This is a genomic window from Sorangium sp. So ce834 (assembly GCF_051521425.1).
In the GTDB taxonomy this organism is placed as follows: Bacteria; Myxococcota_A; Polyangia; order Polyangiales; family Polyangiaceae; genus Sorangium; species Sorangium cellulosum_D.
This window is the reverse complement of the sequence record NZ_CP150351.1, coordinates 7883081-8113766: the sequence shown is the minus strand read 5'-3', so window position 1 is coordinate 8113766 and position 230686 is coordinate 7883081. Positions and strand designations below refer to the sequence as shown.

Genomic DNA, 230686 nt, shown 5'->3' with positions numbered 1-230686 from the left:
CCTTTCCCGCGAGGACCAGCCGCTTCACCTGCCGCACGACGCGTCCGATCGCAACCGCGATCGAGCGCACGTCGTGGCCCGGCGGCACAGCCGCGCGCCTCGTCGGCCACGGCGAGCAGCGCCCGCGCGCAGCAGGCATCGACGCTACCGGCAGCGGCGACGAGTAGGGCGACGGCGCGATCGCGGACTTCGGCGGGAGTCACGGGTCGCTGTCGTCCGACGCCTTGCAGGAGCCCCCGCAGCAGCTCGAATCGAGATTCTCTGCGGCCCGAACTCCGCCCCGGGGTACCCGGCATCGACGCGGCGAAGGCGGCGGCGATGCTCCGCCCGCACGGGCGGCTCACGAGGCTTCGCCGGACCGCCGGCGGGGTCCCGGGGAACGCTTGCGAGAACCTGCGGGCCCACACGCGGGCTGCGGTGCTGTCGCGGCAGTTCGTGATCCTGCGCGCCGACGCGTCGATCCGGTGGAGCCTCCGGGCGATGCGCCTCGGGGGCGTCGACGCGGACCAGCTGCGCGCGTTGTTCGTGCTGCTGAACCGCATCGACGCCAGCCGGGTGCGCGGCGGACCGAAGCCGCCGGTGCTGGCGGAGGTGTTGGAGCGCGACGACGGGTGGTCATGGGCCAGAAGGGCGAGACGAAGCGTGATCTTATCGAGCGCCTGGCCCACCTGCTACTCGCCGCGAGCGACGAGGTGACCGTGCGTGCGCGTCGAGCGGACGTCCGGGCAGGCGCCCGGCATGCTCCCCGCGCTGCTCCGGCGGCACCTGCTCCCGATCGCGGTGACCCTCCACGTGGACGATCTCGGGAACGACCACCCGCCGGCCGAGGAGAGCGTCGAGCAGATCGAGATGGGCGCCGAGCTCGGCAGGCGCTACCAGGCGCTCCAGCGGACGCTGCTCCAGCAATCAAGCGGGACCGCTTCTCCCAGCTCGCCGGGCCGCTGTTCGGGCAACTGGCGGAGCTCCCGTCGTACCTCGACCGCGCGACCGACGACGTCGGCAATGCCGAGGGCGGCGTCTACCAGGTGCGCTACCCCGAGACGGTCGGCGGGCGCGCCGTTGCCGAGCAGCCGGGGCGCCCCCGCGGGCGAGCTGCTCCCGAATGAGACCTGGCTCGTCGACGTGTTGCGCCGGGCGTTCGTCGAGGGCCGGAACGTCATGGTGTTCTGCTGGCACTTGGAGCTCATGCCGCGGCTCGCGCGCCTGCTGGAGGAGGCGACCGGCCAAAACACGCCGATCCTGTGGGCGAACAAGGTAGCGCCGAAGAAGCGCGGGGCGTGGATCGACAAGGAGATCGTCGGGAGCGCCGGCGGGTGCTCGTGGTGAACCCGGTCGCGGTACGGACGGGCCTGAACAGCCTCGTCCACTTCGCGAGCGTTGTCTGGAACGAGAACCCGGCCTGCAATCCGCTGATCCGTAGGCAGGCGATCGGGCGCGTGCGGCGCATCGGTCAGAAGCTCCAGGCCCGCGCCTACGCGCCGGTCTACAAGGGGACGCTGCAGGAGGTGCTGCATCGGCTGCTCCTGCATAAGGTCGGGGTGAGCGAGGGCGCCGACGGGATCGACGCTACTGCGGCGCTCCAGGCGGCCGGGGTCGGGGCCCGGGGCCACGGATGAGCTGGCCGGACGCGACCGGGGGCGGCTGCTGTACGAGATGCTCATGCGTGGCGAGGAGGAGCAGGCGCAGCCGACAAGCCGTACGCTGAGGCGCTCGGCCATGTCAGGCGAGCTGAGCACGCACCGCTCCGCGTAGCAGCTCGGAGTAGCAGCTCGCGCCGGGGCCGCGTCGCAACAGAAGCTTCTCGCTCCACCGGCGCCACAGGCAGCCAGCCGCGTCGGCGCGGCGCAGTTCAGTCGGACTGAGCTGACCGAACCGCCGAAGGTGATGCCTGCGGCTCCGGTGACGCCTCTAATTCTTGAATCGCTCGGCTGCGCCTATTCCCGCTAGCGGGTCAACTTCCAGGCAATCATCACCATCACGACCGCCATCGCAATTCTTAGATTCATCCAACCAAACTCTTTGAAGGTGCCCACGGTTGACATGTGAGCGGCATGCGTCATCATCATGTTTGACTGACATGACGACGGTTCATTTTGATCTCTCTTGCAGAGGTTCATTTGAATCCCCTTCAGGTGTGAACAGACGTCGACTGGAGAAAGCCGTGTCGGTCACCTGAACGCGCACGCGCGCCGCCCAGCCCGGTTGATCGCGGAAAGTTGGGCGGGCGTGTGCCGTTCGGTTTTGCCTTTCCGCAGGCTGTATTGCGCTGGCAGCGCCAGCGTCAATGCCGCCTACCGGGCTATCGCCGCTACCTACGCTTCACGCCCAAGAGCGCTAGTCGTCGGGCTGACGACCGCGACGCGTCCGCATTGCCGCAACCGACTGACTGCTTGCTGCAGGCGACCGATACGTAAGACGTAAGCGCCCGACCAACGCCATCGTGACCGCCCGTGCGGCGCCGGTTAGCTGTTCCCATCGCGACGAAGGAGGAAGCGATGGCGACGAGAGTGGAGTGGGCCGAGCGGGTGCGCCGAGCGGGTGCAGCGATGGGAGCGGAGCGGACTGAGCGCCGAGCAGTTCGCACGGCGCGAGGGGTACAAGGCCAAGCAGCTGTACTGGTGGCGCTGGAAGCTGCGGGCTGAAGTGGCCTCCCAGCCGTCGCCTCCGTCGGTGGAGGCGCCGCGCTTTCTGCCGGTGCACGTGGTGGCCGACACATCGCCGGCGGCGGCAGAGCCGATCGAGATCGCGCTGCCCAACGGCCGGGTGGTCCGTGTTCGGCCGGGCTTCGACCCGGCCACGCTCGAGCGAGTGCTGGCGCTCGCTGCCGAGGAGGTGCCGTGCTGACGCTGCCGCCGTCGGTGCGCGTGTACGTCGCGGCCGAGCCGACCGACCTGCGGAAGAGCTTCGATGGCCTTTCGGCGCTGGTCGCGCAGTGCTTCGGAGCCGATCCGCTCTGCGGGCATCTGTTCGTGTTCAGGAATCGGCGAGGCGACCAGATCCGGATTTTGTTCTGGGATCGCACTGGGTACATGCTTGTGGCGAAGAAGCTGGCGTGCGGAAGGTTCCACTTGGCGCGCGACGTGCCGCAAGGGGCGACGCACGTCGAGGTCGAGTCCGCGGAGCTGTCGCTGATGCTCGAAGGGCTGGACCTGTCGACCGCGACACGGCGCAAGCGCTGGCGCCCGACGAGGGCCGAGACGGAGAAAACTCCGTCTGAAAACGGAACGCCTTGTTTGTCCGGCGCGCCGTGGATACATGGCGCGCCCGATGACCGAGCCGCCCGCACCGCCCGCCAAGCTACCCGTCGACATTGAGGATGTCCGGCGCAAGCTCGAGCAGCTGGCAGCCGAGGGGCGCATCGCGGACCTCATCGAGCTGGTCGTCCAGCTGCTCGTCGGGCAGCGAGACACCAACACCGCGCTGAGCGTCCGGCTGGCCAACGCGCTTCGTGAGCTGTACGGCCGCAAGAGCCAGAAGGTCAGCTCCGAGCAGCTGTCGCTCATGCTCGCGGCGCTCGGCGACGCGGAGCAGAAGGGCGGCGAGCCCGCGCCCGCTCCCTCGAACGAGGCGGCAGCGACAGAGCCGGGCGACGGCCCCGTACCGCAGCCGCCTGATCCTCCGAAGCCTCCGCGCGGCCGCGGTGGCCGCGCGCCGCTGCCCAAGGACCTGCCGCGCGAGGAGCGCGTCATCCAGGTCCCTGAGGCCGAGCGCGCCTGCGAGCAGTGCGGGGAGACGAAACAGTGCATCGGCTATCGCACCAGCGAGGTCCTCGAGTTCGTGCCGGCCCAGTTCCGGATCATCGAGGAGAAGCGCGAGAAGCTGGCCTGCCCCGCCTGCCCCGAGGAGGGCGTCGTCACCGCGGCGAGCGAGAAGGTCATGGATCGGGGCCGACCGGGACCGGGCCTGCTCGCGCACATCCTCGTGCACAAGTACCACGATTCGACGCCGCTCTACCGGCAAACGCAGCAGTACGAGCGCAGCGGCGTGTCGCTGTCGCCCTCGACCCTCGGCGACTGGGCGGCGTTCGGGGTCGACGTGCTCACCCCGGTCGCCGACCGCATCTTCGAGCGGGTGGTCGAGGCGTTCTACCTGCATGTGGACGACACGGGCCTGCGCGTGCTCGATCGCGATCATCCCAACGGGGTCAAGCGCGGGCATGTCTGGTCGTTCGCGGCCCAGGTCGATGATGGCACCAAGCTGGTTGCGTTTCGTTATGCCCCGGACTGGAGCTCGAAGCGGCCGGCCGTGATGCTCGCCGGCTTCTGCGGGTACATGCAGGGCGACGGCTACGCCGGCTATGACGCGATGGAGGACGAGGACGGCGCCCCCGTGGTGCCTGACGAGCGCCGTCTCGGCTGCGGCATGCACATCCGCGCCAAGTTCGAGAAGGCGGCGAAGAGCGGCGATGCGCGCGCCGCCATCGCGCTGTCGTACTTCAAGACGATCTACCGGGTGGAGGCCGCCTGCAAGGCCGAAGGACTGGGGCCCGATGCGCGCAAAGAGCGACGCGACGAGCAGTCGCTCGGTGCGGTCGATGAGCTGTATCGGTGGATTCGCGAGCTGCACCCGCGGCTCGTACCGAAGACACCGCTCTACGAAGCGACCCGCTACGCGCTCGGTCAAGAGGCGGCGTGGCGGCGCTGCTTCACCGACGGTCGATTCGAGATCGACAACGGTGAGGCCGAGCGAAGCCTGCGGCGTATCTCGATCGGCCGGAAGAACTACCTGTTTGCCGGCTCGGACAAGGGAGCAGAGCGCCTCGCCCGTGCGTATACCGTCTTCGGCTCCTGCCAGCTGAACGGCATCGACCCGCTGGCGTGGGCCACGGACGTCATCGGCAAGCTGCAAGCCGGCTGGCCGCTGTCGCGCCTGGACGAGCTGCTGCCCGACGCCTGGGGCAAGTCGCCGGCGACCGACGCGTGAGCCGAGGCCCCCCCGGGGGGGGCGGCGGCTGATCGAACAGATCGCGGGGAGCGCGAGAGCCGCCGCCTGGTGCGCTGCGGCGGCGCGGTCGCGTATGGCCGCGGACGGCCGCGGCTGCGCCGGGCGCCGCTCCGCGCGGGCCTCGCCGCCTGCGAACGCGCGCGCACGGCTCGCAGCGGCGAAACGGCGGAGCGTGCTCGCGGGAGCGCGACGGCACAAGATGGCGCCTGTCGGGCGGTTACGACCGATACGCCATCACGGGGCGCGCCACACATCCGGCGAGCGCGCTGAGCCTCCGGCGAGCGCGCTGAGCCCGAGAAGACGGTGCCGTGGAAGACGGTGCCGTGGTCGAACGCCGGCTCGGCCATGACGGATCGACGCTCCCGCGGAACGCGCTGCGCAAGGTGCCTTTGCCGTAAGCGCCCAGTCATCGCCATGGGCGCGAGCCCTTGCGGCTCCCGCCGGGTCGACGATGCTGGACGCGGGGCGGCGCCGGCCCGCGCCCGAGTGGCACGGGAGGAGGGCCCGGCGAGGGCGTCTTCGCCTGCGTTGGAGACCGAGGGCCGGGCCGTTCAGGGCGCGTCGTCGTCGGCGGTCGGAGCGGCGCTCGACGATCGCACCCAGGCGGCGGGCAGCAAGCAGCGCGTCCAGCTGGTCGCGCGGCCAGCCCGCCGGACCGCCGTCCCGCGGAGCGGAGTGCCACGTCTCGCCGCCATCTCGGTCGAGGTGCTACACTCTTCCACGATGAAACGTTGTTATTTTTGTGACTGTAAGCTGAGCCGCCGACGTGGCGGCAACGTGGCCATGGAGCATGTGATTCCGGATTGGCTGCAGTCTCACCTTGGATTTAAAAATTACCCAGTTCGTCCAAAGCGAATCGGATTTGACGAGGAGTTTGTGTACGTGTTGCAGTCGCCCACAAGAGAGGAGTTTGCCGACAAAGAAAGACCTCTTTCGATTCTGTTGCAGGAAGACGTGTGTGGTTCATGTAACAACGGGTGGATGAGCGATCTTGAGCGGGCTGTTGCTCCTCATTTAGTTGCTCTGGTTGATGCCACTCGGGACGTCGCCGATCTGGACTCAGAAGCGGCCATGATCGTTGCTCGATGGGCCCTTAAGACAGCTCTCGCTTTGGACTCGGCGGACCCGTTTGTTCGTTACTTGCCGAAGGAACACGCGCGTTCGGTAAGGGTGCACGCGAACAGGTTGCCCGAAGGTGTCGCCGTGTTCGGAACAAATCGCGATATCGAGCGGCACTTGTTGTTGATGGTGACCAAGGACTGGCCGGACTGTCGATGCAACACAGAGGCAGTTGATCTGGAAGTGGTAAAGGGTTTGGTCCGGAGTTCGTATAAGGCGCTGCTTGGCCTTGGCCATTTGCTACTTCTTGTCGTGTACTGGCCACCGCGCCAGGGCTGGCGCTTCGTTGCGAAAGACATGCACCACTTGATTTGGGCAAACGCGGACGTAGCGACCGAGCACGATCCGGAGCTACCGCCCCCGCTGGCCTTCACGTTGGTCGGCCCGGTGTTCGAAGAAACTCTTGGAGTCGCGCACGCAACGGCTGGACCCTGAAGTCAAGCTGGTGGAACTCGTGCCCCAAGTGCAACGCGACAGCTGCCTGGCGCTGTTGCGCTGCTTGTGCGCTTCTGCTCCAACCGCGGCCCCAGGTCGCGCTCGGTATCCTCCAGATCGAGCTCGGGCACCGGGCGCAAAGTTCAAACGTGGGTGCTAGGCTACTTTTAGCACTGGAAATGTTGCAAATCCCGCTCGGGTTTCGAACCCGCGTATGTCGCCGGTCTGACGAGCCGGCGCAACCCAGCCTCCGTCTCGATCTGCCGTCGCTGTGTGTCACGGCTCCGCCGCGATCCAGGGACGCGCAGTTCCGGCGGCGGCTTTACCTGACGGCCGGTGAGCGGGCGTGAGCCGCACCGTGGTGGAGACGCGGCCCGTGTCGGGCACGGCTACTCGTCGGGGGGCAGCTCGACGATGGCGCGTCCGGCCAGCTTCAGCAGGTACACGCCGATGGCGCGTCGGTCGATGGGGCGGCCCTCGGCGCGCGCGGTGCGGACGAGGCGGGCCACTTCGAGGGCGGTGGGGATGCTGCGGGCGAGGAGCAGAATGAGCAGGCTGGTGGTCATGCTCGCCGTCTTGGGCGAGGGCGCGGTGAACATGGCGCAGGTGCACGGGGGCGCCCACGTCGCGGCGGGGCGACGGCTCCGCGGCCCACGGACACCGATCCGGCCGCCGGCGGGGATCGCCGTGATTCGCGAGGTCCTGAGCGGTGCTTGCGAGAAGTCGGCGGGCACCAGCTCACCTGGAGCATCACGGATAGCGCCGTGCGCGTGGGCCTACGGGGCGGTGGCGGCGGCGCACGGGGGAACGGCATCGCGCGCGGCGTCGTTGACGGCGAAGGGCCGTCCCTACCGCGACCCGGAATCGCGGCGGGCCTCGCCGTCACCTACCAGGTCGTCGCCCGGTTCCCGAAGGACGCCGCCGGCGTTGGCACGCTGGCCATCCACCTAGCGCCAGTTGCGCACCGATCTCGTCTTCGTCGCCGTGCTGCCCGCGGCTTGGTGTGGGCTCGCGTTGCCCGGCGCGGTCGATCTAGCCGGCAGGTGGCCCTTGCGACGCCGGCATCCTTCGGAGATCGTTCGCATGTTAGCCACCTCTTGCGGGGTTGGTCCACCCTCAGCTACATTATCCGTTACGATGCACGACTCGCTGAGGCGATACCACCGGCCGGAGGACCTGAGCGCGACCACGCGGGGTGCGCAGCTGCTCAGCATAAGCGTTAGTTCGCTTCGGCTCTGGGGCGGATTGGGAAAGGTCGCCGCGAGGCGATATCCAGACAACTCGTGCCCGATGTACCCAAGCAATAACGTGCTCGTCCCGGCAAAGCGGATTTTAGACGGCGAGGGGGCAGCTTGACCCTGGCAGATGAGTACGCGCGGAAGCTGGCGCTCCTCAGCGGTGACCCGTTCGAGGCCGAGGTCGTTACCGCTCTCCAGCAGACGTTCACGGGTAACGGCTTCCAGCGCGTGCCTGACAAGCCCAACGGCGACGGTGGTCTCGACGGGCTCTCCCACGGCCGTACTCGAGCATACTGTTGCTACGGACTGGAACTGCAACCCGGTCCTGGAACGCTCTCGGCAGCGCTCCGCAAGAAGATCGCAGAGAAGTTCAAGTCGGATCTCCGACGCTTGCTGGAAATTGATTTTAATTCGCCGAAGCTGGTGGAGAAAGTAAACGATGCCCTAGTTACAGTGCTTGGAGATCCTCCCTCGACAAGGATTGAAGCAATCATACTTATCACCAACATCTTCGAAGACAAGCGTCTCCTGGGCGACCTTGGGACGGCGTTCGAAAAGTACAAGAAGGCAAGTAGGAAGCGATTTGTTCATCCCAAATGCGAGCTGGTGCTCTGGGGACCTACCGACCTTGCAAACAACACGTCTGTCAGCGAACAGTTCCTCCTCCGGGTAGAACACCCAGGTTTCTTCGTAGCTTTGAAATCCGCCGACCAGCAAGCGAAGATGCACGAACCACCTAACCAGGACCGTTTTAACAAGAAGTTCGACGATCTCCTGGCGCTGGTTCCCGGCGAGATAGAGGCTATCGAGGCGCTTCGGACGACGTTCAAGCAGGGCTGGAGCAAGAGCATCCTACTCAACCAGCAGTTAGCCGCGAGCCTTCCGAACCTGCATGAGGAGTTCGAGAGGACTCGTAGGACGGCAGCCATCGATGCTCGCCTCGCGTCGAGCAAGCAGGGGGTCGATCCTTTCGAGCTAATGGAGAACGCTCGCGAGAGACTTCGACAGCGGATGGACACACTTGTTAACGGCGGATTGCCGTCTTCGACGACAGATGAACTCGTTGACGCGGAGACGGGGAGTAACCGCCCGACAGGCGCCATCTTGTGCCGTCGCGCTCCCGCGAGCACGCTCCGCCGTTTCGCCGCTGCGAGCCGTGCGCGCGCGTTCGCAGGCGGCGAGGCCCGCGCGGAGCGGCGCCCGGCGCAGCCGCGGCCGTCCGCGGCCATACGCGACCGCGCCGCCGCAGCGCACCAGGCGGCGGCTCTCGCGCTCCCCGCGATCTGTTCGATCAGCCGCCGCCCCCCCCGGGGGGGCCTCGGCTCACGCGTCGGTCGCCGGCGACTTGCCCCAGGCGTCGGGCAGCAGCTCGTCCAGGCGCGACAGCGGCCAGCCGGCTTGCAGCTTGCCGATGACGTCCGTGGCCCACGCCAGCGGGTCGATGCCGTTCAGCTGGCAGGAGCCGAAGACGGTATACGCACGGGCGAGGCGCTCTGCTCCCTTGTCCGAGCCGGCAAACAGGTAGTTCTTCCGGCCGATCGAGATACGCCGCAGGCTTCGCTCGGCCTCACCGTTGTCGATCTCGAATCGACCGTCGGTGAAGCAGCGCCGCCACGCCGCCTCTTGACCGAGCGCGTAGCGGGTCGCTTCGTAGAGCGGTGTCTTCGGTACGAGCCGCGGGTGCAGCTCGCGAATCCACCGATACAGCTCATCGACCGCACCGAGCGACTGCTCGTCGCGTCGCTCTTTGCGCGCATCGGGCCCCAGTCCTTCGGCCTTGCAGGCGGCCTCCACCCGGTAGATCGTCTTGAAGTACGACAGCGCGATGGCGGCGCGCGCATCGCCGCTCTTCGCCGCCTTCTCGAACTTGGCGCGGATGTGCATGCCGCAGCCGAGACGGCGCTCGTCAGGCACCACGGGGGCGCCGTCCTCGTCCTCCATCGCGTCATAGCCGGCGTAGCCGTCGCCCTGCATGTACCCGCAGAAGCCGGCGAGCATCACGGCCGGCCGCTTCGAGCTCCAGTCCGGGGCATAACGAAACGCAACCAGCTTGGTGCCATCATCGACCTGGGCCGCGAACGACCAGACATGCCCGCGCTTGACCCCGTTGGGATGATCGCGATCGAGCACGCGCAGGCCCGTGTCGTCCACATGCAGGTAGAACGCCTCGACCACCCGCTCGAAGATGCGGTCGGCGACCGGGGTGAGCACGTCGACCCCGAACGCCGCCCAGTCGCCGAGGGTCGAGGGCGACAGCGACACGCCGCTGCGCTCGTACTGCTGCGTTTGCCGGTAGAGCGGCGTCGAATCGTGGTACTTGTGCACGAGGATGTGCGCGAGCAGGCCCGGTCCCGGTCGGCCCCGATCCATGACCTTCTCGCTCGCCGCGGTGACGACGCCCTCCTCGGGGCAGGCGGGGCAGGCCAGCTTCTCGCGCTTCTCCTCGATGATCCGGAACTGGGCCGGCACGAACTCGAGGACCTCGCTGGTGCGATAGCCGATGCACTGTTTCGTCTCCCCGCACTGCTCGCAGGCGCGCTCGGCCTCAGGGACCTGGATGACGCGCTCCTCGCGCGGCAGGTCCTTGGGCAGCGGCGCGCGGCCACCGCGGCCGCGCGGAGGCTTCGGAGGATCAGGCGGCTGCGGTACGGGGCCGTCGCCCGGCTCTGTCGCTGCCGCCTCGTTCGAGGGAGCGGGCGCGGGCTCGCCGCCCTTCTGCTCCGCGTCGCCGAGCGCCGCGAGCATGAGCGACAGCTGCTCGGAGCTGACCTTCTGGCTCTTGCGGCCGTACAGCTCACGAAGCGCGTTGGCCAGCCGGACGCTCAGCGCGGTGTTGGTGTCTCGCTGCCCGACGAGCAGCTGGACGACCAGCTCGATGAGGTCCGCGATGCGCCCCTCGGCTGCCAGCTGCTCGAGCTTGCGCCGGACATCCTCAATGTCGACGGGTAGCTTGGCGGGCGGTGCGGGCGGCTCGGTCATCGGGCGCGCCATGTATCCACGGCGCGCCGGACAAACAAGGCGTTCCGTTTTCAGACGGAGTTTTCTCCGTCTCGGCCCTCGTCGGGCGCCAGCGCTTGCGCCGTGTCGCGGTCGACAGGTCCAGCCCTTCGAGCATCAGCGACAGCTCCGCGGACTCGACCTCGACGTGCGTCGCCCCTTGCGGCACGTCGCGCGCCAAGTGGAACCTTCCGCACGCCAGCTTCTTCGCCACAAGCATGTACCCAGTGCGATCCCAGAACAAAATCCGGATCTGGTCGCCTCGCCGATTCCTGAACACGAACAGATGCCCGCAGAGCGGATCGGCTCCGAAGCACTGCGCGACCAGCGCCGAAAGGCCATCGAAGCTCTTCCGCAGGTCGGTCGGCTCGGCCGCGACGTACACGCGCACCGACGGCGGCAGCGTCAGCACGGCACCTCCTCGGCAGCGAGCGCCAGCACTCGCTCGAGCGTGGCCGGGTCGAAGCCCGGCCGAACACGGACCACCCGGCCGTTGGGCAGCGCGATCTCGATCGGCTCTGCCGCCGCCGGCGATGTGTCGGTCACCACGTGCACCGGCAGAAAGCGCGGCGCCTCCACCGACGGAGGCGACGGCTGGGAGGCCACTTCAGCCCGCAGCTTCCAGCGCCACCAGTACAGCTGCTTGGCCTTGTACCCCTCGCGCCGTGCGAACTGCTCGGCGCTCAGTCCGCTCCGCTCCCATCGCTGCACCCGCTCGGCCCACTCCACTCTCGTCGCCATCGCTTCCTCCTTCGTCGCGATGGGAACAGCTAACCGGCGCCGCACGGGCGGTCACGATGGCGTTGGTCGGGCGCTTACACATGCCGACGCTTCGAGGGAGATGGCTCCGTTCATTCGGATCTGCGAGTGATCGGGCACGCCTAATCGTCGCCTATCTCCTCTCGCTCGCCGCGGTCGGACGCCATCATCTTGGGTTCGTCGCACTTGACGAGCCACTTCAGCAGAATCCGGACCAGCACCATCGGCAGCTTTTCTTGGACTTCCTGTTGACCAAGGGTGCTTCGCTTGAGCGTCAGGCTCTAATCTTCACTAACCTGCGCGATGAGGAGGTTGCCACTCTTCGAGAAGCAGGTGTCTCGGCGCAGTCGGTCAAGGGCAAATTCTTACGACTCGTAAAGCGGCAAGATCCCGAAGGTCGCTCGCCGTCTGTGCCACCGGGTAACCCACCGGGGGAACCCCCTCCATCTGGTGCTCTGCGGAGAACACACTGGGAAGAGATCGAGAACGATCCCTTTGACTCAGTGGATGGCGAGTCGATTGGGTGATCGCGTGCCCAAGCGCACACGGCGCGTTGGTTGTTCAGGTCGCGTCGGCGTTGCCGACGGTCGGAGCAGTGCGCGACGATGTCGCCCGGGCGTCGGGCAGCAACTCGTCCAGCCGTTCGCGCGGCCAACCCCCCTGCATCTTACCGCCCCGTCGCAGGGAGGCGATAGTGTCTACTCGCTGCCGGCGAAGTGGACCAGCGGATCTGCGACGGAAAGCTGCCCCTCTTCCGGTAGCGCACAGCTGGCGCCACTCTCCTCTGTGCGGGAGCACGGCGACCAGGAAGCAGGCAGCCGCTTTCCTGGCACAGCCGAAGCACATGGGAGAAAGGCCGTCCCGACGCGGCGGGCTACGGTCGGCGCGAGCCTGATCGCCCCGCCGGTCCTGGCAGGCCGAGCAGCCGACCGATCGCCTCGTGGACGATACGAGCCGCCTCCTCATCGCCGAGGGCGACGGCACGGCTCAGGGTGCCGGTGAGCGAGGCGACCACGACGGCCCGGGGCGACGGCTCGGCAGGCGCGAGCTCCCGGGCGCTGAGGCCCGGCGGTTGGGTCCAGGTTGGGATCGCGCGCTCCGAGCGGGTGCGATCCGGGTGCTGGCCTTCCAGAAACCTCGGCGAATGTGACGGATCGCGACGGTTCGCCCCCACGGAATCGTTCCGTGAGGACCCGGTGCTCGCGCCTCGCTTGCTCGCGACGCTCTTCCACGTCGAGGTGCCGGCGCACGCCTCCGCCGCGGTGGTCGAGTCGTCGCTCGACCAGCTCATGCCCGTGGAGTTCCGCGCTGACCTGGTGCTCGAGCTTCGAGACGCGAGCGGCGTGCTCGTGCTGGCGATCGTCATCGAGGTCCAGCGCGACATGGATCCGAACAAGAAGTTCTCGTGGCCGACGTATGTCACGGTCGTGCGCGCCAAGAAGCGCTGCCGCACGGTCGTGCTCGTGGTCGCGCCGGACGCCGGCGTCGCTGCCTGGGCGGCGGAGAGCATCGACCTCGGCCTGGGGCTCGGCCACGTCGAGCCGCTGGTGCTCGGCCCGGCCGTCATCCCCGAGATCACCGATCCTGCCGACGCGGAGGCGGAGACGGAGCTCGCCGTGCTCTCGGCGGTGGCGCACGGCAACGGGCCGAACGGGCTCGCCGTGGTCCAGGCGGCGCTCGTTGCCCTTGGCTGGCTCGACCAGGAGCACGCGATGGTCTACTTTCAGCTCATCTGGAACGCGTTGCGTGAGCCGATGCGGCAGGCTCTGGAGGCGTTGGTCATGGAACGGCAGATCGAAGGCGAGGCGACGTTTCCCCCGTTCGTGCAGAGGCTCATCGATCGCGGCAAGCTCGAGGGCATCCGTGAGGGCAAGCTCGAGGGCATCCGTGAGGGCAAGCTCGAGGGCATCCGTGAGGGCGAGCTCAAGGGCGTCCGTGAGGGCGAGCTCAAGGGCAAGAGGGATACCCTGTTGCGGCTGCTCGCGCGTGCAGGGGTGGTGCTCAGCGAGAACGAGAGCGCGCGCATCCAGGGATGCACGGACATCGCGACCCTCGACCGCTGGATCGATAACGTCCTTGGGGCGAAGACCGCCGCCGAAGTGCTCTCCTGACCGTCGGCGGATGCGGCCCGACAGGACGATGAATCAGACGGACTTCGCCCGCTGATTATCGCCAGGCGTTGGGCGGACGAGAACGAAGGTGGACATGGACCGATGCCGCTCAGAGGAGCAGCCTAGGATTCACGTCACGACGGACGCGCTTCGGCTGATGCCCGTTGTGGAGCTTGAGCCCGGCCGCTTCGGCTCGGCGCCCCATCCGAGCTCGGGGCCGTGGACCGCAACAGAAAGCGATCGCTACTGGCGGGCGTGCCTTCGTGCGGGCGGTCTGGTCGGTGTCGACCCCATCGTGCCCGGCTCGTGGTTCGTTGCGATCGATGCGCTGACGTCCCAGGACGCGCTGATCACGGTCCTCCGTGTACACCTCGGCGACAGCGTTCCAGCTGATGACGAGGTTGGCGCCCTCAGCGGTGGCCTCGCGCTCGTCGACGACGGCGAGGTTCTCTTGTTACCGACCTGTTGTGGTGATCTGAGCGATCTCGAAAATTGGCGGACAGCCGCCCATCGGTCGGCCGAGTCCCCCGAGATGCTCTGGATCGGTCACCCATGGTTAATGGCCTGGCATGATGCCCCGATGCTTCACCTCCGGGAAGAACCCGAAGGCGGCATGCCCGCTCAACCAAGAGAGCTCGTGGTTGAGCCAGAGATTTTGCAGCGCGCGGTGCGCCTCGCCGTGCAGGATCTCGACGTCTTCTCCGAGCGCGTCGCGTCAGCGCTGCGGCACATCCCTGGCGTCACCGACGCGCGGGCCACTGCCAAGATCCTTGTTGGTAGGAGAGCGTCTTGATGAAGCGTCAGAAAGCGCGTGGCTCGCGTCACCAGGGCCTCGTGGCGGCCGCGCGCGCCTCCTCGACGCGGCGCACGCAGGCCTCCCGGTTGGCCCTGGCGGCGGCCTCGGGCACGCGCAAGAGATCCATCCTGCGGTCGACCGGCATGCAGTAGGTGGTCGCGGCCCACAGCTTCGGATCGTCCACGCTGCGGAGCTCCTCGAGATCGGTCCACACCCGCACCACCCGGTCGTCCGCCGCGGCGACGATGCGCTGGCCATCCGGGCTGAACGCCACGGCGTTGATCGGCGAGCCGGCGCGGAGGACCAGCGGCTCGCCCGCGCCGTCGGCACGCCACACCCGCACGGTGTGGTCCTGCGATCCGGTGGCGATGCGCCGGCCATCGGGGCTGAACGCCACCCCGAGCACCCAGTGCGCATGGCCGCGGAGGACGAGCGGCTCGCCCGCGCCGTCGGCGCGCCACACCCGCGCGGTCCGGTCCCAGGACGCGGTGGCGATGCGCCGGCCATCGGGGCTGAACGCCACCGCGTTGATGTCGCCGTCGTGACCACGCAAGACCGTCGGCTCGCCGGTGCCGTCGGCGCGCCACACCCGGGCGGTGTTGTCCGATGACCCGGAGACGATGCGCTGGCCGTCGGGGCTGAACGCCACCGCGTAGATCCGATCCTCGTGGCCGCGGAGGACCAGGGGCTCGCCGGCGCCGTCGGCGCGCCACACCCGCACGGTCTTGTCGCCGGACCCGCTCGCGATGCGCTGGCCATCCGGGCTGAACACCGCCGCGTAGACCTGATCCTCGTGACCGCGGAGGACCAGGGGCTCGCCGGCGCCGTCGGCGCGCCACACCCGCACGGTCTTGTCGGAGGACCCGCTGACGATGCGCTGGCCGTCGGGGCTGAACGCGACCGAGTTGACCTCGTCCTCGTGACCGCGGAGGACGAGCGGCTCGCCGGTGCCGTCGGCGTTCCACACCCGCACCGTCCTGTCGAGCGACGCGGAGGCGACGCGCCGGCCATCGGGGCTGAACGCGACCCCGTAGATTCGATCCGTGTGGCCGTGGAGGGCGATCGGCTCGCCGGCGTCGTCGGCGTTCCACACCCGCGCGGTCTTGTCGTGAGACGCGGTGACGAGGTGATGGCCGTCGGGGCTGAACGCCACCGAATAGACCTGATCGTCGTGACCGCGAAGGACGAACGGATCACCCGTGCCGTCGGCGTTCCACACGCGCGCCGTCTCGTCCTGCGACGCGGTGGCGATGCGCTTGCCGTCGGGGCTGAACGCGACCCCGTAGATTCGATCGGTGTGGCCGCGGAGGACGATGGGCTCGCCGGAGCCGTCGGCGTTCCACACCCGCACCGTCCTGTCCCAGGACGCGGTGGCGATGCGCTTGCCATCGGGGCTGAACGCGACCCCGTAGATTCGATCGGTGTGGCCGCGGAGGACGATGGGCTCGCCGGAGCCGTCGGCGTTCCACACGCGCGCGGTCCGGTCCTGGGACCCGGTGACGATGCGCTTGCCATCGGGGCTGAACGCCGCCGAATGGACCGGATCCGTGTGGCCGCGGAGGACGATGGGCTCGCCGGCGCCGTCGGCGCGCCACACCCGCGCGGTCCGGTCGGCCGACGCGGTGACGATGCGCCTGCCGTCGGGGCTGAACGCCGCCGAGAGGACCCAGGCCTCGTGGCCGCGGAGGACGATGGGCTCGCCGGAGCCGTCGGCGTTCCACACGCGCGCGGTCCGGTCCTGGGACCCGGTGACGACGCGCTGGCCGTCGGGGCTGAACGCCGCCGAATAGACCGGATCCGTGTGGCCGCGGAGGACGATGGGCTCGCCGATGCCGTCGGCGTTCCACACGCGCGCGGTCCGGTCGGCCGACGCGGTGACGATGCGCCTGCCGTCGGGGCTATAGTCCGCGTCCAGCACCCCGTCCGGGTGGACGAGCACCGCGCGCGCGAGCCTGCTGTGCAGCGCCCAGCGCGCGAGGACGGCCCACCCCCGCGGCTCGTCGCGCGGCTCGACCTCGCGCAGGATCGCGAGCACGCTCGTGGGATCGGCCTGCAGCTCGCGCGCCGCGGCCACGCGGGTGGCGTTGCGCGCGCGCAGCGCCTCCCGATCGGCGCGCGTGGCCTGCTGGTGGGCGCGGGCCGCCAGGTACGACACCGTGACCGCGAACGCGGTGAGCGCGGCGATCACGCCCGTGGTGAGCCGCCGGCGCAGGCGGCGCGCCCGCTCGCAGTGGGCCACGACGGCCAGGAGGTAACGCTCCTCGCGCCGGCCGAGCCCGGCGCGCCAGTCGGCCCCCTGCTCGGCGCGGCGGCGCTCGTACCACGCTCGGGCGTCGCTCGCCGCGCGATCGCGCCAGAGCAGCCCCTCGGCCTGCCCGCTCGCCTCCCATGGCTCGGCTGCGGCGCGGAGCCGGGCCAAGAACTCCGCGTCCTGCTCGCTCTCGGCGAGCCACTGCCCGAGCTTCGCCCACCGCTCGATCAGCGATTCGTGCACCAGCTCCACGGTCGTGCCCTCGCGCTCGCCGCCGGTCTCGATGAGCAGGAGCCGCGCGGCGGCGAGGTGCTGCACCACCTGGGCGGCGTCCCCCTGACCGTCCCGCGCGAGCTCGCGGAGCTCCTCCAGGCGCACGACGGCGCGCGTGCGCTCGGGCGTCACCAGGCGCAGGAGCACCGCCCGGGCCAGCCGCTGCTCGTGGGGCGGCAGCGCCGAGAGCACCGCGTCCGCGTGGGCGGACAGGGCGCCGGCCACGCCGCCGAGCCGCTCGTAGCTCTCCCGCGTCAAGATCCGGCGCTCGCGATCGCGCGCCTCCCACAGCTTCGCGGCCGTGAACTGCAGGAGCGGCAAGGGGCTCCGGGTGCTCTCCAGCGTGCTCAGCATGTGCTCGACCATGGCCGGGGTCTCGAACCGGTGGCCGGCCGCCTCGGTGGGCCGGGTCAGGGCCTCGCGCAGGCCGTCGCGACCCATGGTGGGGAGGAAGGAGAGCCCGCGGGTCACCTCGGTCATGAAGTGGTGGTCGTCGGCGATGCGATCGAGGAAGTCCGAGCGGATGGCGAGCAGGACGCGCAACGGCGAGGAGGCGTCGTCGGCCGCGCCCGCGAGGCACGCGATGAACGCCGCCCGCGCCTCGGCGGCGGCGCCGAGCGTGTAGAGCTCCTCGAACTGATCGACGAAGAGCAGGATGCGGTGCCGCTTCCCCTCCCGGCGGCAGCGCGCGCGCAGCCGGGCGCCGAGGCTGCCCGGCTGCGCGCGCAGCGTGGCGACGAGCTCGTCGTGGTCGGGGAGCTCGGGCGAGCTCGTCGCGCTGGCGGGCTCCGCCTCGGCGACCTGCGCGAGCACGTCGACGAGCGCGGACAGCGGGCGCTGCCCCGGGCGCAGGATGAACGCCTCCCAGCGATCCCCCAGGCGCTTCAGCGCCGGGATCACGCCCGCGCGCACGAACGACGATTTGCCCGCCCCCGAGGGCCCGGCGACGGCGACGAGCTGATGGTTGCGCAGCCGCGTCATCAGGGCGGCGACCTCGCGCTCGCGGCCGAAGAAGCGCGGGGCGTCGGCCTCCTGGAACGCGGCGAGGCCGGCGAACGGGCCCTCGTCCTCGCTCAGCGCGAGCGACGTTCGGCCGGGCAGGAGGTCCTCGAGCTCGGCGAGGAGCTCCTTGGCCGAGCCGATGCGCTCGACCGCGCGCTTCTTCAGGCAGCGGTCGATGAGGGCGCCGAGCGCGCCGACGTCCGGGCGCCGCTCGCTGACGGCGGGCATCGGGAGCTCGAGGTTCACGATCTCCACGATCCGCGCCGCCGAGAACGGGTCGAGCGGGTGCGCCCCCGTGACCAGCTCGTGGAGGATGATGCCCACGGCCCAGAGGTCGGAGCGGGCGTCGATGTCCCCGCCCCGCAGCTGCTCGGGGGACATATACCGGGGTGTGCCCAGGATCGTGCTTTGCGCGCTCGGCCGAGCCCGTCCGGCGAGCACCATGCGCGCGCCCGTGAACATCGAGATCCGCTCGGCCTCGATCTGCTTGGCGATGCCGAAATCGAGCACCTTGATGGAGCCGGCGTCCTCCAGGAGGATGTTCTCCGGCTTGAGGTCGCGGTGCACGATCCCGAGCTCGTGCGCGCAGGCCAGCGCGCGGACCACCGGGATCATGAGCTCGACGGCCAGGCTGGGCGACAGCGGGCCGGGCGGCGTGTGCGCGACGGGCGACGACCCGGACGCGCTCGGGTGCTCGCGCTGCGCCATCCACTCGCGCAGCGTGCGGCCCTTGACGTACTCGAGCACGAGGTAGGGGTGCCCGTGGATCTCGTCCACCTCATGGATGACCACGATGTTCTCGTGCCTGCACCGCGCCGTGGCCCGCGCCTCGGCGAGGAAGCGCCCGATGCCTTGCCTGCTGTGCTCGCGGAGGAGCTTGATGGCGACGAGGCGGCCGAGCCTCGTGTCGCGGGCCAGGAACACGACCCCCATGCCGCCCTGGCCCAGCTTGCGGATGATCTCGTAGTGCTTGATGGTGTCGCCGACGTTCGGGGGCGCGTAGGCCGCGAGGGCATCCGCCGGCGTCGTCGGAGCCTCCTCCGGGGGCGGCGTGGCGCCGGACATCTCCGCCGTCTCCACCTCCTCGGGGAGCGCGCCCTCCGGAGGCGGCGAGCCTGGGCTCGCCGCCGTCTCCGTGCCGACGGGCGCGCCGAGATCGACGAGGGTCGCGCGGCGGAGCCCGCCCGGCTCGCAGGCGTCGAGCTCGCGCAGGAGGCCCTCGGCCGTGACGAGCCGCTCGTCGGCCTCCTCCTCCTCGCTCGTCGCCCGCCGCACGATCGCGCCGACCGGGTGACCGAGGAGCGCGGGAGGGATCCGGACCTGCCCGCGGTGCTGCTGGTGGAGATCGTCCCTGTCCGGAGCGCTGACCCGGTCCGCGCGCCTGCCCGTGAGGCACTCGAGGAACATGAGCGCCCAGGCGTACAGATCCGCGCGCGCCGTCGGCGCGAGCCCCCAGATCTGCTCGGGGGCGGCATACGCCAGCGAGCCCAGGGGCTCGGTCCCCGAGGCGGGCCCTCCGCCCCGGCCGCTCCGCAGGCTCGCGGCGACCGCGGCGAGGCCGAAATCGAGCACGCGCGCGTCCCGACTCGCCGCCGAGGGGGCGATCATCACGTGCGTCGGCCGGAGCGACCCGTGGACGATGCCCTGCCGGTGCGCGCAGGCCAGCGCGTCGAGGACCTGCCGCATCAGGTGCCGCGCCTCCTGCGGCTCGAGCGCGCCCTGCTGCGACAGCAGCTCGGCCAGGCTCTGGCCGGGCACGAGCTCGCTGACCGTGAAAACGTGCCCCTCGTCCGTCTGCCCCCCGTCGATCAGCCGGGCGATGTTGGGATGGTGGAGCCGCGCGCTGCGACGCATCTCTTGCAGGGAGCGCGCGACGTCTTCTGGATCTGCGGGGTCGCCGCCGCGGTCGAGGCGCATGAGCCTGAGGGCGATCGGCTGCCCGCTCTCGATCAGTCGCCCCTGGTAGACGGTGCCGAGGCTGCTCTCCCGGAGCACGGAGAAGAGCTCGTAGCGGCCCTGGAACACCATCCCTGGAGCGAGCGTCTCCCGGTTCATCGCAACCTCTCGGTGGCAGCCGCCTCCCCGCGGCGGCCTCGGGCGGAAGGCCCCACACCACGAGAGCATCGCGACGATCGGCGCCGTCGAGCCCGCTCGGCGTGTGGCCGGGGGCGCTCGACGAGGTGGCCGGTCCGATGCTCGGGCAGCGGATGTCGCTGCCCACCAGTTCATAAAGTGGCCCCGGCGCGTCGTCCGGCGCCGGCGCGTCGCCAGCCGCCAGCGCGTCGAGCGCGGAGCCGGGCGGACGACCCGACCCGCGTCGCAGCGGACGACCCGGCCCACGTTGACGACACCGCGGCGGATCGCTAGACGGCGTGCGAATGGTCGATGCGTCCGAGACCCCTTTCGCTCTGCTGGGCGGCGAGCCGGCGGTGCGCCGGCTGGTCGAGCGCTTCTACGACCTCATGGCCCGCGACGAGCCGGCGCTCGCGCGCCTCCACGTGTGCGACGAGCGCGGCCAGGTCGCGCGGGAGAGCCGCGACCGCTTCGCGCTCTTCCTGATCGGCTGGCTGGGCGGCCCGCAGGACTACATCGCGGCGCACGGCCACCCGCGGCTGCGAATGCGCCACGCCCGCGTCCCGGTCGATGTGGCGATGCGCGACGCGTGGCTGCGCTGCATGCGCGCGGCGATGACCGAGCTCGGCGTGCCCGCGCCGCTCCACGCCTTCCTGGACCAGCGCTTCGGCGAGGTGGCGGACTTCATGCGCAACCGGCCGGGCTGAGCCGTTCCTTCCGTCCGGTGAGCGCCCATCGCTGCTGGTGCGGAGGTTGCACCCAGGCTCACCATGAAGAGGCAGAAGAAGAACCAGCCAGCGAAGACCGCAACCCGGCAGGAGAGGCCAGCCCCGGTTGCCGAGGGGGAAGCGACGGAGTCGCCGGAGGGCGATCTCGTCGGCGGGGCGGTGAAGGGCGCGCTCGTCGGAGGTCTGCTGGGAGGCGGCGGCGGCGCGGCCGCGGGCGGCGCCGCCGGGCTGATCGGCAGCGTGCTGGGCGACGACGAGAAGTCCGGCTGGTGAAGGGCGCCGGTCCTCGGGCAGAAGTCCGGCTGGTGAAGGGCGCCGGTCCTCGGGCGCCGCGCGCGAGAGCGCCCTGGCTTCAGGGGCGTGAACGGCGCCTCCCCGGGGCGCGCCGGGTCAGGCGCCTGCAGGGGGCGCGTGCGGCGCGGCGTCCGCCGGCCGCTCGTGCCAGGCCGGGCCGTCGAGGAGGCGGGCCACCATCATGCTGCTCACGTTGTCGCCGACCGCGTTGACCAGCGTGGCCGGCGGATCCACGAGCGCGCCGACCGTGGAGATGATGGGCAGCGCCTCCATCGGAAACCCGAAGAGCGAGACGATCACCAGCTCTCCGATGAATCCCCCGCCGGGGATGCCGCTCATCACGGTGCCGCTCAGGAGCGCGACCCCCAGCACGGCCAGGTACGTGTCCGCTCCGCCGAGCTCGCGGCCGAAGACGCCGAAGAGCAGCGCTGTCTTGAGCACCGCCGAGAGGCACGAGCCCTCCATGTGGATGGTCGCGCCGATCGGGATGACCACCTCCGCGATGTCGTCAGGCACCCGGGAGCGCCGCGCCGCCTCGAGGTTCGAGGGGATGGTCGCCATGCTGCTCGAGGTCGCGAGCGCGGTGAGCGCCGGCGTCGGGATGTTCTTCCAGAACGCCCTCGCCGCGCGCCCGCGGCCGGCGAGCCACGCGTAGAGCGTGAAGGCGAGGAAGAAGTACGCGGCGGCGAGCGGGTAGAAGAGCCCGACGGCGCGGACGTACGACTGGAGGAGCGTCGGGCCGAAGGCGCCGACGAGGTGCGCGAAGTAGGCGCCGAGGCCGATCGGCGCGTAGTACATCACGAAGTCGACGAGCTTGAGCATCACCTCGTTCGCCGAGGCGAGCAGGCGCGCGACCGGCTGGCCGCGCTCGCCGGCGGCCGTGGTGCCGAGGCCGACCAGGAAGGCCATCACGATGAGCGGCAGCACGTTCCTGCGGGAGAGCAGGTCGCCGAAGTCGGGGACGCTGACCGCGCCCACCAGCTGGTCGCCGAGGCTGACCGGCGCGACCTCCGGCTTGCCGGGCAGCGTCACCTGCAGGCCCTCGGCGGGCGGGTAGAGCGCGACCGCGGCGAGCATCAGCGCCGACGCGACAAGGCCGGTCGCGACGAAGACGCCGAGCATCGCGGTCATGATGCGCCCGAGGCGCCGCAGGCTGCTCATGCCGGCCACCGCGGAGGAGATGGAGAAGAAGATCAGCGGCACGACGAGGGTGAACAGGAGGTTGAGGAAGAGGTCGCCGAGCGGCTTGAGCACCGCCGTGCGCTCGCCGAGCGCGAGGCCGAGCCCGGCGCCGGCGGCGATCGAGGCGAGCAGGAGCAGGGTGAAGCGGTGGGAGGTGAGGAGGGTCCGCAGCGTTCTCGTCATCGCGGCCGCCAGCATGGCGCCACGGCGGGGGGAGCGCGCGGGCGTCGCCGCTCGCCGCCGTCCGGACGCAACCAGGTTGAGCCCGGGGCCGGGGCCGCCCGTCGCCTCACCCAGGTTGAGCCGGGGCCGCCCGCCGCCTCACCCAGGTTGAGCCGGGCAGGTCGGTGGCTCACCCAGGTTGAGCTCGGCCGCCTCGCACCCAGGTTGCGCCGGCCGCGGCGCCGGCCGCGTCACTCCGGCCTGAGCGCTGACAGCGCCGCCCTCGTAAAAATTTCCGCGATGAGCCCGATCGCGCGCTCATCGAGGTCGAACGCGTGGTGGTGGTGCGGCGCAGCGGTCGGCCCGCCCGCGCCCACCGTGAAGAGGCATCCAGGCACGCGGGTCGTGAACTCCGAGAAATCCTCGCTGACCGTGAGCGGCCCGGGATCCATGACCTCGGCGCGCTGCGTCGCCCGCGCCGCGGCCGCGACAAGATCCACGGGCGCCGCGGCGTTGGCCGTCACGGGCGAGCTCGACAGCACCCTGAACTCGCACGAGGCCCGCAGTGCCGAGCACACCCCCGAGGCGATCCCCTGGAGACGGTCGAGCGCGTGCTCCCGGCTCGCCTGCGAGAACCAGCGCACCGTGCCCTGGAGCGCCACGCGCTCGACGACGACGTTGGCCGCGTTCCCGCCGGAGATGGCCGAGATGCTCACGACGAGCGGCTCGCCCGGCTTCGTCTCGCGCGAGACGATCGACTGCAGCGCGGTCACGACCTGCGCCGCCGTGTAGATCGGATCGACCGACAGGTGCGGCAGCCCGCCGTGGCCCGCCTTCCCGACCACGGCGATCTCGAACGTGTCGATCCCCGCGAAGAACGGCCCGGGCCGCGTCGCCACCACCCCGAACGGCAGCGGCGAGAGCACGTGCGCGCCGAGCGCCTGATCGACGCCGTCGAGCGCCCCCGCCTCGATCATCCGCAGCGCGCCGCCCGCGAGCTCCTCCGCGGGCTGGAAGAGGAAGCGGACCCTGCCGGCGATGCGGTCCCGCCGCGCCGCGAGCAGCGTGGCCGCGCCGAGCAGCGCGCTCACGTGGGCGTCGTGGCCGCACGCGTGCATCACGCCCCTCGCCTCGGACGGGAAGTCGTGCCCCGACTGCTCCTCGACCGGCAGCGCGTCCATGTCGGCGCGCAAGAGCAGGGTGCCGCCGGCGCGCTCGCCCTCGAGGTCGGCGATGACGCCCGTCCCGGCCACGCCGGTGCGCACCGACAGGCCGAGCTTGCGCAGCCGCTCCGCGACGATCTGCGACGTGCGCACCTCGGCGTAGCCGAGCTCGGGGTGCCGGTGCAGATCGCGCCGCACCGCCACGAGATCGCGATCGAGGAGCTGCACGTCCCTGCCCAGGTCATCGGCCATGCCGCGATGGTACCACCCGCCTCGCCGCGCCGCGCCGGCGACCGCGTCGCCCGCGGCCCGCGGAGCGAGCCTCGCGCCGGTGACGATTTCCTGAATCCTTCGCCCCGCGCCGGGGCTTCTCCAGGCGAGGGATGGAGGAGCGCATGAGACGCAATGTGGGAAAGATGGATCGCCTGTTCCGTGGTCTTTCGGCGCTGGCCCTGCTGGCGTGCGCCTGGGCGGCGCCGCTGCCGCTCGCGGCGCGCCTCGGCGCGTTCGGTCTGGCGGGCGTGTACCTGCTCTTCACGGCGCTGTCGGGCGCGTGCCTCGGGTACGCTCTGCTCGGCAGGTCCACCTGCCCGCTCCCGCGGGGCTGAGGCGCTCGATGGACACGTCGACGTCACACGATACGGTCCTCACGGCGGCGGCGCGCGGCGACGACGGCGCGCTGGAGCTGCTCGTGCGCGCCTACCACGACCGCGTGTACCGCTTCGGGCTGCGCGTGTGCCGCGACGCCTTCGACGCGGACGACGCCGTCCAGGAGGCGTTCGCGAAGCTCGCGCGCCGCCCGGAGGTGGCGCGGGATCCGGGCGTCCTCTCGTGGCTCATGACGGTGGTCCGGAACGCGTGCCTGCGCATGCTGCGCCCGTTCGCGCGGGAGCGCGCGCGGCTCGGCGAGCGGGTCGACGACGCCGACGCGGCGCCCTCGGGCGAGCTCGATCCGCAGGCCGCCTTCGAGCGCTGGCGGCTCGTGCGCGCGGTACACGAGGCGATCGCCGCGCTGGAGCGGCCTTACCGCGAGGTGCTCGTGCTGCGAGACGTCGAGGGGCTGACCGGCGAGGAGGTGTGCCGGATGCTCGGGCTCGGAGAGGCGGCCATGAAGAGCCGGCTGCACCGGGCGCGGCAGCTCGTGCGGGCGGAGGTCCTCCGGCGGGAGGGCGCGCCCCCCGTGCCTCGCGCGCGTAACGGAGGAGGGTAGGGGCAGGTTCGCGAGCAAGAGCCCACCAGGCCAATCCGGCTGCCCTCGGGCGCGCGAAGCGCTGGTCCCGGGGGCGCGCTCGGCGTATGGAAACGCCCACCATGCATCGGGTGTTCATCGACGGACAGGAAGGGACGACGGGGCTCCAGATCCGCGAGCGGCTGCAGGGCCGCCGCGACCTCCAGCTGCTCGAGATCGATCCGGAGCGGCGCAAGGACCCGGCGGCGCGCCGCGCGATGATCAACGAGGCGGATCTGCTCATCACGTGCCTGCCCGACGACGCCGCCCGCGAGTCGATCGGGATGATCGAGAACCCGAGCACGCGCGTCATCGATCCGAGCACCGCGCACCGCACCGCCGACGGCTGGGTGTACGGCTTCCCGGAGCTCCGCCCCGGGCAGCGCGAGGCCGTCCGGCGCGCGCGGCGCGTCGCCGTCCCCGGGTGCCACGCGACCGGCTTCCTCGCGCTCGTGGTTCCGCTGGTCGATCAGGGGCTCCTGTCCAGGGACGCCCGCGTGGTCGCCCACTCGCTCACCGGCTACAGCGGCGGCGGGCGCAAGCTGATCCAGGCCTACGAGCAGGCCGACCCGGCCCGCCGCGAGCAGCTCCGCAGCGCGCGCCCGTACGGGCTCACCCTGCAGCACAAGCACCTGCCGGAGATGCGCGCCGTCGCCGGGCTGGAGCGGGCGCCGCTCTTCCAGCCGGTCGTGGGCGACTTCTACAAGGGCATGCTCGTCTCGGTGCCGCTCTTCGTGGACGCCCTGAGCCGGCCGGCGACGCCCGCGTCGGTGCACGAGCTCTACGCGTCGTATTACGCTGGCGAGCCGTTCATCCGGGTGATGCCGCTCGGCGGCCAGTGCGCGCTGGACGACGGCTACCTCGGCGCCCTCGAGTGCAACGACACGAACCGACTCGACGTCTTCGTGTTCGGCAAGCCCGATCAGATCCTGGTCGTCGCGCGCCTCGACAACCTCGGCAAAGGCGCCTCCGGCGCGGCGGTGCAGAACCTGAATCTGATGCTGGGCACGCCGGAGGACACCGGCCTCGGCTGATCGTGGCCCCGCGCGCGGGGCCCACCGGGGCGCTGCGGCCGCGGCGTCACGTGCTCATGCGCCGCGCCGGCTGCGCCAGCATCTCGGGCAGCCCGGCCACGGCCTCCTGGACGTCGGGGGGGAAGTCCGCGAGCTCCTGGACCTGGCGAACCTCGATGATCGCGTCTTCCGAGCCGGGGCAGCGCGAGGCCCACGCGATCGCCTCTTCCCTCGACTTCACCTGGATGATCCAGTAGCCGCCGAGCACCTCCTTTGCCTCGGCAAAAGGCCCGTCGACCACCTGGGGCTTCCCTCCGGGGAACGAGATGCGCGCGCCCATCGAGGGCGGGTGGAGGCCGTCGAGCGCGAGCAGCACGCCCGCCCTCTGCAAGGATTCGTTGTACCTCATCATCGCAGCGACCGCCTTGGCGTCCGGCATCGTGCCCGGCGCCGCGCTCTCGTACCCCTTCGGGATCATCAGCATCATGAATCGCATCGTCGTGTCTCCCTTCTCGAGCCGCGCTCGGCGCGGTCTCGACCGGGCGTGAGCCCTCGCCCTTGTCGACGCGACGAACGAGGGGACGCGAGATCGACACATCGGGCGATTTTTTTCTGCGTCGGCCCGAAGCAGGGGCGCCCGCGCCGCCCGCCCTCACCCGTCCGTCCGGTCCCCGGCGCCCTGGCGCGGCGCCTCCGCCATCGCCGCACGTCCCGAGGCGCGGCTCGCCGCCTCATCCGGCGCGGGTGTAGAGCCGCGGCGCCGAGCTCTCCAGCGCGGCGCTCAGGCGCTCGGCGGCGTCCGCCGACGCGCGCCGGCAGGCGATCCGCCACGGCCGGCGCAGCGGGCCGGACGAGAGCCGCTTGACCGTCAGATCGCCGTCCGCGAGATAGCCGTGCGCCATCCACTCCGACAGGACCGCGATGCCCATGCCGGCGCGCGCCGCGTCGATGACGGCCTCGGTCAGCGGAAAGCGCAGGAACTCGAGCCTGGGCCGCTTTCGCCCGAAGACGGCGCCCATGAACCAGCGCGCCTCGGCCGGCGGCGTGTTCGACGTGATGAGCGGGCCCTTCCGGAGGTGATCGCGCGTGAGCGACCCCCGCCCGGCGAGCGGGTGCGAGGTCGAGACCACGAACACGACCTCGTCCGAGAAGAGCGGCCGCTCCGCGAGCGCGCCGCCCCCCTCGCGGGGGCCCGGCAACGAAGCGGTGGTGAGCAGCGCGACGTCGATGTCGCCCCGGACGAGCGCGCCGACCGGATCCTGGGTGTGCTCCACCGCGAGCTCCACCTCGAGGCGGGGCAGCCGGCGCCGTAGGCCCGCCATCGCCGAGGGCAGCCAGCGGTACGCCGTGTAGCACTCGCACACGAGGCGGACGCGCGTCGTCGGGGCCGCGGGCGCCGCCACCTCCAGCTCGAGCTCGCGGAGCTGCGCGAGGATGAGCCCGGCGCCGGCGATGAGCCGCTCGCCCGCGGCGGTCGGCGTGACCCCGCGCGCGGTGCGCTCGAAGAGGCGCGCGCCGACGCGCTCCTCCGCCTGGGCGAGCGCCCGGCTCACGGCGGACTGCGTGATGTGCATCGCGGACGCCGCGCCCGCCGTGCTCCCGGCGGCCGAGAGCGCGACGACGAGCTCCAGATCGCGGATCTCGAGCTGGGGCCGCGGGCCGATGGCCGGGGGCGCAGGGAGAGCAGCTATGCGTGACACGCATAGATCCTATCACGACGATGCGTTGGACGCACAGCCTCTCGAGGCGCACCTTCCTCGCCGTCAGGAGGTCTTCATGAAGCTCTATTTCTCCCCGCTCGCATGCTCTCTCGCCACGCGCATCGCGCTCTACGAGGCCGGCGCGGAGGCCTCGTTCGTCGAGGTCGACCCGAAGACGAAGCGGACCGAGGACGGCGCGGACTTCCGCGCCGTCCACCCGCTCGGGCTCGTGCCCGCGCTCGAGATCGAGGGCGGCGAGATCCTCACCGAGAACGCGGCGGTCCTGCAGCTCGTCGCGGAGCGGTCCCCGGAGGCGGGGCTCGCGCCGCGGGATCCGCTCGGCCGGGCGCGGCTCCAGCAGTGGCTGTGCTTCATCGGCACCGAGCTCCACAAGGCGGTCTACGTGCCGCTCCTCGACAAGGCGGCCCCGGCCGAGGTCAAGAGCTACGCGCTCGCCAAGGCGGACGCGCGCCTCGGCTGGGTGGCGGGGCGGCTCGAAGGGCGGGAGTTCCTGCTCGATCGCTTCTCGGTCGCCGACGCCTACCTCTTCACGGTGCTCAACTGGTCCTCGGTCACGCCCATCGACCTGAAGGCCTGGCCGGCGCTCCGCGCGTACCAGGCGCGCCTGCGTGCGCGCCCCAGCGTGGCGCGCGCCTTCGACGAGGAGTGGGCGCGCTTCGTCCGGGAGACCGAGCGCCACGGGGAGAGCCTCCCCGCCGGCGCCCAGCGCGCCGTCGGGTGACGGGTCGACCGCGACGCGACCTGCGCGCGCCGCACGAAATCGACGACGGCGCGCGCCGCTCGCCGCGCGCCGATAAAAATGACAGACGGCCGCGCGCCGTCGTCACGCGGCCGCCGAACGCGCTTTTCATGCGCGGGCGTCTCTGATACGAAGTTATCATGAGATACTTGCGACAACTCTTCGTCTGCTCGATTCTTTCGGCGCTCACGATCCCGGTCGGCTGCGGAGCGGAGGCGCCGGACGGCGCCGAGCAGGTTTCCGACGTCGGCTCGATCAGCCTCGCCCTGGTCGGGACCAGCGCCACGGGCGCGACCTACCGCCTATCCCGCGCGTGGTTCGACATCAACGGCCCGACGAACCGGCTCGTGTATGGAGACGTCGACACGACGGTGCTCACGGAGGTGCTGCCGGTCGGCCGCTATGACGTGTACCTGGAGCCCGGCTGGGTCCTCGAGCGGTGGACCGGCGGCGGCTACCAGCAGGTCCAGGCGGCCCTGACGTCGCCCAACCCGGCGTCGGTCTTCATCTACGAAGGCGCGGCGTCGACGGTCGTATTTCAATTCCGGGCGGACGACGATGTCGTCTCCGTCGGCCAGGGGACGCTCGACATCGCCATCGGGGTCGACGACACGACGGCGCTCCGCGAGGACACCGACGTGGCGTGCAGCAACGGCTACGATGACGACGGGGACGGGTACGCGGACTGCAGCGATCCGGACTGCCAGTGGCAGCCCTTCTGCGCGCCATGGGGCGAGAACACCGACGTGGCCTGCAGCAACGGCTACGATGACGACGGGGACGGATACACGGACTGCGGCGATTCGGACTGCCAGTGGCAGCCCTTCTGCGCGCCATGGGGCGAGAACACCGACGTGGCCTGCAGCAACGGCTACGATGACGACGGGGACGGGTACGCGGACTGCAGCGATCCGGAGTGCCAGTGGCAGCCCTACTGCGTGCCGTGGCGCGAGGACAACGATGCGGCGTGCAGCAACGGCTACGACGACGACGGGGACGGGCTCGCGGATTGCAACGATCCGGAGTGCCAGGGGCAGCCCGCCTGCATGCCGTGGGGCGAGAGCACCGACGCGGCGTGCAGCAACGGCTACGACGACGACTGGGACGGGCTCACGGATTGCGGCGATCCGGACTGCCAGTGGCTGCCTTTCTGCGCGACGCCGGCCCTCCTCATCGAGAGCTTCGATGACGGAGACTTCTTTGGCGGCCCGCCGTACGCCGGCATCTCGCCGCCGTTCACCGGGCCGTGGGTGGCGCTGAGCGACGCGACCATCCCGCCCCTCGAGCTGGTCCCGTCGGCAGGGCCCGGCACCGGGACGGCGCTCGGCGTTTACTCCCCGGCGATCCCGACCGAGTGGGGCGCCGGCGTCATGCTCGACTTCGACGCGTGGTCGGTCAACGTGGCGAGCTTCCAGGGCATCCGCTTCAAGATGCGCTCCGAGTCCTACCCGGTCCGCTTCGAGGTCAGCTCGCTCCTCACCGTGCCCGAGAGTGGGTACTGCTCGGTTTGCCTCGACCACCATGGAATCGAGCTCTGGTCCGGATCGGAGTGGATCACCGTGGAAGTGCGCTGGTCGGACCTGCGGCAGCAGGGGTGGGGCACACCGGCGCCGCTCGACGTGTGGAACGTCATGGACCTGATCTGGCGCACGCCCGCGGGGCAGGCGGCGTCCCTCGAGCTCGACGACATCGAGCTGTTCTGAGCCCAGGCGCCCCGCGTTCGCGGCGCCGAGCGCGCGAGCTGCGCCAGGGGTGGCGTAGCTCCTCGCGCCGCGCCGCGGTGGGCGGCGCGCCGGTCAGGGGCTCGAGCGCGGCGCCGGCGGGCGCCGGCTCAGCCGCTGCATGCAGTGCGTGAGGCCGGCCCGCAGGTTGGCCTTTGTCACGATGGCGCTGAGGTCGAGCCCCAGCGCCACCATCGTTTGCGCCACGTTCGGGCGGATGCCGCAGATGATCCCCTCGGCGCCGAGCAGCTGGATGGCCCTCACGAGCTTGATCAGGTGATCGGCCACCTTCGTGTCCACGACCTGCACGCCGGTGAGATCCAGGACCGCGAAGCGCGCCGCGCGGCTCGAGATCGCCTCGAGCAGGCTCTCCATCGCCTCGGCCGTCCTCGCGCTGTCGACGACGCCGATCATGGGCAGCGCCAGCACGCCGTCCCACACCTCGATGATCGGCGCGGCGAGCTCCCGGATGACCCGCTGCTGCGCCTCGATCACGTCGAGCTTCGTCTGGAGGGCCTCGTGCGCGCGCTGGCCCTCCGTCACGTCGAGCGAGAACCCGACGACGGAGCGGACGTGCCCCGCGGCCCTGGAGAGCGGGACCATCCAGCTCTCCCACACGCAGCCGTGGACCTCCGACAGCCCGTGCAGCGCCTCGCCGGCCAGCGCGCGCTCGATGCCGTCCGCCATGTCGCCGTAAAGGTCGAAGATGTTCTGTCCAACGAGCTGCCCAGGCCGATGACCGGCGGCCGCGAGCGCCTTGCCGTCGTGGTAGGTGTATGTGCCATCGGCGTCGATGGCCCACACCGCTATCGGGAGGGCGTCGATGAGCGCGCTGAGGATCCGGTCCCGCTCCCTCAGCCGGGCCAGCTCCCCCTGGACGCCGTCGCCGGGGGGCGCGTCGCGGAACGCGCCGTAGACCAGCCCATCCGTGCGCGCGCCGCGCACGACGCACGAGAACGGCCTGTAGCTCTGCTCCGCGCTCAGGATCCGGCCGTGGAGCTCCACGGGGGCGGTGCTCCCGCGGACCTGCTCCCAGCTCGTCGTGAGCGTGCAGCGGTCCTCCGGGTGGAAGAGCTCGGTCAACGTGGTCCCTTGTGCGAGCGCAGGCCCGACGGCCTGGCCCAGCGCTTCGCTCCACCGCAACAGCGCGCCGTCGCCCCTCGCGACGAACAGCATCTCCGTAGAGTGGGCGATGAAATCGTCCAGCGAACCAAGCGATCCATTCGCTTCGGTCATCGTGCTCCCCTCCGCAACCGGACAGGCGAATCGCGGTTGCGCATCCCACGTTACATCGATGACCGCACGTCGATAGTAGGGGGCAATCCGGAACGCGCACAAGGGCCTCGCCTTAACCCGGTCTCTCGATTCGACGACAGGAATGCGGCGCCGCTGGCCGCCGCCGGCGAGCGCCGGTCGCCGTACGACCGGTACATACCGGTTCGTCCGCGTCGGAGCGGTTCAGCCGCCGGCGACCTGGGTGGGAATGCCGAGCAGGTAGATCTTCTTCATCCTGCCGCCGATCACCCCCTTTTCCCATCGATACCCTTCGTCCCCGAGCCCGCGCAGCAGCTCGTCCAGGTCCTCGAGCGTGTAGGTCCTCGCGTTCGAGACCGCCCCGTCCCAGGCGAAGCACAGCGGGATGATCGGGAAGAGGTACGTGAAGACGAGCTGCCGCGCGGTCACGGGCCTCGCCAGCGGCGTCATGACGAGGCACATGAGGAAGTTGGCCGGCAGGGCGGTCCACCAGAGAAACGCCGGATAGCTGTTGTCGCTGATCTCGAAGATGCAGATGGGCTGTCTGCTCCTCTGGGCCGTCTCCAAGATCTTTCTCGCGCTCTCCGGTCTCATGTGGTGGAAGCTGCTGATCATGGTCCGGAGCCCCGCCGTCTCGCGGCCCGCCTCGGTGGCGTCGAGCGGGGTCGTCCGGTACGACACGTTGCTCCCTGCCCGGGCGTTGATGCGCGTCGCCGCCTCCGTGTTGGGGTAGAGATCGGTGAGCGTCAGCGTGACGCCCTCGAACCCCGGCTTCTGGTTCAGGCGCTCCAGGACGTCGAGCATCGGGCCGCCGCTCCCGGAGCAGAGGTCGACGATGCTGGCGGAGCGCGACTCACGGAGCGCGCGGGCGATCAGCTCCGCCAGCTCGTCGCTCGATCCGAGCGCCTTGTGCACCGTCACGATCAGGCGCGTCATGCAGGACCGCAGCCACCCCGGAAACCAGCTGAAGTCTTCGAGCTCGAACAGATGGTTGCGCTTCATTCGCTCCTCGGGGGCGCGCGGCTCGGCCGTGCGCGGTAGCGCGGATCGAGCGCTGGAGCCGTCGGGGCGGGCACGCGCGCGTCCGCTGTGCGGGTGATCCGTGCCTCTGGAGTCTATTCAACTTCGCGCCGGGGAAGCGAGAGGTCGCGCGGACGGGTGGCCAACGCCGATCTCGACGCGCGGTTCCGCTACGGCGCGCGGCTCATCCTCGAGGGCCTCGCGGCGGCGCCGGGCGATGCGCCGCCGAGCCCGGCGCCCCAGGCCCCGCCGCGCCCGCGCAGGGGGCGGGGGCCGCTCCGCCGGAGCCGGTGACGGCGGAGCCCTCCTCGCCGATCACCGCGCTGCGCAGGTCCTCCGCAGGGCGCGCGCCTTGTCGATGCACGCCGTGAGGGCGTCCTCTGCGGGCTCGTCGGGGCACGAGGCCTCGAAATCGCGGATCGCGTCGCGGAGCCCGCGCAGGCGCGGGCCGCCGGCGCCGAGGTCGAGCTTGCCCTTGTGCCCGTCGTCGTCGTCGTCGCCTCCGACGAGCAGCAGCGTGCCGACCACCGCGCCCACGACGACGACGCCGGTGAGGACGCCGGCCACGATGACGCCGGTCTTGCCCTCCACGTTCGGGGGCTCCGCGTCCGGGAGCGACGGCGTGCCCGCCGGGATCTTCGGCGCCTCGAGGCCCGCGGCCAGCACCGTGGTGGTGATGCCGCCCGCGAGCCCGAGGCCGCCGATGACGAGGCTCGACACGGTGAGCGCGCTCGGCCCGGCGCCGGCGCTCGCGTCCACGTCCACGTTCACGCTGGCGGAGAGGCGCGCCTGCGCCGCGTTGCACACGGCGTAGGCGTCGAGGCGGTGGATCTCGAGCGACGCGCGCGGCGCGGTCTCGGGCGGCAGCTTCGCCGCGAGGATGATGTCGTCCGCCGAGCGCCGCAGCGTCAGCGGCGCGGCCGTGGCGTCCGAGGCCGCGGCGTCCGGCGCGGCCGCGGGCGGCGTGGAGGCCTTGCCGCACCCGGCCAGTCCACATGCGATGAGCAGGAACGTCGTGCAGGAGAGGGCATGATCGCGTCGCAGGGTCATACTGCCACGCTACGCCGAATTACCGCGGTTTCGTCGAGTGAAATCGGCCTCGCTGCAGATCCGATATCGGCCGACGAGCGGGCTCTGCGTGGGATAAAGCCGCGGTGTGTACGGCGCGTGGAGGGGCTCAAGGCGCGATGTAGGTCGGCCCTGCCACGGTGTTGAGCGTGAGCTTCGCCGCGCTCCCGATGACGTCGCTCGTGAGCGCGACGAGCGCCGGCTCCTCCTTGGAGAGCTCGGCGGCGTCGATGCGGTACAGCGAGCCCGCGCTCCCCGGCATCCAGAGGTTGCCGGACTCGTCGACGGCGAGGTCCGTCACGAGCGCGAGCACGTCGATGTCGAAGAGGACCGCGGGCGTGAGCGTGCCGCTCGCCGCGCGCTCCTCCGGCGTGTACCGCACGAGCTGGTTGCCGGCGAAGTAGCCGACCCACAGGTTGCCGTCGGCGTCGAAGGCGAGCCCCTGCGGGCCGCGCAGGTTGGCGACCACGGGCGGCGGGCTCTTGCCGAGGAGGACCACGTCCGCGGGCTCGTCGGCGATGTCGGCCGCTAGGCGTTCGACCGCGAACTTGGCGACGCCGTTCGTCGCGCCGTCGCCGACCCACAGGTTGCCGTCGGCGTCGAAGGCGAGCGACTCGGGGCGGCTCGCGTCGGGGCTCGTGAGCGTGATCGCGGGCGCGGGCTCGCCCGAGCCGCCGAGCGCCTCGGGCGCGAGCTTCACGACGCGGCTCAGGGTCGCGACCCACAGCGCGCCCTCGGCGTCGAAGGCGAGCGCGCGCGGGCCGCACGGCAACGAGGTCTCGCACACGGCGCCGCCGCCGAGCAGCACGTCGGGCTCGTCGGCGGTCGACGCGCCAAGGCGCGCCGCGCCGTACGCCGCGAGCTTGCCGGAGCGATCGCCGATCCACAGGCGGCCCGCGCCGTCGACCCGCAGGGCCGTGGGGCTCGTGAGGCCCGCGTCGATGATCGCGCTCGGGGCCTGCTCGCCGCCCGCCGCGAGCTGCGCGGCGTCGAATGCGAGGATCTGGCCGTCGCCGTTGACGTTCGTCACCCAGAGCTTCTCGCTCCCGGGCTCGCGCGTGTACCGCACCGCCACGGTCGCGGTCTCGCCGTCGCGCACGCACACGGTGTCCTCGCCCTCGATCGCGCCCTGGTAGGCCGGGCCGACCAGCTCGCCCGGGCTGCGGACGCGGTGGGCGCTGACGCGGTACTCGCCCGCCGGCAGCGTGAGCGTGCGGCTCTCGGCGGCCGTGCCGCCGTCCACGACGCCGGCGGCGTCGCTCACGCGCACGTCGGCGGGCACGGCCGACTCGATGTCGAGCGCGAGCGAGCCCGTGCCCGACGCGGGGCACGCGGCGGCCCCGGGGCCGCCGGTGCTCTCGCTGCCATCGCCGGAGCAGGCCGAGAGCGCCATCAGGATGCCGAATGCCCAAATTGTGCGTGCTTGCATGCTGACTCCTTGGCTGCGTCGTACGCAGGATCGTTCGTCGACTGCAGGCCTCGATCTAGCCTGGATCCGGGCCGTTCCGAGCAGCTACGCTGAGGTGCCCCCATGCCTCCGCCCCGACCGCCTCGCGACCATGGCCCGCGCCACGCTCCGTTGCCCTCGTCCGCGGTGTCCGCGCTCATCCGCCCCGGGAGGCTCGACGCGCTCCTCGCCCCGTGGATGCCCGACGCGGAGGAGCGCGCCTTCGTGGTCCGGTGCATCGTGGGGGAGGGCCCCATCCACCACCGCGGCGCGAGCTACACGCTGCTCTGCCTGCTCGGCCTCCTGCTCGAGGAGCTCGGTCCGGACGAGGGCGGCGCGCCGCGCGGCGAGTCGCTGCCCGTCCCGATCCGCCTGCCGCCGCACCTCGCGCGCGGCAGCGATCACGACTACCCGCTGGCCCTCCCGCTCGCGCCGTTGACGCGCCTCGCCCCGAAGGGCTCGCCGGAGCTCGCCGCGCTCGTCGACTGCCTCACCGACGGCCCGCCGCACCACGCGCTCGCCAACGCCGCCATGGTCTGCCTGCTCGACGCCCTCTTCGCGCGCGCCGGGCGCGCCCGCGCCGGGGTGGAGCCGGCCTGATGGCGCTGCCGCCGGCGCTCGGGCAGGCGTTCCGGATGGTGGCCGGCGAGCTGGGCATGCGCTCGGCGGCGCGGCTGTTCCTGCGCGAGCTGATGGCCGCCGGCGGCGCCCCGCTCGTCGGCGAGGCCCGCGACCAGCTCGGGCGCGAGTTCCCCGTCCTCGACTTCATCGCCGAGCAGTGGCTCTCCGGCGGCGCCGAGGCGCCGCTCGACCCCGCGGGCGTCCTCGACGCGCTCCGCGGCGTGACCCGGCTGCTCGTCGTGGGGATCGAGGCCGACTGCCTCGACGCGCTCGTGCCGCGGCTCTCCGGCGTCGAGGCGGGCCTCGTCACCGACGCGGGCGGGCTCGAGCCGGACTTCCGGCGGGTGCTCGCGAACTACGACGGGCTCATGACGCCGGTGGAGCTGTCCGAGCTCCACCGCTGGGCCGGGCGGAGGAGCGCGCTGCTCACCTTCGTCTACGGCACCGACGGGCACGCGGCGCACGTGAGCCCCTCGTGGCTGCGCGTCTCGGGCCCCGACGTGCGGACCCAGTTCCGCTCGCTGATCGGCTGGGACATCCTCGGCCGGCCCATGACGGTGTACCCGCGCTGGATGGTCGAGACGAGCCCAGCCGATTTCTCGTACCTCGTGCGGCCGCCCGGGCCCGGGACCGCCGCAGCCGTCACGTCGCCCCGCCCGCCCGCGCCCGCGCGCGAGGCGACGTGACGGCGCCCCAGGCCGCGCTCCTCGCCGTCCTGCTCGGCGCGCTCCTGCTCCAGGCGCTCCTGCCGTCGCGCCGCGTGCTCATCGTGACGGGCGGCGCGGCCCTCGCCTCCCTCGCGTCGACGCTGCTCGGGGTCGCGACCACGCAGCGCCTGCTCGCCGACGTGCCGTGGGACGTGCTCGTCATCCTCGTGACCCTGGGGCTCCTGTCCCAGCTCCTCGCCGCCTCGCGGCTCTTCGACCGCCTCGCCGTCGCGGCGACGCGGCTGAGCGGCGCCGAGCCCTTCCGCGTCGTTTTGGTGTTCTCGATCGCGATGTACCTCGTGAGCGGCGTCGTCAACAACCTCACGGCGCTCGTGCTCGTCCTGCCCGTGCTGCACGTGCTGCTCAAGCTCATGGGCACGCGGCAGCGGTACGTCTCCTGGCTTCTCGGCCTCTTGCTCGTCGCCTGCAACCTCGGCGGGGCCGCCACGCCGATCGGCGACTTCCCGGCCATCCTGCTGCTCGGCCGGGGCAGCATGACGTTCGGGGCCTACCTCTCCCGCGCCGCCCCGGCGACGCTCTTCGCGCTCGCCGTCCTGCTCCTCGTCGTGGGCGCCGTGGTGCGCCCGGCGGCCGGCGTGCCGCGCGATCCGGTCTCGGCGCGGCTCACGCGCGCGGCGATGGAGGCGCTGCACCGGCGGGTGCGCGCCGATCGGCGCCTCCTCGTGCCGGCGGCGGCGTCGCTCTCCGCGATGGTGGTCGCGTGGCTGTTCCTGCCCGCGGAGCTCGGCGTCGGCCCGGAGCTCGTGTGCTGGCTCGGCGCCGGCGCGGCGCTGCTCATGGCGCGCAGGCTCGGCGAGCGGCTCGCGAGGACGGGGCTCGACATCGAGGCGGTGCTCTTCCTCCTCTCGCTCTTCGTGATGGTCGCGGCGGTGCGGCGCACCGGCCTGTTCGAGGAGGTCTCGCGCTCGCTGGAGCGGCTGCCGGTCGCGCCGTCGCTCCAGCTCGTCGCGTTCCTCGTCCTCGCCGGCGTGCTCACCGGGCTGTTCTCGGCGGGCCCCAGCATGGCGGCGCTGCTCGACGTGGCCGAGTCGCTCGCCGAGCGGCTGCCCGGGCCCGCCGTCTACGTCGGCCTTGCCCTGTCGGTCTGCGCGGGCAGCTCGCTCTTCTTGACCGCCGCGACGTCGGGCCCGCTCGCGCAGGCGCTCACGGAGCGGGCCGACCTGCGGGACCTCGACGGCAAGCCCATCCGGTTCGGCTTCTTCGACTTCCTGCCGGCCGGCCTCCTGAGCTTCGCGGTCATCCAGGCCGTGGCGATCGCGTACGCGCTCCTCGCCGTCTGGACGGGGCGATGAGCCGCCCGCAGCTCCACCAGCTCGACATGGCCGTCGAGCTGGTCAGCTCGCCGGCCGCCGTCAGCGCGCCTCGGGGACGAGGAGCTCCTCGAGGACGGCCGTCAGCTCGTCGACCCTCACCGGCTTGGTCAGGTAGCGGTAGAACCCGGCCTGCTCGGCGCGGCGGGTGTCCCGGGGCATCGCCGCCGCGCTGAGCGCGATCACGGGGATGTCGCGCGTCTCCGGCCACTCGACGAGCTTGCGCGCGGCCTCGTAGCCGCTCATCCCGGGGAGGTTGATGTCCATGATGACGACCTCGGGCCGCCGCGACCGCGCGAGCTCGATGCCGATCTCGGCGTTCGGCGCGGTGATCAGGTGGACGCGCTCGAACTCGGAGATCAGCTCCTCCATGAACGCGATGTTCGACGGGTTGTCCTCGACGTAGAGGACCGAATGGCGGACGCCGCCGGGCCCGGCGAGCGGCGACGCCTCCAGGCGCGCGTCCGCCTGCGCCGCGGCGGCGACCAGCGGCGCCTCCTCGTGCGCCGGCAGCTCGATCCAGAACTCGGACCCTTCGCCCGGCTCGCTGCTGAAGCCGACGCCGCCGCACATGAGCTCCGCGAGCCGCTTGGTGATGGCGAGGCCGATCCCGGTCCCCTCGATCGGCCCCGTCTCCTGGCCGGCGCGCTGGAAGGGCTGGAAGATCTTCGCGTGCTGCTCGCGAGGGATGCCGATGCCGTTGTCCACCACGCAGATCCGCACGACGCCGTCCTCCGGCATCGACACCGCGATCGTGGCGCGGCCCCCCCGCCGGCCGTACTTGATCGCGTTCGAGCCGTAGTTCATGAGGATCTGCGCGAAGCGGGTGCGATCCGCGGTGATCTTCGGGAGCTCCGCCGGCAAGGGCGCGAGGGCGATCTCGATGCCGGCGCGCTGGGCCATCGGGTCGAGCGTCGTCTTCACCTCCTCCAGCACCTCGGCGACGTTCACCGGCTCCATCGACACCGTGACGCGGCCGGCCTCGATGCGCGAGAGGTCCAGGATGTCGTCGATCAGCTTGAGCAGGTGCTCGCCGCCCTTCAGGACGTGCTCGATCCGCTCCTTCTGGCGATCGGTGAGCGGCGTCTTCCGGTCGCGGTGGAGGAGCTGCGCGAAGCCGAGGATCGCGTTGAGCGGCGTGCGGAGCTCGTGGCTCATCGAGGCGAGGAACTCGCTCTTCGCGGAGCTGGCCGCCTCGGCGAGGGCCCGCGCCTTGCGGAGCTCCTCCGCGCGCTGCACGTCGCCGGTCATGTCCCAGAGGGTGCACACGGTCCCGCCCTCGGCCGTCCGGCGGTCGGTCGCGCGCAGGCTGCGCCCGTCGCTCGTGCAGAGATCCAGCGTGCCGCTCGGCTCCGCGTGGTAGGCGAGGAGCCGCGCGCGGAAGGCGGCCGGCGGCTCGCCGCCGAGGGCGAACAGCCCCGCGGCGATGCCCTCGTCGATGAGCTCACCGTAGCTGCGACCGACGATCGGGCCGCTCACCCGCGCGCCGAGCCAGTGCCGGTACGCGCTGTTGCAGAGCGCGAGCCGATCCTGCGCGTCGAACACGGCGAACGCGCCCTGGATGCTCTCCACCGCGCTCCTGAGGAGGTCGCTCGTGCGCTTCGCCTCGGCCTCGAGGCGCTTCCGCTCGCTGATGTCGCGGGCCACCTTCGAGGTGCCGACGAGCTTGCCCTGGGCGTCGTGGATCGGAGAGGCGGTGATCGAGACGTCGATGTCCCTGCCGTCCTTGCGCCGGCGCACCGTCTCGAAGTGCTCGATGTGCTCGCCCCGCTTGAGCCGCTCGAGCGTCCGCAGCACCTCGTCCTCCCGCCCCGGCGGGGCGAGCACGGTGAGGGGCCGGTCGATCATCTCCTCGACGGTGTAGCCGAAGATCGCCTGCGCGCCCCGGTTCCAGCTGACGACGCGCCCGTCGAGCGCCTCGCCGATGACGGCGTCCTCGGTGGAGTCCACGATCGCGGCCAGCCGCCGCATCGCGAGATCGACCCGCTTGCGGTCGCTGATGTCGCGGATGGCGCTCGAGACGAGCGTGCCCCGCTCGGTCGTCAGCGGGCTGAGGCTGATCTCGACCGGGAACTCGCTGCCGTCCCTCCGGCGCCCGAACAGCTCCAGCCCCGACCCCATCGGGCGCGCCCTGGGCGAGGCGGTGAACGCCGCGCGGTTCCCCACGTGCGCCCCCCGGAATCGCTCCGGGAGGAGGATCTCGATCGGGCGCCCGACGAGCTCGCCGCGCGCATGGCCGAACATCCGCTCGGTCTGGACGTTGACGAACACGATCCGCCCCTGCTCGTCGACGACCACCATGGCGTCGGGCGCCGCGTCGATGAGCAGGCGGAACGTGCCGTCGTCGAGCTCTGGGGCGCCGGGCCCGTGGGGCGCCTGCTCGGGCGGAGACGGGCGCTCGCTGGAGGAGAGTTCACGGGTCATCGGGGAGCCTCACGCAGAAGATGGCGCCGGGCGCGTTGTCCTCGATCCGGATGGTCCCGCCGTGCGCCTCGACGGCCATCTTGCAGAAGGCGAGCCCGAGACCGCGGCCGGCGCGGTGGAGGGCCTCGTCGCCGCCGCCGAGCTGGACGAAGCGATCGAACACCCGCGCGCGCATCTCGGCGGGGACGCCCGGCCCCGCGTCCGCCACGCGGATCTCCACCGCGTCGCCGTCCTTCGCGGCGCTCACGGTCACCGCGGAGCCGGCCGGGGCGTGCAGGATGGCGTTCTCGAGGAGGTTCTCGAGCGTGCGGCGGAGCAGGTCCGGGTCGGCCTGGACGGCGGGCGCCTCGACGGCCTCGCGCAGCGCGACCGACCCGGAGCTCGCGCGCAGGTCGAGCGCGGCGAACGCCTCGTGGACGAGCGCGCGGAGATCGACGCGCGCGCGCTCGGGGGCGAGCCGCCCTTCCTCGCTCTTGCTGATGTCGAGCAGGTTGTAGATGAGCCGCAGCAGGGAGCGCGCCTGATCGCGGATCTGCCGCGCGGAGTCGCGCGCCGGCTCCGGGAGCGCGCGGTCCCGGAGCAGGAACTGCGCGTGCAGGTCCATGCTGCTCACGGGGTTCTTCAGATCGTGCACGACGAAGGCCGTGAGCTGCTCTTTCTGGAGCTGGAGGCGCATGAGCGCGTCCCGCTGCTGCCGGACGAGCTCGACGTGCTCGCGCAGCTCCGCGCCGAGCCGGCGCAGCCGCAGCGCGGCCTGCACGCGCGCGAGGAGCTCCGAGGTGCGGACGGGCTTGGTCAGGAAGTCGTCGCCGCCGGCGCGCAGCGCGCTGTCGAACGTGTCGACGTCGCGGAGCGCCGTCAGGAACACGATCGGCGTGCTCTCGCCCCCGGGGAGGGCGCGGATCCGGGCGCACACGGCGAAGCCGTCCATGCCCGGCATCCGCACGTCGAGCAGCACGCAATCCGGCCTGTGGCGCTCGAACTGCTGGATCCCCTCCTCGCCCGTGACGGCGAGCACGACCTCGTAGCCGTCGTCCTCGAGCGTGGCCTGGGCCAGGGCGCGGTTCTGCTCGTTGTCATCGACGACGAGCACCCTGGATCTCGGCTCTGGCTGCTCCATCCGCCCCCGGCTCCGGGCGCGAGGTTACACGAGGGGCAACGGTCCTACCATAGCGTTCGGAGCGATGCTGTCGGTCGGTCGGTCGGTCGGTCGGTCGGTCGGTCGGTCGGTCGGTCGGTCGGTCGCGATTCCCGCCGTGACGCTCTGGAGTCATCGTACTTGCCCCCTCCTCACGGTGAGGGGATCTCTTCTTGGCGTTCTTGGCGGCTGGCGTTTCGAGTGCCTGCGCTTTCAGGCGTTTCAACCCGTTCGTCGCTCTGGCGAGGTGTCGCCTCGCGTCGGTCACCGGTCGGCGCCGGTGCGCCGCGCGCCGTGCAGGCCGGCGAAGCCCCGCAGCAGCCGCTCGCGCTGCGCCCGCAGGTAGCGGATGTCCTCTTCGTACAGCGCGGGGTGGCCGGCCGCGATGTGCGCCTGAGATGCGGCTTCGCCGGCCTCGGCCCGCTGGCGCATGGTGGCGAGGAGGGCCGCCAGCCGGTCGACCACCGTGTCGAGCAGCTCCGCCTCGGGCGCGACGCCGTAAGCGCGGCAAAACGCGGCGACCCGCCGCGCCTGCTCCTCCGGGCTGCCGGCGCTGTCCGGGTTGGTCGGCGCGTGCAGCGGCGCGAACCGGTAGATGGCATAGGCCACATCCCACACGCGCGGCCCCGGGTGAGCGTTGTCGAAATCGATGAAGCCGACCACCCGGCCGGCGCGGACGACGCAGTTGTAGGGCGCCAGGTCGCCGTGACAGACCACCTCGGCCGGGGATCGGGCCGGCAGCTGCCATCGGTCGTCCGGCGCCGGCGCGAACGTCGCGCTCGCGTCGTGGAACCGGCGCAGCAAGGCGGCGGCGGACGTGAGGAGCTCGGGCGTGCGCAGCTCGGCCGGGAGCGCGGTGTGCACGTCGCCCTCGAGGTACGACAGCACCTCGTTTCCCTCGTCGTCATAGCCGAACGGCTCCGGCGCCGCGTCGAACCCCGCCGCGCGCAGGTGCCGCAGCAGCCGGTGGATGGCCGGCGCCGCCGCCGTCGCGGGCCGGTGGACCCGGTCCCCGCGCCGGCGCACGGTGTTGACCCCGCCCTGGAATACCGTCTCCTCGACCATGCTCCGACCTCCGGGCTCCACGCGTGTCCGCGCGGCTTCGTAGCGCATTCCTGGCGCCGAGAGCACGCGATTCGCGGCATGGCGGCCTCATCCGCTCGAGGCGCGCGTGCCTCGCCGGCTCGAGCCTGCGGACAGGGCCGAGCCGCGCGATCCGACGCCGCCCCCGAAGCGCAGGGGCAGGGATGATTTTCTGCCGACATGGAGAAGCGTCTGATTGGGGGATGTCTGCAACCTGCTGAGCTCGATTGAATTCTCGATGAGGAATGCCTTTTCTCTGCATGCCAGGCACGCCGCGATCATGCCGCCAGACACACGATGTCTTCTTGACCCACTCAGCGCCCCCCCTTTAGGCATGATGCATGAGAACTCTCTTGCATCTCGTCTTTTTTTCTCTGCGCTTGGAATCGTCGCTTGCGGCGGTAACCCGGCTCCCAGCGAAAATGCCGACGCGACGGGCTCCAGCTCGTCCGGGAGCGTCATGGCCGGCGGCGGGGGTGGAGGGCCTTCGGGCGGCTCCGGAGGCGCTGGGGGAGGCTCCGGCGGCGCGGGCGGCTCCGGCGCTGCCGGCGCGAGCAGCGGCGGCGGTGGCGAGGCGAGCGCGAGCGCGGGAGGGGACGCCGGGGCGGGCGGCGGCGCGGGCGCGGGCGGTCAAGGGGGAGCGGCGTCCTTCCCTTCGCTCAAGATCACGAGCGACACGGCGTCCATCGAGTTCACCCCCGTGCTGATAGCCTCGCAGGACTTCTATCCGGGGGAGGCGGCCGTCGACTCCGGCGGCATCGTGAGCCTGCTCAACGACCCCAGCGTCGACCTCGGCACCAACGCGGAGACGCAGACGCTGAGGCAATCCGTGGCTCATCCGAACCTGCGTATCATCTTCACGGCGACGGAGACGTTCTATCGGATCGTCGCGAACCGCGCGGCGGGGATCAGCTCGCTCGCGGATCTCCGCGGGAAGCGGATCGGGACCATCCCGAACACGTCCGCGGCCTACTTCGTCACCAAGTACCTGGGCACCGTGGGCCTCACGGCGGACGATTACACGATGGTTCCCGGAGGTATCTGCATCTCCGCGCCTCGCGGGGCGAACACGCTGCCGTCCCTGATGGAGCGGGGTCAGGTGGACGCCGTCGCGCTCTGGGAGCCCTCCAGCGAGCTCGCGAAGGAAGTGCTCGGCAGCGACGCCATCGTGTTTCAGGATCGCTCCCTCTACCGCGAGATCGTGAACCTCCACAGCACCGCCGAGAAGCTGGCGGACCCCGAGAAGCGGCGCGGTATCGTCGAGTTCGTGCGAGCGCTCGCGAGGGCGCAAGAGCTCTATCGCACGGACCCGGAGGCCGTCTGGCCGAGGATCTCGGAGGCGATCGGCATCGAGCCATCCGTGCTCGAGAATGTCTGGGAAGACGAGCAGTTCCTGGGCACGCTGGTGCCCGACATCCTCGACGTGCTCGAGGAAGAGGAGCCCTGGGTCGCCGCGCAGACGGGCCGCGCCCCGCGCACCCGCGCCGAGCTCGCCCCGCTGGTGGACGACAGCGTGATGAAGGAAGCGCTCGGGCTGCCGTAGGCGCCGCCGACCGCGCCGTCACGGCGCCCGGATCGCGATCAGCCCAGGCTGCCCGTGAAGTGCTCGTCGACATAATGAAGGAGGCACATGCTCGCCGTCTGGCCCGCCGGCAGGGGATTGCGCCAGTGGGGGGTCTCCGTGCCGCTGTAGAGCACGGCGTCTCCGGCGCCGAGGCGGATCGCGTGCGCCTCGTCGCCCACTTGCATGAAGAGGGGCCACGCGGAGCTCTCGTCCATGTGCGGATGGGCATCCACGGCGAACGACACGTTCCAACGGTTCTGGGCGCGATCGGTGTGGCGCCAGAGAACGGCCGAAGGGCGATATTTGAAGAACCAACAGTACGAGGGCTTCACCGGCGTGGGGACGATGCGGTTGATGAGCCGGGCGAGCTGGTCTTGCAGGAGGAGGCCCGCGAACTCGCAGTAGATCCCGTCGCGCCCGTCCTTCACCTGTGCCCTGTCCGTCTCGAGGTAACCGGCACGCTCGAGGCCGCGGTAGTGCTTGCGCAGGGCCGCGAGCAGGAGCGGGCTCACGAGACTGCGCAGCACGACGACTCCGTCCTTCGCGAGGCTCGCGCGCATGGCGGCGAGCCGAGCCTCTCGGGCGGCGCCGTCGAACGAGGCGGGCGGGCCCAGGACGTGGGCGAGAACGAGCCGCGCCCGCACCGCCGCCGGGAGGCACGCGGGGGCGAGCTCGCCATCGGCGATGCGGCGGAGCCTGTGCGCGAGCGGCGTCGACGCCTCGAACGGCTGCCAGAGACCCATGACGGGGTGCTGCACCCACACGCGCGCGCCGTCGCGAAGCGGCCCGAGCCCCTGGGGCAGGCCGGCCAGCGGGGTGCGCACGTGGTTGCGGACGGGGTCGTCCGAGAGCGTGCGCGCGCGGAGCGAGGGGTCCACGCGAACACGGCCGACCAGCGCGGGCGGGAGCGTGTCCTCCGCCTGCACGACGCACGCCGGATTCAGCACGAGGTCGGCGCCGTCGCCGGCGCTGCCCGCGCGCGATGCCTCCGGCACGAGGTCGAGCAGCGTCGGGTCGTCCAGGTCGCACGCGAAGGGCGCCGCTTCGCCAGGGTCCGTCTCGTTCGTGACGACGAGGCCCTTCTCGGCGGCGGCCGAGAGCACCGCGAGCGACGCGTCCCCGTCGAGCTCGCCCGCGCCGCTCGAGCCCTGCGCGAGGGCGCCGAGCAGCCACCGCACGAGGGCGAGGTCCTTCGGGACGTCGATGCGGAAGCGCGCGTAGGGGCGGTTCGCCAAGCGGACACCGCACGTGACGCTCAGGCGCAACGAGCCGTTCAATCGCCATGCAGCGAGCGATGCGCTCGCCGTTCCGTCGTCTCTCGCGTTCATGTTGACTCGCCCAGGGAATGGGCCGCGCCGCCCGCGCATGCGCTCGGGGCGTGCAGGCCGAAGAAGCGTCTCCAAACGAGGATTGCGCCGAGCGTGACCTCGGCACAGAAGGCCATCCACGCTCCCGTCGCGCCGAGGCCGCAGCGAACGGCGAACAGCCAGGTGAGAGGCGGCGTGAAGACCCAGGAGCACAGCACGCCCACGCGCGCCGCGTAGCCCACGTCGCCCCGGCCGCGGAGCACGGCGCGTCCCACGGCGCTCGCGGTGTCCAGCACCAAGAGCAGCGCCGCCACGGGGAGGGCGCGGGCCGCAGCGGCGAGGACCGCACCTTCGCGCGAGAACACAGCCGCGATGCTGCCGCCGGCGAGCGCCAGCGGGCCGGCGCAGGCCGCCGCGTAGACGAGCGCCGCGGCGGCGGCGGCCCGCGCGAGCCGCACGGCCTCCTCCGCGCGCCTGCCTCCGTGCGCCTGGCCCACGAGGACGCATGCCGCCTCCGCGACGGCCATCGACGGGATCATCGCGATATGGACGATCTCGCACGCGATCACCTGCGCGCTCATCTCGGCCTTGTCGAGCGAGGCAAGGACGAACATCTGCGCGAGGTACGCGCCCATCTCCAAGCTCGATTGAATCGCCATGGGAAGGCCCATCCGGAGGAGGCGCCAGACGATGCCCGGATCCGCCCTTCCAGCGCCGCCGCGGCTCGGCGCGAGCCGCCACAGGACCGCGAGCTCGGCGAACTGCGCGACGGCGCACGCGAGGGCCGAGCCGCCCACGCCGAGACCGGCGCCGCGAACCAAGTACCACGCGAGCGCCGCGTTCACGGCGTTCGCCGCGACGCTCGCGATCATGGGGGACCGGCTGTCGCCCCGTCCTTCCACCACGTGCCGCAGGGCGACGAAGAGGAGGAACGCAGGCGCGCCGAGCATGCGCAGGGCCAGGTAGCGCTGGGCCTCGGCGCCGACGGCGGGCGACGCGGCGGCGTGCGGTATCACCAGCGCCACCGCCTCCCCGCAGAGCGCGACCAAGGCGCCGAGCACGAGCGCGACGACCGTGGCCGCGGCGCGGAGGCTCACGATGCTCGCGCCGTCGGAGCGGCCTTCGGCATGGGCCACGAGGACCTTGCCCCCGAGGAGCAGCCCCGAGGCGAAGCCGAGGAGGCCCATCGCGGTCATGCCGGCCAGCCCCACGCCGCCGAGCGCTCCGCCGCCCAGATGGCCGACGAGCACCGTGTCGACGAGCGTCATCATGCCGCCCGATGCGCTCGAGAGCGCGATGGGCCACGCGAGCGCCAAGAGCCGCGCGGTGATGGAGCGCTGGGCCACCACGTCAGCGCCGCGCCGGCCGCGCGCGGAGCGGCTGGGCGGGCGCGAAATGAGCGCGGATCTCACGGAGCGCGCGGGCCCAGTCGGCCGTCGTCTCCACGCCGCTCATCCGTTCGCGAACGAACGGGTCCGTGGCGCGCCCCAGGGCGCGGCGAAACAGATCCCACGGCTCGTCCACGAGCATATCGCCGAGGGCCGTTCCCAGGTACCACGGGCGGACGCTCCCGTCGGCCTCGACATCGACGGATCCCATGAGCTCCGGCCTGCGCCAGCGCTTGTTGCTGCACACCTCGAACCTCACCGAGCTCGGCACGAGCGACCGCAAGCGCCGCTGGACGCCCGCGTCGTCGAGCTCCGCGAGCTGCTCCTCGGTGAGGAGCTCCTTCTCGACGTAGACTTCGCTCCCCGCGAGGCCGAGGGGGATCGCCGCTCCGAGGAGCAAAGACCGGATGTGAGGATATCGGCGCGGCAGCTCGCGGCAGAACGTCTCGATCTGCTCGTAGTTCCGGCGAACGACAACGACGTCGACGCCGAAGCCGAAGCCGTTCACCGTCGGCGGCGCCGCGAGCTCGTCGAAGTGGGCCAGCGTGCGCTCGGCGTCCGCGAAGGCGCCCTGGCGCCCGCGGATCGCGTCGTGCACGGCGGCGCTCATGCCGTCGAGGCTCACGTGCACCCTCGGGAACGTGGCGGCGATGCGGGCCGCGAGCGCGCGAGAAATGCCGACGCCGTTCGTGTAGAGGACGACGTGCGTCCCGGAGGCCCTCAGGATATCGCCGAGCTCGAACACCTCCGGCACGAGCAGAGGCTCGCCGCCCACGAGGTACACGGAGGCGAGGCCCATGCCCCCGAGCACCTCCGCGATGCGAACGAGCTTCTCCCGCGGCAGCTTGCGCGACGGCACGCGGCCGGACTCTGTATAACAATGAGAGCACCGCAGCTGGCAAGCGTACGTGAGCTCCCAGTCGACGGACGTCGGCGGCGGGATCGCGACCGCGGGTTCTTCGGGGTTCATCATGGGAAAACACGCTCCGTGCGGTTAATACAACCAGTTGACGACGGTGCACCGCTCACCGTGCGTGATGAGGCGAACCTCGTGCATGACGCGGGGATCGAACGCGACGAGGAGGCCCGCCGTGGGCGAGAGCGAGAGAACGCGCCGCCGGTCGCTCGCTGCCTCGGGATCGAGGTCGTGTGCCAGGAACCGGATCGCGCCACCGCCGAACGTGGTGGGCGACGGCTCCTCGGCGGCGTCGTTCAGATAGAGCACGAGGCTCACCCTTCGCTCCCGGACGTACGGCGGGTCGTCCGGGGCGTCGTCCCGGTCGCGATGAAATACGAAATAGTCGCCGGGCCTGTAGACGAGGAACTTGTGCTCGTAGCGGAGCGCGAGGTCGCGAATGCCGGTGTGGCGAGCGATGCCGCCGATGGCGCGCTCGAACAGCCTTCGCACGAGCGCTCGGCTCTCCGGAGACACCTCGACCTCGGACGTCTTCCGCGCGGCGACGTCGACGATCTCTCTCGGACCGCTCGCGCCGTACCGTGGATTGAGGACTGCGCCGGGGGCCCCGCTGGCCCTGCGCATCTCCGCGCACAACCCAGCGCAGGTCGCCGCGTCCAAGAACGATGGGCGTCGATAAATCGCGCGCTCCGCCGATAGGGGGACAGCTTGCATGACTCGCTCCGTGGTCCGCGCCGGGCTGGCGGGCGAAGAGCGCGGACGGGGCCCACGCCTCGCCGCCGGCCGCGACGGGGCCGAAGCCCCGTCGCGGCGACGCCTGCGCGATCAGGTCGTGGGGCGGCCGCCGCCGATCTTCGGGAACATCTCGGCGACGGCCTGGGCGTACTCCTCCTCGGAGAGGTGCTCGACGCCCACCGCGACGGCGGCCTCGTTGACGTCCTCGGTCTCGGTGCTGAGCTGGTGTTGAATTTCCATGTTCGTTCTCTCGATTCGATCCGGGCGAATCATCGCCGGCGGCGCGCGACATGCGGCCCCGGAGTGTCGGGGTCCCCGGGTACCCCGTCATTTGGGGGCGACGGCGCGGCGCGGAGGGCTCGCGTGCTCGCCCATGATCTCGAACTGGATGACCTGAATCAGGCGCGCGTCCTTCTTCGTGCTGCCGAACGACTGACCGGTGGAGTGGAACAAGTCCCCGCGGAAGAGCACGAGGCGATTCCATTTCATGGGCACCGTGAGCGTCGGCTCCCAATCGCTCGGGTCCCGCCCGCCCTTCAGCTCGTTCCAGAAGAAATCCGAGAGCTGGGCGCCCGTGTACCCGCGCAGCGCGAGGCGCATGTCGAGGCACGACTCCCAGCCGCACCGCTTGTGTCGCCAGAAGTGCGTCCCCGCCCGGGCCTCGCATTGCCCCGGCGGATTCAGGTAGACGATGCCACCGTCGTAGTCGTCGAAGTGGATGTTCGCGCGGCCGAGGTCGTGCGTGCCGGCGGTGTTGATGCGGTAAAACGGGAAGAACTTGATCTTCGAGCCCAGGATCGAGGCGATCCCGTGGGCCGCGGTGAGGTGCGTGTCCTTGAGGGGCTCGGTCTCGATGGCGTCACGGCCGCCGTAGTTCGCGTCCGCGCGCTTCTCCGGCTCGTACTCGCGTGCGAGGGCGATGCGCCGTTGCTCCCAGGGATCGGCGAAGAAATCATCAATGATGAGGATGTGAGGCGAGCGCGCCCGACCGCGGGACCAAATTCCCCGCCAGAGCGGGGCGGCCGAGTACACCTCGGGCTCGGCGATCTGCACGCCCCAGGCGCGGGCGGGAAACTCGTCGACGGCCGTCTTCGTGCGCGGCGCCGGTGCCCCATCGGCGTGCGCGTCCGCTTGCCCGACGGTGAAATGGGCATTCGTGTTCTCGACGCTCATGGCATTTCCTCTGGCGCGCAGTCCCCGCGAGAGCGCCCGGCGGCGCGCCGGCGGCGTTGGCTGCGGCGATTCGCCGCCGGTGTGCGGAGTCGTGTCGAGCTCTAGGAGAGGGTTTTTACAAACGGCATGCCACTCCGTGGCGCCGTGGAATTCGACGCGCCCCCAGCAAGCCGTTGCGTGGGAAGGCAACCCGAGACGCGCAAGGAGATGGGGCGTCGGACGATGCTGCCGCCGCGAAGCTGCCGGGATCAGCCTCGGCGGAGATGCCGGCGGACTCTAGAGCTCAGGGGTGCGGTCGAGCCCGGCCGAGCGGCCCCCGCGGGCGCGCGATCCGAAGGCCACGTTCCATGAGAGGCGGTGGCAGGAGCTCGCCGCTGGGCGCGGCGCAGGCTCCAGGCGCTGCTCCGCGTCGGGCTCGAGCGTGCGGTTCAGGAAGGGGGATGGGCAGCGCGGCGGCCCTGGGACGGGGCCGCCCGGGCTCGCGGGGGCAGGCCTCGGCGCCTGCGCCCCGCGCGCCCGGTCGCGACGGGCTACTTCGGAATGCCGTCGTTCTGGCACGTCAGGCTGCAGCCGTCGCCGCTCACCTTGTTTCCGTCGTCGCACTCCTCGTAGGCGGCCTGGCGGATGCCGTCGCCGCAGTACGGACCGTAGACGCAGCCCGGCGCGCACTTGCCGTAGCCGCCGGTGTTGTTGCCGTCGCCGTCGTCGCACTTCTCGTCGCCGTTGCGGATGCCGTCGCCGCAGCGCGGGCCGAGCACGCAGCCCGGGCCGCACTCGCCGTAACCGCCGTCGTTCTTGCCGTCGTCGCACTGCTCGCCGGCTTGAACGACCCCGTCGCCGCACTGGGCGCCGAGGCGGCAGTTCTTGCTGCAGCCCGTGGCCTCGTTCGGCGGATCGCACTGCTCGCCCCACTCCTCGTTGACGTCGTTATCGCCGCACCTGGCCGCCGGCGTGCAGTCGGGGAGGCAGCTGCCGTAGAAGCCGTCGTTCACGCCGTCGTCGCAGGTCTCGGTGCCGTTGACGACGCCGTCGCCGCAGTACGGCCCGTACTGGCAGAGCGCGGTGCACCCGCCGTACTCGCCGCCGTTCTCGTCGGCGCCGAGGTCGCAGTCCTCCTCCGCGGGCTGGACGATGCCGTCGCCGCAGCGCGGCCCGTAGACGCACGAGGGCGCGCACTCGCCGTACCCGCCGTCGTTGATGCCGTCGTCGCACTCCTCGCCGAACTCCGGCTGCAGCACGCCGTCGCCGCAGTGCGCGCCGAGCCGGCAGCTCGCGCAGTTCGGGTCGGCCGCGTTGTCGCACTCCTCGCCCCAGTCCGCGTCGACGTGGTTGTCGCCGCACCTCGGCGCCGGCGTGCAGCCCGGGGCGCAGGTGCCGTAGGTGCCGTCGTTCACGCCGTCGTCGCACGCCTCGGCGCCGTTGACCACGCCGTCGCCGCAGTACGGCGCGTAGTCGCACGACGCGGTGCACCCGCCGTAAGCGCCGTTGTTCAGCCCGTCGCCGAGATCGCAGTCCTCCTCCGCGGGCTGGACGATGCCGTCGCCGCAGCGCGGCCCGTACAGGCACGCGGGGCCGCACTGCTCGTAGCCGCCGTCGTTCACGCCGTCGTCGCACTGCTCGCCGAGCTGCGGCTGCACGATCCCGTTGCCGCACTGCGCGGCGAGCCGGCAGTTCACGCAGCTCGGGTCGCTGCTGTCGCACTCTTCGCCCCAGTCGCGGTCGACGCGGCCGTCGCCGCACCTCGGCGCCGGCGTGCAGCCCTGGGCGCAGGTGCCGTAGGCGCCGTCGTTCACGCCGTCGTCGCACGCCTCGGCGCCGTTGACCACGCCGTCGCCGCAGTACGGACCGTAGGTGCAGGAGCTGGTGCACCCGCCATAGGCGCCGGTGTTCATCCCGTCGCCGAGATCGCAGCTCTCGTCCGCGGGCTGGACGATGCCGTCGCCGCAGCGCGGCCCGAGGACGCACGAGGGCGCGCACTGGCCGTACCCGCCGTCGTTGATGCCGTCGTCGCACTGCTCGCCGAGCTCCGACTGCAGCACGCCGTCGCCGCAGTGCTCGCCGAGCTGGCAGCGCACGCAGTTCGGGTCGCTGCTGTCGCACTCCTCGCCCCACTCCTGGTCGACGTGGCCGTCGCCGCACTTCGGCGCAGGCGTGCAGTTCGGGTTGCAGGTGTCGTAGAAGCCGTCGTTGACGCCGTCGTCGCACCCTTCGCCGCCGTTGACGACGCCGTCGCCGCACGACGGCCCGATCTCGCACTCCGTCGTGCAGCCGCCGTAGCCGCTCGCCGTGTTGCCGGCGCCGAGATCGCACGCCTCGTACGGCGCGTTGACCAGGCCGTCGCCGCAGCGGGGCGGGGCCACGCACCCCGGCGCGCAGGCGTTCGAGGCGTTGGCGTAGGTGCTGTTGTTGATGCCGTTGTCGCAGGCCTCGGGGCCGTTCTTCACGCCGTCGCCGCAGTAGGCGCCGAGCTGGCAGTTGTTGCACTGACCGTAGCCGGTCCCGTTCGCGCTGCCGTCGTCGCACTCCTCGCCCGGCGTCACGACCGGCGGGTCGACCCCGCACTGCGGCGTGCACACCGACGTTCCGGCGCTGAAGCCCGCCAGCGTGAGCTGGTAGTTCGACCCGGTGACGTGGCGCTCGGCCTGGAACACCGCGATCTCGTAGACCTTGCCCGCCTCGAGGTTGAGGTTGACGGGGTAGGGGGCGCGGTTCGGGCAGTTGTTACCGGTGCAGGGGGTCACGAGGGCGGAGCCGTCGTCCCGGATGGTCACGCTCTCCTGGATGCGCTCGTGGATGCCGCCGATGTCGACGGTCAGCGTGTTCTTGATGAACACCCAGACGTCGTCGTCACCGTAGAAGGTGAGCACCGGGTCGGCCACGGCGGGATTCGGGTTGAACTGGAACCAGTACCGGACCTCGCTCGTGAAGTAGAAGTTGTGCCCGCCGTCGCGCGCGTTCTCGTCCCCGGTGAAGAGGAGGCTGTTGAGCGTGGGATCGGCGCCGGGGGGGTCGAGGTCCACCGGCCAGAACGGGCTCCGCTCGTACACGAACCTGCCGGGGGTCGCCTCGAGCAGCTCGATCGTGGTGAGGAGCGTCCGGTTGAACTGCGGGTTGTCCCGGTACCACCACTGGAAGTTGGTTTGCCCCGAGGTGTAGCCGGTGGCGCGGGTCGGATCGAAGTAACCGAGGCCGTACGCGTTCACGGGCTTGCCGTCGGCGTCGAGCGTCGTCTGGACGGTGCCGTCGAGCTGCGCGCCGTCCGAGGGGGTGATCTCGAAGTCGAAGTGCCCGATGGGGTTGGCGTTCAGGCGGGCGTCGCACTGAGCGTTGCTCGTGTTGCGGTTGTAGGTGTCCGGGCACCAGCCGATGAAGTCGCGGATGACCATCGGCAGCCGCATCTCGGTGGGCGCCACGGTGCAGACGTAGCCAGGCTCGATCCGGCACGTGGCGGAGCAGCCGTCGCCGCTCTCGGTGTTGCCGTCGTCGCACTGCTCGGTGGCGTCGCCGGGCAGGAGGATGCCGTCGCCGCAGATCGACAGGCACGCGCCGGCCCTGCAGTCGGGCTCGCGCTTGCAGTCCGGCGTGCAGCCGTCGCGCCAGTTGCCGTTGTTGTCGTCGCAGACCTCGGTGCCCTCGACGATGCCGTTGCCGCAGTCGGAGTAGCCGCTGCAGTCCTGGGGCTCGAGATCGTCGCACATCCGGCCGGGCTCGATCCGGCAGGTCTCGTCGCAGCCGTCGCCGCTGTCGCCATTGCCGTCGTCGCACTGCTCGGCGCCGACCTTGATCCCGTCGCCGCAGACCGTCTTGCAGGGGAACCCGACGCGCGAGCAGTCCCACCCGTCCTCGATGGTCTCGCAGTCGGCGCTGCAGCCGTCGCCGTCGGCCGGCTCCTCGCCGTCGTCGCACTGCTCGGCGCCGCCGATCACGCCGTCGCCGCACACGGGCGGCGGGGGCGGGGTGCAGGGGCCGCCGGCCGGCGGGCACGTCCAGCCCACCTCGATCTTGCACTGCGGGGTGCAGCCGTCGCCGCCGACAGGGCTCACCCCGCCGCCGTCGTCGCACTGCTCGCCGAGCTGCACCACGCCGTCGCCGCAGAAGGTCCTCACGGTGCAGGGCTGTCCCGGCCGGCAGTTCCAGCCCTCCTCGAGCCGGCAGTCGGCCGTGCAGCCGTCGCCGGACACCGGCGGATCCTCGCCGTCGTCGCACTGCTCCCCGCCGTTCACGCGGCCGTCGCCGCACCGGTAGACGAGGATGCACGGCTTGCCCGGCTCGGGGCACACGTACGCCGGGTCCACCGCCTTGCAGTCCGCGCTGCAGCCGTCACCGCCCGCCGTGTTGCCGTCATCGCAGATCTCGCCCGGGTCCACCACGCCGTCGCCGCAGCGGATCAGGAGCTCGCAAGGCTGCCCCGGGGTCGGGCAGGTGTAGAACGCCTCCTGCCGGCACAGGCTCGAGCAGCCGTCGCCGCTCGCGGTGTTGCCGTCGTCGCACACCTCGCCGGTCTCCTTGAGGCCGTTGCCGCAGACGGGCAGCCGCGTGCACGGCTGGCCCGGCCGGCTGCACTGATATCCCTCCTCGCGCATGCACGTGGCGCTGCAGCCGTCGCCGGACACGGGCGGGCTGCCGCCGTCCTCGCACTCCTCCGAGCCGTTCACGCGACCGTCGCCGCACCAGTACTGGAGGGTGCAGGGCACGCCCGGCGTGGGGCACGTGTAGATCGGCTCCACCGTCTTGCAGTCGGCGCTGCAGCCGTCGCCGCTCGCGTTGTTGCCGTCGTCGCAGACCTCGCCCGGGTTGAGCGCGCCGTCGCCGCACCAGATCAGCAGCTCGCACGGCTGCCCCGGAGTCGGGCAGGTGTAGAACGCCTCTTGCCGGCACAGGCTCGAGCAGCCGTCGCCGCCCGCCGTGTTGCCGTCGTCGCACTGCTCGCCGCTCTCCAGGAGCCCGTTGCCGCAGACCGGCAGGCGCTCGCAGGGCTGGCCGGGCCGCCGGCACACATACCCCGGCTCGCGCATGCACGTGGCGCTGCAGCCGTCGCCGGACACGGGCGGGTCGCCGCCGTCCTCGCACTGCTCGCCGTTGTTCACGCGGCCGTCGCCGCAACGATAGAGGAGGGTGCAGGGCACGCCCGGCCTGGGGCACACGTAAAGCGGGTCGAGCACCTTGCAGTCGGCGCTGCAGCCGTCGCCGTCCGCCGTGTTGCCGTCGTCGCAGAGCTCGCCGGGGTCCACCCTGCCGTCGCCGCACCGGATGAGCAGCTCGCACGGCTCGCCCGGCGTCGGACAGGTGTAGAAGGACTCCTGCCGGCAGAGGCTCGAGCAGCCGTCGCCGCTCACGGCGTTGCCGTCATCGCAGGTCTCGCCGGTCTCCTTGACCCCGTTGCCGCAGACCGGCACGCGCTCGCAGGGCTGCCCGGGCCGAGGGCACGCGAAGCCCGGCTCGCGCTTGCAGTCGGCGCTGCAGCCGTCGCCGGACACCTTGTTGCGGTCGTCGCACGTCTCCGAGCCGTTCACGCGGCCGTCGCCGCAATCGTAGAGCAGCGTGCAGGGCTCGCCCGGCTTCGGACAGACGTACGAGGGGTCGACGAAGAAGCAGTCGGCGCTACAGCCGTCGCCGTCCGCGGTGTTGCCGTCGTCGCAGAACTCGCCCGGGTCGACCACGCCATCGCCGCACGCGATGGTCAGCACGCACGGCTGGCCGGGCGCGGGACACTCGCAGTAAGGCTCGATCTCGCACAGGCCCGAACAGCAGTCGCCGGGCAGGCTGTTGCCGTCGTCGCACGCCTCGCTGGCCTGGTTGATCATGCCGTCGCCGCAGGCGGGCTCCTGCGGCAGCTCGCACTCGGGGGGCGGGTCGTCGCCGGCGCAGGGATCCGGCCGCTCTCCGCCGTTGCCTCCCTGGCCGACGCCCACGCCGAAGTCGCTGCCGCCCCCTCCGGTCTCGTCGCCGGATCCACTCGAGTTCGTGCCGGTCCCCGCGCCGCCTGCGCCGGGATCGCCCGTGGAGGGCGCTCCCCCGCCGCAGGCGGCAGCGACTTGCAGCAATCCCACCGCCAAAGCCAGATAAGACGTTCTCAAACTCACGACACACCTCGACGAACACGAGCGGATGCGCTCGGGCAGAAGGTCGACGACCCTGTTCCAGGGTAGCCCGGGCGCCCTTCACACCTCTAGGCGAAAATCACTTCATCCTCCTCCACTCGGCCACAGCGGCGCGGCATCCCGTTCTCGGTGGACGCCATGAGAGCTCCGCTGGCGAATGACGCGCATTGCGCGACGCAGCGCCGGGTGGGGGCGGTGCTTCCTTTCTGCTGCTGTGGCACGAGCGACCGCGCGGCTTCGCAACCCGGTTCGCGCTTGACATTGTTGCTCTGACCGGCGCGCTCGATCTCGTTGGTGCTCAAACCAAATGGGTGCCCATCAAATCGCCGCGTTCGGGGCGGAGACCGCTCTCCGAGAGGCGCTTTTGCGGCGCGGTCCCTCGCGCGCGGCGCCGGCGTGAGCGCGGTCACCCGGCCGGCGCGAGCGGCAGCTCGACCGCGAAGGTGGCGCCCCGCCCCGGGTTCGACGCGGCGCTCACGGCGCCGCCGTGCGCCTCGACGACGGCGCGGACCAGCGCGAGCCCGAGCCCGCTGCCCTGCTCGCGCCCGCGCGTCGTGAAGAAGCGATCGAACACCCGCGCGAGATCTTCCGCCGAGATGCCGGGGCCGGTGTCGGAGACGCGGATCTCGACGCGCCTCCCCTCGACCACGTCGACGCTCACGTGCACCTTGCCGCCGTCGCCCGAGAACGACGCCGCGCTCTCGAGCAGGTTGCGGAGGACGGACTCGAACCGGTGGGCGACGCCGACGACCCGGGCGCTCGCGGCCCCGGAGACGGTGAAGCGGACCTTGGCGAAGCGCTCGTCGTCGGCCATGGCCACGACGAGCCCCCGCGCGAGCGCCGCGACGTCGACCCGCTCGCGCGCCTCGTGGAGCATCCCGGCCTCGGCGCGGGCGAGCTCCAGGAAATGGCTCACCAGCGTGTCGAGCCGGTGGCTCGACTCCTTGAGCAGCCGCGAGAGCCGGGCGGCCCGCTCGCGTTCGGCCGGCGCCTCGGCGAGCGCGTCGGCGCAGCCGCGGATCGTGGCCACGGGGTTCTTGAGCTCGTGCACGAGGTCCGCGACGAACGCCTCGTTCGCCTTGCGGCGCTCCGCGAGCGCCGTGAGCAGGGCGTTGAACGCCGCGGCCACGTCCTGCATCTCGGCCGACCCCTGGAGGGGGAGGTCGGCGCTCGGGGTGGGCTCGTGGATCTTCGCGAGCGCGCGCCGGCGGAGCGCCTCGAGCGGGCGGACGAACCGGCTCGTGAGCCAGAGGGCGAGCAGCAGCGACAGCGGCAGGGTGATCGCGGCGAGGCGCGGCAGCTCGAGGCGCAGGTAGAGGAGCGTGGGCGCGATCAGGACGGCGACGAGCGCCGTCACCCGGAAGCGCAGCGAGCGGAAGAAGGGGAGCGGGCCGCCTTGCGCCCTTCCGTCATCCACGGAAGGCCCGGAATCGGTAGCCGGCGCCAATCACGGTCTCGATGCGATCGGAGGTGGTGTCGACCTGCTCGATCCTGCGAAGGAGGGCGAGCGCGGCCGTCCCGCCGCGCGCGGAGAGCGTCGCGTGCCCCGCCTCCTGGAACGCGAGCGCGAGCACCTCGAGCAGGGAGGCGTCGTCGTCGACGAGGAGGAGGCGTGCCATGCGGCGCTCCCCGATGGTCGCACGGTTCAGCTCGCTTTCACATCCTCGGCCTGCCGGAACAGGATCGCGACGCCGAGCGCCGCCGCGGCTGGGACGAAGAGGTCGCCCGAGGCCGACGCCCTCAGCGGGAAGCCGTTCGCTTCCAGGAGCTTCCGCGCGGCGGAGGCGTCGCGCACCGCGACCGCGTAGGCGACGAAGGCCGGGAGCGCCGTGGCCCGCTCGCCCGGCAGGAGCGCCTCCAGATCGGCGTCGGCGACGAGGGTGACGCGGGCGCCGTCGAGATCGAAGACGCGCGCCGGACCGTCGGCGCGCGCCGCGCGGCCGAGGTACGTCGCGTAGCGGCGCTCGACCTCCGGCAGCGCCGCCCGGGCGACGCAGAGCACGGCGTCGACGAGGTCCACCGCGCCGTTCGGATGATCCATGTGGAGCTGTGCCTCGAGCAGCTCCGCGGGCGGGTTCTCCGCGATCGCGAGCCTCCCCTCGGGCGCGCGGCCCGCCCCGGCGTCCGCCGGAGCGTCGCCGTCGAGCTCGATGAAGCGGAGCGCCTCCACCCGGGGGCCTTTCGCGGTGTCCACCGGCCGCCGGACCGCGCTGACGCCCCCGTGGCGGATGCCCTCCGCGCTCAGCCTGCCGGCCGCGGCGTCGGCGTCGGGGGTCTTGAACACGAGGATGTGCAGGCCCTGGAAGCGCGCGAGGCACGCGGCGATCCTGGCGACGGTGCTGCGGATGGCCTCGGTGAGCCGCGGCAGGTGCTCGGGAGGCGCCTGGATGGGCACGAGCTTGGCGTCGCTCGGGATCCAGCCGGGGTCGTCGTCCCGGACGCAGCTCACGAGCTCGACGAAGTTGCGCGGGAAGTTGGCGTGGGTGTTCGCGGCGCCGAACGGCCTGGGGGGCTCGCCCTCCCTGGGCGGCAGCATGGGGTAGGCGGGGGGCGACAGGCGGAAGCCGAGCCGCCGGTAGAGCTCGAGCCCTTCCTTCATGTCGCTCACGACGTGGCCGACGTGGTGCAGGTGATCGATGTCACGACCCATTCAGGTCACCTCCGCCTCCTTCAGCCAGCGTTCGGGGCGCGGGACCGCCGCAGGAGGCAGCGGCGGTACGCGCTCCGCGGAGCCTAACCGACGGCGCGCTGGCCCAGGCCGGGATCTCCGAGGCGATCTGTGTCACGGCACATTGAGGTCACTTGTTATGGCGCTTTGTGGCACAATTGTGTCAAGGCCGAGTGTGCCAAAGCGCGAAACAGCCCGTTCTCGTGGCGGGCACGAACTGTGATTGATCAGTGCCAACGGAAGCCGTGCTCGTCTACGGCACATTTTTGTCGTCGAGTGCCAGCGGCTTCCGGGAGAACACCATGCCTTCTTTCTCGATCTTGAGGGGTTCCTCGCTGCTCGCGTTCCTTGTGAGCGCATTCCTCGTGGCCTGCTCGGGGGGCTCCGGCGGCTCCGGCGGCTCCGGCGGCTCGGGCGCCTCCGGCGGCGCCGGCGGCACCGGCGGCGAGGCGAGCTGCGACGACGTGCTCGATGACGAGGCGCTCGAGGAGCCGATCTCGATCGTCGTGACGAACGAGCGGAGCACACCCGTGTACCTGACGCCGGGCGGCTGCGCCCCGGTCGGGTGGTCCGTCGACGGCAAGAACATGTTCGAGGCCGCGATTCCGACCTGCGAGGGCCTGCTCGAGGGCGAGCCCGGCGGGAACGCGTGCGGGCCGTCGTTCCAGGAGCTCGCGGCCGGCGCGTCGGTCACCGTCGAGTGGCACGGCCGCATCGCCGAGTCGATTCCTGTGGTCGACGGCTGCGTCGCTCTTTCGATCTCCGCCGAGCACGAGACGTGCGGCCGCCTCGCGCTCGCCGGCGACGGAGCCCACGAGCTGGAGCTCACGGTCTACCTGGAGCTCGACGAGGAGACGGAGATCGGCACGTCGCCGCTCCCGGCCATCGCCGTGCCCTTCACCCTGCCGACCGAGAGCATCGCCGTGATCATCCCGGAAGATCCGTAGTCCCGGCGCCTTGGTTGTCCTGTTTCCGGCCACGGGACACGCCTGACCAGCGTGCGGGGGCCAGGTCGCCCGCCGACGAGCGCGGGGGGCCGCGCCGGCACCGCCGGATCACTCGTCTCCGGGCGGTTGGGGCAGGCCTGGCAGGCCGTCGATGCTCGCCGCGTTCTTCTCCCGCCGGTACCGCGAGAGGCCCTCTTTCCCCTTGCGCTCCGCCCACTTCGACAGCGTATCTCGCTCGCCCTCGTAGGCCATGCGCGGCACGGCGTATCCGCACGACGTGGCGACGCGCTCGAGCGCGACGCGGATCACCGACCGGACGCCCGGGAGCCGCGGAAACAGGCCCGCGAGCGCGTCGAAGCGCGGGTCGCCGGGGAAGACCGGCTCGCCGCGGCCGTACAGGCGCACGATGCGGGGCGGGCCGGAGAACGCGCAGAACATCAGCGTGACGCGGCCGTTGTCGCGGAGGTGCGCGATGGTCTCGACGCCGCTGCCGGTGAGGTCGAGGTAGGCCACGGTCCGGGGGTCGAGGACGCGGAAGGTGTCGTGCCCCTTCGGCGACAGGTTGACGTGCCCGCCGCTGCCCGAGGGGGCGGAGGCGACGAAGAAGAGGTGTTGCTCGGCGAGGAAGCCGGTGAGGTCGTCGTCCAGCTCGGAGAAGGTCTTTCCCATGGATCCTCGGGGGGACAGGGGCGCGCGAGGGCGCTCGCGGGTGGCGGGGCGATCGGTGCCGTGGCGTGCGGGCGGGCCGCGCGAGGTGCCGCTGGAGCGATGCTGTTGCTCCTGGCGAGAGAGATTTTAACGCAAAGGCGCAAAGGCGCAAAGGCGCAAGAAAAGAGGGTGAGGAGGGGCAAGGAGCTCCGTGCCTGACTGTGGTTCCCTCCGCGTGAAACGGACGAGCCTAGTCATGCGGCGCGTGCCTCTCCCATCTTGTCCTTGGGCGCCTTTGCGCCTTTGCGCCTTTGCGTTGAACTCCGAGCTTCGCGACCGTTCAGGCGACCGCGGGCTCACCTCGCCCCTCGTCACCGGTTTGCGCGCCCGCGATCGAGCCGGGGGAGCCGCGGTGCGCCGTTCAGGGGTTCAGATCGCCGCTGAACGTGAAGCCGGTGCCCAGCGGGATCATGATGCGCTGGATGATCGGCAGGTTGACGTGCGCGCGCAGCGCGCCGTTGTCCAGGCCGCGCCCCGTGCAGCCGGAGAACGCGACATGGATCGTGCCCTTGCCGGCGGCGTCCTCCACGAGCAACACCGCATCTGCCGGGGGCGGCGCAGGCGGGTGCAGGCACTGCTTGGGATCGACGTCGGGGTTCGGCCCGGGCCTCGACGAGCCGAGGGCGGCGGCCAGCGCGGCCGCCTCTCGCCCGGACAGGCGCGCGGAGGTCCGCAGCACGTCGCCCCTCGGGCCGTAGTAGCAGATGGAGATCGACGCCGGGTCGCGAGGCGCCATGGCCGAGCGCGCGCCGGGGTGCGCCGCCTTGGGAGGGCGCCTGTAAGGGCAGCCGTTGTGATCGACGCCGACGAGCTGCGCGCTGTCGAGGATCCGGCGGGTGATCTCGGGATCGTGGGTCCTGACCGAGATCAGGATCTGCCGCGACGGGATCCTCAGCCAGCCGAAATGGCGGCCGTCCGCGCCCCGCCCCTCCGTGCGCTCGGCGCTCACGCCGCCGAGCGACACGTCGCGGCGCGTGAACTCCGGGCCCTTCTTCACCTCTTCCGGTGCATCGGCGCCGATCTGCGCGACCTGCTTCGTCGGCTTCTCCGGCGTCAGGCACGCGAGCTGGTACACCTGTGCCCGGACGACGGTGGGCCTGTCGCTCATGTTGCAGCCGTAGTCGTTGACGGCCCAGTCCGCCGGGACCTCGATCTGCACGCCGAGGGAGCTCTCGAACCGCCACCCCGCGGCGGCCGCCGGCGGCGGCGTCGCGGCCGGCGCGGCGCTGACCGCGGGCGCGGCGTCTGCGGTGGGCGCGGCGCCGGCGCTCGCCGCGGCGCCGGCGCTCGCCGCGGCGCCGGCGACGGGCGCGGCGCTGGCGACCGGTCTGGCCTCGACGGCGGCCGTCCCTGACCGGTCCGGAGCGGCGCGCGCGCAGCCCGCGGTCCCCAGCCCGAGCGCGCCGGCCGCGAGCACCCCCGTCAGGCCGCACGCGGCCTTGCGCCACCTCCGGACCGGGCGCCGCGGGCGCCGCTGCCGCAGCGGCGCGTCGAGGTCGCACCCGCCGGCTCCGGTCCACACGCGCGCTCCCGTCTCGCTTTCTCGATCTGCCTTGGCCATCGCTGTCTCTCGCCGTTCGCGCGGCGGAGCGGAACCGCCGCGTCCCCCCCACCTACGCACGCGCTCCCGCATCGATCTACACGAAAAACGGAGTCCGTGCCGTCCGTCCGGCAGCTTGACCAGGCCGGCCCGGCCGACGAGCTCGGGGGGCGCTCCGCGGACGAATCGGTGCATCTGCTACGACACCATCTACGACACCATCCGGGTGTGCTCACAGACGTCTGCGCCGAAATCTTATCGTATCGGTTGAATGGTGCGCTCGCTGCGTGATGCGTAGCGATAGCTGCGCCGCCCACGGGCCATCCCTCTTGATAGATGTCAGGACAACGCGATCCAGCCCGGGCTCCGCTCCTTGACCCCCTTTCCTGGACCCATATAGTCAGCTGGACGGTCGGGCTGCACACAATCCGTGTCTGCCATGCCGTCGAGCACGCGACCGCGGCAGCGCGCGGGTCGTGGACGTGTGCGCTGTTCACGCATCAACCACCATCACGATCTAGGAGGCTCGAATGGAACACCTGATTCGGCAGATCGCCCAAGACCGTCTCTGGAACCAGTGGGTCGCGGCCAACTCGGCCGGTGACGCGACCCTCGACGCCGGCTGCATCTCGAGGAAGGACGGCTGCATCTCGAAGAAGGCCGGCTGCATCTCGAAGAAGGCCGGCTGCATCTCGAAGAAGGCGGGCTGCATCTCGAAGAAGGCCGGCTGCATCTCGAAGAAGGCCGGCTGTATCTCGAAGAAGGCCGGCTGCATCAGCTGACAGGGCCACCCGGGTCGGCGAGCGAGGCGGAGCGCCATTGCTGTTGCGGGCTTCTGCCTCGCTCGCGGCCGCCCGGACCCAGGGGAACAACGCTTCTCGATGGCCCGCCCGGCCGTCTTCCGGAGTCGACCGATGGACGCCCAACGACAGACGCTCGCCGCGATGATCGAAGAGGTCAGGGATATCCCCATCTACCGCGCGTCCATCGAGGCGGGCTCGTTCCCGATCCTCGAGAAGCCGGAGATCGCCAGGGGCTTTCCAGACAACTGGATGACCCCGAGGCTCGCCGCGGCGCTCGAGGCCGGCGAGGCGGAGCTCGTGCTCTCGACCGGGACCAACCACGCGCGGATGCAGATCATCCGCCCGCCCTTCTTCCTGCTCAAGTCCTATTACCGGCTGTGGAGCGAGCACCCCGACATCGCCGGCACCTGGCAGCTGGGCTGCCAGCGCGTCTCGCTCACCACCGTGCTGGCGACCGAGCACGTGGCGCGGCTCAACGCGAAGCGGCGCGGCGCCCCGGCGCCGGCGCGCCCGAGCCTCGAGGAGCGCAGGCTCGACGAGCGGACGCTCTACCTCAACCTGCAGCTCGACCCGGCGCTCTGGGAGCGCAGCGACGTGGAGCGCATGCTGGGCGAGATGACCGCCGTCCAGACGGCGCATCCGCGAGGCTTGTTCCACCTCGACTGCGACAGCTACCACCTCGCTCACCTCGTGCAAAAGGCGCTCTCTTCGGGCGCGTGGCAGCGCTTCCCGAGGCCGGCCAGCGTCGTCCACGCCTACGAGTACACGCCGAGGAACGTGCGGCGGTTCCTCCAGCAGCGCTTCGACTGCCCGATCATCGACCTGTTCGGCAGCACCGAGCTCGGGTATCTGTATTACAGCGATCGTCACGGGCGATATTGGCCCTACCTCGACAAGATGCTCCTGGAGTTGATCCCGGTCGAGGAGGGCAGCGCGATCTACAGCCTCATCGTGTCGAGCGTGCGCAACCCCCACATGCCGCTGATCCGCTATCGCTCGGGCGACTGCGCCGAGACGGTCGACGGCTCGCCCGACCCGCGCCGCATCCGGCGGTTCTGCGGGCGCGAGCGAGAGCTGCTGCGGCTCGGGCGCGGCGGCCTGCTCTCCCAGGCCCACCTCGACGACTGGATCGCCGCGTCCGCGCCGTCCATCTTCGTCTACCAGCTCCGCCCGAGCGGTCCGCGGGAGGCGCGGCTCCTGTACACCACGTTCGACGGCAGGCCCATCGGGGCGGCCGCGGCGCGCGCGCTGCGACAGGCGATCTCGGACGGCGCCGCGCTCGACTGCGCCCTCGAGCACCGTGAGCACATCGCGATCGGCAAGTCCGGGAAATACGCATGGCTGGTGCAGGAGACCGAGGCCTCGGAGCGAGGTGGCGTATGAAGACGGAACAGCCCAGGATGACGGCCGCCGCGCTGAAGGCGTTGCTCGATGACGCCTTCTTCTCCGGGATCGTGCGGCACTTCGCGCGGACCACCGGCGACGAGCCCGCGTACGTCGAGCGCCAGGTCATCGAGTGTCTGAGGTACCTGTACCTGGTCTCGCGCTACCCGGAGCGGCTGGCCGGCCTGTTCCTGCCCGTCGAGCAGGCGATCGACGAGGTCTGGCACTACCTCATCTTGCAGACGCGGGAGTACCGCGAGCTGTGCGAGGAGCGCCTGCCGGGGCGCTTCTTCATCCACCACCGCAGCTTGCCGTACGAGGATTACCAGGAGACGCAGCCCAGCCGGGAGCAGGCGCTCGAGGAGGCGCTGCGCTGGCTGCCGCTCTACCGCGCGGAGTTCGGCCCCTTCGACGAGGGCGCGCTGCCCCACTGGACGATGGTGCGTTTCCTGAGCGAGCGCCTCGGCCTGTCCCTGGACGCCATCGCGGCGCTGGAGGCGGAAGACCAGCCCTCGCCGCCCGGCGCGGAGCGCGCCCGTTGACCCGCCGAGCGCTCGCCGCCGCGCCGGCCGCGTCCGTCAACACGGCGGTCCTGCTGCTGTGTCAGGTCGTCGGGATCGCCGGCGTGGTCTCGATCCAGTTCGTCGGCAGCCTGGTGGGCGAGCGGCTCGCGAGGGACATGCGCCTCGCGACCGCGCCGGTGGCCGCGCTGGTGCTGTCCTCGGCGCTGGGCACCTGGCCGGCCAGCCAGCTGATGCGGCGCTTCGGGCGCCGGCCCTGCTTCATCGCCGCGGCGCTCCTGTCCGCCGGCTGCCTCGCGCTCGCCGCGCGCGCGGTCGAGCGCTCGGACTTCGCGCTGTTCTGCACGGCGGTCCTCGGCGTCGGGCTGCACGGCGCCTTCGTGCAGCAATATCGCTTCGCGATCCTCGAAGGGCAGCCGAGCGGCCGCGCGCCGCGCCTGCTGACGATGATCCAGCTCGCCAGCGCGGCGGGCATCGTCCCCGGCATCTCGCTCTTCGGCCTGCTGGAGGGGCGGACGTCCAGCTACATGCCATACACCCTGCTGATCCTGGCGGCGCTCCAGGCGATCTCGGCGCTCTCGTTCGCGGCGTACCGGCCGCAGGAGGCGCTCGCCGCCGGGGCCTCCGCCGCGCCCGACGCGCGCGCGCGGGCCCTGTACTGGCCGATGGTCGCCATGGGCGCCGGCGCCTTCCTGGTGATGAGCCTGATCATGGTGCCGACGCCCTTGCAGATGTGCGGCGTCGAGCAGCGCTCGGTCAAGGAGGCGAGCTGGGTGATCGAGGTGCACCTCTTGAGCATGTACCTGCCGTCGCTCTCGGTCGGCGCCTTGCTCCAGCGGATGTCGATCGCGGCGCTCCAGGGCGTCGGGCTCGCGTTCCTTCTCGTGGGCTTCATGATCAGCTGGGTTCCGGGGTTCGAAGGGCACCTCGTCGGCCTCTCGTTGGTCGGGATCGGGTGGTGTTATGTGTTCGTGACCGCGACGACCCTTGTCGCGCGCAGCCGCTCGGGCGCCGAGCGCTTTCGCGCGCAGGGCGTCAACGATCTGTGCGTATTCGCCGGAAGCGGCGCGGCGTCGCTCTCGTCCGGAGCGCTCCTGTCGGCGCTGGGGTGGAGCGGCCTGCTGCACCTCGGCGTGGTGCTGGTCGTGAGCTTGATGGCGCTCGCCTGGAACGTCCACCGGGCCTGAGGGCCGTCGCCCGGGGCGGCGCCGCGCCGCACGCATCATCGCAAACGCCGCGCGGGGCGAGCAGCGCCGCGCGCACATCCGTGTCCGGAGGGAGGCGAACATCATGTCCGAGGTGGAGTCGAATCGTTCGGGGGGCGGCGCGGCGCCTATGGGCCGCTTCGATGCGGTCGTGGTCGGCGCCGGGTTCGCGGGGCTGTACATGCTTTACCGCCTGCGCCAGCTCGGCCTCTCGGCGCGGGTCTACGAGGCGGGCAGCGGGGTGGGCGGCACGTGGTTCTGGAACCGCTACCCGGGCGCGCGCTGCGATATCCCCAGCATGGACTACTCCTATTCGTTCTCGCCCGAGCTCCAACAAGAGTGGAAGTGGACCGAGCGCTACGCCACCCAGCCGGAGATCCTGCGCTATCTGGAGCACGTCGCGGACAGGTTCGAGCTCCGCCGGGACATCCAGCTCGGGACGCGCGTGACCGCGGCCGCCTTCGACGAGGGGACGGGCCGGTGGACCATCCGGACCGGCGACGGCGCGAGCGTGACCGCCGGGTTCCTGATCATGGCCACGGGCTGCTTGTCCGCGGCGAAGGCGCCCGATCTCCCGGGGATCGAGCGCTTCCAGGGCGAGCGGTACCACACGAGCCGCTGGCCGCACGGAGGCGTCGACTTCCGCGGCAAGCGCGTCGGCGTCCTCGGCACCGGCTCGTCCGGCGTCCAGATCATCCCCGTCATCGCCGAGCAGGCGGCTCGGCTCTTCGTGTTCCAGCGGACCCCCTGCTTCAGCGTGCCGGCGCGCAACGCGCCCCTGGACCCGGCCTACGAAGCGTGGATGAAGGAGAGCTACGCCGAGTACCGGCGCAAGGCCCGCGAGACGCGCGCCGGGGTCGTCATGGAGGTCAACCCGAAGTCTGCGCTGGAGGTGTCGCCCGAGGAGCGGGAGCGCGCGTACAAGGCGCGATGGGAGCAGGGCGGCACGTCCTTCCTCGTCACGTTCTCGGACGTGATGCGCTCCCGCGAGGCCAACGAGACGGCCGCCGAGTTCGTCCGGTCCCAGATCCGCGCGACGGTCCGCGACCCCGCGGTCGCCGAGGCGCTGTGCCCGCGAGAATACCCGCTCGGCACCCGGCGCCTCTGCGTCGATACCCGCTATTACGAGACGTTCAACCGGGACAACGTCACCCTGGTCGACCTGAAGTCGTCGCCGATCGAGGAGATCACGGAGCGGGGGCTCCGGACGCGGAGCGCGGAGCACGCGCTGGATTGCCTCGTGCTCGCGACGGGCTTCGACGCGATGACGGGCGCCCTGACCCGCATCGACCTCCGCGGCAGGGGCGGCGCGTCGCTGAAGCAGCGGTGGGCCGACGGCCCGCGCGCGTACCTCGGCATCGCCGTCGCCGGATTCCCGAACCTGTTCACCATCACCGGCCCGGGCAGCCCGTCGGTGTTCAGCAACGCGATCGTCTCCATCGAGCAGCACGTGGAGTGGATCGCCGACTGCCTCGCGTACCTGCGCGCGCGCGGCCTCGAGCGCATCGAGGCCACCGCCGAGGCGGAGGACAGGTGGGGCGCGCACGTCAGGGAGGTGGCCGACGGCACGTTCTATCCGCTGGCCAATTCCTGGTACGTCGGGGCCAACATCCCTGGCAAGCCGCGCGTCCTCATGCCGTATGCCGGCGGCGTCGGCGCCTACAGGAAGCGGTGCGAGGAGGTCGCGGCCCAGGGGTACGCGGGGTTCGCGCTGTCGAAGGCGGGGTGAAGGGGGGCGGCGGGGGCCCCCCGCGGGCCCCTGGCCCGGTCCGCCGCCTGCAGACGGGCAGGAAATCAACGGGTGAAAGCTCCCCTTCCGCGGGGCTCACGCGAAGTAGAAAGCGTCGCGCGAGCGCCGCGCACCGGAGCCGCCACGACCGGGCGCTCTCCCGCGTGAGCCTGGCATCGGAAATGCAAGCGCTGCCGCAGACCCGGGCTCGAGCCAGGGTCCAACGCGCCTGATTGGACATGCTTCTCGTGGACACTACGACGTTGAACGGTAGGTACGCCCTCGGCCGGCTGATCGGCCAAGGGGGGATGGGGGCCGTTTACGAGGCCGATGACGTCGCGCTGCAGCGCCGCGTCGCCGTGAAGGTCCTCTCCCCGGAGCTCGCCCACGGCCGGTCCGCCCTGGGCCGGTTCGAGCGCGAGGCGAGGGCCGCGAGCGCCATCCGGACCGAGCACATCGTCCGCGTGCTCGACGCCGACGTGGACCAGGCGACGGGCTCGCCGTTCCTGGTCATGGAGCTCCTCCGCGGCGAGGACCTCGCGCACCTCCTCGACCGCCTCGGCCCGCTGCCCCCCAGGCTCGCGCTCCGGATCGTGGCCCAGGCGTGCGTCGGCCTGGAGAGGGCGCACGAAGCCGGGGTCGTGCACCGGGACATCAAGCCGGCCAACCTGTTCCTCGCGCGGCGCGAGGGCGGCGACGGGCTCGTCGTCAAGCTGCTCGACTTCGGCGTCGCGAAGATCCGGCCAGCCCACGATCTTCGCCGGGATACCACGGGGCTCACGTGGTCCGGCCACGTGCTCGGGACGCCGCGCTACATGTCCCCCGAGCAGGCGCGGGGCATCAAGGACATCGATCATCGGACCGACCTCTGGTCGCTCGGGGTCGTGCTCTACCGCGCGCTGGCCGGTCGAACGCCGACCGAGGACGTCAAGGCGGTCGGAGAGCTCATCGCCGCCCTGGTCGCCGACCTGCCCGCGCCGGTCCAGGACGTCGCGCCGTGGGTCCCGCCCGAGGTCGCGGCGGTCGTCGACGGCGCGCTCCAGTACCAGCCGGCCGACCGGTATCCGAGCGCCTCGGCGATGCGCGACGCCCTCCTGCCGCTGCTCGGCGAGGACCCTCTCGCGCTGGACGAGAGCCTGCTCGTCCCCCTGGCGCCGTCCGAGCGCCTCGCGGTCGCCCCGCGGTTCGAGCCGCGGGTGAGGGCGCGCGCGCCCCGGCGCCCCGCGAGCGGCGCGGGCGGCGCGCAGCGGTGGAAGGACCCCCCGCTGGACAGCGGGACCGCGCTCCCGGACGAGCGGACGCTCAGCCAGGACTACGGCATCCGCGGCGAGCCGACGCTCAGCCGGGACTACCGCGTCTGCGGCGAGCCGACGCTCGGCCGGGACCACGGCGTCCGCGGCGAGCCGACGCTCGGCCGGGACCACGGCGTCCGCGGCGAGCCGACGCTCGGCCGGGACCACGGCGTCGACGAGCGGCCGGAGCGACCGCCGAACGAGCCCGCGCCGCCGCCGCACCGGGACCGGACCAGGTTGCGGCTCTCCGCCTTCGCGCTGCTCGCCGCGGGCCTCGGCGGGGCCGCGATGCCCTGGCCGGCCGGCGCGGCGTCCATCGGGGTGCAGCGCGCGATCCGCGGCGCGCTGGAGGCGCCCTCGGTCGAGTGCCCGGCGCCCTCGCCGATGCCTGAGGCGTCCCCGATCGCGCGCCGGATCGGGCGGGTCATCGCCTCCGGGGGAGCCTCGGCGGAGATCGACAGGGCGCCCGCGGCGCGGAAGGACGGCATGGCGGCCCTGCCCGGGATCCCGGGCGGGGTCCACGACGCGCGGGCCCTCGAGGGCGATGCGGAGACCGAGGTCATCGCCGCCGACGCCGGCGTCGCCGCGGCAAAGCGAAAGCAGGCATCGCGCCGGGCTTCCGCGAGCCCGGCGAGGAAACCTCGGCCCGCAGCGGCGGCGAGCGCGGCGCCTGCCGCGGCGCCGCCCCCCGCGGACGCGAGCGACCCGCTCCTCCCCCAGCGCTTCGAATAGCCGGCGTCGACCGCCGCGTCGGGTCAGCGGAAGTCGTCGATGTTCATGTTGTACCGCCGGATCCACCGGTGCACCTGCGCGCGATCTCTCCCGAGCTCGCGCGCCACCGCGGCGACGTTGCCCCGCTGCTGCACCAGGAGCTCCCGCAACACCTTCTCGTCCGGGGAGGCCCGCGGGGGCAGCGTCCCCCTCAGCGCGTCGGCGCCCTCGCCGGCTGGGGGCGCCGCCTCGCCCTCCGGGGCCAGCGTGGCGCGGGCCTCGTCCGCGGGCGGCGGCTGCGACGCCGAGCTCCGGGCGCCGTAGCTCCGCATCCGGTCCCGGATCTCGTCGCTGAGGTCCTCGACGTCGAGCTCGGCGCTGCGCGCCCTGGCCGCCCAGCGCTTGATGAGCGCCTCGAGCTCCCGCACGTTGTAGGGAAAATCGTGGTGGAGCAGGCCCGCCATGAACGCCATGCTGGGGCGCGCCTCGGGCCGACCGTGGCGCCTCGCGAGCGCGACGCACAGCGAGAAGATGTCTTCCTTGCGCTCGCGCAGGGGGGGCAGCGTGATGCTGAGCTCGTTCAGGCGGGCGAACAGGTCGGCGCGGAAGGCGCCCGACTGCTGGAGCGCGTCGAGGTCGCGGTGGGTGGCGGCGACGATCCGCACGTCGACCTGCTCGGGCTGCGACGCGCCGAGCGGCATGACCTCCTTCGACTGGATCACCCGGAGGAGCTTCGCCTGGGCTTCGAGCGGCATATCCCCGATCTCGTCGAGCAGGAGCGTGCCCTGGTGGGCCGCGCGGAGGATGCCCACCCGGTCGCGGTCGGCGCCCGAGAAGGCGCCGCGCCGGTGTCCGAAGAGCTCCCCCTCGATGAGCGCGGCGGGGATCGCCGCGCAGTTGACGACATGGAGCGGCCCGCGCCTGCCGCTCCAGTCATGGAGCTGCTCGGCGAAGATCTCCTTTCCGGTCCCGCTCTCGCCGAGGATCAGCACCGACAGCTCGCTGCGCGCGATCTCGCGCAGGCTCCCGGCGAGGCGCTGGCTCTGGTAGCCGCCGACGATCCGGCTCGTCGAGGAGCGCGGCCGGGCCTTCGCCGTCGCGTCCGGATCGTCGAAGTAGGCGCCGTCGATGCGGTAGTGCGCGTAGCTCTCGGCGTCGCTCTCGACGAACTTGAAGATGGCGTCGCCGATCCGGATCTCGTCGAGGTGCGCGAGGACGGCCTCGGCGACGAACTCGCCGTTGTGCAGCGTGCCGTTACGGCCGCCGAGATCGAAGAGCTGCCACACGCCCCCGCGCCGCTCGATGCGGGCGTGCAGGCGCGACGCGGTGCGCGTCGGTACGCAGATGTCCGCGCTCGGGTCGCGGCCGAGGACCGAGCCCGACTCGGGCAGGGCGTACGCCGGGCGAAACTGCTCGTAATTGGGCGCATAGAGCAGCACGATGCCCGCCCCCGAGCCCACGGTTCCGGTGACCGGCGTGCAAATTTGCATCGAGGCTGTGGTGCCGAGGCTCTTCGTCGACGGCCATCTGTCGCCGGGCATTGCGTGGACGATGCTACCAAACCTCCTCCGCCCGCGCGTGCTTTGTTCCGTCCAGATCACGCCTTCACAGCGTCGTTCCTGTGCGACACCGCGGCAGGTTCTCATTCCGGGTGCAACCCCGCGAATGCGCACCGAAGCTCTCCGAGGCGGGCTGAGCTGCGACGCTGCCCGGAGTGGCAAGGTGCGGGGATCGGCGCGCGCCGGGGAGCGAGCGGTCCGGCGAACGCCTCGACGGAGCCGATAGGACGACGTTCTCCCCGGCGAGCAGCCTGCCGAGCACGAGCAGGGGCGCGGCGCCGAGGCGGCGCGCGGCGCGCCGCCTTCGGCCCTACGACGCCGCGTTACGGCGTGAACTCGGCCTTGCGCAGGGGAGTGCCCACGCTGCCCGCGGTGTAGAACACGAACAGGCCGCCGCCGCCCTTGACGACCGCCGGGCCGCCCACGCCGCTGGCGGCCGTCACCGCGCCGGAGCACGTGTTCCCGCTGCTTGCGCCGTCGATCTTGATCGCGCTCCAGGAGGAGCCGCTGAGCGAAGCCGCGCGGAGCGTATGGTTGGTCTGGTCGATATAGAAGACGTAGGGCGTTCTCCAGCCGAAGAGCGACTGGCTATCGCTGATGGCATCGATTGCAAAGCCCATATCCCCGCTGGTCGCACCGCTCGCGACGCCGCCCGTGCCGTCGATAACGCTGAACGTGTAGTTGGTCCCGTCAAAATCTGCGACGCGCAGGTTCTTCTGGGTCTCGTTGATGTAGAAGACCTTGAGGCCGAGGGTGCCCAAGGGATTGCCGTACGTCACGACCGCGATGTCCGCGCCGACGTGATCCGTCGTCCGCCCGTTGGCGCCTCCGTCTCCGTCGAGCACGGAGAGGCTCCAGCTCGTGCCGTTCGTGGTGACGGCCTGGCGAACGTTCGTACCAGTGTTGCCAAATGAGCGGTAAAAGACCCGCAGCTTCCCGTCATGGACGACGGGCTTGGCTTTGCTGATTCCGCCGATGTTGTCGACGAGCTGGTAGCTCCATGTCGACCCGTCATAGACGGCAACGCGGAGCACCTTGTCGCTGGTCGCGAAGCCGGCCGTCGTGTAGAAGATGAAGAGCTTGCCGTCGAAGACGATCGCGGCGGGCTCGAAGCCCATGTTTCCGTGGATGTTCTCGCCGTTTCCGTCGACACCGATATGGGTCCAGGCGCCGGTGCCGCTGGTCTTGTACGCGACCCTCAGATCCCCGTTGAATTGGTCCACATAAGGGAAGTAGAAGGTGCCGCCATAGGTCGCCGAGTTTCCCGACGAGTTGTATCCCGCGTGCTGGCCGGGCAGCGCCGGATCGCCCGCGAGGGTCTCATGGCTCCACAGGGTCTGATTGGTGTCTGTCGTGTACGCCGTGCGCAGCAGATGTGTGCTCGGTTGCCAGACGTTGTAGAACACGTGAGGCTTACCATTGTACGACGCAGCATTGATGTTCGTATCCATGGAGCTGTTGACGAAGGTGCTGCACGTCCATCCCGCGCTCGCTTCGCCCGCCCCCGCCGCGAGCGCGAGCGCGCCGCTCAGCGCTGCCGCGCCGGTAGCGATGAGGCGATGGGTCGTACGCTCGATCCGAGAAGTCAACGAAGACATGTTCATTGTATTCTTTCGTGCTGGCGTGAAGACGCGCCTCCGACGGGTGAGAACGCATCGGAGGCGCGCTGGCCGAGGCTGCGCAGCTCGTCGCTCGCGTCGCTCAAGCAGCGAGCGTGCCATCGTCGCACCCACGCGCCGGCCCTTGCGATGGCGGATGAAATGCCGCCGAAGTTCGTCGTTCTCGATGCGGCGCTGGGCTGCGGAGATGAGCTGCCTCGGGTGACAAGCGGCTCAGCGACCGTAACTTGTCGCTGAGCGTGCCTGGCACGGTGACGTGCGTGCCATGGCACAGTGAGGTCGTGCCATGTGACACCGAGCCGGCTTGCCCGCGCCGGGTGCCGCTCGTGCTCGCGTGAAGGCGGGCCCGCGCGAGAGGGCGCGCTGGCGAGGCTGCGCGGCCGGTCAGAGCATCCCCGTGGGTCGATGTTCCGGTGAGCGACCTCCGGGCGCCGGGCGAGCGGCCGATCTCGGTGTTAGCGCCGGCGTCCAGGCACCCGGCGGGCGCCGCGCCCCGCAGCGGGCCAACGTTGGCCCGAGGACGGCAACGTTGGCCCCCGCGCCGGGTCGCCGCCTCGCCCCCACGCCGGGCCGACGCTGACCCCGACGCCGGCAACGTCGCCCCGCGCCGCCCACGCGCCCCGCGCCGCACCCACGCCGGCGCCCCCTCCAGCCTATTGCAGGGCCCCACGCTTTGGCCGCACCATGCCTGGGGTGGCCTGGGGAGGGGCACGGCGCGGCGCAGCGCAGCCCTGCTCGGCATCGCGGGGGGTAAGGCAATCTTGTTGATCTCGGCGACGACGGTCCCTTCGAGGAGCTCCGTGACCACCCCGTCCCTCCACGGCCGCGCGCCCGCGCCGGCCGAGCTCCACGGCCGCGCGCCCGCGCCGGCCGAGCTCCACGGCCGCGCGCCCGCGCCGGCCGAGCGCCTCGTCGCGGCGTCATGACCGCCTCCACCCCGCCGCTCCCGGCCTCGATGGCCCCGTTCCTCGGCAGCTTCCGCGAGGTGCTCCGCGTCCTCCAGCGCACCCCCGGCGTCGTCCTGCTCGCCGTCGAGATCTGCGGCAGGCGAAGGCGCGGACCGGGACGATCACGGCGGCGAAGCTGTACGAGGTGCTCGTCGAGCAGTGGCTCGATCTCGAGCACGCGCGCGCGAACCCGCCGGGCGCGCCGCGGGGCATCCCGCGCGAGGCGCTGCGGGCCGCGATGACGGCGCTGGCGCGGCTGCTCTGGGAGCGGAGCGCGCGGTCGGTCGGGCTCGGCGAGCTGCCGGAGAGCCTGATCCGGGGCGCGCAGCCGGCCGACGCGCCGCCGCTCGAGCGGGGGATCGTCGAGCACCTGCTCGGCTCGGGCTCGCTGCTCGTGCGGGACGCGGAGGGGTCGTTCTCGTTCGTGCACCGGTCGGCGCTGGAGTGGCTGGTGGCCGAGGCGGCGGCGCGCGAGGTGAAGGAGGCGGGCGACAGCGCGGCGCTCGGGGCCGACGAGATGAGCGAGCTCATGGTCGACTTCTTCGTGTCCCTCGCGGGGCGCGGGGCGGCGGCGGCGTGGGCGCAGCGCAGCTCTCGCGGGCGGATCTCACCGGCGCCGACCTCGCCGGCGCGGATCTGCGGGGCGCGGATCTCTCGTTCGCGCGGCTGGTCGGCGCGGATCTGCGGGGCGCGGATCTCACGGGCGCGCAGCTGCGCGGCGCGAAGCTCGTCGGCGTGCGGGGGGTGCCTGCCGCGCCGCTGTCGGCGGACGGCGCGGCGTCGCCCCGGCCGCGCGAGGGCGATCCGATGTGGGCGCCGGTCTCGCCGTGCAACGCGGTGGCGTGGAGCCGGCTCGGCGATCTCCTGGCGGCGGGCCACGAGGACGGCTCGGTGCGGCTCTGGGACGCGGTGACCGGGCAGGCGATCCGGGCGATGCACGGGCACCTCGGCGCGGCGATGGGGTCCTGCTCGCGTCGGGGTCGGACGACCGGACGGTGCGGCTCTGGGACGTGGGGAGCGGCCGTGCCCTGGGCTGCTTGGAGGGGCACACGCGCGGGGTGCGCGGGGTGGCGTTCAACCCGGCCAGCCAGATGCTCGCGTCGGGGTCGTCGGACAAGACGGTGCGGCTCTGGGACGTGAAGCGGGGCCGCGTCCTGCGCACCCTGGAGGGCCACAAGGCGTCGGTGCAGGGGATCGCCTTCAGCCCCGACGGCGCGCTCCTCGCGTCGGCGTCCGCCGACGGCACCCTGCGCCTCTGGGACGTGGGCACGGGCGGGTGTCTCGCGATCTTGCTGCCCTGTCCCGAGGGCTGGGCGGCGTTCAGCCCTGACGGCCGTTACAAGCTCGGCGGCGACATCGGCGGCTCCTTCTGGCACGTCATCGGCCTGTGCCGCTTCGAGCCGGGCGAGCTGGATCCGTACCTGCCGAGCCCCCTGCGCATCCCGGGCGAGGAGCCGCTCGTCGCGCACCCGCGGGCCGCGGCGCTGCCCGCGAACGGGGCGGGGCGGTAGGGCGGGGCGGTGCCCGCGGACGGCGGGCTGGCCGGGCAGGGCGGTCGAAACCAGCTGACATCGTCGCGGGGTGAGGGCGCGCGAGCGTTCATGGCGCTCTGAGCCCCAGTGTTGTATTTTGAATCACATTGAGCGATGCGGCGCCCGCCCGCCTGCGCCGCTTCCTGAAGGCAAAAGAGGGTTTAAGTCATTTGACTTCATAAGTCGCCCGCCTTAGACCCGTGGCGGGAGGTCTCGATGAGCACTGACAGCAGCGATCAGGTCCTGGAGTATCCGTTCCGCGCCCCGAACGCCGTGGAGCCGCCCGAGGAGTGGGCGAAGCTCCGGAAGGGGTGTCCGGTCGCCCATGTCCGGCTGCCGAGCGGGGACAAGGCGGTGCTGGTCACGCGGTATGACGACGTGCGCCATGTGCTCTCGGATCCGCGGTTCACCCGCAACCTGAGCCAGGAGGGCGCGGCGAGGATCACGGCGAACGAGGGGGGCAGCGCCTTCGAGAGCGAGGCCGCGGCCGAGATCTCGGCCGGCGAGCAGCACGAGAAATGGCGGCGCTTCATCAGCCGTTGGTTCACCGTCAAGCGCATCTCCGCGATGCAGCAGAGCATCGAGGCGATGGCGAATCAGCTCATCGACGAGATGGTCGCCAAAGGCGCGCCCGCCGACCTCGTGAGCGAGCTCGCCTTCCCCTTGCCCGTCTGGGTGATCGCCGAGATCCTCGGCATCTCCGTGGATGAGCGCGACAAGCTCGCCACCTGGTCGAACGCCATGCTCACCCTGACGCAGTTCACCCAGGCGGAGGTCGACACGGCACAGGCGGAGTTCACCGAGTACCTGATGGGCCATATCGCGAAGAAGCGCGCGCAGCCCGGGGACGACCTGCTCAGCGATCTGATCCGGGCCGCCGACCAGGGAGAGCAGATCAGCGAAAAGGTCCTCCTGCTCACGGCGCAAGGCGTCCTGGTGGCCGGGCACGAGACCACCTCGAACATGATCGCCAAGATGGTCGCCATGCTGCTCTCGGACCGGAAGCGCTGGGAGCGGCTCCTGGCCGAGCCCTCCCTCGTCCGCACCGCGGTGGAAGAGGCGCTCCGCTTCGACGCCAACGCGGGCTTCGGGCTGCCGCGCTTCATCACCGAGGACATCGAGCTGTCGGGCACGAAGGTGCCGAGCGGCACGACGATCATCTGCAACATGGCCGCGGCGAACCGGGACGAGAAGGCCTTCGAGCGGGCCGACGAGATGGTGCTGAACCGCGCGCCGAACCCGCACATCGCGTTCGGCGCCGGCGGCCATTCGTGCGTGGGCCAGGCGCTCGCGCGGACCGAGCTGCAAACCGTGCTGAGCGTGCTCCTGCGCCGCTTGCCCTCGCTCGATCTCGCGGCCCTGCCCGGGGATCTGCCGCGCCGCGAGGGCCTGCTCGTCGGCGGGATCGAGAGGCTCCTGGTCCGCTGGTGACGATGGCCCAGGCGAGGTGAGGAGACGGGAGCGGAGGGACACATGGAAACCGGTTCGAAGCTCAGGGTGATCGCGGACGTCGAAAAGTGCTGCGGCGCGGGCCAATGCGTGATGGTCGCGCCCAGGGTCTTCGATCAGCGGGAGGACGGGATCGTGATCGTGCGCGACGCCGAGCCGCCGGAGGCGGAGCACGCGGCGGTCCGGGAAGCGGTCGCCGTGTGCCCCGGCGCCGCGCTCCGGCTGAGCGAGAGCGCAGGATGACGACGCTGGACGAAGCGAACGGTCGTGCTATCGTCCCCGCGTGGCCAAAGGAGAGGACACCCGCAGGGCGATCCTGGCGGAGGCGCTGTCGCTCGCCAGCGAGGTGGGCCTCGACGGCCTGAGCATCGGGCTGCTCGCCGAGCGGGTGGGCATGTCGAAGAGCGGCCTGTTCGCGCACTTCGGCTCCAAGGAGGAGATGCAGGTCGCCGTGCTCGACGAGGCGACGAGCCGCTTCGTGGACGTGGTCGTGAGCCCCGCCCTCCGCGAGCCGCGCGGTCTCCCGCGCGTCCGGGCGCTCTTCGAGCGCTGGCTGCGCTGGACCGAGCAGCCGTTCATGCCCGGCGGCTGCGTTTTTCTGCACGCGAGCGTCGAGCTCGACGACAAATCCGGGCCGGCCCGCGACAAGCTCGTCGCCTCCCAGAAGGACTGGCTCGAGACCCTCGCGCACGCCGCGCGCATCGCCGTCGAGGAGGGGCACTTCCGGAAGGACCTCGACGTGCGCCAGCTCGCGTTCGAGGTGTTCTCGATCGCGTACGGCTTTCACATCCTGGACAGGCTGCTCCGCGACCCCAAAGCAGAGAAGCGCGCCCGCGCCGCGTTCGAGCGGCTGGTCGGCGACGCGGCGGCGACGCGCTGACGAGACATCCGGAGGTACCATGAGCAAGGCGAAACTCGGGGCCAAAAATAGTACGAACGTTCGATCGATTGATCTGCGCCTCTTCGCGGTGCGCGCCGGCCTGCGCGCGGTAGGGGCCCTGTCCTCGGAGGCGGCGGCGCAGTGGGCCGAGCGGATCTACAGGACGCCCCGGCGCCATGCGCGGCCGGCGTGGGAGCGTGAAGCGCTCGCCGCGGCGGTGCCGTCGCGCGTGGCGAGCGGCGCGGGCCTTATCCCGGTGTGGACGTTCAACCCGCCTCGGCCGCGGTCCGGCGATCCTGCGGTGCTGCTGGTGCACGGGTGGGAGGGGCGCGGGAGCCAGCTGTCGGCCTTCGTCCCGCGGCTGCTCGCGGCGGGGCTCCGGGTCGTGGCGTTCGACGCGCCCGGGCACGGCGACCACCCCGCGCCCGAGGCCACGGTGGTCGACCTCGCCGACGCGCTCGCGCACGTCGCGCGCGAGGCCGGCCCGGTCGAGGGGATCGTGGCGCACTCGCTCGGGGGCGTGGCGGCGGTCCTGGCGCAGCGGAGCGGCGTGCGCGCGGATCGCTATGCGTTCGTCGCGCCGCCGCTCGACCCGCACCGCTTCATCGGGGCGTTCGTGTCGTTCTTCGGGCTGGATCCGCGCGCCGAGCGCCGCCTGAAGGAGCGCATCGAGGCGCGGACGGGCATCGCGCTGCGCGAGCTCGACGGGCGCTTGCTCGCCCCCCGGATGCGCGGAGAGCTGCTCGTGGTGCACGATCGGCAGGACCAGGAGGTGTTGTTCGAGGACGGGCTCGCGCTGGCCGGCGCGTGGCCGGGCGCGCGCCTCCACGAGACGCAGGGGCTGGGCCACCGGCGCATGCTCCGCGACAGCCACGTCATCCGGGAGGTGGCGAGCTTCATCGCGGGCGCCGAGGCGGCGGCGGACACAGGCCTGAGCATGGATTCGCTCGAGGGCGAGCTATTTCATCGAGAGCTGCGGTGGGTCGCCTGAGGGACCCCTGCATTGCGGCATTGCAATCGGAGCTGCGGCGGTTCGGCCGAGGCGCCGCGCGACGTGATACCGAGGATGTCGCGCGCGCCGCCACCGAGCGGCCTTGCTCCGCGCCGAAGCGGTCGGGTATCCTGCCGCCGCCCCGATGGCGCTCGAGAACCGCACTCCGTTTCCTGCACTGGAGTACGACATCGTCGACGCTCGGGGCGACGAATCGCATGTCGTCGTCGCGCGGGGCAGCTATGCGCTGCGCGCCGCGCCGGACGCGGGCGGGAGCGACGGCGCGCGGATCACCCACGTCGCCGCCATTTGCGACGGTGAGCTCGCGCTCTCGGACGTCTATCACGGCGAGATCAACCGCAGCAGCGTCAAGGTCGAGAGCGATCTCGCGCAGAGCAAGCCGAGGTGCGACGTCATCGTGATCGGCGCTGCGCACGCGCCGGCCGGCGAGGCCGTGGCGCGCGTGGACGTGCGCGTCCGCATCCGGCGCCTGGCCGCGATCCCCAACCTCGCGGAGGCCGGCACGCTGCTGGATCACCGCCTGGCCGTCCACGGGGCGCGGGCGTTCGAGCGCACGGACGATGGATGGGCGCTGACGGATCCGGAGCCCTTCGTGGCCCTGCCGCTGCGCTACGAGCACGCCTTCGGTGGCCAGCTCAAGGTGTACGCCGAGGACGAGGCCGCGAAGCGGCTCGACGGCGCGCACCGGCTGAGCGAGGAGGCGCGCCGGGCGCACCCGGAGGCGGACGCGGCCCCGGTGGCGCACGCGACCTGCGCGCACAATCCGTTCGGCGTCGGCTTCCTCGAGGGCTGGTATGCCGACGCGGCCGAGGTGAAGCGCTGGCCGGCCCCGCGGATCGAGGCGCCCGGCGCCGGGATCACCGCGGAGATCTTCGCGCGGATGGTGGCGGGCGAGGTGCGCGCAGGCGAGGCGCCGGAGCTGTCGCCGCGCGGGGTCGGCGTCATCGCCAAGCCGTGGCAGCCGCGGCTGAAGCTGGCCGGCACCTTCGACGATCGCTGGCTCGCCGAGCGCTGGCCGTACATGCCGCCCGACTTCGACATGGCCTACTGGAACGGCGCGCACCCCGACATGCAGTGCGACTACCTGCTCGGCGGCGAGCTCGCGGAGCTGTGGAACCTGCTGCCGCCGAGCGCGCCGGGCGCCGCTCCCGAGGCCGCGGGCACGGCCTGCCGCTTCCACGTGCCGGAGGCCGCCGTGGTCGTCCGGCTCAGCGGCAAGGGCGACGCGGTGAGCTTCGCCGCCGTGCCCATCGACACGGTCATCGTCGACCTCGAGCAGATGCGCCTGTCGCTCGTTTGGCGCGCGCGCATCCCGGCGTCGCTCGCGGCCGAGGGCGTGAGCCTCCTGGCGCTCGGGTACATGCAGCAGACGGGTGCGGCTTAATCGAGGCACGGAGAGAGGACATGCCCATCGGAGCTCGAAAGGACAGCAGCTTCTACGCGGTGACCGTCGCCCCGGACGTGTGCTTGACGCCGGTGGGCGGCGCGATGGTGCCGGTCCCGTACATGCTTTATGCCAGCTTCGACGGCAGCATGAAGTGCATCGAGCACGTGAACCTCAACGGCAAACCCACCTACGTCTACGATCACAGCCTGGCGCCGAGCGTCCAGGGCGACGAGCCCGGCACCGGCGGCGGCGTCAAATCGGGCGTGAACCAGGGCAAGGTGTGGGCGCACGAGGCGTCGAAGAACGTCCGCGCCGACGGCCGGCGCATCGTGCGCAGGGGCGATCGCTGCTGGATGAACGTGAAGGCCTGACGCGGTGGCCCTCCCTCCCAGCGCGCAGATCGACGCCTCGGTTCGAGGCGAGACGCCCGGCGACGGCAACCCGCCCGCCAACGCGCTCGGGCGCGTCTACACGACCCAGCGAGAGCTGACGCAGGTGGCGCTGCTCGACGAGGAGCTCGCCAGGCAGCTCGCGGCGGAGGCCACCAGGAAGGCGGCGGAGGAGGCCGCCAAGAAGGCGCCGGGCGCCTTGTCCACCCTCGGCCCGGCGGCCGGCGGAGCGACCGCCGGCGCGGGGGTGTGGGGCTTGCTCTACGGCGCCATCGGCCTCGTCGGCATCTCGCGGACCCATGCCCTCACCGAGGACGCGCTCACCGATCCGTCTCACCGGCCGATGCGCACACCCTTCCTCGGCCTGGACATGGGCCTCGACCTCCGCGCGGCCCCGAGGCTCGACAGCAACGTCCAGGTCCGGCGCCCCCCGTGCCTCGTGGGGCGGCACGGCGATCTCAAGAAGGTCTGCAAGCTGCTGCCGGGCGAGGGCTCCCAGTCGCACCACATCGTCCCCGACGAGTTCGTGCGATCGGGCACGCGCAACGGCGCCGCGTACCGGATCCTCTCCGAGGACGACGGCGCCGCCATCTGCATCCCCGGAAACGCCTTCGTCAAGGGCACGCTGCACAACGCCATCCACGCGGACCTGAACAGAATCCTGAGCAACAAGGTCGCCGCCGGCGAGTCGACCGACGGCACCCTCCCGCTCTCCGACGTGATCGGATCGTCGCTGCGCGTCACGATCGCGTACAAGCCGGAGTGTACTGCCCAGATCATCCGCGAGGTGCGCAGGGCATTCCAGGGGATCGACACCAGCCAGCGAGTGAAGATCAGATGAACCCGATCGGCGCGGATCCCCGAGCGACGCCGGATGACCCCGGCGACACCCCGATGACGATCACGGGCGCGCTCGCCCTGAGCGCCTCCAGCGTCCATCTCTCGGCGACCTTCGCCGCGCCGGGGGATTATACCCCGCATACGAGGCTCTTCCTGTACGACGAGGGCGGCGCCCCGCCGTGGACGGCGCACGACGTCGGCTTCTTCACGGTCGGGCTGGAGAAGCATGCCGCGCACGGCGAAGATCTCGCGCTGTGCGCGCTCTCCCTGGACGGCGAGGTCGAGCTCCGGTCCGCGCGGGGCGCGGTGATCGAGCAGATCCCGGAGGCCGGGCTCCGCCGGCCGACGTCCAAGGGATACGGTTTCCTCACGGCGCTGCGCCGCGTCGGCGACCGCCTGTTCGCCTGCGGGAGCGCGGGGCAGGTGTACCGGAGGCTCGGTCCCGGCCGCTGGGCGCACGCGGACGCGGGCCTCCTCCAGGCGCCCGGCGTGGACTTCCAGGACCTCGTGAGGCCCATCGACCTGCAGGGGACGGCGGAGGACGACATCTACCTGGCCGCCCAGCAGCTCGGCCCGCGCGGGCTCGAAGGGAGCCTCTATCACCTGGGCGGCCCGCGGTGGCGCCGCCTCGAGGTGCCGCCGGTCGGCGGGCTCAACGCGGTTCACGTCGAGAGCGCGCAGCGCATCTGGGTGTGCGGGCACGAGGGGGCGCTGCTCGTCGGCAATCGCCGCGACGGCTTCCGGAGCGTGTCGAGGGAGCGGAGCCCGCACCTCTTCCACGCCGTCGCCATGTACCAGGAGACCCTCTATCTCGGGTCGAACTTCGGTCTCTTCCGCTACGACCTCGAGCGCCGGCGCGCCCTGCGGGTGCGCACCGGCCTCGAGCAGGAGCTGCGCTACATTCACACGATCGAGCAGGCCGGCGGCGTCCTCTGGTGCGTCGGCCCCACGGACATCGCGCGCTTCGACGGCGAGACGTGGACCCGCGTCCATCCCCCGGAGGCGCCGAAGAGCGCGGGCTGACGCGCGCCTCACCGATCTCCTCCTTCGGGAGACGGCTCGCCGAGCGGGTTGGCGCGGCGGATCGCGAACGCCTCGTCGCCACGCACGTCATCGTGGCAGGGCTCCGGGGCCGTATCCTCTCGGGATCTCGGGCGCCGCTCAGCGCGCGTGCCGCTGCAACCGGAACAACCTGGAGAGCCGCGTCGCGCCTTCGCGGTCCAGCGTCGAGAACCGGGCCCGCGTGAGGTGCGAGGTCAGCTCGAGCAGCTCCGGCCTCGCGAGCACGGGATCGTCGAGGAAGGCCCACCCCTGGCGCAGCAGCGGCCAGAAGCCTGCCACCACGGCGCGCGCCGGCGGTGTGGCCCGATGCGTCCAGAAGAACCTCGCCTCCTTCTCCGTCCGAGGCTCGCGCGCGGGCACCGCGGGGATATCCACGCGGAGCAGGCCGCCCCTGCCGACGCGCGCCTCGAGCTGCGCGAGGAGGGCGACGTCGTAGGGGATCGCCTGGTGATTCTCGTGATAGGCCCACGCCATTCGACGAATGTTGTCGAGGTCCCCGATGGCGTCGTAGAGATACGCGCTCACGGCCCCGAGGACGGGATCGACGTGCTTTTCCTGCCTGAGGTCGACGGCCTCGTCCAGAACGTCGCTGGACCGCAGCCCGCCGCGCTCCATGCGCCCGAGCGCCTCGACGGCCGCCTTGCTCGCGGATCGATCGCTCCAGACCGTGCGGTACACGAGGGCGGATGAGCCGCAGTCGTCGCACAGGATGGAGCCGATGAAGTCGGGGAGCGCCGTCGTGGCGACGCAGGTGCCGTTGGCGAGCTCGACGAGCACGGGCACCGGCTTGCTCAGCACGAAGCCGTTGCGCTCTCCGACGCGCCACCAGCGCGCCTCGTCGTGCTGCACCTCCGCGAACGTGTCGGGCGGGGTCCAGAGGGCCGCCACCTCGACCCGCTCGACCGCGAAGCCGGCGCGGGTCTCGAAATGGGTTGGAGCGTGCAGGCGATCCAGCCGCTCCTCCACCGACAATTTCGCCTCCACCGACAGATCCCTCGCCGACTCCAGGCTCTCGAGCATGAGCACCTGTTGCGGCACGCCCCGGAGCTCGTGGGCAGGAGGCCAGGGCGGGAACTCCGGGGGCGACAGCGTGGGCCCGATACCGAAGTAGTAATTGTCGCCCTCGGGGAACGCCGGCACCGCCGTTGGCACGACCTTCTTGCCGTAGCGCTTCGAGAGCACCGGCACCTCGGTCGCGAGGTATTTGCCCAGGCTGCTGCTCGTGATCTTGCCCGGGAGGATCTGGGAGAACGCGGACGGCTTCGTGCCCCAGAGCCCTTCCAGGAGCACGCCGGAGAAGAGACACCGATCCTCGTCCGGCGAAGCGCCCGGCACAGCGAACGTGGCGGTGCCGTCCTGCGCGGCGATGAACTTGTCGAGCGCGGGTGTCCCCTCAGGTTTCCTCGGACCGCGCCCGAGTACGGCATCGGCGGTGAGGTCGAGCGCGTCGACGTCCGGGGGCAGCGACCGGCACGCGTCCGCGAAGATGCCGATCTGCTGGATACCGTGCATGTAGAGGCGGCGGCGGAGGACCTCCACGGCCACCGCGCGCAGCTCGGAGTACCACGTCGAGAGGAGCCACAGCCCCTCCTCCGCCTCCCGGATCAGCCCGTGCCCCGCGAAATAGAGCAGCATTCGGTGGATCGGCCCCGAGCCGGGCGCGAGGACCGCTTCCAGCTCGGCCTTGAGTCGCGGAAACGTGACCGGCTCCTCGTCGTCGATCACCAGGCGCGACTCGTAGCCGCTCGCGACCGCCCACGCGTGGAACCCGCGCGCTCCGTTGTGCGCCCCTGCGAGGAACGGCAGCCGCTCCGCGTCGCCCACCCCGATCGCGAAGGCGACCATGCGCTGCTTCGGAGGCACCGGCGATCCTTCGCTCGCGGCGTCGCTGGGCATCGATGCGGCCTAGAGATCGAGATCGAGGATGCTGCTCAGGTAATCGTCCTGGTACGCCCGCACCTTCTTGCGGATCGTCGGCCCGAGGCCGATGAGCGACGGCCGGTTGATCGACACCTTGGCGCTGCTGGCCGAGAACGACGCCTTCTCGTCGCGGAGCTTGAAGAAGAGCACCTGGGTGATGCTCCTGTTCGCCTCGATCAAGCAGGCGAGCAGCGAGACGAACACGTCGTCGTTCGCGCCCGTCTCGACGAGGCCGACCTGAAAACGCGCGATGTTCGCGTGCTGTGACTCGCGGCTGAAGATGGTGAACCAGGAGCCACCTTCCTTCATCGCCGCCAGCGCGTCGATCGCCGACTTCACGATCGCCGCGGCGGCGGCGCTGGGCCCGAGCGCGACCGAGAGGACCTCGATGATCTTTTCGTGGACCTCGGCCCCCGTCCCCTGCGTCGTGTAGTCGGACCACGCGCCGGCCTGCATCACCCAGCCGACGTTCTGCAGCACCTCCGCGTACTTCGCGTACCAGTCGAGGGGCGCGGCCCGTGCGGACGCGTGCTTGTTGGCGACGAGCTGGGCGAGCAGCGCCGAGTCCGAGATGGCCTCCCGAACGCCCGCGTCCACGCCCTGCGCGAACGACAGGAGCGATGAGCCCACGACCTGAGCTTGGCGCTTCGCGGCGTCGAAGACCTCGCCAGCTTCGGTGGCTGCCTCCTGCGCGACCAGGCTGCGAGGGATACCCGAGAGGTCCAGGGCCTGAACGTAATCGCGCGCTGCGGCCGGATCGAAGCTCATGGGGAGAAGGAAATCCAATTGATTCGAAAACGTCAAGCCCCAATCGCGGAACCTGCCCCGCGTTGACAGCACATTCTTCTATGCGATTCGCGCCCGTCTGGAAAGGCGATGCCATTTCAACAACTTATCTATCGATCGAGGGCCATCGAGGGCCATCGAGGGGGCCGCCTTCGCGCCACGGCCTGCGGGGCGAGCGGGGAGGGGCGGCGCAGGCCACGAGCGCGCTCGCCACGAAAGCGAGCAGGGCGACCCCTCGGCGGGGTCCCGATGCCATCAGAGCTCGATCGGCCAGCCCAGGTGGCGCTCGTACATCCGGCTCCGGTGCTCGACGAGCGCGCGCGGCACCGCGTCGCCGAGCTCCTCGCGCGCGGTCCCGAAGGCCTGGCGGAGCAAAGGCTGGAGGCGGGGACAGTCGCTCTCCGGGATCGGGCAGAGCGGGGTCAGGAAGGTGGCGGCGTAGACGTCGAGCGCGTTCGGGCGGTCGCCGTCGAGGTAGTCGCGGCCTCCGTCGAGCCGGGCGGCGAGCGCGGCGAGCGCGGTGACGATGCGGGCGCGCACGCGGTCGAGATCGAGCGCGGGGGAGTAGCCGTACCGCGCCGCGAGGTAGCGCGCGGCGGGCAGCGGAAAGCCGCGCTCGCCCTCGCTCGTCATCGAGGCGTGGATCATGAGGAGGCGCGCGTTCCAGCCGAGGCCCTCCTCGCCCGCGATCTCGTGGAGCAGGCCGACGGTGCGGGCGCGGTGATCGAGGTCGTCGGGGAGCAGGGCGCCCGGCGGGCCGAGGCGGGCGGCGAGGGTCGTGATCGCGGCCCAGTGGACGCGCGGGGGCTCGTCGTCGTGGAAGACGACGGGCACGTTGTCGGCGCGCATCCACGCCGCGAGCTCCGCGTCTTCCCGCGAGAACCGCACCACGCGCACCGGCACGCCCTGAAGCCGGAACAGCCCCTTCGCGGCCTCCGCCCAGGGGCTCGGCACCATCCCCGACGCGACCATGCGGACGCCGCGGGCCGCCTTCGCGGTCGCGACGTCGACGAACTCGATAGGATTCATGCGCCCGATGCTGCCCCCGAGCGACCTCGCATTGCAAGCCGCGCCGGCCGGTTCGATGCCGAACGCTACGCGATGCGGCAGGCCTCCTCGAAATCGAGGCGGGGGTTGCGCGGGTAGAGCTTCTCCGGGTCACCGTGGCCCAGGTTGATGAGGAGGATCGATCTCCACGGCACGTCGGCGAGGAACGCGGCGTCGACCTTCTCCCGGTCGAAGCCGGCCATCGGCCCGCAATCGAGCCCGAGCGCGCGGGCCGCGAGGATCAGGTAGCCGGCCTGGAGCGAGGCGTTCTGCAGGAGAAAGAAGTCGCGCTGCTCCGGCGGCATCGCGGAGAGGGTCTCGCCCATCGTCGGGCGCGCCGGGAAGAGCTTCGGCATCTTCTCGTGGAAGCGCGTGTCATAGGCGATGATCGCGGTGACGGGCGCGCTCATGGTCTTCTCGACGTTGCCCGGCGCGAGGCAGGGGCGCAGGCGCTCCTTGGCCTCGGGGCTCTTCACGAAGACGATCCGCGCCGGCACGGTGTTGGCCGCGGTCGGCCCGAGGCGCAGGGCCTCGTAGAGGCGGCGCAGGGTCGCGTCGTCGATGGGCTCGGCGAGCCAGCCGTTGTGGGTGCGGGCTTCGAGGAAGATCCGCTGGAGGAGTTGGTCGCTCATGAGGATTGCTCCGTGGTACGTGGTCGAGGTGGGGCGAGTCGTTCCGTGAGATCCCGCGTCAGGTCGCGAGCGCGGGCTCGCCGTGCCTCGTCGTTCATGAGCGAGCATTCTGGGCCGTGGACGCGCTTGTAACAATGCATCAACAGTTGGAAGCACCTGCCAGGATTTGATCCAGATGGACGAACCGCTCGAGACCTCCGAGCTCCTCGCCTTCTCGAAGACCGTGGAGGCCCGATCCCTGTCCCGCGCCGCCGCCGAGCTCGGCGTCCCCCGCGCCACCATCAGCCGCCGCCTCGCGCGGCTGGAGGAGCGGCTCGGGGTGCGCTTGCTCCGCCGGACGACGCGCAGCCTCACCCTCACCGACGTGGGCGAGGCGCTCTACGGCCACGCCCGCATCGTGCTCGACGCCGTCCACCACGCCGAGGCGAGCGTGCGCAAGGCCGACGACGCCGTGCGCGGCGAGCTGCGCGTCTCGGTGCCGCCGACGATGGGCGCGAGCTTCAGCGCGATGCTCTGCGATTTTGCGCGGCGTTACCCCGAGGTCCGCCTCCACGTCCACAGCACGACGCAGCTCGTCGATCTCCGGCGCGGCGGCTACGACGTCGCGCTCCGCGCGAGCTCCGCGCTCGAGCCCGGCCTCGTCGCCCGGACGCTGATGCGCCACCCGCTCCTCGCGGTCGCCTCGCCCGCGTACCTCGAGGCCCGCGGCGCGCCGCGCACGCGCCGCGATCTGCGGGGCCACCGCTGCCTCATGGGCTTCGCCCGGGGGGAGCTGCCGCAGACGCACTGGCCGTCCTCCGGCGGCAAGTTCCAGGTCGAGGGGGCGCTCTTCACCAACGACATGCACCTGCTCTGCGACGCCGCGCTCAAGGGCCTCGGTATCGCGCTCTTGCCGGAGCCGCTCGCGCGCGCGCACCTCGAGAGCGGCGCGCTCGTGCACGTACTGAAAGGCGCGATCCAGGGGGAATCGCACTTCGCGGTGATCTACGCGGAGCGGGAGTTCATGCCGCCGCAGCTCCGCGCCTTCATCGACGCGGTGGTGGCGTGGGGAGGGGGGGATCTCCTCCCGCGGGCGGGCGCGCCGAAGCCGAAGCGGGCGGCGAAGAGCGGCCCGCGCCCGCGCTCGAGATCGCCCGGCGGCGCCCGGCGCGCCTCCGGATAGCCTGGCAACGACCGATGCGAGCGTGTCCCGCGTGCGCGTCGAGAAGCCAGCAGCGATATCCATCTTCCCGACGAGGACCGGCCCCGCCTCATCCTCGCCCCCACGCATGCCGGGCGCGCGACGCCGCGCGCGCCCCGATCCACCGCCGAGCGGCGCCGCGCACCATCCGGCCCACCGACGAGAGCCGATCGAGCCCCGAGCTTGCGCCCAGTGAGCGCACCATTCCCCGCGACATCTCCACGAACGCGCGGTCATACGGGAACCACCAGAGCTCGCGCGACGCGGTGCTCTCGTCGACCGCGACGAGCCGCGGCCTCGTCATCGCCCGCAGGGCCTCGGGGCCGTTCTGCACGCCGTAGCCCGAGCACCCGCGCCCCGTCCACACGGCCTGCGGCGCCGCGCCGGTGAACATGTGGTTGTTGACCGTGGCGACCCCGACCCGCAGCTCCCGGGCGAGCGCCTCGCCCCGCGCGACGTCTCGCGTCCACACGCTCCCCGTGAGGCCATAGACGCTCTCGTTCGCCGCGCGGACCGCCGCGACCGCGTCCGGAACGGCGATGACGGGGAGCACGGGACCGAAGGTCTCCTCGCGCAGCAGGTCGAGCGACGGGTCGACGCCCGTGAGCACCGTCGGAAGATAGAAGTTACCCCGGCGCGCCCCGCCGCAGCGCACCCGCGCGCCGGCCGCGACCGCCGCGCGCACGTGCGCCTCGACGCGCGCCATCTGCGCTTCCGTGACCATGGGGCCGATCTCCACCGTGCCCGGCGCGCCGCCGTCGTCGCCGGCGCGCAGCCGCTCCGCGACGGCGACGAGGCGCTCGACGAACGCCTCGAACACCTCCGCCTCCACAACCACGCGCTCGATCCCCGCGCAGCTCTGGCCGGCGTTGACGAAGCCCGCCCACGCGACGCCGTGCGCGGCGCGCTCGAGATCCGCGTCGCGCAGCACGATGGCCGCGTCCTTCCCGCCGAGCTCGATCTGCGCCGGGATGAGGCGATCCGCGGCCGCGCGCGCCACCGCCCGCCCCCCCGCGACGCCGCCGACGAAGACGACGTGATCGACCTCGGCGACGAGCGCCGCGCCCGCCTCGGCGCCCCCCTGCACCAGGCCGAGCAGCGCCTCGGGCAGCGCCTCGCGAAGCGCGCCGGCGAGCGCGGCGCCGGTCCGGGCGGCGTGCTCGGACGGCTTCAGCACCACCGCGTTGCCCGCGAGGAGCGCCGGGACGAGGTTGTGCACCGCGACGGACACCGGGTAGTTCCAGGGCGTGATGAGGCCGACCACCCCGTGCGGCAGGCGCTCGACGCGCGCCCTCTTGCGCGGAAACATGACCGGGTTGAAGGCGACCGCCTCGGCCCCGAGGAACGCCTCGCCGCGCGTCGTGTAATACCGAAACACCTCGGGCGTCGAGCCGAGATCGACCCCGTACGCGTCCGCCATGGGCTTGCCCAGCTCCCGGTGGAGCGCCTGCGCGATCTCGTCGGCGCTCCCTAGCAGGCGCCGCCCGGCCTCGGCGAGGACGCGCGCCCGCTCCGCGACGGGCCGCCGTGCCCAGGCGGCCTGGGCCCGCCGGGCGGCGTGGGCCACCCCGGCGATGTCCTCGGCGGCCGTCACCCGCACGGACGACAGCGGCGCGCCGTCGAGCGGCGAGGTGCCATGGATCCATCCCTCCTCGACGATCGACCCCATGGACTAGGCAGCTCGCTGGCCAAGCAGGGCGGGCGCGATGCGGCGGCAGCCAGGCATCCCTGACCCTTGAATGTGCGCGGCGAGCCTCCGGCGGAAGGCGCCGCGAGGAAGGGGCCTGTGGCGATCGAGCGCCCGGAGCAGCGGTACCACCGTCGCGAGCACGCCAGCCGTGTGCCACCAGTAGCGCGAGATCGCGCGGAGGTGCGCTGGCAGGCTGGATCGGGACAAGTAGCCTTCCAAGTAGGCGCGGTCATAGGCCGTGTGCGCGCGCTCGTCGATGGCGAGGCGTCGGAACACCGGCCCGAGCGGAGGATACGAGAGGCGCGGCGCGGCGATCTCGTAAAACGCGCTCATCACCACCTCGAACGCGAGGCAGTCGACCGCGAACTCGAGCACGTCGTGCGGGACGGCGACCCTGCGGAGCATCGACTTCATGAGCCACCCTGGGAGGCGCGCGCGCTCGACGACGTCGGGGTAGGCGCGGGTGAAATCGAGGAGCGCCTCGCACCAGAGATTCGCGTGCGCCTGCTCGTCCCGGAGGTGCTTCAGGCCGTGCGCGAAGAACGAATCGAGATAGCGGAGGTCGCCGCGCTCCCGCGCCAGATCGAGCGCCGGGAGGACGGGCAAGACCCCGAGCGCCGCCGACTCCACGACGGCGAACCAGGTGATCAGAAGGCACGTGGCGTCCGCCTCGGCATCGCTCTCGAACCCGAAGGACACCGGCGCATCGAATGGGGCGTTCTCGTCATCAGGTTCCATCATCGATGGCCGCCCTCCCGGCGGCGCGCGGCGGCGTGCGTGAAGCGCACGTGTCCTCGGTCGCCGCGACGGGCTGCAGCAACCGTGCCGGTCGTGATGTGGCGTGGGGCGCCGGACGCGCCCCCGCTCGACCCAGGCGGAGCCGCGCTCGCGGCCGGCGCGCCGTGCGGACGGGCCGCTTGAGCGTGCTTGGGAGTTGGTCGCAACACCGTAGGCGTTAGCTCTCCTGCCACGCCGCGCTCCTGCCATTCGCCTTTGTATCCCAGATCTCCGCGCCCTCCCGCTCGACCGGCGAATGCCGCGCTGGCCAGGCTGGTTGCACGATGCGCCCGCGCTGTCTACGCTCGTCCACCCAACGACGAGCGACCTGCGAGAGTCGCGGCGAGGTCAGAGAGCCCGCCGTCGGCAGCGCGGCGGCGCTGTGCTGTAAGGAGGCGATGGTCCCATGTGCGGCATTGCTGGATGGGTGGATTACGCCCGCGATCTGACGCGGGAACGCGACGTCCTGCAAACGATGACGAGGACGATGAAGAACCGCGGACCGGACGATGAGGGGCTGTGGCTCACGCCGCGCGCCGGCCTCGGGCACCGCCGCCTCGCCATCATCGATCTCGACGGCGGGCGCCAGCCGATGACCGCCGAGGAAGACGGCGCGCCGGCCGCCGTCCTCGTCTATACAGGCGAGGTCTACAACTTCCGCGAGCTGCGCGGCGAGCTCGAGGCCCGCGGACACCGATTCAGGACGAACAGCGACACCGAGGTCGTCCTCCGCGCCTACCTCGAGTGGGGCGCGAGCTTCCCCGAGCGACTCAACGGCATGTACGCCTTCGCCCTCTGGGACGCCCGCGAAGAAGAGCTCCTGCTCGTCCGGGACCGCATGGGCATCAAGCCGCTGTTCTACCAGTCGACCGGCTCGGGCGTGCTCTTCGGCTCGGAGCCCAAGGCCATCCTGGCGAACCCGCTCGCCCCGCCGGTCGTGGACGAGACCGGCTTGCGCGAGCTCTTCGCCTTCGTCAAGACGCCGGGGCTCGCCGTCTTCCGCGACATGCGCGAGGTCCGCCCCGGCCACGTCGTGCGCGTCCGGAGGGAAGGCGTCACCGAGCGTCGTTACTGGGCGCTCGAGTCCAGGCCGCACACCGACGATCTCCCGACGACGATCCGCACCGTCCGCGAGCTGCTCGACGACATCGTCGCTCGCCAGCTCATCTCCGATGTGCCGCTGTGCACGCTGCTGTCCGGAGGGCTGGACTCAAGCGCCGTCACCTCGCTCGCCCAGAAGACCCTGCGCGAGGCGGGCGCGGGGCCGGTGCGCTCCTTCTCCGTTGATTTCGTGGGCCAGGCCGAGCACTTCAAGGCGGACGAGCTGCGGAGCACGCCGGACGCGCCCTACGTCGCGGAGGTCCAGCGGCACGTCGGGTCGGATCACGCGGACATCGTGCTCTCCGCGGCCGAGCTCGCCGATCCCGCCGTCCGCGCGATCGTGCTCCGGGCCCGGGATATCCCGGTCGGCTTCGGGGACATGGATGCGTCGCTGTACCTGCTCTTCCGCGCCATCCGGGAGCGCTCCACGGTGGCCCTGTCCGGCGAGTCGGCCGACGAGGTCTTCGGCGGGTATCTCTGGTTCCACGACCCGGAGGCGGTGGCGGCCGAGACGTTCCCGTGGAGCTCCATGCGCACGCGGATGAGGAGCGCGAGCTCCATCGCGACGCTGCTCGCCCCGGATCTCCTCGGGCGGCTCGACGTGCAGGGCTACATCGCCGGGCGCTACGCGGAGGCCCTCGCCGAGGTCCCGCGCCTGCCGGGCGAGGACGGGAAGGAGCGGCGCATGCGCGAGATCTGCTACCTGCACCTGACGCGCTTCTTGCAGCTCTTGCTCGACCGGAAGGATCGCATGAGCATGGCGACCGGGCTCGAGGTCCGGGTCCCGTTCTGCGACCACCGACTCGTGGAGTACGTGTTCAACACGCCCTGGTCGATGAAGACCTTCGACGGGCACGAGAAGAGCCTGCTGCGCGCCGCGGCCGACGATCTCCTGCCGCGCTCGGTGCTGGAGCGGCGCAAGAGCCCGTATCCGGCGACGCAGGATCCCGCGTACGCGCAGGCGCTCCGCGGCCAGCTCGGCCGGCTCCTCGCCCAGAAGGACGCTCCGGTGCTGCCGCTGCTCGACGCGGCGCGCGCCCGCGCCGCTGCGTCGAGCGCCGGGGGGCCCTCGGACGAGGTCTCCCGGTCGAGCGTGGAGCAGGTCCTCCTGCTCAATGACTGGCTGGCGCGCTACGAGGTGAAGCTCGCGCTCTGAGCGCGCTTTGCCGACGGCGGCCTCCCGCCGCACCACCCGTCGCGAGCGCGATGCCGCTCCGAAGGGTGCCGCGCACCACGAGCCTGGCGGCGAGGTGCTACTGCGGCGGGACGGCGCTCGGGTCCATGTGCATCACCTCCCAGTGGTGGCCGTCGAGATCGTAGAAGCGCCGGAAGTACATGAAGCCCATATCGGACGGGTCGCCCGCCTCCGTCCCGCCGGACGCGATCGCGGTGTTCACCAGCTCGTCGACCTCGGCCCGGCTGTTGGCCGACAGCGCGAAGATCCCCTCGGTCGACGTGGCGGTGTCACAGATCTGCTTCTTGGTGAAGTCCTTGAAGCGCTCCTCGACGAGGAGCATCACGAACGCCTGCTCGCTGACGATCATGCAGGTCGCCTTGTCGTCGGTGAACTGCGGGTTGAACGAGAAGCCGAGCTTGGTGAAGAACTCGACCGACCGCTTCAGGTCACGGATGGGCAGGTTGACGAAGAGCATACGGGAACGGTTCGTTGACATGGTCGCCTCCACGGTGGGGTGGGTTCGAAGCTACTGACGCCCGCCCGGGGTCGGATTCATCGGTCGGGCGAAAAAGAATCGACCCGCCCCGTGTCTACCAGGTCCGCCTGCCCTGGAAAAGCGCGGGAGCGCCGAGCCCGCCGCCGCCGCGCCCGCTGGCGCTCGGGGAACAGCGCGGACAGCTCGAGCCAGGGGCCGCCGTAGCCACGCGCTGTGCGAGGGCTCGGATGGCGGCGACTCGGGCGGCTCCACGACGACGGCGGCGCGGCCGCGGGCGCCCGGCGGGGCGGCGCGCTGCGCCGCGGGGCGGCGCCGACGACGGCGCCCAGCGGACGCGCGCGCCTCACTCAGCACGCCGTGCCGCACACCACGCGTCCGTCTGGACACGTCTCACCGGGCGTGCCGGCTGCGCCGCAGCTCACCGTGCACTCCGCCGTCGCGGCGCACCTCACGGCGCAATCCGCGTAGCACTTGAGGTCACAGCGGCTCTCGCTCTCGCAAAAGATGTTGGAGCCCGAGCCCATGTCGAACGTGCACACGGCCTGATCCCGGCAGATCGCCGTGGCGCGAACGCCGCCCTTCAGATCGCAGCTCGATTGCTGCGTGCACGTGAGCACGCTGCCGTCGCCGCCGTCGCCTTTGCACTCGCTCGTGTCGACGCACTGGAGCACGAGCGCTTCCTCGCTGCTGCCGTTGCACTTCGAACCCATCGAGCAATCGAGCGCGCACGCCTCCGAGCCGCAGTCGGTCTTGCAATCGGCGCCTGCCACGCACTCACAGTCGAACCCGCTGCACGTACATCCCGCGCCTGTACAGATCGCGCTCTCCGCCTCGCCGCCGTCGCTCCCGCATCCAGCGGCCGTGAGCATCGCGAGCGCCATCAGCCACATCCGAGCCTTCATGGTTGTCTCCTTTGAACGTGGACAGGTATCTACACCAGGCGTGGACGGCGCCGCGAGCCTCAAGACGCCCCGCGCAGCCGCGGGGGCGAGGCCCGCCGACGAGGCTCCGATCGCCGCCGCCCCGATCGGGTCGCGTCGCCCCGGCCGCGACGAGCGTCCGACGCAGCTCACCCGGGCGTCCCAGCCAGCGCCGGAAGAGCGCCCTGCCGCACCGCGGCGGAGCGCCGGCCGCCGGCGCGGCGCTCGCGGCGCATCGGGCGAGCCGCCCTACGCTGCACGCGCAGGCTCGCCACATGTGGCGCAAAGGACGCTGCCATCGACTCGGAAGACCTGTCAGTCCGCGCAGCGGGGAGCCTCCCACAAACTCTCTGACTGGTCCGATGGATGCATTGGCACCTCCCACGACTGGCCGTTGACGGAGCTGACCGATGCGGACGAGCGGATGAGCCCGCCGGCGAGGCGCCGGATGGAGGGGTCCCCGGCCGACCCACCCCACGCGAGGAAGCCATGGCGAACAACCATCAGCCCAAGGAGAGCGGGCTCGTCGAGCTCGTGAAGGACGCCATCCAGGACACACAGGAGCTGATCCGGATCGAGGTCGCGCTCGCGAGGAACGAGACAAAGCGGGACGTCGCCAAGTTCAAGAATGCGGCCATCGCGTTCGGCGTGGCCTTCGCCGCCGCGATCCTGACGCTGGCGATGCTCCTCGTCGCGGCGGCGCTCGCGATGGGCGGGCCGGTCCCGGCCCTCATCATCGCGGGCGTCCTGCTCGTCACGGCGGGGGTCGCCGGGCTCGTCGGATACCGGCTCATCCCGCGGGAGCCGCCGCTCGACGCCACGAAGGAGCACGCCGAGGCCCAGGCCAACCTGCTGAAGGAAGAGATCGCATGAGCACGAACACCGATGGCATCGACGATCTGGAACGCCGCGCCGCCCTGCTCCGCGAGAGCGTCCGCGCGAGCCTGGACGAGCTCGAGCGGAGGAACGAGGAGGAGGTCGTCGCGGCCCGCGGCGCCGCAGGGCCCGCGGTCAGGGACAAGGAGGCGAAGGACTCGCCGGAGCGCGAGCGCCTCGAGCAGCGGGCCGACGCGGTCCGCGAGCACCTCGTGAGCCGCGTCGGCGAGATGGAGCGGCAAGCGCGAGCGAAGGTCCTGCCGCTCGCCGCGATCGGCGGGGCCGTGCTCGTCGCGCTGACGCTGGGCCTCGGCTACATGGTCTACAAGACGCTGCGGCGATAGCGCCGGACGCGCCCGCCCGCGGCCGGCTGGGCCAGCGGCGCGCCCGCTCGCCGTCCGGGCGCGGACCGCGCGCCGGGGCGACGCGCGCTCAGGGGTGGGGAGCGGCCGTGGGCAGGCGGTGCGCCGTCTCGACGATCGAGGGGCGGCTGGCCACGGCGGCCCAGAAGGCCGATAGGGCCGGGCGCCCGGGGCGCCAGTCGCGATCGGGCCAGCGGAAGTCGAGGTAGCCGAGCAGGCACGCGGCCCCGACCTCGGCCATGGTGAAGGCCTCGGTCGACAGCGGCTCGGTCTCGAGCGCGTCGAGCGACGCGGCGATCGCCTGTTCGAACCGCGGGGTCATCGGGTCCGGCTGCGTCGCGGCGCGGCGCTCGGCGGCGAACAGGCGCCCGGCGGCCGTGGCCGCGCCGTCGGTCAGGCCCTGCAGCCGCAAGGCGCGGCGACGCTCGCGGCCGGAGCGGGGAACGAGGCGCCCGCCGCCGGCGCGCTCGTCCAGGTGATCGCAGATCGCGGACGATTCATAGAGGATCTCGCCGTCGTCGAGGACCAGGGTCGGCACCTTGGCCAGGGGGTTGACCGCGCGCAGACGCGGGTCCGTCCACGGATCGGTCTCGACCAGCTCGATCTCACCTGCGAGGCCCAGCTCGTGGGCGGCGATGCGGACCTTGCGGGCGAACGGGGAGGTGAACGCGAGCCACAGCTGCATCGGCGAAGGATGGCCGATCCCGGCGATGGACGACAGGCCTCGTCTCACGCTCACCTCCCGCCTGGCCATCACGGCTCGATCGTCCTCTCTCTCATGGATCTCTCCTCGGCGTGAAACGTTGTTTTGCATGAGCGACTGGGAGCCACGCCGCGACAGCCATGTTGCGCAATGCCGGGAGGAGGGGAGGCCGCTCCGAGGGCCGGGCAGCTCGGCGCGGCCCCCTCGTCCCGCAGCGCCAGCTCGGTCGGCCCGCGCCCCGCGAGCGGCGGACGCCCGAGCGCCGCGCCCCTGCGCGCACGACGTCGCGGATCCGCGTGGATCGCGGGTTGCTTCTCCCCGGGCGCGTCACCGCAGCGCCGACGTGAGGACCTCGATCGAACCCTCCTGGCACGCCGCCCGGCCGCGAAGCGAGGAGTCGCTGGAAGAGAGGCGTGCGTCCGATGGACCAGGAACAGAGAGCCCGACAGGATATGTGGCAGCGTGAGCTCTATCGGTTGCTCGTCGAAAACACGAAGGATTACGCCATCCTCATCGCCGATCCGGCCGGCGACGTCATCGCGTGGGGCGGGGGAGCCACCGAGGTCCTCGGGTTCACCGAGGAGGAGATCCTCGGAAAGTCGCTCGAGCTGATCTACACGCCCGAGGACGTCCGGGCCGGCGTGCTCGCCGACGAGATGAGGACCGCCCTGGCGCAGGGCCGGGCGTCCGACGATCGCTGGCACCTCCGGAAGAGCGGCAGCCGCGTCTGGTGCAGCGGCATCATGACGCCGCTCAGGGACGAGGCGAACAACCTGCGCGGCTTCGCGAAGGTCGTGCGCGATCGGACGGAGCGCCACCTGGCAGACCTGGCGCTGCGCGAGAGCGAGCAGCGGCTGCGGGTCGCGCTCGACGCCGCCAAGATGGGCACCTGGCTCTGGAACATCGCCGAGGACAGAGAGACCCTGGACAGGAGCCTGGAGCGCCTCATGGGCGCGGCGCCGGACACGGACGTGCGCACCCTCGAGGACTTCATCCAGCTCATCCACACCGACGACCAGGCGGCCGTGCGGAGCGCCTTCCAGGCCGCGCTCCGCGAGGGCACGGAGCTGACCGTCGAGTTCCGCGTCGTCGAGCCCGATCGATCGGTCCGCTGGCTGCGCGATCAGGGGACGATCCTGCGCGATGCGCGCGGGAGCCCCGTCGCCATGACGGGCGCGTGCGTCGACATCACCGAACGGAAGCTCCTCGAAGAGGCGCTCCAGCACCGAGCGGAGCAGCTCGCCGAGGCCGACCGGCACAAGGACGAGTTCCTGGCGATGCTGGGGCACGAGCTGCGCAACCCGCTCGCCCCGGTCCGCAGCCTCCTGGAGGTGATGCGCCAGAAGCCGTGCGACGCCGAGCGCCTGGAGAAGGCCTACGCCATCATCGACCGCCAGGTCGAGCACCTCGTGCGGCTCGTCGACGACCTGCTCGACGTCTCGCGCATCACGCGCGGCATGATCCAGCTCCACAAGGAGAAGGCGGAGCTCGCCGCGATCGTGGGCCAGGCCGTGGAGGCCGTCCGCCCGCTCGTCGAGGAGCGCGACCTCGAGCTGATGATCTCGCTCCCGATGAAGGCCGTGCACCTCGAGGTGGACGCGACCCGGATGACGCAGGTGATCACGAATCTCCTGCACAACGCGGCCAAGTACACGGAGCCAGGGGGCCGCATCTGGGTCACGGGCGAGCGGACGGGGGACGGCCTGGAGATCCGGATCAAGGACACCGGACAGGGCATCCCGCCGCGCCTCCTGCCGAAGTTGTTCGATCTGTTCACCCAGGGAGACTGCGGGCCCGACCGGTCCCAGGGGGGGCTCGGCATCGGTCTGACGCTGGTGCGCCGCCTGGTCGAGATGCACGGAGGGTCCGTGCGCGCCGTGAGCGACGGGCCGGGGAAGGGGAGCGAGCTCATCGTGCGGCTGCCGGCGCAGACCCTCGTGGCCGACGCCGGCGGCGCGGGGACGCCCTCCGCGGCGCTCCCGCAGGCGCGCCCGGCTCCCGCGAGCTCGAGGCGCATCCTGGTCGTCGAGGACAACCCCGACGTGGCCGAGTCCCTCGTCATGCTGCTGCAGGCCCTGGGCCACGAGGTCGCCATGGCGAGGAGCGGCCCCGAGGCGCTCGCGGCGGCCCCGGCGTTCCTCCCGGACGTCGTGCTGCTGGACATCGGGCTGCCCGGGATGGACGGGTACGAGGTCGCCAGGCAGCTCCGCCGGCGGCCCGAGCTGGAGCGGGCGCTCCTCGTGGCCCTGAGCGGGTACGGCCAGGAAGAAGATCGGCGCCGCTCGCGGGCGGCCGGCTTCGACCATCACCTGGTCAAGCCGGTCTCGCGCGCGGTGCTGCAGCCGCTGATCGCCGCCGGACAGCGCCGGCTCGCGCAGAACGTCAGCTGAGCCGGAGGCGCGCGGCGCGGGGACGCCCGCTCACTTCGCGCAGATCCCCGGCCGGCGCTTGTCCCACGGCGCCGCCTGCTCGAGCTGGCCGGCGAGCCGCAGCAGCGTCGCGTCGTCGGCGTACCGGCCCGCGAACTGCACGCCGACCGGCACGCCGTCGGCGCTCACGTGGAGCGGCACCGACATGGCCGGGCTCCCGTTCACGTTGAACAGGGGCGTGAACGCCGCGAACTCGAAGATCCGGTCGAGCCAGCCCTCGGCGCTCACGGTCGGATCGTTCGCGTCGAGCGTGTCGAGCGGGATGGGGAGCGTGGCCAGCGTCGGCGTGAGCAGGGCGTCGAACTGCATGAAGAACTGCCCGAGCTGCCGCGCGAGCTGGTCGCGCGCGACGAGCACGTCGTGCAGATCCACGGCGCTCATCCGCCGGCCGGCCTCGGCCATGGTCAGCGTGGTCGCCTCGAGCGTGTCGCGCCCCGCCGCGAGCCCGTACAGCGGGCAGACGCGGTCGAACATGTGGGCGTGGTACGACAGCAGCATCCGGAAGGCGATCCGCACCTTGTCCCACGCGATCTCCGGCCGCGCCGGCACGACCTCGTGCCCCAGCTGCTCGCAGAGCGCCGCGGCCCGGCGCACCGCCAGCTTGCACTCGTCGTGCACCGGCACCCCGCTCCAGGAGGCGTCGGTGAACGCGATCCGCAGCCGCCCCGGCGGCGTGCGCGCCTCCTCCAGGAACGACCGCGGCCCCGACGCCGTGAAGTACGGCGCGCCCGCGTCGAGCCCGGCGATCGCGTCGAGCAGCGCCGCGCTGTCCCGCACCGAGCGCGTCAGCACATGGTCGGTGGCGAAGCCCATCAGGACCTCGCCCTCGATCGGCCCGGTCGGGACGCGGCCGCGGGTGGGCTTCAGCCCGAAGAGGTTGCAGCACGACGACGGGATGCGGATCGACCCGGCGACGTCGTTGCCGTGGGCCATCGGCACCATCCGCGCCGCCACGGCGGCGGCCGCCCCGCCGCTCGAGCCCCCGGGCGTGCGATCCGGGCGCCACGGGTTGCGCGTCGGCCCGTGCGCCGCCGGCTCGGTGACCACGTTGAGGCCGAGCTCCGGGGTGTTCGTCTTGCCCAAGGCCACGAGCCCCGCGCGCCGGAAGCGCGTCATGAGCTCGTCGTCCGCGGGCGAGACGAGGCCCTGAAACAGCCGAGAGCCCATGCCGGTCGGCGTGCCCGCGACGAGGATGCCGAGGTCCTTCACGAGGTACGGCACCCCGGTGAACGGCCCCTCCGGCAGCCCCGCGCGGATCGCCCGCTCGGCGTCGTCGCGCAGCGAGGAGATCACCGCGTTCAGGGCGGGGTTGACCTGCTCGATGGCGGTCGAGGCCACGTCCATCAGCTCGGAAGGGGTGACCTCGCGCCGGCGGACCAGCTCCGCGAGGCCCAGGGCATCGAAGGCGGTGTACTCGGAGATCTTCATGGTGCAGGTCCCTTATACGAGGCTCCCGCGCGCGGCGGATGGAAGAAAGAAGCGACGCCGCGCAATGCGCGCCGGTCGGCGCGGCGGCGCGGCGGCGCGCGCCGGGACCACCGTCGATGGCGGGCGCCGTGATAGGGTCGCCGCCGTTCACGCCACCGCACGGAGGACCTCACATGAGCACGATTGAGCGGCATACCCCGGGGACCCTGTCGTGGGTCGATCTGATGACGCCCGACCTCGACGGCGCGATGAAGTTCTATGGCGCGCTCTTCGGGTGGACCTTCGAAGTCGGCCCGCCGGAGCTCCACCACTACACGACGTGCAGCCTGGGCGGGCGCCGCGCGGCCGGCATCGGCGAGCGGCCGGCGGACGCCACGTTCCCCTCGGTGTGGTGCGTCTACTTCGACGCCGAGGACGCCGACCGGATCGCCGAGCGCATCCGCGCGAACGGCGGGCAGGTGATGATGGGGCCGATGACCGTGGCGGATCACGGGCGCATGCTCATCGCGTCCGACCCGACCGGCGCCGCCTTCGGCGTCTGGGAGCCGAAGAGCCACACCGGCGCGCAGGCCATCCTCGAGCACGGATCGATGATCTGGCACGAGGTGAACACCCGCGATCACAAGAGGGCGGCGGACTTCTACTGTCGCGTCTTCGACCTCGAGGCGCGGAAGCTCGACGCGCCAGGGATCGACTACATGACGCTCCACAAGGGCCAGAAGACGGCGGGCGGCGTGCTCCAGATGAACGAGCGGTGGCCGGCCGAGGTCCCGCCGCACTGGATGACGTATTTCGCCGTCGACGACCTCGACGCCGCGCTCGCGAAGGTCGAGGCGCTGGGCGGCAAGGTGCATGTGCCGCCCTTCGACTCGCCGTATGGTCGGCAGTCGGTCGTCACCGATCCCTGGGGCGCGGCCTTCACCCTCATCAAGCCGAGCATGCTCGCGAACGCGGGCGGCTGACCGCGCCCTGGCGCGCGACGGCGCCGCGCGGCGCCGTCGGGCCGTCAGCCGGACGAGGTCTTCCGGCGGCGGCCTTCCGGGCGCTTCGGGGCCCTCTGCGCGAGGGGCTCCTGCCCGCCTGGCCCGACGTCGGGCAGCTTGCCGGTCCCCCCATCGACCACCTTCTTCGCGTACCAGGGAAGTGCGCTGTGCGAGCGGATCAGGTAGGCGAGCGCGACGACGCCGAGGAGCGGCAGCGCGACCCAGGCCGCGGAGTGGGCCGTCACGCCGGGGCCGATCGCGCTGGCCAACGGCCACGACGGGACATGGCGCGCCCTCAGCGCGTCGCCCTTCCGGAGTCGGGCGAAGGCGGCGAAGGACACCTCGTCCACGAACGCGGCGCCGCCTTCGCCCTGCACCGTCACCTCGTGGTAGTCGGTGTCGCCCCTCTCGACCTCTCGCAGCTCGGTCACGCGGACATCGACCGTCTCTCCCAGCCAGCGGCGCGCGTGGAAGCCCGCGAACGCGGCGTTGAACATGATCGACGCGACCGCGGCGAAGGCGCCCCACCGCAGGTGGAACGCCGCCCTGCGCGCGAACCGCTGCCCGAGCGGCTCGGACGAGAGGAGCATGCGCTGCCACCGCGGGGGCACGAGCAGGAATCCCTGCGCCACGCCGCGGTATCCCTGGGTCGGCGCCTCTGGATCCGGCGCCCGCCGGAGCTCGCCGACCGCGAAGACCTCCTCGCCGGGCACGAGCTCGGCCACGCGGATGCGCTTCTTGCGATCGACCAGGATGATGCCGTCGAGCGCGTCGACGAGCATCACGTCCTCGCCCGGCTCCACGCGGATGCGCGCGCCGGAGGCGTGGCGAAGGTAAAAGGGCTGCACCCGGACCTTGCGGTCGGTCTCGGACCACTCGTGGCTCCAGACGCCGGAGCTCTCGGTCTCGGACCCCTCCTGCTCGACCTCGACGCGCACGGCCACGTCCGCCCCTTGCGCCCGCTCGACGGTGCCCTTCACGACGGCCTCGCCGGGCGCGAGCGCCACGCCGGGGTCGAACGAGGCCTCGGCCTGCGCGGCGGCGCGGCGCTGGCGGAGCGACAACCGGAGGGCGTAGGCGGCGAGGACGAGCAGGCCGGCCGTCGCGACGCCGTCCACCAGGAGCGACGACAGCCAGGCGTCGAGGTGGTGGTTGCTCACGAGCAGCCAGATCCGGGGTTCCATGGCCCGCCATGAGAGCGCAAAGCGGGGCGCCAGTGCGAAAAACTCTGCGCCGCCGCGGCGGCGCCTCCGCGCGGTCACGCGCGCGCGAACGAACGCACGCGCGCGCGAACGAACGCCGGAGGGCGCGGACGACCGGCGATCCCGGCGAGGGCGCGGGAGCCCGTTTCCTCCCGCGCGTCCCGCGCGTACACCCGCGGAGAGGATCATGTCCGCGCCGCCGCCTCCGTTCCGCCCGTTCCGCGTCCACGAGCCCGCCGCGCCGGGGCCGGTGGTCGTCGAGGTCCCGCACGCGGGCCTCGCCGTGGACGAGCGCGCGGCGCGCTTCACGCGGGTGCCGGAGCGCGCCCTCGTGGCCGACGCGGACATCGCGGCGGACGCGCTCTTCGGCGACGTCGCAGAGGAGGGCGCCGCGCTCGTGGTGGCGACGGCGAGCCGCTTCGTCATCGATCTCAACACGGCCCCGCGCGTGCCCACGCCCTACGAGGACAAGCTCCCCTACGGGCTGCGGGAGGTGCGGCGGCGCTCGGCGAGCGGCGAGGCGTGGCTCGACAGCCCGCCGCCCCGCGCCGAGGTCGAGCGCCGCGTGCGCGAGGTGTTCGAGCCGTACCACGCGGAGGTCGCCGCGCGCCTCGCCGCCGCGCGCGCGCGCCACGGCGTGGCGATCCTCGTGTCGGCGCACAGCTACCCCGACGTCCTGTTCCCGCGCGCGGCCGACGTCGTGCTCGGGACCCGGGGCGGCGCGAGCGCGGCCGGCTGGGCGCGCGACGCGGTCGCCGACGTCGCGCGCGCGCACGGCCTGTCGCTCGCGCTGGACGACCCGTTCCCCGGCGGCCACGCGATCGAGCGGCACGCGCGCCGCGACGAGGGGGTGCACGCGCTCCAGGTCGAGCTCGCCCGCCGGCTCTACTGCGACGCGCGCTCGTTCACGCCTCGCCCCGAGGACGTCGCGCGCCTCCGGGCCTTCGCGCGCGGCGTCGTGGCCGCGCTCGCGGCCGCCGCGCGAGGCCACGGCGCGATGGCGCCGCACGCCGCGCCGCGCGATGACGGCGCCGCCATGGCGCGATGACGAAGGCGCGACGATGCCGCCATGGCGCGATGACGAAGGCGCGACGATGCGGCCATGGCGCGATGACGACGCCGCCATCGCGCGATGACGCTGCACAAAACCGCCACCGCGCGGCGGCGCGGCGCGAACACGCGGTGCGCGCCCGTCGTCGGCGCTGTGCGGTCAGGCGTCGGATGCGCACACGTGCGCGCTCATCCCACCGCCGGATCCGCTGCTTCGCGGCGCCGCCCGGGAGCAGCCGAGCGTTGACGCCGCGGCGCGATGCGCCGAGATTCCGCCGTCAACACTTAGGTCTGCGACGGGAGACTCTTGATGCGCCACGACGGTTTCACGCTCTCGTGCTCGGCGCTCGCCAGCGTCGCTTTCATCGGCTTCCGGGGCACCGAGCACGTCTCGCAGCCGTACGAGTTCGAGCTCTTCTTCTCCGTCCCCGCCAACACCGACGTGCGCAAGGCGGTGGGCGAGCGGGCGACCGTGCGCGCGAACCGCGGCGAGGGGAACGACCCGTTCGTGCTGCACGGGGTGATCGCGAGCGTGCGCCTCCTGCACCAGAACGCGGATCGGGCGCTGTACCAGGCGCTGCTCGTGCCGAGGCTCTGGCTCCTGCGCCACTTCTGGCGCAGCCACGTCTTCACGAACCAGGCCGTCAAGGAGTTCCTCTCGGCGACGCTCCAGAGCGGCGGGCTCGCGACCAGCGAGTTCCGCTTCTCGATCGACGAGGCCGACTACCCGGTCGAGGAGTTCGTCGCGCAGTACCGCGAGACGCACCTCGCGTTCTTCCACCGGTGGCTCGAGCGCGAGGGGCTCTACTACTACTTCGAGCACCCCGAGGACGGGCCCGGCGAGGTGCTCGTCATCGTGGACGACCGCGGGCTGCACGACGACTTCCCGGGCGGCGGCGCCGTGCGCTACGTCCCGCTCTTCGGCGACGACGTGACCGCGCCGCCGGGCCTGCACCACCTCGAGCAGGACGTGCAGTGGCTCCCGAAGACGGTCACCATCGCCGATTACAACTACTCGAACCCGTCCGCGTCGGTGAGGGGCGAGAGCAGCATCACCCAGAACGGCCTCGGCGCGATCCGCGAGTACGGCTTCCGCGTCTTCATGCAGAGCGACGCCGAGCGCCTCGCGCAGGTGCGCGCGCAGTCGATCGGCTGCCGCGAGGTGACCCTGCGCGGCAGCGGCGACGTGCTCGGCCCGCGCGCCGGGTACCGGCTCTCGCTGGAGGACCAGCCGGGCGACGTCGGCGAGGAGTGGCTCGCGCTGGAGGTGCACCACGCCGCGTCGGTCGCCGGGATCACGCCGGAGATCGCGAAGCTCACGCGGCTCTCGGACAAGGACATCTACAGCGTGAAGCTGCTCGCCATCCCGGCCGACGTGCAGTTCCGCGCGCCGCAGACGACGCCGTGGCCGCGCATCTACGGGTTCGAGAACGCCGTCGTCTGCGGCCCCGCCGACAGCCTGTACGCCCAGATCGACGCCGACGGCCGCTACCTCGTGCGCTTCGAGTTCGACACGAGCGGCCTGCCCGACGCGCGCGTCTCGACGCGGGTGCGCATGATGCAGCCCCACGGCGGGACGACCGAGGGCTTCCACTTCCCGCTGCGCAAGGGCACCGAGGTGATGATCGCCTTCCTCGGCGGCGACCCGGACCGGCCGTTCATCGCCGGGGTCGTGCCGAACGCGCACCGGCCGAGCGTCGTCGGCGAGCGCAACCTCAGCCAGAACATCATCCGGACCGGCAGCGGCAACCAGCTCGTGCTCGAGGACGAGCAGGGCAAGGAGTTCATCTTCCTCCACACGCCGAACAACCGCACCGGCATCTACATGGGCACGCCGAGCGGCGGCCACTCCTCGGTCTACACGGGCGACGGCGAGACGCAGGTCGGCACGTTCCTGTCCCCCGAGAACGCCGACCCGGCGATCGCGGGCAGCAGCGTCGTCGACGTCACGTTCAGCTACCTCGAGACGACGTGCGGCGACGGCGGGTCCTGGATCGGCGGCAACTCCTGGGAGAACGTCGCCGGGCAGAAGTTCAGCATGGTGGTGGGCGACCTCTGGGCGGGCGTCGGCGCGACGTACACGCTCCAGGTCACCGGCGCGGCGACGGAGACGTACTACGCGACGCGCACGACCACGATCAAGACGGGCCGCGTGGACACCGTGGAAGCCGGCGGCATGAAGCAGACCATCACCGACGGGATGGAGCTGACCATCACGAGCGGCGGGATGAAGCACGACGTCCACGGCAAGTTCGAGCAGACGATCGAGCCGGAGGGCTCGTCGACGGTGACCGGGCCGTGGAAGCACAAGGTCACGGCCGAGAGCTTCGACGACTACCAGAGCTGGAAGACGGAGGTCGCCACCACCTGGAACGGCCATTTCGGCGACAACGTCGAGCTGAAGAGCGACACGAGCTTCGTGATCAAGGCGCCCAAGGCGAAGATCACGGCCACCGACCTGAAGTGGGAGGTGCTCGGGCTGACGTTCGACATCACGCCGAGCAAGCACGAGCTCTACCTCTACAAGGGCGCGAGCGGCGTCCTCAAGACGGACCACGCCGTGATCTACCAGGCGGCGTACGGGCTGAAGCTCGACTTCGCGCTCGTGAAGATCGAGAACGCGGGGGCCAAGAAGTACACGTACGGGGCGCTGATGAAGCAGACCGGCGCCTACCTCAAGCAGCAGGCCATCGGCGCGGTCATCGGGGCGGTCCTCGCGCACCAGATCGCCGTGACGAAGCTCTGAGCGCGGATGAGAGTCGTCAAACCCCTCAAGGTCCCCGCGCTCACGCGCGTCGTCGAGGTCGCGCGGCGCCTCAGGTTCCACGTGGGCGCCATGGTCGCGTTCCCCCTCGACGCGCCGCGCGCGCTCGTCGACGAGATGACCTTCTGGCAGGCCGCGACCGCTGAGCTCGGCGGGATCGCCCTCGACGACGGCATCGCCAAGGCGCGCGGCGAGCTGCTCGTCGCGGGCCGGTGCCACGCCCCGGAGGGCCGCCGCGTCGCCGCGTCGTTCGTCCGCGCGCGGCTCGGCGGCATCGACAAGCGCCTGGCCGTGCTGGGCGACCGGCACTGGACCGGCCGCGGCTTCACCGAGCCGGAGCCGTTCGCGGAGATGCCCATCGACTGGGCGCACGCCCTCGGCGGGCCGAAGGACCCGGCGAACCCCTACGGCAAGGGGATCGAGGAGGTCGAGCGCGGCGGGCAGCGCGTCCGGCCGCTCCCGAACGTGGAGCACTACGGCGCGCTGATCCGCTCGCCCGGCGACCGGCCGGGCCCGGCGTGCTTCCTCCCGATGGACGTGACCTTCGCCCAGCGCCGCGCCCGCGCGGGGACCTACGGCGCGGACTACGCCGAGGCGTGGGCGCCCGGGCTGCCGCCGGACGTCGATCCGACGTTCTTCAACGTCGCGCCGAGCGATCAGTGGAGCGCCGAGCCGTTCCGGGGCGACGAGGCGTTCCTCGTGGAGAACATGCACCCCTCGCGCCCGCGCATCGAGGGCGCGCTCCCCGGCCTGTGCGCGCGCGTGCTCGTCACCCGCCGCGACGCGGCCGGGGAGGCGTTCCTGGAGCTCCCCGTCCGCTGCGACACGGTGTGGCTCTTCCCCTCGGCCAACCTCGGGGTCGTCATCTTCCACGGCTCGATGCCGGTGGCCGAGGACGACGCGGCCGAGATCGCCGACCTCGTCGTCGCCTGCGAGGAGATCGGCCGCCCCCGGCCGATCGAGCACTACCGCGAGGCGCTCGCCCGGCGGCTCGACAAGGACCGGGGCGCGATCGCGTCGCTCAGCGACAGCGATCTCATGCCGCCGCGCGAGTCGGGCGTCGCGGCGAACATCGCCGGGCTCGACCTGATGCAGTGGGTCAAGAGCGAGAACCTCGCCGCCAAGAACCAGCGGCGCGGCGCGGAGCGGGAGCGCGAGCGCCGCCGCGAGGAGCTCCTGGCCGACGGCATCGATCCGGCGCGCTACGGCCTCGACGCGCCGCTGCCCGAGGACGAGGGGCCGCCGCCGGTCGACGATCTCGACGCGCTGGTCGTGTACCTGGACGCCGCGGCGCGGAAGCTCGAGGACGAGGAGGCCAGGGCGAACCGCCTGAAGGCCGAGGCCGAGGCGCGCATGAAGACGCGGGCCGTGGAGATGGGGGTGCCCGAGGAGACGCTCCGGCGCGGCGAGGCCGAGGAGGAGCCCCCCGGCGGCCCGCCGCAGTTCTCGGCCAAGGCGCAGCTCGAGCAGTACGCCGAGCTGGCCGAGGCCGCGCGCCGCGGCGGCGTGCCCAACCGCGAGCTCGAGGCGATGCTCGCGGATCCGGCGTTCCGCGAGCAGCTGGTCCGCCTGGAGCAGACGGCGCGCGACGGCTACCGCGCCTCGGCGCACGTCACGCCGCCCGCGCCGCCGATGACCGCCGAGGCCGCGCTGATGGCGCGCGTCGTCATCGAGGCGGCGCGCGAGGCGCGCGAGCCGCTCGACGAGCGCGATCTCACCGGCGCCGACCTGCGGGGGGTCGACCTGCGCGGGATGAGGCTCGCGCGCGCGTTCCTCGAGGGGGCCGACCTGCGCGGCTGCGACCTCTCCGGCGCGGTGCTCGAGGGCGCGGTGCTCGCGAAGGCCGACCTCACCGGCGCGAACCTCACGGGCGCGCGGCTCCGGGGCGCGAACCTGGGCAAGGCGAACCTCGAGCGCGCCGTGCTCGCGGACGCCGACCTGACCGAGGCCGTCCTGATGGGCGCGAAGCTCGCCGGCGCGAAGCTCACCGGCGCGCGGCTCGAGCGCGCCGACGTCCTCCAGGTGAGCTGGGAGGGCGTGGATCTCTCCGGCGCCGACCTCGCGGTCTGCACGTTCCTCCAGGCGAGCTTCGCCGGCGCGAACCTCGCCGGGGCGAACCTCGAGCGGGCGATGCTGCTCGAGTGCTCGCTCGACGGCGCGGACCTCTCGGGCGCGCGGCTGCACAAGGCGACGCTGATGAGCTGCACGGCGGCGCGGGCGCGCTTCACGGGCGCGCGCTTCTCCGAGGGGGTCGCCATCTACAAGAGCGGCCTGCCCGAGGCCGATTTTCGCGACGCCGTGCTCGAGAAGACCTGCTTCCGGACGACGGACCTGCGCGGCGCGCGCTTCGATCGCGCCCAGATGACGATGACCGATCTCTCCGAGGCGGACGCGACGGGCGCGATCTTCGACCGCGCCGTCCTGAGGGGCGCCCTCCTGATCCGGGCGACCCTGGACCGCGCCTCGCTCCGCGGGTGCAACCTGACCGACGCGATCCTCTCGAAATCGCGCCTCTCCGGGGCGGATTTCACCGGCGCCCAGCTCTGCCGGGCCGATTTCAGCCGCGCGCGCGGGGACGGCCGGACGACCTTCGCCGAGGCGGCGGTCGACTTCACCCGGTTCGACCGGCAGGGCGCGCCGGCCGCTGGAGGCGCGACATGAACCGCGACGAGCTGCTCGACAAGGTCCGTCACGGCGAGCCGATCGAGGGCGAGGACCTCTCCGGGCTCGATCTGACGGGCGCGGATCTCTCGGGCGCGGTGTTCGACCGCGCGCGCCTGCCGCGCGCGATGCGGGGCGCGCTCATCAAGGAGTCGACGCTCACCGGGTGCGATCTCTCGGGCGCGGACATGACCGGCGCGGAGCTGCACCTGACGAGCTTCTACCAGACCCGCCTCGACGGCGCGGCGCTCTCGGGGGCGCGGCTCATCGCCGCGAGCTTCGTCGAGTCGACGTTCGAGGGCGCGGCGCTGTCGGGCGCGGAGGCGCAGGTCGCCACCTGGTCGAAGTGCGCGCTCGATCGCGCCTCGTTCGAGGGGGCGAACCTCGACCGCGCGAACCTCATCGAGGTCACGGCCGGCGGCGCGAATTTCTCCCGCGCGAACCTCGAGAAGGCGACGATGTACAAGCTCGACCTGCGCACGGCGCTGCTCGACGGCGCGAACCTGACGCTCACGACGCTGCTCGAGTCGGAGCTCGGCGCGCGGGCGTTCCAGGGGATAAGGCTGTTCCGCACGCAGTTCATGCGCGGCAGCGTCGCGGGCTCCAGCTTCGCGGGCTGCGACGCGACGGAGTGCAACTTCACCGGGGCCGACGTCTCGGGCTGCGACTTCAGCGACGCGGTCCTGACGCAGGCGCTCTTCGGCGAGGCGAAGGCGGCGCGGGCGCGGTTCCCGCGGGCGAGGCTGAAGAACACGATCTTCGAGCGGGCCGCGCTCGCGGAGGCCGATTTCTCGGGCGCGGAGCTGGTCGAGGCGTACCTCGCGTCCGCCTCGTGCCCCGGCGCGCGCTTCGTCGGCGCCAAGCTCGCGTACGCGGACCTCTCGCACTGCGATCTGTCCGGCGCCGACTTCACGCAGGCGTCGATGTTCCGCGCGAAGCTGCACCGCGCCCGCCGCGACGGCGCGCGGCTGCCGGCCGGCGCAGGGTGGCTGGGCGACGACGAGAAGCTCGCCGCGCTCGAGGACTGGAAGCCGAAGCGCGGCGGCGAGCGTGGCGAGCGCGGCGAGCGCGGCGAGCGCGACTTAGAGCGCCCGTGAGGCGCGAGATGCCGTTGATTCCCCTCGAAAATTGCCCGAAACTAGCGTGCCGGTCTGCACGTCCCGAACGGGCGGCGCCGGGCCGAGGAGATCCGAGATGCAGAGCACGGCGGCCCGCGAGCCCCTGACGGTGGCACACGACGACAGCGCGCAGGACGACCTCCTGGCCGCGGTGGATCTGCCGCCGGTGGAGGCGGCGCCGCGGCGCGCGCCGTCGCTCGAGACGGGCGTCGTCCGGGGCACGGCGTCGGGGCTCCTGGTCGAGCTCGGCGGCGGCCCGGTGCTCGCGCGGCGCGCGAAGAGCTGCCTCGTGGCGCCGGACGCGGGGGATCGGGTGCTCTGCGCGAAGGACGGCGAGCAGGTGTTCGTCCTCGCGGTGCTCGAGGGCGAGGCCGGCGCGACGACGCGGGTGGTCGCCGAGGGCGACCTGAAGGTGCAGGCCACGGGGCGCCTCGGGCTCGGCGCGGGGGACCAGATCGAGATCGCCGCCGCCCGGGAGCTCGGGCTGTTCGCGGGCAAGCTCCAGGTCCGCGCGCAGGCGGCGGCCGCCGCGATCGAGGAGCTCGGGCTGGTGGGCCGGTCGCTCGAGGCGCACCTCCAGAAGGCGGTCGTCGTGGCCGAGCGCATGGAGGCGCGCGCCGATCGCCTCGTGCAGCGGGCGAAGCAGGCGTTCCGCTTCGTCGAGGCGCTCGAGCAGGTGCGCGCGGGGGTCTTCGACCTGCGCGCCGAGGGGCTCGCGGCCGTCCGCGGGGAGAACACGATCGTCGCCGCGCGGACGCTCGCGAAGCTCGACGGCGAGCAGGTGAAGATCGGCTGAAGGCCCGCGCCGCGGGGCGCCGCGGACGCCGGAAGGACGAGGGGTGAAGCGATGCTCGCGAAGACGACCGCAGGGGGGATGTGCTTGGCGTTCCCCGACGTGTGTTTGACCCCCACGCCGGCCCCGGTGCCGATCCCGTACCCGAACATCTCGCTGCACCCGATGAGCGTGCTGTTCGTGCCGAACGTGCTGGTCACGTGCGCGCCGGCGCACAACATGCTGACCGTCGCGCCGCTCACGATGGGGGACAACCCGGGCGTCGCGCTCGGCGTCGCGTCCGGGATGGTGATGGGCCCGTCGCGCAACATCACCGCGGCCTTCACGGTGATCGTCGGCTGCGCGCCGATGACGCGCCTGACGAGCCTCTCGCTGCAGAACAGCACGAACGCGGTGGGCATGGCGATCGTGCCGAGCGTCACCACGGTGATCGTGCTCTCCCCGTGAGCGGCGCGCGCCCTTTGCCCGCGATGGCAGCGACCACCTCGGAGAGGAGCCCGCTCGCCGAGGCGATCGCGAAGCTCGACGCGGCGATGCGCCCGCTGCGGGGCAGCAGCGCCGATCCGGAGCGGCGCCGCGTGGCGGCCCGGCTCGCGGACCTGGCCCGCTGCGAGGACGGCGAGCTCGCGGCGTTCTCGAGCCGGCACTTGCCCGGGCGCGCGGTGGACGAGCCGGCGCTGCGCGCCGCGCGCGAGATGATCCTGGCGATCGGCCGGGTCCTCGGCCCGGACGGCGAGAGCGCCGAGGCGATGGGCGCGCTCCAGGACGCGCAGCGCGCGCTCGACGAGCGGCTGGCCGAGGCGAAGCGGGCCGCGGCGCAGCGCGAGGCCGAGGCGACCGCGGCCACGACGGGCGCGCCGGCGCTTGTCGAGGCGTCGGGGCCGCTCTCGTGGCCGGGCGGGGGATTGCCCTTCGTGGCGGCGCCTGCGCCGGTGGCGGCGCCCCCGCCGATGGGCCTGGCTGCGCTGGCCGCGGTGCCTGCGCCTGCGCCTGCGCCGGTGGCGATGCCTGCGGCAGTGGCGATGCCCGCGCCGGTGGCGATGCCTGCGCCGGTGTCGGTGCCCGCGCCGGTGGCGGTGCCCGCGCCGGTGGCGATGCCGGCGGCGGTGGCGGTGCCCGCGCCGGTGGCGGTGCCCGCGCCGGTGGCGGTGCCCGCGCCGGTGGCGATGCCGGCGGCGGTGGCGGTGCCCGCGCCGGTGGCGGCGCGCGAGGCGGAGGATGCTGCTGCCGTGACGAGCGCGCCGGCGCTGGTCGAGGCGTCGGGGCCGCGCTCGCTGCCGGGCGGGGGATTGCCCTTCACGCCAGCGCCGGTACCCGCGGCCGTGCCCGCGGCCGCGGCCGCGGCCGCGGCCGTGCCCGAGCCCATCGCGGCGTCGGTTCCCCGGAACGAGCCACCGTCTTCCAGGACAGAGCCACCGTCCTCCAGGACAGAGCAGCCGTCTTCCAGGACAGAGCAGCCGCCTTCCAGGACAGAGCCGCCGTCTTCCAGGACAGATCCTCCGGCGGGGAGCGACCAGCGCAGGCTCTTCAGCAAGACGCTCCCCGACGCGGAAAGGTTCGTCGGCTCGGCGCTGCCCTTCATCCCGGTGGCCTCCGACGAGCGCCCGCGGCCGGCCGTCGCGCGCTTCGATGCGGCCCTCCCGTTTCAGCCCGTCGCGAGCGACGGGACGCCGCCGCGCGAGCCTCCCCCGGCGGCGGCGCACCACGGCCCCGCGGCGCCGCCCCACCACGAGCGCCCTCCCGTCGCTGCCGGCCCGAGCGCCCCGCCGGCCTCGGCGCCGAGCCTCTCGCCCGCTGCCCCGTCGAGCCTCTCGCCCGCTGCCCCGTCGAGCCTCTCGCCCGCTGCCCCGTCGAGCCTCTCGCCCGCTGCCCCGTCGAGCCTCTCGCCCGCTACCCCGTCGAGCCTCTCGCCCGCTGCCCCGTCGAGCCTCTCGCCCGCTGCCCCGTCGAGCCTCTCGCCCGCTACCCCGTCGAGCCTCTCGCCCGCTGCCCCGTCGAGCCTCTCGCCCGCTACCCCGTCGAGCCTCTCGTCCGCTACCCCGTCGAGCCTCTCGCCCGCTACCCCGTCGAGCCTCTCGCCCGCTACCCCGTCGAGCCTCTCGCCCGCGCCCACGCCGAGCGTCCACCCGGCCCCCGCGCAGAGCGTCCCGCCGCCGTCCGCGCCGGCCCCTGCGAGCGTCGGCGATCCGCTCAGCATGCGCTCTCCGCCGCCGCTCACGCTCAACCAGTACGCCGGCCTCGTCGTCGCGTGCGAGCTGTACCCCGCCTACGTCGAGAGCACGCACGCGCGCTACGGCGTCCCGACCCCCGCCGCGCGCGCCGCGCTCGACGCCTTCTGGGCAGCCCGCCTCGCCGCCGATCCCGCGCTCGCCCAGCGCTGGCCGGAGCTCTGCGAGGCGGCGCGCAGGTACTTCCTGCAATCGCGCTGAGCGCTGGCGCTGCCCGCGCGGCGCCTCGCGAGGAATCGGCCTGATTCGTCGTGTGCATGCATCGCCCTGTTTCCTCGCGTGGACGCATCGCCATGGGTGGAAGGCGCAAGAGAGGAAATGACGTGCGCAAGACGAAATCTGAGAATGTCCCGCTCCACAACGACGCCAGGAAGAGATAGCCTACCTTCCCTTCTTGCGCTTTTGCGTCTTTGCGTGATCTCTCTTGCTCTCGGGCCGCTCGCAACTGCTAGTGCTCTGACACGATTCTGTTGAACCAGTCGGATCCGAAAATCCGCTCGGCGTCGCGGAGGGTGAAGATCCAGTTGATCTTGCGACGAGCCCGGTCCGCGGCTGCATTCCACTGCCGGACGCGGCGGCGTAGCTCGGCGAGGGTTGGGATGCGGTTGCGACCGAGGCACTCCCTGGACACGAGGCGGACACGAGGCTGGCTTCGATCTCCGCGGCGTTGAGCCAGCTCGCGTGCTTGGGCGTGTGGTGAAACGCGAAGCGCGAGGCGAGCGCACGGCCTCGCTCGGTCCCAAAGGCTTTGATGAGCGAGGCCGGGGTGTGAGTATTCAGGTTGTCGAGGACGAGGTGAATGCGGTGCGCCTGCGGGTAGGCACGGGCGATGCGTTCGGCTGCGAGGGCGAACGACGGACGCGTTCGGTCCTCGGTAGCGTGAGTGAGGTGGCGTCCGGTCTTCGGTTCCACGATGCAGAAGATGTTGGCCGTTCCCCGACGCACATACTCGTAGTCGATGCGCCTCGGCTTTCCTCGGCGCATCGGCCTGTCTGGCCTCGCGTTGTCGTGCAGGACGACGGGGCGCTCATCGAACGCCACGACCGGTTCGCTCGGGTCGTGGGGCCGAGCGTACAGCTCCAGCACGTCCTTCATCCGCTCGACGAACGGCTCGTCGATCTTCGGAACGCACCACATTTTTCCCGCCAGGGCTTGATGTCCTGGTCGGCGAGGGGCCTTCGTATGGTCTCTCGGCTGTAACCGCCCGACAGGCGCCATCTTGTGCCGTCGCGCTCCCGCGAGCACGCTCCGCCGTTTCGCCGCTGCGAGCCGTGCGCGCGCGTTCGCAGGCGGCGAGGCCCGCGCGGAGCGGCGCCCGGCGCAGCCGCGGCCGTCCGCGGCCATACGCGACCGCGCCGCCGCAGCGCACCAGGCGGCGGCTCTCGCGCTCCCCGCGATCTGTTCGATCAGCCGCCGCCCCCCCCGGGGGGGCCTCGGCTCACGCGTCGGTCGCCGGCGACTTGCCCCAGGCGTCGGGCAGCAGCTCGTCCAGGCGCGACAGCGGCCAGCCGGCTTGCAGCTTGCCGATGACGTCCGTGGCCCACGCCAGCGGGTCGATGCCGTTCAGCTGGCAGGAGCCGAAGACGGTATACGCACGGGCGAGGCGCTCTGCTCCCTTGTCCGAGCCGGCAAACAGGTAGTTCTTCCGGCCGATCGAGATACGCCGCAGGCTTCGCTCGGCCTCACCGTTGTCGATCTCGAATCGACCGTCGGTGAAGCAGCGCCGCCACGCCGCCTCTTGACCGAGCGCGTAGCGGGTCGCTTCGTAGAGCGGTGTCTTCGGTACGAGCCGCGGGTGCAGCTCGCGAATCCACCGATACAGCTCATCGACCGCACCGAGCGACTGCTCGTCGCGTCGCTCTTTGCGCGCATCGGGCCCCAGTCCTTCGGCCTTGCAGGCGGCCTCCACCCGGTAGATCGTCTTGAAGTACGACAGCGCGATGGCGGCGCGCGCATCGCCGCTCTTCGCCGCCTTCTCGAACTTGGCGCGGATGTGCATGCCGCAGCCGAGACGGCGCTCGTCAGGCACCACGGGGGCGCCGTCCTCGTCCTCCATCGCGTCATAGCCGGCGTAGCCGTCGCCCTGCATGTACCCGCAGAAGCCGGCGAGCATCACGGCCGGCCGCTTCGAGCTCCAGTCCGGGGCATAACGAAACGCAACCAGCTTGGTGCCATCATCGACCTGGGCCGCGAACGACCAGACATGCCCGCGCTTGACCCCGTTGGGATGATCGCGATCGAGCACGCGCAGGCCCGTGTCGTCCACATGCAGGTAGAACGCCTCAACCACCCGCTCGAAGATGCGGTCGGCGACCGGGGTGAGCACGTCGACCCCGAACGCCGCCCAGTCGCCGAGGGTCGAGGGCGACAGCGACACGCCGCTGCGCTCGTACTGCTGCGTTTGCCGGTAGAGCGGCGTCGAATCGTGGTACTTGTGCACGAGGATGTGCGCGAGCAGGCCCGGTCCCGGTCGGCCCCGATCCATGACCTTCTCGCTCGCCGCGGTGACGACGCCCTCCTCGGGGCAGGCGGGGCAGGCCAGCTTCTCGCGCTTCTCCTCGATGATCCGGAACTGGGCCGGCACGAACTCGAGGACCTCGCTGGTGCGATAGCCGATGCACTGTTTCGTCTCCCCGCACTGCTCGCAGGCGCGCTCGGCCTCAGGGACCTGGATGACGCGCTCCTCGCGCGGCAGGTCCTTGGGCAGCGGCGCGCGGCCACCGCGGCCGCGCGGAGGCTTCGGAGGATCAGGCGGCTGCGGTACGGGGCCGTCGCCCGGCTCTGTCGCTGCCGCCTCGTTCGAGGGAGCGGGCGCGGGCTCGCCGCCCTTCTGCTCCGCGTCGCCGAGCGCCGCGAGCATGAGCGACAGCTGCTCGGAGCTGACCTTCTGGCTCTTGCGGCCGTACAGCTCACGAAGCGCGTTGGCCAGCCGGACGCTCAGCGCGGTGTTGGTGTCTCGCTGCCCGACGAGCAGCTGGACGACCAGCTCGATGAGGTCCGCGATGCGCCCCTCGGCTGCCAGCTGCTCGAGCTTGCGCCGGACATCCTCAATGTCGACGGGTAGCTTGGCGGGCGGTGCGGGCGGCTCGGTCATCGGGCGCGCCATGTATCCACGGCGCGCCGGACAAACAAGGCGTTCCGTTTTCAGACGGAGTTTTCTCCGTCTCGGCCCTCGTCGGGCGCCAGCGCTTGCGCCGTGTCGCGGTCGACAGGTCCAGCCCTTCGAGCATCAGCGACAGCTCCGCGGACTCGACCTCGACGTGCGTCGCCCCTTGCGGCACGTCGCGCGCCAAGTGGAACCTTCCGCACGCCAGCTTCTTCGCCACAAGCATGTACCCAGTGCGATCCCAGAACAAAATCCGGATCTGGTCGCCTCGCCGATTCCTGAACACGAACAGATGCCCGCAGAGCGGATCGGCTCCGAAGCACTGCGCGACCAGCGCCGAAAGGCCATCGAAGCTCTTCCGCAGGTCGGTCGGCTCGGCCGCGACGTACACGCGCACCGACGGCGGCAGCGTCAGCACGGCACCTCCTCGGCAGCGAGCGCCAGCACTCGCTCGAGCGTGGCCGGGTCGAAGCCCGGCCGAACACGGACCACCCGGCCGTTGGGCAGCGCGATCTCGATCGGCTCTGCCGCCGCCGGCGATGTGTCGGTCACCACGTGCACCGGCAGAAAGCGCGGCGCCTCCACCGACGGAGGCGACGGCTGGGAGGCCACTTCAGCCCGCAGCTTCCAGCGCCACCAGTACAGCTGCTTGGCCTTGTACCCCTCGCGCCGTGCGAACTGCTCGGCGCTCAGTCCGCTCCGCTCCCATCGCTGCACCCGCTCGGCCCACTCCACTCTCGTCGCCATCGCTTCCTCCTTCGTCGCGATGGGAACAGCTAACCGGCGCCGCACGGGCGGTCACGATGGCGTTGGTCGGGCGCTTACTCTCGGCTGACCGAGCGGACGATCCTGCGCCGCTCGGCTTCGTCGGCGACCAGGGCGATGGTCCATCGCGCCCGCCCCTCGGGCGGCGGACCACAGACCAGCGCGATGAGCGCGGCGGTCTGCGCACTGTCGAGGAGCTTGGAGCGGCGCCGCCGGGCTCCTCGCTCAGCGCGTGCTCGATACCGCCCTCCAGGAAGCGGTTGGCGACGCGTTGCACTTCGCGGCGGTACGTTCCCGTCGCCTCCGCCGCTTGCGTGATCGTCCAGCCCTTGTCGAGCAAACGGAGGGCCTGGATCCGCCGTGCGATCAGCATGCCGAGCGGGCCCTCCCTCTCGCGTCGGCGCAGTGCCTGCTGGTCCTCCTGGCTGAACTGGAGCCCCGTGAACCTCGCCCTCGGCTGCTTTCGTTCTTCGCTCACCCCCGCCCAGACGCACGAGCCGGGCGAAACGGATCGTCAAAACCGAGGCGCGGCACTAGCGTGAACGAGTCACATTCATTGGCACCCACCGACGCACGAAGACATGCACGCGTTGAACGCATTTTGCTCCAGCACGGCTCCGCACTTGCTGGAGCATGCCACACGGCATTGCCTGCGTACGGCATCCTTCCTCTGTCGCTCCTGTTCCGCACCCGCTCGCTCCATCGCCTCACGAGCCCTGGCCGCGTCTTCTCTCTGGCGGCGCGATTCCTCCATCTCGGCTCGCCTCTCTTCAGCTTCATGCTCTGCCGCCCGTTGTGTACTCATTTTGTCAAGATTTTTTATTGCAACTAATGCTTCATCTCGATGACGTCCATCGGGGAAGTTGCTAATGTAGCTGCGCACCCGGTCGCAGTCGCGCTCGGTCGCCAGTTCTAGACACGATTCGCTCGACGCGCGACGCCATGCGTCGTCGTCACGCAACTCTGCCAAGCGAGGTTCGGCATCGGCTAAGACGCGCTTTCCTTCTGCTGCTAGCGGATCTTTGTCATTCGTTTCGTCCGAAAGCCATTCGACCAAACGGTCGCAGTCCGAGGCACTCGTCGCCTTGCGGCAAGGACTCGCGTACGTGGAATGCCACTTCTCGAAGGCGGCCTTCTCTTCGGCTTTCTGTTTTGCCGCGGCAATCTTGGCAAGGTTGGCTCTGTGCCTGGATACCAGCTGACCAAACGGCTTCATCTTCTGCGAGCTGTTCAGCGACTCTATCAGCGGAACCAACTGGTCTCGCTGGATTTCATCCAGAGTCACCCGGAACTCGTCCCGCACGCTGTCAACAAGCTGTTCGTCTAGGCTGACGTCCAGCCTCGCTCGCACGGTGTAGCCCCCTAGGACTTTCCCGTTCTTCACCCACTGAAACACCCCAGACCACTTGTTGATGGCCAGCGTTAGATTCATCGAGGCGTCGCCGGTTTCGTCGACAATCCTGTAGCCAGATTCCTTGAGAATATCGACAGCGAGTCGCTTGGCCATCTCGGCCGTCCTCGCCGCTTCCGGAGCACAGGCATCCGTGTTGACGTCTAAGACGAATGTGTACTCGGACGAATTCCAAGTATGTCTCGGCGCCTGGTCCGCTGCCCCGCATCCAGAGATCAGAAAGAGCGCCGCCGAAAAGGGGGCTGCCACGGCTCGACTAAGGCTTGTGCGCATAGTCGATCACCGTGAAGTTGCACTTCTCAAAATCCAGGTACCCAGACGCAGACTTACACATGTCGACCGCGCGACCCCCGTCCCACGGCGCCGTTACGACTCGAGTCTCATTCGACTTCACTGGACCGGTGCACATTGGCATCGAGTACAGACGGATGCCGGCAGCCTCCTTGTTGAGCAGCAGCCCTTGCATGCACGCGACGATTGTGGAGTCCTCGAAGTTCGTGACGTAGCAGGTCGTCTCGCTGTTCGTGGCATTGCACTCATGCCTCGTCTTTTCCAGCGACACGCGCCGTGGCTCTGCGCGGGCCAGATCTTCTGCCCTTCGGTCTGCTGCCGCCTTGTCTCGGCGTTCTTGTTCGGCGAGTCGGGCGAGTTCTCTCTCCGAGTCCCGCTTGCTCGATACCGCGAAGATCACTGGAATCTCGATGGCCAAGACAGCTAGCAGAACGACGGCCACGATTGCGATGGCGCTGCTGCGAGGTGCGCCGGACGCGACCCCCGTTGCAGCTACCTGGCCGGCGTTTGCGGGCACTCGCGCGAGCGCTTCCGCGAACGGCCCATGCGATCCGATCAGTTTCCATTGCTCTTTGCCCACCGGTCGCACCTTCGTCGTGGGTTTCATCCCGCGCCCGATCGCCTCGATCACCGCCTCCTCGGTGAACGGTCCGTGCTGTTCTTGCCCGTCGAAGAGCTCCCAACTGCTGGTTGACTCCATCTCCCCTGCCTCTCCCTGGAGGCGCAGCGTACCGTTTTGGAGCGTTCGATGTCCAGAGCCGAACGTCGAGCGCCGGAGGCGCTGCGTCGCCAACTCGCCGTGCAGTCGGAAAGGAGATGGTCGTCACGCCAGCGCTGGTGGCATTCGGACTTCGTCATTGGCCGGCGCCTTCGCCGGGGCGTCGTCCGGCCCGGCTCGTCCGGCCCCGTGCCGGCCGTGTCCGCCGTCGGCGCCATGGTGGACAGGTGCAGCCACCCACGCCGCGCCCAAGATCTCGAGGATCTCGCCGTCTCGCGCCTCCCGGGCCTCGTGTCACGGACCGCCCCATCGGATCGCGCCCGGACCGGCCAAGCGGATTGCGGGCAAGCCCCGCTCGGCCCCCGCGAGGAGGGGGGCGCGGTGCTCGCTCACGTCAAGGGTCCGCTCCGCGGAAATCCTAACGGATTCAAGCCCTTGACGTGAGCTGCGCGCCGCGCATTGGCAAGGCAGGTGTGGGGGCCAAGCGGGGGTTCTTGACCGCTCCAGTCGTGATCCGTTCTGCCGATCGGGTCGTGGTCCATGAGGCCGGTCTCTGACACCTCGCGCTCGATCTCCACCACCTACGTCCCGTCCTCGCGTTCGCGGATGCGTGCGGCGGGCTCGTCCTCGGAGGGCAGCACGACCATGCCGTCCCGCCACCGGTGGATCTCGCCCGAGCCGGGCCTGCGCGCGAGGGCGCTCGGCGCGGACCCGTCCGTCATAATGAAATGCAAGGACGCATCGCCGAACGCGACGGCATCCCCTTCCATGAGGTCCGCCGTGCCGCCCCGCGCGAGTGCGACGCCGTTCATCAGCGTGCCGTTGCGGCTGCGGGCTCGCTCGCGACACGACCTAGCCGGGGCTCGGCACCGTCGCCTGCGTGCTGGGGAGCCGGCTGGTGGCCGAGGCGGTGCGACCGCTTGGGCAGCGCGGGCACTGACAGGGCCGGCAGGCGTGAGCGGGCACGAGGAGAATGCCAGGCGCGGTGTGGGTTCGAGGTCGAGGCGGTGATGTGGGCGATGTGGCGGTACTGTGTGGCGGGTACTGCTCAGAAGGTCGCGCGCTTCGATGGCCCATGGCTGGACGGCGCCTGCTCCCCAGCCACGCGGTGGGGAGCCACGAAGGCGACCTCCCGGCGACGGCAGCAGGTGTTTCTCTCATCAAGCGGTTTCTGCCGGCTTGGCGAGGAGCGGCGGGCTCTGCGGGCGCTGGTCGCGTAGGATGGCCATGAGCCTTCGATGCATAGATAAGTTGTTGCGTTAGCGTCGCTTTTCCAGGAGGGATGCGGCTCGCGTAAGCTTCTCTATGTCAACCAGCACGTGCAGCGTCGCTGTACGGTTGGATCGGTGATGATGCGAGCCCTTCACCGCGGGCGACGCGGCGGCGGCGGGCGCCCCCGTTGGGCCACACCGGAGCCGCCCTCGGCGGCGGAACAGGCAGAAACCATAGGAATCTCTACTGTTTCCGGCAACCGTTTGTCATCGACCGGTTTTTCTGGCGGGACGATTCCGCGGGGGCGAACCGTCGCGATCTGTCGCATCCCCGGGGATTTGGGGAGGGCGTGACGACGGATCGGAGCCCCTCGGAAGGCGTGGGCCCAACCCGGTCCCAATTGTCAAGCCCAGGGCCTGGGGCGCTCGCCGTGACCGATCCGTCGCCTCGGGCGGCCGTGGTCGCCTCGCTGGCCAGCACCCTGAGCCGCGCCGTCGCCCTCGGGGACGAGGTGGCGGCCCGGGTCGTTCACGAGACAATCGGTCGGCTGCTCGGGCTGCCGGTGGCACCGGAGGGGTGAGCAAGCTTGGGCCGAACGTCGAGCCCGCCGCTCGCGTCGACTCGCTGCCGGAGCCTCGCCGCTCGCCAGTGCCCGCAGGCTCTACTGGGATTGCCCGCGCGCGGCGGTTGCGTGCCGAAGCGCCCCGGATGCATCCGGAAAGTCGCAGCGACGCGCGCCGGTGCGCACCATGCCGCGGCGAGGGAGGCGCTGCTGCGTTACGTGCTGCGACCCCCGATCGCAAAGGAGCGCGTCGAGCCGCAGCAGGACGGCCTGGTGCGGCTGTCGCTCAAGCCCGCCTTCGCTGACGGGACTGTCGCGGTGGACATGGATCCGCTCTCGCTCTTGTGCCGCCTCGCGGCCAGCGTTCCGCCGCCGCGCTTTCACACCGTGAAGTACGCTGGCGTGCTCGCCTCGGCAAGTCCATGGCGCGAGCGCATCGGACCGCGCCCTGCGAAGCCAGAAGAGCCTACGAAGGCGGACGATGACGCCGCTCCGAAACGCAAGCGTGGCGGCTATCGACCGTGGGCCGAGCTCTTGCGCCGCACACTTGCGATCGATGTCCTCGAGTGCCCAGCTTGCAAGGGGCGGATGAAGCTCGTCGCCATGGTCACTGAGCCCCGGAACATCGTCCGCTTCCTCTGCGCGCTCGGCGAGCCGACCGATGTTCCAGCACGCTCTCCCAACCGGGGACCACCGTACTGGAAAAGCACCGTTGTGCGCCGCAAGGCGCTCGGTGACGCCGTATAGCGTCTCGCGACGCGCCTCCCGGGCCAGACCAACGCCCGGACGGACACGTATGCCCACGGCACGCCGATGCGCCCCTTAGCGCGCGCGGCGCCGCCCGGACCGCGCTCTTTCGACCCAGGACCGAGCCATCACGACGCTCGCGGTCCCACCCTTTCGCTCTGCCGCGCTACACTCCTTCGCGCTGCGATCCGGCTTCTTTTACCTACGCGCAAGGGGCTCCTCGGCGACCTCGTCTCCATCGTGACCGTCGGCAAGACGTGCGAGCCGACCACACTCACGCAGGACGAAGACGAGGCGCGGAAGAAGATCACGTCGATCCTCGCCAAGGCGCAGCCGGTCATCCTGCTCGACAACATCCGCACGGGCCTCGACTCGTCGCAGCTCGCCTCCGCGCTCACGGCCGAGACCTGGTCCGACCGCATCCTCGGCCAGACGCGCATGATCGACCTGCCGAACCGGGCGACGTGGATCGTCACGGCGAACAACCCGCACCTCTCGCTCGAGATCGCGCGGCGCTGCGTGCGCGTGCGGCTCGACGCCAAGACGGACCGGCCGTGGGCGCGCACCGGCTTCAAGCACTCGCCTCTGCGCGAGTGGACGAAGACGAACCGCGTGCGGCTGGTGCGCGCGGTGCTCGTGCTCGTCCGCGCCTGGCTCGCCGCAGGACGACCGCCGGGCAAACGCACCCTCGGCTCGTTCGAGTCCTGGGCGGCCGTCGTCGGCGGCATCCTCGAGCACGCGGAGATCCCCGGGTTCCTGCACGACACCGAGGAGCTCTAGGAGAGCGCGGACTCGGAGGGGCAGGAGTGGCGTGAGTTCGTCCGCTCCTGGTGGGACAAGTTCGGGCCGCGGTGGGTGAGCGCCGGCGAGCTGCTCGACCTCGCGCTCGAGCGCGACCTCCTCGGCTCCATCGTGCGGGACAAGTCGCAGCGCGGGCAGAAGATCCGGCTCGGCAAGGCGCTGTCGAGCGCGCGCGACCGGCACTTCGCGCACTACCGCCTCGTCGCCGGCCGGAACTCGAACGCGAAGGCCGCGCAGTGCCGCCTCGTCGATGTCGAGGCCGGCGACGAGGAGAACGCGGCGCCGGGCGAGCAGCTCGCGCTCGACGGGAGAGGAGGCCAAGCATGAAGCGAACGAAGCGATCCGTGCGCGGCGGGATGAAGGTCCGCGCCTACGACGTCCTCCGCCGCGAGGCGGAGGAAGGCGCCACGTACGGCTGGCGACGGGCGCACAAGCACACCGACACGCCTGAAGAGAACGCGATCGTCGACCAGATCATCCAGGGCGTCCTCAACGAGGTCTGCGAGTACTTCGACTTCGACGACGAGGACTGCCCGGCCTGATCGGGTCATCCCTCTTTGCGGCGGTAATGCAGCGCGACCTGGCCGGACTTCAGGCGGTTCGTCGAGACGAGCTCGAGGCGCCGCGAGGGCTCCAGGCCCTGAAACAAGGTTGGCCCGTGGCCGGCGAGGACGGGGTGGATGACGAGACGGTACTCATCGATCAGCCCCAGCCGCTCGAGCGCCGCCGAGAGCGTGGGACTGCCCACCAGCACGCCTTGCGGGGTCTTCTCCTTCAGCTGCGTCACGGCCTCACGCAAATCCCCCTCGACGCGGAAGGTGTTGTTCCACGGGAAGTCGCGGCGCGAGGCCGAGACCACATACTTCGGCTTGGCCTCCAGCTTGCGCGCCCACTCCCGCATCGCGCGTGGCGCGTTCTCGTCGCGCGCCACCGCCGGCCAGGCGCTCTCCATGAGCTCGTACGTGACGCGCCCCCACAGCATCGCCCCGGCTGCGTCCATCAGCTGCGTGAAGTAGTCGTGCAGCTCGTCGTCCGCGATCCCCTCGCGATGGTCGTAGCACCCGTCCAGCGTCACGTTGAGTCCGAAGGTCAAGAGGCCCATGGCGCTGATGTACCACGGCGGAGCAGGCGGCGGGAGACTTCCGGTCGCTGGCGCTCAGCCGACGCGACCCGGCAGCGGGATGTTGCGGGATGTGGGATCGCGACATCCCGCACGACATGCCGCGAGGAAAGCCGCGCAACGGCGCGGGCTTTCGGCGACGGCGGGATGTTGCGGGATATTTTCTCCTCCCGCGTAGGCCGGCCGCTGACACCGCCGCCGCAGGCTGTGGAGTGCACGCGGCCCCTTCGACGACGCGGCGGCGGAAGGCGCCGCGCTGGGCCACACCGGAGCCGCCCTCGGCGGCGAAACAGGCGGAACCCATGGGAATTGCTACTGTCTCCCACGACCGCCCACTATCGACCGGCTTTCCTGGCGGGATTGCTGGCCCGGGGAACCAGCGGCGTTCACCCGGCGCGGCCCGAGCACGCCCGGATGAGCTCGGCCACGAGCGGCGGCGGCTGACCGGCGAGCGCGGCGCGCTCCGGCTGGAACAGCGTGGCGACGAAGAACGGATGCCCGTCCAGCTCCACGGCGCGCACGTCGCCGGCGTCGTCCTCCGCGCTGACGCGCAGCGGGCCCGAGACCAGCGCGGCCTGGAACTCCGGGTTCAGCCCGTAGCGGCAGCGGTATCCCTCCGTGGCCTCGGCGCGGCCGTACGCCTGCGCGATCCGGGTGCCGGCGCGAAAACGAACGGTGCCGGTGGCCTCCACGAGCGAGCATGCGAGCGGCGCGATGACGGCGCGCCGCGCCTCCGGCGCCGTCTCCGCGTGCTCGGCGTCCGACCAGCCCAGCTCGTGGCGCGCGTATTCGACGATCGCGTGCTGGAAGCCGCCGCAGGTGCCGAGGAACGGGCGCCGCCGCTCGCGGGCGAAGCGGATCGCCCGCAGCGCGCCCTCCATGCTCCGGTACGGGCTGGCCGGCACGCACCAGAGGGCGTCGTAGCGCGCCACCCGCGAGGCGTCGGTCACCTCCTCGGTCGGGACCCACTCGAACGCGAGCGGCGCGGCCAGCGCCTCTCCCGCGAGCCGCAGCGCCACCGGGATGGCCCGGTGGGCCGTCACCGTGTCGTCGCGATCACCGACGAGCCCCACCTGGATTGTCGACGTCATGCGCCGCACTCTAGCGTGCTCGGCGCCGCCGAAGAACTCGAGCGCTCCTCGACACCGCCGATCCTGCGCGGGTGCGCGCCGGGCCGCGGCGGTTGCGCTCCGGGGGAGGCGGGCCGCCTCAGGGCGTGCTCTGGGGATCTGCCGGATCGCTGCCCGCCGAGATCTCGTCGCCGTCGAGGTGCCCATCGAGATCGCGGTCGACCCCCATGCGCTCGCCGGAGCCGGGAGGCGCGCAGGTATAGGTCAGCGCGCTGCCGGGCAGGGCGACCAGCAACCGCAGCAGCACGTCGGGCACCGCGCCGAGCGACTGCCGGTCGACCGCGAAGCGGCCGCCGCCGAGGTAGAGGAACCCGAACTCCTGGTGCGCGATTCGGCCCTTCGCGATGAGATCGCACTCGCCGGCGTCCGCGCGCTCCAAGAAGAGATCGATGCGCCCCTCGACCGCGGCGTAGGTGCTCGCGGTGAGCGTCGTCTGCTGCCCGACGATCGGCGCGAGGTTCGAGTCGAAGGCCAGCATGAACTGCTCGATGTCCCGCTTGAGCTGGGCGTTCTCGGGGGTCACCGGGAGGCCGACGGGGTTGCCCGCGAACTGGTCGAACCCGCTGTTGAAGCGGAACAGGTCCGGGAAGGCGCCATCGTGGTTATAGCCGAAGCCGCGCACCTGATCGCCGAGGAACGGATCGGGGCCGAGCGAGACGGTGGTGAAGCCCGCGCCGAACATCCCGACCTTCTGGTACATGTTGCGGAGGTGCGGGACCTTGAAGAACTGGGGATCCGGTGAGACCGCCGCGCGGCCGTCGGTCCCGAAGAAGCCGGCGAAGGCGCCCTCCGAGGGGTTCCCGCCGGGGTCGAGCCGGTGGCAGCTCTCGCACGAGCCCGTCGGCGCGACGACGGTGTTCATGAAGGCGTCGCGCCCGCTCTGCTGAGCGGGGGTGAGCGAGTTGTCGAGGTTGCGGATCGGGTTGGGCGGGTAGGTGACCTGGAGGACGAAGTCGGTGAAGGCCTGCATCTCTGGGTCGCCGAGCTCGGCGTGCCGCCCGAGCAGATCCATGAACGCGGGGTTGAACTTCTTGAACGCGGCCTCCTCGTCGAAGCCGCCCTCGTCCGGCTGCGACGTGGGCTCGGCGTTGCCGCCGGTGCGGTCGCCGCGCCAGTGCATGGGGCCGTGGTTTTCCATGCCGCGCAGGCTCTGCGTCGTCATCGGCCCCTTCATCGGGTGGAAATCGGGGTCCTCGCCGAAGAACCCGTCGTCGCCGAACCCGGCGCCGGGGATGGGCGGGACGACCAGCGTCGGGTTGTTGACCACCGAGCCGTCCGGATTGCCGAGGTCCCAGGCGAGGCTGTCGAGATCGCCGAAGACATGACAGCTCCCGCAGGACGAGTCCCCGTGGCTGGAGCTCATCCGGGCGTCGTAGAGGAACGGCCGCCCCGCGACGACGCTCGGCGGCTCGGGGTTGTAGAGGGGCAGGTGCGCGATCTCCTCGCGCGCGGCGGTGTCGATCACGGAGATCGCGTTGTCGAAGCGGGTCATCACGTACATGCGCCGGCGGGCCTCGTCGAGCGCCATCCCGGTCGGGCCGCCGCCGGTGAGCGGGATCTGAGCGGCCGTGCTCGGCGTGAAGGTGTCGCCCTCGAGCGCGGCGGTGTCGTAGACGCCGATCTTCGAGGAGCCGAACGCGGCGACGTACAGCCTCTTGCCGTCGCCGCTCACCGCCATGCCGAGCGGCTGCGCGAGGCTCTTCTCGTTCTCGTCGTTCGGGAGCGGGGCGCAGCAAGCGTCGTAATCGATGTGCTTGTTGAGGTGCCGCGGGGCGACGCCGGCGGGGCTCAGCACCGTGATCCGGCTCTCGTGCAGGTGACCGCGCAGGCTGCTGCCGGCGAAGATGCCCGGCCCCTCGAAGCGGAGGTCGTTGCGCGCCTCCGTGTTGCTGACATACACCTTCCCGCTCACCGGGTTCACGGCCATGTTGAAGAGGATGGTGCCGACGCCGGCGTAGAAGCCGCTCGGGCCGGCGAGCTGCGCCGGCGGATTGGCCTTGGCGTCGATGACGAACACGTCCTTGTCCGGCAGCGACAGCCGCAGCTTGTCGTCCCAGGGGCGGCTCAGCTCATCGACCCAGTGCTCGCCGTCGAACTTGACGATGAGCCCCACCTCGGGCCTCGGGATCCCCTCGAAGTTCGTCGCGGGGCCGGGCAGCCCGCCGGCCTCCTCGCCCCCGTCGGGAACGAGGGAGTCGTGGACGACGGTGGTGCGGTTGCCCGAGTGGAACGCGGCCGCGTAGACGCGGGAGCCGTCGGGCGTCGCCGCCAGCGCGCGGGGCGTGTCGCTGAACAGGGTGACGATGGTGAGCGGGTCGCCGCCGAGCGAGGCGCCGAGGCGCGCGGCGTCGAAGACCCAGACGTCGGCGCGGCCGACCCCGGGCGTGGTGAGCTGCGGATCATGAGGGATGTTCTGCCCTCGATGGGCCGTGGTGATGAAGGCGCGCCGCTTGTTCCGCCCGGCGAAGACGATATCGCGCGGCTCGTCGCCCACGAGCAGGGTGCGCACGACGGTGCCGCGGTACCCGAGCTGGCCGAGGTGGACCACGCTCACGCTGTCGGACAGGTGGTTGACGACCCAGACCTCCTCGTCGCTCCGCGCCGCGACGGCGACCGGCTCGAGCCCGACGGGGATCGAGGCGCGGTGGGTCAGGCCGCCCGCGTTGACGGAAAAGACCTCCAGGCGGTTGTCCGGGGTGTTGACGGCGAAGAGCAGCTTGCCGTTCGGCGAGAGCGCGAGCGGACGGACCTGCCCGCTCTCGAACAGCCGGTAGGACGGAGCGGCGATGGCCTCCGGGCCTGAAGACACGCCGGCGATCAGCGTCGCGGCGAAGGCAGCCCTGGAGAGGGCACGGCAAAAGCCGCGCCTCGAGAGCCCGATGCTCCTTGCGTTCATGGATCCTCCTTGATTGGGGGGTCGTGCTCGTGCGCGTCCAAGATGCAAGCGAAGGAGAGATGCTCAGCCTCGGATGCTACAGAACATGTGGCGACTGACAACTGCAAAGTAGGTGAAGAGCACGGATCGCGACGCCGTGCCGCGGAGGCGGGGGACGTCCACGCCGATTCGCCATCGCGGCGATGCGGGTGAGCGCCCGCGCGGCGTAGCCGGCGGAGGGCTCCGTCCATCTCCGTCTCCGCGGCGGCGTCTCCGACCGCGGCAGCGCACATGAGCCCCGGCCGTGGCCTCGCCGCGCGCGCGTCCGTTGGCGATACGGCGCGATGCGGCGCGATACGGCGCGATACGGCGCGCGGCAGGGGGCGCGGCGGAAAACGGCCTGATGGGCCGCTCGTCAGCCTTGGACGGGGCGATCTGCGGAAGGCGGGGAGGGCGCTTTCGGTCGATGCGCGCGCCGAGGCGGGGGGCGGCGCGAGGTCCGCGGGGGCGGACGAGGCTCAGCGGTCGGGGGCGCCGGCGCAGATCCAGTCGTTGATCGTCTTGATCTCGGAGTCGGGCAGGACTGAGCCCGGGGGCATGCTGAACTCGTCAGGGTTGCACAGGCCGACGTCCTTCAGCTTGTTCATGAGATAGCTCTTGCTCGGCATGAACGGCACGACGAGCGCCTGTTCGCGGGAGCAGGAGCCGGCGTCCTGATTGACCGTCGAGGAGGCCGCCGCGGCCGTGCGGAGATCGAGCCCGCCGGCCGGCGAGCCGGCGTTGCCGTGGCAGTACTGGTTCGAGCAGCTCCGCTCCAGGATGGGCGCCACATCGGCGAAGGTCGCGGTGTCCGGGCCGCAGGCGGGATCCAGCGGAGGCGCGCCGTCGGCGCCCGAGGTGGTGGCGCCGCCGCCCGCGCCGCCCGCGCCGCCGGAGCCAGCCGTGGTGGTGGAGCTGCCGCCCTCGCCGCCGGAGCCCGCGGTGGTGGCGTCGCCGCCCGCGCCGCCGGTGGTGGCGTCGCCGCCCGCGCCGCCGGTGGTGGCGTCGCCGCCCGCGCCGCCGGAGCCGGCGGTGGCGCTGCCGCCGCCCTGGCTCGAGCTGCTGGCGCTGTCGGTCGTGCTGGCGGCGTCGCCGTCGTCCGAGCCGTCGCCGCCGCCGATGCCCCAATCCTCTGGATCGATGTTGAGGCCGTTGCAGGCCGTCGCCGAGAGGCCGATGGTCAGGCACAAGACCAGTCGAAGCGGAGTGTTATAGTAAAGCAAGGTAACCTCTTCATGGTGATGGTCGCGCGACGAACGCCGCTCGACCGATTCATGAACAGATTAGAAAGCACGCGATCGCGCGCGATGCAATGCGCAATGGCGGATGAGGAGCGTTTGTTCGATGGCATCACTGCAATGCAATCACGATGCTGGACCTCGATGGTTGTCGCGAGCTCCTGCTGTGGTGCGCGCACAGGGGGTGTTGTCGTTCATCTGGCGAGCTTTCCTCAGGAAGATGGGGTGTTGGAAATATCTATCGAGTCGCGCTCCGTGTCGTGGATTCATGTGCTGTCGACGGGCGGAGCCCGCCTGCGGGGACCTGCGGGGATGGGACAGCCGGCCGGGACGCCGGAAAAATCGTCTGCGCTCCTGGCGTCCTTGGCGTCCTGGCGGTTTTTCCCCGGGGGGACGCTCTCAGGCGCGGTCCAGGGCCAGCCCATGTCGGGGGCGCCTCGTCCGCTCGACGTCGCGAGCGGCGGATCTCGATCCGTGAGCGATTCTCGATTCAGCGCTGCTTTCTCGCGAGATCGAAGTGGACGGAGGTCCTCTATCCGACCGACGTGTGCAGCGTGCCTGTACGGCACGAGGGACCTGCCGCCCCGGCGAGCCCGCGGCGGTCTGGCCCCCGCGGCGGCGTTCGTGGTACGTCGTGCGGGTGACCGAGCCCACCCCCGATCCTGGCAGCCTCCCCACGCTTGTCGGCCGTTCGAGCTCCCATTTCACGCGCGTCACGCGCATCTTCGCCGCGGAGCTCGGGGTCGCCTACGCCTTCCAGGTCGTCCCCGATCTGCGCTCCGTGGACGCCGCGGATTATTCGGGCAACCCCGCGCTGCGCATGCCGATCCTGCGGACGGGGGCGACCACGTGGCTCGGCTCGCTCAACATCTGCCGCGAGCTCGCCCGCCGGGCGCCCGCGCAGCGGCGCGTGGTCTGGCCCGAGCACCTCACCGAGGCGCTGCCCGCGAACGCGCAGGAGCTCGTCGTGCAGGCGATGGCGACGGAGGTCACGCTGATCATGGGCCAGCTCGCGGGGACGCCGAAGGAGGACGCGCAGCTCGCGAAGCTGCAGAAGAGCCTGCTCAACATGCTCGCCTGGCTCGACGACAACATCGAGGCGGTGCGCGCCGGGCTGCCCCGGGATCGCGACCTCAGCTACCTGGAGGCCTGCGCGTTCTGCCTCGTCACGCACCTCGAGTTCCGCAAGATGCTGCCCACGAGCGGCTATCGCGCCCTGTCGGCCTTCTGCGACGATTTCGGCCAGCGCGCGTCGGCGCAGGCGACCGCGTACCGCTTCGACGCGCCGTGAGCCCGCGGGGCGGCGCCGGCGCCGCCCCGCGCCGGCAAGACCCGCCCCTCCTGGAAGGGTGACGCCGTCTCGACGGCTCATGCATCCATCGAGCCTGCGGGCGCCCGCCGGTCACTTCTCGCTGTCGAGCATCGCCATCATGGGCGCGGGGTAGCGGTCGCCGGCGATCTGCTCCGCGGGGACGGCGGCCTCGAGCTCGGCGACGTCGGCGGGCGAGAGCGCGATCTCGAGGCCAGCGAGGGCATCCTCGATCTGCTTCCGCGTGCGCGCGCCCATCGTCGGGATCACCGTGACGCCCTGCGCGGCGCCCTTGGCGCGGACCCAGGCGACCGCGAGCTGCGCGGGGGTGACGCCGCGCCTCTCGGCGAGGCGGATGAAGGCGTCGACGAGCGCCTGGTTCTTCCGGCCGTTCTCGCCCGAGAAGCGCGGCAGGTGGGCCCGCATGTCGCCCGCGCCGGCCGGCTTGCTCCCGGCCAGCAGACCGCGCGAGAGCACGCCGTACGCGGTGACCGCGATGCCGAGCTCGGCGAGCGCGGGGAAGATCGTCGCCTCGGGGCCGCGGCTCACGAGCGCATACTCGATCTGGAGGTCCACGATCGGGTGCACCTTCGCGGCGCGGCGGATCGTCTCCACGCCCACCTCGGAGAGGGCGATGTGGCGGACATAGCCCGCCTTCACCATGTCGGCGATGGCGCCGATCGTGTCCTCGATCGGGACCGCCGGGTCCAGGCGCGCGGGCCGGTAGATGTCGATGTAGTCGACGCCGAGGCGCGACAGGCTATGGGCGAGGAAGCTCTTCGTCGCGATCGGACGGGTGTCGATGCCGATGAAGGCGCCGTCGGGCGCGCGCAGGCCACCGTACTTCACGCTGAGCACGACCTTGCCGCGCCGGTCCTTGATCGCCCGGCCGACGAGCATCTCGTTCTTGCCCATGCCGTAGAAGTCGCCGGTGTCGAGGACGTTCACGCCCCGATCGAGCGCCGCGTGGATGGTCGCGATGCTCTCCGCCTCGTCGCTCGCGCCGTACGCGCTGCCGCCGGCCATGCTCATGCAGCCGAGGGCGAGGGGGAAGACGGAGGGGCCAGTTTTGCCGAGCTTGGTGGTGTTCGTCGTCGTCATGTCGTTACCCTAGGCGCTCGCCTTTCATTGCTCCAATGAATAAGATGTATTCCCGATATGCCTGATGTTTATGGGAGGAACCTCGACCTGAACCTGCTCCGCGTCTTCGCGGTCGTCGCCGAGGCGGGCAGCGTCACGGAGGCGGCGAGCCGGCTGTACCTGACGCAGCCGGCGGTGAGCGCCGCGCTCCGGCGCCTGACCGCGACGACCGGCGCGCCGCTCTTCGTGCGGAGCGGGCGCGGGCTCGCGCTGACGGGCCGCGGCGAACGGCTGCGCGCGGCGCTGAAGCCGCACCTCGGCGCCCTCATCGAGGCCGCGCTGGCGCCGCCGACCTTCGACCCGAAGACGTGCGAGCGCACCCTCCGCCTCGGGCTCTCCGACACGGCCGAGGTGTGGCTGCTCCCGCCGCTCTTGCGCGCGCTCGAGCGCGAGGCGCCGCGCATGCGCGTCGTCGCCGTGCCCGTCCAGTTCCGCACCGTGGGCGCGGCGCTCGCGGGCGGCGTCGACGCGGCGGTCACGGTCGCCGACGATCTGCCCTCGAACATCCGCCGGCAGCGGCTCTTGAAGACCGGCTTCACCTGCCTCTACGACCCGCGCCACGCGCGCCTGCGCAAGCTGACCGAGGTCGAGTACTTCGCGCACGAGCACGTCATCGTCTCGTACAACGGGGACCTGCGCGGCTTCGTGGAGGACGCGTTCGGCAAGACGCGGAGGATCCGGTGCTCCGTCGCGAGCTTCTCCAACCTGGGCGCGCTGATCGACGGCACCGCGATGCTGGCGACCGTGCCCGAGATCGTCGCCGCCGACATCCGCGCCGTCAGGCCGCACCTCCGCACCAAGCCCCTGCCGTTCGATATCCCGCCCGGGTACATGGAGCTGCTCTGGCCCGCCGCCACGGACGACGACGATGCCTGCAGGTTCGCGCGGGAGAAGATCGTTCATATCGCGCGGCCGCTGAGCAAGGGCTGACGGCCCTGCCGGCCCTCCCGACCCCGGGCTGGAGCCATGACAACACCTATGCGCGCGCGAAGTAGGCGCCGTGCTCGAGGTCGGCGAGCAGGCCGGGCTGCTCGGGCTTCCAGCCGAACCGCGCCTGCGTGAGCGCGCTCGTCGCGGGGGTGTCGAGCGCGAAGAACCCGCCGAGCCAGCCGAAGTTCTCCCTCGGGACCGACTCGACCGGCAGGCCGAGCTTGCGGCCGATCACGCCGGCGATGTCGCGGGTCGGGATCCCCTCCTCGCCGATCGCGTGGAGCCGCGCGCCGGCCGGCGCCTTCTCGAGCGCGAGGACGAACAGCCGCGCGGCGTCGAGCCGATGCACCGCGGGCCACCGGTTTTTGCCGTCGCCGATGTACCCGGAGCGCCCGGTCTTGCGCGCGATCTCGATCAGCGTCGAGAGGAACCCGGGGTCGCCATCCCCGTGGACAATGGGCAGCCGCAGCGAGGACACGCGCACGCCGCGGCTCGCGAACGAGAGGGCGAGCTGCTCGGAGGCGGCCCGCGGGCCGCCGGTCGACGCGTCGAGCGTCTCGTCCTCGATGACGACGCGGCCCGACGTGAAGCGCCCGGTGCCGGAGGTGATGACGAGCGGGCGATCGGAGCCCGCGAGCGCGCCGCCGAGCGCCTCGATCGCGCCGCGGTCCTTCGCGCAGTTGTTGGCGTAATCGTTGAAGTCGTCGTGGGAGAACGCGCAGTGGATCACCCCGTCGCAGGCCGCGGCGCCGCGGCGCAGGCCATCGAGATCCGTGAGATCGCCGCGGTGCACATCGACGCCGGCGGCGGCGAGCTTCGCGGCGGACGCGTCCGAGCGCGCGAGGCCGAGCACGCGGTGGCCGGCGCGGACGAGCTCGGGGATGATGGCAGAGCCGATGAAGCCGCTGGCTCCCGTGAGGAAGATACGCATACAGACCTCCTTGGTTCGCGATCCACCATGGCACCTGCGCGGCGCGCGCGAAATACACGGCCGTCTCCAGTTCTTGCCCGATCGTCTACGCGGGGCTAGGCTGCCCTTGTGATCCCCGCGCGCGAACGGCTGAAGGACCTCATCGCACGGTGGTGCCCCGACGACGGCGTGCACGCCTCGCCGGTGCCCGGAATTTCTTGCATCAAAGTCTCGCGCCCGCAGCAGCGCGCGAAGCGGCACTGGCGCGCGTCGATCTGCATCGTCCCGCAGGGCACGAAGGAGATCCTGCTCGAGGGGCAGGTCTATCGCGAGCGCGAGCCGCACTACGTCGTCAGTCCGATCGACCTGCCGGTGACGAGCCGGGTCGTGGGCGCGTCGCCGGCGCAGCCGCTCTTGTGCCTGAAGCTGGACTTCGATGCGGTCGCGCTGCGCGAGGTCGCGGCGCAGCTCGACCGCGCGCGGCCGGACGACGTCGAGCGCCCGGGGCGCGCGATGTTCATCGGCAAGGCGAGCGACCGTATCCTCGACGCCGCGATCCGGCTGGGCGCGCTGCTCGAGACGCCCGACGACGCGGCCGTGCTCGCGCCGCTCGTGAGGAAGGAGCTGATGTTCCACCTGCTGAAGGGCCCCGACGGCCCGGCGATCCGCCAGCTCGTCCGCGCGGGCAGCCAGGCGCACCGCATCGCCGAGGCGGTCCATCGCCTGCAGTCGTCGCTCGACGAGGACGTCGATATCGACGCGCTCGCGCGCGCCGCGGGGATGAGCCGGGCGGCGTTCTTCAAGCGGTTCAAGGAGGCCACCGCGATGAGCCCGCTGCAGTACCAGAAGCGCCTGCGCCTGCTCGAGGCGCGCCGCCTGATGGTCGAAGAGGGCATGGGCGCCGAGGTGTCGGCGTACCGCGTCGGCTACACGAGCGCCTCGCAGTTCAGCCGCGAGTATTCGCGCATGTTCGGCAACTCGCCGCTGCGCGACAGCCGCGCGCTGAAGCGATCGTCGGCGGTCGTCCAGGATATGTAGCTCGACCGCGTCGAGCTCCGCACGTCAGCAATCCCTGGCGGGGCTGCTCCGCGGTGCCGAACCGTCGCGATCCGGCGACGCGGCGCCTCGCCTGGCATTAGGGCGTGGCCGCGATGCCGCGTCGCGCGCTTGTGATCGCCCGTCCTGGTCGGTACGCTGTGGCGATGCGTCTCCGCGCTTGTCTGTTCGTCGCCGCGCTCGCTGGGTGCGGCGGGTCCGTGACCACTGCCCCGGAGGCTGGCAGCTCCGAGGGCTCCGGGGGCAGCGGTGGCTCGGGCAGCAGCTCGAGCGGCGCGGGCGCTGCCCAAGACGCTGGGCCCGGCGACGCAGGGCCCAGCCGGATGGTTCCACCCGGACAGATCTTCTCGCAGACGAGCTGTGGAGGGGGCGGGCTGGTGCTCTTCGTCGAGATCTGGCCGGACGCCGTCTCGGCCTGCACGCCGTCACCCAGACTGAACCCGGAGGACGTCCTCGTCGTGGGGATCGGGGGATGGGACGGCCAACCGGGCACCTTCACCGTCGGCGTCGAGACGCCTCAGGGCACCGCGCGCGCGATGATCGGGATCGATGAGGTCGAGGGCACGATCACGGTCGAGCCATTCGTCGGCACCCCCTCGGGCCTCTCGTGGGATCTCTCCGTCGGCTCCGGCAGCACGGACCTCGCCACGTGCGGGCACTTCGAGGTCACCTCGTGCGTTCCAGCCGGCTGAGGTCGCCGCTCGTGGCGTCCTCGGAGCGCCGAGCAGCGCGCGGAGAGTTTTGGCGTCGGCGGGTCGCTCATCGCGCGCTTCCGCGGGGAATGCCGAGGCGGTCTTCGTAGGCGTTCAGGACTTTCACGAACGCGGGCCGCTCTTCGCAGCGACGGCGATAGTTTTCGACGTTCGGATACTTGGCGAGGACCTCCGTCTTGCGAAGCTCGCGCAACACGCACGTGAGAATGATGTCGGCAACCGTGAAGTCAGCCCCCGTGATGAACGGCTGAGCCTGCAGCATTTGGTCGATCGTCGGCAAGAAGCGACCGAGTATCTCGACATGCCAAGGGCGCAACGCCTGCAAATGGGGATTTGAGTCGCCTTGAAGATCGGCAAATAGAATCGGCAGCGAAAAAGGCTCGATGTTGTTCAATGAGGTGATCGTCCAGCGATAGACCTGCGCGCGCCCCTTCAGATCGGAAGGAATCAGCTTTCCGGATTTCTCCGCAAGATAAAGCAGAATCGCGCCCGACTCCGTCAAAATGTACCCGTCGTCATCGATCGTCGGAACTTGTTTGAATGGCGAGACCGTTCCGAAATCGACCTCGTCCTGAAGACCGTTCGGCCCGCAATCGAGCCCGATGGCATCGTAGGCGATCCCACACTCTTCCAGCGCCCACATCGCACGGATGTCGCGCGTGTAACCCCAAAGAAACGGCGGCAACGATTTGAAAACGTATACTTTCATGAAGCTGACCTCATCCCATCGTCGAGTGAATGCGCTGGTTCAGAAATAGCACGGGGTGAGATGAAGTTGAATCTCATCCAGCGCGTGCAGCGTGGCCGTACGGTGGGACCGGTGATGCCACGAACCCTTACCCGCGGGCGATACGGCGGCGCAGGGCGTCCCGTTGGGCCACACCGGAGCCACCCTCGGGGGCGAAGCAGGCGAGACTATCCCTTCGGGTCGGGCCGGTACATCCCACGGCGCACCGAGTTCCACGCGTTCGCGAGCTCCTGCTGCTCGACGTCGGCGCGGTCGCGCTTCGGGATGCCGGCAAGCGTCGCCAGGACGATGCCGCGCTCCGCGAGGATCGCCGCCATGCTCGGACGGGCCACAGGGGGCCGCCTCGCGGGCTGCTCGTGCTTGGCACGCGCCGCGGCTGGTTTCGGTGCTGGACCGCCGTGCTCGGCGGTGAGGGAAGCGATCGTACGGATGGGGGGAGCTGTCGATGGACGGATCGATCTGTTGGCCCTTTTCGGGCCGCGGGCGTAGCTTCGCCATGTCGGACCTCGTTCCGCGGGGTTCCGGCCGCGCTCCCCGGTCGGCTGGCGCCGACGCGGGGAGCACTTTTTGTGGTCTGTACAGGGTATGGCTGGCGATCGTCCGCCGTCGATAAATATAACTGACAGCACGTTTTTCTGCGGGCGGGGACGGCTACGCCACATCGTGTGGAACCCTTGGCTCTCGACACGCTGCTCCTCTACATCGCAGCCAACATCCGGCGGCATCGCCAGAAACATGGCACGACGCAAGAGGCATTAGCCGAGCGCTCTGGAATAGACCTGCGTTACCTTCAACAGATAGACAGCGGAAAGAAGAAGATGAGCATCGATGCCCTCTTGGCCATCGCCAATGGCCTCGAAGTCTCTCCAGCGCACCTCCTACGCCCAGCCACGATGCCAGAGGTGAAGCGCGGTCGTCCGCGGAAGGCGGCGAAGGGCTAACAGTGTTAGCTGCAACAGCTCATGCCAGCGAATCGTTGCTCAGCAAACGACAGCGTCGCGCTCCTGATCTATTGGCCGGGTGCGAACGAGCGGGATCCATCCTGATACCTAAGCTGCTGCCAGAGCGGTACACCAGAGGGGGACGCCGCGAGCTCAATCACGCGAACCTCGCCACGAGCAATGATGCTCAGCCGATAGAGGCCGGCGAGATCGGGCGCGAGCGCTCGCGGATAGGACAAGCAAACGCGTTCCGCAAAGTCAAGATTCTCGGAGCCGTTCCTGACTCGGCAGTCCGACTGTACGAGCTCATTGACAGAACGGGCCTTTGCGATGGGGGCAGGTCTTCCACGCCTGAAACGCCTGGGATTACCGCGACGTAGCACCAAGCGGAAGGCATCCTACCGTATAGCTGTACCCTACTGGTACTAAGTAAGTTTTCGCCCGATGAAACTAAGTTCAGAAGACCAAACTATATTCGCGGAAAAGGGGATTCTTTGTTTTAAGGGTCTCGTTTCGCGAAATAAAACAAGTCCCGCCAAAGAAGCCATTCTCAATGAGCTCGCGCGACTGCGTCTACGGGAAAACGGAAAATGGCATACCAAACAATTCGATCATGTCGCTCCATTTAACGTCACCGGCCAAATTTCACAAAGGCTTCGCCATCAAGCCGCATTTGATGAAGTTATTCCCGACGATCTTGTGCATTTCGTCCACGAGCTGGCGGGGTTTAAGCTCGGCCCTCAACCTCATCCGCAAATCCTTGTAACGCCACCGCAGAAATTTGAATGGGATGTTCCGTGTTTAGGTTGGCATCTCGATGTGAACTCACCGTCTCGCGATGTACTTCCCGGCATCCAGATTTTTGTGCTGCTGGATGATATTCCTCCCCGAGGAGGGGCTACGTTGGCGATCGCTGGTTCCCATCGACTGCACAGTGCGAAAGGCTCCTCTCCGGTGAGTGCGCATCAAGCGCTGCGAGAAGATCCTGTTTGCTCCGCACTCTTTTTATCCACGGAATCCAACCGTGCTCGTTTCCTTACGCCTCAATCCGTAAACGGCGTTCCTGTGCAGATCATTGAGATGTGCGGCAAGGCAGGCGACGTTTATGTGATGGATATGCGCATTTTGCACGCTCCATCTATCAATGCATCCAAGAGCGCACGCTTGATGCTCACCCAGCGTTACCTAAAATAATCGCGCAAAAAGCCCGGGATTACCGCGACGTAGCATCAAGCGGAAGGCATCCTACCGTATAGCTGTACCCTACTGAGCTCGTCCAAACGGCCGCCGTCGCGGTTCGCGGCGCGTCGTGATGGCCGGCGCACGCACCTCCGGGCAGACTTCCCCCCGGCCACGTCGTCGAGCAGCGCCCCTCCCAGTCGGTTTCGTCACGCGGGTTCCGCCGGGTACCGCGCGCGGCACTCCAGCGGCTCCACCGCTCGGCGGTTGGACCCGGGTTGGATCCATGGCTTCCGAGGGGGTGCGATCCGTCGTCACGCCCCCCGAAATCGCGCCGAAAGCAACGGATCGCGATGGTTCGCCACCGAGGCGGAATCCTGGCGGGATTTCTGACACGCGGAGCTAGCCGGTGACGCCGGACGCCGCGGTCGGTTCCTCACGCGCGCGCGAGCCACGCATCGAAGCGAACGGCTCCAAGCCGCGGGGCCGGGCCGGGGATGAGCGAGCGGTCGTCGAGCTGCGCGCCGAAATACCCGGCTGCGGCGTCCGTGACGACCTTGCGCGGATCCTTCTTCGCCGCGAGCCACCGGCGGCCGAGCTCGTCGAGGCCGATCGCCTCGGGGCCGGCGATCTCGATCATGCCGTTCCTGGGCGGCTCCTCCGCGACGGCCGCCAGCGCTGCCGCCACGTCGTCGGCCGCGATCGGCTGGAGGAGGGCGGGCGTCAGCGTGGCCGTGTCGCCCTTCGTCGCAGCGTCGACGATCGCGTTGACGAACTCGAAGAACTGGGTCGCGCGCACGATCGTGTACGGCACCCCTGCCGCGCGGATCGCCGCCTCCTGCGCCACCTTCGCGCGCATGTATCCGCTCGTCGGCAGGCGATCGGCCCCCACGACGGAGAGCGCGACGTGATGGCGAACGCCCGCGGCGGCCTCGGCGGGCAGGATCACGCCGGCCGCCCTCTGGAAGAAGCTCATCACGGCATCGGCCTCGAAGGAGGGCGCGTTGACGACGTCCACGACGACCTCGGCGCCGCGGACCGCCTCGGCGACGCCGGCGCCGCTCACGATGTCGACGCCCGTGGACGGCGACGCCGGTGTAACCTCGTGGCCCTTCTCGCGAAGGATCCCGACCAGCTTCTTCCCGATGAGCCCGCTACCCCCGAACACGACGACCTTCATGACGATTCTCCTGGTTCGCGCATCCCGACCGGATGCTCCGTTGCGGGGAGGACCGGACAGCCCGCCGCCTTGTGACAGGTCGGAGCAAGAAAAGTGACGGCGCCCCAGGCCCCCGAAGGCCCGCAGCCTGCCGCCGACCCGTTCTTCGCGCTGCGGCCCCGGCTCCTCGGCATCGCGTATCGGATCCTCGGCAGCCGGGCCGAGGCGGATGACGTCGTGCAGGACACCTGGGTCCGCTGGCAGGCGACCGACCGCGCGACCGTGCAGGAGCCGACGGGGTTCCTGGTGACCGCCACCACGCGCCTGGCGATCAACGTGGCCCAGTCCGCGCGTGTCCGCCGCGAGGCGTACGTCGGGCCCTGGCTGCCCGAGCCGATCGACACGAGCCCCAGCGCGGAGCTCGGCGCCGAGACGCAGGAAGGCCTCGCCCTGGCCGTGCTCGTGCTCCTCGAGAAGCTCTCGCCCACGGAGCGCGCGGTGTACGTGCTCCGCGAGGTGTTCGACTACCCATACGAGGAGATCGCCGGGATCCTCGACCTCGGCGAGGCGAACGTCCGCCAGCTGTTCGCCCGCGCGCGGAAGCACCTCGCTGGCGAGCGTCGCGCCCCGGTCGGCGTCGAGCAGCAGCGGCGCCTCCTCGAGAGCTTCATCGCCGCCGCGCAGCAGGGGGACCTCTCCGCGCTCGAGCGCCTCTTCGCGGCCGACGTCGCGTCGATCACGGACAGCAACGGGCGCGTGCGGATGGCCGCCCGCGTCCCGGTGCACGGCCGCGAGCACGTCGCGAAGCTCATCGCTGGATTCGCGACCCGTTTCTGGCCGGGCACCACCGTCACGTGGCTGGAGACGAACGGCCAGCCGTCCGTCCTCATCCGCCGGGACGGCGTCGCGCTGGCGCTCGCGTCCATCGACGCGTCCGCCGAGGGCATCGAGCGCATCTACTGGATGATGAGCCCCGAAAAGCTCGCGACCTTGATGGCGTCGCGGTGACGGAAGGGGCGATGGGGCGCGTACGCCGCCGGAGACTCGCCCTCGTAGCGGCGCCGAAGCCCGGCTTGTCGCTCTAGCGCCGCCTGCCGGCGCGCCGGCGCTCACCGCTGCTGCCCGGCGACGCCACGGCGCCGCCTCGGCCGGCGGCAGGCGCTGGAGCGCCCTTGCGCGCCCGCGGCGCCGAGGCAGCCGCCTGCGGCGGAGACGAGGGCGTCCGGAGCCCCGCGAGGAACGTCGTCAGGAGGCGCTGCGCGCGCGCCGGGCCCTCGGGCGGCTGCTGCGCGGCGAGCGCGATCGCCGTCACAAGGCTCACGATGTCGTCCAGGTCGATGTCGCGCCGTATCTCTCCTGCTGCCTGGGCGAGTGAGAGCAGGTGGGAAGCCGCCTCGGAAGCCGCGCAGCACGCCGGCGAGCCGCTGTGGAACGCGACGCCGAGCGAGGTCGCCAGGCCGCGGTAGGTGCTCGCGTGCGCGACGAACGCCGTGATGAACTCCGCCAGCGCGTCGCCCGGCGACGCCGACCCCGCGAGCGCCTGCGTCTTCCGCGCGAGCGCGTGCAGCTGATCCTCGACGGTCGCGGCGAGCAGCGCCTCGCGCGTGGGGAAATGCCGGTAGAGCGTGCCGATCCCGACGTTGGCGCGACGGGCGATGTCCTCCAGCGACGCGTCGGCGCCGCGCTCCGTGAACACCTCGTCGGCCGCGACGAGGAGCCGCTCGCGGTTGCGCCGCGCGTCCGCGCGGAGCGGGCGCTGCGGCTCGCTCGCGCCGGCAGAAGACGGCTCGCTCGCGCCGGCGGACGGGGGGGTCGAGGTCGATCGCGCGGAGGGCATTGCAAACCGGAGGATCCCTCCGTATCTTAACCGGAGCAACCCTCCGGTTATAGCGGAGCGGCCCTCCGGTTCGGCCGGAGCGGCCCTCCGGTTCGGCCGGAGCGGGCCATCGAGGAGAGACCATGAGCGGAATCCGAGGATCGAAGAAGATTCGCGTGGGCGTCGTCGGGGCGAGCCCGGACCGGGGCTGGGCGGTGGCGACGCACCTGCCGGCGCTCGCGGCGCTCGGCGACGCATACGAGCTCGCGGCGGTGAGCACCACGAGGCAGGCGAGCGCCGACGAGGCCGCGCGCCGCTTCGGGGCGCGCCACGCGTTCGACCGCGCCGAGCCGCTGATCGAGCACCCCGACGTCGATCTCGTCGTCGTCTCGGTCCGCGCGCCCGAGCACGCGCGGCCCGTCCGCGCCGCCGTCGCCGCGAAGAAGGACATCTTGTGCGAGTGGCCGCTCGGCGTCTCGCTCGCCGAGGCCACCGAGCTCGCCGGGGCCGCCGAGGCCGCCGGCGTCCGCACGGCGATCGGGCTCCAGCGGCGCCTCGCGCCGAGCGTGCGTCACCTGCGCGAGCTGATCGCCGAGGGCTACGTGGGCCGGCTGCGCTCGGTGACGATGCACGTCGCGCTGCCGATGGGCGGCGCGCGGCGGCCGCGCGCCGAGGCGTATGTGGCCGACGCGAAGAACGGCGTCGACGTGCTCACGATCGTCGCCGCGCACTTCCTCGACACGGTGCTCTCCGCGGTCGGCGAGCTCGAGAGCCTGTCCAGCCTCGTCGCCCGCCAGTTCGACGAGACCACGGTGATCGAGACGGGCGAGGTCGTGCCGGTGACGGCGCCGGACCAGACGCTCCTCTCAGGGACGCTCGTGGGCGGAGCGGTCGTCTCGGCCCACTTCGAGACCGCGAAGCGCAATGGTCCCATCCTCAACTGCACCTTCACGGGCACCGAGGGCGATCTCGTCCTGTCCCACGATCTGAGCCTCTCGGGCGCCCGCGGCGACGGGCAGCCGCTCCAGCCGATCCCGACGCCAGAGCGCCTGTCCTGGATCCCCCGGGCCGGGCTGTCCGACGACGCGTACCAGATCGCGCAGCTGTATGCGGCCTTCGCGAAGGATCTCGCGGAGGGCACCTCGGTCGCGCCGACGTTCCGCGACGCGCTGAAGCTCCACCGGCTGGTCGACACGATCGCCGAGGCCTCCGCCGCGGGGAAGCGCGTCGCCTGGAAGGGCTGAGCGCGCCGCGCCTCGACGGAGCGGCGGTCGACGGGGGATCGCGGCCTCAAGGGCGCCAGGTGTACGGCGGCGCGACCGTCACCTCGGTCACCATCGATTCTCCTCGCCAGTCGTCGGGGACGAACCCGTAGAACGTGTTGCTCGACTTCGACGCGGCGACGAACTCGACATCTCCGAGCAGCCGCGCCGTCCCGGAGACGGATTGGCCGCTGCCGAACCAGCCGAGCGGATCGAACGTGGTCTGGACGATCGCCGAGCCGCTCACGTCGAACCCGCGCGCCTGGACGCCCGGGCCGCCTTGCCCGACAAGGCTGAGCGCGCCGATCCGGCCGCCGGAGATCTTGCCGCGCACGATGGTCGCATGATCCTCGACGCGGACGTCGCCGGTCACCTCGCCGCCGAGGATCGTGGCGTGAGGACCGACGTAGACGCTCGACGGCGTGCCCGCGGGCGCGCACCCGCCGCCGTTCGCGTGCCGCGCCGTGCCCTGCGGGCACGCCTCGAGCTGGCCGTCCTGGAACCCGGCCGGCCACGCCCCGTCGACCTGCACCATGTACGGATAGCGATGGATCGACGGGTACGCGGGGCCGTCCGAGGGGTTCGTCCAGACGATCTTCTTGTATTCTGTCGGCGTCGCGACCACGACCAGATAGACGTTCTCGCCCGGGTCGACGCAGAAATCGAGCTCGCCGTCGCTCCCTCGCCGCAGCGGGCTGTAGCGCGGCGTGGAGAGCTCCGGGGCCGTCGCCACGAGGCCCCAGCGCCAGCCGGAGTCGGCGCCGGGCTGCGTCACGCCCCGGAACGCGACGCGCACGCTCGTCGCGCCGGGCTGCGGGTGCAGGCGCACGACGTTGTAGCCCCAGCGCTGCGGCGCCCAGTGGTACGGAGAGACGAAGCGGCGATGCTGCGCCCAGTCCGCGTCGAGCCCCTCGAGGCGCGTGAGCCGCAGCCGCCGATCGGTGCGGCCGCTCGACGTCCGATCGACCTCGATCGGGCCGTAAGCCCGGCGATACACGCTGGCTGGGTCGCCCCCGGCCGCGGGCGGCGGATCCCTGTAGTCCCAGGTGACGTTGTGCATCGCCCACTCGCCGAACAGATCGTTGAGCTGCTCGACGTCCCAGCCCCGGCTCAGCATGAGCTTCTGCCACGGATCGCGCTGGCCGCTCGGCGCGTCGTGGGCCCACATGTCATTGACCGCGCCGTAGCAGTGCTTGTCCTTCAGGAACTCGAAGAACTGCCAGTTGCAATAGCGGTCCCGCGTGTTGCCATAGTAGAGGTGCGGCATGTTCGGCAGCATCTCCGAGCAATGGACGTTGTCCCGCCAGATCTGGTGCGGCATCCAGTTCGCGTGGCTCTCGAAGATCCAGCAGCCGGTGCCGCCGCAATCCGGGAACGCCTGCGTCATCGACTGCACGCCGTGCATGAACTCGTGCGCGAGCCCCCAGGGGTCGCGGGCGGCGCCGGGGCCCACCCACATGCCCATGTAGGAGATGCCGTCGCGGTTCCACCCGCCGCCCCAGAGCGGAAACTCGTTGTCGAAGTGAACCGCGGCCTTCCACTTCTGCGCCGAGCCGCAGTACGGCTCGGGGAAGAAGACGGGGCTGCCGAAGTACGCGTCCCAGATGCTCTCGAGCGTGTCCGCCGCCGCCTGCGCCTGGCTCAGCGTGATCTCGGTGCCTTCGGGCCAGTAGTAAGGCGAAGTGCGCGGACTCGTGGCGCAGCGGCGCGCCCGTCTCGCCGCCGCCGCGCGGCGCGGTCCAGGTGCCCGTGGCGCAGCTCGCCCCCGCGGTGGCGCAGCCCGTCGCCCACGGCATGCCGTATTCTCGTCCGGGCCGCGCTCGTCAGGCAACCCCCGGGACCGTCGTCGACGCGGCGCGCGACGACGCACGAAAACTCTGGCATTGAACGTGCGCCATGACCGCCGCTCGCGTCCCTGCGCGCATCCCCACGACGAACGCGCCGCTGCGCGCCGTCGCACGGCAAACCTTCAGTCGGGTCGCTGGCGCGCCGCTCATCGGCGGCAACAGGGTCGATCTGCTGGTCGACGGGCGAGCGAACTTCGACGCATGGCTCGCCGCGATACGGGCTGCGCGCACCTCGATCCTGTTCGAGAACTACCTCTTCGACGACGACGCGCTGGCGCGCGAGTTCCGCGGCGCGCTCGCCGAGCGCGCCGCGGCGGGCGTCCGCGTCAGCGTGATCCGCGACTGGTTCGGGTGCCTGGGCGGGTCGACGGACCGCTTCTGGAGCCCGCTGCGCGCGGCGGGCGGGGAGGTCCGCACCTACAATCCGTTCAGCTTCACCAGCCCGTTCGGGTGGGTGACGCGCGATCATCGCAAGCTGCTCGTCGTCGACGCCGAGGTCGGCTTCGTCTCCGGCGTCTGCGTCAGCGGCCGATGGCTCGGCGACGCGGCGCGGGGCGTGCCGCCGTGGCGCGACACCGGCATCGCCGTGCGGGGACCGGCGGTGCGCGCGCTCGCCGAGGCGTTCGCCGACAACTGGGCGACCCTCGGTGAGAGCCTGCCCGCCGACCTGCCCGCCCTCACCGAGGTTCCGCCGGCGGTCGGCCCCGTGGACCTGCGCGTCGTGGCGAAGCTGCCGGGCACCACCGGGCTCTACCGGCTCGAACAGATGGTCGCCGCGCTGGCGCAGCGGACGCTCTGGCTGACGGACGCGTACTTCGTCGGCATCGCGCCGTACGTCCAGGCGCTGACCGCTGCGGCGCGCGACGGCGTGGACGTGCGCCTGCTCGTCCCGGGCACGAGCGACGTCCCGGTCATCGGCAGGCTGTCGCGGGCCGGCTATCGCCCGCTGCTCGAAGCCGGCGTGCGCGTCTACGAGTGGAACGGCTCGATGCTCCACGCGAAGACCGCGGTGGCCGATGGCCGCTGGGCGCGCGTGGGGTCGAGCAACCTCAATATCGCGAGCTGGCTGGAGAACTGCGAGATCGACGTGGCGATCGAGGATGAGGAGTTCGCCGGGCGCATGCAGGCGCAGTACGAGGAAGATCTCCGCGGCGCGACCGAGATCGTCCTCCACGCGCGGCGCCGCGCGGTCCACGACAGGAGGCGCCGCCCGCAGGGGGCCGGGACCGGGCGCTCCGCCGCGGGCGCCTTGCGCCTCGCGAACACCGTGGGCGCGGCGATGGCGAACCGCCGCGTCCTCGGCGCGGCCGAGGGCGCGATCCTGCTCGGCGGGGCGCTCGTGCTCCTCGGCGGCGCGGCGGTCGCCCTGTGCTTTCCGCGCCTGCTCGCCTGGCCGCTCGCCGTGCTCGCGCTCTGGTCCGCGATCAGCTTGCTCCTCCGGTACGTCGCCCTCGCCCGCAGGGCCCAGGCGCCGGAGTCGTCGCCGCGCGCGCCGTGATGCGAGCGCGCCCGCCTCGCCCGCCGCCCATCATGAGCCGCGCGGTCTCGACCCGCAGCCGCTCCACGGCCTTGGCGGGCGACTGTCCGGTCTCTTCGCGGAACACGCGGCTGAACTGGCGGGGGCTCAGGTGCGCGGCGGGAGATGGCGCGCCCTGCGTCACGCGCGTCCGTACCGTCGCTGTCCGTGGATCACCACGGCTCGCGCCTCGCGCTCGGCGTCTTGCGCCTTGATGGTCTCGCGCTTGTCGTAGGTCTTCTTCCCCCTCGCCAGCGCGATCTCGACCTTGGCCCGACCGCCCTTGAAGTAGAGCCGGGTAGCGACGGCGGTCATCCCCTCGCGGGCGATCGAGAGGTCGATGCGCTGGATCTCGCGCCGGTGGAGGAGCAGCTTGCGCGCGCCCTTCGGCAGGTGGCCGAAGGCGGCGCTGGCCATCGCGGCGATGCTCACGCCTTGCAAGAACGCCTCGCCCCTGTGGACCGTGCAGAACGAGTCGGTCAAGTCGGCCTTGCCGGCGCGGAGCATCTTCACCTCGCTCCCCTTGAGGACGATCCCCGCCTCGAACCGATCGCCGAGGTCGTAATCGAAGCCCGCGCGCTTGTTGCGCGCGATGAGCGTCTCGCCCGGCCTGGCCTTTTCCTTCGGCACGAGGGGGATCGTAGCACGGCGCCCCCGCGCCCCCGCGTTCACGCACGTGGGTCGCCTGTCGCTCGATCCTTCTTCATCGGAATAGTCGAACGGCGCGCGAATCAAGGCTTGAGCATGGATTCGAACAGCACGGATCGCGCGCCTGGTTCAGCGCGTTCTTCTGGCGCCGCCCAAACACGCTTCGGTTATCCTTCGGCCATGGCGAGCTTGCAGAGAACGGCGGGGACATGGGCGAGCGCACTCCTCCTGGTGACCTGGGGATGCGACGGAAGGACGATCCTGGAGCACGATGGCTCGGCGGCGGCCGGGCCTGACGATCCGTCGAGCTCGGGAACGCCGGCGGGCTCGGCCGGCCAGGGCGGCGGGCCGAACGCCCCCTCCGACGCGTGCTCGGCCGGTGAATCGCGCTGTAACGGGAGCTTCCGCCGCGAAACATGCGCGGAGGATGGCGCCTGGATCGAGACGGACTTCGTGTGCGCACGAACGGTGGCCGTGGACGACGACATCGGAAGCTACTGCGTCACCAAGGCGAACGGCGCGTATCGCTGCTGGGGATCGTCGGGATCAGGCGACGCGGTCGATGCTACGCCGCTGCCCGACGGGATCTACCGGCGCGTCCAGCTCACGCGGCAAGGGCTCATCGGGCTCACCGAGGATGGCCGCTTGCGTGCGGCCGAATTCACGATTCCGGAGAGCCCTTCGCAGGTCGTCGCTTTTCGTCAGACGAACATGTGGGGCGACGTCGGGGTTTGCTCGCTCCAGTCCGACGGCGCGTTCGGGATGTTCCTCTACGATCCGCGCGAGCCGGACGGCCCCTCCACGCGCGCCCAACCCGTGGAAGGCGGGCCATTTTCGCGCGTGTACTGCGCGTGGGAAGGTATGTACGCCGCCGTTCGAGCGGACGGCACCGTCATGTCGAATTATGCCACGGCGCCGCCCGGCAACGATTTCGCGGAGCTCGCGCTGAGCATCGGCATCTTCTGCGGCCTCCGGACGGACGGCACCATCTCCTGTCACAGGCCACCCGCCGATGGAGTCAGCATCCTGACCGTGGGGCCCGACCTGCCCGCGTTTCCACCGGGACGCTATCGGTCGATCACCGCGACGGCCGGCGCCGTGTGCGCGATCGACGAGCAGGATGCCCTCGTCTGCAAGCGGTACGACGGTCGGGACATGCCAATCCCGCCCGCGCGGTACGTGTTTGCAGAAGGCGGCTATAACGTGCTGTGCGCCGTGCGCGCCGACGGATCGACCGCCTGCTTCCGGCACGGCGGCGCGGGCAGTCTCGATCTCGAGAACGTGAGCGACTTCGCTCCGGTCGAGCCGCCGCTGGATCCCGGCTGGTGAGCTGACGCCGGAAGATGTCGCACCGGCCGCTGTCGCATTCGACGAACGTCTCGCACGCCGCGCCGTCGGGCCCGGCGGCGGCGGTAGCGGCGGCCCGGCGATCAGCGGTACATGCGGTCGATCCGCGCCTCGGGGGCGCGCGGGTCGAGCAGCAGGAGCGCGAGGTAGAACGCCCATTCCAGGGGCTTCATCGCGAGGTAGACGAGATCGGCGGCCCAGGCGGCGCGGATGTACCGGCTCACGGGCAGGCCCAGCCGGTCGTAGAGCCGGCGCGCCGCGCGGCCGAGGCGCGGCCAGCGCTCGTGCAGGAGATCCTCGAAGGCATTGGCGATCGCGAGCTGGCGATTGACGAGGATCGGCGTGCCGCCCCGCCGTCCGAGCCGGACGGGGCGCACCAGCCAGGCGTGGCCGCGCGCCGCGACGGTGCACAGGTAATGGCAGTCGCCGGGGAGCTCGACGATGGGGAGCTGAGAGAGGGTGTATCCGCAGGTGCGGGTGAAGACCTGGAGCGCGGCCGAGGGATGTCCCAGCCAGGCGGCATGGACGACGGCGTGGATCCCGAGGAGGACCGGGGAGGCGGCGAGGGCGCGCCACAGGGTCGGCCGGTGGATGGCGGGGGGCGGCGGGAGCGGGACCTGGGGCGGTCCGACGCGGTAGGCGGCGTCCGCGGCGGCGAGCGGGGCGGGCGCGCTGGCCTCGACGCCGCGCCGCACGAGGCGGGCGCGCAGCTCGACGGCATAGAGGATGACGGTGAGGAGCGGAGCGATGCAGGGGAGGAAGAGCGGCGGCACGAGCAGGCCGGCGACGAGCCAGGGGCCGAAGTGCACGGCGAGGAGGGTGTGGAGGGCGAGGCCGAGGAGCAGGGCTGCATGGATGGCGAGCTCGGCGGGGCCGGGGAGCGCTGCGGGTCGGCGGCGCGAGATGGCGTAAGCGAGGGCGGTGAGGGCGTGCAGGGCGAGGATGCCGTAGACCTCGGGCTCGGCGAGGGGGCGGAACGCGGTGGTGTTGGCGTCGCACGCCTGGACGGCGCAGCTGTCGCCCGCGTCGTGGCTGTAGGCCATGCCCCAGGCGGGCAGGAGGAGGAGCGCGAGCACCTCGGAGGCGATCTGGAAGGGGCGGCGGCCGCGGCGGCGGATGGCTCGGTAGGTCCACACCGTGAGGGCGAGCCACCCCGCGAGGCCGAGCGCCGCGGCGAGGAAGAGGGCGCCGTCGAATCGTACCAGCACGGTCGCGCCGAAGAGCAGCGCCGAGAGCGGCGGCACGCCGTAGCCGGTGGCCACGAGCGCGGCGATGGCGCCGTCCACGAGGGAGAAAGGCGGCTTGGGCGGGGACGGGGGCTGCTGCTGCGATTCGGGCGGCGGGTGCTGCGGCGGCATGCGTCCGTCATGGTAACGGCTGCGGTCGGGGGAGATCCATCGCGGGACCGGGTGCCGCCGTCACGGGCGTGAGGCGCAGCGCGCAGGGATGATGAGGGGGCGCCCCGCTCGCTGCCTGGCTCCTCGACGCGCTGCCCGTGAGGCGCGAAGCGGTCACCCGCCATGGCGCCGCCACCCGCCCGACGGCACACCTCCCCCCGGAATCCCTCGCATTCAGCCACCTGAGTCCCTGGTATGCGATCTGCCATGGGCGCCGCGCATGGGAGATGCCGACATCACGCTGCGCCACCTCGCCCGACGGCGGCCCGAGGACTTGGTGTGCGCTCTCGTCCCCGAGAATCGCCCCATCGAGGTCCTCGGTTGGGTCGACAGCCAGGTCACCAACATCGAGCGCCGCCTCGACAAGGCCTTGCGCCTCCGGGTCTCGGGCGAGCCGCGGGTGTTGCACGTCGAGTTCTGCTTCGCGCTCCGCGACGACGTGCCGGATCGCATCTTCGAATACCTCGGCTTTCTCTTCGCCGCGCTCCGCCTCGAATCCCCTGGCGCGCCGGTGCCGCCCATCGAGAGCGTCGCCGTGGTCCTGTCGGGCCGCAGGCGGCGCTTGCCTGCTACCGGGAAGCGCCGCGTCGCGTGGCCGGGGCGGCCGTTCAGCGGCGCGCACTTCCGTATCGACGCCGTCTACCAGCGCACGGTCTCCGAGCTGCGAGCGCGCGGCAGCGTGCTCTGGCTGGTATTTGCGCCGCTTGCACGTAACGCGACCGCGGCGGCGCTGCGGGAGGTGGTCGCAGAGATCCACGCGGGGGCGAAAGGCGCGGAGGAGCGGGCCGAGCTTTATACGGCGCTCCTGGTGATGGCGACCATCGATCCCTGGGGGCATAATCTGCTGAAGGAGCTCATCATCATGGTGGAGGACAAGGAAGAGGGGCTGCTCCGGCGCACGCCGATCATCGGGGAGATGATCATCGAGGCCGAGCAACGCGGAGAGCAACGGGGAGAGGAGCGCGGCGAGCAGAAGGCGATCGCGGAGCTGCTCGGTCGCCTCTTCGCGCGGCGGATCGGGCGACGACCGACGGCCGAGGAAGAGCGCTCGATCGTGGAGCGAGCCCGCGCGATCGGTCCGGGCGAGGTCGAGGATGCCTTGCTCGATCTCGAGGGCGAGGCGCTGGTTCGATGGCTCGCGGAGCCGATGCGCCCATCGTGAGCCCCCGCCGGGGCACAGACACCGGCTGCGCCGGTCGTCGACGCCGCTGCGCCGGCCGTCAGAGGCGCCCCGCGCGCGGGCGCTACTCGCTCCTGAGCCAGCCCTGCTGGAGGGCGTAGCGCACCGTGTCCGCGCGGCTCGTGAGGCCGAGCTTCTCCATCGCCCGGACCTTGTAGGTCTCGACCGTGCGCGCGCTCAGGTCGAGGCGGGCCGCGATCTCCTTGATGGCGTGCCCCTCGGCGATGAGCCGGATCACCTCGGCCTCGCGCTCGCTCAGCTCCGAGGCCGAGCCGTGGTCGCCGAAGGTGCGGCCGACGACGCTCGACACGACGTGGGCCGTCATCGACGGGTCGAGGTACACGCCCCCGGCGGCGACGGCGTGGATCGCCCGGACCAGCTCCGCGCCCCGCGCGCCCTTGAGCACGTACCCCGACGCCCCGGCCTTCAGGAGCGGCTGGACGTTGGCCTTGTCCTCGTAGCCCGTCAGGGCCACCACCTGGACCTCCGGGCGCGCCTGCTTGATCCGCTCGGTCGCCTGCGCGCCGCCGAGCCTGGGCATGGTGACGTCCATCAGGACGATGTCCGGCCCGAGCTCCGTGACGGCCTCGACGGCGCTGAGCCCGTCCGCCGCCTCGCCGACGACCGTCATGTCAGGTTGCGCGTTGATCAACGCCTTCAGCCCGTCGCGCACGATCGGGTGATCGTCGACCACGAAGACGCCGAGCTTCGCCATGCCGCTGTCTCCATCAAGATCGGGGGTGGCCGGTCCTCCAGTCCCACGAGCCTCCGGGGCGGCTCGTGGGGGGCGTGAGGGGGCCGCGTCGGTGTCGGTGGCCACGGAGTCCGACCCTAGCACGGCCTCGCCGAAGGCCTGAGGCTCCGGTCCGAATTTTCCCGAGACGCACGGCGCTCCAGGGCCGCCGGCCCGCGGCGCGCGCCAGGCGGGGCGGGGCGACGCACGAGCCCGGGCGAGCCAGCCGTAGACCCTGCCGACGCCCCTCGCCCGTCGCCTCTGCTCCCGCCCTCCGTGCGTCGTACGAGACGCATGGCCATACTTAATAAGCCTAACTAACTTGTTGGTGGCCTCGGCCGCTCGACGGGCCCCCGCTCAGGGCCGCTCGACCTCGCCGCCGGAACGTCCCGTCTCAGGAGATCAGCGACGCCGAGCTCTCCCGCGGCGGGCTGACGGCGACCCGTTCTCCGCTCGGCCTCTGCGTCGCCACGAAGAGCGCCAGCCCGGCGGCGATCGTGCCCGCGACCCCGATCACCGGGAAGTACTCCATCCACGCCGACTCGCCGGCCCGCCGCGGCCACGCGATGTTGGCGATCAGCGCGACCCCCCACGCGACGGCCGCGGCGTTCAGCGCGAGCCCGGCCCGCCCGAGCGAGAACACCCCGGCCGGGGCCCCGGAGCTGCCCGGCCACCCGCGCAGCCGGCGGAGGAGCATCCCCGCCGTCACGAGCAGGTACGAGAGGTTCACGAGCAGCACGGCCGTCTCCGTGATGAGCACGAACAGCTGCGCCTCGCCGTAGTTCACGACGAGCATGCCGCACGCGAGCGCGCCGACCGCGATCGCCGGGAGGACGGGCGTCTTCGTGCGCGGCGACACGCGCGCGAGCGCCGGCGCGCACGGCAGCGCCCCGTCCCGCGCCATCGAGAACGCGAGGCGCGAGGCGCCGGTCTGGATCGCCAGCGTGCAGACGCACACCGCCAGCGCCACGTCGACCAGGAACACCTTGCCCAGCGTCGGGCCGAGGGCGCTCACGACCACGTAGGCCAGGCCCTCGGTCGCGAGGCGGCCGTCGGTCAGGCTCGGCGCCGCCATCAGCGCCGCGAGCAGGAGCAGCGCGCCGCCCACCCCGGAGGCCACGATGGCCTTCAGGATCGCCCGCGGGATGATCCGCCGCGGGCTCTGCGTCTCCTCGGCCAGCGACCCGGCCGAGTCGAAGCCGTAGAGCACGTACGCCGGCATGAGCGCGGCCGCGAGCAGGCCCGCCGCCCCCGTGCCCAGGGGCGGCGACGGCCCGTAGATCGGCTCGAGCACCACCGCCGGACCCCGCACCGCGTGCAGGAACAGCGCCCCGATCAGCAGCACGACGCCGCCGAGCTCCGCCATCACGCCGACGTCGTTGACCCAGGCCATCGCCCGCACCCCGGCCATGTTGATCGCCGTCGTCAGCGCGACGAGCCCCGCGCCGAGCAGCACGGCGTTCGCCGCGCCGTCGCGCGACGTGAGCGACGGGTCGCCGCCGAGGAGCTGGAACCCGCCCCAGACGCTCGGCAAGATCGCCTGCAGCGCGATGGCCGCCGCCGCGACGCTCACGACGTCGCCGACGAGCTTCAGCCAGCCCGCGAGCCACCCCGGCGCGCCGGGCGACACGCGGCGCCCCCACTGGTAGACCGAGCCGGCCACCGGGTAGTGCGAGCCGACCTCGGCGAGGTTGAGCGCGACCGCGAGCTGGCCGAGGAAGACCACCGGCCACGTCCAGAAGAACCGCGTCCCGCCGAAGGCGTACCCGATCACGAAGAGCTGGAAGACGGTCGTGAGGATCGAGACGTACGAGAAGCCCGCCGCGAAGGCCGACAGGCTCCCCAGGTCGCGCCGCAGCTCCTGGCGGTAGCCCAGGCGCGCGAGGTCGTCGGCGTCGCTGCTGCCTTGCGCCGCGGAGCCCGCGCCGAGCGCTCCGTGCGCCGCGGAGCCCGCGCCGGCCGCGCCGCGGCGGTCCGGCGCCCCTGTCGAGATCGGATCACGCATCGGCCGACACCCCCACGAGCGGCTGGCCCGCGCTGACCATCTGGCCCGGGCGGCAGCCGATCCAGTCGACCGCTCCGGCCACGTCGGCCACCACGGCGAACTCCATCTTCATCGCCTCGAGCACGGCCACGCGCTGGCCCGCCTCGACGCGCTGCCCCGGCGCCACGTCCACCTTCCACACGCACGCGGTGAGCGGCGCCGTCACCGGCAGCATCCCGGTCGGCAGCGCGTCCTCGGCGGCGGACGAGGCGCCCTCGAGCCGGGCGCCCGCGCGGCGCACGCGGTCGAACTCGCCGTCCGCCTCCCAGCGGCCGCGCTCGGCGTCGAACGCCGCCCGCTGCCGCGCCCGGGCCGCGCCGATGCTCTCGGCGTTGTCGTCGAGGAAGCGGTGGTGCTCGCCCAGGTCGAACGTCGTCTCCTCGATGCGCACCTCGCCGCGCCCGGCCACCATGTCGGCGCGGAGCTCGAGCAGCTCCTCCGGCGACACGAGGTGGAACCGGAGCTGGTCGAAGAACCGCAGGAGCCACGGCCGCTCGCGCGTGGTCTGCCGGAACGGCCGGTGGCGGCTCCAGACCGGCACCGTGCGGCCGAGGAACTGGTACCCGCCCGGCCCCTCCATGCCGTAGATGCACAGGTACGCGCCGCCGATGCCGACGGCGTTCTCGGGCGTCCACGTGCGCGCCGGGTTGTACTTGGTCGTGACCATCCGGTGCCGCGGGTCGATCGGCGTCGCGACCGGCGCGCCGAGGTACACGTCGCCGAGGCCGAGCACGAGGTAGCTCGCCGCGAGGAAGATCTCCTGGACCGCCGCGATGTCCGGCAGCCCGTTGACCCGGCGGATGAACTCCAGGTTGCTCGGGCACCACGGCGCGTCGTCGCGGACCGTGCGCATGTAGCGCTCGATCGCCTCGCGGGTCGCCGGGTCGTCCCAGCTGAGCGGCATGTGGACGACGCGGCTCGGGATGCGGACCTCCTCCGGCGCGGGCAGGTCGGCCTCGGCCTCGCGGAGCAGGTCGAGGGCCTTGGCCACGGTGAGCCGCGCGCCGTCGACGTGCACCTGGAGCGAGCGGATCCCGGGCGTCAGGTCGACCACGCCCGGCACGCGCATCTCCTCGAGCCGCGTCATGAGCAGGTGCGCGCGCACGCGCAGGTCGATGTCGAGCACCGGCGGCCCGAACTCGACGAGCACGTACCGGTCGCCGCTCTGCCGGAAGACGACCGCGGGCCGGCCGTCGCGCGCCGGCACGCGGCCCAGCACCGGATCGCCGCGCCGGCGCCGCGCGCCGCTCGATGCCGCGGCGGCCGCGCCGTTGGCCGCGCGCGCCGCCGCGCCGTCGGCGGCGTGCGCCGTCGCGCCGTTGGCCGCGTGCGCCGCTGCGCCGTTGGCGGCGTGCGCCGCCGCGCCGTTCGTCGCGGCCCCGCGCCGCGCCACGAGCGCGTCGCTCCGCTGCGCCAGCGCGTCGGCCTCCGCCGGCAGGATCGACCGGAACCGCACCTTGTCCCCGGCGCTCAGCTGGCCGAGCTTCCACCGCTCGGCCGCAGCGATCGTGAGCGGGCACACGAATCCGCCCAGGCTCGGGCCGTCGGGGCCGAGGATGACGGGCATGTCCCCGGTGAGGTCGACCGCGCCGATCGCGTACGCGTTGTCGTGCAGGTTCGAGGGGTGCAGCCCCGCCTCGCCGCCGTCGGTGCGCGCCCACGCCGGCGCGGGCCCGACGAGGCGGACGCCGGTGCGGGCCGAGTGGTAGTGCACCTCCCACTCGGCCGCGTAGAACTGCTCGATCCCCTCGTCCGTGAGGAAGTCCGGCGCCCCGTGCGGCCCGTCGAGCACGGCGAGCTCCCAGGATCTGCCGATCTCCGGCCGGGCCTCGGCCGGCAACGCGCCGGGGGCGAGGGCCGGGTCGACCTCCTCGCCGAGGCGCAGCACGTCGCCGGGGCGGAGCGGCCTGCCCGCGTGGCCGCCGAAGCCGCCGAGGGTGAACGTGGCGCGGCTGCCGAGGTGCGCCGGCACGTCGATGCCGCCGCGGATGAGCAGGTAGGCGCGCGCGCCCGGCCCCCGCACCGGCCCGCACGCCACGGTGGCGCCCGGCGCGACCTCGACCGGCGTCCACGGCGCCACCTCGACCCCGTCGACCAGCACGCGCATGGCGGCGCCCGCGACGCACAGGACCGCGCGCCGGTGGAACACGAGCGTGGGCCCGTGCACCTCGCACTCGAGCCCCGCGGCGCCGGCCGGGTTGCCCACGACGCGGTTGCCGAGGCGGAACGACAGGTCGTCCATCGGCCCGCTCGGCGGCACGCCGACCGACCACAGGCCGAGCCGCCCGGGCCAGTCCTGCACGGTCACCGCGCCCGGCGCCGCCGTCACCTCGACCGCCTCCGGGCGGAACGGCAGCGACGCGAACGTGCCGGTGTGGTGCCGGACCCCGCGGAAGTCGGGGTGATCGAGCGCGGCCGCGACCCACTCGCGGTTCGTCTCGATCCCGCCGAGCCGGGTCTCCCCGACGGCGGCGCGCAGCGCCGCGACCGCCGCGGCCCGGTCCGCGCCGCGCACGAGGAGCTTGGCCAGCAGCGGATCGTAGAGCGCCGAGACCTCGGTGCCCGTCTCGACCCACCCGTCGACCCGCACGCCCGCGCCCTCCGGATAGCGCACCTCGGTGAGCAGCCCCGCGCTCGGCAAGAACCCCCGCGCCGGGTCCTCGGCGTAGAGCCGGGCCTCGATCGCGTGGCCGGAGAGCGGCGGATCGCCGCCCTCGAAGAACGCCGTGTCGCCCGCGGCGATGCGCAGCATCCACTCCACGAGGTCGACGCCGGCGCAGAGCTCGGTCACGCCGTGCTCGACCTGGAGGCGCGTGTTGACCTCGAGGAAGTAGTGCTCCGCGCGGGCGGGATCGACGAGGAACTCGACGGTGCCCACGTTCCGGTAGGCGACCTTCGCGGCGAGCGCGCGGGCCGACTCCGCGAGCGCCGAGCGCAGCCGGGGCGGCAGGTCGGGCGCGGGCGCCTCCTCGAGGACCTTCTGGTTGCGGCGCTGCACCGAGCAGTCGCGGTCGCCGAGGACGAGGACGTCGCCGCGGCCGTCGCCGGCGATCTGGACCTCCACGTGCCGGGGCGCGGTGAGGAAGCGCTCGAGGAACACGTCGCCCGAGCCGAAGTTCGCGCGGGCGAGGCGCTGCACCCGCTCGAACGCCGCGGGGAGCTCCGCCGGCGCGTCGCACCGGGCCATCCCGATGCCGCCGCCGCCCGCGCTCGCCTTGAGCAGCACGGGGTAGCCGATGGCCGCGGCCTCGGCGGCGGCGTGGTCCGCGTCCCGGAGCACGCCGGTGCCCGGCAGGAGCGGCACGCCCGCCTCGACGGCGAGCTCCCGCGCCCGGTGCTTGCTCCCGAACGCCTCCATCTGGGCCGGCGTCGGCCCGATGAAGACGAGGCCCGCGGCCTCCACCGCGCGGGCGAAGTCCTCGGATTCGCTGAGGAATCCGTAACCCGGGTGGATCGCGTCGGCGCCTGCGCGGCGGGCGGCGTCGACGACGGCGTCGATGCGCAGGTAGCTCTCGGCGGGCGTCTGGCCGCCGAGGCGGACGGCGTGGTCGGCGAGGCGCACGTGGAGCGCGGCGCGGTCGGCGTCGGAGAAGACGGCGACCGAGGCGATCCCGAGGCGCCGGAGGGTGCGGAGGATGCGGCACGCGATCTCGCCGCGGTTGGCGACGAGGACGCGGCGGAAGGGCGGGGGGGCGCTCATGGCCGCACCACCGCCATGCGGATCGGGGTCGGGTTGAAGGCGTTGCAGGGGTTGTTGATCTGCGGGCAGTTCGAGACGAGGAGCAGCAGGTCGAGCTCGGCGCGGAGGTCGACGTGCTTGCCGGGCGCGGACAGGCCGTCGACGATGCCGAGGGTGCCGTCGGCCTCGACGGGCACGTTCATGAACCAGTTGATGTTGCCGACGAGGTCGCGCTTGCCGAGGCCGTAGGGCGCGGCGGCCATGAGGAAGTTCTCGACGCAGGCGTGCTGGTGCTTTGTGTGGTGGCCGTAGCGGACGGTGTTCGACTCGCACGAGCAGGCGCCGCCGGAGGTGTCGTGCCGGCCGCAGCTGTCGTCGGTGATGGTCATCATCACGCGGCCGCGGTTCGAGCGGAGCTTCGCGCCGGTGGTGAGGAAGATGTTGCGCTGGGCGACGATGGTGTCGGCGGCGCTGTAGCGCTCGGCGGTGTCGGCGAGGACGTAGGCGAGGAAGTCGACGGCCTGGTTGCCCTCGAGGTCGATGACGCGGAGGATCTCGCCGGCGCGGACGATCTTGGCCCACGGCGCGCGGGCCGGGACGATCTCGTCGGAGACGAGGGCGCCGGGCAGGCCGGCGAGGGCGGGGTCGCGCAGGGCGGCGACCGGCTTTCCGGGGGCGGCGGGGATCATCGCGCGCCTCCTGCCCGGAGGGCGACCGCGAGCTCCTCGGCGGTGTTCTCGAAGGCGCGGCGCGCCTCGGGCGTGGCGTTGCGCGCGGGGTCGTCGTCCGGGGCGGGGCGGCCGCGCCAGGCGGTGAGGCGGACCTTGCCGGCGCGGTAGGCCGGGCGCGGGTCGAGGCGGTGCGGCGCGGCGGCGACGCTGACGAGGACGTCCTGCTCGGCGCGGAGGAGCACGTGGGCGCCCGGCCGGGACGAGTCGGGGAGGAGGGTGATGGCGCCGTCGGCCTCGATGCGGACGCCCTTGAAGAGGTTGATGGGCGTGGGGAGGTCGCGCTCGGTGAGGCCGTGCTTGGCGAGGGCGAGGAGGAGCCGCTCGCGGCCGGAGCGGAGGGCGCCGCCGTGGGCGTCGCTGCCGTAGCGGGAGGCGATCTCGCCCGGGAGCGAGGTGCCGCAGAAGGTGTCGTGGCGGCCGGCGGTGTCCTCGAGGAGGGAGGCGAGGACGCGCCCCATGTCGGAGAGGAGCAGGTAGCCGGGGCCGGGATAGGCCTGCCACTGGAGCTTCACGGTGTCGGCGAGGCAGAGCCGCTCGATGGGGCGGTCCGCGCGGTGGAGCATGAGGGCGACGCAGGTGTCGCCCTCGACGTCGACGATCCGGAGCCGGCTGCCGACGGGGAGGGTGCGCGCCGCGTAGCCGCCGGCGCCGAGGGTCTCGTCCCAGAGGACGTCGCGCGCTTCCACGCCCGGGGGCGGGTCGCCGATCGACGTGCTCGGCACGGTGGGTTGCGTCTCGACGACGCTGCCTTCCTGGGCGCGCGCGTGCGCGCGCGCGGCGTACGTTGTGGCCGTTTCAGACATCGCCCGCCTCACTTTCGATAGAGAATCGAAACTACGGGTCGACTATCCGGGGGCGGGGTTTCCGGCCTGTTTCGCGGGGGTAAAATGCAGGGCGCGGACGATTTTTCCCGGTGGCGGCGCGGCGGGGATCCCGCGGTCCCAACCTGGGTGAGACGGGCCGCCCCAACCCGGGTGAGACGGGCCGCCCCAACCCGGGTGAGACGGGCCGTCCCAACCCGGGTGAGGCGGGCCGCCCCAACCTGGGTGAGACGGGCCGCCCCAACCCGGGTGAGGCGGGCCGCCCCAACCTGGGTGAGACGGGCCGCCCCAACCCGGGTGAGGCGGGCGTCGAAGCAAGCCTGAAAATTCTCCCCTCGGCGTCCTTGGCGCCCTGGCGGTTTGTATTCTTCCCGTGTTGACGTGCGACCACCGCGCTGGAAGAGCGGATGGCACAGGGACGCGAGCGCGGATCGATGAGCGCGATGGCGCGACGGCCACCCCGGGAGATGATGAAGACGGAGATTCCCCCTGCTCAAAGCGCCGAAGGCAGCCAGAGCGCCGACGGCAGTCAGAAGGCCGAAGGGAGCCCGCGCCGCACGGGCCGGCCGCGCAAGGCGCCGCAGCGCAGCGAGCTCGCGCCGCGCGAGCAGATCCTGGAGGTGGCGGGCCGGCTGTTCGCCGAGCGCGGGGTCGTCGACGTGTCGATGCTCGAGATCGCGCAGGCGGCCGGGCTCCGGCAGTCGTCGCTGTACTACTGGTTCCGGCGCAAGGAGCTGATCGTCGCGGAGATCCTGCAGCAGGTGAACCGCCTGCCGCTCTCGTACGCGCGCAGGCTCGAGGCGAGCGGCGGCGCCGCCGACGTGCAGCTCTGGCGCTTCGTGCGGTTCGACGTGGAGACGGTGTGCGGCTTCCCGCTGGAGATCACGGAGATCCACCGCCTCAGCGAGCGGGATCCGGAGGCGTTCGCGACCTACTGGGCCGAGCGCCGCGCGCTGACCGAGGCCGTGGCGGCGATGATCGGGCGCGGGGTGGGGGAGGGGACGTTCCGCGAGGTGGACGCCTACCTGTGCGCGCTGACGGTGCTGGCGCAGGACGAGAGCGTGCAGAACTGGTACCGCCCCGGGGGGGCCGGGCGCATCCATCCGCTCGCCGTCAGCGATCCTGTGGCGCTCGGGTACCGGCCGGAGCAGATCGCGGAGCTGGTCGCGGACCAGACGGTCGGGGGGCTCCTGGCGCGGCCGTCGCGGCTCGCGGCGCTGCGGCAGATGGCGGTCGCGGCGGACGGGGAGGGGTAGCGGGATAGCCCTCCTTCCCGCCCTCACCTCGACTGCCCGAGGTGAGCGGGTTCAGGTACACGCGGGCCGATCTGGCCGGATCCGGCGATGTGATGCGCGCACTCAGAGCCTGGCGTGCCATCTGACCGGGCCAGCAACGTGTCTTCGTCGGCACGAAAGAGAACTCCTACCTGGGCCACAACGGGGCGGAGCGCTTCAGAGCGCATCCTCGACGCGCGGGAATCGATCGGTCGGAGTTGTTCAAGGTCGCGGAGCCCGGGTTGCTCGACCTCGCCCGCTGGCGCCACGAGCACCCCGAGCCCCACCGCGAGCCCGGAAGGGACCCCGAGCACCGGGAAGTGCTCCATCCACGCCCCACGCCACGCCCCACGCCGGCTCGCCGGCCAACGACGGGAATCGCCCGGCGAGCCCGACAATCCTGGAGGATCGCCTCTCGACGAGCCAACTCGTCTCTCGTGGACGGGATCACTCGGGACAGCGTCGCGGGCGAAGAAACCGCCTTGCGTTGGCCGGCTCGTTGACTATCACCCTACACGATGCAAGGCCTAGAGGCGAACGATGCCGCGGCGCGCTATATCGCGGAGCGGTTCGGGCTCGGGGGTCGCCCGGAGCGCATGGTCCCCGTGGGCGGCGGCGAAATGGGCCGCGTCTATCGCCTCGACGCCGCCGGCGCCGCATGGGCCGTCAAAGAGCTATTTCGAAGGACCGACGAGGACAGGGTGGCCCGCCAAGTCGCGTTCCAAGACGCCGCCGCCCGATGCGGGATCCGGGCCCCTGCCAACCTGAGCACCGTCGACGGCCGGCACCTGTGCTCGCTCCCGGCCGAGCTCGGGGGGGCGACGGTTCGACTCTGCAGCTGGATCGACGGTCATCCTGTCCAGACGGCGGACCCCGGGCTGTCCGAGTGGGTAGGCAGCGCGATCGGCCGGATCCATGGCTTGAGTTACCCTGCTGACGGCGCTGACCACGACCCTTGGTATGACGCGTGCCCCACGCCGAAGCGCTGGGAGGAGCTCATCGCCGCCGGCGACGCCGGAGGCGCCGATTGGGTGAGCGCGATACGCAGCCGGCTAGGGTCGCTGCTCTCCCTCGCCGACCTGGTCACCCCAGCAGAGCCTACGGCGATGATCTGCTGGCACCTCGATCTGCAACCCGATAACGTCACGCGCGAGCGCGCTTCCGATGAGTATGTGCTGCTCGACTGGGACGACTCCGGCCCGGAGATGCCGGACAGGGTGCTGGCGATGGCTCTTTGGGACTGGCACGTTCACGGAGACGAGATCGATATCAAGGGGATCCAAGGCACGCTGGCGGCTTACCGCCGGGCCGGCGGCCACGCCGAGCTCACCGGTATCGAGTCATTCACGGCGATCGTCGCCAGCTATCTCAACTACGTCTTCGTCCAGGCCGAGCGGACCCTTCACGCGCAGCTCTCCCTCGACAGGCGCCGTCGCGCTGCCGCCGAGCTACAGAGCTCCCTAGCCAATCCACCCGATCCGGCTCGCCTAATGAGCGTCCTGAACGTGGCGCGAGCGCAGATATAGTGGCGCGAGGCCAAATGTAGCTGGACGTCGCTGGACGCGGCTGCGATACTCGCACGTTCATGGGGGTTGAGTCACCAGCGGGGCACATGGGCATCGGGGCCGCAGCCAAGCGCGCGCCACCGCCACGGACGATTGCGTTCTCGTTCGCAGAACAATCAATGCCGATCACGATCGGCCACGATGTGCACGACGCGTGCATCGACCACTGCATCGAGCGCGGCGCCGATCGCGCCTTCATGGTCGTGGATCGACGGGTCTGGGAGCTCTATGGTCGCGAGCTTCAGAGGCGCTACGGCGCGCGCATCCCGATCGCATGGGGCACCGTCGAGCCACAGGAGTCCCTGAAGACGCTCGCCAGCGTGAATCTGCTGCTCGATCAAGCGATCAGCGCCGGGCTGACCCGTCGCAGCCTCGTCCTCGCGATCGGCGGCGGTCTCACCGGAAACGTCGCCGGGATGGTCGCGGCGCTCCTCTACCGCGGCGTCCCGCTGATCCACATCCCGACGACGCTGCTGGCGATGTCCGACTCGATATTGTCGCTCAAGCAGGCGGTGAACGGGCCGAGGGGGAAGAACCTGTTTGGCCTCTATTACCTTCCGACGGCGAGCTTCATCAGCCTGAAGTTCCTGGAGACGCTGCACTGCCGAGAGCTGGCGTCGGGCGTCAACGAGCTGATCAAGAACTGCCTGGTCTTCGACGCCCAGCGGACGAGCGACCTCCTCGCGCTCGCCGCGCGGGCGGACCACGCCGATCATTGGCTCGAGCTCGTGGTGACCGGGATCGAGGCGAAGCAGATGTTGCTGAGGAGCGATCCGTACGAGAAGCACATAGGCATATGCCTCGAGTACGGCCACACCGTCGGGCATGCCCTCGAATGTCAGTCCTACGGCCTGTCGCACGGCTTCGCGGTCGGCCTCGGCATGCTCGTCTCGGCCGCGATCTCCGCGCAGCGCGGCATGCTGACCGACGAGGAGTATTGGCTCCATTTTCGCCTCCTCGGCGCCGTCAACGACACGCTCCTGTTTCCTGACGAGCTTGACATCGAGACGACCATCGACGTCGTCCGCCGCGACAACAAGCACGGCTATCTGCCCGCGCCGCCGGGCTACCATCCGTTCGTGCTCCTCGAGTCTGTGGGGCGCGTCGCGACGACGCATGGACACCCGCTCGTGCTGGTTGAAGAGGACGAGATCCGCTCCGCCATCGCTCGGGCGCGCCGCGACGCGGCGGGCTGGGCGAATTCGCCACGCCGCAGGGAGATCGGCCCCAGATGAAGCAGAGCCCGCGAACAAGCTTGCGGCCCTGGGAGGACGACTTCTTCGAGCCCGAGCTCCTCGACGCCGGCGCCGGCGACGCGGATATCCGGGAGACGGTGCATTTCTACCGCAGCGCCGTCGGCGACGACGTGACGCGCGTCCTCGACATCGGGTGCGGAACCGGGCGGCTCTCGCTGCCGCTGGCCGGAGACGGCCACGAAGTGCACGCGATCGACCGCTCGCCGCGCGTGCTCACCTTCTTCCGCAACAAGCTCAAGCGCGCCGAGCGCGGCGTGCGCCGGCAGGTGAAGCTCTCGCGGCTCGATATCGCGCTGCGCCCATACCCCGAGCGGCTCGACGCGGCGCTTGCGGTCGACGATTTCCTCACGCTCTTCCTCGATGAGGCCTCGCTGCGCGCTGTCCTCGCTCACGTGCGGCAAAGCCTCTCGAGAGGGGGGCGCTTCTGCACCGACATGCGGGCCAGGAGCGACGACCGGCTCAGCACGATCGCTGCGCCGCTCCCAAGGCCTATGCTGTTCTTCGGCATCGTCCAGGGCGTCGCGACGCCGCGCGGGGCGCGCTCCGTCGCGATGCGATCGATCGAGACGTATGACGAGAGCGCCAGGGTCCTCACGAGCGAGCAGCTCTTCGAGTACATCAAACCTACGGGATTGGTGGAGCGATCGATCTACCGCACGCTGCGGCAGCGCGTGTGGCACCCCGGCGAGATCGCCGCCGCCGCAGAGGCGGAGGGTTTCCGCGTTGCCGCCCTCCACGCGCGCTTCGATCCGCGCGCGCAGGCCGGCGTCGCGAGCGGCGCCAGCTTCGATCTCCGCGTCCGCTGAGCTTTCAGCGCTCCTCGGGGCCGCGCTCGATGAGGCGGGTCGAGGAGCGGCCGGCGACGAGCGGCACCACTTCGACCTGTCCGCCCCAGCCGCGCACCTCGCGCGCGCCGACGATCGTCGCCTCGCTGTAATCGCCGCCCTTGACCAGCACATCGGGGCGACACGCGAGGATGGCCTCGCGCGGGGTGTCCTCGTCGAAGATGGTGACGAAGTCCACGCACGAGAACCCCGAGAGCAGGGCCGCGCGCTCGGCGGCAGGATGGACCGGCCGCGACGCGCCCTTGAGCCGCCGCACCGACGCGTCGCTGTTGATGCCCACCAGCAGCAGATCGCCCATGCGACGGGCGTGCTCCAGCAGCGTGAGGTGGCCCACGTGCAGCACGTCGAAACAGCCGTTGGTGAAGACCAGCCGCTGGCCGTTTGCGGTGGCGCTCCGGCGCAGCCCCTCGAGCAGCCGTCGCTCGATGAGCTTGGCGCCGCACGCCCCCTGGGCCAACGCCGCCAGGAGCTCCGAGAGGAAGACCGGCACCGCGCCAATCTTGCCGACCTTGATGCCGGCAGCGATATTGGCGACGTGGAGGCGCTCGGCCCACGACAGGCCGCTCGCCCACGACACCGCCAGCGCGGCGAGCGCCGTGTCGCCTGCGCCGGTCACGTCGAAGACGTGGCGAGCGTGCGCCGGCGCATCGAGGAACCTCCGGTCGGAGGTCGCGGGCGGCTCGGCTGCACCGCCGGTCGAGCGTCGAGCCGCCTCCGGTGGCAGCAGCAACGACATGCCGCGGGGGCCGCGGGTGATCAGGACGGCGGCGCCCGGCACGAGCGCCGATAACCTCTCGGCGGCCGCGAGCAACGACGCATCATCGCGCACGCTGATGCCGGCGGCGAGCGCCGCCTCGTGCTCGTTCGGGGTGACGAGGTCGGCCCCGCGATATTTGCTGTAGTCGCGGGCCTTGGGGTCGACGGCGATCGGCACGGCGGGCAGCAGGCGACGCAGCCGTTCTATCAGCTCGCAGGTGACCACCCCTTTGGCGTAATCGGAGAGGAGAACGAAATCCGGCTGAGGCAGGTCGCGGGCCAGACCGTCCAGGAGCGCGTCGAGCATGCCTGATCCGGGCGGCTCCGGGCGTTCATGGTCAATGCGAACGAGCTGCTGCGCGCCCGCCAATACGCGCAGCTTGACGGTGGTGACCGCCGAGGGATCCTCGGCGAGCCCCGACGCGAGGACCCCCGCCCGCGCCAGCAACGCGCGCAGCCGTTCCGCCGGCTCGTCCGCGCCGACGCGACCTGCCAGCGCCACGCGACCCCCGAGGGCGAGGATGTTCTGCGCGACGTTCCCGGCCCCCCCCAGCTTGTCCTCGATGCGATCGAGCAGCATCACCGGCACCGGCGCTTCGGGGGACACCCGATCGACGGAGCCCATGTAATAGCGATCCAGCATGACGTCGCCGATCACCCAGAAGCGCGGGGAGTCGCCCCGCGAGAGCCGTCCGCGCAAGCGTTCGATCATGGGATCACTCCAGGCGTGCGGCCGCCTCGTGAGATGGATACTTGAGGGAGCAAATGCTGGATCGCCGCGAGCAGCGACGGACGCGAATCCGGGGCGCCGAGCTGTAGAACGCGCGGCGCCGGGATCCCAGCCGCCAGCGCCGCCTCGACGTCACGCGAGCTGTCACCGACAGCCAGGCTCCCTGCCAGGTCGATATCGAGGTCCAGGGCCGCGCGCAGGAGCAGGCCCGGTCGCGGCTTGCGGCAGGGGCAGCCATCCTCGGGGCCGTGGGGGCAGACGTAGACCGCGGCGATCCGCGCCTCAGGCTCGACGGCCGCGAGCAGATCCATCATCCGCTGATTGACGGCAGCGACGCCGGCCGCGCCATACAGCCCGCGGGCCACGCCCGACTGGTTGCTGACGACGACCACCGTATATCCGGAGCGGCGCAGCAGCGCGACCGCCGCGGCCGTGCCGTCGAGCAGCGCGACGCCCGCCGGGTCCGCCAGGTAGCCTGGATCGTGGATCATCGTGCCGTCACGGTCGAGAAATGCGGCCCGGATCATGGCTCAAATAGATTCTAGGACGCTCCGCAGCCGATCGCATATATATTCGACGTCCCCGGCGGTCAGGCTCGGGTAGATCGGCATGCTGATCTCGCTCTCGTACGTGCGGAATGTGTTCGGGATCGACGCTCGCAGGTGGGCGAAGTCGAGATAGGCTGGGTGCGACAGCACGGGTATGAAATGGACGTTCGTGCTGATCCCGAGCTCGGCCATCTTCTGGATGATCGAGTTCCGCGTCCCCTCATCGCGGCTGCGCACCCTGATCGGATACAGGTGGCAGGACCCAGTCTTCCGGCGATCCGTGAACGGCGGGAGCTCGATCCTCGCCTCATGCGCCAGCGCCTCCGAGTAAGCGTCGAAGATTGCCTGGCGCTTGGGGAGGAGCTCGCCGTCGTAGCGGGCCAGCTGGGCGCGCCCCAGTGCGGCTGCGATGTCTGTCATGTTGTACTTATAACCAGGCACCTCGATGGTGTAAAACCAGCCGCCCGTCCGGAATTTTTCCAGCGCATCCTTGCTCTGCCCGTGCATCGCGAGCAGCATGAGCTCGCGGCGGACGCGCTGGCAAGACAGCTCGCCGGCGCTGCTGAAGACGACGGCCCCGCCTTCGGCGGTGGTCAGGTTCTTCACGGCGTGGAACGAGAACACCGTGAAATCGGCCAGCGAACCGACCTTCTTCCCCTTGTACGTCGCGCCGAACGAGTGTGCGGCGTCGGACAACAAAACAACGCGCTCAAAGGACTCCTGGAGCGTGCCGGACGTCGGACGGTACAGGGAGGCTCGCGACGTCAATACGTCCTTCAGCTCGTCGTAATCGCAGGGCCACCCCGCGAAATCGACAGGTATGACCACCTTCGTCTTCTCGGTCAGCGCCCTCTCCACCTGAGTAGGACAGAGATGAAACTCACCCTCCTTGATGTCGACGAACACCGGGGACGCTCCGGTGTGGCGAATCACATTGCATGTCGCCGCGAAGGTATAGGCCGTCGTGATCACCTCATCCCCCGGGCCAACCCCCAGGAGCCGGAGCACGAGCTCCAAACCAGCCGTCGCCGAGCTCAGGCAGACGGCCGCCTCGGCGCCGCAGTAGGCCGCGATCTCCCTCTCGAACGCTCTGGTGACCGGTCCGGTCGTGAGCCATCCAGACCTCAAGACCTCGACGACGGCGTCGATCTCCCGCTGGGAGATGTCCGGCGGCGAGAACGCGATGATGCGAGGCTCGCTCATGACGAGCTTCCGGCAACATAGTCCGGCACGTACCGCGAGATGAGCCTCCTGAGCTCGTCGGGCGAGAGCGCGTCCGCGGCGACCTTTATCTGTTCGATCATCCGCGACACCTCGCCCCTGCTCATCAGCACCTCATCGTTGCGGGCCACGAACAGCCTCTTGAACTCCGACGGCTCCAGCGTCTCTCGATCCGTGAACGTTCGCTCGTTCATCTTCTCGCCTCGCCGGACGCCGGTGAAGACGATGTTCACGGCGTTAGGGGTGCGTCCGTAGAGCTGGATCAAGTTGCGAGCGAGGTCCAGGATCTTGATGGGTTGTCCCATGTCCAGGACAAAGACGCTCCCGCTCTGCGCCGAGCTCGACTTGATGACGAGGCGGGCCGCCTCTCGAATCGACATGAAGTAGCGAGTCATCTCCGGGTGCGTCACGGTGACCGGGCCGCCGGCCTCGATCTGCCGCTTGAACAGCGGCAAGACGCTGCCGCGCGATCCGAGCACGTTGCCGAACCGCGTCACGGAGAAGCGGGTCCCTGCTCCCCACGAGGCCATCGAGAGGACGATCGACTCGGCGAGCCGCTTTGTCGCGCCCATGACCGAGGTCGGCGCCACGGCCTTGTCCGTGGACACGAGCACAAACCTCTGCACGCCCGCCTCCAGCGCGATATTCGCGCAGTTGAAGGTGCCGATGACGTTGTTCTTGAGGGCCTCGTCGGGGTGATCTTCCATGAACGATACATGCTTATGCGCGGCGGCATGGAACACGATATGCGGTGCGCACCTCCTGAGCTCACGATCGATCTTGGTGTAATCTCGAACGTCGCCGATGATATACTCGACCCTCTGGTCGACCCCCAGGCCTTGAATCAGCTCGTACACCGAGCTCTCGCCGCGCCCGAGCGCGATCACCTTCTTGACGGGCAGCTCGAGGAGCTGCCTGCAGATCTCCGCGCCGATCGAGCCGCCGGCCCCCGTCACGAACACCACTTTGTCGTGGAAGCAGGGGGATATCTGCTCCTTATCGAAGCCGATCTCTTCGCGCCCGAGCAGATCGACCACGTCAAAATCGCGGATCTGGCGCAACGTGAAGTGACCCTCGACAATCTCATAGAGACCCGGCACGATCTTCACGCTGACCGGCGAGTCGCTCAGCGAGGACAGGATTCGGTCGATGACCTTCCGGTCGGACGAAGGTATCGCGATGAGCACCTCGTCGATGTCGTTCCGGGCCACGAGGTCGCCTAGATCCTTGATGCCGCCGATGACCGGGATCCCCCGGATCGCGCGCTTCTGGAAGTCATCCACGAGGCCCGCGATCGTATACTTCGCGCGCATCGTGGCGCTGGCGAGGAATTCGTGGACGATCACCCGACCGGCCTCGCCGGCGCCGACGATCAAGAGCCTTTTCACGAGCGACCTCAGCCCCCATCTCGCTGTGCAGCCGGCGCGGGCCGAGGTCTGATGAACGCCTGATCGAGCAGGTTACAGATGATATGACCGACAGTCACGTGCAGCTCCTGGATGCGGTCGGTGGTGCGCCCGGGGACGCAAATCGTGATATCGGCGAGCGTGCCGAGCTCGCCCGCCGTTGGCCCGCTCATGGCCAGCACCCATAGCCCCTGAGCGCGCGCCTGCTCGGCGGCGCGGAGCACGTTCGGGGAGCTACCGGAGGTCGAGACGGCCCAGAGCACATCGCCCTCCTTGCCGAGCGCCTCGACTTGACGCGCGAATACCTGCGCGAAGCCAAAGTCATTGGCGATCGCGGTCAACGCCGATGTGTCCGTCGTCAGCGCCAGCGCGGGTAGGGCGCGGCGCGGCGTGCTGCCGAAGCGGCCGGTCAGCTCGGCGGCGATGTGCTGGCAGTCCGCGGCGCTCCCGCCGTTGCCGCAGAGGAGCAGCTTGTTGCCGCGCTCGATCGCGCCGCGGAGATAGGCAGCGGCGGCCGCGATTTGCTCGGTCTGCTCCTCGAGCAGCTGCCAGCGCAGCGCGATGCCATCACGCAGCGCGGCACGGACCAGGTCGACCGCATTGCAATCCGGGTTGCCCGCCGAAGCGCGAGGGAAGGAGCCGCTCATGACTCCACCCGGACTCCGCGCGGAAGCGCGCGCAGGGCTGCGGCGCCCGCCTGGACCTTGGCGAGCGCCTCGGCGATGGCGTTGATGTGATGCTCGCTCCCGAGCAAGACCGAATGATGAAAGAGGAGGGTCCGCGACGCCTGGCGATGCGCCTCCGGGAGCGGGAATCGGCGCGGATCTGCCCGTTCGCGCAGGGCGGCTGGGAGCCCGGCGTACCGCTCCGGGCGATAGAGCGGATGCGCGTCCAGGGGACGGTACGGAGGGTGCACCCAGGTACCAAGCTCAGCCTCGAGCGCAGCGCAGATCTGCTCGACAGAACAGCCAGCGAACGCTTCCGGCTCGAAGCGGACGGCGTAATGGTAATAGGCACGGCGGGTGTTCTGCGGATGCGGGCGGATCGGCTCTAAGCCGCTGAGCTCGCCGAGCCGCCGCGCGAGCAGATCGGCCATCGCCGCGCGCTGCTCGGTCTCTTCTTCGAGGCGCTCGAGGGCGTCGAGGAGCAGCGCGGATTGGAACTCGGAGAGACAGAGGTTGAAGCCTTGAATGTCCCCGCGCTCCTCGAGGTCCGGGTGACCGACGGGCGGCGCGGCGGCGAGGTAACGTCGACCATCGGTCCGCAGCAGCTCCAGGCGCCGAGCGATGGCCGGGTCCGAAGTGACGACCGCGCCCCCCTCGCCGCAGGTCATCACCTTGCCCTGCTGCATGCTGAAGGCCGCGACGTCGCCCAGGGTGCCCGCATGGCGCCCGTCCCAGATCGCGCCGTGAGCCTGCGCGCAGTCCTCAACGAGCGGGAGGTGGTGCCGGTCAGCGATGCTGCGAAGGCGCTCCATGTCAGCCATCGCCGAGTAGAGGTGAACTACGAGAATGGCCGCCGTGCTCGGCGTGATGGCCGCCTCGACGGCCGCCGGCGACATGCAGAGCGTATCCGCGGAGACGTCGACCAGGACGGGAACGGCATTCAGCCGCAGCGCCGCGCTCGCGCAGGCTACCCAGGTCAACCCAGGCACGATGACCTCCTGCCCGAAGCCCACGCCGACCGCCTGCAGCGCCGCAAATAGCGCGCTTGAGCCGTGGTCCACGGTGTATGCGTGCGACGCGCCGAGGTAGGCCGCGAATCGCTCCGAGAACTCCTGATCGATCGTTCGCTGGCCGTTCCATGGGCCGCTCACCGCCCAGCGACCTCCCTCGAGGACCGACTGGAGCCTCGCGAGGGCGCGCTCGCCATGTCGGGGCCAAACTGGCCAACGCTCCGTCCACACCGGCTTTCCCCCCAACAACGCCAGAGGTCGGTTCGTCGTCCCGGAACGCGCCATATCGAGGAAGCATATTCAGCGTCGCATGGAGCGCAATTGAAATGATGGCTCTGTCTCGCTATGATCGGGCGTGATGCCGTTCGTAGCGCTCACGTCGGTCGCCGCCGTTTGGGTCGTCGAGGAGATGGCCAATATCGGCGGTTGTGAGTACCTGACCGTCAACTTTGCCTCGATGCTGAGGAGGGCGGGCGCTGACGTGCGTATTGTCGCGCCCTACAGCGCCAACCCGATCTGGACCACGCGCCTCGCGGCGGCGGACGTCGAAGTGCTCCTTACCGCTCGGGACGAGCCATCATGTCAAGGGCTCTGCCGGGTCGCGCGAGCGACATGCCTGAGCAGGCCGCCGGACCTGATCCAGTTTCTACCGACCGGCGAGTCGCTGCGGCGGTGGTGCGCGGAGCCTGTTCCAGGCGTCCCGGTCATCGGCTTGGAGGCCACCAGCTTGGGCGCGGGGAACTACTGGCTGTCGCAGGATCTTCCGCTGCTCCTGCGGCAGCTCGATGCGCTGATCGTCCTCACTGACGCGGCCGCGAGCGAGGCGCGCGACAGGCTGGGCTACAGCGGTCCTCTGTATGTCGTGCCCCACACCGTCCCGCCACCGACGGCGGCGATCGAGCCGTGGCGCGGCCGGCCCGCGGTGGTGAGCTGCATAGGCCGGCTCTCGCTGGAGAAAGGGGCCGAGATCGCCGTCCTGGCGCTCGCCCACCTGCGGGATCGCGTGCCGGACGTCGAGCTGCATGTATGGGGCGACGGCGAGGACAAGCAGCGGCTGCAGGATCTCGCTGCAATGATGGGCATCGCTGATCGAGTCCGTCTGCGCGGCCTATTCGCGCCGATGGTCGGTGTGGACGACGTGGCGCGCAGCTCGACGATGATGCTGCTCGCCTCCTACCTCGAGGGGATGCCAGGCGCGCTGATGGAGATGGCGGTGCGCGGTATTCCGATCGTCGCCACCCGGACCGCGGGAGCCGCTGCTGTGGTCGGCGAGGATTATCCGTGGCTGGCGCGCATCGGCGATCCCGCCGATCTGGCGCGCTGCATGGAGCACCTGCTCACGGACGACGCGGCCTACGAGCAGGCGCGCTCGCGCGTCGCAGCTCGCTTCTCCCAGCGCTACCACCCCGACATCGCGCTCCAGCGACTCCTCGATTGCTACCACGCGATCGTCGGGCGCGGCGCCCCGGCTCTGGGCCGAGGCCTGTGAGCGGCGCGGCGACCGCCCGCGATGTTCTGCTGATCTCGCCGCACTGCGACGACATCGCCTATTCCATGGCCGGGCGGCTGCTCGCCGGCCGTGAGGACCCGCGTCGCTGCCACATGGAGATCGTGTTCTCGGTGAGCGCCTTCGCGCCCTACGCCGAGCCGCCGCTCTCCAGCGTGGAGGCGATCACGGCTCGCCGCGCGTCGGAGGACGCTTCCTTCGCCCGCGCGCTCGGCCTCGAGCGGGGAGCGATGGGCCTGGAGGAAGCCCCGATCCGCGACGGCATCACCGACGTGGATGGCTTGTTCGTGACGGACGCTGTCGCGCAAAATCACCCCTTCGCCCGTACGCTGCGGGGCTACTTGCGACCGCTGCTCCGCCGGAGCTGGTCGAGGATCTACGCGCCGCTCGGCCTGGGGGGGCTGCTCGATCATCTGCTCGTCCGCGACGCCGTGTTGATCGAACGACCGCCCGGCGCGGCGCTTTTTCTATACGAGGATCAGCCGTACGCAGGGGAGCTGAGCGACGCGGAGTACCATCGGGAGGTGGCGCGGCTCGCGCGCGGCATGACGCCGGATTACGTCGCCGAAGACGGCTGGCTGATTCAAAAGACGCAACTCCTGCGGCTGTACCGCACGCAGGTCGCAGAGAAGGACGTGGCCGCCGTGATGCGCGCGACCCAGCGGATCGGCGGGGAGCGCGCCTTTCGCCGGGCGTAGCGATGAGCGCCTACGCGCCCTGCGCCGGCGCGGGTGGAGAGACCGCACCTCGAGGTTGGTAAGCGCAGAGAAGCTTCATCATGGCCGCCCCGACCTCGCGACCATACAGGTCTCCCGGCGTCCTTGTGCTGACCGCGGCGTGTCGTGACCAGCCTATCGTGAGCCCGTCGGCGATAAACGCACCCGAGAACAAGGGCAGGAGGCGGTTGCCCCCGAGGCTCGGGCTGTCCGCGACGTCGAGGATGGTCTCAGGTCGATCGGTGCTGCGGCGCGCCGTGAAGCAGGGAGTGCCGAGCGCATGCGCCTCCTCCTGCAGCCCGCCGCTATCCGTCAAGATCATATGGCAGCGCGGCGACGCGAGGAACTGCACCACGGACGCATAGGAGGGCCATGGCGGCGTGACCAACACGCCACGGCGCTCGGCGTCGGCCAGGTGCTCCGCCAATCCGTGCTCATCGATCGCCCTGCTGAAGGCGTTGGTGCGAACCAGCACCACTGGCGCCCCTTGCGCCGCGAATCGCGCGATGCCGTCGAGGAGCGCACGGAGTTTGGGCGCGGTCATATTCTCGCGGCGGTGAACGTCGACGCGCAGCCACGGCCCGCCGGAGGCGAGGCGGGGGGCCTGGTTGAGCAAGGCATCGAGCGCGCCAGTACATTCACGCGCGAGGATGACCGCGTCGGAGCTCAGCGACCCGACGATCGCGATCTGCTCCGGCCGATAGGCTTCGGCCTGGAGGTGCCGACGGTTGCGCTCGACGGGAGCGAAGAGCACGTCGGACGCCACGCTGGCCAGCCTCGTGCATAGCCCTTCGGGGTACGGCTCGTCGGGGAAGCGCACCCAGCGCGCTGCGCGCTGGCCTGAGAGCGCCTCGCTCGCCGAGGCAGGCCATCGCCACGCGGGGCCTTCGGAGCGCAGCCCCGCTTCGACGTGGACGCTGCGGAGACCTGTGTGAAGATACCACAGCGACGGTATCGCGCCCGCAGTCGACGTATCTCCAGAGACAACGGGGATCGCGGGCTGCCGTAGCCGATGTCGCGAAAGGAGCGCCGCCAGCGCCTTGAGCTTGAAGGCGACGTCGCCGCTGCGCTCGATGAGGTCGCCTCGGACGTCAAGGTGAACCGCGATGCGATGTCCATACCCGAGCTCGTGCTGCGCGGCCGTCAAATGTTCTTCGAAATGCTGCCCTGAGTCGACCACGAGGTGCGGGGCGCCGACCGCATCCGCTGCGTGAATCAGGCTGGCCAGCTTGATGAAACAGGGGCGCGTGGCCAAGAAGATGAGCAGCAGGGGGCGACGCATATCCTCGGCGGCGCGCACGGCCCTTGCTATCGCGTCTTCGTCCGCCCGCAGCGCGGATATCGAGCTCTCTCCAGCCATCATCGCTCCCAGATCTCGCGGTGACGTACGGCAGGGAGCCGCTCGAGCGCCTCCATGACGTCGGACGCCTGGACGCGCCCGATACAGTCGTAAGCGCCGCCGCAGGTCTCGTTCTTGTTGCACGGTCGACAGGTAGCGCGGCCCACGAGCGCAACGGCGCGCGCGTCGGGGAGGATGCGAAATCGCGGATCGACACCTCCGAAGATGGCCACGACCGGCACGCCGAGCATCATGGCGATCTGGACCACCGCGGAGTCCATACCGATCACCGCCGACGCGGCCGCGATCGACCCAAACAGCTCCTGCAGAGAGAGGCGCCCTCGGAGGTCCTCGTCGCACGGAATCATGGGCTCCTGAGATAACCCCGTGAGCCAGAGCGGGCGACCTTGGAGGAGGGCTGCGACCTGACGGGCGTAGGCGATCGGCCATCGCCGCGACGGGTGCGCAGCCTCGGGCGCGAACACGACGGGCCCTCTCGATCTGTGAAACGGCTCTGCCCAGGCGGCGGGGACGCGGACTAGAATCGGCCAGTGTCGTCGAGGCACTCCGAGGAGATCGGCGAACTCATCGGTGCGGTGCTCTGACGGACGAACGCTCGAGGTGGCCTGATCGAGGTCCAGCGTCCCCTCCCGGCGCTCCGTATGGACATGAAGGCCCGTGGACAGCGCGCGCAGCGCCGGTGCCCACGCCGCATGGGTCACCAGCTCGACCCGGCGGCCGCTCTGCTGGAGCGCCCGGAGGACCGGCAACAGCATGAGCACATTGCCCAACCCGTGGAAGCGGGCGACGGAGAGCGTCGCGCCCTGCCCGTGCGTCCCGCCCACGGGAGTGACGCGCCCAGCGGAATCTCGAAGAGTCAACGCGCACCCTCCGGAGCATCCGTTCGGCGCTTGTTGGAGACCCCGCCGAGGCGGTAGCGCACGGTTGGCATCTCGCTGCACGCAAAGCGCAGCCCCGCGCGACGGACGCGCCGAAGGAGCTTGTCGTCCTCGCCTACCTGGTTGGCCACCTCGAGGTCGGTAAATGCGGTCTCAAAGCCGATCGCCCGCAGCGCCTCCGTCTCGAACAGCCATTCATTCATATCCACGGTGGCGACGTTGCGTGGGTCGTCGCCTTCTCGAACGCCGTCCCGCACGACCGCCGATCCCGGGATCATGACACCGTTCTCGACGCACCAGGCGTGGAGGTCGCGGGCGACCGCTGGATCTGCGTGCCAAGGATAGAAAGAGCCGTCGAACGGCGTCCCGTCAGGGTGAGATAGCTCGCGCCAGGAGTGGGCCGCGTCCAGGTTCTGATTTTCGATCATCCTGACCAGGTTGGCGATGTGCGCGGGTGCCAGCGTGTTGTCGTCATCCAGGAACCCGACATAGGTCTCCTGAACGTACCCCAGCGCGAGCTGGCGCAGCGCCGCCATGCGCGGCGAGGAGTGTCCCTCGTAGGCCCTCGTTTCGAGGGGGACCCACTGGACGCGGTCCTTGAGGCCGTCGAGCGCAGCGTCGGCGCGCAGCTCGGCGGTGCGCTCGGAGAATACAATCTGTCGGATCGGCGGCGCGTCGCGCTGCGCGAGCACGCTGCGGATCGCCTCCGCGAGGAGCCGAGGGCGGTCGACCGAGAAGGTGAGGAGCGCGACGCACGCAGGAGCCATGGGACGCCCGGCATCTCTAGGCGGTCACGCGGTACTGAGCCCACGACGGATCGATCCAGTCTTCCAGATCCATGTACCGGCGATCATAGCACCAGTTGCAATCGCCGCACGACTGGATCGCCTCTCCGCTCAGGCGCCGTACGTGCTCGGAACGGAGCCTCCGCATCTGTTCTCCGTTCCAGAACTCAAGAAAGCTTTGCCGACCCCATTCTCCCCACGCGAACTCTTCCCGACCGTTCAAGTGGTCGCAGAACCCGATGCGCCCCCTCGCATTGATATAGCAGTACTCCCAGGGGTGGATGCAGACCTTGCGCGTCGCCTTGGGGTCCGTGAGCTCGCTGAGCAGCGAGGCCGAGTACTCCACGAGGCATCCCGTCGCGCGCGCCAGCGCGGCGAGCTTCTCTGTGCAGCGCCGCACCCTCTCCGCATGGTGCTCGAGCAGATCCGGAGCGCCCGACGGGGCCCACAGCGGCTCGATCTTGAAGCGGCGCAGGCCGAGCGACATACCCAGCTCAATGACCCGGTCGATCTGGTCGATGTTGGAGCCGCTCGCGGTGATGCACAAATAGACCTGCTCGCCGGGATCTCGCCCCGCCTCCCGGCACGCCTCCACCAAACGCTCGATATTCGCGACGATCTGATCCATGCGAGCGCCCCCGCGGAGGACGCGGAAGAGACCGGTCTCCGCGGCGTCGAACGACACTCCGGTGATCACACCGTCGCGGCCCAGCCGCCTCCACAGCTCAGGTCGGTTCACCGTGGCGTTGGTGATCAACTTGATCTTGATCGGGTGTTGCTGAGCAATATCGAGGTATTCGTCGAAATTGTGGAGGATGGTGCTCTCGCCCCACCCGCGGAGATCGACGAACCTTGCGTGTGGAAACAGGACGCTGGCAATATCCGCGAAGGTGGCCACCGGGAGCACGTCCCCGACGACAGCCGCACAGCGGCACATGGGGCACTTCAGGTTACATCGATCCGTCAGCTCCACGTAGATGGCGCGAGGATAGCCCGCCACTGTCTCCCGATCGTGCGTTTCCGTTTGAGCTAGAGGCGCGGGCACGAAGGACATTGATGGTACTTACCACGCGTCTCACGAAAGTACAGGAGGACGCCGGCGCGAGGCGCGGCGGCGATCGTCGACAACGATCGCTGGATTGGTGTTCAACGCCGACGTGTCGATGCCGTGCGCGACATACGTCACACCGCCGCGCCCACTCGCGATCTGGCCGAGTCGAAGCCGTACAGCACGTAGGCCGGCATGCGCGCGGCCGCGAGCAGGCCGCCCCGTGCCCAGCGACGAGGGCGGCCCGTAGATGGGCTCCTGAACCACCTCCGGACCCGCCGCCTGCCCCGGAGCCCCTCACCAGCGGAGCTCGGCCGGCAGAAACTCCGCGATCAGCTCCTTGTAGAACGGCTTCAGCCGCTCCAGGTCCGGCGGGGCGTCGGCCTTCGAGTAGAGATCGTACGGGTTGAACCGCCGCACCCACTCCATCATCCGCCGATCTTGCTCGTTCATCAGGTGCCCGTACGCGCCCTCGCGGTGCGCCGCGTAGAACGAGTGATAGCGGATCATGTAGTGCGCCTCGAGCGGCAGGTGGTCCCTCACCACATGATACAGATACTCGTCGTGCCCCCATGACATGCGCACCCGGGAGAGCCCCGCGCCCTCCTCGTAAATCCCGCACGGCGTCCGGTACGCCGGGCTCGCCATGTCCGGGTTTCGCGCGAACAGCTCGGGGAAGACGATCCGGTCCGAATAGGCGCAGCCCACCGGGAAGGTGTCGCCCACCACGGCCCACTGCGGCTCGCCCCACGTGCACAGGATCTTCCCGGCGTCGTGGATCAGCGCGGTCAGCACGAACCACCGCGGCTGCCCGTCCCGCCGCGCCGCCTCCGCGGACTGGAGCGCATGCGCGATCTGCGACAGCTCGGTGTCCGGATCGCTGTCGTCGACCAGCTGATCGAGCAGCTCGAGCGCCTCCCACATGCCCATCCGGCGCCGGTCGAGGCCGAGGTACTGCCGCTCTTTCTCCTGCACGAAGGCGAGGGTCTGCCCCTCGTGGTTCAGCCGGTAAAGCTCCTTCACGCTCGGCCGCACCTCGGCGCGGTAATCGCGGAACGCCGAGGCCCCCTGCTCTCCCGCTGGTCCGCGCGCGGCGCTCCCCTCCACCCTCGACCCCGACATCTGGTCACGCTGCTCGCCCATCGCTCCGGCCATAGCGTACCACCCCGTCCAGCGCCAGCGGCCTCCATCACGAGGGCCGCGCAGCGCGCCGGCACATGCATGAGCTCGCCTACCCGCGATTGCGCGGCAGCCATCCGACCGCGTAGTCCACGAGCGGCCGCTGCGGCATCAGCAGGGCGGTGGCGGCGCCCGCGCGGCCGCGGCGCACGAGGCCGGTATCCCGCTCGAAATCGGCGCCGAGGCGATCGAAATCGCCGCTGTCGGTCGCGACGTCGTCGAAGCTGACCCGCCTTCGCGCTCCATCGACGACGATGGGGGCGTGGCGCACCTCGGTCCGCTTGCCCGGGAAGTCGGTGCGGTACTCGGCGAGGTGCATCGAGGTGTTGTTGCCGTGGCCGACGCCGAGCAGCAGCACCCAACCGTCGAGGTCGTAGATGCGGGCCAGCGGCGAGCCCTCGCCGAGGTCGTACGAGAGGCCGTGGTTCGCCGTGACCGCCTCGGCGTGCCGGCCCCAGGCGGCGAACGACGCGAGCGGGTGGGCGCTCCGCCGGACGCCGCGCTGCTTGCGGAACGTCTCGGGGATGGCGCCCATCTGTCGCGTCGGGGTCAGGTCCGGATCGTAGGCCGGCATGGTCTCCCGGATCGGCTCCCACCACGCCTCGGGCACGGGCGGATCCTGCCAGAGCGCCGGATCGGACAGGCCGGCGGACTGCGTCGGCATCACCAGCGTGCCCTCCGGCGTCAGGACCTCCTCCAGGGCCAGGATCACCGCGACAGGACCGCCGCAGACCCAGCCGAGCTTACTCAGCGACGAGTGGACCAGCAAGGTCATGCCGGGCTGGACCCCAAGGGCCGTGAGCTCGGCGACGAGCGATGGAACGGTGACGAGGGTGTCCGGGTGTGTCTTCAAGATCTGATGTTCGCTCATGCCACGATCTCGGCCGCACCCACGCCCGCGATTCCGTCCCATGCCGCGAGGGCCGAGCGGGGGTGCGGCGCCGGGGTCATCCCAGACGTGGTATCACGGGCGCGCCGAGCGGGTCCAGGCGAGCTGGCTGAGAGCCGTGGGGCGCATCGAGCCCTTGATCCGAGCGCGGAGCGGTGCGACAACTTTGCCACAGAGATCCAATGCAACTGTAACCGCGCGAAGGGGCATCGGCCGCAGCAGCGCTCGACGAGGAGCTCACGATGAAAGGTCGATTGGGACGGCATGCGGCGATTTCCTCGGTGATCCTGGCCATGAGCGCGCTCTTCGCGTGCGGCGATGACGAGGGCGGCCCGAGCTCGCCCTCCTCCAGCGCCGCCGGCTCGGGCGGCGCAGGGGGAGCGCCCGCGACCAGCGCCTCCGGCTCGGGCGGCGCGGGGGGAGCGCCCGCGACGCCGAGCGGGGCCACGGCCGACTTCGCGCTGCTGGAGACCACCGATCTCCACAGCAACGTCCTCAGCTTCGACTACTTCAAGCTTGTCGCGGAGCCATCCATCGGCTTCGAACGCACCGCGACGCTCATCCACCAGGCGCGGGCCGAGAATCCGAACAACCTCCTGATCGACAACGGCGACACCATCCAGGGCACCGTGCTCGCCGACTACCAGGCGCTGGTCGAGCCGATCGCGTGCGGCGAGACGCTGGCCATCTACAAGGCCATGAACCACCTGCGGTTCGACGTCGCCGGGATCGGCAATCACGAGTTCAACTACGGCCTCGCCTTCCTCTCGCAGGTGACCCACACCCCGTTCGACGTCGAGGGGCTCGATCTCGCGAGCTCGGCGGGCTGCGAGGGCCCCGACTTCCCGCAGGTGAACTCCAACGTCTTCAGCCTGGAGACGAACGAGACGATCTTCCCGGCGTCCGTCCTCATCGCGAAGACCATCACGGCGACGGCGCCGGACGGCGACACCATCGAGAGCACGCTCCACGTCGGCTTCATCGACATCACACCGCCGACGATCCTGAGCTGGGACAAGAAATGGCTCGACGGCAAGGTCCTCGCCAAGGGGGTGCAGGAGGTCGCGGCCCCGCTGATCGACGATCTCCGCGCGCGGGGGGCCGAGATCGTCGTCGCCATAGTCCACGGCGGCCTCGACGACGCGCCCTATGCGCCCACCCTCGAGAACCAGGCGTGGCACGTCGCCCATGTGCCCGGCGTCGACGCCGTGCTCATGGGCCACTCGCACCAGATCTTCCCGAACGCGAGCAGCACCGTGCCCCAGTTCGACCTGCCGGAGGTCGACAAGGACGCGGGCACGGTCGCGGGCGTTCCCGCGGTCATGCCGGGCTTCTGGGGCCAGCACCTCGGCGTCATCAAGATGGGGCTCACCCACGACGGCGCGCGCTGGACGATCGATACGGGGAAGACGGTCGTCGAGGCTCGGCCGATCTCCACGGCCTGCCAGGGCGGGCTGCCCGCCGCGTGCGACGCGATGGAGCGCTGGCGCACGGGGGCGCCCTGCGCGTTCGCGGCCCGCTGCGACGCGCAGCCGGACGCGGCGAAGATCGTCGTCGAGGCCGACCCCGCCATCGCGTCGCTCCTCGAGGCCGAGCACCAGGCGACGATCGCCTATGTCCAGACGCCCATCGGGACCACCGATTTCGAGATGTCGTCGATGTTCGCCGACGTGGGGGACGTCAGCGCCATCCAGATCGTCAACCAGGCCCAGGCGGCCTACGTCGCCCGTTACATCGAGGAGAACCTTCCGGAGCTCGCGTCGCTCCCGGTGCTCTCGGTGAGCGCGCCGTTCAAGTCCGGCTTCCAGGGAGGCAACGATTACACCGATGTGCCGGCGGGGGGCATCGCGATCAACAACGCGGCCGACCTCTACCTCTACGCGAACACGATCCAGGCGGTGAAGGTGACCGGCGCGGAGATCCTCGACTGGTTGGAGAGGGCGGCGACGCGCTTCAACCGGATCGACCCGAGCGAGACGGCCCCGCAGCCGCTCATCAACACCGCGATGCCCGGGTACAACTTCGATATGTTCACGGACGACAGGATCTCGTACGAGATCGACGTCACGCAGCCGCTCCCGCCGGCGGGGATGAAGGCCAGCGGCCGCATCAAGGACCTGACGTGGAACGGGGAGCCCATGGATCCGGCCGCGGAGTTCATCGTGGCGACGAACAACTACCGCGCGAGCGGCGGCGGCGGGTTCCCCGGCCTCGACGGCTCGAAGACGATCTACGCCGCGCCGGACACGAACCGCGACGTGCTCATCGCCTATATCAACGAGATCGAGGATCTCACGCGCGAAGAGCACGGCTCGGACCGCAGCTGGCGCTTCGCGAAGGTCTCGACCATGGGCCTCGTGACCTTCACCTCGGCGCAGGACGCGCTGCCCAAGGCGGAGGCCGCCGGGCTGGACAACATCTCGCTCGTGGAGCAGGACGACGGCAGCGGGAAGATGCTGTCGGTGTACGCCATCGACCTGAGCCGGTGACGAGCGGATTCATCACGCGTTCGGATGAGCACACGGGCTCTCCAGCGCGGGGTGCTCGCGCCGGCGCCTCTCCGGGGCTGCGCGGTCCGCCCTCACCCCGAACGCCGCGAACGTGAGCGCCGCCATGAGGGCGCCGAACACCACGAGCCCCATGAAGACGGCGATGCCGACGTGGAGCGCCATCGTGGCCGCCACCCAGATCCGGCGGCTGCGCCGCGGCCAGATCAAGAACGCATAGCCGACCTCGACCAGGACCACGAGCCAGCCGGCGATCACCGGGATCCAGGTGTGGTCTGCGAGCCAGGAGAAATCGACCTGGCGATACGCGGGCAGCATGACCGAGCGCCAGATGGCCTCGCCGTTCCACCATTGCTCGCCGGAGGCCTTCCAGAGGCCGCTCGCGAGGTAGGAAATGCAGAGGTGCAGCTGGACGACGCGCAGCGAGAGCCGCGTGGTCGCCGGCGGGTCGGCGGGCACGCGGGCGAGCCGACGGTCCAGCGAGAGCGCGGCCCCCGAGGGCATCCAGATGAGATAGAAGAGAAAGATGTTGGCGTAGTTGTCCGCCCCGTAGTTCGTGCTGTCCGCCGTCATCATCAGCATCAGATGGGTGAGCCAGGCCAGCGCCGCCGCCCCCCGCGCCCGCCACCCGAGGAGGAGCGCGACGAGGGCGAGCGCGTAGAGCGCGCCGGTGCCCGTGACGATGGATGCCTCGCCGACGCCCAGCGGGGCGAGGCGGTCGATGAGCCAGCCGATGCGGACGAGGTCGGTCCTGGCGAGGATGTCGTTGAGCGGCCCCTGGAGGATGCCAGACCGCCCGTACAGCTCGAGGAGCGCGGGGCCGACCATCGCGGCCTGGAGAAGGAGCACCGACGCGAGGCCGATCCGCAGCACCGCGAGGGGCATGGCGGACGCAGGCGCGAAGGCGAAGCGATGGAGCGCCGGCCATGCGCGCGCGAGCGCCGCCCGGACGGCGAGCCGAGGACCTGCGCGGCCGTTCACGGAGCCTCCCGATCTGCCGCGTGGGCAGTACGAGGCTTCTCGTGGGGGACGAGCTTCGCTCGATAGTGCAGATCGCACGTGAGCTCGTCCTGGTGGCGATACTCCTGCATCGGAGCGACCTCACATTCCTCCACGCGCACGACGACGCCGGCGGCCGCGGGGTGCCTGGCGAACATCTTACCGGCCCAGGACGCGGCGATCGTGCGCTTCAGGGCCTGATCCTCCTCCTCCCAGAATCTATCGACGATGTTCCCGGCCCGCAGCCTCGCTTCGGCGTTCGCCCCAGACATGAGGCGATCGGTGGTCACCGCCCCCGTCGCGTCCATGATCTCGAACGTGGCCGTGGGGGGCGAGCCGACGCCGGGAGCGAAGAAGGCGTACCCGCTGTCGGCGCCGGAGAGCGTCCCGTAGGCGGCGACGGCGTCCGCCAGAGGACCTCGGCCCCGGAGGTCGACCTGAAGCGCTCCCACGATGATCACCAGGCCGAGGTGCCCCGCGGCTGCGGTCAGGAGGACGAGAGCCCGTCCTCGGCCAATCGTCTCTGTACCCATGGTTTCCCCCTCACATCCGATCCTGGTCGCCGCGCACGCCCTCCGGTGAGCTCGGGCGCAGCGGCCGGAGGACTGCGGGGGACCCGGGGCCCGCGTCCTGAGCCGCCGGCCCGCAGGAGACCGGTCAGCGACGGTCCGCGATCATCACGACAGGAGCCGGCAGCGTCCCGTACGGAGTGGCTCCGGAGAGCGAGCTCCCGTGATGATGGTGGCCGTGGTGAAGGTGACCATGGTGATGGTGACCATGGTAATGGTGACCGTTATGAGGACTGCCGTTGTGATGATGGCCGTTGTGATGATGGCCGTTGTGGTGATGGCCGTTGTGGTGATGGCCGTTGTGATGATGGCCGTTGTGATGATGGCCGTTGTGGTGATGGCCGTTGTGGTGATGGCCGTTGTGGTGATGGCCGTTGTGGTGATGGCCGTTGTGATGATGGCCGTTGTGCGATTGGCGTCGGTTCATCGCCTCGGCAGGGACCGGGGCGGGCACCTCCTCGACCAGCGTGAGATCCTCGACATGCGTCGTCGTGTCAGCCGCGGCGAGCTGCGCGCTGCCGACCACCGCCGCGGCTGCCGCGAGGATGACAATCCGTTCTACGTGCTTCATCGTCGACTCCTTCACCATGGCGCGCCCGAGGGGGGCCACGGAGCCTGGCAGTGCAAGCGGTACGCCGGTCTGGTCGAAACATGGGGGGACGGCGCCGCTGTCACCATCAGGTCGACCCCGAAGCCGCTGACGCTGCGGCAGGGATTGCGGGATGTGTGCAGCCTCGCCTGGAATGAGCCGAGAAACGTGCCCGGCGCAGCGCCTCGGCGCATCACGCTCCGCCCCGTCATCGACACGCCCGGATTCCATCGACCTGCGGGGCCCGGCTTCCGCGAAGCGATTCACGAGGGAGCGCTGTGCGCAGAGTCCCCGCGCCGCATCCTGTTTGCCCACCGGTCGCCAAGGGCGTGGACACCGAGGGGAACCTGGCGGGAAAGGCCGGTACGGAACTCCTGGTGAACAATGGCAGCATCGCAGGGCGTGTCGACGAGAGCGCCGTCGTACGACCTGCCGCCTCGACGATGAGGCCAGCGATGATGTAGTTCGTGTCGGAGTACTTGAACTGCCGCCCCGGCTCGACGTACGGCGGCTCTGCGACGGAGAAGGCGATGAGCTCCTCGGGGCTTCGCGGGCTCGTCTTGGGCCGCTCGGTACTACCGCGGAGAGAGCCCCGCGATCCCGCAGGCGAGCTCGGAGAGCACCGTCACGGCCGCGCCGTACCGGCCGGCGTCCTCGGAGCTGGCGTTGCCCTGGAGGCTCCGCCTGTAGACGCCTTGGGCGATGGCGGCGAGGCGGAAGACGCCGAACGCCATGAAGTACGGCCACGCCTCGATGCCGTCTCGACCCGAGAGCGCGCAGTAGGAGGCGACCATCTCGTCCTCGGTCGGGATCCCGAGCGAGGCGACATCGACCCCGGCGAGCCCGCCGCGGCCGGGGAGGTTGATGCGGTAACCCATGCAGGCATACGCGAGGTCGCTCACCGGATGTCCGAGCGTCGAGAGCTCCCAGTCGAGCGTCGCGACGACCTCGTGCGGAGGACCGGATGAAAAGACCAGGTTGTCGATCCGGTAATCGCCGTGCACGAGCGTCGTCTCGTCGTTCGCCGGGACGTTCGCGGCCAGCCAGCGCATGAGCGCCTCCATCGCCGGGACCTCGCCCGTGCGCGAGGCCTGGTACTGCTTCGACCAGCGGTCGACCTGCCGCGCGACGAACCCGCCCACCTTGCCATAGTCCGCGAGCCCCACGGCGGCGCGGTCGACGCGGTGGAGGGCCGCGAGGACACGGATGTAGTCTGCATAGATCGCGCGGCGCTCTCCGGCGGTCGAGACCTCGGGCAACGTCGGATCCCAGAAGATCCGCCCGGGGGCGTACCGCATGACGAAGAACGGCGTGCCGATCACCGAGGCGTCCTCGCAGAGCGCGAGCGCGTCGGGAACGGGCACCTCCGTGTCGCGGAGCGCGCGCATGACCCGGTGCTCGCGCTCGACGGCGTGCGCGGACGGAAGGAGCTGGCCGGGCGGCTTCTTTCGCACGACGAGCTCGAGATCGCCGCCGTGCCCGCCGGCGACGCCCACCCAGTAGGTCGGGTTCGACTGGCCGCCTTTGAACTGGGCGACGGTCACCGCGCCTCCCGCGCAGCCTTCGACGTGCTCGGCGAGCCAGCGACCGAGGGCCGCTTCGTCGATCCGGTGCGCCTCGCGGGGCGCTCGGGTGTTGGTCGGCGGCGTGAGGGCCATCGCGCGTCCGACCCTATCACGCGGCCCTCCGGCTTCCTATACTGCCGCCGTGACGATTTCCTTCGATCTGCCCCCCGAGCTGGCCGAGCTCCGCGGCCGCGTGCGCGCGTTCGTCGACGCGCATGTCCTCCCGAACGAGCGCGCGATCCTCGAGGAGGATCGCGCTGGGCGGAAGGACACGCTGACGGCGCTCCGCGACCGCGCGCGCGCCGAGGGGCTCTTCGTGCCGCACCTGCCCGTGGAGCACGGCGGGCTGGGGCTCGGCGTCATGGGCATGTGCGCGCTCTTTCGCGAGATGGGCCGCTCTCCGCTCGGCGCGGCCTGCTTCAACTGCGACGCGCCGGATCAGGGCAACATGGATCTCCTGCTCAAGGCGGCCTCGCCCGCGATCCGCGCGAAGTACCTCGCGCCGCTCGCGCGGGCCGAGATCACGAGCGGCTTCGCGATGACCGAGCCGGCCCCCGGCGCCGGCGCCGATCCGTCGAACCTGCGCACGACGGCGACCCGGATCGACGGCGGGTGGGTGATCGAAGGACACAAGTGGTACACGACCGGCGGCGGCGACGCGGCGTTCCTCATCGTGATGGCGCGGACGTCGGACGATCCGCGCACGGGCGCGACGATGTTCGTGGTCGATCGCCACGCCGAGGGCGTCGAGCACGTGCGCGACATCCCCGTGATGAGCCCGCCGATGCTCGCGCACCGCGAGGCCGAGCTCCGCTTCCACGCCGTGCGCGTCGGCGACGACGCGGTCCTCGGCGGCGTCGGCGAGGGGTTCCTCCTCGCGCAGCGGCGCCTCGTGCCGGCGCGCCTCACGCACTGCATGCGCTGGCTCGGCTGGGCCGACCGCGCGCTCGCGATGTGCCGCGACTACGTCCTCACGCGGGAGAGCTTCGGCAAGACGCTCGCTCACCACCAGATGATCCAGAAGAAGCTCGCCGACGCGGCGTCCGGCATCCACGCCGGCAACCTGATGACGCTGCACTGCGCGGCGTTGCTCGAGCAAGGCAAGGAGAAGGAGGCGCGCCCCTACGCCTCGATGGCGAAGAACCACGTCGCGCGCCTGCTCTGCCAGGTGCTCGACGACGCGATCCAGATGCACGGCTCGCTCGGCTACAGCGAGGACATGCCGTTCTCGCTCTGGTATCGATTCGCCCGGTCCGCGCGCATCGCCGACGGCCCGGACGAGGTCCACGATGTCGTCGTCGCGCGCGACTTCCTGCGGGGCGCGCTGACGACGCTGATCTGAGGGCGCGGGCGGCGCCGATCTGCGCGCCTCACGCCCGCTGGAGCGCGGGCCGGCGTGTCGTAAGGAGTCGGCCTCCGCCTCATCTGGAGCTGAGAGAGGGCGCCGGCGGCGGGCACTGGTGCCAAGCCGTCTGCGTCCGGGCCATTTCTTCTGCTGCTTGTGTTTGGTGATCTACTTACGATTCGCTGTCGCTGCTATCGTATTCCGCGCTTTCCAGTGAAAAACCCACGCTGCCGAGCGCTTGTTCTACGAGACGGAACAGCCTGTCTTCGTTCATGTTGATGCTGACGATCCATTCGTCCCATTTCTTATCATTGATAAAATCGCTGTCTCTCCTCATCTTCGCGTCGAGCGCTGCTTCTAGATTTTCGAAAGCCCTTTCGGCGTCCGCTGTTGCTGTCCCGTCGTCTAAGCTGATCTTGTATTTCATGGATTCTCCATTGTTCGCGGCATGTGCGCGACGATCGATGCCGGCGTCGACGCCGCGGGTGCGTGGCCGCCCTGACGAAATGAAGGCCGCACGATTCTACCATGACCATGACCACCACAGGGTAGAAGTGGACAAGCGAAACGTATTCTCGTCAGATAGAAAGGGCAAAAAATATCAACCCAATCGAAGCGGGCCGAGCATCGCTTTCGGCGACTTGGCGGTCATGAAAAAGATCGTCCCGCGTGGATCGAGCGCCCTCTCGGCTGTCGTGGCGGTAGACCGAGGGCCCAGCCGGTCGTGGCCGACCGCGCGCTCGCATCCCGCCAGGAGGAGACACGCCGATGCGCTTCGTCAGTGACCGCAGCACCGGGCACCAACGAGGCGACCGGACCCGACCCGGGTTGAGGCGCCGCCGGGATCCGCCCCGCGGACGTGACCGACCCGGGTAGGTGACCCGAGGTGACCGACCCGGGTTGAAGTGACCGAGGTGACTCCGACCCGGGCCGCTGACCCGGGTTGGGTGCCCCCGGGTGACCCCTCGCCCCACACGCCTTCAGCCTGTCGCAGCAGCGTCATTGTAAAATTCTTGGTAAACCGCTATTTGTCGACCCCGCACAAAACCTCGTCCGCCCTGTCGATCGCGCGCCCTCTGGTTCGTCGTGACGGCAGTGGCAGGGCTCCGACGGTCGAGATCGTCCGGGCGCCCGCGTCCCATCGGAAGGAGACACGACGATGCGATTCATCATCACCGCAGCACCGGGGACCCACGAAACCAAGGCGGAGGCGGATGGGCCTCCGGACGAAGCGCTGTTCGCCGCGTACATGAAATACAACGAGGAAATGATGAAGGCCGGCGTGCTGATCGCCTCCGAGGGGCTCAATCCCGGCGGAGCCCGCGCCCGCGTCGGGATCTCCGGGGGGAAGCGCGCCGTCCTCGACGGGCCCTTCGTCGAGACGAAGGAGCTGGTCGGCGGCTTCTACCTGATCGAGGTGAGCTCCAAGGAGGAGGCGATCGAATGGGCCTTGCGCTGCCCTGTCGGGCTCGGGAGCGACGAGGTGCTCACGATCCAGCAAATGACCGAGCTCTCGGACATCCCCCCGCGGTTCAGGGAGATCATCGCCGATGTGGCGCCGACCTGGAGCGCATCGTTTTCGAGGGCGCGGTAGGCCCAGCGGCCGCACCCTCGCTCACGCGAACGTCGCCGCGAGCGCGCCCGTGAGCTCCAGCGACCGCCGGCCATCGGCCGCCGCGCGATCCGCATCAGCACGGCCACGAGCGGAGCTCGATCCCCGGAGAGACGCTCCGCTCCGCCACCCGGGTGGTCAAGGCGCCCGGAGCTTCTCCTTGACCCACCGCCCCGACTCGGTCAGCTGCCCATCCGACCACGGGCCGCCCGTGCTCGCCCCGGGCCTCAGCGCAGCGCAGGACTCGTTCTTGTCGACGATGGACCAGTTGAGCCAGCTGATCTGGTGGCTGTTCAAAAAGTCGAGCCACCGCTGCGCCTCGCCGAGATCCAGCGAGCCCCTGCCCGTGGATTCGCAGGTGCCCCACTCGGTCACGAACAGCGGGAGGCCCGCGGCTAGCGCGTTCGACGCCTTGGTGCGCAGCGCATCTCGATGCGTGGTGGCATAGAAGTGCAGCGTATAAGCGACGTTGTCGTCGCTCGTGATCCGGTTCCCGGCGGCCACGTCCACGTCCTGCGACCAGGTCGGCGTCCCCACGATCACGAGGTTGTCGGAGCCGGCGGTGCGGATCACGCCGATCACCTCCTCCGCATACGACTTCACCTCTGCCCAGCTCTCGTTGTCCGGCTCGTTGAAGATCTCGAAGATCACCGCGGGCTCGTCGCCGTACTCCGCGGCCATCTCCCGGAAGAAGCGCTTCGCTGCGTCCTTGTTCCGGATCGCGTCGTGATCGTGCCAGTCGATGATCACGTAGATCCCTTTGGCGATGGCGGCGTTGACGATCGCTCGGACCTTGTTCTTCTCCGCGTCGGGGTTGTGGACGTAGCCGAGCCCCGACGTGCTGGCCGCCATCGCGGCGCGGACGATGGTCACATCCCAGTCGTCCACGAGCGTGTTGACCGCGGAGGCGTTGTAGAACTTCTCTCCCTCCCAGATGCTCCAGAACATGCTCATGCCCTTGAGCTGGAGCGCTTCCCCGTACTCGTCGACGACGCGGTTGCCCATCACCTTCAGGCGGCCGTGCCGCTCGACCGGCGTTCCCGTGGCGGGGCCCGTCCCGGTCGACGTCGTTGCGGTCACGGCGCTCGAGGTGGACGTCACGCTCGACGTGGACGCGTCGCCGCCGCCCGAGGAGGCCGACGCGGAGGTCACGGCCGACGTCGACGAATCGCCGCCGCCCATGCCGCCCATGCCGCCGGCGCCGCCGCCCGAGGAGGCCGACGCGGAGGTCACGGCCGATGTCGACGAATCGCCGCTGCCCGAGGAGACCGACGTGGACGCGGAGGTGGAAGCGTCGCCGCCGCCAGCGCCGCCGGAGCCGCTGCCCGAGGTAGCTGACGTGGACGCGGAGGTGGAAGCGTCGCCGCCGCCAGCGCCGCCGGAGCCGCTGCCCGAGGAGGCCGATGTGGACGCGGCGGTGGAAGCGTCGCCGCCGGCGCCGCCAGTGCCGCCGCCCGAGGAGGCCGACGCAGACGCGTCGCCGCCGGTGCCGCCAGCGCCGCCGGTGCCGCCGTCGCCGCCGGTGCCGCCGTCGCCGCCCGTGCCACCAGCACCGCCCGTGCCGCCCATGCCGTTCCCCGAGGAGGCCGACGTGGACGCCGAGGTCGACGTCGACACGCCGCCGCCGGCCCCCGAGGACGTCGACGCCGTCGAGTTGCCGCCCCCTGACGCCGAGTCCCCCAACGAGCCATCACAGCCGAGCAGCATCATCGCCGGCAACGCAAGATGCAGAAAGCCCCGCGTCCACCGCGGCCCAGCAAACAACCCAGTCGTCACATCGTGGCTCATGGTCCTCTCCAAGGAAGGCATCTCGACCGATGCGCCCGGCAATGAGCAAGGGACATCAAGCAGGCGCACCAGCGACGAAGAATGGCTTCGCTGCATAGCAGGACCGCCCCGAAGGGTGAAGGCGAAAGTAGGAGATTCGTTGACTCAGTCGCACAGGCCGCGCAGGTCGCGCAGGCCTCCCACGCTCGGTCCCCGCGCGCTGCCCGGCCCTCGCGGCGCGAGCGCCCGCGCCCCTACGCGCGGCGGAGGATCTCCTCCAGCGCGTGCTCCAGCCGCCGCTCGATCTCGGGATCGTCGAGCGCGGGCGTGATCTCCTCGGGCACCACGCGCGCGCGCATGATGACCCGCGCATAGATGAACGCGCTGCGCGCGCTCGGAGCGTCCTTGTCGCCGAGACACGAACGGAGCAGCTGGTACGCTCTGCCCTTCACCGCACCTCCGTTGCCCGGGCGCGCTCGACCGTGGCGATGATCCGGCGAACCGCGGCGGACGCGGTCTCGTGCGCCGCGAACGCGTCCCGCACGACGTGCGCCGCCTTGGCGGCGACCCCCTCGCCGAGCGTGCCCTCCAGCACGCCCTCGGCCAGCCGGACGAGCGGGCCGACCTCGACCATGTCCCGCGCCAGCGAGCGCGTCGCCAGGGCGATCTCCGAGGCCGTCTCGGCCGGGAACGAGCGCGAAAGCAGCAGCGCGTCCTCGGCCAGCTCCGTCGCGATCGCGAACATGTCCCGATAGCAGTCGACCGCCGCGCGCAGGTCGTCCGGGCTCAGCGCCGCCGGGGGCGCCTCCGGCAGCGTCGCCGCGGCGCTCTGCGCCTCGGCGAGCACCGGAGCGATCGCCCCGAGCGCATGCTCCAGCAGGCGCGCGGTCTGCTCGAAGCGCGCGAGCCGCTCCTTCACGGTCCGGCTCGGCGGCGGCGCGTCGCTCTCCAGCGCCTCGAGCCGCGCGCCGACCTCGGCGGCGAGCTGCTCCAGGCCCTCGATCACGCGCGGCCCGAACCCGCGGGGCACGACGTCGAGCACGCAGAACGAGCCGACCACGTGCCGGCGCACCCGGATGGGCACCCCGGCGTAGGCGCGGATGCCATACCGCTCGACGAGCTCCTTGGGCACGCGCTCGTCCAGCATCGCGTCCTCGACGACGAGCGGCGCCTCGTGGCGGACCACGAGCTGACAGAACGAGTTGCTCCGCGAGGTCGCGCAGCTCACGCACAGCTCCGGCGGCAGGCCGCGGTGCGCGCGGAACAGCTGGATGTGGCGGACGATCAAGCTCACCAGCGCCATCGGCGCCTGCGCGAGCTCGGCCGCACGCTCGACGCAGGTGTCGAGGATGGCGTCCGCGTCGTCGCGCAGCAGCACCTGGTGCAGCTCGGCGAGGCGCGCGGGATCGTTCAAATCGGCCATGAAGAGGTGCTCTTGCCGGGGCGAGAGGGCAGATTCTGGCTCGAGCGGCGGCAGGAAGCAGCCGCGCCTTTCGCGCAGCTTACCGCAACCGAGCGCCGGGGGCCGCACCCACGGGGCCGCGACCGGCGAGCTCAACCGATGTGCGTTCCAGGAGGCGTGACGCGCCGCCGATCCTCCGGGTCGCCCGGGCCTCGCGCGCGGGGCGGGCCACGGCTCACGCGCGCGCCCGGACGACCGAGACGCCGAGCTGGCCGAGCACGTGGCGGAGCGCGGCGCGCAGCGCGCCGAACGTGCGCAGCTCGCCGAGCTCCACGCCGAGGCCCACCAGCGTCCTGCTCACCGCCGGCGAGATGCCGGAGAGCGCGCACGTGGTCCCGAGCAGGCGCGCGGCCCGCACCAGCTTGAGCAGGTGGTTCGCGGTCGCCGTGTCCACGACGTCGACCCCGGTGAGATCCACGATGGCGAACCGCGCCCGGTTCGCGCTGACCGCCTCGAGGAGCGCGGTCATCATCTCGGCCGCGCGGACGCTGTCGACCACGCCGATGATCGGCATCGTGAGCACCCCGTCCCAGATCTCGATGATGGGCGTCACCAGGGCCTGGATGGTCCGCCGCTGGCGCTCGATGAGGTGCCGCTGCTCCTTCAGCGCCAGCTCGTGCCGCTGCCGCTCCCGCTCGGCCGTGATGTCGGCCTGGATGGCCACGAAGCTCGTCACCTGGCCCGACGCGTCGCGCACCGGGGTGAGCGCCATGCGCATCCAGGCGCGCGCGCCGCCGTCGCGCTCCGCCGGGAACTCGACCGAGACCTCCCGGCGCTCGGCGACCGCGCGCGCGAGCTGCTCGGCCGCGGCCGCGTCGGCGATGCCGCCCACGAGCCGCAGGAACGAGGCGCCCAGGAGCTCGCCCACCGGCCGCCCGGACAGGCGCGCGAAGGCGGCGTTCACGTACGTGACGGGCAGCTCCTCGGCGGCGCTCGCCGCGACGAGGATGCCCTGGGAGGCCGCGCCGATCGCCTGCGCCAGGAGCTCCCGGTCCCGCTCGACGCGCCGGCCGTCCGTGATGTCCCGCGAGACGCCGACCGTGCCGATCACCTGGCCTCGCTCGCCCCGCAGGGCCGACTTGACCGTGGTCAGCGTCCGGATCGCGCCGTCGTGGCGCGCGGCCGGCTCCTCGTCGATGACCAGCCGGTTGCCGGTCTCGAACACGTACAGGTCGTCTCTCACGTACTGCTGCGTGAAGTCCGGCTCGCTGCGCGGAGAGTCGATGATGCCGTGGAGCTCGGCGTTGGTCATGCCGTAGAGCTCGCGGAACGCCTTGTTGGCCCACAGCACCCTCGATCTCGGGCCCTTCACGAGGACCATGTCGTCGATGGCGTCGAGGATCTGTTGATACACCTCCTCCGCGAGGAGCGGCCCGGCCGCGCGGCGCGGCCTGCCGGTGATGTCCTCGAAGACACCGTACGCCAGGTCGCCTCGATCGTACGTCGAGGCGCTCAGGGAGAGCAGGCGCGTCGAGCCGTCGCTGCCGAGCACGCGACACTCGAGATCCGCCGTCGAGGGGCCGGGGAAGAGGCCGCCGAGCGTCGAGCGCACCTGCGCGCGATCGGTCTCGACCACGATCTCGTCGAGCGGCTTGCCGGTGAGATCCAGAGAGGACCGGCCGAGCGCCCGCGCGCACGCCGCGTTCCACTTCACCAGGCGGCCCTCGGCCGTCACGACGCAGAAGGGGTGCTGGCAAGCCTCGAAGAACAACTCGAAAGAAGGCTGCGCGGTCGGTTGCGTGTTCATAGACCTCGCTCGCAGGGGAGACTCACCCACAGGGCTGTGCTGTAGAGCTGCGCATCGATCTCCACAGGCCCCCCTGGGCTCGACGCGCCTGTCTCTGTTTATACCAGCTGGCCCCGCTTCGATAGAGCCATGGGGAACGTCGGAAGATACGTTCTCGCCATTATCGCCGATCAGTTCCTGACGTAACGTGCGGGCGCGCGCTGCAAGGGGGGCGCGCTCGTGCGCGAGCGCGGGGGTGGGGGCGGGGGGCCGAGCTCTTCGTGCGCCTCCAGGCGCTGCGCGGCGAGGTCGCGGCGGCGGGCGCCCGCGAGCGCGAGCCGGGCGCGGCCCGCGCGCTGGGCTCGATCGACAGCGCGCTACGACGACGCGGCGCGGAGGTTCCTGGCGACGGCGTCCCAGCTCACGAGCTTGTCGAGGAACACCTCCAGGAAGCGCTGGCGGTTGTTGCGGTGATCGAGGTAATAAGCATGCTCCCAGACATCGCACGTGAGGAGCGGCGTCGCGCCCGTCGTGAGCGGGGTCTCTGCGTTCGGCGTGTCGAGGATCCTGCCCTTGCCGCCGTCGAGCACGAGCCACGCGTATCCCGAGCCGAAGCGCGCGACGCCGGAGGCGATGAAGTCGCCGCGGACCTTCTCCCAGCCGCCGAGGCCAGCGATGAGATCGCCCACGTCCCCCGAGGGCGGAGGGCCGCCGCCGTTCGGCTTCATGCCCTCCCAGAAGAAGGTGTGATTCCAGACCTGAGCTGCGTTGTTGAACACCGCGCCGGAGCTCGTGCGCACGAGAACGACGAGGCTCTTGTTCGCCTCGGGCTTGCCGTCGATCAGGCTCTTGAGCTTCGACATGTAGCCCTTGTGGTGCTTCTCGTAATGAAACTCGAGCGTCTCCCGGCTCATGGCGGGCTCCAGCGCGTCCTTGGGGTAGGGGAGCGGTGCCACCTCGAAGTCCATGGTGTCCTCCTTCTCTCGTTCGTGCGCGCTCCGGCGAGGCTTGCGCCCGTCGACTCTCGAACCCGCGGCGCTGCCCGTCAATCCGCGCTGACGCCGATGCGCCCGAGGCGGCGATGGAGGCGCCCGCCCGCTCGACAACGCGGCCGACAAGAGCTGCCGTGCCAGACCTGCGCAATCTCATCAGGGCGCCGCGCCACCCCGAGAGTCCAACCTCGGGTCGGAGACACTCGCGGGCCGACGTCTTCCTCCCAGGCCTTCAGGGGGCGCCGAGCGCTCCTCTCACGGCGCTCCGCCGGCGCCGCACCGTGATCATCACGCCTCCGGCGATCGTCGCTTCGCCTTGCGCTTGGCCGGCTTGGCCGGCCGTTCCCGCGCCTTCGCCTGCCGCGCCGGCGCCGGCGCCTGCTCGGGCCGCGTGGCCAGGGCGACGACGCGGCCGAGCTCCTCGCGGAGCGCGTCCGCCTCGCTGGGGCCGAGCCGCTCGCGGACGTGCTTCTGGGTCCGCTCCCACAGCGGGAACGCCGCCTCGATGGCGCGCTCTCCCTGGCGCGTCAGGAAGATGAGGCGGACGCGCGCGTCGTCGGGCGCGCGCGCGACCCGGAGCAGGCCCGCCCGCTCCAGCGGCGCGAGGTTCCTCGTGAGCGTCGTGCGATCCATGACGAGGCCGTCGGCGAGCGCGCCGAGCTTCACGCCCCCGTCGCCGCACGTCGCGACCGCGACGAGCATCGTGAGCTGCGTCGCCTGGAGCCCCGAGGGCCGCAGCGCCTCGTCGTAGAGCCGCGTCAGCGCGCGCGACGCGCGGCGCACGCGCACGAGGGCGCACTGGCTCGCGATGATCTCGGAGGCACGGGCAAAATCAACCACAAGTGTATCTACACCGTTTCGGGCCGACCCGCCATCCAGGACGTCCCGAACTGCTTGACATCTGTACAGGTGCAGGTACACCTATCCCTACGATGCGGGGCGGCATTCCCCGCTCCATCGCTGGCTCGTCGCCGGGTCCTCCAGGCCCCGGCGCGCGCTGACCGATCCGTCGGTCGATCGCTCGATGTTCGCTGCCCGGGCCGCGACGGCGCCGAGGCGCGCCCGCGGCTCGGGCGCGCGGCCGGCGGCCGTGGGCCCGCGCCGCGCATTTTAGGTGTAGGTACACTCATTTGACGGCCCGGACCGCGGGGCGGTGACGGACGCACGAAGCATCGGCTGGCACGCGGTGCCAGGCGTGCGTCGACGCCGCGCGCGAGCGGGCTGCGTGGAGAGGATCCATGGGCGAGTTCTTCGTCGTTCCTTATTGCGTGAAGTTCGAGGACAGCATGGCCTACGGGAGCCATCACTACCTCACCAACTTCCGCTTCCAGTGCATCGCGCGCGAGACGCTCTACTTCGCCGAGGCCGCGGACGGCTCGCTCCCGCACGAGGACGATCGCGCCGCGATCCGGCTGCTCACCAGCGAGGGCTACAGCCGGAACCTCTCGCCGGTCCGCGTGGGCGAGCGCGTCGCGATCTTCATGACCCTCGGCGGCGTGACGCGCTCGAGCGCGTACGGGTACTTCCGCACGGTCCGCTTCGACGGCGAGCCCGTGGCGTGCGGCTACCAGCGGATCGTCGCCGTCGGGGCGACGAGCGACGAGCTCGCGCCGCTGCCCAGATCCGTGACGATGCACGTCGGCGCGCTCGACGAGCAGGTGCCGCACCAGCGCTTCGTCGAGCTCGCCCTGCGCGGCGGCTCCGCGCTGCGCGAGCTCTTCCCCGAGCGCCTCCTCCGGCACGCCGTCGAGGTCGCGCGCGCTCCGCTGCACGCGTCGCGCCCGCACCGCACGCAATCGGGCGCGGCGAGCGCGGCGGGCGCGGCGGACGAGCCCGCGCAAGGAGGAGCGCCCGCGCGGGCGGGCCGCGGAGGCGCCGCGAAGGTGGCCCTGCTCCTGCCCGGCCAGGGCTCGTTCGACCTCCGGCTGCTGCGCGCGCTCCACGCGCGCTTCGACGCCGCGCGCGCGGCCGTCGCCGAGGCCGAGCCCGCGGCGCGGGCGCTGCTCGGCGCGTCGCTCGCGGCGCTCGTGGCCGCCGGCGAGGCGGAAGCGCGGGCCGCCCTCGACGCGTGCGCCGACCTCGATCAGCTCGGCATCCTCGTCCAGGACTACGTCGCCGTCGCGCTGCTCCGGTCCGCCGGGCTCGAGCCGGACGTCGTGGCGGGGCACAGCCTCGGGGAGATCGCCGCGCTGGCCGCCGCGGGGGCCTTCTCGCTCGCGACGGCCGCGGAGCTCGTGGGCCGGCGGGTGCTGGCCCTGCGCGGCGCGCCGCCCGGCCGCATGCTCGCGGCGCACACCGGCGCCGAGCGGCTGCGCGACGAGGTGCAGGCGCTCGGCCGGGACGACGTGTTCGTCTCGGTGATCAACGCGGCCGACCAGGCGGTCGCCTCGGGCACGGCGGACGGCATCGCGGCGCTCGAGCGGCGGCTCGAGGGCGCCGGCGTCCGGGCGACCGTGCTCGCGAGCCGCTACGCCTTCCATTCGCCCCTGCTCGCGCCGGCGGTCGGCCCGTTCGCGAGCGCCGCCCTGCGCGCGGGCGCGGCGCGGCCGGCGCTGGCCACGTACTCGCCGATCGATCGCGTCCACTACGGCGAGGGCGCGCTCGCGCCCGCGCGCCTGCTCCCCATGCACCTCGTGACGCCGCTCGACTTCGGAGCGGCCGTGCGCGACCTCCACGCGGCGGGCTGCCGCACCTTCGTCGAGTGCGGCGGCGGCAGCGCGCTGGCCGCACTCGTACGACGGAGCGCGCCGCCGGGGCCCGACCTGCGCGTGATCGCGACGTTCCGCGCCGGCGAGGACGTGGTGGCCGAGCACCGGCGCGCGGTCGAGGCGCTGCGCGCCGCCGGCCACGCGCTGACGGCGGTCGCGGCGCTCCCCGAGGAAGGGCGGGACGACCGCCGCCCGCGCGAGGACGCCGCGCCCGCGGGCGCCGCGCCGATCGCCATCGTCGGCATGGGCGCGGTGCTGCCGGGGTCCGGCGGCGTCGACGCCTACCTCGCGCAGCTGCGGTCGGGTACGTGCGGCATCGCCGACACCGGCGCGCGACACCCGGAGCTCGCGACCGACTTCCTGAGCCCCGGCCGCGCCGCCGACAAGACGTACAGCCTGCTGGTCGGCACGGTCGACGCGCTCGGGCCGTACGCCGAGCGCACCGGGTACGACGCGCGCACGCTCGAGCGGCTGCCCAAGACGGCCCGCATGCTGGCGTGCGCGCTCGCCGAGGCCAAGGCGCAGGCGGCCGTGCTCCGCGACGGCGCGCCGCTCCGGATCGCGTGCCTCCTCGGGTCGACGGCGGACGGCTCGATCGAGCACGACGAGGCGACGCTGCTGCTCGGCGTCGAGCGCGCGCTCGCCGGCGTCGCCGCGGACCCGGCGGACCGCGCGGCCGTCGCGGAGGCCCTGGCGGGCGAGCTCGGGCTCGACGCGGAGCGGCGCGCGGCGTGCCGCGGCCACCTCGAGCCGCTCGCGCGCGTCGTGCGCGACGTCGTGCGCGAGGGCGTGCGCACCGTGGTCGTCGACGCGGCCTGCGCGTCGTCGATGCACGCGGTGCACCTCGGCGCCGCGATGCTGCGCCGCGGCCTCGCCGATGTCGTGATCGCCGGCGGCGCCTACCAGCCCGGCCCGACCAACGCCTGCCAGTTCTCGCAGTTCGGCGGGCTCTCCGCGACCGGCAGCCGCCCGTTCGACGCGTCGGCCGACGGGGTTGTGTTCGGCGAGGGCGCCGCCGTGGTCGTGCTCGAGCGGCTCGACGATGCCCGCGCGCGGGGCGATCGCGTCGACGCGGTGCTCCTCGGCAGCGGCGTGTCGAGCGACGGCCCGAGCCCGTCGGTCACCGTGCCGCAGAGCCGCGGGCAGAGCCTGGCCATGCGGCGCGCCTACGCGGCCGCCGGCGTGGCGCCGCGATCCGTGCAATACGTCGAGGCGCACGCCACCGCGACGCCCGTCGGCGACGCGACCGAGCACAAGGCGCTCGCCGAGGTGTTCGCCGGCGAGGAGGGCGCGCCGCGCATCGCCCTGGGCAGCGTCAAGTCGCTGCTCGGCCACACGGGCTGGACCGCGGGCGTCGCGTCGCTCATCAAGGTCGTGCTCGCGATCCGCGAGCGCACGATCTTCGCGCAGCACGGGTTCCAGACGCCGAGCGGGCGCATCGACCTCGCGCGCTCGCCGTTCGCCATCCCGACGGCGGCCGCCCAGTGGACGGCGGACGGCGATGCGCCCCGGCGCGCCGGGCTCGACAGCTTCGGCTTCGGCGGCACCAACGCCCACCTCGTCGTCGAGGAGCACCGGCCAGGCCGCCACGCGCCGCGCGCGCGCCCGCGCGGCGAGGCCCGCGCGCTGTGCGTCGTCGGGCTGGGGGCCGTGTTCCCCGGCGAGGGCGGCGCGCCCGCGGACGCGCCCTCGGACGCGCTCGCGTTCGACGAGCGCGCGCTGCGGCTGCCGGCCCGCGCGCCGGTCCTCCCGGACGCCCTCGAGGCGATGGACCCGACGCAGCTGCTCGCGGCGATGGCCGCGGAGAGGGCGCTCGCGGCGCTGCCGGCGCGCGAGCTCGGCGAGCGCATCGGCGTCGTCGTCGGCCACGAGGGCAAGACGCGCCGCGGCGCGCGCGCGAACGAGCGGATCTTCGCCGATCGCGTGGCGCGGGCGCTCCGCGCGCGCGGCGTGAGCCCGGCGCTGGCCTCCGCGACCGTCGACGCGCTCCGCGCGGGCTCGCCCGCGACGGGGCCGTACACGCAGCCGGGCAACATGCCCAACGTCATCTCCGGGCGCGTCGCCAACGTCTTCGGCCTGCGCGGGCCGAACTTCGTCGTCGACGCCTCCGCGGCCTCGCTGCTCGACGCGCTCGCGGCCGCCGATCTCGTGCTCGACGAGGACTGCGAGGTCGTGCTGGCGGGCGCCGTCAACGCGTTCAGCGACGACGTCGCGCGCGGCGCGTCGGCGACCCGCGACCCGCGGCCGGTGGGCGAGGGGGCGCTGCTCGTCGCGCTGTGCACCGAGGAGACCGCGGCGCGCCACGCCTTTCCGGTGCTCGCGCGCCTCCGCGTCGCGCCGTTTGTCGCGGCGGGGGCGGCGGAGGGCGGCCTCGCCGGCCGCGAGCTCGTGGTCAGCGGGCCGGGTCGACCGCGGGCGCGGCTGCGCGGGGCCGAGGGCGCGATCGAGCTCCTCGAGGCGATCCGCGGCGCGCGCGAGCACGGCACCGCCGCCGCCGTGCGCTGGCCCTCGGACGCCCGCGCGGTCGAGGTCGCGCCCCCCGAGGGCGTGCGCGCGGCGCCGCCGTCCCACGTCGCACCGGCGCCCAGCGTCGCGCCGGCGCCCAGCGTCGCGCCGGCGCCGGCGCCCTCGGGGTTCGCCACGGGCACGCCGATCCACTGCTACGTCCCCGAAATCGCGCGCGTGCCGGCCGCGGGGCCCGCGGCGCGCGTCCCGTCCCGCGTCCTCTACGTCTGCGCCGACGCGGCGCTGGCCGCGGACGTGCGGCGCGCCGCCCGCTCCGCCGAGGAGCGCGCGCGCGTCCTCGAGCTCGCCGGCGACGCGGCGCTCGACGCCGCGCGCGGGCTCGCGGCGCCGGGGCCCGAGGCCGGCGGCGGGGGGCCGTCGATCGACGCCGGCGACGAGCAGCAGCTCAGCGCGTCCTTCCGGTCCCTCGCGCCCGATGACGTCGACGCGGTCGTCGTGCTCACCCGCGCCGAGGACGCGCGCGCGTTCGTCGACGGCGCGCCGGGCTCGTACCGGCCGGCGCTGCGCGCGCTGTTCGGCGCGGCGCGCCGCTACTACGACGCCGTGGGGCGCGGCGACGTGGCCTTCGCAGCGGTCGTCGTCGGCGCGGTGGACCCATCCGGGCGGCTCGCGCCCGCGAGCGGCGCCGTCGGCGGCTTCGTGAAGTCGCTGGCGCGCGAGCTGCCGGGCGGCGACGTGCGCGTCGTCCACACGGACGCGCAGGACGCCGCGGCGGCGCTCGGCGCGCTCTTCGAGGAGTGGCGGCGTGCCCGGCCGGCCACCCCCGAGGAGGTGGTCGATCTCGGCGGCGTGCGGCACGTGGTGCAGCTCGCCCGCCCCTCCTCGGGGTCGCCCGCCCGCGCGGCCTCGCCGCTCGACGCCGACGCGGTCGCGCTCGTGACGGGCGGCGCGCGCGGCATCACGGCGCAGTTCGTCGAGGCCTTGCAGGGCCGCTTCGGCTGCCGCGCCGTGCTCCTCGGCCGCTCGCGGCTGGAGGACGCCCCCCCGCACACGCTCGCGATGACCGACGCGGAGCTCGACGCGTACGAGCGGGACTTCTACGCCGAGGCGCTGCGCGAGGGCCGCGGCGTGCGGATGGCCGCGCTGCGCGAGCGCTACGGCCGCATCCGGGCGGCGCGCGAGGCGCACCGCGTCCTGGCCCACCTGCGCGCGCGGGGCGGGAGCGTCGATTACCACGCCGCCGACGTCACGAGCGCCGCGGACGTCGAGCGCGCCGTGGCGGCGGTCGCGGCGGCCTACGGCCGGGTCGACCTGATCGTGCACGGCGCCGGCGTCCAGGTGTCGAGCCGGCTCACGTCGAAGTCGCTCGAGCTCTTCGAGCGGATCGTCGACACGAAGCTCGCGGGCCTCTGCCACCTCCGCCGCGCGCTCGCGCGCCACCTGCCCGCCGCCCGCCCGCACGTCCACCTCGTGACGTCGGCGTTCAGCGCGCTCGGCAACGACGGGCAGCCCGACTACGGCGCGGCCAACGAGGCGATGAACCGCGCCGCCGCGTGCTTCGCGGCCGAGGCGGACGCCGGCCCGTGGTCCAGCATCGCGTGGCTCGGCTGGAACGGCGTCGGCATGACCGCCGGGTCCGAGTACAGCGCGCTCGGCGCGGCGCGCGGGCTCCGGGGCATCGAGCCGGAGGAGGGGCGGCAGATCTTCCTCGACCTCGTGGCCGAGCGCCCCGTCGGCGCGGCCCAGGTGCTGCTCACGGACCGCGAGATCGAGCGCTTCGCCCCGCGCATCGCGGCGTCCGCCCCGCGCATCGCGGCGGCGGGCGCGCCGGAGGGCCCGCAGGAGCGCGCGTGGACGCTCGATCCGCGCGTCGAGCCGTGGCTCTCCGACCACCGGGCGCGCTCCTCCGCCGTCGCGGCCGGCGCCTTCCTCGTCGAGCTGGCCGTCCGGCACGCGCTCGCGGCGGCGGACGGCGGCGCGGTGGTCCGCGAGGTGCGCGACGTGCGCTTCCTCGAGCTACTGCGCCTGCCCGACGACGCGGCCCGCGAGGTGCGCACGGTGACGACCCGGAGCGAGCGGCTCGCCGGCGGCCGCGTCGCGTGCGCCGTCGAGGTGCGCGGCGACTTCGTCCACCGGTCGGGCCTGGTCCTCCGCGCGGGCGTGCCCTTCGCGACCTGCGTCGTCGAGCTCGGCGCGCTCGACACCCGCCGCGACGGCCTCGCCCCGCGCCACGCCGGGCGCGTCGACGGGCCGGCGTTCCGCGATCCGTACGCGAGCCCCGGCGCGCCGCTCCGGCACGCGGGCTGGTTCGACCACCTCGGCACCGTCGTGCTCGGGGCCGCGCACTCGTCGGCCCGGTTCCGCGCCCCGAAGGACCGCGCCCTTTCGCGGCTGCGCGCGGCCGCGACGCCGTTCCTCCTGCTCGACGCCCTCCTGACGCTCGGCGTTTTGCGCCGCGACGAGGCGGGCGCGTTCCCGGTGTGCGCCGCGGGCGGCGTCGACCGGATCCGCTTCGGCGCGGCCGCGAACGACCTCGCGATCCGCGACGCGGGCGGCCCGATCCGGCTCGTCGCCGCGGCCCCGACCGCCGCGGGCGACCGCGTCCTCGGCGCGTGGGCTCAGGCGCTCGACCCGGCGGGCGGCGTGCTGCTCGACCTCGAGGGCCTCGTGGGGCTCGCGGTGGGCCGCGTGGCCGCCGAGGCGCGCCCTGCCGCGCCGGCGTCGCTGCCGCTGGGGGCGCCGTGACGCCGCCGCTCGCGATCGCGATCGTCCGGGCCGACGAGGCCGCGGCGGCGCGCCTCGATCCCTACCTGACGGCCGGCGAGCGCCGCGTGTGCGCGGGCCAGCGCGCCGCCGCCCGCCGGGCGCAGTCCGCGTGCGCGCGCGTCGCGGCGAAGTGGCTCCGGCTGGAGCTCGCCGCCGGCCGCGGCGCCCCGCTGGTCTCGCTCGACGCGGCCGCGCTCGAGGCGCACCCGCGGGCGGACTACCTCGCCTGCGCGATCACGGGGCCCGGCGGCGGCCCCCCGCGCTTCGAGGACGGCGCGCTCGCGCTGTCGCTCTCCCACGCGGGCGACCTCGCGGCGGCGGCGGTCACCACGGCGCGCGCCGTCGGCGTGGACGTCGAGCGGGTCGAGGCGCGCGCGGCCGCCTTCGCCGACGAGCACTTCACGCCGCGCGAGCGCGACGGGCTCGCGCGCGGCGCCGCGGCGGGCGCCCCGCGCGCCGCGCTCGAGACGCTGCTCTGGAGCGCGAAGGAGGCGCTCTACAAGACGGGGGCGCTCGATCTGCCCGCCCGGTTCTCCTTCCGGGACATCGACGTCGCGTTCCCGCCGGGAGGCGCGCGCCTCGCGCCGCCCTCCGTCCGCGCCTTCGCGCTGACCGCGCGCGGCGGGCAGTTCTTCGGCCGGGCCGTGCTGACCGGTGCGTTCGCGCTCGTCGCGACCGTGCCGGTCCCTCCGGCCATTGCTCTGGGATGAATGGCTCTCAAAAACACGAGGTTTCGACGATGCAGGCTCAAGATCTCCTCGAACACGTTCGCTCCGTCTTCGTGCGCATGACGCGCTACCCGGACGAGGTCGTCGTCCCCGACGCCGACCTGGAGCAGGACCTCGGCATCGACTCCGTGAAGCGCGGCGAGATCCTCGCGACGCTGCGCGCGGATTTCGGCCTCTCGGACGCGCTCAAGGCGACCCCCGACGAGCTGCGCACGGTGGCCCGCGTGAGCGACTTCCTCTCGCGCACGCTCACGGCGCGGTCCGACGTCGCGCCGTGGGCCGACGTCGCGGGGGGCGGATGGCACGCGAACGGCCACGCGGAGCCGGCCGGACAGGTCGGCGGCCTTGCGGAGCCGGCCGGACAGGTCGGCGGCCTTGCGGAGCCGGCCGGACAGGTCGGCGGTCACGCGGAGCCGGCCGGACAGGTCGGCGGTCACGCGCCCGCCAGGCACGCCAACGGCCATGCGGAGCCCGCCGGGCGGGCCAACGGCCACGCGGAGCCGGCCAGGCACGCCAACGGCCATGCGGAGCCCGCCGGGCGGGCCAGCGGCCACGCGGCGCCGGCCAGCGGCCCCACCGCGAGCAACGGCGCGGCGAGCGCCGCCGCCGCTGCGGGCGAGGCGCTCCGCGCCGTGGTCGAGGCGCTCGCGGACGCGACGCGCCACCCGGCCGAGCTGCTCGTCCCCGACGCGCGGCTCGAGGAGGACCTCGGGATCGACCGCCGCCGGCGCGACGAGGTCCGCGCGCTCCTCCGGCAGCGCGGCGCCCTGCCGGACGGCCTCGCGGGGGCGCTCGACGAGGCCCGCACGGTCGGCGACCTCGCGCGCCTGCTCGGCGCGCCGCCGCCCGCGCAAGCCGCCGCGGCGCGCGGGCCGGCGGCTCCCGCAGCGCAGCGCGCGACCCCGGCGCCCGGGGCCGCGCTCGCGGGCAAGACGATCCTCGTGACCGGATCGAGCCGCGGGCTCGGCCGCGCCATCGCGACGAAGCTCGGGCGCGCGGGCGCGCGGGTCGTCGTCAACAGCTTCCACTCGCGCGACGACGGCGACGCGGTCGCCGACGAGATCCGCGGCGCCGGCGGCGACGCGGTGCACGTCTGGGGCTCGGTCGCCAACCCCGCGCACGTCGACAAGCTCTTCGAGGCGATCGCGCGCGACGTCGGCGAGCTGCACCACTTCGTCAACAACGCGTCGAACGGCCGGTTCGGCCCCCTCGAGCAGACGACCCCGGAGCACTGGGAGCTCGCGTTCCGCACGAACGTCATCGGCTACCACCAGTGCGCCCTGCGCGCGGCGCGCCTGATGGAGCGCCACGGCGGCGGCCGCATCGTCGCGCTGTCGTCGAACGGGTCGTCGCGGTACCTCGAGCACTTCGGCGCCATGGGCGCGGTGAAGGCCGCGGTGGAGTCGCTCACGCGCGCGCTCGCCGTCGAGCTCGCCCCGCGCAACGTGCAGGTCAACTGCGTCTCGGCCGGGCCGATCTACGGCCACGTGACGAGCAACTACCCGGATCACGAGCGGATCCTCCCGTACTGGGAGTCGCGCACGCCGGGCGGACGGCTCTGCACCGAGGAGGACGTCGCCGACGCCGTCCTGCTGCTCCTGTCGGACGGGGCGCGGATGATCAACGGCGCGACCCTCACGGTCGACGGCGGGGGCTCGCTGTGCATCTGAAGGCCAGCGCCGGGCTGCGCTCGGCCCGCGTCGGCGCGCGCCGGCTCGCGTCGGCTTCCTTTCAGCTCGTGGAGAAGAAGGAGGAGTCATGAGTGCCAATCTCGATCGGCAGCCCCCGGGCCCCGGCCCGCTCGCCAGCCTGCGGTACCTGGCGAATTTCAGGACCGGCGACATGCGCCATTACGAGGACCTCTTCGCGAGGTACGGCGACGTCGTGCGCCTGCGGGCGCCCGGGGCCGAGGACTTCATCATGGCGTTTCACCCGAACGACATCGCGCATGTCCTTCGCGCGAACATCCGGAACTACCCCAAGGGCAAGCGGTATCACGAGCTCGCCCACGTGCTCGGCTGGGGCCTCGTGAACAGCGAGGGCGAGCTCTGGCGGCGCCAGCGCCGGCACGTGCAGCCCCAGTTCAACCACGCGAACACCCTCAAGTTCGTGCCCATCATCGTCGACCACATGGAAGCGGTGCTGCGGCGCTGGGACGCACATCCGGGGGAGTTCGAGCGCGACATCAACGACGACATGATGGACGTGACGTTCGGTATCGCGGGCGAGGCGTTCTTCGGCGCCGCGCTGCAGGCCCACACGGACACGGTCCGCGAGGCGTTCAAGTACGCGCTGTCGATCGCGCTCAAGCGGATGTACTCGCTGGTCAACCCGCCCCTGTCGTGGCCGCTGCCCAGCCACGTGCGCTTTCAACGGGCCATGCACCGCGTGCACACCGTGATCGACGACATCATCGACGGCTACCAGCGCGGCGCGGGCGACGCGGACAACGTGCTCGTGCGCCTCATGAACTCGGTCGACCCCGAGACCGGCGCCAAGATGGACCGCGCGCAGCTGCGGGACGAGATCAAGACCATCCTGATGGTCGGGCACGAGACCTCGAGCGTCACCGCCTCCTGGGCGCTCTACCAGATCGCGCAGCGCCCGGAGGTGTGCGCTCGGCTCACCGACGAGATCGACCGCGTCCTCGGCGGCAGGGCCCCGACGGCCAAGGACTTCGAGTCGATGCCGTACCTCGCGATGGCCTTCAACGAGTGCCTCCGGCTCCTGCCCTCCGTGCCGTTCATCCTCCGCAGCCCGCTGGAGGACGACGTCCTCGGCGGCTACCGCGTCGCCGCGGGGTCGACGGTGGCCATCGTCCCGTGGGTCACGCACCGGCACCCGGAGTTCTGGAGCGATCCGCTGGAGTTCAAGCCCGAGCGCTTCGCGAACCACCGGCGGAGCGCGGACGACAAGCTCGCCTACATCCCGTTCGGCGCCGGACAGCGGATCTGCCTGGGCGAGTTCATGGGGCAGCTCGAGGGCAAGATCATGGTCGCGATGGCGCTCCAGCGGTATCGGCTCCGGCTGGTCCCTGGCTTCGACCCGCGATGCCGCGGCTTCATCTCGCTGCAGCCGGTGAACGGGATGCGCATGATCCTGAAGCGCCGGGAGCTGGTGAGGACGGCGCGCCCGGCGCCGGCGGGGCGGGCGGAAGCGGCGGAGTCGGCGGCGGCCGAGCCGCTCGCGGCCGCGATGCGGGCCGGCGGCTGCCCCTTCGCCGCCAGGGCCTGACGGCGCGCATCGACGAGGTGCTCCTGAGCGAGCCGCAGGGCGGCACCCCGCGCCAGCGCGTCGGTGTCGCGCGCGAGCAAGGCTCCTGGAGCGCCAATCACGTTGAGATCACGCGAAGATCGCTCCACCACGGGTTCGGCAGCATTGGCCCCCTCTTCCCCCGAGGACAGCGCTCAGGCGAAGGACTTGCTGAGCTCCGCCTGCGAGTACACGGCCACGAGGCCTGCGCGCTCCAGGTTGCGCTGCGAGGTGCTCCCCGCCTGCGCCACCGAGTAGGCGAGGTCGCACCCGGCGTCGCGGGCGTAGGCGAGGCGGGCGTCGATCAGGGCGCGCTGCACACCCCGGCCGCGGTGGGCCTCGAGCGTGCCGCCCGCGAACAGCAGAGCGACGCGCTCGTGCACGTAGACCGCGCCGACGCCGGCGATGACGCCGTCGGTCGACGACGCGGAGAAGTACGCCGATCCGGGGTCGTGGAAGCACGCGTCGAAGATGTCGCGTCGATCGGGCGGCGGCTCGCCCGGCGTGGCGAACGCGGCGAGCGAGGCCGCGACCCACGCCGAGCCTTCGTCGCGCGCCGCGCGCCGCACCACCACTCCGCCGCGCGCGGCCGGCTCCGGCCCGAGGACCTCGGCGTCTGGGGCGAGGGAGCGCACGAGCACCGCGTCGAGCGAGTCCAGGCGGAAGCCGCGCTCCCCGAGCCGCGCGAGCAGCGAAGGGTGGGCAAAGGGCGAGACCAGGATGCGCGCCGCCGTGCCGCGCGAGGCATAGAAGTCCTCGAGGGCCTCGACGTCGCGCGCCTCGACCGGGCCGCTCATACCGAGGCCGGCCGCGCGCGAGAGGCGGATGTGCGGGGCGACGAACGCGGCGCGGCCGCCCGCGATGACGGCGACGGCGGCGCCCCGCGCCGGGATCCGCGCGGCGACCTCGCGCGCGGCGGCCTCGACCTTCGCGGCCTCGGCGGTCTCGATGCGGGCGGACAGGGCGCGATCGACGAAGACTGGCCGGGGTGTCACGCGGGGAGCGTAGCGCAGAGACGGCGGCGCGGCGGCCAGTAGAAATTCTTATCGATCGGGGATCCTTCTCAGGGGCGGGGCGGACCGTACGCCACGGAGCGTTCCGCGCCCCTCAGGGGATCTCGACCTCCGCGGAGCCGATCTTCACGGGATCGTTCGGCTCGTTGAGGTTGTCCCACCGGCGGTAGAGATCGACCGCGACGGCTCCTTTGCTCAGGCCCTTGATCGTCATGCCGATGTCGTACCGGCAGTCGCATCCGGCGACGGCGCTCGGGTCCATGTCGACCGGCTGCACGAGCACGCCGACCTTGCCTCCAGCGATCCGGACGAAGCCTTCGACTTCCTGCGCGCAGCGGAAATGCCCGGCGCCGTAATCGATGTGAACGGCTCCGCGCTCGGGCGTCGCCGCGAGCGTCTCCTTCACCGTCGTGTCGTACGCGCTCGCCGTGCACTCGCTCTGGGTGAGCCCCTCGATCGCCTCCGCGTCCTCCCAGCCCTCGGGCAGGTCGGCCCCGCATCCGACCGCCAAGAGCATGCCGGCTCCCATCATCATGTTCCGCATCTCGTCCCTCCGGCGGCGATCAACGCAAAGCGCGTACCAGCGAGCGCAGCAGCGATCTCGCGCTGCGGCGGCCGGCGCGTCGCGACACCGCGGTCGCGGGTGTGCCACGAAGGGCGCCCGCGCGCCGCTTCGGTCCTGGCGCCGGACCAGCGCAGCGCTCACGACGGATCCAGGACGATCTTCCCTCCCGCCCCGTCCGCCCCTCGCAGGGCGCGACGTGCGCGCGGCGCTACGTGCGAGTCCGCGGACGGCGGCCAGCCGAAGAACCGACGGTACTCCCGGCTGAACTGTGACTCGCTCTCGTAACCCACGTCGTGCGCGACGGTCTTCACCATGCCCCCTGCATGGAGCATCTGGCGTGCGCGCGTCAACCGGAGCGCCTTCATGTACTGCAGCGGCGAGGATCCGGTCATCGCCTTGAAGTGTTGATGGAACGTCGGGACGCTCATGTGCGCCAGCTGCGCGAGGTCGCCAATCCTCATTCGCTCTGCGAATCGCGCATTCATATGGCGGAGGACGTGGGCGAGCTGGCTCACCGGGTCCTCCGCGAGCGCCCGGAGCGAATCGCCATACGGCCCGTCGAGCACGAGAAAGAGCATCTCGCGGATGGTCTGCCGCGCGAGCGCTCGCGTACGCCGTTCATCGGTCAAGCAAGCCAGCAAGCGGGCGCCGGCGTCCTCGAGGTCGCGCCGGAGCGGCGCGCGAAACACGCTGCGAGAGGGGCGCGCCTGCTGGGGCGCGGGCGGCGCGTTCTCCTCGAGGAGCAGCTCGCGCAGGAGCGCGAGCTCGATCTCGACCACCACGGTGAGCACGGGCTCATCGGCCGACGCGATGGTCCTGCAGAGCATCGGCAGCGGTGAGGTGACCACGAGGTAGTAGCCGGCGTTGTACGCGTACGTCTTGTCGCCCAGGATTGCCTGCTTCTCTCCAGCGCCCACGAGGATCAAGCTGGACGGGTAGAGGGTGGGCGTGGGCGGCTCCGCGACGGTCACGCGGTAGACGACCACGCCTGGATAGCGCGTGCTGTTGCAGCCCTCATGGCGCGCAAGCGCGGCGATTCCAGCAGCCAACGAGTTGCCCGATCGAGCGGCTCTCGACATCCCGTCATCCTACCCACCTGACCGAGATGGCGCCAGGAGCTTCGTCGCCCCGCTCATAGGATCGAGCATGCCTTTGATAGTTCCGTGTCTTCCGTTTCCTGCCGTCACGGCTATCTATTGTCGGGTCGACGGGCCGCGCAGGTGAGCGCGGCCCCAGCAAGAGGAGTGAGACATGGTTCAGCAGGCCCAGGGCGCGCTCGCGGGGCGGGTCGCCGTCATCACAGGCGCATCGAGCGGGATCGGGGAAGCGACGGCGAAGGCGCTCGCCGCCCGCGGCGCGCGCGTGGCGTTGCTCGCTCGCCGGAAGGAGAGGCTCGATGCGCTCGGCGACGCCATCCAGAAGGGCGGTGGTCAGTCCGCCGCATGGCAGGTCGACGTGACGGATCGGAGCGCCGTCGAGCGCGCGGCCTCCGAGGTCATCGAGAGGTACGGGCGCGTGGACATCGTCGTGAACAACGCAGGCGTCATGCTGCCGAACCCGATCGAGGCCAGGCGTGTCGAGCAGTGGCAGCAGCAGATCGATCTCAACATCACGGGCCTCATGAACGTCATCGGCGCGTTCACATCGGCGCTCGTGCAGGCTGGCTCCGGCCCGGGGCCGGCGGATCTCGTGAACATCTCGTCGATCGCCGCCAAGAACATCTTTCCGGCCTTCGCGGTGTACAGCGGGACGAAGGCGTTCGTGACCCATCTGTCGATCCACCTCCGCGCGGAGCTGGGTTCCAAGGGGGTGCGCGTGACATCCATCGAGCCAGGCATCGTCGGCACGGAGCTGCAGAGCCACGTCGACTTCCATGGCGCGCGCGATTGGCTCGAGGGGTCGAGGTCGCAGATGGAGTGGCTCACCGCCGAGGACGTGGCCGAGGCCATCGCGTTCACCGTGAGCCTGCCGAAGCGCGTCAACCTCCAGCAGGTCACGATCATGCCGACCGGTCAGCCCTCGTAGGTGGGGTCCACGCGGGCCGTCGGTTCGAGGTGCGGCGAACGGCGAAGTCGCCGAGCAACGCCGGGCGGCCGGCCGCGGAGGTGGTGGAGGATAGGGGCCCGACCGACGGGAACACGGACCAGCAAAACGCGCCCCGGACACAGTGCCGGATAAGCGCACCAAGTGCGCTGGATCGCGTGCGTCAAGCAGCAGCAAGGGACAGAAAGGCAAGGTTCACGGCGTTCCGCCACCACGTAGCTGGACCGGCGCCGCGACGCCTTCCTCTCGCTGGAGAAGAGGGCGGCTGCGGGCGGCGACGGCGTGACGTGGGTGCAGCACCGTGCCGGCGAGCATCCAGTGCTCCGCCACGACATCCTACACGATGCTGCCCCTGTTGACCCGGTATCGAGACCGGCGTGCTTCCGGAGGCGCTGCAGCGGGCCGCGGGGCAGTTCGTGACGTGCCCTGGTGTCGGGCGCGCGCAGGTCACACGGCATGACGACTCGAAGGAGGTGTCCGGAATTGAAGGGGTGGACGCGGTTGCTCCGGCCCCTGAGGATTCCACGCATGGGGTTGGCGCGCCGCTAGAGGAGTCAGCATGGCTGCAATCACCCGAGAGACGCCCCGATGCCCTCAGTGACCCATGAAGCCCTGGTGGAGCTGTTCAAGAACCGACCGACGCTGGCCGCCGAGATGCTGCAGGACGCGCTCGGCCAGCCGGTACCGACCTTCACGGAGGCGCGCGTCGAATCCTCCGATCTCGCCGAGATCGTTCCCTCGGACCGCCGAGCGGACGTCATCGTCGTGCTGCTGGTCGGCGAACAGCAGCGGCCCGCGATGGCGATTGTCGTCGAGGTGCAGCTCGGCGTGGATCCGGACAAGCCTTACGTCTGGCCCGTGTATGTCGCCCAGACGAGAGCCCGGCACCGCTGTACTACCCGGCTGCTGGCCGTGACGATCGACCCGACGATGGCGCGGTGGTGCTCGCAGCCGATCGACACGGGCCATCCGGGCTGGATCCTGACGCCGCTGGTGCTCGGGCCCGCGGGCGTCCCGGTCGTCACGGACGCCGAGCAGGCGAAGGCGGCGCCCGAGGTCGTCGTGCTCTCGGCCATGGCGCACGGGCAAAGCGAGGCGGCGGAGGCGATCGGCGAGGCGTTCCTGGCGGCGGCCGCCGGGCTCGATGAGGAGCGCCGCGCCGTCTACGGGGACCTGGTGCTATCCTCGCTGAGCGCAGCGGCGAGGCGGACGTTGGAGGCGATGATGAAGAGCGGATACGAGTTTCAGAGTGAATTCGCGCGCAGCTACGTGGCGAAGGGTGTGGAGAAGGGCCGGCAGGAGGGGCTCCTCGAGGCTAAGGCGCAGGCCGTGCTCGCCTTCCTCGATGCCCGCGGGCTGGAGGTCCCTGCCGAGGTCCGGGAGCGCGTCCTCGCGAGCACTGACCTCGCCGAGCTGGACCGCTGGATCCGCCGCGCTGCCTCCGTCAGCGACGCCAGCGAGCTGCTCGCGACGACCGACTCCTGAGCGCACGGCCTCGGGCAGCGGCCGGGCGGCTCGCGGCGTCGGCGCCGACTTTGGTGCCCGGCGCCCCCGGTGCCCGGCGCGCCCGCGCCGTACGCCGTCGTCGTCGACCCGAGCGGGCGTGCTGCCGCTCGAGGGGGGCCGGATCGACGGCGCGATGCTGCGCGAGGGGCTGGTCGACGAAATCTGTTTGCGATCGCGCCGGTCGCCCACGTCGCGGTCGGCACGCCGTCGCTCTTCGACTCGCCCCGGCGCCACGCGATGGTCGTGCGACGAAGGCTTCCGGCTGTCCGGCCAACGCCCCGGGCATGTGCCGCGAGCGGGTGCTGTGCGTATCCACTCATAGGATACAAGCCCTTATTGGTCCGCATTCGTGTCGTCACGCCGCGTCATCGATGATCGCTCGTAACGTTTCTAGCCGCCGCTCCCCCGGCGGTCCGGCATATCCGTGCTGCCAGCTGACGATGATCGGCGCCGCCATTGTGGCAGACCGGAATACGACGACTGTCCAGCCAGGCGACGAGGCTCCGGGGAACGGGTCGGCACCGTCCCCGTATCGACGGACAACCGGTAAACCGAGACCTCGGCAAACGTCGTCCCACCCCCGTCCAAAGGCAAAGACATACCGCGTCTCGACCTCTGCCAGCGGCTGGAACACGTATCGGTCAACGACCTCCGGGGGACAGCGAAGCCCCGCCGTCAGCGAGTTGGAGTGCCATGGGTAGAGCTCGAAATTCAGAAGTTGGCGAAACGTGAAGCCATCGCCGCACCAGCGCTGTCCAAAACGGATTAGATTGCGCCAGTAGACGCTCTCCCTCCCGTGAAGCTCCAGCCAATTTCGATCGCCTGGCGGGCTGCGCTCGAAGCACCGGCTGAACGAAGCCTCGCGTATTCGGTTTGTCCATATGCCGTCTCGTCCGTGAAGTTTGGGGTACCCGACGCCAGGATTCAGACCGAGCACGACCAACAAAGGTTCACCGTTGACCCCGCGAAGATCCCCAGTGAAGGGGTCCGGAAAACAAGTCAGATCGAGCGCGCCTCGACCCGTGCCAGTGTAGGAGTTCTGCCACGCGGTCAGATCGCGCGCCACGGTGGTGTCCTGGTCCTTAAGCCATGCATCGAGCGCATCGTCCCCCTCGATCCAGGCGCCGACGTACGCATCCCAAACGTCCGCAACTCGATTTCGGTGTTCGCCCATGCCTCTCCTCTCCCGGGAGCCCGGGTGTGCGCCTAACGACCTGGAACTCAGCCGTGGCTGCGCGAGTTCTGGCGCGGCGTAGCTGGAGCGTCGTTCATCGGGCGGCCAGTCGTCAGCTCGGCGCCCCGACGCGAAACGACAGCCACCCGGTGCTCGGGTCGACGCCGAGCACGTCGAGGCGCGCGCGCAGTCGCCAACCGTGCTTCGCGTACTTGCCCTGGTAACTCGGCTGAACGCCGGGCGGCAGTCGAAAGGTGCCCTTGAACTTGCGCTCTTCCCCCGGTGACAGGATCATCCCTGGTGCCACGGTGACTTTGGCCTCGAACGTTGTCTCCGAATGTTGAGTCACCTGCGGGGTTGTTCGGGCCTGCGGATGGGGCCGGGACTTCGCCGCGGCGTCTGCGAGCACGTTGGCCCAGCTAGCATTTCGCGGCAGGTCGATCTCCTCGACTGATTTGACCTCGAGCAACACTGCGCGCACATCGAGCGCCGCAGGGCCGTTCTTGATGGTGATATGGACCGCGATGGTCTGACCGGGGACAGCAAACTGAGGTTCCATCTCCAACGAGACGTTCGCTGCCGAGCCGGTCACCCGATCCACGGTCGTACGTACGGAGTCCCAGAAGCCCATGTCTACCTCGTGCAGCCAGTAGTACACCACCGCGCGCTCGGCGAAAAGACGGTGCTCGCAAGCGCGGCGCCGCGGCGCATGGCCGCACGGTCTCGGGGTCTAGGCCGGCGGGTAGGTTTCCACTGCGGAGGAGCACCTCCGCGCCGTCGATGTCGGGCTTCCGGGGTAATACGGGGCTTCGCCCGAGGCTGGCCTTGATCTCGCAAGGCGCCTTCCGCTTCGCGCTGGCCCATCACCACCCGAGCGCCGACCCGACGCCGACCCGCGAGGACGAGGCGGTCACCCTGGAGCTGCACCACCTCTCCGACTTTCGGCGCGCCGACGCGAAAACGGACACCCGCGCTGCGGGCGATGCCCGCCAGGACGAGCGCAGGGCGCAGGACCGCCTCGCTGCTGGTACAACGGCCGTCGTGAGACGCCTCGCCCCGCTCGCCGCCCTTGCCCTCTCGCTGTGCTCGTGCACGGCGAGCTCGACCGCCGGCGCGCCCCGCTGCCTCACCGGCCCCGCGCCGAGGGTGGGGCGGCCGGCGGCGGACGAGATGCTCGCGCTGATGCGGCGCGAGCGGGAGCGGGCCGAGCGGGCCCGCTCTCCGCTGGTCCGCGCCCGCATCCTCGAGGCCATCCCGGGGCTCTTCCCGGACACGAGCGGCCTCACCCGCGCGCCCCGCTGCAGCGACGAGCTCGCGGACGAGAGCGCGGCCGCCCTCCGCGGCGATCTCCTCGTGTTCTCGCGCCTCCTCGTCGCCCGCCTCCGCACCGCGCGCGACCCCCGCGCCCTCCTGCCGCTCGTCACGCGCAGCGAGGAGCGCATCACCGCGTACGAGCTCGGCCCGGCGGAGCCGGGGCCGGCGCCGCCGCGATCGCTCGTCAGGTCGCTCGCCCTGGCGAGCCTCCCCGCGCCGTGGCTCATGAACCACGACCCGGAGGCCCGCCAGCTCCTGCTCGACCGGCTCCGCGACGGCGGCGACGCGCGCGAGCAGCTCCTCCTCCACGGCGCCGCGGCCGCGCTGTTCCTGGAGGCGGCGCGGGGCGATCCGGCGCGCGCGCAGGGCGGCGCGGGGCCGTCGCTGCTGCGCGCCTGGCTGCCCGACCTCGCGCGGCGCCTGGAAGGCCCGGCGGACCCGGTCTCGCTGGAGCTCGCGATCCGCCGGCTCGCCGACGTGGGGGCCTACGGAGCGCGCTTCGGCGTCGGGCCCGAGGCCAGGGCGCTCGTCGACCGCGTCGTCGCAGCGCGCGGCGAGCTCCCGCTCACGCGCGGGATCGCCGGGGCGGCCCGGGACCTGGCCGAGGTGGCGCGCGGGGCGCTCCACGACCTCGAGGTCCCGCGGCGATCGCCTGCGCCGGTCGACCTCCCGCCGCCCCGGCGGGACCGCTTCCGGGTCTTCGGGGACTGGCTCGACGCCGAGCCTGCGGGCGGGAAGGTCGCGGCGGCCGACGCGCTCGCGCGCGTGCGCGACCTCGACGGCGAGCTCGCGACGCTGCGCTTCAACCCGTCGCGGTGCCGCGTGCTCGAGGAGCTCGGGCTGTGGCTCCCGCCGGACGAGGCGTCCCGGCGCTTCGACGCGCTCGTCGCCCCCGTCTTCGACGGCGAGCGCGTCCGCCTGAGCGCCGAGGCCCTCTGCCGGATGCGCGTGGCGCTCCGCCTCGATGGCGTGGACGAGGCGCGGCGGGTGAAGCTCCTGCTCCGGCTGCTGTCCGCGACGCCCGCGCAGATCGGCGCGCCCGACACGCGCGGCGACGAGCCGCGCCCCGCGCTCGCGACGCCCCTCGACGCGGCGTCCGTGACCGCGGAGGCCGCGCGCGCGCTCGCGCGGAGCCTCGGCTGGATCGACCGCCACGCGGACCTGCGCGCATGGCTCGAGACGCAGGCCCTCGCGCCGGTCCCGCCCGGCGGGCCGGCCGCCGCGCGGTGGCGCCTGCTCCAGCCCGCGTTCGAGCGTGTGGTCGTCCTGCACGCGTCCGGCGGCCCGGAGGCGCGGCCGGAGGTGGCACGCGCGATTTTGCGCGGGTGGATGGAATCGGTCCGCGCGGCGGAGGCGCAGCAGCGCGTGAGCGACGCACCCATGGGCGAGGTGGTGAACGCCCGTCTCCGCGCGCTCGGCGAGCACGGGCAGCGCGCCGGCCTCGCCGAGGAGGTCGGCGCATTCCTCGACGAGCGAAAAAGCGAGCGGGCGGCGGTGGTGGCGTCCTATTTGCTGTCGCTCTAGCGAACGAGCTCCGGCGCGGCGCTGGCGTCCGCCTTGCCGTTCGTGCGGTGGAAAATCCTCGCGCGCGGATTTCGCCGTGCCGAATCGCGCGCTGCTGGGCAACGCCGGCGTGCCGGGCGGACCGCGCCGCGTGCGTCGCCGGGGGCAGCGCGCCGCAGATCCTTTTTCGTGCGCGGCGCCGACCGGAGCGGCGTGCTTGCGGTCCGGCCTGCGCTACGCTCGTCGGCGCCCGGAGCCTCCATGCAATCCTTCGATGGACAGCCCACCTCCGCTGGGTCCGTCGCCGAGGCGGCCCTGCCCCGCCACGAGCGGGTGGTCGAGCGGCTCCTGCGCTTGCAGCGCATCACCGCGGCGCTCGCGGGGGCCCGCACCCTGACCGAGATCGCGAGCACCATCATCGATCAAGGCATGCCCGCGCTCGACGCCGAGGTGGGCGTCGTCGCGATCCTGTCCGCCGACGGCGCCTCGCTCCGCAACCTCGGCTTCAAGGGGGTCCCGGTCGACACCGAGGCGGCGTGGGCCGAGTATCCGGTCGATTCTCCCGTGCCGGTGGCCGAGGCGGCGCGCACGGGCGCGCCTGTCATCGTGCCCACGCGCGAGGAGCGGAACGCGCGCTATCCGGTCCTCGCCCGCGTCCACGGCGTGGAGCACGGGGGCGCCGTGGCCGCGTTCCCGCTCGTCCTCGAGTCGAGGACGGTCGGCTCGCTCGGGTTCTGCTTTCCCGCCTCGCGCGCGTTCGACGACGACGATTACGCATTTGTCCTCTCCATTGCCCAGCAATGCGCGCTCGCGGTCGAGCGGGTGCGCTGGCACGAGGTCGCCGAGCAGGAGATCGCGCACCGCCGGGCCTCCGAGGAGGCGCTGCGCGCGCGCGAGCGGGAGCTCACGGCCCTCGTGGCCGAGCTCCGGCAGACCCAGGAGGCGCTCCGGGAGGCGGATCGGCGCAAGGACGATTTCCTGGCGATGCTCGCCCACGAGCTGCGCAACCCGCTCGCGCCCCTCTTGAACGCCGTCGAGCTGATCAAGGCGGCGGGCCCGTCGACGCCGATCGTCGAGCGCGCGCGCACCATCATGGATCGCCAGATCGGGCACATGGCCCGGCTGGTCGACGATCTGCTCGACATCTCGCGCATCTCTCGGGGCAAGATCACGCTGTCCCTCGAGCGCGTCGATCTGGTCGAGCTCACCCGCGCGACGGCGCTCGATTACCGATCGCTGCTCGACGCGCGCGGCGTGCGCTTCGAGCTCGCGCTGCCGCCCGCGCCGGTGTGGCTGCAGGCCGACCCGACCCGCCTCGCCCAGGCGATCGGGAACCTGCTCCAGAACGCGAACAAGTTCACGGACGACGGCGGCTCCGTCCGGCTCTCGATCGCGCCGCCCCATCCCGCGCGCGGGGCCGTCTCCGTCGAGGTCGCGGACACCGGCATCGGCATGGAACCGGCCGTCCTGGAGCGGATCTTCGAGCCGTTCGCCCAGGCCGACCAGAGCGTCGCCCGCAGCCGCGGGGGCCTCGGGCTCGGGCTCGCGCTGGTCAAGGGGGTGGTCGAGCTCCACGGCGGCAGCGTGCGCGCCGCGAGCGCCGGCCTCGGCCGGGGCGCGGCGATCACGATCACGCTGCCGCTCTGCGCGGCCGCCCCGCGCGCGGCGGACGCGCGGCGCGCAGCGGACGCGCGGCGCGCGGCGGCGAGCGCGAGCTCGCGGCGCATCCTGATCATCGAGGACAACGTCGATGCGGCCGACAGCCTGCGCATGCTGCTCGAGCGCCGCGGCCACGCCGTCTCGGTGGCGCACAGCGGCGACGACGGCGTGGCCGCCGCGCGCATGGCGCCGCCGGACGTGATCCTCTGCGATATCGGCCTCCCTGGGGCGACGAACGGCTATGGCGTGGCGCGGCTCCTGCGCGCCGAGAGCGCCATGAGAAAGACGCTCCTCGTCGCGCTCACCGGCTATGCCCAGGACGACGATCGGAAGCTCGCCCGCGCGGCGGGGTTCGACGCGCACCTGACGAAGCCGGTGGCCCAGGCGATGCTGGAGCGGCTCCTCGCCGAGCTCGCGCCTTTGCCCGAGACGGCGTGAGCGCCCGCGCGGGCGCGCCGCCAGCGCGGCGCGGTGGCCCGGGGCGCCCGGCCTGCGCCGTGACCGGGCGATCCGGCGGCTCGCCTCGTGTCCGGCAGGCGACCTCGCCCGCTCGATCGGCGGAGCGCGAAGGCCCAGCGCGCTCCGCCTCACGAAGAGGCGCCGACCGCGCCCGCTCACTCGGCCGAGAGTGTGAGCCGCGCCGGCTCCGCCGGCCGCGCGCGGTTCCACGCGGAGGCGACCGCCGCGAGCGACGCCATGACGGCGTCCGGGTGCGTCCCCGCCCCGAAGCTGCGCTTGCGCCCGATCGAGAGGGCCACGTACGCCGCGGACCCGGCGCTTGCGCTCCGGTCGATCGCGTGCGCCGCGTGCTCTTCTATCGCGACCGCGATCCCCGCGTGGCGCGAGAGCGCGCTCGCGAAGGCCTGGGCGGGGCTCTGGCCCGCGGCGCAGAGCGCGTGGGGGACCCCGCGTATCTGCACCTGGAACTCGTGTCGTTCCGCCGCGCCCTGGCCGCTCGTCCTGTGCCCGACGACGCGCACCGGCCCGCCGCGGTTCACGTACTCGCGCTCGAAGATCGCGAGGATCTCGGCCTTCTGCACCTCGCCCTCGGTCCGCTCCGCCCTGCGCTGCACCGCCTGGCTCAGCTCGATCGCGAGATCCTTCGGCACCGCATAGCCGTACTCGTGCTCGAGCAGGTAGGCCACGCCGCTCTTGCCCGACTGGCTGTTCACGCGGATCACCGCCTCGTAGCTGCGCCCCACGTCCTGCGGATCGATGGGGAGATATGGCACCTCCCACGCCGCGCCCCCGCGCTCGCGCAGCGCCTTGAACCCCTTCTTGATCGCGTCCTGGTGCGAGCCCGAGAAGGCGGTGTACACGAGCTCTCCGACGTAGGGGTGGCGCGGGTGGACCGGCAGTCGATTGCAGTGCTCCGCCGTCTCCTTGATCGCCTGGACGTCGTGGAGCTCGAGCTCCGGATCGACCCCCTGGGAGAACAGGTTGAGCGCCAGCGTGACGAGATCCACGTTCCCGGTGCGCTCGCCGTTCCCGAACAGCGTGCCCTCGACGCGGTCGGCGCCGGCCATGACGGCGAGCTCCGCCGCGGCCACCGCGGTCCCGCGGTCGTTGTGCGGGTGCACGCTCAGCGCGATGCAGTCGCGCTGCTTCAGGTTCCGGTGCATCCACTCGATCTGATCCGCGTAGACGTTCGGCGTGGCCATCTCCACGGTGGCCGGCAGGTTCAGGATGATCTTCCGTGACGGGCTGGGCTGCCACACGTCCATCACGGCCTCGCAGATCTCCTTGGCGAAATCGAGCTCTGTCCCCGTGAAGCTCTCGGGCGAGTACTCGAGCACGACCTCGGTCTCGGGCATGCGCGCGGCGAGCTCCTTCACGAGCCTCGCCCCGCGCACGGCGATGTCGACGATGCCCGCGCGGTCCAGGCCGAACACCACGCGCCGCTGGAGCGTGGAGGTGGAGTTGTAGAGGTGCACGACGGCGCGCCGGGCCCCGCGGATCGCCTCGAAGGTCCGCTCGATCAGCTCGGCGCGCGCCTGCGTCAGCACCTGGATGGTCACGTCGTCCGGGATGAGCCGCTCGTCGATGATCCGGCGCACGAAGTCGAAGTCGGGCTGCGACGCGCTGGGGAAGCCGACCTCGATCTCCTTGAACCCCATCCGCAGGAGCTCGTGCCACATGCGGAGCTTGCGCTCGGGGCCCATCGGCTCGACGAGGGCCTGGTTGCCGTCGCGCAGGTCCACGCTGCACCAGCGCGGCGCGCTCTCGATCACGCGGCTGGGCCAGCGCCGATCGGGCAGATGGATGGGCTGAAACGGCTTGTACTTGTGGATGGGCATCGTGGACATGACAGGACTCCCTGAAAGCTGAAGATGGGAGTCGTCGCGACGACGATGCGAGGACCCCCACCGGGACAAGGAACCGACGGGGGTCAAGCTGCGAAGATGGACGTCGTCAGCAGCGCGCGCAGAGCCCCCGAGGCCGTAGGCCTAGGCAGGGGCGAAGGGCGCGCGCGGGTACGACAGACATCGCCGGGCAATCTAGCGAACGTTCTCCTGCTTGTCCAGCGTCGCGGCGCGGGCGACGGCGAGCGCGTGTACGCGGGCGCGCACACCTGCGCTGCGGTGTGCCCGCGCGAAGGTCGGCGCCGCGGCCCACCCCTCCTCGTGTACGATCGCAGGTCGGGCACTCCTGGCGCGAGGTGATGGAGCATGAGAGAGCGCGAGCGAGGACGGGCTGAGGGGTCGAATCGACGGTCGCGGAAACGATGGTCGCTCGCTGTCGCGACCGCGATGGTCGTCTCCGTCTCCGGGCAGGCGAGGGCCGACGACGGATCTCCGCGGCTCGTCGGTCGCTTCTGAGCCGTCCTGTCCCGCAGGCCGGGAGGGGAGCGCCCGCGCATCGGGGCTCGGGCGTCGTGAGGCGCTCGGCGCTGCCCGGCCTGAATTGCAGGAAAGGCGGCTCGTTCCAGCCCACGTCGAGCATCTCGGGCGGACCGCGCTTGACAGTCCCGCGGCGACACGATGACTTCGGGAGGTGAGGTTCTCGACCACTTATCTTCTTTGGGCGGGATTGGCCTCGTCCCTTGTCGCCGCTGCCTGCACCCCGACGGCGGACCCACCCCTCGGCCCACCGAGAGGGTCGGGCGCGGGCGGGGCGGACGGGACGGGCGACGGCGGCGACCTGGATTTCGGCGACGTCACCGGCGGCTGGACGGGGAGCGGATGCTCCGCGGACATGAGAGGCGTCGTGGACGACGAGGGGAACGTCGTCGCGGTGTGCCCGCCCGAGCTGGGGTGCTTCCAGGGGCGGTGCGTCCCCGCGTGCGAGGCCGCGGAGAAGGCGGGCGGATCCATCGGGTGCGATTACCTCGCGCCGTCGCCGCCGTTCTTCCAGAACGAGCTCGACGCCTCCAGTTACAGCGGCGCGTGCCATGCGGTCTTCCTCGCGAACACCTGGCCCCGCCACGCCAGGATCCGCGTCGCCTACGGCGGCGAGGCGCTCGACGCGGCCGAGTTCACCTACCTCCCGAGCGGCATCGGCCCGAGCACCACGTACACGCGCTTGCCCGAAAACGGCATCCCGCCGGGCGAGGTGGCGGTGCTGTTCCTCTCGCACCGGCCGGGCGCGGCGAGCGCCTTCGGATCGCTCGAGTGCCCGCGGGCTCCCGCCGTCCTGGCCGACGTCGCGGTGCACAACAGCGGCACCGGCGCCGCGTTCCAGGTCGCGTCGGATACGCCCGTGTCGGCGTACGACATCCTGCCGTACGGCGGGGCGATGAGCTTCCTCCCCAGCGCCTCGCTCCTGTTCCCGCGCAGCACGTGGGGCACCAACTACGTCGCCCTGGCGCCGCACGCGTACGGCCTCGGCGTGCCGTGGATGATGCTCGTCGCCGCCGAGGACGACACCACGGTGGATCTCGTGCCCCCGTCGAGCCTCCCCGGCGGCGGCGGGGCCCCGGGCGCGCCGGCCGACGCCGCCACGCAGGTGACGCTCGGCGCCGGCGACGTGGTGCAATGGATGGGCGCCGACCCGAGCGGCGCCGTGCTCCAGTCGAACAAGCCCATCGGCGTGTGGACCGGCAACACCTACCTGCAGGTGGCCACCGACACCTCCCCGGCCGGCGGCGGTCAGGACGCGGCCCACCAGCAGATCGCGCCGATCCGCGCCCTTGGCAGCGAGTACGTCGGCGCCGGCGTGGTCTCGCGGCTGGCCTCGCAGGAGCCGGAGAGCGTCGTCTATCGCCTGCTCGGCGTGACCGACGGCACGGCGCTCTCGTGGGATCCGGCGCCGCCTCCGGGCGCGCCGGCCGCCCTGGAGGCGGGCGAGGTCGCCGAGTTCGAGGCGACATCGCTGTTCTCGGTGCGGTCCCAGGACGGCGGTCACCCCTTCATGCTCACGCAATACATGCCCGGCGCCCCCGCCTGGACGCGCCCCGGGTGCGTGGCGGAGATCCCGATCGCCGGCACCCCGTGCATGCTCGGGGACGAGGAGTGGGTCATCCAGCTGCCGCCCGAGCAGTTCCTTGAACGGTACGTGTTCTTCACCGATCCGACCTACGCCACGACGAGCCTGGTGATCACCCGCGTCAAGGGCCCGAACGGCTTCGCGGACGTGGAGCTGAGCTGTCTCGGTCCGGTGACCGGGTGGCGCCGGGTCGGGACCGCGGGCGCGTTCGAGGTGGCGCACGTCGATCTGAGCCGCGGCTTCGTGGGCGCGAGCCCCGCGTGCGAGACGAGCCTCCACGAGGCGCGCAGCGCGGGCGCCTTCGGCGTCACCGTCTGGGGAACGGACTTCTACGCGTCGTACGGCTACCCCGCCGGCGGCAACGTCGAGAGCATCAACGACGTCGTGGCCCCGCCGGTCCCGCGGTAGCTCGCGTCGCCTGGGCTCGTCCCTGGAGCGGGCGGCGCGATGCCGCTCGGGCTCAGCGGGGGAGCCGCTCCATGAAGCGCGCGATGTGCTGGGCGATCTCGACCGGCCGCTCCTCCACGGCGAAGTGCCCCGCGTCGAGCAAGTGGAGCTCCGCGTCGGGGAGATCGCGGAGATACGCCTTCGCGCCGGCGCTGATGAAGTCCGCGTCGTTGCGCCCCCACACGATGAGGGTAGGCGGCTTCCGGGCGCGCAGGAACGCCTGCCACGACGGATAGCGATCGACGTTGGTCTGGTAGTCCTGGATGAGCTGGACCTGGACCGCGCGCTCCTCCGGGGTGGCCAGGAAGGCGAGGTCGTGGGTCCAGGCGTCGGGGCTCACGCGATCGCGGTGCGCCACCGGCACATGCCGGAGATACTGCTCCTGCTTGACCCCCTCGGCGCTGACGAGCTGGGCGACCGCGGCGGCGCTCGCCGGGGACCGGTCGTCGTGGGCGTGCCGAATGCCCACCCGCAGCGCCTCGGACAGGCCTTCGACGTACGCGTTGGCGTTCTGCACGATGAGCCCGCGCAGCCGCTCGGGGTGGGCGAGCGCGACACGGAACCCGACCGGCCCGCCGAAGTCGTGCATGTAGATTGCGTACCGCGTGAGCCCGAGCGCCTCGGTGAAGCCGGTGATGTGCTCCGCGAGGAGGTCGAACGTGTACGTGACCTCGGAGGGGGAAGGGCGATCGCTGTAGCCCGATCCCAGGTAGTCCGGCGCCACGACGCGATATCGGCCCGAGAGGAGGGAGAGCAGCTCTCGGTATTCGTGGGATGACGACGGGAAGCCGTGGAGCAGGAGCAGCGCGGGGCGGTCGGGGCGTCCGGCTTCGCGGTAGAAGATCCTGCGGCCTCGCACCTCGACGGTGCGATAAAACGTCTTCTCCGGCCAGACCGCCTCGGGCGCTGCCGCCGGGGTCCGGTCGCCTGCCGGCGCGTCGGCTGGGGTGCCGGCGTGGCGGCTCGGCGCGAGCGACGGACCGGCGCACCCCGCGAGCGCGGCGACGAGCGCGGCGGAGGCCAGCCCGCCCGCGGCCCGGCCGAGCCGCGCGAGCCCGGAGCGCCGCCCAGCCGCGGCCCCCTTGGCACCGGCCGCGCCGTTCGCGGCGGGCGCGTCCACGGATCTCGCCGGCTCGACCTCCCGAGCTCGCGCCGCCGATCGCCCAGGGCCCACGTCCACGTTCTCCTCGCGGCTCATGCTAACCTCCGTATTCGACTTTTGACGGTTATGTAGCAGGCGTGCTAACCAGTCAAGTGGGTGATCGATGGTTAGCAGCGCGTCGCGTTTCCTCTGGGTCGGCCATCATCGGGCGCTCGATTTTCTCAACACCGAGCCGGTGCAGCGCGGCGGCCGGGTGGAGCTGCTCCCGGATTTGCGCGGCCTCGTCGACTGGTCCAGGGAGGCGGGCTTCCTCGACGGCGCGACCGCGGCGGGCGTCCTCGATCGCTGGGAAGGGTCGAGCGAGGGGGCGAGCGCCGTCGCACAGGCGCATCGGCTCCGGGCGGCGCTGCGCGCGCTGATCGAGCGGCCGCGCGAGCGCGGAGCGGCGGCAGAGGACGCGCTCGACGTGCTCAACCGGGCCCTGCGCCTCGACGCGGGGACCACGGAGGTCGTGCGGGCGCGCGCCGGGTTCGAGCGCCGGGGCCATGCGCGGATCGACGCGCCGGCGCAGCTCCTCGGCCCCATCGCCGAGGCGGCTGCGGGGCTCCTTTGCGATGTGGATCCGGAGCTCGTGAAGCGCTGCGGGAACCCGGATTGCGTCCTCTATTTTCACGACACGTCGAGGAACCACGCCCGGCGCTGGTGCAGCATGGAGCTGTGCGGCAACCGGATGAAGGTGGCCGCTCACTACCACCGCCATCGGGGCGGTTAGCGCGGCGGAGCGCCCACGAAGCGCGGCGCGCCAACGACCCGATCTGCCGACGAGCGTCCGTGTTGCCCGAATGCGCGATCAGCTGAGCTGGTGGGCAGGGGAACCCTCCGTTGCGGATCGCGCCGGCGCGGCCTGCGAGCCCCGCGCGCGCGCGGCGGCGCGCACGGTGAGCGCGGCCGCGACAAGCAGCGCTCCGGCGGCGGCCGCCCAGCCGTACGGGTAGCCGGCCCACGCCGCCACCCGGGCCACCGCGACGCTGCCGACCAGACAGCCGAGCTGGAGCGCGAGCGATCCGACGGAGATCAGCGTGGCGCGCCGGGCCGCGTCGACCCGCTCGTGCAGCGCCTCGGTGGTCAGCGGGCCGGGCACCCCACCGCTCACATAGGACAGCACGTATCCGGCGGCGGCCAGCGCGAGCCCGCCCGGGCCGGCGGCGGCCAGCCCGATCAGCGCGACCCCCAGCCCGAAGAGGGCGGTGCCGGCGGCGGCCGTGGACAGCGGCGACGCCAGCCCAACCCGGGTGCCGGCCCGGCAGAGCGCGGGGGCGGCCGCCGAGCCCGCGGCGCTGCCCAACCATGCGGCGGTGGCGAGCACCCCGAACGCCAGGCCGGCCCGGTCGGCGCCGCCCAGCATCTCTGCCAGCTGCAGCGGGGTGAGCAGCTCCAGCGCGGCGATGGCGAAGCCGACCGCGGCCATGCGCAGCATCAGCAGCCGGACCACCGGGTCGCTGGACGAAAGCCGCACCCCGGAAGCGACCTGGGCCGGCACGTCGCGCAGCATCGCCGCGGCGCCGGTGGCCCGCGGCAGCCGGATGCCCCCCGGCTCGACCACGAGCGCCGCGTGCGCGATCAGGCTGGCGGCGGCCACCGCGGCGGCGGCCAGCGCCGGCACCGAGAACGGCGACAGCACCCCGCCCGAACGCAGGCCGTCGGCGACGCCGGGCAGCCAGCCGCCGAGGGTCGCGGCCAGGCCGAGGCCGAGGGCCTCCACGGCCCAGCCGCGCGAGATGCCGGTGCGCAGCACGGTGTCGGGGTCGGCGGCGCGCGCGGTGTCGACGTACCAGGCCTCCAGCGGGCCGGAGCCGAGCGCGCGGGCGGCGGCCGACACAAGCGCGACGGCGGCGAACTGCCACCAGGTCCGGGCGAAGGCCAACCCGGTCAGGCCGACCACGGACAGCGCGCCGGACAGCAGCAGGGTGCCGCGGCGGCCGAGCTGATCGGCCAGGCCGCCGGTGGGCAGCTCCAGCGCGATGACGGCGCCCGAGTAGAGCGCGACGAGCAGACCCGCCGTGGGCAGGTCGAGGCCGCGGTCGGTGTACAGCAGCACCATCACCGGAAAGACCAGGCCGGTGGCGAACCAGCGCAGCCCGCTCAGCGCGAGGTAGCGCCGTTCGGCCTGGCGTGCGCTGAGCGGCCTCACAGGGGCACCTCCGCGAACGCGAGGAGCTGCTGGTAGACCCGCACGTGGCCGACCGGCTCGTCGCCGGCGTCGGGCGGCGACGACCGGTAGCGGGCGAAGACCTCGCCCAGCTCCTCGGTCAGCCGGGTGAGCTGGGACGGGGTGAGCCGCAGCAGGTCGTCGAAGACGCCGCCGGCGTCGGCCCACCGGGGGTCGAGGGCGTCGCGCTCGGCCGACCAGCGCTGGAACGCGTCGACGGCGGAGGCGAGCTGGCGGCGCTCCAGCGCGTCGCTGATCTGGCGACCCTCGGGATCGCCGGCGAGCTCGGCCCGGCTCCAGCTGGTGAAGCGGTGGGTCGCGCGCCAGCGCTTGTCGCGCCGGTTCGGCTGCTGGGAGACCTCCTCCACGAAGCCGTACCGGGCGAGCTGGCGCAGGTGGTAGCTGGTCGAGCCGCTCGACTCGTCGAGGCGCCGGCCGAGCTCGGAGGCGGTGGCCGGGCCCTCGTAGCGCAGCAGCGCGAGCAGCTTCGAGCGGATCGGGTGGGCGACCGCCTTGAGCGTCTCGACGTCGGGCACGGTGCGCTGGGCCATCCCTCGATGGTACGATCGCAAAGAAAACTTTGCAAAGATTTGTTTGCGATCCGGCTCCTTCCGTCCTCCTCGGTCGTCCGAGAGACGCGGTACCCGCATCACCTGCACGCCACTCGGCGCTGTGATCGCTGACCAGGCTCCCGCGCGCGACGCGGAGGCGGTACCTCACGTGGACGCCCTGCGCGACCTGCCCCACGGCGTGCTGGTAGCTGGCGCGCGCGCCGCACGGCGGCCGCGATACAGAGCCTGTTTCGAAGCGCTCTTGTGAACGGCGCTCGAATGCGTGGAGTCGCCTTGGCGGCGGAGCGAGCTTGACCCTCGCGCCGGCGTCCGGCAGAGTGACCATGTGCGCTTCTTCCGTTTCTCCTGAGCGACACGCCGTGTGAGCTGCCCCTCGCCCCCGGGCGAGCGAGGCCTCGCGCGGCGTGCGTGTGCGTGCTGAACGGGCGCCGGTGCGCGGCGAGCGGCCCAATGCAGGGCCCTCGGCGTTCGGCGCCTCCCCATCCGCACGGCGTGGCCGAGGTCTCGGTCCACGCAAGGAGAACGGCTCGTGTCGAACACCACCTGCTTCCATCGCCATGCCCGGCGCGAGGTCGATCGCGCCGTCAGTGACGCCTTTTCGGACCTCGCGGGCGACCTCGCGGCGCGCTCCGCCTTCGCCTCTTTGCTCGGTCACGCCCGCGAGCGCTCGACGCTGCTGTGCGCCGGCCGCGACCACGCGTCGCGCGCCGCGGCCGTCCGGGCGCTCAGGAACCTCGCGCGCCACAACGCGGCGCACGTCGCCTCGGCGGCCACCTGGGCGGGCGGCGATGCCGGCGTGAACGACCTGATTCACTCGCTCGCGCAGCACGTCGTCGGCCGCTACGTCGTCCCGTGCGGCTTCGTCTCCGTGTGGCTCGCCGACGACCCGGAGCCGCAGCGCTGGTTCATCGAGCACGCGAACGGCCGCCCGTTCCGCGAGATCTCCGGGCTGCCGGTGCGGATGACCCGCCGCATGGAGCACATCCTTTTGACCTCGCCGCCGCACCTCCCGCTCCAGGCGGCGATGCGGCGCGCGGAGATCCTCGGCCTCGACGGCCCGCCGGAGCTCGTCGACACCATTCTGACGACGGACCTCGCCGCCGATCTCGGCCACGGGGACCTGTGGCGCCAGGCCTTGCGCTTCTTTGCTCGCTACTGGGACGCCCTCGGCCCGATCCGCGTCACGACCATCATCGACTTCCTCTATGCGCGGTGCGTCCGCCCGACCGAGATCGCGACCGACGCGGGGGTCTTGATCAAGGGGCCCCCGGATCCCGATTTCTCGCTGGCCGGGCGGACGCCTCAGTCGCTCCTGCGCATCGTCGACGCCTGGCACGCCGAGCTCGCGGTTCGCCGTGGCACCGGCCGGACCTGGCCGACGTCCAAGCTACAAGGCTTCCGCTACGTCGAGCCGCCGAGGCCGGAGGCCGGGGAGGGGCCGATCGAGTGGCGGATCGCGGAGCTCTTGAGCAGCGGCGAGCTCGTCGCCGAGGGGCGCGCGCTCAGGCATTGCGTCGCGAGCTACGAGGATCGCTGCGTGCGGGGCGTGTCGAGCATCTGGTCGTTGCGCCGTCAGGCCGGGGAGGGAGCACCGGTGCGGCGCTTCACGATCGAGGTCGATCCGCGCGCGCGGGCCATCGTTCAGATTCGAGGGTTCGCGAACTGCCGCGCCGACGGGCACCCACGGCGGATCATCGGCATGTGGGCGGAGCGCGAGCGCCTCACCGTGGCCAGCCACGCCTGAGGCGCGCGGCGGGGGGGCTCGCCGCGCGTCGGTCGTTGCGGACCCCGGCGCCGCCGCCGCTCGCGCTCCCGCGGCTGTTCTCGCGAGGGTTGCCGAAGGACCACCCGCGGCTTCCAATTTGTCCAATACGGCGGCGCGCGCGGACGACAGGATCGGCGCATGAAGATCATCCGCAAGATCATCCTCATCCTGGTCATTTTCTCCCTCGGAGGCTGCATGTCCCAAACCACGGAACCGACCCCGGACACGGGAGTCCCCAATGCCACCTTGGCGGTCGTCCGTTACCAAGTCACGGATGTCGATCGCGCCGTTCTCTTCTACACCGAGCGGCTCGGCTTCGCGCTCGACATGCAGTCCGGCACGGAGTTCGCGGCGGTCTCGCGCGGCGACCTGCGCTTGCTCCTGAGCGGACCCGGCAGCTCCGGCGCGCGCCCGATGCCCGACGGCCGCGCTCAGGCCGCCGGCGGTTGGAACCGCGTCGTCCTCTATGTCGACGACTTCGCCGCGCTCATCGATCGGCTCCGCGCGGCAGGGACACCCTTCCGAAACGACATCGAACGCGGCGTGGGGGGCGCGCAGATTCAGATCGACGATCCGGACGGCAACCCGGTCGAGCTCCACGAGGCATCGGCGGAATCGACCTCGGCCGCGGGAGGCCCGAGTGCCACCTGGGCAGTCGTCCGCTACCAGGTCACGGACGTCGATCGCGCCGTTCTCTTCTACACCGAGCGGCTCGGCTTCGCGCTCGACATGCAGTCCGGCACGGAGTTCGCGGCGGTTTCGCGCGGCGACCTGCGCTTGCTCCTGAGCGGACCCGGCAGCTCCGGCGCGCGCCCGATGCCCGACGGCCGCGCTCAGGTCGCCGGCGGTTGGAACCGCGTCGTCCTCTACGTCGACGACTTCGCCGCGCTCATCGATCGACTCCGTGCGGCCGAGACACCCTTCCGAAACGACATCGAACGCGGCGTGGGGGGCGCGCAGATCCAGATCGAAGATCCGGACGGCAACCCGGTCGAGCTCCACGAGGCATCGGCGGGTTAGCCGCGCCGACCTTTCGCGGTCATCGGGTCAGGACACCTCGGGGGCGCGCGCGTTGCCGGTCCCTTCCGCGCGCCCCATCCGGCGCGGCCGGCGCGGCGATGGCGATGTGGTGCAGCTTGACGTGCTCGCGGGAGGACCGGGCGATGAGCGCGGTCGGCGAATTGCCGGAGAGGGCCACGAACTCGCGGATCAGGTGCGACTGATCGCAGAACCCTGACTCGGCGGCGAGCCGGGCCCAGTCCGGCTCGCGCTCCCTCTCGGCGCGCGAAAGCGCCCGTCGAAAGCGTGTGATCCGAGCGAAGGCCTTCGGGGCGAGGCCGGTCTCGGCGGTGAACACGTCGATGAGCCGCCGGTGGCTGATGCCGAGCGTGGCCGCGACGTCGGCGACGCGCCTTTCGCCTCCCTCGAGCGCCGCGATCGCATGCGGCACCAGGGGATGACCGGGGCGCGCATTCGAAAGGCGGTCGAGCAACGCGCGCTCGAGCAGCGCGAAGCGAGCGCGCGGCTCCGGCGCCGCGCACAGGCGCTCGCGGAGCTCCGCCGCCCGTCGCCCCCAGAGCTCCGCGAGGTCGGCGTGCGTGTCGGTCAGCGCGCCGGGCGGCGCGCCGAGGAACGGCCACGCGCCGCCGGGGCGGAACTGGACCCCGACCATCGACGCGTGCTCGCGTGTGTCGACGCCGAAGGAGGACTGGTACGCGCCCGACACGGCGGCACCGGAGTGGCGGCGAAGGGTGGGGCCGTCGTAGATGCGAAGCTCGTCCTCGTCGAGGTTGACGACCAGCTGGAGGGTACCGGAGGGTAGGATGCGCTCGGCCGCGTGGGGCGGCGCAGCCGAAAGGTACCAGAGCTCGGCGACGTGCGCCGAGAGCGGCGGACCCGGCACGTGGCGGACATACAACACGAGGACATGATGACCGACGATCACGCCGCCGGCCATATCGCTGCGCGGCGATCGCCTGCGTCGGTCTGTCGCTCGGCTCCGGCGCACGCGTCGGGTCGCCCCTCGGCGGCCGGGGGGCCGTGAGGGCACGCTTCAGGATAGTCGGCTCGCCGGTCGTGCTCTACGGCCGCGGCTCGAGCTTGACGGGATCACGAGGACCGCCTACGCGCTTCGATAGGTTCTCGACGAAGGGCGGACGACATGATGAAACACCTGCGCAAGATGCTCGAGTCCGAGGCGCCTGCGGCAACGCTCCTCGTCCGCCTCTCGGTCGGGGCCGTCTTCTTGTCCGAAGGGCTCCAGAAGTTCATCTATCCAGCGGAGCTCGGCGCCGGACGGTTCGTCAAGATCGGCATTCCCTGGCCGGAGGCCATGGGACCTTTCGTAGGGGTGGTCGAGATCGTCTGCGGGGTCCTCGTGCTCGCGGGGCTCCTGACCCGGTTCGCCGCCGCTCTGCTCGTCATCGACATGGTCGTGGCGCTGGTCTCGACAAAGCTCCCGATCCTGCTCGGCCGAGACATCCTCGGCTTCCACGTGCGCAAGATGCCGCAATACGGCTTCTGGAGCATGGCCCACGAGGCGAGGACGGACTGGGCGATGCTGCTCGGCGCGCTGTTTCTCGTCGTCGTCGGCGCGGGGCGCTGGTCCGTCGACGCGCGCCTGGCGCGGCGCCGGAGCGCGCTGTGAACGAGAGTCCCTCGACGCACACGACGAGGACCCGGAGCCGTTCCTCTGGACCGAGGCGGCGGACGAAATCCTCGCGCGCATCGGTCGGTTCGCGCAGCGGACGCCCGATGTCCACGGCGAGAGGGCTTCATTCGCGCTCTTCAGGAACGGGACATTAACTGGACCCCGACCATCGACGCGTGCTCGCGTGTGTCGACGCCGAAGGAGGACTGGTACGCGCCCGACACGGCGGCACCGGAGTGGCGGCGAAGGGTGGGGCCGTCGTAGATGCGAAGCTCGTCCTCGTCGAGGTTGACGACCAGCTGGAGGGTACCGGAGGGTAGGATGCGCTCGGCCGCGTGGGGCGGCGCAGCCGAAAGGTACCAGAGCTCGGCGACGTGCGCCGAGAGCGGCGGACCCGGCACGTGGCGGACATACAACACGAGGACATGATGACCGACGATCACGCCGCCGGCCATATCGCTGCGCGGCGATCGCCTGCGTCGGTCTGTCGCTCGGCTCCGGCGCACGCGTCGGGTCGCCCCTCGGCGGCCGGGGGGCCGTGAGGGCACGCTTCAGGATAGTCGGCTCGCCGGTCGTGCTCTACGGCCGCGGCTCGAGCTTGACGGGATCACGAGGACCGCCTACGCGCTTCGATAGGTTCTCGACGAAGGGCGGACGACATGATGAAACACCTGCGCAAGATGCTCGAGTCCGAGGCGCCTGCGGCAACGCTCCTCGTCCGCCTCTCGGTCGGGGCCGTCTTCTTGTCCGAAGGGCTCCAGAAGTTCATCTATCCAGCGGAGCTCGGCGCCGGACGGTTCGTCAAGATCGGCATTCCCTGGCCGGAGGCCATGGGACCTTTCGTAGGGGTGGTCGAGATCGTCTGCGGGGTCCTCGTGCTCGCGGGGCTCCTGACCCGGTTCGCCGCCGCTCTGCTCGTCATCGACATGGTCGTGGCGCTGGTCTCGACAAAGCTCCCGATCCTGCTCGGCCGAGACATCCTCGGCTTCCACGTGCGCAAGATGCCGCAATACGGCTTCTGGAGCATGGCCCACGAGGCGAGGACGGACTGGGCGATGCTGCTCGGCGCGCTGTTTCTCGTCGTCGTCGGCGCGGGGCGCTGGTCCGTCGACGCGCGCCTGGCGCGGCGCCGGAGCGCGCTGTGAACGAGAGTCCCTCGACGCACACGACGAGGACCCGGAGCCGTTCCTCTGGACCGAGGCGGCGGACGAAATCCTCGCGCGCATCGGTCGGTTCGCGCAGCGGACGCCCGATGTCCACGGCGAGAGGGCTTCATTCGCGCTCTTCAGGAACGGGACATTAGGTTGCCTCGTCTCCGAAGAGCGCGTCCATCTCCAGCTCCACTTCCCAGAACGGCTCTGCCCTGACGCGCTCTCCGCGCTCGGCGGCGAGGACCAGCAGATAGCCCTCGGACGTCCACCGGTGGACGGTCAGCGTCTGGTCCTCGGGATCCACGATCCAGGTGTGCGGCACGCCGCACCGCTGATAGACGCGCATCTTCTTCACGCGATCGTTGCGCGCGGTGGAGGGCGACAGCACCTCGCACACCCAGTCGGGCCGCACGGAGCTCGGCGTCGTCCTGGGCAGCTCTGGCGATCTGTCCCGCCGCCATCCGACCACGTCGGGGCGATAGACCTGATCCTCGGCGAACTGCACTTCGGCCTCGGTCACGATCCACCACCCGCCCGGGAGCCGCCCGCCCGGCCGCCGGTCGTACGGGTCGCCGATGCGGCCTCCGAGGACGCGCTGCGCCCTCCCGTGCGGGCCGCTCGGCATGGCCTTGCGCACGAGCTCGCCGTCGACGATCTCGTGGAAGCGCTGCTCCTCCGGGATGGCCAGGAGATCGGCGAGGCTGGCCCGGGGCCCGAGCTGGACGCCAACCGACATCCCGCCAGCATACCGCGCGACGCCGCCGGCTTGCAGGCCGGCCGCGGCAGGCGCCTGGCAGAGGACCGGCGAGGCTCCTGCGCGGGTGGCGCTGGCCGCGGCGGGCGGGCTGCCACAACTTCGCCACAACCTCTCCGCGTTCGTTCCTCGTCGCGGGCGCGGGCGCGCCTCGAGCGCGGGGTACTCCCATCGAGGCTGCGGCGGCCCAGCGCGCCGCGCAGCGCTCATCACCACGGAGGTCCTGTGCAGGCGCAAGCTCCCTGTCTCGTCGTTCCCCCCTCGCCGGAGCCCGGCTCGGAAGCCGGCGCTCTCGCGCCCGCGGCGCCGCGAAGCGACGCGCCGCCGCCGCCCGCGGCCGCCGCCGCGCCGGGCGCCGCCGCCGAGCCCGCGGCGCGCGCCGGACACCCCGGCTGGACGGCCTCTCTCCTCGCCGAGCGGCAGGCCGCGGATCTCCGCCAGGACCTCGCCAGGTTCGGCGTCGGCGTCGGCCTCGCCGCGCTGTACGGGCTCGCGCTCGGCGCCCGGCAGGGCGGCCTGTCGCTCGTCCAGCACGCCGCCGGCGTGCCGGCGGCCATGGTCGCCGTCGCCTGCCTCGGCGTCCCCGCGCTGACGATCGTCCTGACCCTCTTCGACGCGCCGCTCGACCCCGCGCGCGCCCTGTCGGCCACGGCGCGCGCCGCCGCGGCGACCGGCCTCGTGCTCGGCGGCCTCGCGCCCGCCGCCGCGCTCTTCGTCGTCACGAGCGGGGCGCCCGAGACGGCGGCCATCATGGGGCTGATCGGCCTCGCGGTCGGCGGCGTCATCGGCGTGCGCGTCCTGCTGCGCGATCTCGGCGCCGTGCTCCGGCCCGATCGGGGCCCGCTCACCTGGTCCGGCACCACCGCGGCGCTCCTCGGGTTCGCCGGGTTCGCCGTCGCGCTCGCCCTGCGCGTCTGGTGGGGGACGCTCCCGATCCTGAGAGGAGGTGCCCTGTGAGCGCCGCCGTCGTGAGCCGCCTGCTCCGGGCGCCCGCCGAGGTCGCCGCGAGCTGCCGTGAAGACAGGGACATCCGCGCCATCGCGCTCGCGTCGCTCGGCGCCATCGCCCTCGGCTCCGCCGTGTTCGGCGGCGTGATCGGGAGCTTCCGCGGCAAGGAGCAGATCCTCTACGCGGCCGTCAAGGTGCCGCTCGCGATGCTGATCACGCTCGCGCTCTGCGCCCCGGCGTTCCACGCGCTCGCGGCGGTCCTCGGCCGCCCCTGGCCGATGCGGTCGATCATCGCCCTCGTCCTCGCGTCGGCGGGCCGCTCCTCGCTCGTGCTGCTCGCGT

At 71.6% G+C, this 230686-nt stretch carries 195 protein-coding genes and 4 pseudogenes (1 of these 199 only partly in view); 95 read left to right on the top strand and 104 right to left on the bottom strand.

The genetic code is table 11. From position 1 onward, the window contains the following. The first annotated feature begins 318 nt into the window (after positions 1-318). From WMF20_RS29435 to WMF20_RS29425, 3 genes are read left to right on the top strand one after another with little or no spacing between them, the layout of a single operon-like run. The gene (locus WMF20_RS29435; RefSeq protein WP_437605234.1) at positions 319-696 is read left to right on the top strand and encodes a hypothetical protein; all 378 of its coding nucleotides are present in this window, start codon (positions 319-321) and stop codon (positions 694-696) included. Between the two features lie 6 nt (positions 697-702). Continuing rightward, complete coding sequence (locus WMF20_RS29430) at positions 703-1326, top strand: hypothetical protein (RefSeq protein ID WP_437605233.1); 624 nt, start codon at positions 703-705, stop codon at positions 1324-1326. Beyond that, positions 1278-1616, top strand: coding sequence for a hypothetical protein (locus tag WMF20_RS29425; RefSeq protein ID WP_437605232.1), 339 nt, complete (start codon positions 1278-1280; stop codon positions 1614-1616). The genes WMF20_RS29430 and WMF20_RS29425 overlap by 49 nt, the downstream gene beginning before the upstream one ends. A 327-nt stretch (positions 1617-1943) precedes the next feature. Here WMF20_RS29425 and WMF20_RS29420 read toward each other — a convergent pair whose 3' ends face one another. After that, entirely contained in the window at positions 1944-2117 is a 174-nt protein-coding gene (locus WMF20_RS29420) for a hypothetical protein (RefSeq protein WP_437605231.1), read from the bottom strand. A 421-nt stretch (positions 2118-2538) separates the two neighbouring features. Here WMF20_RS29420 and tnpA (WMF20_RS29415) point away from each other — a divergent pair, with 421 nt between their 5' ends. The 4 genes from tnpA (WMF20_RS29415) (at position 2539) to WMF20_RS29400 (ending at position 6498) form a co-directional block, all read left to right on the top strand. Beyond that, entirely contained in the window at positions 2539-2844 is a 306-nt protein-coding gene (gene tnpA, locus WMF20_RS29415; protein ID WP_437605230.1) for an IS66 family insertion sequence element accessory protein TnpA, read from the top strand. After that, positions 2838-3314 (top strand): IS66 family insertion sequence element accessory protein TnpB, encoded by a 477-nt coding sequence (gene tnpB, locus WMF20_RS29410; RefSeq protein ID WP_437605159.1) that lies wholly within the window; start codon positions 2838-2840, stop codon positions 3312-3314. The genes tnpA (WMF20_RS29415) and tnpB (WMF20_RS29410) overlap by 7 nt, the downstream gene beginning before the upstream one ends. After that, positions 3256-4923, top strand: coding sequence for an IS66 family transposase (gene tnpC / locus WMF20_RS29405; RefSeq protein ID WP_437605160.1), 1668 nt, complete (start codon positions 3256-3258; stop codon positions 4921-4923). The genes tnpB (WMF20_RS29410) and tnpC (WMF20_RS29405) overlap by 59 nt, the downstream gene beginning before the upstream one ends. Positions 4924-5667: 744 nt before the next feature. Beyond that, entirely contained in the window at positions 5668-6498 is an 831-nt protein-coding gene (locus WMF20_RS29400) for a hypothetical protein (protein WP_437605229.1), read from the top strand. 389 nt (positions 6499-6887) lie between these two features. Here the strand turns inward: WMF20_RS29400 and WMF20_RS29395 are convergent, their stop codons facing one another. The 4 genes from WMF20_RS29395 to tnpA (WMF20_RS29380) form a co-directional block, all read right to left on the bottom strand. Further along, positions 6888-7064: a hypothetical protein gene (locus WMF20_RS29395; protein ID WP_437605228.1), complete on the bottom strand. Its 177-nt coding sequence runs from the start codon at positions 7062-7064 to the stop codon at positions 6888-6890. Positions 7065-9059: 1995 nt separating this feature from the next. Next, on the bottom strand, positions 9060-10727 hold the full coding sequence (gene tnpC, locus WMF20_RS29390) for an IS66 family transposase (RefSeq protein ID WP_437605160.1): 1668 nt from the start codon (positions 10725-10727) through the stop codon (positions 9060-9062). Further along, positions 10669-11145, bottom strand: coding sequence for an IS66 family insertion sequence element accessory protein TnpB (gene tnpB / locus WMF20_RS29385; protein WP_437605159.1), 477 nt, complete (start codon positions 11143-11145; stop codon positions 10669-10671). The genes tnpC (WMF20_RS29390) and tnpB (WMF20_RS29385) overlap by 59 nt, the downstream gene beginning before the upstream one ends. Then, complete coding sequence (tnpA, locus tag WMF20_RS29380) at positions 11139-11474, bottom strand: IS66 family insertion sequence element accessory protein TnpA (RefSeq protein WP_437605158.1); 336 nt, start codon at positions 11472-11474, stop codon at positions 11139-11141. The genes tnpB (WMF20_RS29385) and tnpA (WMF20_RS29380) overlap by 7 nt, the downstream gene beginning before the upstream one ends. 1214 nt (positions 11475-12688) lie before the next feature. On the opposite strand from tnpA (WMF20_RS29380), the gene WMF20_RS29375 reads away from it, so the two are divergent. Both WMF20_RS29375 and WMF20_RS29370 read left to right on the top strand, forming a co-directional pair. Further along, positions 12689-13603 carry a hypothetical protein gene (locus WMF20_RS29375; protein WP_437605227.1) on the top strand — a complete coding sequence of 305 codons (915 nt, stop codon included), beginning with the start codon at positions 12689-12691 and terminating at the stop codon, positions 13601-13603. A gap of 88 nt (positions 13604-13691) precedes the next feature. Continuing rightward, complete coding sequence (locus WMF20_RS29370; protein ID WP_437605226.1) at positions 13692-14396, top strand: hypothetical protein; 705 nt, start codon at positions 13692-13694, stop codon at positions 14394-14396. A gap of 28 nt (positions 14397-14424) precedes the next feature. On the opposite strand, the gene WMF20_RS29365 is transcribed toward WMF20_RS29370, so the two are convergent. Further along, positions 14425-19980: an nSTAND1 domain-containing NTPase gene (locus WMF20_RS29365; RefSeq protein WP_437605225.1), complete on the bottom strand. Its 5556-nt coding sequence runs from the start codon at positions 19978-19980 to the stop codon at positions 14425-14427. A gap of 323 nt (positions 19981-20303) precedes the next feature. On the opposite strand from WMF20_RS29365, the gene WMF20_RS29360 reads away from it, so the two are divergent. Further along, on the top strand, positions 20304-20705 hold the full coding sequence (locus WMF20_RS29360; RefSeq protein ID WP_129577545.1) for a group II truncated hemoglobin: 402 nt from the start codon (positions 20304-20306) through the stop codon (positions 20703-20705). 63 nt (positions 20706-20768) lie between these two features. After that, positions 20769-20999: a hypothetical protein gene (locus WMF20_RS29355; protein WP_437605224.1), complete on the top strand. Its 231-nt coding sequence runs from the start codon at positions 20769-20771 to the stop codon at positions 20997-20999. 117 nt (positions 21000-21116) lie between these two features. On the opposite strand, the gene WMF20_RS29350 is transcribed toward WMF20_RS29355, so the two are convergent. Both WMF20_RS29350 and WMF20_RS29345 read right to left on the bottom strand, forming a co-directional pair. Continuing rightward, the gene (locus WMF20_RS29350; RefSeq protein ID WP_437605223.1) at positions 21117-22385 is read right to left on the bottom strand and encodes a dicarboxylate/amino acid:cation symporter; all 1269 of its coding nucleotides are present in this window, start codon (positions 22383-22385) and stop codon (positions 21117-21119) included. Between the two features lie 230 nt (positions 22386-22615). Next, complete coding sequence (locus WMF20_RS29345; protein WP_437605222.1) at positions 22616-23779, bottom strand: M20 metallopeptidase family protein; 1164 nt, start codon at positions 23777-23779, stop codon at positions 22616-22618. A 143-nt stretch (positions 23780-23922) separates the two neighbouring features. Here WMF20_RS29345 and WMF20_RS29340 point away from each other — a divergent pair, with 143 nt between their 5' ends. The 3 genes from WMF20_RS29340 to argC all read left to right on the top strand — a co-directional run bounded on the left by WMF20_RS29340 (position 23923) and on the right by argC (position 25789). Continuing rightward, positions 23923-24135, top strand: a complete 213-nt coding sequence (locus tag WMF20_RS29340; protein WP_437605221.1) for a YgaP family membrane protein — start codon at positions 23923-23925, stop codon at positions 24133-24135. 8 nt (positions 24136-24143) lie between these two features. Further along, positions 24144-24737, top strand: coding sequence for an RNA polymerase sigma factor (locus WMF20_RS29335; RefSeq protein WP_437605220.1), 594 nt, complete (start codon positions 24144-24146; stop codon positions 24735-24737). A 101-nt stretch (positions 24738-24838) separates the two neighbouring features. Continuing rightward, on the top strand, positions 24839-25789 hold the full coding sequence (gene argC, locus WMF20_RS29330; RefSeq protein ID WP_437605219.1) for an N-acetyl-gamma-glutamyl-phosphate reductase: 951 nt from the start codon (positions 24839-24841) through the stop codon (positions 25787-25789). 46 nt (positions 25790-25835) lie between these two features. Here argC and WMF20_RS29325 read toward each other — a convergent pair whose 3' ends face one another. Continuing rightward, positions 25836-26264, bottom strand: coding sequence for a YciI family protein (locus tag WMF20_RS29325; RefSeq protein ID WP_437605218.1), 429 nt, complete (start codon positions 26262-26264; stop codon positions 25836-25838). Positions 26265-26499: 235 nt separating this feature from the next. Further along, positions 26500-27468 carry a LysR family transcriptional regulator gene (locus tag WMF20_RS29320; protein ID WP_437605217.1) on the bottom strand — a complete coding sequence of 323 codons (969 nt, stop codon included), beginning with the start codon at positions 27466-27468 and terminating at the stop codon, positions 26500-26502. Positions 27469-27544: 76 nt separating this feature from the next. Here WMF20_RS29320 and WMF20_RS29315 point away from each other — a divergent pair, with 76 nt between their 5' ends. Both WMF20_RS29315 and WMF20_RS29310 read left to right on the top strand, forming a co-directional pair. Beyond that, positions 27545-28210, top strand: coding sequence for a glutathione binding-like protein (locus WMF20_RS29315; protein ID WP_437605216.1), 666 nt, complete (start codon positions 27545-27547; stop codon positions 28208-28210). 158 nt (positions 28211-28368) lie between these two features. Next, positions 28369-29931: a hypothetical protein gene (locus WMF20_RS29310; protein WP_437605215.1), complete on the top strand. Its 1563-nt coding sequence runs from the start codon at positions 28369-28371 to the stop codon at positions 29929-29931. A gap of 93 nt (positions 29932-30024) precedes the next feature. Here WMF20_RS29310 and WMF20_RS29305 read toward each other — a convergent pair whose 3' ends face one another. Beyond that, on the bottom strand, positions 30025-31185 hold the full coding sequence (locus WMF20_RS29305) for an STAS domain-containing protein (protein WP_437605214.1): 1161 nt from the start codon (positions 31183-31185) through the stop codon (positions 30025-30027). A gap of 222 nt (positions 31186-31407) precedes the next feature. After that, positions 31408-32205, bottom strand: coding sequence for a hypothetical protein (locus WMF20_RS29300; protein ID WP_437605213.1), 798 nt, complete (start codon positions 32203-32205; stop codon positions 31408-31410). A gap of 156 nt (positions 32206-32361) precedes the next feature. On the opposite strand from WMF20_RS29300, the gene WMF20_RS29295 reads away from it, so the two are divergent. Beyond that, a complete protein-coding gene (locus WMF20_RS29295; protein ID WP_437605212.1) occupies positions 32362-32517 on the top strand; it encodes a hypothetical protein in 156 nt (51 codons plus the stop codon). Between the two features lie 21 nt (positions 32518-32538). On the opposite strand, the gene WMF20_RS29290 is transcribed toward WMF20_RS29295, so the two are convergent. After that, positions 32539-33273 carry a transcriptional regulator gene (locus tag WMF20_RS29290; RefSeq protein WP_437605211.1) on the bottom strand — a complete coding sequence of 245 codons (735 nt, stop codon included), beginning with the start codon at positions 33271-33273 and terminating at the stop codon, positions 32539-32541. 127 nt (positions 33274-33400) lie between these two features. Next, the gene (locus WMF20_RS29285) at positions 33401-34720 is read right to left on the bottom strand and encodes a Vgb family protein (RefSeq protein ID WP_437605210.1); all 1320 of its coding nucleotides are present in this window, start codon (positions 34718-34720) and stop codon (positions 33401-33403) included. Between the two features lie 165 nt (positions 34721-34885). On the opposite strand from WMF20_RS29285, the gene WMF20_RS29280 reads away from it, so the two are divergent. Genes WMF20_RS29280 through WMF20_RS29270 form a run of 3 tightly spaced genes read left to right on the top strand, consistent with a single transcriptional unit; the run spans position 34886 to position 37379 of the window. Continuing rightward, positions 34886-35338 (top strand): hypothetical protein, encoded by a 453-nt coding sequence (locus WMF20_RS29280; RefSeq protein ID WP_129577525.1) that lies wholly within the window; start codon positions 34886-34888, stop codon positions 35336-35338. Beyond that, positions 35338-36045, top strand: coding sequence for a hypothetical protein (locus tag WMF20_RS29275; protein WP_437605209.1), 708 nt, complete (start codon positions 35338-35340; stop codon positions 36043-36045). Before WMF20_RS29280 ends, WMF20_RS29275 begins: the two co-directional genes overlap by 1 nt. Then, a complete protein-coding gene (locus WMF20_RS29270) occupies positions 36042-37379 on the top strand; it encodes an SLC13 family permease (RefSeq protein WP_437605208.1) in 1338 nt (445 codons plus the stop codon). Before WMF20_RS29275 ends, WMF20_RS29270 begins: the two co-directional genes overlap by 4 nt. Before the next feature lie 60 nt (positions 37380-37439). Here the strand turns inward: WMF20_RS29270 and WMF20_RS29265 are convergent, their stop codons facing one another. The 3 genes from WMF20_RS29265 to WMF20_RS29255 all read right to left on the bottom strand — a co-directional run bounded on the left by WMF20_RS29265 (position 37440) and on the right by WMF20_RS29255 (position 42024). After that, positions 37440-39821 (bottom strand): PAS domain-containing hybrid sensor histidine kinase/response regulator, encoded by a 2382-nt coding sequence (locus WMF20_RS29265; protein ID WP_437605207.1) that lies wholly within the window; start codon positions 39819-39821, stop codon positions 37440-37442. Then, positions 39811-40941: a hybrid sensor histidine kinase/response regulator gene (locus tag WMF20_RS29260; protein WP_437605206.1), complete on the bottom strand. Its 1131-nt coding sequence runs from the start codon at positions 40939-40941 to the stop codon at positions 39811-39813. Before WMF20_RS29260 ends, WMF20_RS29265 begins: the two co-directional genes overlap by 11 nt. 282 nt (positions 40942-41223) lie before the next feature. Then, a complete protein-coding gene (locus WMF20_RS29255; RefSeq protein WP_437605205.1) occupies positions 41224-42024 on the bottom strand; it encodes a phosphotransferase enzyme family protein in 801 nt (266 codons plus the stop codon). 478 nt (positions 42025-42502) lie between these two features. Between WMF20_RS29255 and WMF20_RS29250 the strand changes: the two genes are divergently transcribed. Further along, complete coding sequence (locus WMF20_RS29250) at positions 42503-43585, top strand: ABC transporter substrate-binding protein (RefSeq protein ID WP_437605204.1); 1083 nt, start codon at positions 42503-42505, stop codon at positions 43583-43585. Between the two features lie 38 nt (positions 43586-43623). On the opposite strand, the gene WMF20_RS29245 is transcribed toward WMF20_RS29250, so the two are convergent. The 11 genes from WMF20_RS29245 to WMF20_RS29195 all read right to left on the bottom strand — a co-directional run bounded on the left by WMF20_RS29245 (position 43624) and on the right by WMF20_RS29195 (position 57876). Continuing rightward, a complete protein-coding gene (locus tag WMF20_RS29245; RefSeq protein ID WP_437605203.1) occupies positions 43624-44841 on the bottom strand; it encodes a hypothetical protein in 1218 nt (405 codons plus the stop codon). A gap of 89 nt (positions 44842-44930) precedes the next feature. Then, positions 44931-46259: an MATE family efflux transporter gene (locus WMF20_RS29240; RefSeq protein ID WP_437605202.1), complete on the bottom strand. Its 1329-nt coding sequence runs from the start codon at positions 46257-46259 to the stop codon at positions 44931-44933. Positions 46260-46263: 4 nt separating this feature from the next. Then, positions 46264-47274: a radical SAM protein gene (locus tag WMF20_RS29235; protein WP_129577516.1), complete on the bottom strand. Its 1011-nt coding sequence runs from the start codon at positions 47272-47274 to the stop codon at positions 46264-46266. Between the two features lie 21 nt (positions 47275-47295). Continuing rightward, the gene (locus tag WMF20_RS29230; protein WP_437605201.1) at positions 47296-47841 is read right to left on the bottom strand and encodes a 2OG-Fe(II) oxygenase; all 546 of its coding nucleotides are present in this window, start codon (positions 47839-47841) and stop codon (positions 47296-47298) included. A 201-nt stretch (positions 47842-48042) separates the two neighbouring features. Then, positions 48043-48192, bottom strand: a complete 150-nt coding sequence (locus WMF20_RS29225; protein WP_165374269.1) for a hypothetical protein — start codon at positions 48190-48192, stop codon at positions 48043-48045. Positions 48193-48279: 87 nt separating this feature from the next. Further along, positions 48280-49125 carry a DUF6445 family protein gene (locus WMF20_RS29220; RefSeq protein ID WP_129577514.1) on the bottom strand — a complete coding sequence of 282 codons (846 nt, stop codon included), beginning with the start codon at positions 49123-49125 and terminating at the stop codon, positions 48280-48282. A gap of 530 nt (positions 49126-49655) precedes the next feature. Beyond that, positions 49656-55169, bottom strand: coding sequence for a DUF4215 domain-containing protein (locus tag WMF20_RS29215; protein ID WP_437605200.1), 5514 nt, complete (start codon positions 55167-55169; stop codon positions 49656-49658). Between the two features lie 125 nt (positions 55170-55294). Then, the gene (locus tag WMF20_RS29210; protein WP_437605199.1) at positions 55295-55528 is read right to left on the bottom strand and encodes a hypothetical protein; all 234 of its coding nucleotides are present in this window, start codon (positions 55526-55528) and stop codon (positions 55295-55297) included. Positions 55529-55632: 104 nt separating this feature from the next. Further along, on the bottom strand, positions 55633-56643 hold the full coding sequence (locus tag WMF20_RS29205; protein ID WP_437605198.1) for a sensor histidine kinase: 1011 nt from the start codon (positions 56641-56643) through the stop codon (positions 55633-55635). Continuing rightward, entirely contained in the window at positions 56636-56845 is a 210-nt protein-coding gene (locus WMF20_RS29200; RefSeq protein ID WP_129577511.1) for a hypothetical protein, read from the bottom strand. The genes WMF20_RS29205 and WMF20_RS29200 overlap by 8 nt, the downstream gene beginning before the upstream one ends. A 26-nt stretch (positions 56846-56871) precedes the next feature. After that, positions 56872-57876, bottom strand: coding sequence for a VOC family protein (locus WMF20_RS29195; protein ID WP_437605197.1), 1005 nt, complete (start codon positions 57874-57876; stop codon positions 56872-56874). A 248-nt stretch (positions 57877-58124) separates the two neighbouring features. Between WMF20_RS29195 and WMF20_RS29190 the strand changes: the two genes are divergently transcribed. Next, entirely contained in the window at positions 58125-58841 is a 717-nt protein-coding gene (locus tag WMF20_RS29190; protein ID WP_437605196.1) for a hypothetical protein, read from the top strand. A 108-nt stretch (positions 58842-58949) separates the two neighbouring features. Here the strand turns inward: WMF20_RS29190 and WMF20_RS29185 are convergent, their stop codons facing one another. Both WMF20_RS29185 and WMF20_RS29180 read right to left on the bottom strand, forming a co-directional pair. Continuing rightward, entirely contained in the window at positions 58950-59510 is a 561-nt protein-coding gene (locus tag WMF20_RS29185; RefSeq protein WP_437605195.1) for a pyridoxamine 5'-phosphate oxidase family protein, read from the bottom strand. Positions 59511-59910: 400 nt separating this feature from the next. Then, positions 59911-61071, bottom strand: a complete 1161-nt coding sequence (locus WMF20_RS29180) for a hypothetical protein (protein ID WP_437605194.1) — start codon at positions 61069-61071, stop codon at positions 59911-59913. 548 nt (positions 61072-61619) lie between these two features. On the opposite strand from WMF20_RS29180, the gene WMF20_RS29175 reads away from it, so the two are divergent. The 6 genes from WMF20_RS29175 (at position 61620) to WMF20_RS29150 (ending at position 68754) form a co-directional block, all read left to right on the top strand. Continuing rightward, entirely contained in the window at positions 61620-61871 is a 252-nt protein-coding gene (locus WMF20_RS29175; protein ID WP_437605193.1) for a hypothetical protein, read from the top strand. 132 nt (positions 61872-62003) lie between these two features. Next, positions 62004-63275, top strand: coding sequence for a hypothetical protein (locus WMF20_RS29170; RefSeq protein WP_437605192.1), 1272 nt, complete (start codon positions 62004-62006; stop codon positions 63273-63275). Continuing rightward, on the top strand, positions 63272-63817 hold the full coding sequence (locus WMF20_RS29165; RefSeq protein WP_437605191.1) for a glycine-rich domain-containing protein: 546 nt from the start codon (positions 63272-63274) through the stop codon (positions 63815-63817). Before WMF20_RS29170 ends, WMF20_RS29165 begins: the two co-directional genes overlap by 4 nt. Beyond that, complete coding sequence (locus tag WMF20_RS29160) at positions 63814-64983, top strand: MFS transporter (protein WP_129577504.1); 1170 nt, start codon at positions 63814-63816, stop codon at positions 64981-64983. Before WMF20_RS29165 ends, WMF20_RS29160 begins: the two co-directional genes overlap by 4 nt. 103 nt (positions 64984-65086) lie before the next feature. After that, positions 65087-66730 carry a flavin-containing monooxygenase gene (locus WMF20_RS29155; RefSeq protein WP_437605190.1) on the top strand — a complete coding sequence of 548 codons (1644 nt, stop codon included), beginning with the start codon at positions 65087-65089 and terminating at the stop codon, positions 66728-66730. A 263-nt stretch (positions 66731-66993) separates the two neighbouring features. Beyond that, entirely contained in the window at positions 66994-68754 is a 1761-nt protein-coding gene (locus WMF20_RS29150; protein WP_437605189.1) for a protein kinase domain-containing protein, read from the top strand. Between the two features lie 23 nt (positions 68755-68777). Here WMF20_RS29150 and WMF20_RS29145 read toward each other — a convergent pair whose 3' ends face one another. After that, positions 68778-70274, bottom strand: coding sequence for a sigma 54-interacting transcriptional regulator (locus WMF20_RS29145; RefSeq protein WP_437605188.1), 1497 nt, complete (start codon positions 70272-70274; stop codon positions 68778-68780). 341 nt (positions 70275-70615) lie between these two features. Then, complete coding sequence (locus WMF20_RS29140) at positions 70616-71890, bottom strand: hypothetical protein (protein ID WP_437605187.1); 1275 nt, start codon at positions 71888-71890, stop codon at positions 70616-70618. Positions 71891-72711: 821 nt separating this feature from the next. On the opposite strand from WMF20_RS29140, the gene WMF20_RS29135 reads away from it, so the two are divergent. The 12 genes and pseudogenes from WMF20_RS29135 (at position 72712) to WMF20_RS29080 (ending at position 81370) form a co-directional block, all read left to right on the top strand. Next, on the top strand, positions 72712-72837 hold the full coding sequence (locus tag WMF20_RS29135) for a hypothetical protein (RefSeq protein ID WP_437605186.1): 126 nt from the start codon (positions 72712-72714) through the stop codon (positions 72835-72837). Positions 72838-73017: 180 nt separating this feature from the next. Next, a pseudogene (locus WMF20_RS29130) lies at positions 73018-73548 on the top strand (pentapeptide repeat-containing protein); the annotation flags it as partial. A 119-nt stretch (positions 73549-73667) separates the two neighbouring features. Further along, positions 73668-73844: pseudogene (locus WMF20_RS29125) on the top strand (hypothetical protein); the annotation flags it as partial. 9 nt (positions 73845-73853) lie between these two features. Beyond that, positions 73854-74369 (top strand): WD40 repeat domain-containing protein, encoded by a 516-nt coding sequence (locus tag WMF20_RS29120; RefSeq protein WP_437617183.1) that lies wholly within the window; start codon positions 73854-73856, stop codon positions 74367-74369. 237 nt (positions 74370-74606) lie between these two features. Then, on the top strand, positions 74607-75821 hold the full coding sequence (locus WMF20_RS29115; RefSeq protein ID WP_437605185.1) for a cytochrome P450: 1215 nt from the start codon (positions 74607-74609) through the stop codon (positions 75819-75821). Between the two features lie 42 nt (positions 75822-75863). Beyond that, complete coding sequence (locus tag WMF20_RS29110) at positions 75864-76082, top strand: ferredoxin (RefSeq protein ID WP_129577500.1); 219 nt, start codon at positions 75864-75866, stop codon at positions 76080-76082. Positions 76083-76122: 40 nt separating this feature from the next. Continuing rightward, on the top strand, positions 76123-76719 hold the full coding sequence (locus tag WMF20_RS29105) for a TetR/AcrR family transcriptional regulator (protein WP_437605184.1): 597 nt from the start codon (positions 76123-76125) through the stop codon (positions 76717-76719). 88 nt (positions 76720-76807) lie between these two features. Further along, positions 76808-77710 carry an alpha/beta hydrolase gene (locus WMF20_RS29100; protein WP_437605183.1) on the top strand — a complete coding sequence of 301 codons (903 nt, stop codon included), beginning with the start codon at positions 76808-76810 and terminating at the stop codon, positions 77708-77710. A 103-nt stretch (positions 77711-77813) separates the two neighbouring features. Next, a complete protein-coding gene (locus WMF20_RS29095) occupies positions 77814-79115 on the top strand; it encodes a DUF2169 family type VI secretion system accessory protein (RefSeq protein WP_437605182.1) in 1302 nt (433 codons plus the stop codon). Positions 79116-79135: 20 nt separating this feature from the next. Then, positions 79136-79489, top strand: coding sequence for a DUF4150 domain-containing protein (locus tag WMF20_RS29090; protein WP_165374265.1), 354 nt, complete (start codon positions 79136-79138; stop codon positions 79487-79489). 4 nt (positions 79490-79493) lie between these two features. Then, a complete protein-coding gene (locus WMF20_RS29085) occupies positions 79494-80348 on the top strand; it encodes a hypothetical protein (RefSeq protein WP_129577495.1) in 855 nt (284 codons plus the stop codon). Next, complete coding sequence (locus tag WMF20_RS29080) at positions 80345-81370, top strand: hypothetical protein (RefSeq protein ID WP_437605181.1); 1026 nt, start codon at positions 80345-80347, stop codon at positions 81368-81370. Before WMF20_RS29085 ends, WMF20_RS29080 begins: the two co-directional genes overlap by 4 nt. Before the next feature lie 138 nt (positions 81371-81508). On the opposite strand, the gene WMF20_RS29075 is transcribed toward WMF20_RS29080, so the two are convergent. From WMF20_RS29075 to WMF20_RS29060, 4 genes are all read right to left on the bottom strand, one after another. Continuing rightward, the gene (locus WMF20_RS29075) at positions 81509-83272 is read right to left on the bottom strand and encodes a hypothetical protein (RefSeq protein WP_129577493.1); all 1764 of its coding nucleotides are present in this window, start codon (positions 83270-83272) and stop codon (positions 81509-81511) included. Positions 83273-83314: 42 nt separating this feature from the next. Then, complete coding sequence (locus WMF20_RS29070) at positions 83315-84097, bottom strand: hypothetical protein (RefSeq protein WP_437605180.1); 783 nt, start codon at positions 84095-84097, stop codon at positions 83315-83317. A gap of 273 nt (positions 84098-84370) precedes the next feature. Then, positions 84371-85144: a glutathione S-transferase C-terminal domain-containing protein gene (locus tag WMF20_RS29065; protein WP_437605179.1), complete on the bottom strand. Its 774-nt coding sequence runs from the start codon at positions 85142-85144 to the stop codon at positions 84371-84373. A 65-nt stretch (positions 85145-85209) separates the two neighbouring features. Beyond that, a complete protein-coding gene (locus WMF20_RS29060; RefSeq protein ID WP_437605178.1) occupies positions 85210-85794 on the bottom strand; it encodes a malonic semialdehyde reductase in 585 nt (194 codons plus the stop codon). Between the two features lie 175 nt (positions 85795-85969). Between WMF20_RS29060 and WMF20_RS29055 the strand changes: the two genes are divergently transcribed. Continuing rightward, positions 85970-86956, top strand: coding sequence for a LysR family transcriptional regulator (locus tag WMF20_RS29055; protein WP_437605177.1), 987 nt, complete (start codon positions 85970-85972; stop codon positions 86954-86956). An 88-nt stretch (positions 86957-87044) separates the two neighbouring features. On the opposite strand, the gene WMF20_RS29050 is transcribed toward WMF20_RS29055, so the two are convergent. Together WMF20_RS29050 and WMF20_RS29045 are read right to left on the bottom strand one after the other, a co-directional pair. Continuing rightward, complete coding sequence (locus WMF20_RS29050; protein WP_437605176.1) at positions 87045-88643, bottom strand: aldehyde dehydrogenase family protein; 1599 nt, start codon at positions 88641-88643, stop codon at positions 87045-87047. 3 nt (positions 88644-88646) lie between these two features. Further along, a complete protein-coding gene (locus tag WMF20_RS29045; protein ID WP_437605175.1) occupies positions 88647-89405 on the bottom strand; it encodes a hypothetical protein in 759 nt (252 codons plus the stop codon). A gap of 442 nt (positions 89406-89847) precedes the next feature. Between WMF20_RS29045 and asnB the strand changes: the two genes are divergently transcribed. Continuing rightward, positions 89848-91698, top strand: coding sequence for an asparagine synthase (glutamine-hydrolyzing) (asnB, locus tag WMF20_RS29040; RefSeq protein ID WP_437605174.1), 1851 nt, complete (start codon positions 89848-89850; stop codon positions 91696-91698). A gap of 97 nt (positions 91699-91795) precedes the next feature. On the opposite strand, the gene WMF20_RS29035 is transcribed toward asnB, so the two are convergent. Then, positions 91796-92215, bottom strand: a complete 420-nt coding sequence (locus WMF20_RS29035; RefSeq protein ID WP_129577485.1) for a VOC family protein — start codon at positions 92213-92215, stop codon at positions 91796-91798. A gap of 347 nt (positions 92216-92562) precedes the next feature. Continuing rightward, on the bottom strand, positions 92563-93117 hold the full coding sequence (locus WMF20_RS29030) for a hypothetical protein (RefSeq protein ID WP_129577484.1): 555 nt from the start codon (positions 93115-93117) through the stop codon (positions 92563-92565). Positions 93118-93624: 507 nt separating this feature from the next. Here WMF20_RS29030 and WMF20_RS29025 point away from each other — a divergent pair. After that, complete coding sequence (locus tag WMF20_RS29025; RefSeq protein ID WP_437605173.1) at positions 93625-94008, top strand: phage holin family protein; 384 nt, start codon at positions 93625-93627, stop codon at positions 94006-94008. Continuing rightward, the gene (locus WMF20_RS29020; RefSeq protein WP_437605172.1) at positions 94005-94355 is read left to right on the top strand and encodes a hypothetical protein; all 351 of its coding nucleotides are present in this window, start codon (positions 94005-94007) and stop codon (positions 94353-94355) included. The genes WMF20_RS29025 and WMF20_RS29020 overlap by 4 nt, the downstream gene beginning before the upstream one ends. Positions 94356-94443: 88 nt before the next feature. Here the strand turns inward: WMF20_RS29020 and WMF20_RS29015 are convergent, their stop codons facing one another. After that, positions 94444-95127: a glutathione S-transferase family protein gene (locus tag WMF20_RS29015; RefSeq protein WP_437617182.1), complete on the bottom strand. Its 684-nt coding sequence runs from the start codon at positions 95125-95127 to the stop codon at positions 94444-94446. Between the two features lie 371 nt (positions 95128-95498). Here WMF20_RS29015 and WMF20_RS29010 point away from each other — a divergent pair, with 371 nt between their 5' ends. Next, entirely contained in the window at positions 95499-97466 is a 1968-nt protein-coding gene (locus WMF20_RS29010) for a hybrid sensor histidine kinase/response regulator (RefSeq protein WP_437605171.1), read from the top strand. Positions 97467-97496: 30 nt separating this feature from the next. On the opposite strand, the gene WMF20_RS29005 is transcribed toward WMF20_RS29010, so the two are convergent. Then, positions 97497-98933, bottom strand: a complete 1437-nt coding sequence (locus WMF20_RS29005) for an amidase (RefSeq protein WP_437605170.1) — start codon at positions 98931-98933, stop codon at positions 97497-97499. A 173-nt stretch (positions 98934-99106) separates the two neighbouring features. Between WMF20_RS29005 and WMF20_RS29000 the strand changes: the two genes are divergently transcribed. After that, positions 99107-99895 carry a VOC family protein gene (locus tag WMF20_RS29000; protein WP_437605169.1) on the top strand — a complete coding sequence of 263 codons (789 nt, stop codon included), beginning with the start codon at positions 99107-99109 and terminating at the stop codon, positions 99893-99895. Positions 99896-99939: 44 nt separating this feature from the next. Here the strand turns inward: WMF20_RS29000 and WMF20_RS28995 are convergent, their stop codons facing one another. Next, positions 99940-101100: a hypothetical protein gene (locus WMF20_RS28995; RefSeq protein ID WP_437605168.1), complete on the bottom strand. Its 1161-nt coding sequence runs from the start codon at positions 101098-101100 to the stop codon at positions 99940-99942. Positions 101101-101305: 205 nt separating this feature from the next. Between WMF20_RS28995 and WMF20_RS28990 the strand changes: the two genes are divergently transcribed. The 7 genes from WMF20_RS28990 (at position 101306) to WMF20_RS28960 (ending at position 111933) form a co-directional block, all read left to right on the top strand. Next, entirely contained in the window at positions 101306-102166 is an 861-nt protein-coding gene (locus tag WMF20_RS28990) for an N-formylglutamate amidohydrolase (RefSeq protein WP_437605167.1), read from the top strand. 312 nt (positions 102167-102478) lie between these two features. Next, entirely contained in the window at positions 102479-104914 is a 2436-nt protein-coding gene (locus WMF20_RS28985) for a type VI secretion system Vgr family protein (protein ID WP_437605166.1), read from the top strand. A 6-nt stretch (positions 104915-104920) separates the two neighbouring features. Continuing rightward, complete coding sequence (locus WMF20_RS28980; protein WP_437605165.1) at positions 104921-107593, top strand: DUF2169 family type VI secretion system accessory protein; 2673 nt, start codon at positions 104921-104923, stop codon at positions 107591-107593. Next, a complete protein-coding gene (locus WMF20_RS28975) occupies positions 107590-108690 on the top strand; it encodes a pentapeptide repeat-containing protein (RefSeq protein ID WP_437605164.1) in 1101 nt (366 codons plus the stop codon). The genes WMF20_RS28980 and WMF20_RS28975 overlap by 4 nt, the downstream gene beginning before the upstream one ends. 97 nt (positions 108691-108787) lie before the next feature. Then, on the top strand, positions 108788-109507 hold the full coding sequence (locus WMF20_RS28970; RefSeq protein ID WP_437605163.1) for a DUF3540 domain-containing protein: 720 nt from the start codon (positions 108788-108790) through the stop codon (positions 109505-109507). A gap of 51 nt (positions 109508-109558) precedes the next feature. After that, on the top strand, positions 109559-109951 hold the full coding sequence (locus tag WMF20_RS28965; RefSeq protein ID WP_129577473.1) for a DUF4150 domain-containing protein: 393 nt from the start codon (positions 109559-109561) through the stop codon (positions 109949-109951). 23 nt (positions 109952-109974) lie between these two features. Beyond that, on the top strand, positions 109975-111933 hold the full coding sequence (locus WMF20_RS28960; RefSeq protein WP_437605162.1) for a hypothetical protein: 1959 nt from the start codon (positions 109975-109977) through the stop codon (positions 111931-111933). Positions 111934-112113: 180 nt separating this feature from the next. On the opposite strand, the gene WMF20_RS28955 is transcribed toward WMF20_RS28960, so the two are convergent. The 8 genes and pseudogenes from WMF20_RS28955 to WMF20_RS28920 form a co-directional block, all read right to left on the bottom strand. Next, complete coding sequence (locus WMF20_RS28955) at positions 112114-112869, bottom strand: IS630 family transposase (protein ID WP_437605161.1); 756 nt, start codon at positions 112867-112869, stop codon at positions 112114-112116. A 301-nt stretch (positions 112870-113170) separates the two neighbouring features. Continuing rightward, positions 113171-114838: an IS66 family transposase gene (gene tnpC, locus WMF20_RS28950; protein ID WP_437605160.1), complete on the bottom strand. Its 1668-nt coding sequence runs from the start codon at positions 114836-114838 to the stop codon at positions 113171-113173. Continuing rightward, positions 114780-115256, bottom strand: a complete 477-nt coding sequence (gene tnpB / locus WMF20_RS28945; protein ID WP_437605159.1) for an IS66 family insertion sequence element accessory protein TnpB — start codon at positions 115254-115256, stop codon at positions 114780-114782. Before tnpB (WMF20_RS28945) ends, tnpC (WMF20_RS28950) begins: the two co-directional genes overlap by 59 nt. After that, the gene (gene tnpA, locus WMF20_RS28940; protein WP_437605158.1) at positions 115250-115585 is read right to left on the bottom strand and encodes an IS66 family insertion sequence element accessory protein TnpA; all 336 of its coding nucleotides are present in this window, start codon (positions 115583-115585) and stop codon (positions 115250-115252) included. The genes tnpB (WMF20_RS28945) and tnpA (WMF20_RS28940) overlap by 7 nt, the downstream gene beginning before the upstream one ends. A 229-nt stretch (positions 115586-115814) precedes the next feature. After that, positions 115815-115976 (bottom strand): annotated as a pseudogene (locus WMF20_RS28935) (helix-turn-helix domain-containing protein); the annotation flags it as partial. A gap of 180 nt (positions 115977-116156) precedes the next feature. Then, positions 116157-117110: a hypothetical protein gene (locus WMF20_RS28930; RefSeq protein WP_437605157.1), complete on the bottom strand. Its 954-nt coding sequence runs from the start codon at positions 117108-117110 to the stop codon at positions 116157-116159. A 160-nt stretch (positions 117111-117270) separates the two neighbouring features. Continuing rightward, positions 117271-118005 carry a hypothetical protein gene (locus WMF20_RS28925; protein ID WP_437605156.1) on the bottom strand — a complete coding sequence of 245 codons (735 nt, stop codon included), beginning with the start codon at positions 118003-118005 and terminating at the stop codon, positions 117271-117273. Between the two features lie 599 nt (positions 118006-118604). Continuing rightward, positions 118605-118835 (bottom strand): hypothetical protein, encoded by a 231-nt coding sequence (locus tag WMF20_RS28920; RefSeq protein ID WP_437605155.1) that lies wholly within the window; start codon positions 118833-118835, stop codon positions 118605-118607. Positions 118836-119665: 830 nt separating this feature from the next. On the opposite strand from WMF20_RS28920, the gene WMF20_RS28915 reads away from it, so the two are divergent. The 5 genes from WMF20_RS28915 to WMF20_RS28895 all read left to right on the top strand — a co-directional run bounded on the left by WMF20_RS28915 (position 119666) and on the right by WMF20_RS28895 (position 121887). Beyond that, a complete protein-coding gene (locus tag WMF20_RS28915) occupies positions 119666-119815 on the top strand; it encodes a hypothetical protein (RefSeq protein ID WP_437337454.1) in 150 nt (49 codons plus the stop codon). A 111-nt stretch (positions 119816-119926) separates the two neighbouring features. Further along, positions 119927-120544 carry a transposase gene (locus tag WMF20_RS28910; protein ID WP_437605154.1) on the top strand — a complete coding sequence of 206 codons (618 nt, stop codon included), beginning with the start codon at positions 119927-119929 and terminating at the stop codon, positions 120542-120544. A 240-nt stretch (positions 120545-120784) separates the two neighbouring features. Continuing rightward, positions 120785-121324, top strand: coding sequence for a hypothetical protein (locus WMF20_RS28905; protein ID WP_437605153.1), 540 nt, complete (start codon positions 120785-120787; stop codon positions 121322-121324). A 75-nt stretch (positions 121325-121399) separates the two neighbouring features. Then, on the top strand, positions 121400-121672 hold the full coding sequence (locus tag WMF20_RS28900) for a hypothetical protein (RefSeq protein WP_437605152.1): 273 nt from the start codon (positions 121400-121402) through the stop codon (positions 121670-121672). Continuing rightward, entirely contained in the window at positions 121669-121887 is a 219-nt protein-coding gene (locus WMF20_RS28895; protein ID WP_437605151.1) for a hypothetical protein, read from the top strand. Before WMF20_RS28900 ends, WMF20_RS28895 begins: the two co-directional genes overlap by 4 nt. A gap of 5 nt (positions 121888-121892) precedes the next feature. Here WMF20_RS28895 and WMF20_RS28890 read toward each other — a convergent pair whose 3' ends face one another. The 4 genes from WMF20_RS28890 to WMF20_RS28875 form a co-directional block, all read right to left on the bottom strand. Beyond that, positions 121893-122447, bottom strand: coding sequence for a dihydrofolate reductase family protein (locus WMF20_RS28890; RefSeq protein WP_437605150.1), 555 nt, complete (start codon positions 122445-122447; stop codon positions 121893-121895). Positions 122448-122851: 404 nt separating this feature from the next. Then, on the bottom strand, positions 122852-123556 hold the full coding sequence (locus WMF20_RS28885) for a CTP synthase C-terminal region-related (seleno)protein (protein ID WP_437605149.1): 705 nt from the start codon (positions 123554-123556) through the stop codon (positions 122852-122854). A gap of 118 nt (positions 123557-123674) precedes the next feature. Continuing rightward, positions 123675-126491: a hypothetical protein gene (locus WMF20_RS28880; protein ID WP_437605148.1), complete on the bottom strand. Its 2817-nt coding sequence runs from the start codon at positions 126489-126491 to the stop codon at positions 123675-123677. Positions 126492-126988: 497 nt separating this feature from the next. After that, positions 126989-127732, bottom strand: a complete 744-nt coding sequence (locus WMF20_RS28875) for a hypothetical protein (protein ID WP_437605147.1) — start codon at positions 127730-127732, stop codon at positions 126989-126991. 649 nt (positions 127733-128381) lie between these two features. Here WMF20_RS28875 and WMF20_RS28870 point away from each other — a divergent pair. Beyond that, the gene (locus WMF20_RS28870) at positions 128382-129038 is read left to right on the top strand and encodes a glutathione S-transferase N-terminal domain-containing protein (protein WP_129581681.1); all 657 of its coding nucleotides are present in this window, start codon (positions 128382-128384) and stop codon (positions 129036-129038) included. Positions 129039-129149: 111 nt separating this feature from the next. Here WMF20_RS28870 and WMF20_RS28865 read toward each other — a convergent pair whose 3' ends face one another. Further along, positions 129150-130157, bottom strand: a complete 1008-nt coding sequence (locus tag WMF20_RS28865) for an aldo/keto reductase (RefSeq protein WP_437605146.1) — start codon at positions 130155-130157, stop codon at positions 129150-129152. A 57-nt stretch (positions 130158-130214) separates the two neighbouring features. On the opposite strand from WMF20_RS28865, the gene WMF20_RS28860 reads away from it, so the two are divergent. After that, on the top strand, positions 130215-131126 hold the full coding sequence (locus WMF20_RS28860; RefSeq protein WP_437605145.1) for a LysR family transcriptional regulator: 912 nt from the start codon (positions 130215-130217) through the stop codon (positions 131124-131126). A 46-nt stretch (positions 131127-131172) separates the two neighbouring features. Here the strand turns inward: WMF20_RS28860 and WMF20_RS28855 are convergent, their stop codons facing one another. After that, positions 131173-132057, bottom strand: a complete 885-nt coding sequence (locus tag WMF20_RS28855; protein WP_437605144.1) for an SDR family oxidoreductase — start codon at positions 132055-132057, stop codon at positions 131173-131175. Between the two features lie 108 nt (positions 132058-132165). Between WMF20_RS28855 and WMF20_RS28850 the strand changes: the two genes are divergently transcribed. After that, entirely contained in the window at positions 132166-133074 is a 909-nt protein-coding gene (locus tag WMF20_RS28850) for an AraC family transcriptional regulator N-terminal domain-containing protein (protein WP_437605143.1), read from the top strand. A 341-nt stretch (positions 133075-133415) separates the two neighbouring features. Further along, a complete protein-coding gene (locus WMF20_RS28845; RefSeq protein WP_437605142.1) occupies positions 133416-133784 on the top strand; it encodes a hypothetical protein in 369 nt (122 codons plus the stop codon). A 67-nt stretch (positions 133785-133851) separates the two neighbouring features. Here WMF20_RS28845 and WMF20_RS28840 read toward each other — a convergent pair whose 3' ends face one another. Next, positions 133852-134514, bottom strand: a complete 663-nt coding sequence (locus WMF20_RS28840) for a glutathione S-transferase family protein (RefSeq protein WP_437605141.1) — start codon at positions 134512-134514, stop codon at positions 133852-133854. 206 nt (positions 134515-134720) lie between these two features. Continuing rightward, positions 134721-134885: a hypothetical protein gene (locus tag WMF20_RS28835; RefSeq protein ID WP_437605140.1), complete on the bottom strand. Its 165-nt coding sequence runs from the start codon at positions 134883-134885 to the stop codon at positions 134721-134723. A gap of 333 nt (positions 134886-135218) precedes the next feature. Between WMF20_RS28835 and WMF20_RS28830 the strand changes: the two genes are divergently transcribed. Together WMF20_RS28830 and WMF20_RS28825 are read left to right on the top strand one after the other, a co-directional pair. Further along, complete coding sequence (locus WMF20_RS28830) at positions 135219-135494, top strand: helix-turn-helix domain-containing protein (protein ID WP_437605139.1); 276 nt, start codon at positions 135219-135221, stop codon at positions 135492-135494. A gap of 444 nt (positions 135495-135938) precedes the next feature. Beyond that, on the top strand, positions 135939-136688 hold the full coding sequence (locus WMF20_RS28825; RefSeq protein WP_437605138.1) for a phytanoyl-CoA dioxygenase family protein: 750 nt from the start codon (positions 135939-135941) through the stop codon (positions 136686-136688). A gap of 421 nt (positions 136689-137109) precedes the next feature. On the opposite strand, the gene WMF20_RS28820 is transcribed toward WMF20_RS28825, so the two are convergent. Then, positions 137110-137853 (bottom strand): SDR family oxidoreductase, encoded by a 744-nt coding sequence (locus WMF20_RS28820; protein ID WP_437605137.1) that lies wholly within the window; start codon positions 137851-137853, stop codon positions 137110-137112. A gap of 93 nt (positions 137854-137946) precedes the next feature. Here WMF20_RS28820 and sigJ point away from each other — a divergent pair, with 93 nt between their 5' ends. Continuing rightward, positions 137947-138840, top strand: coding sequence for an RNA polymerase sigma factor SigJ (gene sigJ, locus WMF20_RS28815; RefSeq protein WP_437605136.1), 894 nt, complete (start codon positions 137947-137949; stop codon positions 138838-138840). Positions 138841-138913: 73 nt separating this feature from the next. On the opposite strand, the gene WMF20_RS28810 is transcribed toward sigJ, so the two are convergent. Then, positions 138914-139669 (bottom strand): TetR/AcrR family transcriptional regulator, encoded by a 756-nt coding sequence (locus WMF20_RS28810; RefSeq protein WP_437605135.1) that lies wholly within the window; start codon positions 139667-139669, stop codon positions 138914-138916. Positions 139670-139791: 122 nt separating this feature from the next. Here WMF20_RS28810 and WMF20_RS28805 point away from each other — a divergent pair, with 122 nt between their 5' ends. Next, complete coding sequence (locus WMF20_RS28805; protein ID WP_437605134.1) at positions 139792-140892, top strand: Gfo/Idh/MocA family protein; 1101 nt, start codon at positions 139792-139794, stop codon at positions 140890-140892. Positions 140893-140938: 46 nt separating this feature from the next. Here WMF20_RS28805 and WMF20_RS28800 read toward each other — a convergent pair whose 3' ends face one another. After that, positions 140939-142741, bottom strand: a complete 1803-nt coding sequence (locus WMF20_RS28800; protein ID WP_437605133.1) for a DUF6055 domain-containing protein — start codon at positions 142739-142741, stop codon at positions 140939-140941. Between the two features lie 65 nt (positions 142742-142806). Here WMF20_RS28800 and WMF20_RS28795 point away from each other — a divergent pair, with 65 nt between their 5' ends. Next, positions 142807-144255, top strand: coding sequence for a phospholipase D-like domain-containing protein (locus WMF20_RS28795; RefSeq protein WP_437605132.1), 1449 nt, complete (start codon positions 142807-142809; stop codon positions 144253-144255). Positions 144256-144271: 16 nt separating this feature from the next. Here WMF20_RS28795 and WMF20_RS28790 read toward each other — a convergent pair. Together WMF20_RS28790 and smpB are read right to left on the bottom strand one after the other, a co-directional pair. After that, positions 144272-144394, bottom strand: a pseudogene (locus WMF20_RS28790) (helix-turn-helix domain-containing protein); the annotation flags it as partial. Positions 144395-144414: 20 nt separating this feature from the next. After that, entirely contained in the window at positions 144415-144903 is a 489-nt protein-coding gene (smpB, locus tag WMF20_RS28785; protein WP_437605131.1) for an SsrA-binding protein SmpB, read from the bottom strand. 471 nt (positions 144904-145374) lie between these two features. On the opposite strand from smpB, the gene WMF20_RS28780 reads away from it, so the two are divergent. After that, positions 145375-146250, top strand: a complete 876-nt coding sequence (locus tag WMF20_RS28780; protein WP_437605130.1) for a hypothetical protein — start codon at positions 145375-145377, stop codon at positions 146248-146250. A gap of 101 nt (positions 146251-146351) precedes the next feature. Here WMF20_RS28780 and WMF20_RS28775 read toward each other — a convergent pair whose 3' ends face one another. Beyond that, a complete protein-coding gene (locus WMF20_RS28775) occupies positions 146352-147626 on the bottom strand; it encodes a DUF6688 family protein (protein ID WP_437605129.1) in 1275 nt (424 codons plus the stop codon). A gap of 259 nt (positions 147627-147885) precedes the next feature. Between WMF20_RS28775 and WMF20_RS28770 the strand changes: the two genes are divergently transcribed. Continuing rightward, positions 147886-148827 carry a hypothetical protein gene (locus WMF20_RS28770; protein ID WP_437605127.1) on the top strand — a complete coding sequence of 314 codons (942 nt, stop codon included), beginning with the start codon at positions 147886-147888 and terminating at the stop codon, positions 148825-148827. 82 nt (positions 148828-148909) lie between these two features. On the opposite strand, the gene WMF20_RS28765 is transcribed toward WMF20_RS28770, so the two are convergent. The 5 genes from WMF20_RS28765 to WMF20_RS28745 form a co-directional block, all read right to left on the bottom strand. Further along, complete coding sequence (locus tag WMF20_RS28765) at positions 148910-149560, bottom strand: response regulator transcription factor (protein WP_437605125.1); 651 nt, start codon at positions 149558-149560, stop codon at positions 148910-148912. Positions 149561-149972: 412 nt separating this feature from the next. Then, positions 149973-151583, bottom strand: coding sequence for an amino acid permease (locus WMF20_RS28760; RefSeq protein ID WP_437605124.1), 1611 nt, complete (start codon positions 151581-151583; stop codon positions 149973-149975). Continuing rightward, positions 151576-155322, bottom strand: a complete 3747-nt coding sequence (gene uca / locus WMF20_RS28755; protein WP_437605123.1) for an urea carboxylase — start codon at positions 155320-155322, stop codon at positions 151576-151578. The genes WMF20_RS28760 and uca overlap by 8 nt, the downstream gene beginning before the upstream one ends. Then, on the bottom strand, positions 155319-155990 hold the full coding sequence (locus WMF20_RS28750; protein WP_437313084.1) for an urea amidolyase associated protein UAAP2: 672 nt from the start codon (positions 155988-155990) through the stop codon (positions 155319-155321). The genes uca and WMF20_RS28750 overlap by 4 nt, the downstream gene beginning before the upstream one ends. Next, a complete protein-coding gene (locus tag WMF20_RS28745; protein WP_129577439.1) occupies positions 155987-156835 on the bottom strand; it encodes an urea amidolyase associated protein UAAP1 in 849 nt (282 codons plus the stop codon). The genes WMF20_RS28750 and WMF20_RS28745 overlap by 4 nt, the downstream gene beginning before the upstream one ends. A 461-nt stretch (positions 156836-157296) precedes the next feature. Between WMF20_RS28745 and WMF20_RS28740 the strand changes: the two genes are divergently transcribed. The 4 genes from WMF20_RS28740 (at position 157297) to WMF20_RS28725 (ending at position 161754) form a co-directional block, all read left to right on the top strand. After that, complete coding sequence (locus WMF20_RS28740) at positions 157297-158109, top strand: TetR/AcrR family transcriptional regulator (RefSeq protein ID WP_437605122.1); 813 nt, start codon at positions 157297-157299, stop codon at positions 158107-158109. Positions 158110-158645: 536 nt separating this feature from the next. Beyond that, entirely contained in the window at positions 158646-159653 is a 1008-nt protein-coding gene (locus tag WMF20_RS28735; RefSeq protein WP_437605121.1) for a phosphotransferase enzyme family protein, read from the top strand. A gap of 158 nt (positions 159654-159811) precedes the next feature. Then, positions 159812-160927, top strand: a complete 1116-nt coding sequence (locus WMF20_RS28730) for a 3-dehydroquinate synthase family protein (RefSeq protein ID WP_437605120.1) — start codon at positions 159812-159814, stop codon at positions 160925-160927. Beyond that, entirely contained in the window at positions 160924-161754 is an 831-nt protein-coding gene (locus WMF20_RS28725) for a class I SAM-dependent methyltransferase (protein ID WP_129577435.1), read from the top strand. Before WMF20_RS28730 ends, WMF20_RS28725 begins: the two co-directional genes overlap by 4 nt. Positions 161755-161758: 4 nt before the next feature. Here WMF20_RS28725 and rfaE2 read toward each other — a convergent pair whose 3' ends face one another. From rfaE2 to WMF20_RS28695, 6 genes are read right to left on the bottom strand one after another with little or no spacing between them, the layout of a single operon-like run. Beyond that, on the bottom strand, positions 161759-163261 hold the full coding sequence (gene rfaE2 / locus WMF20_RS28720; protein ID WP_437605119.1) for a D-glycero-beta-D-manno-heptose 1-phosphate adenylyltransferase: 1503 nt from the start codon (positions 163259-163261) through the stop codon (positions 161759-161761). Next, complete coding sequence (locus WMF20_RS28715) at positions 163258-163806, bottom strand: D-glycero-alpha-D-manno-heptose-1,7-bisphosphate 7-phosphatase (protein ID WP_437605118.1); 549 nt, start codon at positions 163804-163806, stop codon at positions 163258-163260. The genes rfaE2 and WMF20_RS28715 overlap by 4 nt, the downstream gene beginning before the upstream one ends. Before the next feature lie 3 nt (positions 163807-163809). Beyond that, on the bottom strand, positions 163810-165030 hold the full coding sequence (locus WMF20_RS28710) for a DegT/DnrJ/EryC1/StrS family aminotransferase (RefSeq protein ID WP_437605117.1): 1221 nt from the start codon (positions 165028-165030) through the stop codon (positions 163810-163812). After that, a complete protein-coding gene (locus WMF20_RS28705) occupies positions 165027-166436 on the bottom strand; it encodes an SDR family NAD(P)-dependent oxidoreductase (RefSeq protein WP_437605116.1) in 1410 nt (469 codons plus the stop codon). The genes WMF20_RS28710 and WMF20_RS28705 overlap by 4 nt, the downstream gene beginning before the upstream one ends. Before the next feature lie 8 nt (positions 166437-166444). Further along, complete coding sequence (locus tag WMF20_RS28700; RefSeq protein ID WP_437605115.1) at positions 166445-167101, bottom strand: D-sedoheptulose-7-phosphate isomerase; 657 nt, start codon at positions 167099-167101, stop codon at positions 166445-166447. Beyond that, positions 167098-168414, bottom strand: coding sequence for a DegT/DnrJ/EryC1/StrS family aminotransferase (locus WMF20_RS28695; protein WP_437605114.1), 1317 nt, complete (start codon positions 168412-168414; stop codon positions 167098-167100). Before WMF20_RS28695 ends, WMF20_RS28700 begins: the two co-directional genes overlap by 4 nt. Positions 168415-168487: 73 nt before the next feature. On the opposite strand from WMF20_RS28695, the gene WMF20_RS28690 reads away from it, so the two are divergent. Together WMF20_RS28690 and WMF20_RS28685 are read left to right on the top strand one after the other, a co-directional pair. Then, positions 168488-169618: a glycosyltransferase family 4 protein gene (locus WMF20_RS28690; protein WP_437617181.1), complete on the top strand. Its 1131-nt coding sequence runs from the start codon at positions 168488-168490 to the stop codon at positions 169616-169618. Beyond that, positions 169615-170334, top strand: coding sequence for a hypothetical protein (locus WMF20_RS28685; RefSeq protein ID WP_437605113.1), 720 nt, complete (start codon positions 169615-169617; stop codon positions 170332-170334). Before WMF20_RS28690 ends, WMF20_RS28685 begins: the two co-directional genes overlap by 4 nt. A 10-nt stretch (positions 170335-170344) precedes the next feature. Here the strand turns inward: WMF20_RS28685 and WMF20_RS28680 are convergent, their stop codons facing one another. The 6 genes from WMF20_RS28680 to WMF20_RS28655 form a co-directional block, all read right to left on the bottom strand. Continuing rightward, entirely contained in the window at positions 170345-171652 is a 1308-nt protein-coding gene (locus WMF20_RS28680; protein ID WP_437605112.1) for a UDP-N-acetylglucosamine 2-epimerase, read from the bottom strand. Between the two features lie 59 nt (positions 171653-171711). Next, positions 171712-172467 (bottom strand): glycosyltransferase family 9 protein, encoded by a 756-nt coding sequence (locus WMF20_RS28675; protein WP_437617180.1) that lies wholly within the window; start codon positions 172465-172467, stop codon positions 171712-171714. Positions 172468-172568: 101 nt separating this feature from the next. Next, positions 172569-173357, bottom strand: a complete 789-nt coding sequence (locus WMF20_RS28670) for a glycosyltransferase (protein WP_437605111.1) — start codon at positions 173355-173357, stop codon at positions 172569-172571. A 16-nt stretch (positions 173358-173373) separates the two neighbouring features. Then, positions 173374-174429, bottom strand: coding sequence for a radical SAM protein (locus WMF20_RS28665; protein ID WP_129577423.1), 1056 nt, complete (start codon positions 174427-174429; stop codon positions 173374-173376). A 291-nt stretch (positions 174430-174720) separates the two neighbouring features. After that, on the bottom strand, positions 174721-175545 hold the full coding sequence (locus WMF20_RS28660) for an inositol oxygenase family protein (RefSeq protein ID WP_437605110.1): 825 nt from the start codon (positions 175543-175545) through the stop codon (positions 174721-174723). Between the two features lie 109 nt (positions 175546-175654). Continuing rightward, entirely contained in the window at positions 175655-176473 is an 819-nt protein-coding gene (locus WMF20_RS28655) for an aminoglycoside N(3)-acetyltransferase (RefSeq protein ID WP_437605109.1), read from the bottom strand. A 311-nt stretch (positions 176474-176784) separates the two neighbouring features. Here WMF20_RS28655 and WMF20_RS28650 point away from each other — a divergent pair, with 311 nt between their 5' ends. Next, positions 176785-178980, top strand: coding sequence for a 5'-nucleotidase C-terminal domain-containing protein (locus WMF20_RS28650; protein WP_437617179.1), 2196 nt, complete (start codon positions 176785-176787; stop codon positions 178978-178980). Positions 178981-178992: 12 nt separating this feature from the next. On the opposite strand, the gene WMF20_RS28645 is transcribed toward WMF20_RS28650, so the two are convergent. Together WMF20_RS28645 and WMF20_RS28640 are read right to left on the bottom strand one after the other, a co-directional pair. Further along, positions 178993-179979, bottom strand: a complete 987-nt coding sequence (locus WMF20_RS28645; RefSeq protein ID WP_437605108.1) for a hypothetical protein — start codon at positions 179977-179979, stop codon at positions 178993-178995. After that, a complete protein-coding gene (locus WMF20_RS28640; RefSeq protein ID WP_237244200.1) occupies positions 179976-180530 on the bottom strand; it encodes a hypothetical protein in 555 nt (184 codons plus the stop codon). The genes WMF20_RS28645 and WMF20_RS28640 overlap by 4 nt, the downstream gene beginning before the upstream one ends. A gap of 214 nt (positions 180531-180744) precedes the next feature. Here WMF20_RS28640 and WMF20_RS28635 point away from each other — a divergent pair, with 214 nt between their 5' ends. After that, positions 180745-181536, top strand: coding sequence for a hypothetical protein (locus WMF20_RS28635; protein WP_437605107.1), 792 nt, complete (start codon positions 180745-180747; stop codon positions 181534-181536). A 194-nt stretch (positions 181537-181730) separates the two neighbouring features. On the opposite strand, the gene WMF20_RS28630 is transcribed toward WMF20_RS28635, so the two are convergent. Beyond that, positions 181731-182813, bottom strand: coding sequence for a phosphotransferase (locus tag WMF20_RS28630; protein ID WP_437605106.1), 1083 nt, complete (start codon positions 182811-182813; stop codon positions 181731-181733). A 49-nt stretch (positions 182814-182862) separates the two neighbouring features. Between WMF20_RS28630 and WMF20_RS28625 the strand changes: the two genes are divergently transcribed. Further along, the gene (locus tag WMF20_RS28625; protein WP_437605105.1) at positions 182863-184062 is read left to right on the top strand and encodes an acyl-CoA dehydrogenase family protein; all 1200 of its coding nucleotides are present in this window, start codon (positions 182863-182865) and stop codon (positions 184060-184062) included. A 175-nt stretch (positions 184063-184237) separates the two neighbouring features. Here WMF20_RS28625 and WMF20_RS28620 read toward each other — a convergent pair whose 3' ends face one another. Beyond that, on the bottom strand, positions 184238-184492 hold the full coding sequence (locus WMF20_RS28620; protein ID WP_437605104.1) for a hypothetical protein: 255 nt from the start codon (positions 184490-184492) through the stop codon (positions 184238-184240). A gap of 732 nt (positions 184493-185224) precedes the next feature. On the opposite strand from WMF20_RS28620, the gene WMF20_RS28615 reads away from it, so the two are divergent. Continuing rightward, entirely contained in the window at positions 185225-185659 is a 435-nt protein-coding gene (locus tag WMF20_RS28615) for a YciI family protein (RefSeq protein ID WP_437605103.1), read from the top strand. 156 nt (positions 185660-185815) lie between these two features. Here the strand turns inward: WMF20_RS28615 and WMF20_RS28610 are convergent, their stop codons facing one another. The 6 genes from WMF20_RS28610 to WMF20_RS28585 all read right to left on the bottom strand — a co-directional run bounded on the left by WMF20_RS28610 (position 185816) and on the right by WMF20_RS28585 (position 192464). Beyond that, positions 185816-187465 carry a glycoside hydrolase family 5 protein gene (locus WMF20_RS28610; RefSeq protein WP_437605102.1) on the bottom strand — a complete coding sequence of 550 codons (1650 nt, stop codon included), beginning with the start codon at positions 187463-187465 and terminating at the stop codon, positions 185816-185818. Positions 187466-187698: 233 nt separating this feature from the next. Then, positions 187699-187896: a hypothetical protein gene (locus tag WMF20_RS28605; RefSeq protein WP_437605101.1), complete on the bottom strand. Its 198-nt coding sequence runs from the start codon at positions 187894-187896 to the stop codon at positions 187699-187701. Then, on the bottom strand, positions 187893-188867 hold the full coding sequence (locus WMF20_RS28600) for a GAF domain-containing protein (protein WP_437605100.1): 975 nt from the start codon (positions 188865-188867) through the stop codon (positions 187893-187895). Before WMF20_RS28600 ends, WMF20_RS28605 begins: the two co-directional genes overlap by 4 nt. Positions 188868-189081: 214 nt before the next feature. Beyond that, positions 189082-190653: a PAS domain-containing protein gene (locus WMF20_RS28595; RefSeq protein ID WP_437605099.1), complete on the bottom strand. Its 1572-nt coding sequence runs from the start codon at positions 190651-190653 to the stop codon at positions 189082-189084. A 356-nt stretch (positions 190654-191009) separates the two neighbouring features. Beyond that, positions 191010-191600: a superoxide dismutase gene (locus WMF20_RS28590; RefSeq protein ID WP_437605098.1), complete on the bottom strand. Its 591-nt coding sequence runs from the start codon at positions 191598-191600 to the stop codon at positions 191010-191012. A 312-nt stretch (positions 191601-191912) separates the two neighbouring features. Next, positions 191913-192464 (bottom strand): MarR family winged helix-turn-helix transcriptional regulator, encoded by a 552-nt coding sequence (locus tag WMF20_RS28585; RefSeq protein ID WP_437605097.1) that lies wholly within the window; start codon positions 192462-192464, stop codon positions 191913-191915. A gap of 398 nt (positions 192465-192862) precedes the next feature. Between WMF20_RS28585 and WMF20_RS28580 the strand changes: the two genes are divergently transcribed. From WMF20_RS28580 to WMF20_RS28565, 4 genes are all read left to right on the top strand, one after another. Beyond that, positions 192863-199543, top strand: a complete 6681-nt coding sequence (locus tag WMF20_RS28580; RefSeq protein WP_437605096.1) for an SDR family NAD(P)-dependent oxidoreductase — start codon at positions 192863-192865, stop codon at positions 199541-199543. Next, entirely contained in the window at positions 199540-200274 is a 735-nt protein-coding gene (locus WMF20_RS28575; protein ID WP_437605095.1) for a 4'-phosphopantetheinyl transferase superfamily protein, read from the top strand. Before WMF20_RS28580 ends, WMF20_RS28575 begins: the two co-directional genes overlap by 4 nt. A gap of 29 nt (positions 200275-200303) precedes the next feature. Next, positions 200304-201962, top strand: a complete 1659-nt coding sequence (locus WMF20_RS28570; RefSeq protein WP_437605094.1) for an SDR family oxidoreductase — start codon at positions 200304-200306, stop codon at positions 201960-201962. Positions 201963-202050: 88 nt separating this feature from the next. Next, complete coding sequence (locus tag WMF20_RS28565) at positions 202051-203526, top strand: cytochrome P450 (RefSeq protein ID WP_437605093.1); 1476 nt, start codon at positions 202051-202053, stop codon at positions 203524-203526. 173 nt (positions 203527-203699) lie between these two features. On the opposite strand, the gene WMF20_RS28560 is transcribed toward WMF20_RS28565, so the two are convergent. From WMF20_RS28560 to WMF20_RS28550, 3 genes are all read right to left on the bottom strand, one after another. After that, positions 203700-204539, bottom strand: coding sequence for a GNAT family N-acetyltransferase (locus tag WMF20_RS28560; protein ID WP_437605092.1), 840 nt, complete (start codon positions 204537-204539; stop codon positions 203700-203702). Positions 204540-204651: 112 nt separating this feature from the next. Then, positions 204652-205074 carry a hypothetical protein gene (locus WMF20_RS28555; RefSeq protein WP_237244196.1) on the bottom strand — a complete coding sequence of 141 codons (423 nt, stop codon included), beginning with the start codon at positions 205072-205074 and terminating at the stop codon, positions 204652-204654. Between the two features lie 185 nt (positions 205075-205259). Beyond that, entirely contained in the window at positions 205260-206201 is a 942-nt protein-coding gene (locus tag WMF20_RS28550) for an AraC family transcriptional regulator N-terminal domain-containing protein (RefSeq protein WP_437605091.1), read from the bottom strand. Positions 206202-206373: 172 nt separating this feature from the next. On the opposite strand from WMF20_RS28550, the gene WMF20_RS28545 reads away from it, so the two are divergent. Together WMF20_RS28545 and WMF20_RS28540 are read left to right on the top strand one after the other, a co-directional pair. Continuing rightward, entirely contained in the window at positions 206374-207147 is a 774-nt protein-coding gene (locus tag WMF20_RS28545) for an SDR family oxidoreductase (protein ID WP_437605090.1), read from the top strand. A 606-nt stretch (positions 207148-207753) separates the two neighbouring features. After that, positions 207754-208650 carry a hypothetical protein gene (locus WMF20_RS28540; protein ID WP_437605089.1) on the top strand — a complete coding sequence of 299 codons (897 nt, stop codon included), beginning with the start codon at positions 207754-207756 and terminating at the stop codon, positions 208648-208650. A gap of 376 nt (positions 208651-209026) precedes the next feature. Here the strand turns inward: WMF20_RS28540 and brig1 are convergent, their stop codons facing one another. Next, complete coding sequence (gene brig1 / locus WMF20_RS28535) at positions 209027-209845, bottom strand: anti-phage DNA glycosylase Brig1 (RefSeq protein WP_437605088.1); 819 nt, start codon at positions 209843-209845, stop codon at positions 209027-209029. Positions 209846-209957: 112 nt separating this feature from the next. Continuing rightward, positions 209958-210476: a hypothetical protein gene (locus WMF20_RS28530; protein ID WP_437605087.1), complete on the bottom strand. Its 519-nt coding sequence runs from the start codon at positions 210474-210476 to the stop codon at positions 209958-209960. A gap of 194 nt (positions 210477-210670) precedes the next feature. Between WMF20_RS28530 and WMF20_RS28525 the strand changes: the two genes are divergently transcribed. Both WMF20_RS28525 and WMF20_RS28520 read left to right on the top strand, forming a co-directional pair. Then, a complete protein-coding gene (locus tag WMF20_RS28525) occupies positions 210671-212683 on the top strand; it encodes a hypothetical protein (RefSeq protein WP_437605086.1) in 2013 nt (670 codons plus the stop codon). A gap of 240 nt (positions 212684-212923) precedes the next feature. Further along, a complete protein-coding gene (locus WMF20_RS28520) occupies positions 212924-214759 on the top strand; it encodes an ATP-binding protein (protein ID WP_437605085.1) in 1836 nt (611 codons plus the stop codon). Positions 214760-214935: 176 nt separating this feature from the next. On the opposite strand, the gene leuA is transcribed toward WMF20_RS28520, so the two are convergent. After that, a complete protein-coding gene (leuA, locus tag WMF20_RS28515) occupies positions 214936-216627 on the bottom strand; it encodes a 2-isopropylmalate synthase (RefSeq protein WP_437605084.1) in 1692 nt (563 codons plus the stop codon). A gap of 889 nt (positions 216628-217516) precedes the next feature. On the opposite strand from leuA, the gene WMF20_RS28510 reads away from it, so the two are divergent. Continuing rightward, positions 217517-219154: an IgGFc-binding protein gene (locus tag WMF20_RS28510; protein WP_437605083.1), complete on the top strand. Its 1638-nt coding sequence runs from the start codon at positions 217517-217519 to the stop codon at positions 219152-219154. Positions 219155-219206: 52 nt separating this feature from the next. Here WMF20_RS28510 and WMF20_RS28505 read toward each other — a convergent pair whose 3' ends face one another. After that, on the bottom strand, positions 219207-220391 hold the full coding sequence (locus WMF20_RS28505) for an alpha/beta fold hydrolase (RefSeq protein WP_437605082.1): 1185 nt from the start codon (positions 220389-220391) through the stop codon (positions 219207-219209). 67 nt (positions 220392-220458) lie between these two features. Here WMF20_RS28505 and WMF20_RS28500 point away from each other — a divergent pair, with 67 nt between their 5' ends. Next, positions 220459-221067, top strand: coding sequence for a CGNR zinc finger domain-containing protein (locus WMF20_RS28500; protein WP_437605081.1), 609 nt, complete (start codon positions 220459-220461; stop codon positions 221065-221067). A gap of 78 nt (positions 221068-221145) precedes the next feature. Here the strand turns inward: WMF20_RS28500 and WMF20_RS28495 are convergent, their stop codons facing one another. Further along, positions 221146-222486, bottom strand: a complete 1341-nt coding sequence (locus WMF20_RS28495; RefSeq protein ID WP_437605080.1) for an MFS transporter — start codon at positions 222484-222486, stop codon at positions 221146-221148. Next, complete coding sequence (locus WMF20_RS28490; protein WP_437605079.1) at positions 222483-223055, bottom strand: ArsR/SmtB family transcription factor; 573 nt, start codon at positions 223053-223055, stop codon at positions 222483-222485. Before WMF20_RS28490 ends, WMF20_RS28495 begins: the two co-directional genes overlap by 4 nt. Before the next feature lie 550 nt (positions 223056-223605). Between WMF20_RS28490 and WMF20_RS28485 the strand changes: the two genes are divergently transcribed. Then, on the top strand, positions 223606-224820 hold the full coding sequence (locus tag WMF20_RS28485) for a PcfJ domain-containing protein (RefSeq protein ID WP_437605078.1): 1215 nt from the start codon (positions 223606-223608) through the stop codon (positions 224818-224820). 159 nt (positions 224821-224979) lie between these two features. Next, on the top strand, positions 224980-225861 hold the full coding sequence (locus WMF20_RS28480) for a VOC family protein (protein WP_437605077.1): 882 nt from the start codon (positions 224980-224982) through the stop codon (positions 225859-225861). A gap of 19 nt (positions 225862-225880) precedes the next feature. Here WMF20_RS28480 and WMF20_RS28475 read toward each other — a convergent pair whose 3' ends face one another. Further along, a complete protein-coding gene (locus tag WMF20_RS28475) occupies positions 225881-226786 on the bottom strand; it encodes an AraC family transcriptional regulator (protein WP_437605076.1) in 906 nt (301 codons plus the stop codon). A gap of 219 nt (positions 226787-227005) precedes the next feature. On the opposite strand from WMF20_RS28475, the gene WMF20_RS28470 reads away from it, so the two are divergent. Then, positions 227006-227488: a DoxX family protein gene (locus WMF20_RS28470; RefSeq protein ID WP_437617178.1), complete on the top strand. Its 483-nt coding sequence runs from the start codon at positions 227006-227008 to the stop codon at positions 227486-227488. Between the two features lie 140 nt (positions 227489-227628). Here WMF20_RS28470 and WMF20_RS28465 read toward each other — a convergent pair whose 3' ends face one another. Continuing rightward, positions 227629-227946 (bottom strand): DUF6597 domain-containing transcriptional factor, encoded by a 318-nt coding sequence (locus WMF20_RS28465; RefSeq protein WP_437605075.1) that lies wholly within the window; start codon positions 227944-227946, stop codon positions 227629-227631. A 207-nt stretch (positions 227947-228153) separates the two neighbouring features. On the opposite strand from WMF20_RS28465, the gene WMF20_RS28460 reads away from it, so the two are divergent. Continuing rightward, a complete protein-coding gene (locus WMF20_RS28460; RefSeq protein WP_437617178.1) occupies positions 228154-228636 on the top strand; it encodes a DoxX family protein in 483 nt (160 codons plus the stop codon). Positions 228637-228790: 154 nt separating this feature from the next. Here the strand turns inward: WMF20_RS28460 and WMF20_RS28455 are convergent, their stop codons facing one another. Then, a complete protein-coding gene (locus tag WMF20_RS28455; RefSeq protein ID WP_437605074.1) occupies positions 228791-229378 on the bottom strand; it encodes a Uma2 family endonuclease in 588 nt (195 codons plus the stop codon). A gap of 243 nt (positions 229379-229621) precedes the next feature. On the opposite strand from WMF20_RS28455, the gene WMF20_RS28450 reads away from it, so the two are divergent. Continuing rightward, a complete protein-coding gene (locus WMF20_RS28450) occupies positions 229622-230353 on the top strand; it encodes a hypothetical protein (RefSeq protein ID WP_437605073.1) in 732 nt (243 codons plus the stop codon). After that, a protein-coding gene (locus tag WMF20_RS28445; RefSeq protein WP_437605072.1) for a hypothetical protein crosses the window boundary here: on the top strand, positions 230350-230686 show its 5' portion. The gene runs 542 nt beyond the window's last position; the window shows 337 of its 879 coding nt (coding positions 1-337); its start codon is at positions 230350-230352; its stop codon lies beyond the right edge, outside the window. The genes WMF20_RS28450 and WMF20_RS28445 overlap by 4 nt, the downstream gene beginning before the upstream one ends.

Coding starts and splice junctions, on each gene's coding strand:
- WMF20_RS28765 (WP_437605125.1), bottom strand. CDS start 149,560: ATGGCGAAGCTCGGCGTCTTCGTGGTCGACGATCACCCGATCGTGCGC.
- WMF20_RS28975 (WP_437605164.1), top strand. CDS start 107,590: ATGAACCGCGACGAGCTGCTCGACAAGGTCCGTCACGGCGAGCCGATC.
- WMF20_RS29090 (WP_165374265.1), top strand. CDS start 79,136: ATGCCCATCGGAGCTCGAAAGGACAGCAGCTTCTACGCGGTGACCGTC.
- WMF20_RS28920 (WP_437605155.1), bottom strand. CDS start 118,835: ATGAACGGCGTCGCACTCGCGCGGGGCGGCACGGCGGACCTCATGGAA.
- WMF20_RS29235 (WP_129577516.1), bottom strand. CDS start 47,274: ATGATGAACCCCGAAGAACCCGCGGTCGCGATCCCGCCGCCGACGTCC.
- WMF20_RS28860 (WP_437605145.1), top strand. CDS start 130,215: ATGCCTGATGTTTATGGGAGGAACCTCGACCTGAACCTGCTCCGCGTC.
- WMF20_RS28770 (WP_437605127.1), top strand. CDS start 147,886: ATGGGAGATGCCGACATCACGCTGCGCCACCTCGCCCGACGGCGGCCC.
- brig1 (WP_437605088.1), bottom strand. CDS start 209,845: ATGGGCGAACACCGAAATCGAGTTGCGGACGTTTGGGATGCGTACGTC.
- WMF20_RS29200 (WP_129577511.1), bottom strand. CDS start 56,845: ATGGCACGCCTCCTCCTCGTCGACGACGACGCCTCCCTGCTCGAGGTG.
- asnB (WP_437605174.1), top strand. CDS start 89,848: ATGTGCGGCATTGCTGGATGGGTGGATTACGCCCGCGATCTGACGCGG.
- WMF20_RS28730 (WP_437605120.1), top strand. CDS start 159,812: ATGCCGATCACGATCGGCCACGATGTGCACGACGCGTGCATCGACCAC.
- WMF20_RS29065 (WP_437605179.1), bottom strand. CDS start 85,144: ATGAATCCTATCGAGTTCGTCGACGTCGCGACCGCGAAGGCGGCCCGC.
- WMF20_RS28565 (WP_437605093.1), top strand. CDS start 202,051: ATGAGTGCCAATCTCGATCGGCAGCCCCCGGGCCCCGGCCCGCTCGCC.
- WMF20_RS28655 (WP_437605109.1), bottom strand. CDS start 176,473: ATGAGCGAACATCAGATCTTGAAGACACACCCGGACACCCTCGTCACC.
- WMF20_RS29185 (WP_437605195.1), bottom strand. CDS start 59,510: ATGGGAAAGACCTTCTCCGAGCTGGACGACGACCTCACCGGCTTCCTC.
- WMF20_RS28610 (WP_437605102.1), bottom strand. CDS start 187,465: ATGAGCCACGATGTGACGACTGGGTTGTTTGCTGGGCCGCGGTGGACG.
- WMF20_RS29025 (WP_437605173.1), top strand. CDS start 93,625: ATGGCGAACAACCATCAGCCCAAGGAGAGCGGGCTCGTCGAGCTCGTG.
- WMF20_RS29230 (WP_437605201.1), bottom strand. CDS start 47,841: ATGCGCAGGGCCAGCGGGGCCCCCGGCGCAGTCCTCAATCCACGGTAC.
- WMF20_RS28960 (WP_437605162.1), top strand. CDS start 109,975: ATGGCAGCGACCACCTCGGAGAGGAGCCCGCTCGCCGAGGCGATCGCG.
- WMF20_RS28570 (WP_437605094.1), top strand. CDS start 200,304: ATGCAGGCTCAAGATCTCCTCGAACACGTTCGCTCCGTCTTCGTGCGC.
- WMF20_RS29290 (WP_437605211.1), bottom strand. CDS start 33,273: ATGACCCTGCGACGCGATCATGCCCTCTCCTGCACGACGTTCCTGCTC.
- WMF20_RS29005 (WP_437605170.1), bottom strand. CDS start 98,933: ATGAAGATCTCCGAGTACACCGCCTTCGATGCCCTGGGCCTCGCGGAG.
- WMF20_RS29350 (WP_437605223.1), bottom strand. CDS start 22,385: ATGACGAGAACGCTGCGGACCCTCCTCACCTCCCACCGCTTCACCCTG.
- WMF20_RS28810 (WP_437605135.1), bottom strand. CDS start 139,669: ATGCCCTCCGCGCGATCGACCTCGACCCCCCCGTCCGCCGGCGCGAGC.
- WMF20_RS29020 (WP_437605172.1), top strand. CDS start 94,005: ATGAGCACGAACACCGATGGCATCGACGATCTGGAACGCCGCGCCGCC.
- WMF20_RS28745 (WP_129577439.1), bottom strand. CDS start 156,835: ATGTCTGAAACGGCCACAACGTACGCCGCGCGCGCGCACGCGCGCGCC.
- WMF20_RS28650 (WP_437617179.1), top strand. CDS start 176,785: ATGAGCGCGCTCTTCGCGTGCGGCGATGACGAGGGCGGCCCGAGCTCG.
- tnpC (WP_437605160.1), top strand. CDS start 3,256: ATGGCGCGCCCGATGACCGAGCCGCCCGCACCGCCCGCCAAGCTACCC.
- WMF20_RS28885 (WP_437605149.1), bottom strand. CDS start 123,556: ATGACGTCGACAATCCAGGTGGGGCTCGTCGGTGATCGCGACGACACG.
- WMF20_RS28715 (WP_437605118.1), bottom strand. CDS start 163,806: ATGATCCGGGCCGCATTTCTCGACCGTGACGGCACGATGATCCACGAT.
- WMF20_RS28865 (WP_437605146.1), bottom strand. CDS start 130,157: ATGACGACGACGAACACCACCAAGCTCGGCAAAACTGGCCCCTCCGTC.
- WMF20_RS28805 (WP_437605134.1), top strand. CDS start 139,792: ATGAGCGGAATCCGAGGATCGAAGAAGATTCGCGTGGGCGTCGTCGGG.
- WMF20_RS28890 (WP_437605150.1), bottom strand. CDS start 122,447: ATGGGCCTCTTGACCTTCGGACTCAACGTGACGCTGGACGGGTGCTAC.
- WMF20_RS29305 (WP_437605214.1), bottom strand. CDS start 31,185: ATGACCGAAGCGAATGGATCGCTTGGTTCGCTGGACGATTTCATCGCC.
- WMF20_RS29070 (WP_437605180.1), bottom strand. CDS start 84,097: ATGAGCTTCGATCCGGCCGCAGCGCGCGATTACGTTCAGGCCCTGGAC.
- WMF20_RS28970 (WP_437605163.1), top strand. CDS start 108,788: ATGCAGAGCACGGCGGCCCGCGAGCCCCTGACGGTGGCACACGACGAC.
- tnpA (WP_437605158.1), bottom strand. CDS start 115,585: ATGGCGACGAGAGTGGAGTGGGCCGAGCGGGTGCAGCGATGGGAGCGG.
- WMF20_RS29050 (WP_437605176.1), bottom strand. CDS start 88,643: ATGGGGTCGATCGTCGAGGAGGGATGGATCCATGGCACCTCGCCGCTC.
- WMF20_RS28550 (WP_437605091.1), bottom strand. CDS start 206,201: ATGTCGAGAGCCGCTCGATCGGGCAACTCGTTGGCTGCTGGAATCGCC.
- WMF20_RS28665 (WP_129577423.1), bottom strand. CDS start 174,429: ATGTCCTTCGTGCCCGCGCCTCTAGCTCAAACGGAAACGCACGATCGG.
- WMF20_RS28520 (WP_437605085.1), top strand. CDS start 212,924: ATGCAATCCTTCGATGGACAGCCCACCTCCGCTGGGTCCGTCGCCGAG.
- WMF20_RS29000 (WP_437605169.1), top strand. CDS start 99,107: ATGAGCACGATTGAGCGGCATACCCCGGGGACCCTGTCGTGGGTCGAT.
- WMF20_RS28750 (WP_437313084.1), bottom strand. CDS start 155,990: ATGATCCCCGCCGCCCCCGGAAAGCCGGTCGCCGCCCTGCGCGACCCC.
- WMF20_RS29030 (WP_129577484.1), bottom strand. CDS start 93,117: ATGAAGGCTCGGATGTGGCTGATGGCGCTCGCGATGCTCACGGCCGCT.
- WMF20_RS28480 (WP_437605077.1), top strand. CDS start 224,980: ATGAAGATCATCCGCAAGATCATCCTCATCCTGGTCATTTTCTCCCTC.
- rfaE2 (WP_437605119.1), bottom strand. CDS start 163,261: ATGATCGAACGCTTGCGCGGACGGCTCTCGCGGGGCGACTCCCCGCGC.
- WMF20_RS29355 (WP_437605224.1), top strand. CDS start 20,769: ATGAAGAGGCAGAAGAAGAACCAGCCAGCGAAGACCGCAACCCGGCAG.
- WMF20_RS29110 (WP_129577500.1), top strand. CDS start 75,864: ATGGAAACCGGTTCGAAGCTCAGGGTGATCGCGGACGTCGAAAAGTGC.
- WMF20_RS29365 (WP_437605225.1), bottom strand. CDS start 19,980: ATGAACCGGGAGACGCTCGCTCCAGGGATGGTGTTCCAGGGCCGCTAC.
- WMF20_RS29265 (WP_437605207.1), bottom strand. CDS start 39,821: ATGACCCGTGAACTCTCCTCCAGCGAGCGCCCGTCTCCGCCCGAGCAG.
- WMF20_RS29285 (WP_437605210.1), bottom strand. CDS start 34,720: ATGCAAGCACGCACAATTTGGGCATTCGGCATCCTGATGGCGCTCTCG.
- WMF20_RS29225 (WP_165374269.1), bottom strand. CDS start 48,192: ATGGAAATTCAACACCAGCTCAGCACCGAGACCGAGGACGTCAACGAG.
- WMF20_RS29055 (WP_437605177.1), top strand. CDS start 85,970: ATGGACGAACCGCTCGAGACCTCCGAGCTCCTCGCCTTCTCGAAGACC.
- WMF20_RS28990 (WP_437605167.1), top strand. CDS start 101,306: ATGTCCGCGCCGCCGCCTCCGTTCCGCCCGTTCCGCGTCCACGAGCCC.
- WMF20_RS28505 (WP_437605082.1), bottom strand. CDS start 220,391: ATGAGCCGCGAGGAGAACGTGGACGTGGGCCCTGGGCGATCGGCGGCG.
- WMF20_RS29345 (WP_437605222.1), bottom strand. CDS start 23,779: ATGGCCGATGACCTGGGCAGGGACGTGCAGCTCCTCGATCGCGATCTC.
- WMF20_RS28840 (WP_437605141.1), bottom strand. CDS start 134,514: ATGAAAGTATACGTTTTCAAATCGTTGCCGCCGTTTCTTTGGGGTTAC.
- WMF20_RS28630 (WP_437605106.1), bottom strand. CDS start 182,813: ATGGCCCTCACGCCGCCGACCAACACCCGAGCGCCCCGCGAGGCGCAC.
- WMF20_RS28640 (WP_237244200.1), bottom strand. CDS start 180,530: ATGGGTACAGAGACGATTGGCCGAGGACGGGCTCTCGTCCTCCTGACC.
- WMF20_RS29325 (WP_437605218.1), bottom strand. CDS start 26,264: ATGCGATTCATGATGCTGATGATCCCGAAGGGGTACGAGAGCGCGGCG.
- WMF20_RS28955 (WP_437605161.1), bottom strand. CDS start 112,869: ATGTGGTGCGTTCCGAAGATCGACGAGCCGTTCGTCGAGCGGATGAAG.
- WMF20_RS29060 (WP_437605178.1), bottom strand. CDS start 85,794: ATGAGCGACCAACTCCTCCAGCGGATCTTCCTCGAAGCCCGCACCCAC.
- WMF20_RS29255 (WP_437605205.1), bottom strand. CDS start 42,024: ATGGTCGAGGAGACGGTATTCCAGGGCGGGGTCAACACCGTGCGCCGG.
- WMF20_RS29220 (WP_129577514.1), bottom strand. CDS start 49,125: ATGAGCGTCGAGAACACGAATGCCCATTTCACCGTCGGGCAAGCGGAC.
- WMF20_RS28545 (WP_437605090.1), top strand. CDS start 206,374: ATGGTTCAGCAGGCCCAGGGCGCGCTCGCGGGGCGGGTCGCCGTCATC.
- WMF20_RS28510 (WP_437605083.1), top strand. CDS start 217,517: ATGAGAGGCGTCGTGGACGACGAGGGGAACGTCGTCGCGGTGTGCCCG.
- WMF20_RS28690 (WP_437617181.1), top strand. CDS start 168,488: ATGCCGTTCGTAGCGCTCACGTCGGTCGCCGCCGTTTGGGTCGTCGAG.
- tnpA (WP_437605158.1), bottom strand. CDS start 11,474: ATGGCGACGAGAGTGGAGTGGGCCGAGCGGGTGCAGCGATGGGAGCGG.
- uca (WP_437605123.1), bottom strand. CDS start 155,322: ATGAGCGCCCCCCCGCCCTTCCGCCGCGTCCTCGTCGCCAACCGCGGC.
- WMF20_RS28925 (WP_437605156.1), bottom strand. CDS start 118,005: ATGGAGTCAACCAGCAGTTGGGAGCTCTTCGACGGGCAAGAACAGCAC.
- WMF20_RS28760 (WP_437605124.1), bottom strand. CDS start 151,583: ATGCGTGATCCGATCTCGACAGGGGCGCCGGACCGCCGCGGCGCGGCC.
- WMF20_RS28580 (WP_437605096.1), top strand. CDS start 192,863: ATGGGCGAGTTCTTCGTCGTTCCTTATTGCGTGAAGTTCGAGGACAGC.
- WMF20_RS29140 (WP_437605187.1), bottom strand. CDS start 71,890: ATGTCTTCGTTGACTTCTCGGATCGAGCGTACGACCCATCGCCTCATC.
- WMF20_RS29175 (WP_437605193.1), top strand. CDS start 61,620: ATGGAACACCTGATTCGGCAGATCGCCCAAGACCGTCTCTGGAACCAG.
- WMF20_RS29275 (WP_437605209.1), top strand. CDS start 35,338: ATGGCGCTGCCGCCGGCGCTCGGGCAGGCGTTCCGGATGGTGGCCGGC.
- WMF20_RS29335 (WP_437605220.1), top strand. CDS start 24,144: ATGGACACGTCGACGTCACACGATACGGTCCTCACGGCGGCGGCGCGC.
- WMF20_RS28820 (WP_437605137.1), bottom strand. CDS start 137,853: ATGAAGGTCGTCGTGTTCGGGGGTAGCGGGCTCATCGGGAAGAAGCTG.
- WMF20_RS28465 (WP_437605075.1), bottom strand. CDS start 227,946: ATGGCCGGCGGCGTGATCGTCGGTCATCATGTCCTCGTGTTGTATGTC.
- WMF20_RS29420 (WP_437605231.1), bottom strand. CDS start 2,117: ATGAACCTCTGCAAGAGAGATCAAAATGAACCGTCGTCATGTCAGTCA.
- WMF20_RS28500 (WP_437605081.1), top strand. CDS start 220,459: ATGGTTAGCAGCGCGTCGCGTTTCCTCTGGGTCGGCCATCATCGGGCG.
- WMF20_RS28600 (WP_437605100.1), bottom strand. CDS start 188,867: ATGGCCGATTTGAACGATCCCGCGCGCCTCGCCGAGCTGCACCAGGTG.
- leuA (WP_437605084.1), bottom strand. CDS start 216,627: ATGTCCACGATGCCCATCCACAAGTACAAGCCGTTTCAGCCCATCCAT.
- WMF20_RS29250 (WP_437605204.1), top strand. CDS start 42,503: ATGGCCGGCGGCGGGGGTGGAGGGCCTTCGGGCGGCTCCGGAGGCGCT.
- WMF20_RS29115 (WP_437605185.1), top strand. CDS start 74,607: ATGAGCACTGACAGCAGCGATCAGGTCCTGGAGTATCCGTTCCGCGCC.
- WMF20_RS28470 (WP_437617178.1), top strand. CDS start 227,006: ATGAAACACCTGCGCAAGATGCTCGAGTCCGAGGCGCCTGCGGCAACG.
- WMF20_RS29080 (WP_437605181.1), top strand. CDS start 80,345: ATGAACCCGATCGGCGCGGATCCCCGAGCGACGCCGGATGACCCCGGC.
- WMF20_RS28965 (WP_129577473.1), top strand. CDS start 109,559: ATGCTCGCGAAGACGACCGCAGGGGGGATGTGCTTGGCGTTCCCCGAC.
- WMF20_RS29435 (WP_437605234.1), top strand. CDS start 319: ATGCTCCGCCCGCACGGGCGGCTCACGAGGCTTCGCCGGACCGCCGGC.
- WMF20_RS29310 (WP_437605215.1), top strand. CDS start 28,369: ATGAGATACTTGCGACAACTCTTCGTCTGCTCGATTCTTTCGGCGCTC.
- WMF20_RS28670 (WP_437605111.1), bottom strand. CDS start 173,357: ATGGCTCCTGCGTGCGTCGCGCTCCTCACCTTCTCGGTCGACCGCCCT.
- WMF20_RS28795 (WP_437605132.1), top strand. CDS start 142,807: ATGACCGCCGCTCGCGTCCCTGCGCGCATCCCCACGACGAACGCGCCG.
- WMF20_RS29195 (WP_437605197.1), bottom strand. CDS start 57,876: ATGGGTCGTGACATCGATCACCTGCACCACGTCGGCCACGTCGTGAGC.
- WMF20_RS28740 (WP_437605122.1), top strand. CDS start 157,297: ATGGCGCGACGGCCACCCCGGGAGATGATGAAGACGGAGATTCCCCCT.
- WMF20_RS29170 (WP_437605192.1), top strand. CDS start 62,004: ATGGACGCCCAACGACAGACGCTCGCCGCGATGATCGAAGAGGTCAGG.
- WMF20_RS28845 (WP_437605142.1), top strand. CDS start 133,416: ATGGTTCCACCCGGACAGATCTTCTCGCAGACGAGCTGTGGAGGGGGC.
- WMF20_RS28530 (WP_437605087.1), bottom strand. CDS start 210,476: ATGGGCTTCTGGGACTCCGTACGTACGACCGTGGATCGGGTGACCGGC.
- WMF20_RS29315 (WP_437605216.1), top strand. CDS start 27,545: ATGAAGCTCTATTTCTCCCCGCTCGCATGCTCTCTCGCCACGCGCATC.
- WMF20_RS29165 (WP_437605191.1), top strand. CDS start 63,272: ATGAAGACGGAACAGCCCAGGATGACGGCCGCCGCGCTGAAGGCGTTG.
- tnpC (WP_437605160.1), bottom strand. CDS start 10,727: ATGGCGCGCCCGATGACCGAGCCGCCCGCACCGCCCGCCAAGCTACCC.
- WMF20_RS29015 (WP_437617182.1), bottom strand. CDS start 95,127: ATGGCCAGGCGGGAGGTGAGCGTGAGACGAGGCCTGTCGTCCATCGCC.
- WMF20_RS28825 (WP_437605138.1), top strand. CDS start 135,939: ATGAAACTAAGTTCAGAAGACCAAACTATATTCGCGGAAAAGGGGATT.
- WMF20_RS29300 (WP_437605213.1), bottom strand. CDS start 32,205: ATGAAGCGCAACCATCTGTTCGAGCTCGAAGACTTCAGCTGGTTTCCG.
- WMF20_RS28735 (WP_437605121.1), top strand. CDS start 158,646: ATGCAAGGCCTAGAGGCGAACGATGCCGCGGCGCGCTATATCGCGGAG.
- WMF20_RS28695 (WP_437605114.1), bottom strand. CDS start 168,414: ATGGCGCGTTCCGGGACGACGAACCGACCTCTGGCGTTGTTGGGGGGA.
- WMF20_RS28490 (WP_437605079.1), bottom strand. CDS start 223,055: ATGGCCCAGCGCACCGTGCCCGACGTCGAGACGCTCAAGGCGGTCGCC.
- tnpC (WP_437605160.1), bottom strand. CDS start 114,838: ATGGCGCGCCCGATGACCGAGCCGCCCGCACCGCCCGCCAAGCTACCC.
- WMF20_RS29035 (WP_129577485.1), bottom strand. CDS start 92,215: ATGTCAACGAACCGTTCCCGTATGCTCTTCGTCAACCTGCCCATCCGT.
- WMF20_RS29360 (WP_129577545.1), top strand. CDS start 20,304: ATGGTCGATGCGTCCGAGACCCCTTTCGCTCTGCTGGGCGGCGAGCCG.
- WMF20_RS29260 (WP_437605206.1), bottom strand. CDS start 40,941: ATGGAGCAGCCAGAGCCGAGATCCAGGGTGCTCGTCGTCGATGACAAC.
- WMF20_RS28725 (WP_129577435.1), top strand. CDS start 160,924: ATGAAGCAGAGCCCGCGAACAAGCTTGCGGCCCTGGGAGGACGACTTC.
- WMF20_RS28980 (WP_437605165.1), top strand. CDS start 104,921: ATGAGAGTCGTCAAACCCCTCAAGGTCCCCGCGCTCACGCGCGTCGTC.
- WMF20_RS28985 (WP_437605166.1), top strand. CDS start 102,479: ATGCGCCACGACGGTTTCACGCTCTCGTGCTCGGCGCTCGCCAGCGTC.
- WMF20_RS28595 (WP_437605099.1), bottom strand. CDS start 190,653: ATGAACACGCAACCGACCGCGCAGCCTTCTTTCGAGTTGTTCTTCGAG.
- WMF20_RS28855 (WP_437605144.1), bottom strand. CDS start 132,057: ATGCGTATCTTCCTCACGGGAGCCAGCGGCTTCATCGGCTCTGCCATC.
- WMF20_RS28455 (WP_437605074.1), bottom strand. CDS start 229,378: ATGTCGGTTGGCGTCCAGCTCGGGCCCCGGGCCAGCCTCGCCGATCTC.
- WMF20_RS28540 (WP_437605089.1), top strand. CDS start 207,754: ATGCCCTCAGTGACCCATGAAGCCCTGGTGGAGCTGTTCAAGAACCGA.
- WMF20_RS28555 (WP_237244196.1), bottom strand. CDS start 205,074: ATGCTCTTGGCGGTCGGATGCGGGGCCGACCTGCCCGAGGGCTGGGAG.
- WMF20_RS28615 (WP_437605103.1), top strand. CDS start 185,225: ATGCGATTCATCATCACCGCAGCACCGGGGACCCACGAAACCAAGGCG.
- WMF20_RS28895 (WP_437605151.1), top strand. CDS start 121,669: ATGAAGCGAACGAAGCGATCCGTGCGCGGCGGGATGAAGGTCCGCGCC.
- WMF20_RS29155 (WP_437605190.1), top strand. CDS start 65,087: ATGTCCGAGGTGGAGTCGAATCGTTCGGGGGGCGGCGCGGCGCCTATG.
- WMF20_RS28880 (WP_437605148.1), bottom strand. CDS start 126,491: ATGAACGCAAGGAGCATCGGGCTCTCGAGGCGCGGCTTTTGCCGTGCC.
- WMF20_RS28995 (WP_437605168.1), bottom strand. CDS start 101,100: ATGGAACCCCGGATCTGGCTGCTCGTGAGCAACCACCACCTCGACGCC.
- WMF20_RS29340 (WP_437605221.1), top strand. CDS start 23,923: ATGAGACGCAATGTGGGAAAGATGGATCGCCTGTTCCGTGGTCTTTCG.
- WMF20_RS29010 (WP_437605171.1), top strand. CDS start 95,499: ATGGACCAGGAACAGAGAGCCCGACAGGATATGTGGCAGCGTGAGCTC.
- WMF20_RS28460 (WP_437617178.1), top strand. CDS start 228,154: ATGAAACACCTGCGCAAGATGCTCGAGTCCGAGGCGCCTGCGGCAACG.
- WMF20_RS28590 (WP_437605098.1), bottom strand. CDS start 191,600: ATGGACTTCGAGGTGGCACCGCTCCCCTACCCCAAGGACGCGCTGGAG.
- WMF20_RS28675 (WP_437617180.1), bottom strand. CDS start 172,467: ATGCTGTTGCCGGTCCTCCGGGCGCTCCAGCAGAGCGGCCGCCGGGTC.
- WMF20_RS28930 (WP_437605157.1), bottom strand. CDS start 117,110: ATGGCCAAGCGACTCGCTGTCGATATTCTCAAGGAATCTGGCTACAGG.
- WMF20_RS29145 (WP_437605188.1), bottom strand. CDS start 70,274: ATGCCCGGCGACAGATGGCCGTCGACGAAGAGCCTCGGCACCACAGCC.
- WMF20_RS28775 (WP_437605129.1), bottom strand. CDS start 147,626: ATGCCGCCGCAGCACCCGCCGCCCGAATCGCAGCAGCAGCCCCCGTCC.
- WMF20_RS29400 (WP_437605229.1), top strand. CDS start 5,668: ATGAAACGTTGTTATTTTTGTGACTGTAAGCTGAGCCGCCGACGTGGC.
- WMF20_RS28700 (WP_437605115.1), bottom strand. CDS start 167,101: ATGAGCGGCTCCTTCCCTCGCGCTTCGGCGGGCAACCCGGATTGCAAT.
- WMF20_RS28620 (WP_437605104.1), bottom strand. CDS start 184,492: ATGAAATACAAGATCAGCTTAGACGACGGGACAGCAACAGCGGACGCC.
- argC (WP_437605219.1), top strand. CDS start 24,839: ATGCATCGGGTGTTCATCGACGGACAGGAAGGGACGACGGGGCTCCAG.
- WMF20_RS28710 (WP_437605117.1), bottom strand. CDS start 165,030: ATGAGCGAGCCTCGCATCATCGCGTTCTCGCCGCCGGACATCTCCCAG.
- WMF20_RS29395 (WP_437605228.1), bottom strand. CDS start 7,064: ATGACCACCAGCCTGCTCATTCTGCTCCTCGCCCGCAGCATCCCCACC.
- WMF20_RS29045 (WP_437605175.1), bottom strand. CDS start 89,405: ATGATGGAACCTGATGACGAGAACGCCCCATTCGATGCGCCGGTGTCC.
- WMF20_RS28660 (WP_437605110.1), bottom strand. CDS start 175,545: ATGTCGGGGTCGAGGGTGGAGGGGAGCGCCGCGCGCGGACCAGCGGGA.